A 182882-nucleotide genomic window follows, 5' to 3' on the forward strand; every position below is an offset into this window, starting at 1 on the left:
CCTGGAGCGTCGGCCGGTCGCGAGCGTCACGGACTGGGCGCCGCTCGTCGTCGCGCCGACGGCGGCCGTCACGGAGGTCGCGACGCTCGCCATGTCCCGGCCGGACGACCACCGGTACGACGACGTCCTCGTCCGCGGCGGCCACTGGGCGAGCGTCGGCGCGGCCGAGCTCGTCCGCTCGCTCGTCGGCACGCTCGCGGAGCGGTCCACGCACGACCCGCTCACGGGACTGCTCTCGCGCCGCAGCACGTGGCACTCGCTCACCCGTCGCTGCCGGCTGGTCGCGCACGGCGGCACGCGCGTCGTGCTGCTCCTGCTCGACGTCCGCGACATGGCCGGGATCAACGCCGTCAACGGGCAGGACGCCGGGGACGCCGTCCTCGCGGGGGTCGGGCGGAGCCTGCGGTCGTGGCTCCCCGGGGGCTGCGAGGCGGGCCGCGTCGACGGCGACCGGTTCGCCGTGCTCGCGACGCTGCCCGCGATGGGCGACGTCGAGGCCGCCGCGAGCGCCGAGGCCCTGCGCCACGAGGTGCTCGCCCGGCTCGGCGCACCGGACGGCCCGGCCCGCCCGACGTTCCGCACCTCGCTCACGTGGTCCGTCGCCGGAGCGGCGGACGCCGACGAGCTCGTGCGCGAGGGCGAGGCCCGCCTCGCGACCACCCCCACCCCGCCGAACACGACATGGGTGCCGTTATCCGTCGGATAACGGCACCCATGTCGTGTTCGACAGCGCGTGGGGGCGTGGTCGGGTCAGGCGACGCCCAGGTAGGCCTCCTTGATGCTGGAGTCGGCCAGCAGCTCCTTGCCGCCCCCGGCGCGCACCACCTCGCCCGTCTCGAGCACGTAGGCGCGGTCGGAGCGCGAGAGCGCCTGCTGCGCGTTCTGCTCGACGAGCAGGACCGTCGTCCCCTGGGCGTTGATCTCCGAGACGATGCGGAAGATCTGCTGGATGACCATGGGCGCGAGGCCCATCGACGGCTCGTCGAGCAGCAGGAGCCGTGGGCGGGCCATGAGCGCGCGCCCGATCGCGAGCATCTGCTGCTCGCCGCCGGACATCGTGCCGCCCACCTGCTCCTTGCGCTCGGCGAGGCGCGGGAAGAGGTCGAACACCCGGTCGACGGTCTCGTCGTGCTCGGCCTTCGACGCGAACGTCCGCGCGTACGAGCCCATCTCCAGGTTCTCGATGACGGTCATGCCGGGGAAGATCCCGCGGCCCTCGGGCGCCTGCACGATGCCTTCCAGCACCCGCAGGTGGGCCTTCATCCTGGTGATGTCCTTGCCGTCGAAGAGGACCTTGCCCCGCGAGACCGGGCGTATGCCCGAGATCGCGCGCATCGTCGTCGTCTTCCCGGCGCCGTTCGCCCCGATGAGGGTGACGAGCTCGCCCTCCTCGACGGTGATCGAGATGCCCCGCACCGCCTCGATGCGCCCGTAGGCGACCGTCATGTCCTGCAGCTCAAGCAGTGGCATCGCCGCTGCCTCCTTCGGTCGTCGGCCCGGCGGCACGGTCCGGGCCCGTGCCCCCCTCGTCAGCGGTCAGCTCGGAGTCCGGCACGCCCAGGTACGCCGCGATGACCTTGGGGTCGCTCGTGACCTCGTCGGGCGTGCCGTCCGCGATGACGCGCCCGAACTCGAGCACGACGATCCGGTCCGTCACCCCGCGGACGAGGCGCATGTCGTGCTCGATGAGCAGGACCGTGTAGCCGTCGTCGCGGATGTGGCGGATGAGGTCCATGAGGGACTCCTTCTCCGCCGGGTTGAAGCCCGCCGCGGGCTCGTCGAGGCACAAGAGCTTCGGCTCGGTCGCCAGGGCGCGCGCGATCTCCAGACGGCGCTGGTCGCCGTAGGAGAGGTTGCGCGCCTTCTCCGTCGCCCGTCCGCCCACGCCCACGAACTCGAGCAGCGCGAGCGCCCGGTCGATCGCGTCCCGCTCCTCGCGCCGGTGGCGCGGGGTGCGGAACAGCGCGCCCGGGACCGAGGTGCGGTGCCGCGCGTCCGACCCGACGACGACGTTCTCGAGCGCCGTCATCTCGTTGAAGAGACGGATGTTCTGGAACGTGCGGGCGATGCCGCGCTGCGTGATCCGGTAGCGCTTGAGCTTGCCGACCGGGGAGCCGTCGAACACGACCTGCCCCTGCGTGGGCCGGTAGACGCCGGTCATCGCGTTGAACGCCGTCGTCTTGCCCGCGCCGTTCGGCCCGATGAGGCCCAGGATCTCGCCGCGCCGGATGTCGAACGTCACGTCGTTCAGCGCGACGAGGCCGCCGAACTGCACGGTGACGTTCTGCATCTGCAGCAGCGGCTCGCCGACCTTCGCGTGGACCGTGCGGTCCGGCGCGACCATCGCGTCGACGAGGTCGGGGTTCGCGAGCTCGGGCCGCACCTCGGCGACGTCGACGATCGCGGGCTCCTCCAGGACGGCGCCCGGCATGTAGAGGTCGGCGCGCGAGGAGTCGGCGCGGCCCGACGACGCGAGGTGCTCGTCGCCGTGCTCGCCGCCCGCACCGATACCGCCGGGGTCGTGGGTGCTCATCGGGTCTCCTCCCCGTCCGTCGTGCTCTCTCCCGTGCCGGTCCCGCCCGTCGTCGGGCGCGAACCGCCCGACGCCGTGGCGACGGCCGGGGAGCCCGGCCGCGCACTGTCGTCGGACCCCGACCGCGTGGCGGCCTGCGCCGTGCGGCGCGCCGCCACGTAGAGCTCGCGCCCGTAGGCGAGCAGCTTCTGCCGGACGGGGATCAGGCCCTGTGGACGGAAGATCATGAGCACGACCAGCGCGATCCCGAAGAACAGGTAGCGGTAGCTCGCGATCTCGTTGCCGTTGATCGGGATGCCGAAGAGCTCGGTCCGGCCGAGGAAGAAGTTCGGCAGGTACACGATGATGAACGCGCCGAGGATCACCCCGAGCTTGTTGCCCTGCCCGCCGAGCACGACCGCGCAGAGGAAGAGCACGGAGTTGATGACGTTGAAGTTCGTCGGGATGACGAACTGCACCTGGCCCGCGTAGAGCGCGCCCGCGACGCCGCCGATCGACGCGCCGATGACGAACGCCCACAGCTTGAAGCGGAAGGTCGGGACGCCCATGATCTCCGCCGCGTCCTCGTCCTCGCGGATCGCGACCCAGGCGCGCCCGACGCGCGAGCGCTCCAGGTTCCCCACGAGGAGGAGCGAGATGACGATGAACACGAGGCTGAGCCAGTACCACCACACGCCCGAGTTGAGCGTGCCCGCGGCGTTGCCCGCGGAGAAGACGCCGTTGGGCAGCTCCTCCGTGACCCCGACGCGCGGGTAGGCCACGCCGCGCAGGCCCTGGCCGCCGCCCGTGAGCTCGTCGAGGTTGTCCGCGAGGAGGCGGACGATCTCGCCGAACCCGAGCGTGACGATGGCGAGATAGTCGCCGCGCAGGCGCAGCGTGGGCGAGCCGAGGATCAGGCCGGACAACGACGTGATCGCGACGGCGACCGGCAGGGCGGCGAGCCACGCCCAGTCGCTCGACAGCCACTCGTCGGTCTGGTTCCACGGGCTGTCCGGGCTCGTGAGGATCGCGACCGTGTACGCGCCGATGGCGTAGAAGCCGACGTACCCGAGGTCGAGCAGGCCGGCCTGGCCCACCACGACGTTGAGGCCGATGGCGATGAGGGCGATCATGCCGAACTGCGCCATCACGCCGCCGAAGTTGGTGCCCACCGTGGTGAGCACCGGGATGTTGAGGACCGGCACGAGCGCCATGAAGATCAGGAACGGCACGCCGATCAGCCACTGGGTGGGCCGCGCCTGGGCGTCCCACCACAGCCGGAACCGGTCGCCGACGCCGCCGTGCGGGCGGTCCTTGGTCGCGACCCGGCCCACGGGAGGCATGGACGTGGGGCGGCCCTCGGGCGCCTGGGGTGCGGGAGTCGAGGTGCTCATGCGCGGGCCCTCCCCAGCGACTCGCCGAGGATGCCCGTCGGGCGGAACATGAGGACGACGATGAGGAGCACGAACGCGACGACGTCGCGCCACTCCGTCCCGAACACGACCTGCCCGTAGTTCTCCATGACGCCGAGCAGCAGACCGCCGAGCAGCGCGCCGCGCAGGTTGCCGATCCCGCCGAGCACCGCGGCGCAGAACGCCTTGATGCCGAGGATGAAGCCGCCGGAGTAGATGATCCCGTTCGGCACGCGCAGCGTGTACAGGAGCGCCGCCGCACCGGCCAGGATGCCGCCGATGAGGAACGTCAGCATGATGACGCGCTCGCGCGAGACGCCCATGAGGGTGGCGGTCACCGGGTCCTGGGCGACGGCGCGGATGCCGCGCCCGAACTTGGTCCGGTTGATGAACATGTCCGTCGCGAGCGCGAGGACGAGCGCCGACAGGATGATGACGAGCGTGATGTTCGTGACCGGCGCGCCGCCGATCGTGAACTGCACCTCGGGCTGCACGAGCCGGATCGGCTGCTGCGCGTTGACGCCGCCCAGCGTGCCGCCCGTGAGCTTCGGCAGCACGAAGTGCACGAACTCCTGGATGATGAACGACATCCCGATCGCGGTGATGAGGAACACGAGCGCCGGCGCGCCGCGTCGGCGCAGCGGCCGGTACGCCACGCGTTCCAGCCCGACGGCGGCGCCGCCCGCGACGAGCATCCCGCCGAGCATCGCGATGCCGAGGTAGAGGACGGTGAGGGCGATGCCCTTGTCGTACGCGTTCCCGCTCGGGGCGAAGCCGAGGAGCATGAGGGTCGCGTACTGCCCGAACATGCCGAGCATGAAGACCTCGGAGTGGGCGAAGTTGATGAGCCGCAGCACGCCGTAGACGAGCGTGTAGCCGACGGCCACGAGCGCGTAGATGGCGCCGTACGTGAGGCCCTCGATGGTGAGGCCCCAGAAGTTCCGGGCGAGGCCCGCGATGTTGAAGTCGATGAGGGACTGGTGGACGAGGGGACCGGCGGTCGCGCTGTGCATCAGCGCGTCAGCAAGAGCGGGCATGACGCTCCCTGATTCTTTCTCTGGTGTACGAGGTCGTGGTCCACGACGGGCGCCCCGCCCGGCGTCCCCCGCGCGGTGCGGGGGCGCCGGGGCAGGGCGCCCGTCGTCGTCGGACTACTGGACCTCGTAGATCCAGATGAGCGCGGAGGCGAGCTCGCCCGTGTCGTCCCACTCGTAGGTGCGGGCCAGGCCCTCACCGGAGTAGTTCGCCACGTAGTCGATCAGGCCGGCGCGGTCCGTCACCCCGGACGCGATGCCCGTGAGCATGATCGTCGCGAGGTCGTAGCCCTCGACCGAGTACACGCCCGGCGCCTGGCCGTTCGTCTCCTCGTACGTCGCCGCGAAGTCCTCCGGGGCGGGGCCGCACGGGCAGGAGAGGATCGCGCCCTTCGAGGACGCGCCCGCCTGCGAGACGAACTGCGGGTCGTTCGTGCCGTCCGCCGAGACGAACGGGATCTCGACGCCGCCGTCGCGCAGCTGCTGCACGAACGGCGCCGCCTCCGCGTAGTAGCCGGCGTAGAAGACCGCGTCGGCGTCCGCGCCCGAGATGATCTGGACGGCCGCGGAGAAGTCCTTGTCGCCCGTCTTGACCTCGGCGGCGCAGTCCTCGTTCGCGGCGTCGCCCAGGCCCTCGGTGATCTGCTGGGCGAGACCGATGCCGTAGTCCGAGTTGTCGGAGACGACGCAGACGCTGCCGAACTCCTTCGTGTTGACGAGGTACTTGGCGACCGACGGCCCCTGGACGGCGTCGTTGGCGAGGCCGCGGAAGAAGTTCGTCCAGCCGTTCGCCGTCAGGTCAGGGTTCGTGGCCGACGCCGTGAGCGAGAGCAGGCCCGCCTGGTTGAAGACGTCGCCCGTCGCGGCGGTCTCGCCCGAGAACGCCGGGCCGAGCAGGCCGAGCACGGAGGTGTCGCCGACGATCTGCGGCGCGACCTGGGTGGCCTTCTGCGGGTCGCCCTCGGTGTCGAACTCCTTGATGGTCACCTGGCACCCGGGGTTCGCCGCGTTGAACGCGTCCACCGCGACCTTCGCCCCGTACAGGATGTTGAGGCCGAGCGCGGCGTTCGGACCCGTGAGGGCGCCCGCCATCGCGATCGACGTGCCCTCGGCGCACTCGGCGCTGCCGTCGCCGGCCGGGTCGGCCGGGTTGCCGGCCGCGGTCGCCTCGACCTCGGCGCCGTCGATGTCGATCTGGACCGACGGGACGATGCTCAGGTCGGCCGAGCCACCGTCGTCGGTCTCGGTCGACGTCCCGGTCGTCTCGTCGTCTCCGCCGCCCTGGGACTGGGGACCGCAGGCGGTGAGGACGAGAGTGGCCGCGAGGAGCAGAGCAGCACCCCCGCTCGCCCGTCGTGCTGTGCGATGCATGCCAACCTCCGTGGTCCTGATCCCCGCGGAGGGCGGCCACGCCGCTTCTCTCCGCGGTCGATCGCTGAATTCAACACTGAATTGCGTGCTGAATAGTGACACAGGTCACCCGGGGACGAAACCGGCCCGCGGACGTGTCGCCCGGAGCCCTCCGCGGCATCTCGGAGGGCTCCGGACCCACGAATCCGCGGGAGGTGGCGCCTCCGCGTTCCTGGGTGACGCGAACGTAGGCGGATCGGATTTCGTGGGACGCAGGGAGTTGTTACCGACTCGTAACGTAAGGGTCTCGTTTCGTTCCGTGGACGGTACGGATGTGCCGTTTTCGGCGTCCCTCTACGGTGGAGCGATGACCCTCGCGTCGCGCCTCCTGCACACCCGCTGGTTCGTCCGGGCCCCGATCGTTCTCTTCCGCTCCGGCCTCGGCTTCCTCGCCGGTGGACGGCTCCTGCTGCTCGGGCACCGCGGCCGGTCCACGGGCGAGGCCCGGTACGTCGTCCTCGAGGTCACCGACCGGCCGGCGCCGGGGTCGTGGGTCGTCGTCGCCGGGCTGGGGCCGCGTTCGCAGTGGTACCGCAACGTCGTCGCGGACCCGCGCGTGCTCGTGTGGGTGGGGCGACGGCGGCACGTGCGGAGCACCGCCCGCACCCTCCCGCCCGACGACGGCGCCCGCCTCCTGCGCGCGTACGCCGCCCGGTACGCGCGGGGCTGGGCGGTGCTGGAGCCGGTGCTCCTCGAGTGGGCCGAACCGCTCGCCGCCGAGCGCGGGGAGGCGGACTGGCGGCGGGTCGTGCCCGTGGTGGAGCTGACCGCGCTCGGGGTGTGACCTGCGGCGTCGGGACCTCGTGCGGCCGTCGCGACACCCGCGCGACGACCCATGGCCAAGAAGGGGCATACCCTGTACGGTTGACCCCGAGATTGCAGTGCCTCGCTTGTCCTCGCGTCGATGTGACCGCCACCCGGCGGGCGCCCGGCGGACCTTGTTACCCAAGAGTTGACGACGAACACCGTGATGTACTCCCCTGCGCCCGCGGGGGGTGTTTCCACACTCTTGAAGGAGTAACAATGGCTACCGGAACCGTGAAGTGGTTCAACAGCGAGAAGGGCTACGGTTTCATCGCCCCCGAGGACGGCTCGGCCGACGTGTTCGCGCACTACTCCGCGATCCAGTCGCAGGGCTTCCGCACGCTGGAGGAGAACCAGCGCGTCGAGTTCGACGTGACGCAGGGCCCCAAGGGCCCGCAGGCGGAGAACATCCGCGCGATCTGATCCGATCTCCCCGGTGACGACCCTCACGGGTCGCGCCGACCGATCGTTCACCGAGTGCCCCCGACCCCTCCGGTCGGGGGCACTCGTGCGTCCGGGCCCGGCCGTCCGTCGGACGAGGTGCCGAACCCGTGGCTGCGGGTCACGCGACGGCCGACATGACGCGTCACCCCGGCTCGGCGGAGAGCGCGCCCCCGCGAACCCGGGGTCGCGGGGTACGGGAGGGCGCGGGTGGCGCCCGTCCCCGGGTTCGGCGGCCGGCGGAACCGTGGGGCGGGGCTCCGCGTTGGTCCGGGAGTGAGCCGCACCGGCCACGACACCGCGCGAGCGCACGGCGCCGCGCCATCCCACCCGGAGGACGACCCATGGGATTCCTGGACCGGCTCCTCGGCCGCGAGCCGCGCGACCCGCACGGCGCCCCGCAGGCGGGCCCCTACGGCTCGCCGGCGCAGCACCCGACGCAGTACCCGCCCCAGTACTCCGGCCAGCCTGCGTACGGGAGCGCCCCGCAGGACGCGCGCCCCGGGGCGGCCGCGCCCCGCACCCCCGACCAGGTCGCCATCGACCGCTACCGGTACCTGCTGCGCACCGCGCCGCCGGACCAGGTCGAGCAGGCCCACGCCGAGGCGTTCGCGCGTCTGACGCCCGAGCAGCGGCGGCAGGTCCTCGCCGAGCTCGGTGAGCAGGTGCCGGCGTCGGAGCGCGCGACGTCCGACGCGCCGCAGGACCTCGCCCGGATGGCGACGCGCGCCGAGATGCGCCAGCCCGGCACCCTGGAGCGCACGTTCGCGGGCCGTGGCCAGGGCGCACCCGGCTTCGGCGCCATGGTCGGCTCGAGCCTGCTCGGCACGATCGCGGGCGTCGTCATCGGCTCGGCGGTCGCGAACGCCCTCTTCGGGCCCGCGTTCGCCGACCCGACGCAGCCCGTCGCGGAGGACGCGGCGGCCGAGCAGGGCGCCGAGGACCCCGGCGCGGCCGAGGGCGGCGCCGGCGGAGCCGTCGAGGCCTCGGGCGGGGACCCTGCGGGCGGCGGGCTCGACGACGGCGGAGGTGACGTCGGCGGCGACTTCGGCGGCGGCTTCGACGACTTCGGCGGCTTCGGGGAGTTCTGACCGACCCGCGCCGCAGGCTCCGCCCCGTGACACCGGGTCCGGGACCCCGCGATGCCGGGGCCGGAACCCCCGCGATGCCGGGGCCGGACCCGTGTCGGCACCGCCGTCGGCCACCCCGGTGCGCGGGGCAGGTCGACGGCGGGTCAGCCCAGAGGCGCGGAGCCGGTCAGCCCCAGGAACGCGCCGAGCTCTTCCACGCCCCGCGGTGAGTGCGGCAGCGCGTCGGTGAGCCCGGGCGACCGCACGACGACGGCGCGCCACTGCGCCCGCGAGACCGCGACGTTGACGCGGTGCCGCGACAGCAGGAACCCGAGGCCGCGCGAGGCGTCGCGGCCCGAGGACGCCGCGAGCGTCACGACGACGACCGGCGCCTCCTTGCCCTGGAACCGGTCGACCGTGCCCACCTGGACGTCCGGGTACCCCGCCGCCTCCAGCGCGCCCCGCACGGCCCACACCTGCGCGTTGTAGGCCGCGACGACCAGGACGTCCCCCTGCCCGAGCGGGCGTCGCTCCTCGACCCCGTCGACCGTCGTCGTCCACGTCCGCCCGAGGACCCGCTCCACCTGCCGGACGACCTCGGCCGCCTCCTCGGGCGAGCGCACCGAGTTCCCCGCGTGCTCCACGAGCACCTGCTCGATCCCGGGCGGGACGCCGTCGAGGTCGCGGGCCGCGGTGCACGGGTGCGCGTGGAGACGGTCCTCGTACGCGAGGGTCGAGACGGCCTGCGCGAGGCGCGGGTGCATGCGCCAGGTCGTCGGCAGGAAGTAGCCGCGCCCCGGGGGCAGCACGCCGTGGCCGTCGGCCAGCCAGCCGAGCGCGGACCGGTCGACGGGCTCGGGGTGCCGGCCCTGGCTCACCTGCGGGAGCTGCTGCGGGTCGCCCAGGAGGAGGAGCCGACGCGCGGCGCGCGCCACCGCGACCGTGGTCGCGAGCGAGAGCTGACCGGCCTCGTCGACGACGAGCAGGTCGAGCGTGCCGGCGGGGAGCCGGTCCGCCGCGAAGTCCCAGGCGGTCCCGCCGACGACGCGCGCTCCCGGCTGCGTCGCGAACGCCGCGAGGTGGGCGCCGTCGAGCTCGTCGTACACGGCGCGCGTCGACGGCCCGTCCGCCGCGATCTTCTTCGCGACGACCTCGCGCGGGACGCCCGCCCCGAGCACGACCGCCCGCAGCATGTTCTCGACGACGGCGTGCGACTGTGCGACGACGCCGACCCGCCAGCCTCGCGCGACGAGCCGTGCGACGACGCGCGACCCGACGTAGGTCTTGCCCGTCCCGGGCGGGCCCTGGACCGCGAGGTACGAGTCGTCGAGCCGTTCGACGGCGGCCGTGACCGCCGCGACGACGTCGCCGTCCACGACCGGCGGGAGCCCGGGCGCGACCACACCGTCCGCATCCTCCGGGAGGCGCGCGCCGTCGCTGCCCTCCGGAGCACGAAGACCGTCCACGGGTGCGGCGGGCGCCGGCACGAGCCGTGGACGTCGCCGCAGGAGCACGTCGGTCGCGGCGTCGAGCGGGAGCGTCCCCGTCGTCCGCCACGTCCGGAGCGCCGTGCGGGCGGCGGCCTCCGCCGCCGCCTCGAGCGGCTTCGCGCTCGGGCCGGGCGACGGGGTGAGCGCGACGGGGGTCGCGTCGAACGGCTCGGCACCTGTCGGGAACTGCTCGCGCACGACCAGCACGTCCCGGTCGCCCGCAGGAGTCGCCCGACGCCCGGCGTCCACGACCGACGCCCCCGTGAGCCAGCCGCGCACGCCGTCGACGGCGGTCTTGGCGCACGGCGGCAGCGGTGGGTCGTAGAGCACGTACGGCGCCACCCCGACGCGCAGGTCGCTCCCCTCGGGGAGACGACCCACGAGCGCCAGGCGCCGCGACCACGTCCGGCGCCCCGGCTCGACCTCCCAGCCCGAGACGACCTCCGCCTCCTCGACGAGGAACGCGTTGCGCCTCCCCAGCCACTCGTCCACCGGGAGCGAGAGCCGGGAGTAGTGCTCGTGCCAGAACGGCTTCGCCTCGCGCCGGAAGTACCCTGCCGCCGCGCCGTACAGCGCGAGCGCCCGCTCGTCGGCGCCCCGCCGGGCCCGGTCCTCCCCCACGACCTCCCGGATCTCCTCCTCCAGCACCACCGCGGACGCCCGCTCCCGCGGCTCGACGTCCGCCAGATCCCCACCCCGCCTGTCGGGCGCGATCTCGCCCCCGGGAGAGGTGACGGACAGGGCGGGGTCGGGGGAGACGCGCGCCGTCGTGGCGGGCCTGGCGGGAGCATCCGAGGGACGAGGATGCGGATGGTAGACGGCGCGCGTCTCCCCCGACCCCGAACCCGAGGCAACCACCTCGGAGGTGAGAACGGCGTGCCGCAACCAGTCCGCCAGGCGCAGCGTCGACACGCAGTCGTACCGGTTGTAGTCCGCGATCCCGCGGAGCAGCTCGTCCGCCTCGTCGTCGCGGCCGGCCTCACGCAGGGCGGTGTACTCCGCGTACGCGACGACCGACGCCGCGGCGGTGGTCACGTCGCCGGTGCGCAGCTCGTCGCCCATGTAGAGCGGCTCGAGCTTCTTGATCGACCGGGACTTGTCGGAGACGCGCAGCGCCTGGCGCACGACGGCGTACAGGTCGACGAGGACGCCGTCGCGCAGGAGGTCGTCGACCTCCTCCTCGTACACGCCGTGCCGCGCGGCGATGGCGAGCAGGTGCGCGCGCTCGTAGTCGGCGTAGTGGTAGACGTGCAGGTCCGGGTACGTGCGGCGGCGCGCGTTGACGTGGTCGACGAACGCGACGAGGGCGTCGCGCTCCGCCGCGAGGTCGTGCGCCCAGAGCGCGTGGAAGGCCGGCCGGTCCTCGGGCGCGGCCGGGCGCTCGACCCAGCCGAACAGGTAGTCGAGGCCCCAGCTCGTGCCGCCCTCGTCCGTCCACAGCGGGTCGCCCTCGAAGTCGAAGAAGACGTCGCCGGGGCTCGGCGCGGGCAGCGCCAGCACGGGCGCCGGGTCGTCGATGCGCCACGAGAGCTCGTGCGGCCCCGACGCGTCGGCCCACACGACGGTGCCGTCGGACGGCCCCGTGCCGAGCTGGAGGGCGGCCTGGCGCCGCACCGTCGCGAACGTGGACCGGCTCATGCCCTCGGGGACCGGCGTCTCGTCGGTCGCGGCGGCGAGCTCGTCGATCGTGCGGATCCCCGCCGCGTGCAGCCGTGCGCGCTGCGACTCGTACACCCCGCCCACGAGCAGCACGTCGCGGTGCGACTCGATCTGCGCCCGGCAGTCGGCGCAGCGCCCGCACGCCCGGACGGCAGGGTCGTCCCAGGGCGCGCGGCCGTCGCGCGCGACGTGCTCGGCGGTGAGCCGGACGAGACGGTCCCGGCGGTCCCGGAACACGGGCAGGAGGTCGGCGAGGCGGTGCGACGTGCGCTCGCGCGTGCCGAGCACGAGCGAGACGTCGGGGTCGACGGGCACGCCCGCGGCCTGGAGCTGGTCGCCGTACGCGGCGAGCTGGAGGAGCGCGGGGACCTTGGCGCGCCGCGCGAGCTTGGTGTCGACGACGGCGTAGCGGGCCGCCCCCGCGTCGTCGGTGCCGGTCCGGACGAGGAAGTCGGCGCGCCCGTGGAAGGAGCCGTCGAAGAACGTCGCCTGGTGCACGACGTCGGCGCCGGCCTCGAGCGCGGCGAGCGTGCGCGCCTGCGCGGCCACGAGCTCGTCCCAGGAGACCCCGCGCGGCGGCTCGATGCGCACCACGCCGCGTCCCGTCGTCGGGTCGAACGCTCCGTGCTCGGCCTCGTAGCGCGCGAGGACCTCGTGCTCGTGCCGCGCCCCGAGCGCCGCCGTGCGCGCGAGCATCGCGTCCTCCGCGCCGTCGGGTCGCGGGGCACGGCCGAGCTGCTCGTCGAGCCGGCACAGGAGCCGGTACTCGCAGTCGGCGGCGACGACGAGGTCGCTCGCCGAGTGCACGAGGACGCGATCGCGCGCGGGCGCGCCGCTCGTGGCGGTCCGGCCGGGGTCGACCGCGACGGTCCGCAGCGCCGGCTCGTCGACGAGGAACACGCACACCTCCGGGTCGGGGGACGATCGCCGCCGGGGCGGGGGCTGGGCCGCCTCGCCGGTCTGCGTCCGTTCTACCAGCGGCCACCCACGTCGCGACGCGGCGGTCCCCGCCGCACGCCCGAGGCGCCCCCGGGGCGCCGCGACCTCTGCTCCGGTCCGCGACCGGTCCGTGGCCCGTGCGGGCGCGCCCCTCCCGGCCCACGGTCGGTGCGATTCGTGCCCGGGGCCACGACTCCCCTACTGTTCCCGTCGAAGCCGGAGCCCCGTCGAGACCCCGCGTCCCCGTCGACCGTGCACCGGACGCTACCGAAGGAGGACCCCATGGCCGTGCGGTTCGTGCCGCCCCCGGGGTGGCCCGTCCCCGAGGGTTTCACCCCCACGACCGACTGGCACCCGGACCCGTCCTGGCCGGCCCCGCCCCCGGGCTGGGTGTTCTGGGAGGACGCCACGACCTCGGGGTCCCCGGTCCCCGTGCCCCTCCCGGACGCGCCGGTCCTCCGCCAGACCGAGCCCCTGCCCGCGGGCGCGTCGCACCCTGCACCCGTGCCCTCGGGGGGTGGGACGCCGACGCGCCGGTCGCTGCGCGAGCGCTCGCCCGGCGCGACGCCGACGGTCGGCACGACCGGGGCGGTCGGCGCGCGCCCCGCGGACCCCGGGGCCGACGCGACGCGCGTGGCGACGCTCGACCCGGTCGGGGCGACCGCCGTCGACGACCACCCGGTCGTCGGCTCGACGATGATCCTCCCCGCGCTCGGCGCGCTGCTCGACGACCCGGCCGCCCGCCCGACGACCACCGGCGCACCGACGGTCTCGGCCGGGGCCGCGCGCTCCGGCGTCGTCCCCGTCGGCCCGACCCCCACCGGCCCCGCCGCACCACCCGTGCGCACGACGGCGAACCCGGCACCGCGGGCCACCACGGGCGTCGGTCCGCTCGCGCTCCCCGGCGCCGACGACGACGAGGACGCCGCCCCCGACCGCGGCCGCCGGTGGCTCGTGCCGACCGCCGTCGGGCTCGCGGGCGTCGCCCTCGGCCTGCTCGTCGGCATCGGCCTGACGCTCTCCGCGCAGGGCGAGGCGCAGCGCGAGAAGGCCGAGGCGCAGCGCGTCCAGAGCGAGGTCGCGGCCGAGCGCGAGCAGCTCGAGTCGGAGCGGGCCGACCTGGAGGCGCAGCGCGCCGAGCTCGACGCGGCGACGACCCAGCTCACGGAGCGCGAGGAGGCCGTCGCGAAGGCGGAGGAGGACGCGACGAAGCGGTCGCAGGAGCTCGACGACCGGCAGAAGCAGCAGGACGAGCGTGACGAGCAGCAGGACCCGCCCGGCAACGGCAACGGGAACGGGAACGGGAACGGGAACAACGGCAACGGCGACGACGGCGGGTGGGACTGGGGCGACTGGGGCTGGTGAGAGCGCGGTGGCCCCCGCCAGCCCGGGGCTCACTTCTCCGGGTCGGGGTGCTCGGCGAGGCGCGCGTAGCGGCTGAGGATGCGCGGCCACCCGGTGAAGCGCGACCGCACCCGCTCGCTGCCGGGCGCCCAGCCGCCGTGCTCGAACCGCACGGCGGTCCCGTTCGCGCTCGGCCGCAGGTCGAGCCGGACGAGCGACGCCCGGCCGGGCGGCTGGCCCGGGGTGAACGTGTGCGCGAGGCGGTCCGCCCGTTCCCAGAGCGTGACGCGCCCCCACACCTGCTCGTCGGCGCCGTGGGACGCGACCACGCGACCGCCGACGACGGGCTCGACGACGAGCCCGGAGAACGTCCCGGCGTCGTCGGTGAACCCGGGCGGCCACCACTCCGCGATCCGGTCGGCGTACGTGTCGAACGCGACCTCGACGGGGCACGCGAGGCGGAGCTCGTGGACGATCGGAGCGAGGCTCATGCGGTCCTCCCGGGGACGACCCGGACGCGGCGACGGGCTCGCGTCAGGAGCATTGAACTGCGCCGCCCCACGTCCCGCCACCGGTGGCCCACGGTGGCCGGTCCTCCACGAAGGTCTCCACGAACGCCTCACGGACACGTCACCGCTTCCGGTCGCGGAACGCACGAGGTTCACCGAAGGTGGGAGGCGTGCTGACGCGATCTCCCTCCCACACCCTCGCCCACGCCCAGGACAGCGAGACCCCGATCTACGACGCGCTCGTGGTCGAGCACGAGAACATGCTGCCGCTCGTGCACCTGGGCCGAGCGCTCAGCGGGGAGATGGTCACCGTCGCGCGCCCCACCGGCCTCTCCCCCCGGCTCCTCGCGTCGCACGACGCCCCCGCGCTCCCGCGCCGCCGTCGCGCGGGCTGAGCCGAGCACGCGAGATCGACCCCCACGTCACCACGTCGACCCACCGAGGGTCGATCTCGGGCGCTCGGGCCGATCTCGCGGCAGCGGTCGGCACCCCTCGGGCGAACGGCCCCTACAGGACGTGCGCGAGGAAGGACCGCGTGCGCTCGTGCTGCGGGTCGCCGAGCACCTGCTCGGGCGTCCCCTGCTCGACGATGACGCCCTCGTCCATGAAGACGACGGTGTCCGCGACCTCGCGCGCGAACCCGATCTCGTGCGTCACGACCATCATCGTCATGCCGGACCGCGCGAGGTCGCGCATGACGGCGAGCACCTCGCCGACGAGCTCGGGGTCGAGCGCCGACGTCGGCTCGTCGAACAGCATGAGCTCGGGCTCCATCGCGAGCGCCCGCGCGATCGCCACGCGCTGCTGCTGGCCGCCGGAGAGCTGCGCCGGGTAGTGGTCGGCGCGGTCGGCGAGACCGACCCGCGCCAGGAGCTCGGTCGCCTGCGCGCGCGCCGCCGACCTCGCGAGCCCGTGCACCTGCACCGGCGCCTCCGCGACGTTCTCGAGCGCCGTCATGTGCGGGAACAGGTTGAACCGCTGGAACACCATGCCGATCCGCGAGCGCTGGCGCGCCACGACCTTGGGGTGCAGACGGTGCAGGCGGGTGCGCCCGTCCTTGGTGACCTCGCGGTAGCCCATGAGCTCGCCGTCGACGCGGACGCGCCCGCCCGTGATCTCCTCGAGCTCGTTGACGCAGCGCAGGAGCGTCGACTTGCCCGAGCCCGACGGTCCCAGGACGACGCACACCGAGCCGCGCGGGACCTCGAGGTCCACGCCCCGGAGCACGTGCAGGTCGCCGAACATCTTGTGCAGGCCCTCGACCTGCACCATCGGCGTGCTCGCGCCGGCCTGCGCCCGGTCGGCCGTGCGGCCGGCCGCCGAGGATGCCGCGTCGTGCGTCCCGCTCACGGGGTCACCTCCAGGAAGGGGTCGTCCTTGGTCGTGCCGGACGCGGCGATGAGGTCCTGCTTGCTGGGCTTCCGGCGTCCGCCGCCCGTGCCTCCCGGCCCGCGCCCGCGGCGTCGGGCCGTCGTCTGCGTGCCGAACCCGCGGCCGTAGTACCGCTCGATGTAGTGCTGGCCGACCATGAGGACGCTCGTGATGAGCAGGTACCAGATCGCCGCGACCATGAGCAGCGGGATCGGCAGGAAGAGCCGGTTGCCGATGGCGTTGGTGGAGTACTGCAGGTCGAGCGTGAACGGCACGGCGAGCACGAGCGACGTCGTCTTGAGCAGGGAGATCGTCTCGTTGCCCGTCGGGGGCACGATGACGCGCATCGCCTGCGGCAGCACGATGCGCCGGAGGATCTTGCCGTCCTTCATGCCGAGCGCCTTGGCGGCCTCGGTCTGGCCCGGGTCGACGGACCCGAGGCCTGCGCGCACGATCTCGGCGAGGTACGCGGCCTCGTTGAGCGAGAGCCCGATGAGCGCGCACACGAACGCCGTGAACAGGTCCGCCGTGCGGAACTCGAAGAACTCGGGACCGAACGGGATGCCGAGGCTCAGGCGCGGGTAGAGCACCGAGACCAGGCCCCAGAACACGAGCTGGGTGTAGATCGGGGTGCCGCGGAAGAACCAGATGTAGCCCCAGCTCACCGACTTCATGACGGGGTTGTCCGACCGTCGCATGATCGCGAGCAGCACGGCGAGCACGATCGCGATCGCCATCGAGCAGAACGTCAGCACGAGCGTCCAGCCCACGCCGCGCACCACCGTCACGTCGCGGAAGTAGAGCCAGACGACGTCCCAGCGGAACTTCTCGTTCGTCAGCAGGGCGTTCGCGGCCATCGCGGCGAGGACCAGCAGCACGACGGCGGAGATCCACCGGCCGGGCCGCGGGACGGGTCGGGCGTGGATGCGGTCGGGGACCGGGTCGTCGCCCGGTGCGCCGGCGGCGTCGCCGCCGGGTGTCCTACCGGTCATGGTGCACCTCGGGGGGTCGGGGCTCGGGGCACGAGCCGGGCCGCGCGGACGACGTCGTCCGCGCAGGCGTCCAGTGTGCCGGTCGCGGGCGCCGCACGGGCGCCCGCGACACGACGGAGGCTGGGTCGGGGTGGCTGGACGGGGGCGTCAGCCGACGGACGGGTTGATCTCCGCGGTCTCGAGCGCGGCGTCGCCGCTGCCCCACGCACCGAGGATCTCGACGAGCTGGCCGCTGTCCATGAGCGACTGCAGCGCCGCCTGGATCGCGGCGGCGAGCTCGGTGTCGTCCTTCGCGACGACGACGCCCTGCGGCGCGCTGTCGAACACGTCGCCGAGCTGCTCGAGCTGGCCGCCGGTCTGCTCGACCGCGTAGCCGATGACCGGCGAGTCCGCGTAGAGGACCTGCGCCTTGCCGCCCGCGACGTTCGTCGTGGCGTCGGACTGCGACTCGTACTGGAGGATGTCGATCTTCTCCTCGCCCGCGTCGGTGCACGCCTGGCTCTGCACGGCGATGTCCTCGTCCTGGATGGTGCCGGTCTGGACGGCGACGGTCAGGCCGCACAGGCTCGCCGGGTCGACGTCGTCCGGGTTGCCCGCCGCGACCGCGTACGCGGAGCCCGCGTTGAGGAAGGAGATCATGTTGGCCTCCTGCATGCGCTCCTCCGTGATCGTGAAGGAGGAGATGCCGGCGTCGTACTTGGTGCCCAGCGCCGGGATGATCGCCGGGAAGTCGGCCGACTGGACGTCGACGTCGAGGCCGAGCGTCGCGCCGACGGCCTTGATGACGTCGATGTCGAACCCGATCGGGGTCGTGCCGTCCGCGTCGATGAACTCGGCGGGCGCGTACTCCGTGTTCGAGGCGACGACGAGCGTCCCCGCGGACGCGACGTCCTCGGGCAGCAGCGCGGCGGCCGCCTCGTCGACCTCGATCGTCGAGGGGTCGAACGACGGCGCGGACGACGTCTCGTCGGATCCTGCGGTGCTGCCGTCCGTCCCGGTCTGGGACGCGTCGGTGCACGCGGTGAGCAGGAGGGCGCTCGTCGCGGTGAGCGCGACGAGGCCGAGGGGGAGCTTGCGCAGGGTCGTACGCATGGTGTTCTCCGATCGGGTGGGGGCCGGGCAGGGGCAGCGTAGACACCGATCGTCTCCGTCGTGTTACGTCGGCACCCGGCCCGGTGGACCGAGGAACGTACGGGGAACAGAGGACCCGGCGGTGCGCAGCACCTGCGCACGAGTGTGAGGCCGCACCGCTCCACTCACCAAACCGGCGGGGACATCGACGCCGAACCGTGACGAACCACCCTGCCCGAGCGGTCAGCCCGCCAGGAGACGCTCGACGTAGCCGCCGAGGAAGCGACCGTCGGGGTCGTACCGCTGCACGAGCTCGCCGAAGTCGTCGAAGCGGGGGTAGAGCGTCGCGACCGAGCCCGGGTCGTGGACGAGCGCGTGCGAGAGCTTGCCCCAGTGCGGGCGCGCGCCCAGCGGGAGGAGCGCGGCCTCGACGTCGGGCAGGACGCGCGCGACGTCGTCGGGCAGGGGCTTCCACGTGAGGTGGACGCCGACCGCCGGGGCGTCGAACGGGCTCAGCCAGAGCGGCTCCGCGTCGGCCGCGACCGTGCGGATCTCCCCCACCTGGAGCAGCGGGGTCACGCGCGGGCCGAGGTCGCGCATCGCGGCGAACGCCTCCTGCGCGCGGGCGCGCGGCACGAGGTACTCCGACTGCAGCTCGGCGCCGTTGCTCGGCGTGAAGTCGAGCCGGAAGTGCGGCAGCCGCTCGTTCCACGGGCCGGGCTCACCGAGCTGGCGCGTGCAGTGCACGGGATCGACGCCGGGGAGGGGGTGCAGCGTCGTCGCGGCGGGCGTCGCCCCGAAGAGCTCCGCACGCGCGGTCCCGGTCTCCCCCGGCGCGAGGCGCGACTTGCGCCAGACCTGCTGCACGCCGTCGGGCCCCCAGTCCGTGAAGAGGCTCACCGAGTACGCCGACGCCGTGAGCTCGTCGTAGTGCGCGGTCACCGCGTCCCACGGCAGCCTGACGTGCACGTCCTGGCGCACGTCGAACGTCGGGACGGTCTCGAGCTCCACCCGGGTCACCACGCCCAGCGCCCCGAGCGCGACGACCGCGCCGGCGAAGTCCGGGTCCCCGCGCCGCAGCGTCCGACGCACGCCGTCGCCCGTCACCAGCTCCAGCCCGACGACGGCGCTCGCGAGCGAGCCGACGCGGTCGCCCGAGCCGTGGGTCGCCGTCGCGACCGAGCCCGCGACGGAGATGTGCGGGAGCGACGCGAGGTTCGCGAGCGCCCGGCCCGCGGCCTGCACCTGCCGGGTCACGTCGCCGTACCGCAGCCCCGCGGCGACCGACGCCACGCCCGTGGCGGGGTCGACCACGACGGGCGGGCGGCCGTCGTCGAACCGGTCGAGCACGACGTGAGTGCCGGTCGTGTCCGCGACGTCACCGAAAGAGTGCCGCGACCCGAGCGCCTTGACGCGCGGCGAGCGCCGCACGACGTCGGCGAGCTCGTCCGGCGTCGCGGGGTGCACGACCTCCGCCGAGGAATAGGTGAGGTTCCCCGCCCAGTTCGCGGGCCGGGCGGGTTCGGGCGTCGCGGTCACGCCCCCACCCTGCCACCCCCTTCCCGCCGAACACGACATGAGCGTCGTTCTGGGGCCCGGAACGACCTCCAGGTCGTGCTCGACGACGGGCACGCCCGTGCTCGGCGAGCCGGACCGGGGGGGGTTGTCCCCACCTTCGGTCGGGGGCGGCCCGGGGTCCGCGGAACGGGACGAAGCGGTGAGATCGAGACATGACGACCAGCGCACGTCCTCTCCCCGCTGCCTCACGGTCCCGGCGCGTCTCGCCCGCCTCGTCCCCGGACGGCTCCGCTCTGTCCCCGGACGGCCCCGAGCGGCCCCTCCGCGGCGGGCTCGCCGCGTTCTGGGCGCTCGCGTTCGGGCTGTCCTGGGCGTCGTGGGGCGCCGCCTGGCTGCTCGGCGGCGACCTCGTCGACCCCGTCGTGCTCGCGCTCTTCGCGCTCGGCGGCTTCGGCCCGACGCTGGCGGCGCTCGTGCTGCGCGCGGCGGGGCGCCGCAGCCCGCGCGCGGCGCGCTGGGGCGCGGCCGGCCGATGGCTCCCGGCCGCGGTCGGGATCGGCGCCGCGCCCGCGGTCCTGACCGCGCTCGTCGTGCCGTTCCTCGGCGGCCCGACGGCGGACCTGTCGGCCGGGGCGGCGGCGGTCGCCGGGTCGGGCGGACCGCTCCTGTTCGCCCTCGTCTCGCTGTGCGCGGGGCCGCTGTCGGAGGAGTTCGGGTGGCGCGGCTACGCGCAGCCGCGCCTGCGGCGTCGGCTGTCGCCGCTCGCGACGTCGGTCGTGCTCGGCGCGGTGTGGGCGGTCTGGCACCTGCCGCTGTTCGCCCTCACCGGGACGTGGCAGTCGTCCCTCGGTCTCGTGAGCGTCGAGGCGGCGCTGTTCCTGCTCGCCATGATCCCGCTCTCGAGCGCGTACTGGCTGGTCAGCGAGCGCCTGCGGGGCGGGGTGCCGGCGGCGGTCGTGCTGCACCTCGTGGGGAACGTCGCGCTGACGGTCCTCGCCGTGACGTCGCCCGTCGCGATGGCGGTGTACGTCGGGGTGATCGTCCTGACGTCGGTGCTGATCCACCTCGTCACGCGCCCCGGCGCACCCCGTCCTTGAGCCGGGCGGGGTCAGGGCGTCACGAGCTCCACGGGGTGCTCGGCCAGGACCTCGCCCGTCTCGGCGTCGAGCACGACGACGGTCGACGGCGGGAGCGCGGACAGGTCCGGCGCCGTCCAGGCCTCGACGCCCGTGCAGGTCCGGCGGTCGAACGACTCCAGGACGGTGCCGGTCGTCGTCTCGACCGTGACCGTGGCGGGGTGGTCGAGCACCTGACGGGGCCACTTCTCGACGTCGAGCCACCCACCGGCGTCGCTCGCCGGCGTGCTGTTCCACCAGCCCTCGAGACCGCCGAGCTCGGTCGGCTCGCCGTCGTCGCCCCGGACCTGGACCGGCGTGCCCGCGGTGCCGGTGACGGCGCCGCACTGCTGCACGCCGTTCGTCTCGACGGGTGCCGGCGCGGGGGTCTCCGCGGCGAGCGCCGGGTCGTCCCCGGGGGCCTCCGCGGCCGGTGCACCGCCGACGGCGTCGCTCGGCTCGGTGCCCGCCGCGCGGCCGGTCAGGGCCGCGGCGATCCCGACCCCGAGCACGGCGACGACGAGCGCCCCGCCGACCAGCGGCGCCCGCCAGCGGGTCGACCGCCCCGGTCCGCCGTCGTCCCCGGTGCCGTCCGGGCGTGCCCTGTCGTCCCGCGCCGTGTCGCGCATCGTTCCCCCTGTCCCCTGCGTGACCCGCCGCTCTGCGGGTGCCCGCACCCTACCGGCCGCGGCGGGCCGTGTCAGCGGTTCGCCCCCAGTGGGCCGAGACGGCGGCGACCTGCTCGTCGAACGCCGCCGTCTCCGCGCGCGTGGGCGTGCGGCGCCACTGCGGCTCGACGACGACGTCGCGCGTCCCGACGACCCAGCGCCACCGCCCGACCACCACCCCGTCGACCGCGAGCCCGTGGATGAACGACCCGAGCCGGTCGCCCAGGTCGACGCCCTCCGCCACGACGAGCCTGCGCGTCTCGCCGTAGGACGTGAAGAGCTCGTCGTAGCTCTGCAGCAGGTCGACGACCGGGCGGTCCGGGTCGCCGTCGGGCGCGAGGGCGCCCACGAACGGGCCGGGATCGACCACGCGAGGGTCGGCGTCGGCGAGCCGCCACAGGGTCGTGCCCTCCAGCGCGCCCGCGCCGGGCACGGCCACGACCTCCGCCCCGAGCAGGTCGAGCCCGTGCCGCACCTCGGTGAGCGTGAAGCCCGACCACTGCGCGACGTCCTTGACCGTCGCGTACGCGCGGCTCGCGAGGTACCGCCGCAGCAGCTCGACGAGCGCGGCGTCGCGGTCGAACCGCTCGCCGAGCGGCCCGTAGCCCGCGGGGACGCGGTCGTCGAACGCGGCGTAGGTCTGCTGCTTGCCGTCGAGCGGCCCGCTGACGAGCTGCCGGTCGAGCTCGGCCTGCATGAGCACGTAGCCGAGCGCGATGCCTTCGAGGGGGCGACCGTGGGCGGCGAGCAGTCCCGCGAGCTCGCGGCGCGTCCGGGGGCGCTCCTGCACGGCCGCGACGACGAGGTCGGTCTCGGCGGCGTGGCCCGCCGTCCCGACCTGCCGGTACATCGTCCCGTTGGCCTGGTGCACCCGAGGTGCGCTGAGCTCGACGAGCCAGCGGGCGTCGTCGGAGCGGACGAGGTGCCAGGTGGGGCGCAGCACGTGCGTGCGCACCACCTCCCCGCGGTCGCAGACCGCCGCGGCACCTGCCGCACCGGGCCGGGCCTCGGGTCGCAGCCGGCGCGTGAGGCCCCACAGCGCAGGGTGGAACTCCTGGCCCTGGACCGCGACGAGGTGCCCGACGGCGGTCGGCACGTCGGGCAGGTCGGGCGACCGCAGGCGGTGCGCGGCGAGGCGCGCCGCGCGCACGTGGCGTTCGTCGACCGGCGCCTCCGTCACCGCGCCACCCGTGCCGCGCGGGTCACGACGCCACCAGGTCCTCGGCGACGACGTCGGTCCCGGTCACCCCGACGCGCACCCCGCCCTCGACGACGGACACGGAGTCGAGCGCGACGCCGTCGGGCAGGTCGAGCGGGACCCGCAGGTCGGACAGGGCGCGGGAGATCCCCGACGGCAGGTCGTCGACCGACACCGTCCCGAGGCCCGTGCGGACCGCGACGACGTCGACCGCGAGCTCGGCCGGCCCGGAGACGCGCGGCGTCACGTCGACCGTGATCGTCGCGCCCAGCAGGTCGAACGCGAGCGACAGGACGTCGTCGGCCGCGGTGAGTCCCACGTCCAGGCCGGTCTGCTCGGCGACGATCTGCTGCAGCGACTCCACGGCGATGACGCCCGATGCCGTCCCGGACGCGATCCGGTGCGGTTCCGACGTGCTCACGCCCTCGGCCTCGACCTGCAGGTCGGAGATCGCGTAGCCCCCGAACGACGCGGTGTCCGCCGAGCCCGTGACGTGCGTCAGCTCGCCGCGCGCGAGCTGCGTGAGGAACGGGAAGCCCGTGATGTCGAGCTGCGCCCCGGTCACGTCGTCGGCCTGGTCCTCGAACGCCGTCACCGCGCCGCGCTCCGCGGCGCGGACCGCGACCCGGTCCGCCACGACGGCGACCGCCACGATCACCACGAGCGTCACGATCAGGCCCACCAGTCGCTTCATGCGCCCACCCTAGGTCCGCCGACCACGACCGTGCCGTCGTTCTGACGCTCGTGGCGACAGCAACCCCGTGCTCGACGCGGGCTGTCGTCGTTCTCGACCTGGACGTAGATTGCCCGGCATGACCTCATCCCGGCACCCGTACCGCATCGGCGTCCAGCTCCAGCCGCAGCACGCCGACTACGCCCAGGTCCGCGACGCCGTGCTGCGCGCGGAGGACCTCGGCGTCGACGTCATCTTCAACTGGGACCACTTCTTCCCCCTGACCGGCGACCCCGACGGCAAGCACTTCGAGTGCTGGACGATGCTCGGAGCGTGGGCCGAGCAGACCTCGCGCGTCGAGATCGGCGCCCTCGTCACGTGCAACAGCTACCGCAACCCCGACCTCCTGGCCGACATGGCGCGGACGGTCGACCACATCAGCGGCGGTCGTCTGATCCTCGGGATCGGGGCGGGCTGGTTCGAGAAGGACTACGACCGGTTCGGGTACGAGTTCGGCACCGCGGGCGGGCGCATCGCCGACCTCGCCGCGGCGCTGCCGCGCATCAAGGCCCGCTGGGCGGCGTCGAACCCGGCGCCCACGCGCGACATCCCCGTCCTCGTCGGTGGCGGCGGCGAGCGCAAGACCCTGCGCATCGTCGCGGAGCACGCGGACGTGTGGCACTCGTTCGGCGACGCGGCCACGCTCGCACGCAAGAGCGCGATCCTCGACGAGCACGGCGAGGCCGTCGGCCGCGACACCGCCGCGCTCGTCGAGCGCTCGGTCGGCGTCTCCCGGCCGCCGTCGGAGTCCGCGGACGCGCTCGTCGCCGCGGGCGCGACGCTGTTCACGGTCGGCACCAGCGGGCCGGACTACGACCTGTCGCTCGTGCGGGACTGGGTCGCCTGGCGCGACGCCCAGGGGTGACCCCCGCGCCGAGCACGACCTCGCTCTCGTTCTGACGCCCCTGGCGACAGCAAGGTCGTGCTCGACGGCGCGTGTCGTCGTGCTCGACGGGGCGGGGCGTCCGTCAGAACAGCGCCCGCGCGAGGTTCGACAACGCGGCGTGGACCTCGGAGCGCAGACCGTCGTCGGCGACCACGACCGCCACGCCGACGCCGACCACGACGAGCAGGAGTCCTGCGCGCCACCACCACGGCGACCGGTGCACCGTCCGCCCTCCCTCGTTCGATCCTTCGGCTCCACGGACCGCCCGACCGGCCCGTGCGTCCCGGGCCGTCGAGCGCGCCGCCCGCTGCCCGGTCGCCGGGCAGCGGGCCGGCACCGTCAGTACGACAGTGTCCGCCACGGAGACGACTCGGTGTCCAGGAGTCGTCGCACCGCGCGCTTGAAGTCGGGCAGGTCCTGGTCGATCGGGGTGCGGTTGCCCGCCGACCAGAACGCGCGCCCGGCGAGGAACCCGTCGCCGAACTGCTCCCACGACGCGTACGCGGGGCGCGACATCACGACGGCCTCCTCGATCGCCGCCCACGCCCGCTCGGGCGAGACGAACCCGGCGTCGACCGCGAGGCGGCTGACGTGCACCACCCGCGCCGCGTCCCACGCCGCGATCGACGGCGGCAGCGGGTCCGCGAGCTCGCCGTGCCCGCCCACCTGCGCCGACGCGCTCCAGCCCTGGTAGAACGCGACCGCGCGCTCGGGGTCGAGCCCGCGCGCCGTCGCCTCCTGCCGCGCCTGGGCGGCGTGCTGCTCGGCCGCACCCTTCGCGTCGCGGCGGCTCAGCCGGCCCGAGTACAGCTCCTCGACCTTGGGCATCGCGATCGCGTAGTAGCCGCGGTGTCCCTGGGTGAGCAGGAACTCGTACGTGCGCTCGACGTCGTCCGCGCCCCGCACGTCCCACCCCGCCGCGAGCGGCTTCGCGGCCGTGCGGGCGTCCGCCTCCACGGTCAGCGCGTTGACGGGCAGCACGCCCTCGACGGCGTAGACCGCGCCGAGCGCGAGCCCGCGCTGCTGCGCCGGCGTGAGCGCGGGAGCGTCCTCCTTCGCGTACAGGTCCGCGGTCCCCGAGAACATGTCCTTGAGCTTGTCGAACAGGCCCACCGTCGCTCCTTCGTCTCCCCGCGCCACCGACGCGGTCCGTCGCGCCGCGGTCGTCGCGGCTTCCGGGCAGCGTGGCCGCCGGGCGGCCCGCGGGGCACGCGCCCCGAACGATCCCGAACGGCGCGGGCGCGTTCTTCACCCGGCCGTCCGCGCCCGGCACCTCCGCGGCGCGGTCACGTCGGGCGCCGGTCGGTGGCCGTCGCTAGCCTGGCGCGGTGCCCCTCGACCCGCCGCCGTCCCCCGTGGGCGCCGGGTCGGTGGACGAGCTCGCGACCCGCCTACGGGCGCTGCGCTCCTGGGCCGGCGACCCCTCGTACACGGAGATCGCACGGCGCGTCGGCGCGCTCCGCACCGCGCGGGGCGTGCCCGCCGCGGAGGCGCGACCCGGCCGCGTGACCGTCTACGACGTCTTCCGGGAGGGTCGCTCCCGGCTCGACGTCGACCTCCTCGCCGACGTCGCGCAGGCCCTCGGCGACGCACGGCCCGCGGGGTGGCGTGCGGCGTACCGGACGGCCGCGCGGGCGGCCTCCGCGCAGGGCACCGCCGTGGACGCGGCGGCGCGCACCGGGCCGCGCGCCGCCGACCGACCGCACGGCGCGGCGCCGACCGTGCGACGAGGGCCGGTCGCGCCCGACCGTCCGCTCGTCGGCCGGGACGGCGAGGTCGCCCGGCTGGTCGCGGTGCTCGCGGAGCCACCGGACGAGGACGCGCCCGGCAACGCCGCGCCGCGCGTCGTGACCGTCACGGGTCTCGCCGGGACGGGGACGACGAGCGTCGCGCTCGCCGTCGCGCGCGAGGTCCCGGCGGACGTGGTCGTGCGGGTCGACCTCCACGGGGAACCGGGCGGTGCGACGCCGTCGGCCGCCGTCGTGCTCGACGCGCTGCTCCAGGCGCTCGGCGCGCCGCCGCCCGACGCGCAGGCGCGCGATCTCCCCGCGCTCGCCGCGGCCCTCGCGGCCGCGCTCGCTGGGCGCCGCACGACCGTCGTCCTCGACGACGCGACCGACGCCGCCCAGGCCGCGGACGTCGTCGCGCACCTGCCGGCCACGGCGCGCGTCGTGGCCACGGCGCACCGCGTGCTCGACCTGCCCGCCGCGGTCGGCACGACCCTGGACCCGCTCCGCGAGGACGACGCGATCGCGCTCCTCGGGTCGGTCGTCGGCGCGGACCGCGTGGCCGCCGAGCCGGAGGCCTCGACCCGGCTGGTCCGTGCGTGCGGGGGCGTCCCCGCCGCGCTGGTGCGCACCGCCGACGACGTCCGTGCGCGGCCCGGCTGGTCGCTCGCCGACCACGCCCGGCGCGTGGAGGACCTGCCCGGGCCGGTCCTCCACCCGGCGCTCGCCGCGGCGCACCGCGACCTTCCCGCCGACCACGCCCGCGCCCTGCGCCTCCTCGCCCTCGTCCCGGTGCCGCTCGACGCCGCCTGGGTCGCCGTGCTCCTCGGCGTCTCGACGAGCGAGAGCCGCGACGCGCTCGCCGCGCTGGGGCGTGCGCACCTCGTCACGCACGGGCCGCGCGGCGAGGTCGTCGTGCCCGACGCCGTCCGCACCCTCGCCGCCGACCTCGCCCGGTCCGACGACCCGTTCTCCGCGCGGGTCACCGCCGTCGGGCGGCTCGCCGCCCGGCTGCTCGACGACGCCCGGCCCGCCGTGCATGCGGCGGCGCCCCACCACGACGCCCCCGGGCGCACGGCCGGGCCGGGCGCGACCGGGCCAGGGGCGGCCGGATCCGACTCGGCCGGGTCGGGGGGCGCGGCGGCGGCGCGCACGACCGACGTCGCGCTCGCGTGGCTCGACGCCCACCGGGACCTGCTCGTCGCGACGTCGACGCTCGCCGCGGAGCACGAGCTCGCCGACCCGGTGACCGACCTCTCCGCCCTGCTCGCGCCGTACCTCGACTCGGCGGGGCGCTGGGACGACGCGGTCGCGGTGCACACGGCGGCGGTCGAGCACGGGCGGGCGTCCGGGCGGTCCCAGGCCGGGCGCGACCTCGGACGCGCGCTCGAACGGCTCGGCCGGTACGACGAGGCGCTCGCCCAGCTCGTCCGCTCGCTCGAGCGCGGCGACGACCCACGCCCCGGCCAGACGCTCAACCGCATCGGCAACGTGTACAAGCGGCTCGGTCGCTTCGACGAGGCGGAGACCGCGTACCACGACGCCGCCGCCGGGGCGCGGACCGCGGGCGACCCGGTCAGCGAGGGCCGCGCCGTCGGGAACCTCGCGGACGTGCACCGGATCCTCGGGCGGCACGACGACGCGCGTGCCGGCTACGACCGGGCGCTCGCGCTGTCGCGGCGCGTGGGCGACGTCCTCAACGTCGCCATCGTGTCGAGCAACGCCGCGATCCTCTCCGAGGCCGAGGGCAGCCTCGACCGCGCGCTCGCGCAGCACCGCGACGCGCTCGCCAGCGCGACGTCGCTCGGCGACGCAGGGCTCGCGACGCGCGCCCGGGTGCACGTGGGACGACTCCTCGTGGGCTCCGGCGAGACCGAGGCCGGCGTCGCGGAGCTGCGGGCCGCGGTGGGGGCCGCGGTCGCGCTCGGGGACCCCGACGCCGAGGCCGAGGCCCGCAGCGCCCTCGCGACCGCGCTGCTCGCCGCGGGCTCCGTCGCGGAGGCGGTCGCGGCGGGCGAGGCTGCGGTCGAGCTGGCGCGACGCGTCCGCGCACGACTCGTCGAGACGGAGGCGCTCAACGCGCTCGGGGAGGCCGTGCTCGCCGCAGGGGACGCCCGCCGCGCGGCGGACCTGCACGACGCAGCCCGCGCGCTCGCCGTCGAGCTCGACGACGCCGCCGAGGACGCCCGTGCGCGGCGCGGGCTCGCGGCCGCCGGGCGCGCAGGCGGGTCCGACGCCGCCGACCGCGCCCGCGAGGCGCCCGGCCGCGCCTGACGCTCGTCCGCCGTCTCAGCATGCGATCGCGTACGGCGTCCGGGAACATGTGGCGCCCCGCCCGCGGTTGCCCCTGTCATGGCCTCCACCCCACCCGCGACCCCGGCGCCGACCGCGCCCGTCGCCGCCCAGCCGGGCACCGGACCTTCCACGAGCCCCGCCGCTCCCGCCCGACCCGGGCGCATCAGCGCGGGGCTCGTCCTGCTGCTCTCCGCGCTCACCGCGATCGGTCCGCTGACGATCGACCTCTACCTCTCCGCCTTCCCGCGCATCGTCGACGAGCTCGGCACCACCGAGTCCCGTGTCCAGCTCACGCTCACCGCGACCCTCGCGGGGCTCGCGCTCGGCCAGCTCCTCATCGGGTCGGTCTCCGACGCGATCGGCCGTCGCGCACCCCTGCTCGTGTCCCTCGCGGTGTACGTCGCCGCGTCCGCGGGCATCGTGTTCGCCGGGTCCGTCGCCGCGCTCACCGGCCTGCGGTTCGTCCAGGGCCTCGCCGCGGCCGCCGGGATGGTGCTCTCCATGGCGATCGTGCGCGACTCGTTCGAGGGCTACCAGATCGGCAAGGTCATCGCGCGCCTCATGCTGGTCGTGGGCGTGGCACCCATCCTCGCGCCGACGATCGGCGCGCAGTTCCTGCGGCTCGGCTCATGGCGCGGCATGTTCGTCGCGCTGGCCGTGGTCGGCGCGGTGCTGTTCGTGCTCGTGCTGCTCCGCCTGCGCGAGACCCTGCCCGCGGACCGCCGCCGCTCGGGCGGGACCGTCGCCGCCCTGCGCTCCTACGGCTCGCTCCTCACCGACTGGTCGTTCATCGGGCTCGCGCTCATCGCGGGCTTCTACATGGCCGCGATGTTCACCTACATCTCCGCGTCGACGTTCGTGTTCCAGGACTTCTTCGGCATGTCCGCCCAGCAGTACGCGATCGTGTTCGGCGTCGGCGCGGTGTCCGTGACCGCCGGCAGCCAGATCAACGGCGCGCTCGTGGGCCGCGTGGCGCCCGAGCGCATCCTCCAGGGCGCGGTCGCCGCGGGCTTCGTCCTCTCGGGCGGGCTGCTCGTCGCGGCGCTCGCCGGCGGCGGGCTCGCGTGGCTCGTCCCGCTCATCGTCCTCACGCTCGGCACCGCGGGCTTCGTCATGCCGTCCGTCCCCGCCATCGCGCTCGAGCGCAACGCGCACCGCGCCGGGAGCGCCGCCGCGCTCATCGGGGCCTTCCAGTTCGGCGTCGGGGCGATCATCGCGCCGGTGACCGGGCTGCTCGGCGGGTCGCCGCCCGTGACGATGGCCGCGGTGATGTTCGGCGTCGTCGTCATCGCCGGCGCGGTCCTGCTCGGCCTGCGGCACACGTTCGGCGCGCCCGTCCCGGACGAGGCGGCGGACGCCCTCGGCACCCGGGACGCGGCGGAGGTCGGCAGCACGACCACGGCCGACGAGGAGGCCGGCGGACCCCGTGCCGCGGGCGTCGTCGACCAGACCGAGCGCGAGGCCGCCGTCGGCGTCCCCGACGACGCCGCGGCGCTCGCCGAGGCGCTCGCCGACCGGGGTGCCTGACCCGGCGGGCTCTTCCCGCCGAGCACGACCCCACGCGCCGTCGACCACGAGGTTGCTGTCGTGATCCACCGGATGACGACAGCAACCCCGTGCTCGGCGCGGAGAATGGGCGGGTGACGCCCGACGACCCCGAGTACCCGCTCGCCGCACGGGCCGCGCCGTCGCTCGCGGCGCTCGACGACCACCTCGTCGAGTGCCGCGCGTGCCCGCGGCTCGTCGCGTGGCGCGAGCACGTCGCCGACGTCAAGCGCGCGTCGTTCCGGGACGAGGACTACTGGGCCCGCCCCGTGCCCGGGTTCGGCGACGAGCGCGCGGGGATCCTCGTCGTCGGGCTCGCGCCCGCCGCGCACGGGGCCAACCGCACGGGCCGCATGTTCACGGGCGACCGCAGCGGCGACTTCCTGTTCGCGTCCATGCACCGCACGGGCCTGGCCAACCAGGCGACCTCCGTGTCCGCCGACGACGGGCTGCGCCTCACCGGGATCCGCGTCACCGCCCCGGTGCGGTGCGCCCCGCCCGACAACAAGCCGACGCCCGAGGAACGCCGACGGTGCGGGCCGTACCTCGCGCGCGAGGTCGAGCTGCTCGGTGCGACCGTGCGCGTCGCGGTCGTGCTCGGCGGCTTCGGCTGGCAGGCGCTGCTGTCGACGCTCGCGGAGCAGGGCTGGGACGTCCCCCGGCCCCGACCGCGGTTCGCGCACGGCGCGGAGGTGACGCTGCGCCGTCGGGCCCCCGCGGCGGTCCGCGACGCGGCGGGACGCCCCGCGAGCGCCGTGCCCGACGCCGGGCAGGCGGCTCTCGCGCCGACCCTCACCCTCCTGGGGTGCTTCCACGTGAGCCAGCAGAACACGTTCACCGGACGCCTCACGCCGCAGATGCTCGACGACGTGCTCCTGCGGGCGCGCGACCTCGCCGGCCTGGGCGCACCGGGCTGAGCGCCCGCGTTCCGAGAGATGCGCTCCGGGACGAGGGATCCACCCGGACGTGCAGCGCGCGGCCGCAGACGCAGCGCTCGGCCGCGGTGCGACGCTCGACCGGCGTGCGCCCCACGTGCGCCCGACGGAGCGCGTCGGCGGAGTCGCGGCGGCCCGTGGGGTCGGCGCCGGGCCGTCTACCGGGCCGCGGTCGTCGGGGACTGACGGCGCGGGGCGTCCGCCCAGCGACGGCGCTCGGCCACGCGCGGCAGGACACGGCCCACGAGCCGGAGCTGCTCGCGGCGCGCGATGACCTCCATGCGCCGCAGCTCGCGCTCGAGCGGGGACGATGCTGCTGACATTGCTGCTCTCCTTCGACGGCACCGGGCGGCGGTCCACCCCGCCGCGGTCGCGACGGTCCCGGTGATGACGCGCGACGACCGCGGTCGGCCGTCGCCCTGCCCCCGTAGGAGGGACGGACGCGGCCCGGGTTCGTGACACCCGGCGCCCCGCCCGTCCGGTGCGCTACGCCGGGCGGGGGGCGTGACACCGGGCGCCGCCCCGCCCGGTCCGCTACGCCGTCAGGAGCGCGGACTCCTCGTACTGCTCCACGAACTCCCCCGACGGCGGGATCGGCGTGATGACGTCGAGGAGGACGCCGTTCGGGTCGGCCGTGATGAAGTGCCGCTGGCCGAACGCCTCGTCGCGCAGCGAACGGAGGATCGGCAGGCCCGCCGCGACGAACCGGTCGTGGACGGCGTCGACGTCCTCGACCTCCAGGTTGAGCAGGAGGCCGCTCGCCCTCCCCCGCCCGCTCTCGGGGATCGTCTCGTGGTCGCCGTCCAGCACGGCGAGGTTCACCGCGTCGTCGTGCACGGACTGCAGGTGCACGTACCAGTCGCTCGTGAAGAGCGGCCGGAGGTCGAGGTGCTCGACGTAGAACGCCGCGGTCGCCGCGACGTCCCCGGTCATGATCACCGGGTACCAGCTCGTGATGCGCACGGATCTTCTCCTCCTGGTCGGGGCCGGCAGCCGCGTGAGAAAACAAACAGGCTGTATGTATCTAAGAATGACCTACAGTCTGTCGGTATGCAAGAGAGCCGTCGCACCAACGCCGAGCGCACCCTCGCCACCCGGTCCGCCCTCGTCGCCGCCGCGCGCGAGCTGTTCGTCGACCCCGGGTACGCGGAGGCGTCGACGCCGCAGATCGCCGCGGCCGCGCACGTCACGCGCGGCGCGCTGTACCACCACTACACGGACAAGCGGGACCTGTTCCGGGCGGTCGTCGAGGCCGAGGCGGAAGCCGTCGCGCGCGAGATCGAGGCGCGGACCGGCCCGCTCGGCGGCGTCCACGAGGCCACAGCCGCGAGCGCGACCCGGACGGCACCCCGCACGAGCGACGCACCCCCCGCCCCCCGCTCTCGGCACGCACCCGACGCACCCGACGCCCGCGGGATGCTCGTCGAGGGCGCGCGGGCCTACCTGGACGCGATGGCGGTCCCCGGCCGGACGCGCCTGCTGCTCGTCGACGCCCCGGCCGTGCTCGGTGCCGTCGAGGCCGACGCCCTCGACGCGCGCCACGCCCGTCGCACGCTGCGCGCGGGCCTCGCCGCCGCGCTGGACACCGCGCCGGACCAGGAGCGCACCCGCGAGGGCAGCGCGCGCGACGACCACGGCACCGAGGAGCCGACGGCGGGACCGCACCACGGGGAGCACCCCGCGCCCGAGCGCCCGAGCCCCGTCCCCGCGCGCGAGCACGGGCCGACCGCACCGCGCATCACGGACGACGCCGCAGACGACGTCGCGCGCGACATCGCGCACGACGACCGTCTCGACGCGCTGACCCTCCTGCTCTCCGCGGCCTTCGACCGTGCGGCGCTGGCGCTCGACGGCGGTGCGCCGCCCCGCCCCGTCCGCGCGGCGGTCACCGAGCTCGTGGACCGGGTGTGCGCGCCGCGAACCACTCGATGACGCCCGCCCGCGTGCGCTCGTGCCGCTCGACGGTGAGCCCCGCGTCGAGCACCCAGCGCAGCGGGCGGCGGCGGAAGTGCTCGCCGGCGAGCGGGACGCTCACGACGTCGACCGCCGCCTGGAGCGCGCGGAGCGGCCACGACGTCGACCCGACGTGGTCCGCGAGGACGAGCAGGCCGCCGGGCCGCAGCACGCGGACCATCTCCGCGAGCGCGGCACGGTGGTCGGGGATCGCGCAGAGCGAGAAGGTGCAGACCACGGTGTCGTAGGCGTCGTCGGGCAGGTCGAGCCGCTGCGCGTCGCCGAGCCGGAGGTCGACGTCGATCCCCCGCTCCGCCGCCCGTCGCCGCGCGAGCGCGAGCATCCCCGGGCTCCACTCGACGCCCGTCAGCCGGCCGTGGAGCACGTGCGCGGGGTAGTGCGCGAGGTTGAGGCCCGTGCCGATCGCGACCTCGAGCGTCTCGCCCGTCGCGAGCCCGCACGCGCGGGGGCGGACGTCCGGGAAGAGACGGCGCTCGGCGACGGCCATGCCGCGGTCGTAGGCGCTCGCCTCCCGGTCCCAGCGCCGCCGCAGCCGCGCGTCGCGCGGGCTCGCCGCGCCGCCCGGCCCGGTCGGTCCCGCCATGCGCACCACCTCTCGCCGCCGGTGGACGGCCGCCGCATCAGGCCACCTCGACCGGTCGTGGGCGCGCTCGGCCGACGTTCTCCGCCGGGCGCGCACGGCAGACCTTCACCGCCCGGCGCGCTCGTCGGCGTTCTCCGCCCGGCGACGCCGGACGTTGTCGCCGGGCCGGCGCCTCGGGCGAGCGCCGTCGTCCTCACGCTCGCACGGTGAGCGTGCTCCCGCCTCCGGGCACGCGCCGTACCTCGATGCGCTCCGCGATGGACTGCTTGAGCGCGTCGACGTGCGACACGACGCCGACGACGCGCCCACCCGCCCGGAGCCTCCCGAGGGCGGCGAGCACGGCTTCCAGCGTCTCGGGGTCCAGGCTGCCGAATCCCTCGTCGACGAAGAGCGTCCCCAGCTCGACGCCGCCCGCCTCGGCCGTGACGACGTCGGCGAGCCCGAGCGCCAGGCACAGGGACACGTAGAACGTCTCGCCGCCCGACAGCGTGCGCGGGTCGCGCTCCCGCTCGGTGACGTGGTCGAGGACCTTCATCGCGAGCCCGCGCTTGTGCGCGCGCACGTCCTCGCGCGTCGCGCTGCGCACGAGCTCGTACCGGCCCGACGACATCTCCGCGAGGCGCTCGTTCGCGGCGGCGACGACGTCCTCGAACCGCTGGACGAGGACGAACGTCGCGAGCGTGAGCGCGTGGGCGTTGTCCCCGGAGCCGGACGCCAGCGCCGCCATGCGCGCGACCGGCTCGGCGGCGGCCCGGGCCCGGGCCCAGTCGTCCACCGCCGTCCCGATCCCCTCCGCGGCGACGCGCGCGGCCTGCGCCTGACGGGCGACGAGCTCGTGGCGACGACCCGCGGCCCGGGCCGTCGCCTCGGCCTCGGCGACGGCGGCCCGCGCCGCGGCGACGTCGGGCGCGGCGTCTGCGGGGAGGTCCGCGAGGGCGGGGTCGGCGAGCCCGGCGGCCGTGGCGGCGCACGCCGCCTCGTGCTCGGCGACACGGCGCGCGAGCGCCAGCCGGTCCGGCTCGTCGAGGACGGCGGCGAGCGCGTCGGCGGCGTCCGCGAACCCCGACCGGTCGACGATCGCGCCGAGCTCGGCCGTGCGGTCCGCGACGGCCCGGGCCGCGACGGCGACCGCGGTGCTCGCGTCGGCGAGGGCGTCGATCGTGCGGAGCCGCTCGTCGAGCGCCGCGGCGAGCACGGCGACGGGGTTGCGGGTCCCGCCCTCGTCGGCGAGGGCGTCGGGCAGGTCGGCCAGCTCCACCAGGGGCCCGGCCGCGGCGATCTCCGCGCGGATCTCGGCCCGGTCGGCGTCGAGCGCCGCCTCGAGCTCGTCGAGGCGGGCCGTCGTGCCGGCGATCCCCTCCGCGAGCGCGGCGGCACGTTCCTGGAGCGCGGTCGTGCCGGCGTCGAGGGCGTCGAGCTCGCGCTCGGCGTCCGCGCGGTCGCGGGCCGCCGCCCGCGCGCCCGAGACGAGCGCGTCGACCTCCGCGACGCGCCCCGCCGCCTCGTGGGGCGTCAGGCCCTCGGCGTCCCGACGGCGCGCCGTCAGCCGTTCGGCGAGCACCCCCGCGCGCGCGGAGGCGTCGTGCAGCGCCAGCTCCGCCTCGGCCCGGCCGCGCTCCGCGTCCTCGACGTCCTGCGCGGTGGGGTGGCCGTCCGCGAGCGGCGCCGGGGCCGGGTGGTCCGTCCCGCCGCACACCGGGCACGGGGACTCCTCGACGAGGCCCGCGGCGAGCTCGCCCGCGAGGCCGGCGATCCGGGCCGCCCGGACCCGCGCCTCCTGCTCGACGGCGGCGCGCGCGACCGTCGCGGCCCGGGTCCGCGCGGCCCGGGCCGCCTCCTCCTCCCCCGCGAGCGCCGCGGCCTGCCGCGCCGCCTCCTCGACCGCACGCGCACGCAGCGCCTGCTCCTGGAGGGCACCGAGCGTCCCGGCGGTCTCCGCGAGCGACGTCAGCCGCAGGCGCAGCTCCTCGCGGAGCGCCGGCCGCGCGGCGAGCTCGTCGAGCGTGCGCGCTCGCTCCTCGACGGCCTGCACGACGGCCTTGCGTCCGTCCTCGACCTCCCGGTCCCGGGCGGGGAGCGAGGCGCCCACGGGGAGCAGCCGGGCCACGCGCACCCCGGCCGTCGCGACGTCGGCGCGCAGCGCCTCGAGCGTCGTCGGGTCGGCGTCGGCGAGGGACGCGGGCGCGCCCGTCCGGGCGAGCGCGAGCCGGTCGTGCGCGGCGGCGAGGAGCTGCTCCGCGCGGACGAGGCCCTGCGCCGCGGGGGCGACGACGGCGGCGCGGGTCGCGGCGTCGACGCGGCGGCGGTCGTCGGCGACCCGGGGCTCCTCCTCCGCGAGGCGCGCCTCCTCGGCGCGCAACCGCGCCACGCGCTCCACGGCGTCGGCGAGCGCCCGCTCGGCGTCGAGCCGGTCGCGCGCCGCGACGAGCGTCGCGTTGGTCGCGATCTCGCGCGCGGCGAGCGCCTCCGCCTCGGCCTCGAGCCCTGCGACGTGCGCGAGGGCGAGCGCGTGCACGCCCGGGGCCGGGGCCACCGTCCCCGCGCCCGCCGCCGTGGGCAGGAGCGGGCCCCCGTCCGCGACCCGGCCGTCGGCGAGCGCGGACCGGGACGACGGCACGCCGTCCGCGACGTGGACGCTCGCGGACCCGTCCGCCGCGGTTCGCGCCAGGTCCGCCGCGGCCCGGGCGAGGTCGGCCTCGTCGGCGCGGTGCAGCCGCGCGTCGTCGTGCGCGGCGTCGCGCAGTCGCCGGGCGTCGTCGGGCACGAGCCCCGCCGCCCCGGTGAACCGCTCGACCGCGCCGCGGACGCCCTGGCGCGCGCCGTCCGACCGTGCCCGCGCCGTGCGCGCGAGCTCGGCGAGCCGCACCGTCGCGCAGTGGTAGAGCTCGGTGCCGAAGACCTTCTGCAGCAGCACCGCCCGGTCCTCGGGCTTCGCGCGCAGGAACGTCGCGAACTCGCCCTGCGGCAGCACGACGGTCTGCACGAGCTGGCGCCGGTCGAGCCCGACGATCCGGCGGATCTCCTCCCCGGCCTCGTCGAGCCGTGTCGAGAGCAGCTCGCCCGGCGGGCCGTCGACGCCCGCGCAGGCCTGCGCGGACGGCACGCCCGCGAGCCGCCAGAGCCGGACCGACGCCTGCTGGGTCGTCGTGCCGGTGCCGCGCTTCTTGGGCCGGCGGTACTCGGGCGTCCGCCGCACGCGGTACACGCCCGACGGGACCTCCAGCACCAGGTCGACGAACGACTCGACCTCGGGCGCCGCGAACGCCGACCGGAGCCGGTCGTCGCTCGCCGCGTCGGACGCGACCTTGCCGTACAGCGCGAAGACGATCGCGTCGATGACCGTCGACTTGCCCGCGCCCGTGGGCCCGTCGAGGAGGTAGATCCCGGACGCGCCCAGGGCCGCGAGATCGACGTGCTGGAGGCCCGCGAACGGCCCGATCGCCTGGAAGGTCAGCGAGTGCAGGTGCATCAGGCGCTCCGCTCCTCCGCCAGCGCGAGCTCGAACGCCTCGCGCAGCACGGCGATCTCCGCGTCGCTCGGGGCGTGGCCCGCGACGTGCTCGACGAAGTCCCGCGCGACGTCGAGCGGGTCCCGCCCCGGCCCGACGGCGGTCACGACCTCCCGCTCCTCGGGGCGCGGAGGGCGGTGGGTCACCTGGAGCGCGTGCGGGAACCGCCCCCGGACGCGCGCGTAGAGCTCCGCGGGTCGCACCGCGTCCGTCACGACGACCCGCAGCCAGTCGTCGACGTGGGGTTCGCCGGCTGCCCCGAGCAGGTCGTCGAGCGTCCCCGTGACCTCGGCGAGCCGCCGCGGCACCGGCGCGGGGACGAGCTCGACGGCCGCGTCCGGGTCTCCACCGGCACCCCCTCCCAGCCGGTCCAGGTCGACGAGCGCCGTGGACTTGCGCTGGTGCCGCTCCGAGAAGGAGAACGCGAGCGGAGATCCCGAGTAGCGCGCGACCGTCGCCGAGCTGCTGCCATGACCTGCGGTTTCACGTGAAACGTCGGGCACGGCGACGCGCTGCGGCCCGTGCAGGTGCCCGAGCGCGACGTAGTCGACACCCCAGCCCCCGAACGTGGCCGCGGGCACGGCGTCGACGCCGCCCACGCGGATGTCCCGCTCCGACTCCGACGCGAGCCCGCCGACCACGAACGCGTGCCCGACGACGACGGCACGGGCGCTCGGGTGCTGCGCGCGGCGACGTGCGAGGTCGGCCCCCACGCGCCGCATCGCCGCGGCCATGACGGCCTCGTGCGACCGGGCGAGCGGCCTCCGCGCACCGCCGGCGCTCGGGTCCGGGCGGTCGGCCCCGGCGTCGTCGCCCTCGGCCAGCGCGTGGCGCGCCGTGTCCGGGTCGAGGTACGGCAGCGCGTAGACCAGCAGCGAGGCGTCACCCTCGGCCGCCCGACCCCGGGGCCCGGGGCGCGGCGCGAGGACGACGGGCGTCCCGACGTCGGACAGCCGCGCGCGCAGGTGCACGCCCGGGCGCATCACGCGGTCCCCGAACCCGAGCCGGACCGCGGAGTCGTGGTTCCCGGGCGTGACCACGACGTGCGCGTGCTCCGCGAGCCGCGTCAGCGCGTCGGACAGGAGCGAGACCGCGTCGACCGGCGGGACGGCGCGGTCGTACACGTCCCCCGCGACGACGACGGCGTCCACGTCCTCCGTGCGGGTCAGCTCGACGAGGTGGTCGAGGTGCGCGGCCTGGTGCTCCAGCAGGTCGACCCCGTGCAGCGTGCGCCCGAGGTGCCAGTCGGACGTGTGCAGGATGCGCATGACCGCACCGTACCGGCGGGGGCCCACAGCCCCCGGGACCCGGGCGGTCGGGCGCGGACCGGGTCAGACCGCCCCGACGACCTCGATCGGGCCCGTCGACGCGCCGCTGCGCTCCACGGGGATACGGCCGCCCATGCCGATCATGTCGAGCAGCTCGACGATGCTGGTCGACGGGTCGCGGAGCACCACGTCGCGGCCGTCCTCCTCGCCGAGCATGTAGAGCTGGATGATGAACGCGATGCCCGACGAGTCGATGAAGGTCACGTCGGCGACGTCGACCACGACGCGCCCGCGCGTGTCCAGCACGTACGACATCGCCTCGCTCGCGCGGTCGCGCAGCGCCGCGTCGATCTCTCCCCACATCGTCACGACCACGCCGCCGTCAGCCGGGGCGTAGACGATCCCGCTCGTCCGGTCGATCGCGCTGCCTGTGTCCACGGTTCCCGCTCACCGTCTCTCTCGAGTCGTCCTGCGTGCTGTCGGCCGCCCCTCCGGACAACGTCCGGTGACGACGGCCTGTTCCCCGCGCGCCCCCGCGAGGCTCCGTCCGGTCGCGTGCGCCGCCGTCGGGCGACGGACCGCGCCGGGCGACCGTGACCGGAGCAGAACGAGTCTGCACCCGACGCGCTGCGCGCACCAGCCCTCGCGGGGGTGGTCCTCGACCTTTCTCCGAACCCACACAACCGCCGCGCCGCAGCCGGTCGCACGCGCTACAGCGGCTCCGTGACGTCCGCGACCTGCGCGCCCAGCGCGCCGACGAGCGCCCGCCCGTCCACCGTCGCCGCGACGCCGTGCGCGCCCCCGCCGATCGAGACGAGCCGCGCCGCGGCGTCGGGCTCCGCACCCTCGCCCCCCGCGACGTCGACGTCGTCGCCCTCCCCCGGCCCGGCCACGACCCGGACGTCCGCGACCACGGGCCAGGCGTGCGTCGAGCCGAACGGGGTGATCGTGCCGCGCTCGTAGCCCGTGACGTCGCGCGCGACCTCCTTGTCCGGCATCGACAGGCGCGAGACGCCGAGGAGCGCGCGCAGCTTGGGCCACGAGATCTGGCGGTCGCCGGGGACGAGGACGAACAGGTAGTCGTCCTCCGCGCGCCGTACGACGATCGTCTTGAGGACGCGCGACGGGTCCACGCCACGGGCCGCGGCGGCCTCCTCGAGCGACCCCACCCGGCCGTGCCGCGTGACGGTGTGGTCGATGCCCGACGCCTCCAGCGCCGCCAGGGCGCGCTCGCTGCTCATGGCACCGACCCTAGCCGCCCCGTCCGTCGCCCATCCCGGCGCACGCCCCGGCGCCGGGCGTCAGACGTCGTCGAACTCCGTCACGACCGTGCGCCAGTACTCCGCGCCGTCGCGCGTGCGGTGCACGAGGCCGGCGTCGACCATCGCGCGGCGCAGCGACACCGGGTCCGCCGCGCGGGCCGCGAGCCGCTTGGTCAGCGTGAGCTCGGTGACGGGCTCCTCCAGCGGCAGCACCTGTGCCGCCAGGAACCGCACCACGAGCTCGCGGTCCCGCTGCCGCTTGGGCGAGCGCAGCAGGCGGCCGTCGACGAGGAACCGCTCGGGACCCGTCGGCCGGGGCGTGGGCACCGTCGCGAGCAGCGCCGCGAACCGCTCCGGCGCGGCGCGCAGGAACCCGGTCTCGTCCCGCACGACGACCCCTGCCGCGAGGAGCGGCGCGAGCCGCCGCCGCTCGTCGGTCGACAGCACCGCCTCGGCGGGGCCCTCCGTCACGACGCGCGCGAGCACCTCCAGCCGCCCCGCGTCCGCGAGCGACGCGACGACCTGCTTCCACGCGTTGTCCGGCGCCACGGCACCGGTCTGCTCGACGTCCACCCACCGACCCTAAGCACCCTCCGGCGCCCCGGGCCAGCGACTTGTCAGCGCCCCACCGGTCGCGAGAGGCGTGCGGCGCTGACCGGCGCAGGGCTCACGCCAGGTGCACGACGTCGCCCGTCCAGCGCTGCCGCAGCCACCGGTCGTGCGACGCGACGACGACGGCGCCCGGCCACTCCTCGACGGCCTCCATGAGCTCCCCCGCGAGCGTGAGCGACACGTGGTTCGTCGGCTCGTCGAGGAGCAGCACGTCCGGCGCCTGCGTGACGAGCATCGCGAGCACGACGCGCCGCCGCTGGCCCACCGACAGCTCCGCGAGCGGACGCCCGAGGTCGCGTGGCGCGAGCAGCCCGTGCGCGTCCACGGCGGCCTCGCGCGCGCCCGCCCGGTCGGCCGGGTCCCAGCCCTGCGCGAGGGCGAGGAGCTCGCGCGGGGTGCGGTCGTCGTCGTGCAGGTGGACGTCCTGCTCCAGCAGGCCGACGCGCACCCCGCGCGCCCGCCCGACCGTGCCCGCGTCAGGCACGAGGTCGCCCGCGAGGACGTGCAGCAACGTCGACTTCCCCGCGCCGTTGGCGCCCGTGACGAGCAGCCGCGTGCCGCGCGCGACCTCGATCGAGGGCACGCCCGACGCGGTCATGTCGAGCCGGTCGGAGCGCTCGCCGGGCGCCCCCGTGCCCGCCGGCCGGTGCACGACGACGCCCCGCGCCCACGCGACGACGTCGCCGCCGCCGGGGGTCGCCGCGCCGCCGCCGTCCGGCGGCGCGAACCGCAACGGCGCCGGGGGCTTGCGCACCTGGTCGCGCTCCAGGGCGTCGAGGCGCTGCTGCGCGTTGCGCACGCGCCGCGACACCTGGCTCTGGACGCGCTCCCCCTTGAAGTCGTAGAGGATCTTCGCCTGGTTGCCGCGCTCGCGGTTCTTCGAGACGTCGCGCGCGGTGACCGCGACGGACCGGCGCAGCTCGACGAGCTCCGCCTGCTCGGCCTCGAACCGCTGCTCCCAGCGCGCGCGCTCGACGCGCTTGGCCTCCAGGTAGTCGCTGTACGTGCCGCCGTAGAGCGTGGCCGCGCCGCCGCCGGGGCGCGGGCTCCCGTTCGCGGCTCCGCGCAGCGGCTCGGCCACCGGGTCGAGGTCGAGGATCTCCGTGCACACCTCGTCGAGGAAGACCCGGTCGTGGCTCGCGAGCACGACGGCACCCGGGAGCGCGCGCAGCGCCGCCGCGAGGAACTCGGCGGCGTCGTCGTCGAGGTGGTTCGTCGGCTCGTCGAGCAGCAGCGCGCCGGGCTGACGGACCAGCAGCGCGGCGAGCCCGAGGCGCGTCCGCTGCCCGCCCGAGAGCGAGCCGACGGCACGGCCGGCGACGCCGTCGACGTCGAGCCCCAGGCCGGCGAGCGTGCGGGCGGCCCGGGCGTCGGCGTCCCACACGTCCGCGAGCTCGGCCCGGTCGAGGGCGCGCGCGTACGCCGCGTCGGCACCCGCGACGGGCCCCGCTCCGTCGGGACCCGTGAGAGCGAGCGCCGCCTCCTCGAGCTCGCGCTCGATCGCGCGGACGCGCGCCAGCGCGTCGTCGACGACCGCACGCACGGTCGCCGACGGCGGGTACGGGAACTCCTGGTGCAGGAACCCGAGGTCGTCGGGCCGGGTCACGGCCCCGTCGTCGGGCGCGAGCGTGCCCGCGAGCACGCGCAGCAGGGTGGACTTGCCGACGCCGTTCTCGCCGACGAGACCCGTGCGGTGGCCGGGGTCGACGGCGAGGTCGACGCCGCGCAGGACGGGACGTCCCGCGAACGACACGCGGACGTCGGACGCACGCAGGACGGGGGTGGAACGGGCCACGGGTGATCACCTACCAGGGTGCCCGGGCGGCACGCACGCGCGCCGGGACGGCGCGGGGGCCACGACGACGGGCTCGACGGGACGGAGCGGTCGGGGCAGGTGAGGATCACATCGTCACCGAGGCTACGCGGTCGCCTCGCACGGCGCACGGGAATTACCGGACGGTGCGCAGCGCGGGCGAGGCGAACCCGCCGCCCTCCTGGACCCGACGGGTCACGCGTCAGGGTGCGGTCGTCTCCGTGGCGCCTGCCGTGGGCTCGTCGGCCGGCGCCGACGTCGGCGCGGCAGTCGGCTCCTCCGTGGGATCCGGCGTCGGCTCGGGATCCACCGGGGGCTCCGGGTCGGCGGGCCCGGTCGAGACGACGATCGTCACCGTGCTCCCCGGCGCGACCTGGGCACCGGAGCCCGGGTCGACCGCGATCACGGTGCCCGCCGCGGCGGCGTCCTCCCGGGTCGTCACGCTGGCCTTGAGCCCCACCTTCTCGAGCGCTGCCACGACGTCGGCCTGCGTCCGTCCGACGAGCGCGGTCGGCACGGTGACCTTCGCGGGCTCCGGATCGGGCGGCGTCGTCGGGTCGGGCGGCGTCGTGGGTGTGGTCGGGTTCGTCGGCGTCGGCGTCGTCGGAGGCGTCGGCTTCGGCGCGGGCGGCGGGGTCGGGGTCGACGGCTTCTGCGGGGTCGACGGCGTGGTGCCCTCGGAGGGCGAGTAGCGCGTCGGCATCTTGCCCGCGGCGAAGAACTCGAAGTGCCACGGCTCGGGCTTGGACCCGTTCGGCCGAGCCCAGGCGGGGTTGTCCCAGCCGTAGTCCGGGCCGTGCATGCGCAGCCAGACGTACTCGCGCGACGTGCCCGACGGGACGTTGCCGCCGATGTCGATCGCCAGGCCCCAGCCGTGCTGGGACGTCCCGGGGACCGCGGCGAGGTAGGGCTTGATGGCCTTCAGCCGCACCTGCTCGTCGTAGGGGCGGTACGCGTCGGTGATCTTCAGCGCGTACCCGAACTCCTTCTGGAACTCCGCCGCGAGGGCCTCGAGCTGCACCGCGGCGTCGCAGCGCAGCGTCTTGCCGGGCGCGAAGTCGAGGGCGCACAGCGCCTCGGGCGGGATCCGCCCGTTCTGGTACTGCGCCGTCGAGCCGGCGTACCGAGCGACGACCTCCGCGAGCCGCTCCGCGAGCGTCGTGCCCGCGAGCGCCGTCGCACCGGCTGCCGGCACGACGCCGACGGGAGAGAAGTCGGTGCCGAGCAGGTCCGCGAGGTGCGTCGCCGAGACGACGACGTCCTCGAGCGTCACGTCGCCGTGGGCGTGGTCGTCGTCCTCGGCGTGCTCGCCGTCACCGCTGTCAGACGACGGGTCGGCGGGGTCGCCCGAGGTGCCGTCGAGCTCTCCCGGGGCGACGCCGTCGGGAGCCGGCACGGCGTCCTCGGGGAGCGTCCGGTCCCCGGGCGACGTCGCGCCGCCGGTGGAGCCCGGCCCCGTCGGCGCGTCGCCCGACGGCGACGGGCTCGGCGACCCGCTCGGGCTCGGCGACGCGCTCGGGTCGGGGCTGCTCGTCGGGCTCGGGCTCGGGGACGAGGCGGTGCGGGTGGCGGACGTGCGCACCACGTCCGCGTCGCCCGCGGCGTCGACCGACGCCGGCTTCTGCGCGGGGCGCCCAGGGGGCGTCTTCTGCCCGCCCGAGCCGGGGACCGCGGTGTCGTCGGGGCCCGCGCCCGGGTCGAGCGGCTCCGGGAGGTCGGGGACCTCCGCGTCGTCGAGCGACTCGTCGAGGTCCAGACCGCCGTCCGGGACCACCTGGACCGGCACGCGGCGCGCGGCGTCCTGCTGGGCGAGGTACGTGGCGAGGAGCATGCCGAGCTCCGCGCGCGCCTGCTCCACGGGCGCGGTGACCTCCCCGTCCGAGAGCGCGTTCGCCGTGGCGAGGACCTCGATCGCGCCGTCGAGCTGCTGGTCCTCGTCGAGGCCGGCCCCGAGGGTGCTCGACAGCGCCGAGACCTGCGTCGCGGTCGTGGCCTCCGCGGTGAAGAACGAGGCGCCCGGTCGGGGCTCGACGCTCCCGGCGAGCGCGGCGGCGAGCGTGATCGCGAGCGCGGAGGAGATGAGGACGTGGGAGACGGTGCGGGCTCGCCGCGCGAAGGTGGGCGTGGGGGCGGGTGCGGGCGCAGCAGGCTCGGTCGCCTCGGGGACGTCGTCCGTCGCGCCCTCGTGCTCCGCCGTGGTGCTCACCGCTCACTCCCGTGCTTCGTGCCCTGCCACGGACCTGCGTCCCGCACGCCGGTTCAGCGCGTCGTCGCGCCCGACGTCACGGCTGCGCGCGCCCACCGGTCGGTGTGCCGCACGCCACAGTGCCCTCGTCCGCCTACCGTACACCGCCTCCACGAGGCTCTCACCCCTGTCTCATGTTCGCGGGGGAGAATGCCGACATGAGTTCACCGACGCGTCACCGCAGGTCAACGTCACGCTCGTGCGCGCTCGGCGCGGCCGTCGTGGCGATCCTCGCGCTCGCCGGGTGCGCGGAGGACGGCTCGGTGAGCGTCCCGGAGTTCACCCTCACCGGGGACCAGGTGCAGCAGTTCCTCGACGACGCCCGCTCGCAGGCGGAGACGATCGGCGACGACGTCCGGTCGCTCGCCGACGACCTCGGCTCGCTCTCCGGCGAGACCCGCACGCGCGCCGAGGACGCGGTCTCGGCGGCGCAGGAGGCCGCGGACGAGGCCCGTGCCGCGGCGGACGAGGCGGCGACGGCCACGGAGGACACGCGCGCCGAGGCCGAGCAGCGTCTCGCGGACGCCGAGACCGCGCTCGAGGACGCGTCCACCGAGCTCGACGCCGTCGCGGACTCCCTCTCCGGCGCCGACGCCGCCGTCCGGGACGCGATCGAGAGCCTGCGCACGCGCGTCGACGAGCTGCGCGCCGACCTCGACGAGTCCACGGGCTCCTGAGGGAACGTCGCGCCGGCGAGATCCCGGCACCCCGGGGACCTAGGTCCCCGGGGGCGGCGACCTTTGCCTGACGTCCACCCTTCCTTCACAGGGGTTTGCTTGGTCTCAGGAGCCCGACCGCACCGGCCGGGTCGATGAGAGGGGACAGTGATGAAGGGGACGATCGAGCGGAACGCCAACGCGCCGCTCCCCACGGTCGAAGGCAGCGAGCCGGAGACCCTCAGCCTCGCGGAGCGCGCTCCGCGACACACCCAGGTCGTCCTCGGCGTCCTGCGGATCGTGATCGGCTTCTACTTCCTCTGGGCGTTCCTGGACAAGACGTTCGGGCTCGGGTTCGCGACCCCCGCCGAGCGGTCGTGGATCAACGGGAACAGCCCGACGACCGGCTTCCTGTCGAACCTCGAGGGCACGTTCTCGGGCTTCTTCAGCGGCCTCGCGGGGAACGCGTTCATCGACGTGCTCTTCATGGTCGGCCTGCTCGGCATCGGGCTCGCCCTGATCCTGGGCATCGGGATGCGGATCGCCGCGGTGAGCGGCACGCTCCTGCTCCTGCTCATGTACCTGGCCGAGCTCCCGCTCGTGACCAACCCGATCATCGACGACCACATCACGATGTCGCTGACGATCATCGCGCTCACCCTCCTCGGGGCGGGCAGCGTGCTCGGGCTCGGCAGGACGTGGAAGAAGATCCCGTTCGTCCAGCGCAACACCTGGCTGGTCTGACGGTTCGACCGCCCGCCGTGTGCGGCGGGCCACGGGGCGACCGATACCGCGCGACGATTCTGAGGCCGTCGCTGCAGGGAGTCGCTCCCGGGGGAAGAGGGACGTGCGGGCGGTGGGGAGACCACCCGCACGTCCCGCCCCTCGCGCCCGGCAGGGCGACCGACGCTCGACGGAGCGGGTCGCCCGCCGGGCGCCTCTCTGTCCGTACCCGCGCGCCCGTCCCCGTGCGTCAGCCGAAGCGGTCGAGCAGCTCCGCCGCCTCGGGGTCGCCCTGGGCGGCGGCCTCGCTCCACAGGGTCATCGCCTCGGCGACCCGGCCGGCCCGCAGCCGCAGGACCCCGAGGCTCGTGCGCGCGGTCGGCTCGCCCGCGAGCGCCGCCTGCTCCAGCAGGTCCTCCGCGTCGAGCGCGCGGCCCGCGCGGACGTAGAGGTCCGCGAGCGCCGCCGCCACGCGGGCCTCGCCCGCCGCGGCCCAGCCCTCCAGGAGGGCGACGGCGTCGTCGCCCGTGAGCGCGCCGCTGCGCGTCAGCTCGACGGCGGCCTCCCAGCTCTCGCCCGACGTCGCGACGAGGAGGTCGGCGGCGGCGTCCTGCTCCCCCAGCTCGGCGAGCACCTCCGCGAGCCGCACGGAGGCGCCCTCGACCTCCTGCGCCTGCTCGTACCACCGCCGGGCGGCGTGCAGGTCCCCCCGCTCGGTCGCGACCTGCGCGGCCATGAACGCACCGAGCACGTCGCCCGCGAGCCCCGCGAGCTCGAAGCAGCGGAACGCCTCGGCGGCGTCGCCGGCCTCGTGGTGCGCGACGGCCAGGCGGTAGACCGCCCCGGGGACGCCGTGCTCGACGGCCGACTCGTAGAACGGCACGGCCGCGGCGGGACTGCCGAGGGCGCGCAGGTCGTCGGCGATCGCGACGAGCTCGGCGGGGTCGTCGGGGTGCAGGTGCCCGACGGCGGCCCGCAGGTCGGCGAGCGCGGTCGCCGTGGCGGGGGTCGCGCTCCGGTCGGTGGTCGGCATGCGGCACCGCGTCCCTTCGGCCCCCTGCGTCGACGGCCTCGGTCGGCTCGCGCCGGGCCGGCCGCGGTGGGCGACCGGCAGGACGGCGACGGACGTCCCGAGATGTGGACGCACGATAGCGCGGGGGTGTCGCCCACGTCACACCTCGACGTCGGGCGGGGTGCTGCCCGGGGCCTCCCGTCTGGGAGACTGGCTCGGGTGAGCGGAACGACGGACCTGCCGGCCACCGCCGGGCAACGTGTGCTGGACGCGGTCGTGGCCGTGACGAGCGACCTCGACCTCCCGCAGGTGCTGCGGCGCATCGTCGAGGCGGCCATGGAGCTGACCGGCGCCCGGTACGGGGCGCTGGGCGTGCTCGACGCCTCGGGCCGCGAGCGCCTCGCGCAGTTCATCCCGCTGGGCCTCTCGGACGACGAGGTCGCCGCGATCGACCACTGGCCGCACGGCGAGGGGCTGCTCGGCGAGCTCATCGACCACCCGGAGCCCATCCGCGTCCCGGAGATCGCCGACGACGTCCGCTCGGCCGGCTTCCCCGAGGGGCACCCGCCGATGCACACGTTCCTCGGCGTCCCGGTCCGGGTGCGCGAGACGGTGTTCGGCAACCTCTACCTCACGGACAAGCGGGCGCCAGGAGCGGACGGCCAGGAGCTCACGGAGGAGTTCACGGCGGACGACGAGGCGGCGGTGATCGCGCTCGCCGCCGCGGCGGGCGTCGCGATCGAGAACGCGCGTCTCTACGGGCGGGCCAAGCAGGTGGGCGTGCTGGAGGACCGCGACCGCATCGCGCGCGACCTGCACGACGTCGTGATCCAGCGCCTGTTCGCGTCCGCGATGACCCTCATGAGCGTGCAGCCGCTCGTGGCCGACCCGAACGCGCGGACCCGGATCGAGGAGACCGTCTCCGACCTCGACGAGACGATCCGGCAGATCCGTTCGACCATCTTCGCCCTGCACACCGCGACCGACCCGGACGCGCCGTCGATCGAGGACAGGTTCCGCGCGCAGGCGGAGGCCGCGACGACGGTGCTCGGCTTCGCGCCGGAGGTCAGCGTGGAGGTCGCGGCCGAGGGGTCCGGCGCGGGCGTGACCGACGGCGGTCCGAGCCTGCCCGCCGAGGTCGCCGACCAGCTCGTCGTCGTGCTCGGCGAGTCCCTGACCAACGTGGCCCGGCACGCGCAGGCGCGTCACGTCGTCGTGCACCTGTCCGTGACCGCGCACGAGGCGCGCCTGGCCGTCACGGACGACGGCGTGGGCATCCAGCCCGGCGGGCGTCGCTCGGGTCTGCGCAACATGCAGGCGCGCGCGGCGGCTCTGGGCGGGTCGAGCACCGCGACCGCCCTGCCCGACGGCGGGACGCGGCTCGAGTGGTGGGTGCCGCTCGCCTGACGCGGCCCCGGGCGCCTCGGTCCGGGTCGGCCGAGAATCGGCCGAGGATCGGCAGAGGATCGGCAGAGAGTCAGCGCAGTATCCGCCGCCCGGTGACGATGCGCGGGACGACCTTGATGACGCGGTCGCGCACGCCCGGCACGAACGTCACGAGCGGGAGGGCGAGCAGCCGCGCCCGCTCCACCGGCTCGGTGACCTCGAACGTGCGGCCGACGAGCACGACGGACCAGCCGGAGCGGGCCTCCGCGTCGAACTGGTCCACCTCGAACGCGACGACCGCGCGGCTCGCGGCGACCGCGAGCTTGGAGCCCTCGGCGGTGCGGAACACGACGTCCGGCCCGTCGAGGACGAAGTTCACCGGCTGGATCGCCGGCAGCGCGTGGTCGGTGTAGACGATCCTGCCCACGGGGACGGTCGCGAGGAGCGCGTAGCTCTCCTCCGGCGTGAGCTCCGCGAGCCCTGCCGAGGCGCGCGGGCGCTCGGCCGTCGCGAGCCCCCCGCTCCCCACCGGTGCCCCTGTCCCGGTCCGCTCGACTGTGTCCATCTCCACATCGTCGCGCCGCGGTGTCAGATCCGGGAGTGCCGAAGGTCCCGACGCCGCGCGGTCGCCCGGACCCTCGCCGCCGGCCCCCGGACCGTCCGGCGGCGAGCCCTCGGGCCCCGCGGGGCGCGCCCCCGCGCCGCCCTCAGGGACGGAAGGGCTGGCCACCGTGCTGCCGGTCCCCTGCCGGCGCGCCCGCGCCCGGGGTGCCCTGGCGCGACGCCTCCTCCTGGCGCATCTCGGTCGCGAGCACCGCGACCTGGGTGCGCCGCTGCAGGCCGAGCGTCGCGAGGACGTGCGAGACGTAGTTCTTGACCGTCTTCTCCGCGAGGTAGAGGCGCTTGCCGATCTCGCGGTTCGTCAGCCCCTCGCCGATGAGCGCGACGATCTGGCGCTCCTGCTGGGACAGCCCTTCGAGGCGGTCGGGGGTCTCGTCCGCGGCGTGGCGCAGGCGCTCGAGCACGCGCGCCGTGCTGGCCGGGTCGAGCAGCGACCCGCCCGCCGCGACGGTGCGGACCGCGCCGACGAGGTCGGAGCCGTGGATCTGCTTGAGCACGTACCCCGACGCCCCGGCGAGCACGGCCTGGAACAGCGCCTCGTCGTCGGCGAACGACGTGAGCATGAGGCAGCCGACCTCGGGGAGCTCGGAGCGCACCTCGCGGCACACCTCGACGCCGGAGCCGTCGGGCAGGCGCACGTCGAGGATCGCGACGTCGGGCCGGGTCGCCTTGATGCGCGCGAGCGCGGAGGCGGCGGTGCCGGCCTCGCCGACGACGGTGATGTCACCGGCCGCCTCGAGCAGCGCGGCGACGCCGCGCCGGACCACCTCGTGGTCGTCGAGCAGGAACACACGGATCGGGTGGGGAGAGCCCATGCCCTCAACGTAGCCCGTCGGGGGCGGATTCTCGCGCGCGCGAGGGGGTGACGCCGCAGGTGCGGGACCTTCGTCCCACCACCTCGAGCCGTGGGTCCTCGCGCGCGAGGGCGGTCGCAGGGTGCGCACGCCCGGGCTCGGGGGGTATCCAGGAGGTGTGCAGGCGGCGGGCACGACCCGCCGCGAAGGGGACGAGGGACCGAGGTGGGAACCGTGAGCGGATCGACGCAGCAGGTCGTGCTGGTCGGAGTGGACGGCAGCGCGACGAGCGGCAAGGCCCTGGACTGGGCCGTGCGCGAGGCGGCCCGCCGCGGCGCGCAGCTGCGCGTGCTGCACGTCGCCTACGTGCCGGTGGTCGCGACGCCGTTCGTCGGGGGCGCGTACTACCCGAGCGTCGAGGAGCTCGGCGAGATCGCCGGGCCCATCCTGTCGGCCGCCGCGGAGCGCGCCGCGCACGTCGACCCCACGGTCCCCGTCCGCACCACGCTGCGCTCCGGCCCGCCCGCGGAGGCGCTCCTGGACGAGGCCAAGGACGCCGACCTCGTCGTCGTGGGGTCGCGCGGCCTGGGCTCGGTCGGCTCCATGTTCTTCGGGTCCGTCGGGACGCGGCTCGCCGCACGCTCGCCCGTGCCCGTCGTCGTCGTGCCGCCCGTCGTGGAGCGGAGCGAGCGGACGACGGACGTCGTGGTCGGCGTCGACGGGTCCGTGCACGGCGACGCCGCGCTGCGGTTCGCGCTCGACGAGGCCGCCCGCACCCGGTCGCGCGTCGTCGCGGTGTGCGCGTGGCGGCTGCCCGTGGGGCCGCTGTGGGAGGAGAACCCGTCGTTCTACACGTCGGCCGAGCGCGACGCGCGCGCCGAGGCGTCGCGCACCGTCGAGGCCGCGCTCGCGCGCGTGCGGACCGCCGACCACGACGACGTCCTCGTCGAGACGTTCGTCGTGGACCGCGAGCCGTCCGTCGCGATCCGGGAGGCCGCGGCGGGGGCCGCGCTGACCGTCGTCGGCTCGCGCGGCCGCGGCGACCTGCGCGGCATGGTCCTCGGCTCCGTGAGCCAGCAGGTGCTGCACCACGCGACGCACCCGGTCGCGGTCGTGCACGCGAGCAAGGGCTGACCCGCCGTCAGGCCCAGGGGTCGGTGATCTCGCGCAGGCGCGCGAGCTGGCGCCGCAGCGACGCCATGCCGCGCACCCCGAGGTGCGCGGTCCACTCCGCCTCGACGCGGGCCAGCTCCGCCGCGGCGACGCGCGAGGCCGCCTCCCCGCGCGGCGCGACGCGCACGAGGCGCGCCCGACCGTCGGCGGGGTCGGGGACCCGCTCCACGTAGCCGGCGGCCTCGAGCTGGTCGACGAGGAACCCCGCCGTCTGCTTGGTGATCTCGGCCGCCTCCGCGAGCTCGGTGAGGCGCGTGCCGTCCGGCCCGATCCGCTGGAACACCCGGAGCTGCGCAGGCGTCGCGTCGTCGAAGCCCGCCTCGCGGACCGCGGTGTACACCCGGAGCTCGAGCGCGCGGTACGGGATGAACAGGAGCAGCCCGGTGTTGAGCTCGTCCTGCTCGCTCACGGTGCCTCCGTCGGGTCGTCGGGGGGGGTTGACCATCGTCAGTGCGACTGACTAAAGTAGTCAGATCATCGTAACAGTTCTGGAGGCGCTCCGATGAGTGCACCTGACTACTGGATGACGGAGGACGACGTGTGGGCGGCCGTCGCGGCCGCGCGGACCACCTTCGTGGAGCTCGTCGGCGGGCTCGGTCCTGCCGACTGGGAGCGCCCCAGCCTGTGCGCGGGGTGGCGCGTGCACGACGTCGCCGCGCACCTCACCCTCGCCCCCACCTCCTCGCGCGCGGCGCTCGCCCGCGGTCTCGCCCGGGCGCTCCTCCGGGGCCGCACGAGCTTCGACGGGATGATGGACCTCCTCACGCGCGAGGCAGGGACGCGCCCGCGCGAGGAGATCCTCGACGCCCTGCGTGCGGCCGTCGGGTCGCGCCGCCTCGCGCCGGGGACGAACCCGCACGTCGCGCTCGTCGACGCCCTCGTCCACACCCAGGACGTCGCCGTCGCGCTCGGCATCGAGGTCCCCGCCCCGCCCGTCGCCGCCCGCGAGGCAGCCGAGCGCGTGTGGGCCGTCTCGTTCCCCTTCCACGCCCGACGACGGCTCGCCGGGTTCCGCCTCGTCGCCGCCGACGTGCCCTGGCAGCGCGGCGAGGGCCAGCAGGTGACCGGGTCCATGACGGCCCTGCTCCTGCTGCTCACCGGGCGACCCGCGGCCCTCGCCCACCTGGACGGTGACGGGGCACGCCGCCTCGCCCGCTCGTTCGGGTCGCACGACCGGGAGGAGCTCCCATGAGCACGCTCGCCCAGGTCCTCGCCGTCGCCGCCGGCGTGCTGCACGTCGGCGTCGGGGTCGTCGAGGCCTTCTTCTTCCACCGCCCCTGGGCCCAGCAGTTCCTGCTGCGCACCCGGTCCTCGCCGCGCGAGGTCACCCTGTGGGCGTTCAACGTCGCGTTCTACAACATGTTCCTCGGCGCCGGCACGGTGCTCGGCGTCGTGCTCGCCGCGAACGGTCTCGTGGCCGAGGGCCGGACCCTCGTCCTGTACACCGCGGGCTTCATGACGCTCGGCGGGGTCGTGCTGTGGATCTCCGACCACCGCCTGTGGACCGGGACCCTGGGGCAGTCCGGGCTGGGGCTCGCGACGCTCCTCGCGACCCTCGCGTCCTGACGGACCCCTCGGCCGGCGACGCGCGTTGCTACGGTCGAGGCGTGAGCAGCGCCGCGCAGCCCCTGTCCCACGACCCGTCCTGGCCCCGGGCGGGCGGCTGGCCGCCGCTCGGCCAGGACGACGTCGACGTCGCGATCCTCGGCGTCCCGGCGTGGCGCACGTCGCTCTCCCCCACCGGCGCGCACGCGACGCCCGCCGCCGTCCGCGACGCGCTGCGCCGCTTCAGCCCCGCCCTCGTCGCCGACCGCCCCCTGCCCGACGGCGGCCCCTCCGCCCGCGTGCGGCCCGCCGTCGCGAGCGCGTCGGACGCGACGAGGTCTTCCGGGACCGGGCGGGGAGCGACGTCGGGCCGCGCCGTGCCCGTCGACCTCGCGGACCTCGCCTTCGCGGACCTCGGCGACGTCGACGAGCCGGACGGCGCGGACGGCGAGGCGCGGACGCGCGCGACGGTCGGCGCCGCCCTGGAGCGCGCGCGCCTGCTCGTCGCGCTCGGCGGCGACAACTCCGTCACCGTCGCGACGGCGCTCGGCGCCTGGGGCGACGACCTCGCCACCGCGGGCCTCGTGACGCTCGACGCCCACCACGACCTGCGCGACGGCGTGTCGAACGGGTCGCCCGTGCGGCGGCTGGTCGAGGCCGGCCTCGACCCGCGCCGGGTCGTGCAGGTCGGGATCGCCGACTTCGCGAACTCGGCCGAGTACGCGCGCCGCGCGGCCGACCTCGGGATCACGGTCGTGCACGTCGACGAGCTGCGCCGCCGCGGCCCCGAGGACGTCATGCGTGCGGCCATGGAGGTCGCCGGCGCCGCGGGCGGGCCGGTGCACCTCGACGTGGACGTCGACGTGTGCGACCGCTCCGTCGCCCCGGGCTGCCCCGCGAGCGTCCCGGGCGGGATCGCGGCGTGGGAGGTGCGCGCCCTCGTCCGCGCCGCGGCGGTCGACGAGCGTCTCCGCTCCGCCGACGTCGTCGAGGTCGACGCCACCGCCGACTCCCCCGACGGCCGCACCGTCCGCCTCGCCGCCCTCTGCGTCCTCGAGCTCGCCGCAGGCCTCGCCCGACGCGAGGTAGAGCGTCCGGTCGCGACGTAGAACGCGGCGAGCTCTATCTCGTGACCGGAGGCTCTATCTCGGCGGGAGGCGGACGCCGTTCTTCCAGACCGCGGCGACCAGCGGGACGCCCGGGCGGTAGGCGAGGTGGATGCGGCTCGGGGCGTCGAGCAGCACGACGTCGGCCCGGGCGCCGGGGGCGAGGTGCCCGACGTCGTCCCGTCGCAGCGCCAGGGCGCCGCCCGCGGTCGCGGACCAGACGGCCTCGGCGACGGTCATGCGCATCTCGCGGACCGCGAGCGCGACGCACAGCGGCATGGACGACGTGTAGCTCGACCCGGGGTTGCAGTCGCTCGCGAGCGCGACGACGGCGCCCGCGTCGAGGAGGCGTCGCGCGTCGAGATAGGGCTGGCGCGTCGAGAACTCCACGCCGGGGAGAAGGGTCGCCACGGTCCCGGCGACCGCTCGCGACGGCCCGCCCGCCCGCGTCCCGCCGCCGGTCCACGAGCCCGCGAGCGCCGCGACGTCGTCGTCGGTGAGGTAGGTGCAGTGGTCCACCGCGGCGGCGCCGAGCGCGACGGCGAGGCGCACCCCCTCCCCCGGCCCGAGCTGGCTCGCGTGCACGCGCACGCCGAGGCCCGCGGCGGCCCCGGCCTCCAGGACGCGGCGCGACTGCTCGGCCGTGAACGCGCCGGTCTCGCAGAACACGTCGACCCACCGCGCGTGCGGGGCGCACGCGGTGAGCATGTCGCCGCACACGAGGTCGACGTAGGCGTCGGCCCGACCCGCGTACTCGGGCGGCACGACGTGCGCCCCGAGGAACGTGACCTCCGGCGTGACTTCGCGCGCGAGCCGCACGGACCGCTCCTCGTCGGCGACCGTGAGGCCGTAGCCGCTCTTCACCTCGACCGTGGTCGTACCCTGCCGGGCCGCCTCGTCGAGGTGCCGCGCGAGGCCTGCCCGCAGGTCGTCGTCGGACGCGGCGCGCGTCGCCGCGACGGTGGAGCGGATGCCGCCCGCCTCGTACGGGCGCCCGGCCATGCGCGCCTCGAACTCGGCGGCGCGGTCGCCCGCGAACACGAGGTGCGTGTGCGAGTCGACGAACCCGGGGATCACCGCGCGCCCGCCCACGTCGACCGTGACATCCGGCGCTCGCCCGTCCAGCGCGCGCCCGACGGCGTCCCGCGCCTCGTGGGCGGGACCTGCCCAGGCGACCCGGCCGCCGTCGAGCAGCACGACGGCGTCCGTCACGAGCCCGGTCGGGTCGCCCGCGCGCGTCCCCGGCCCGCCGGGCGCGTTGGTCGTCAGCTCCCCGATCCCGACGAGGAGCGTCGACCCACTCGCCGAAGCGGGGCCGACGGTCCACCCCGACGACGCCGAACCCGGGGTCTCTCCCCAGGATCGGCCGTCCGTGAGGAACGATCCCGGGTTCGGCACCGTGGGGTGGACCATCAGGACTCCCGCGTCGGGATGCGGAGGCCGTTCCGCTCGGCCGTGGCCACCGCGTCGTCGTAGCCCGCGTCGACGTGGCGCAGCACGCCGAGGCCCGGGTCGTTGGACAGCACGCGTGCGAGCTTGGCCGCGGCGAGCGGCGTGCCGTCGGCGACGGACACCTGGCCCGCGTGGATCGAGCGACCCATCCCGACACCGCCGCCGTGGTGGATCGAGACCCACGTCGCGCCCGACGACGCGGCCGTGAGCGCGTTGAGCAGCGGCCAGTCGGCGATCGCGTCGGAGCCGTCGGCCATGGCCTCGGTCTCGCGGTACGGCGACGCGACGGACCCGGCGTCGAGGTGGTCGCGGCCGATGACGACGGGCGCGCGCACCGCGCCGGACGCGACGAGGTCGTTGAACGCCAGCCCCGCGCGGTCGCGCTCGCCGTGCCCCAGCCAGCAGATGCGCGCGGGCAGGCCCTGGAACGCGACCCGCTCCTGGGCGGCGCGGATCCAGCGGTGGAGGTGGTCGTCGTCGAACAGGTCGAGCACGGCGGCGTCGGTCGCGGCGATGTCGCGCGGGTCGCCCGAGAGCGCGGCCCACCGGAACGGGCCCTTGCCCTGCGCGAACAGCGGCCGGATGTACGCGGGCACGAACCCCGGGACGTCGAACGCCCGGTCGTACCCGCCGCGACGCGCCTCGTCGCGGATCGAGTTGCCGTAGTCGAACACCTCGGCGCCCGCGTCGAGAAAGCCGACCATCCCCTCGACGTGCCGCGCCATGGACTCGCGCGCGCGGTCGGTGAACTCGTCGGGCTTGGCCGCCGCGTAGTCGGCCCACTCGTCGACGCTCACGCCGACCGGGAGGTAGGACAACGGGTCGTGCGCCGACGTCTGGTCCGTGACGACGTCGACCTCGACCCCGCGCCGCAGCAGCTCGGGGACCACGACCGCGCTGTTCCCCTCGACCCCCACCGACAGCGCCCGGCGCTCGCGCCGCGCGTCCTCGACGAGCCGGACCGCGGCGTCGAGGTCGTCGGCGACGACGTCGAGGTACCGCTCGCGCACGCGCCGGTCGAGGCGCGACCGGTCGACGTCGACCACGAGGCACGCGCCGCCGTTGAGCGTCACCGCGAGCGGCTGCGCGCCGCCCATGCCGCCGCACCCGCCGGTGAGCGTGAGCGTCCCGGCGAGGGTCCCTCCACTGAGCCCCTGCCCGCCCTGGCGGGCGGAGAGCTTCGCGGCGACCGCGGCGAGCGTCTCGTACGTGCCCTGGAGGATGCCCTGCGCGCCGATGTAGATCCACGACCCCGCCGTCATCTGCCCGTACATCGTCAGGCCCATCGCCTCGAGCCGCCGGAACTCGGGCCACGTCGCCCAGTCCCCCACGAGGTTCGAGTTCGCGAGCAGCACGCGCGGCGCCCACTCGTGCGTCCGCAGCACCCCGACCGGCTTGCCCGACTGCACGAGGAGCGTCTCGTCGTCCGCGAGCGTCGTGAGCGTGCGGACGATCGCGTGGTAGCTCGGCCAGTCGCGCGCCGCGCGGCCGGTGCCGCCGTAGACGACGAGGTCGTCGGGCCGCTCCGCGACCTCGGGGTCGAGGTTGTTCATGAGCATCCGCAGCGGCGCCTCGGTCTGCCACGACCGCGCGGTGAGGGTCGTGCCGCGCGGGGCGCGGACGGGGACGGGGGTGCCGAGTCGGTGGGTCGGCTCGTGGGTCATGTCGTCTCGCTCCTTCGGGGTCGGCTCGGGGTCAGGCCAGGTGCCCGACGGCGGCGCTCGCCGCCGCGACCACGGCACCGCTCGTGACGAGGCGCGTCACGGCCTCGATGTCGGGCGACAGGTAACGGTCCGGTCCGGGACCGTCGACGACGGTCCGCACGAGGTCTCGCACGGCACCGGTCCCCCGCGCGGGGTGCAGGGACCCGCCGTCGCAGCGGAGGTCGAGCGCGCGCGTCGCGGTGAGCAGCTCGATCGCGAGGACGCGGCCCAGCCCGTCGACGGCGCGGCGGAGCGTGCGCGCCCCCGCCCAGCCCATGGACACGTGGTCCTCCTGCATGGCCGACGACGGGATCGAGTCGACGCTCGACGGCACCGCCAGCCGCTTGAGCTCCGAGACGATCCCCGCCGCCGTGTACTGCGCGATCATCAGGCCGGAGTCGACGCCCGGGTCGTCGGCGAGGAACGGCGGCAGACCCTCGTTGCGGGCCTTGTCGAGGAACCGGTCGGTGCGGCGCTCGCTCATGCTCGCGACGTCGGCCGCGACGATCGCGAGGAAGTCGAGCACGTACGCGACCGGCGCGCCGTGGAAGTTCCCGTTCGACTCGACGCGCCCGTCCACGGTGACGACCGGGTTGTCGATCGCCGCCGCGAGCTCCCGGCGCGCGACGGCGGCCGCGTGGTCGAGCGTGTCGCGCGCGGCGCCGTGGACCTGGGGCGCGCACCGCAGCGAGTACGCGTCCTGCACCCGGGTGCACTCGGGCCGGCCGTCGGCGTCGACCGTGCGGTGGCTCGCCACGACGGGCGAGCCGTCGAGCAGCGCGCGCAGGTTCGCGGCCGACGCCGCCTGGCCGGGGTGCGGTCGCATCGCCACGAGGTCGGCCGCGAACGGGGCGTCCGAGCCGAGCAGCGCCTCGACGCTCGCCGCCGCCGCGACGTCGGCCGTCGTGAGCAGGGACCGCAGGTCGTGCAGCGCGAGCGCGAGCATGCCGAGCATGCCGTCCGTCCCGTTGATGAGCGCGAGGCCCTCCTTCTCGCGCAGCGCGAGCGGCGCGATCCCGGCCGCGGCGAGCGCGTCGGCAGCGGGCATGAGGGCTCCCGTCGCGTCCCGGACCTCGCCCTCGCCGAGCGCGGCGAGCGCCACGTGCGCGAGCGGTGCGAGGTCGCCCGAGCAGCCGAGCGAGCCGAACTCCCGCACCACCGGGGTGATCCCGGCGTCGAGCATCGCGGCGTACGTCTGCGCGACGACGGGGCGCGCCCCGGTCCGCCCGGTCGCCAGGGTCGCGAGCCGCAGGAGCTGCAGCGCCCGCACGACCTCGCGCTCGACCTCCGGCCCCGACCCCGCGGCGTGCGACCGCACGAGGCTCAGCTGGAGCTGCGCGCGCCGCTCGACCGGGATGTGTCGCCGCGCGAGCGCACCGAACCCGGTCGACACGCCGTAGTGCGGGCGGTCGTCGTCCGCGAGCCCCTCCACGACGGCGCGGCTCGCCGCCATCGCCTCGACCGCCGCGTCCGCGAGCCGGACGCGCGCGCCGTGCCGCGCGACGTCGACCACGTCGTCGATCGTCAGCGGGCCGTCGCCCACGACGACCACGCGCGCGGCGCGGGCCGGGTCGGGAGCGAGGCCCGCCGTCGGGCCTGCCGTGAGGGCCGCCGTCGGGCCGGGCCCGACGGAGCCGGGCGCGCCCGCGCCGGAGCGGTCGGGGACGGCCGGGGAGTGCGTCGTCGCTGCCATGCCCCCAGCACACACCGCGCCCCGGCGCCCCGCGGGCCCGTCACGACAGGTTCCGTCTGGGATCCCAGACTCACCGCCAGGAGCCGACCACGCCCCCACCCGCCGTCGAGCACGACATGGGGGTCGTTATCGCGCGGATGACGACCCCCATGTCGTGTTCGGCGGGTCAGGCTCCGACGTAGGCCGCGAGGTGCTCGGCCGTGAGGGTGGACCTCGCCGCAACGAGGGCGGCCGGGGTGCCCTCGAAGACGACGCGGCCGCCGTCGTGGCCGGCGCCCGGGCCGAGGTCGATGATCCAGTCCGCGTGCGCCATGACCGCCTGGTGGTGCTCGATGACGATGACCGACTTGCCCGAGTCGACGATCCGGTCGAGCAGGCCGAGGAGGTTCTGCACGTCGGCGAGGTGCAGGCCCGTCGTCGGCTCGTCGAGGACGATGACGCCGCCCTTGTCGCCCAGGTGCGTCGCGAGCTTGAGGCGCTGACGCTCGCCGCCGGACAGCGTCGTGAGCGGCTGGCCGAGGCTCACGTACCCGAGGCCGACGTCGTCGAGCCGCTCGAGGATCGCCTTCGCCGCCGGGACCTTGGCCTCGCCGGACGAGAAGAACTCGCGGGCCTTCGCGACCGGGAGGTCGAGCACGTCGGCGATGTTGAGCCCGCCCAGCGTGTAGTCGAGCACCGCGGCCTGGAAGCGGCGCCCGCCGCAGTCCTCGCAGGGGGTCGAGACGGTCTCCATGAAGCCGAGCTCGGTGTAGATCACGCCCGCGCCCTTGCACTCGGGGCACGCGCCCTCGGAGTTCGCGCTGAACAGGGCGGGCTTGACGCCGTTGGCCTTCGCGAACGCCTTGCGGATCGGCTCCAGGAGCCCGGTGTACGTCGCGGGGTTGCTGCGGCGCGAGCCCTTGACCGCGCTCTGGTCGATGGTCACGACGCCCTCGCGCCGCGACACCGACCCCTCGACGAGCGAGCTCTTGCCCGACCCGGCCACCCCGGTCAGGACGACGAGCACCCCGAGCGGGATGTCGACGTCCACGTCCTGCAGGTTGTGCGCGTCCGCGCCACGGATCTCCAGCGCGCCCGACGGCGAGCGCACCTCGTCCTTGAGCGTCGCCCGGTCGTCGAGGTGGCGGCCGGTCACGGTGTCGCTCGCGCGCAGCCCCTCGACCGTGCCCTCGAACGTCACGTGCCCGCCGGCCGTGCCCGCGCCCGGGCCGAGGTCGACGACGTGGTCGGCGATGACGATCGTCTCGGGCTTGTGCTCGACGACGAGGACCGTGTTGCCCTTGTCGCGCAGCTGCAGCAGGAGGCCGTTCATGCGGTCGATGTCGTGCGGGTGCAGGCCGATGGTCGGCTCGTCGAAGACGTAGGTGACGTCGGTGAGCGACGACCCGAGGTGGCGCAGCATCTTGATGCGCTGCGACTCGCCCCCGGACAGCGTCCCTGAGGGGCGGTCGAGGCTGAGGTAGCCCAGCCCGAGCTCGACGAACGACGCGAGGTTGTCGCCGAGCGCGTCGACGACGGGGGCCATGTTCGGGTCGTCGAGGTCCCTGATCCAGGCCGCGAGGTCGGTGATCTGCATCGCGCACAGCTCGGCGATGTTCACGCCGCGGATCTTCGACGAGCGCGCCGACTCCGACAGGCGCGTGCCGCCGCAGTCGGGGCACGGCGCGAACGTCGCCGCGCGCTCGACGAACGCCCGGACGTGCGGCTGGAGCGAGTCGACGTCCTTGGAGAACATCGACTTCTGGATCTTGGGGATCAGGCCCTCGTAGGTGACGTTGATCCCCATCGCCTTGATCTTGGTGGGCTCCTTGTAGAGGAAGTCCTGCATCTGCTGGTCGGTGAACTCGCGGATGGGCCGGTCTCCCGGGAAGAACCCCGACTCGGCGAACCCGCGCACCATCCACCCGTCGGCGGTGTATCCCGGGACCTTGATCGCGCCGTCGCGCAGCGACTTGGAGTCGTCGAAGATCTCCGTGAGGTCGAGGTCGGAGACCGAGCCGCGCCCCTCGCACCGCGGGCACATGCCGCCGTGGTAGATCGCGTTGCGCACGATCGTCTTCTCGCCCGTGGCCGACGTCATGATGCCGCTCGCCTTGCGCGCGGGGACGTTGAAGGAGAACGCGGGCGGCGGGCCGATCTGCGGCTCCCCGAACCGGCTGAACAGGACCCGCAGGATCGCGTTCGCGTCGGTCACCGTCCCGACCGTGGAGCGCGGGTTCGCGCCGAGGCGCTCCTGGTCGACGACGATCGCCGTCGTGAGGCCCTCGAGCACGTCGACGTCGGGACGGTCCAGCGTCGGCATGAAGCCCTGCAGGAACGCCGGGTACGTCTCGTTGATGAGGCGCTGCGACTCGGCCGCGACCGTGTCGAACACGAGCGAGCTCTTGCCGGACCCCGAGACCCCCGTGAACACCGTGAGGCGCCGCTTGGGGATCTCGACGCTCACGTCCTGCAGGTTGTTCGACCGCGCCCCCTGGACCCGGATGACGTCGTGCCCGTCCGCGCCCCGTGGCGCCGCGGTCTGCGTTCCCGTCGTCGTTGCCGTGCTCATCGTGTCTCCTCGTCGTCGAGCCTCGTCGCGCGGCCACCGCCGATCCGGTCGACCGGCCGGTCGACGGCGCCGACCGTCCGACCTCGGCAGCCCCGTGAAAGTCTGCCCGAGAACCGGTCGGTCCGGCGCGCGGATCCTGCCGCGCCGCGCGACCGTCCGGTGCCGGGCGCGCGGCCGTCCCTGTCAGGACCGGCCACGCGGGCGCCGCTCATCGCGGCGTGAGCCGCACGAGCGGGTACTGCCGCTCGGCCTTGCTCTGGTACCGCGCGATGCGCGGCTGCTCCGTCGCGACGCGCCGCCACGCCCGCTCCCGGTCCGCCCCCGCGAGCTCGTGCGGCACCGCGGGGACGGGCGCCCTGCCGGGCAGCTCGATCGCGACGTCGTCGGGGTGGGCCACGAGGTTCGCGTGCCAGTCCGGGTTGCGGCTGCCGCCTCCCGAGGCGACCACGAGGACGGCGTCGCCCTCGTCCGGCAGCCACATGAGCGGCGTCTCGCGCGGCGCCCCGCTGCGGCGGCCCACGGTGTGCAGCACGAGGACGTCCATGCCCATGAACGTGGCCTTGCCGCCCCGGACCTTGCGGACGAGCCGCGCGTTCGAGCGGCGCTGCGTCCAGCGCGAGAACCGTCCCGGCGTGCCCGGGGCGCGCCCCGCGCCGTTCGTCGTGCGTCCTTCGGTGCTCATCGTCGTCTCCTTCGTCCTCGTGGTCGGCCCCGCCCGTCGGGCCGGTCCGTGGTGTGTCGTGGTGCTGCGTCGTCGGTGCTGCGTCGCCCCCGGGGGGTGGCCCGGGGCCGACGGCGGTCCTCACCGCTCGTCGAGCACCTCGCCGTCGAGCGCCTCGTGGTCCGTCGTGAGGCCGAGCGTCGCCCCGACGAGCGGGACGTCGCGCGCGGCCTGGGCCGCGGTCTGCATCGCGGCGGCCGAGTCCCAGCGCCAGATGTCGAGGTACGTCCCGTCCTCGAGCCGGACGAGCGTGGCGGCGGTGAACGCGGGGTTCGCCGCCCGCAGCCCCTGGATGAGCGCGCTGCGCTGCTCGAGCATCTGGGCCAGCCGGCCCGTCTCCACCGTGTACCGGTGCGTCCTGACGACGGCCATGGTCGTCTCCTCTCCGTCCCGCCCGGCGCCTCTCGCCGCGCCCTTCCAGGCTCGGGCCGCACGCGCGGGCGAACAACGGCCGATCCGGCAACGGTGGTTGCGCCCGGGGTTAACGAACGCGACGATCGTCGGGTGGAGCTGCGCGACATCGAGATCTTCCTGACGCTCGCCGAGGAGCTGCACTTCGGGCGCACTGCGGAGCGCCTGCACGTGTCCGCGCCCCGGGTGAGCCAGGCGATCGCCAAGCAGGAGCGCCGCATCGGCGCCCCGCTCTTCGAGCGGACCAGCCGGCGCGTCGCGCTCACGCCCCTCGGGGAACAGCTCCGGGCCGACCTCGAGGCCGGGTACCGCCGCATCCTCGAGGGCGTCGAGTCCGCCGCGAGCACCGCTCGGGCCGCGCGCGAGACCCTGACGTTCGGCGTCATGGGACCCCTGTGGCAGGAGATCGCCCCCGTCACGGCGCTGTTCCGCGCCCGCAACCCGCACGTCGACCTGCGCATGCGCGAGGTCCGCCTCGACGAGCCCTTCCGCCTCCTGCGCGACGGCGAGGTCGACGTCGCGCTCCTGTGGCTCCCCGTCGAGGAGAAGGACCTCGCGGTCGGCCCGGTGACCTTCACCGAGCCGATCGTGCTCGCCGTCGGGCGGACGCACCCGCTCGCCACGCGCTCGTCGGTGTCCGTCGCCGAGCTGGCCGACGAGAACGTCCTGCCCTCCGGGCTGCCCGTCCCCGACTACTGGGAGGACGCCGTCAGCCCCGTCCCCCGCAGCGAGCCCGACCGCGGCGGCACCACCCCGACCCGCGAGGAGGTGCTGTGGCGGGTCATGTCCGGCGACGGCGTCGCGGTCGCGTGCGCCCAGGGCATCCGCTACCTCGAGCGCTCCGACGTCGCCTACGTGCCGCTCGACGAGCGGCCCGTGCTGCGCTGGGGCCTCGTCCGGCGCGCCGGTCCGATCCCGCCGCTGGTCGCGGAGTTCTCCCAGGTCGCGGCCGAGCTCGGTCCGCTCGCGCTCTCGCTCGACCTCGCGGCTGCGGAGTCGAGCGGCCGGGTCTGACGACCCTCAGCGGCGCTGCTGGATGCGGATCTCGTTGCCCGCCGGGTCCCGGAACGCGCAGTCGCGCACGCCGTAGGGCTGGTCGATCGGCTCCTGCACGACCTCCGCCCCCGCGGCCTCGATGCGCGCGAACGTCTCGTCGACGTCGGTCGTGGCGAGGTTCACCCCGAAGTAGGCGCCCTTCGCGACGATCTCCAGGAGCGCGCGCTTGTCGTCGTCGCTGAGGCCCGGCGTCGCGGCCGGCGGGTGCAGCACGATGGCGGTGTCCGGCTGGTCGGCCGGGCCCACGGTGATCCACCGCATCCCCTCGTAGCCGACGTCGTTGCGGATCTCGAAGCCGAGGACGTCGCGGTAGAAGGCCAGCGACGCGTCGGGGTCGGTCTGGGGCAGGAAGCTGGAGTTGATGGTGAGGTTCATGGGATCGACGCTAGGCGCGTCACCCGGCCCGCGCTTCTCGATTCCTGACCGGTCGCGTGACGCGGCGCGCGACGCACGCCGGCATCCCGTCGAGCCGCTCCGCGCCGGGGACGGCGGCGCTCCCGTCCGACAGCGCCTCGACGGCGTCGGTCGCGGTGCCGGCCCCGCGCGACGCGCCCGCCGCGGCCGTCCGGGACTCCACGGGCGCGGGAGACGCGGCGTCGGCCTCCGCCGCGCGGCGCCGGTAGACGCTCGGCGGCACGCCCACGAGCTCCGTGAACCGCGTGCTGAAGGTCCCCAGCGACGAGCACCCGACGGCGAAGCACACGTCCGTGACGCTCAGGTCGCCGCGGCGCAGCAGCGCCTTCGCGCGCTCGATGCGTCGCGTCATGAGGTACGCGTACACCGACTCCCCGTACGCGGCCTTGAACTCGCGGCTCAGGTGCCCGGCCGAGACGTGCACACCGGCCGCGAGCGCCGCGACGTCGAGCGGCTGCGCGTACTCGCGGTCGATCCGGTCCCGCACGCGCCGCAGCCGCGCGAGGTCGCGCAGGCGCTGGTCGTCGGGCACGGTCGTCACGCCTCGATCGTGCCACGGCCCTACCGTGGTCCTCATGCCGAGCGACGTGCCCGCCGCGCGCCAGGCCGTCCGCGTGCTCACCTACCTCGCCGCGCAGGCCGGCCCGTCGCCCGCGGCCGCCGTCGCGCAGGGCCTCGGGCTCCCCCGGTCGACCGTGTACCACCTGCTGTCCGTCCTCGTGGACGAGGGGTTCGTGACGCACCTCCCCGAGGAGCACCGGTACGGGCTCGGGACGGCGTCGCTCGCGCTCGGCTCCGCGTACGCGCGCCAGGCACCGCTCGCCCGGCTCGCGCGGCCCGTCGTCGCGCGCCTCGTCGAGTCCACGGGCGAGAGCGCCCACCTCGCCGTCCTCAACGGGCGCGAGGTGCTCTACCTCGTCGAGCAGCGCGCGCCGCGCCGCCCCACGCTCGTGACCGACGTCGACGTCCGTCTCCCCGCCCACCTCACCGCGAGCGGGCGCGCCGTCCTCGCCGGGCTGCCCGCCGCCCAGGTGCGCGCCCTCTTCCCCAGCGCCGCCGCGTTCGCCGACCGGACCGGCGTCGGGCCGCAGACCCTCGGCGCGCTGCGCGAGGTCCTGCGCGGCGTCCGCCGGCGCGGCTGGGCCGAGGAGGACGGCGAGGTCACCCCCGGCCTCGCGTCCGTCGCCCACGCGGCGGTGGACCACACCGGCCTCCCCGTCGCCGGCATCGCCCTCACGTTCTGGGCCGACGACGCCCCACCCGCCCGCCGCGCCGAGCTCGCCGCCGCCGTCGGACGCGCCGCCACCGAGGTCAGCCGCCGCCTCGGCGCCCGCGCCACCTCGACCCGCCCGTCCGGCCCGACCGCCCCGAGGTAGAGCCCGGTCTGCCGAGCTAGAGCTCTGGTCTTCTTCTCGCTGAACCAGGGCTCTACCTCGCGGGACCAGGGCTCTACCTCGCGAGGGGACGCCGACGACGTTGCGCACGGCCGACGTCCCGACTAGATTTTTCGGTATGCCGAACTTTTTGACGCGGAGGTCCGTACGTCGTGCTGCCGCAGCCGTCGCGGCCCTCGCCGCAGCGACGCTGAGCGGCTGCTCGAGCGCCACGGACGCGGGGTCGGTCCCGCCCGACGACGACCGGCCCGTCGTGCTCACGACGTTCACCGTGCTCGCCGACATGGCGGAGAACGTGGCGGGCGACCACCTGCGCGTCGAGTCGATCACCAAGGTCGGGGCGGAGATCCACGGCTACGAGCCGACGCCCGGCGACGTCCGCAAGGCGGCGGACGCCGACCTGATCCTCGACAACGGCATGGGGCTCGAGGCGTGGTTCGGGCGGTTCGTCGACGGGCTCGACGTGCCGCACGTCGTCGTCAGCGAGGGCATCGAGCCCATCGCACTGGGCGACGACACCGCCGAGGAGTACCAGGGCAAGGAGAACCCGCACGCCTGGATGTCGCCCGTGAACGCGCAGGTCTACGTGCAGAACATGGCCGACGCGTTCGCGGAGCTCGACCCGGCCCACGCCGACGACTACGCGGCGAACGCCGCGGCCTACTCCGCCGAGCTCGCCGCCGTGCACGACGAGCTCACGACGGCGCTCGACGCGCTGCCCGAGGGCCACCGCGCGCTCGTCACGTGCGAGGGCGCGTTCCCCTACCTCGCGCGCGACGCCGGGCTCGCGGAGAAGTACCTGTGGGCGGTCAACGCCGAGCAGCAGGCGACGCCGCAGTCGGTCGTCGGCGCCATCGAGTTCGTCGAGCAGCACGACGTCCCGGCCGTGTTCTGCGAGTCCACCGTCTCCGACGACGCGATGCAGCAGGTCGCGCGCGAGTCCGGCGCGGCCTTCGGCGGGACGCTCTACGTCGACTCCCTCTCCGCGCCCGACGGCCCCGTGCCGACCTATCTCGACCTCCTGCGCCACGACACGGAGACCATCGTCGCGGGCCTCACCGGCACCACCGCGGGCGGTGACGCGTGAGCGCGGGCGGGCAGGCGCCGTCGGGCACGCCCGCGATCGACGTGCGCGACCTCACCGTCCACTACGGCGACGTCCTCGCGCTCGACGGCGCGACCCTCGCCCTGGGGTCCGCGCACGGGCCGGGGACGGTGTGCGGGCTCGTGGGCATGAACGGCTCGGGCAAGTCGACGTTGTTCAAGGCGGTCATGGGCATGGTCCGCCCGGACCGCGGCACGGTCCTGGTCGACGGCGCACCCCCCGCGCGCGCCCGGCGCGCCCAGGCGGTGGGGTACGTGCCGCAGAGCGAGGACGTCGACTGGGCGTTCCCGCTGAGCGTGCGCGACGTCGTCATGACGGGCCGCTACGGCTACCAGGGCTTCACGCGGCGCACCCGGCCCGCGGACCGGGAGGCGGTCGAGCACGCGCTCGCGCGCGTCGAGCTCACCGACCTCGCCGACCGGCAGATCGGCGCGCTCTCGGGCGGGCAGCGCAAGCGCGCGTTCGTCGCCCGGGGGCTCGCGCAGGGCGCGACCGTCCTCCTGCTCGACGAGCCGTTCGCCGGCGTGGACAAGCGCACGGAGGCGACCATCACCACGCTGCTGCGCGAGCTCGCGGCGGGCGGGGCGACCGTCCTCGTCTCGACCCACGACCTGCACGCGCTGCCCGAGCTCGCGGACGAGGCCGTGCTGCTCCAGCAGCGGGTCCTGCTGCACTCGACGCCCGCGGAGGTCCTGCGGCCCGAGAACCTCGCGCTCGCGTTCGGCGTGGTGATGGCCCCGTGACCGACCTCCTCGCCACCCTCCTGGAGCCCCTGTCGTTCGAGTTCCTGCGCACCGCGCTCGCCGTCACGGTGACCGCCGGGATCGTGTGCGGCGTCCTGTCGTGCTGGCTCGTGCTCGTGGGCTGGTCCCTCATGGGCGACGCCGTCTCGCACGCCGTGCTGCCCGGCGTCGTGCTCGCCTACGTGGTGGGCGCGCCGTTCGCGCTCGGCGCGCTCGTCTTCGGGCTGCTCGCGGTGCTGCTCATCGGCGCGGTGCGCGACACGTCCCGCGTCAAGGAGGACGCCGCGATCGGGGTCGTGTTCACGACGCTGTTCGCGCTCGGCCTCGTCCTCATCTCCGTGACGCCGAGCCAGACGGACCTCAACCACATCCTCTTCGGCAACCTGCTCGGGGTGTCGCGCGCGGACCTGCTCCAGGTGCTCGCGCTCGGCGCGGTGACGCTCGCGGTCGTCGTGCTCAAGCGGCGCGACCTCACGCTCTACGCGTTCGACCCCACGCACGCGCACGCGATCGGGCTGTCCCCGCGACGGCTCGGCGCGCTGCTGCTCGGCCTGCTCGCGCTGACCGTCGTCGTCGCGCTCCAGGCGGTCGGCGTCGTGCTCGTGGTCGCGCTGCTCATCACGCCCGGCGCGACGGCCTACCTCCTCACCGACCGGTTCTCGCGGATGCTGTGGATCTCGCCGCTCGTGGCGGCCGTGTGCGGGGTCGTCGGCATCTACGTGAGCTACTACCTCGACACGGCCTCGGGTGGCACGGTCGTCGTCGCGCTGGGCGTCGCGTTCGCCCTCGCCTACCTGTTCAGCCCGCGCCACGGACTGATCGGGACGCGAGCGGCCGCCGCCCGGCGCCGCCGCCTCGTCCGGGTCTGACCTCGCGCTCGGCGCACCCCGCGCCGTTCCGGACGTGTCGCCCACGTGCGCTGTGTGCGAAATCTCCATGAATTCGCCCACGATTCCCTGGCTCTTCTCAGGTTCGACCGGGAGACTAGGTGCCATGTCAGCGAGGACGAGCGAGCCCACGACGCCGCAGCGCACGCGCACGTCAGCCCGGTTCGCCGCGGCGAGCCTGCTCGCGCTGGCCATGATGCTCCCGATGTGCGCCTCGGCGAACGCCGCGGAGGTCCAGCAGCTCATCGCGGACGCGCAGGTGCAGACCGAGACCATCGGCGACGACCTCGACCGGGTCCACGCCCAGCTCCCCGCCCTGCACCCCGTCCTCCGCAACGACGTGCTCGACGCCGTCGAGTCGGTCCAGGCCGCGACGGACGAGGCCCGCTCCGCGCTCGACCGCGCGACCGACGGCGACGAGGCCGCGGACGGCCGGGCCGCCGTCGCGCTGGCCGACGCGCAGGTCGCCCTCGACGCGGCGTCCGCGCAGCTGCGCCACGTGACGGACCTCGCGCACGACGCGGGCGAGGGTGTCGCCGTCGCGCTCGAGCGGCTGCAGGCCCACATCGACGTGCTCCGCGGCGAGACGAGCCGCGCCGGGGTCTGACCCGCCTCTCATCCGCTCGCGAGATCGACCCGCACGGTCGAGATCGACCCTCGGTAGGTCGATCACGTGACGGTGGGGTCGATCTCGGGGTGCCGACCGCCGCCGCGCGGTCGGTCGCGCGGCTTCCTACGATGGCGGGATGCCGCGCGTCACCGGGATCGTCAAGCCGCACGAGGCGTTCCCCGGGGTCGCCCGGCTCGACCGCGCGGTCAACGACTGGACCAACCGCCGCGCGCTCGGCCCCCGCGCCGACGCCGCGCTCTCGCGGCTGTCCGCCGCGGCCGACCACAGCGTCCTGTGGGCCGGGGCGGCCCTGGGCATCGCCGCGACGGGCCGGCGCGGGCGCGAGGCGGCGCTGCGCGGCTACGGCTCGCTGCTCGTCTCGAGCCTCCTGGCCAACGTCGTCGGCAAGACCGTGTTCGGCGGCGAGCGACCCTCGCTCGAGCCGCTGCCGCTGTGGCGCCGGCTCGCCGACCCGCCGACGTCGCCGTCGTTCCCCTCCGGCCACTCGGCGTCGGCGGCGGCGTTCGTCACAGGCGTCGCCACCGTGTGGCCCACGCTGGGCCTCGCCCTCGCGCCGCTCGCGGGCGCGGTGACGTACTCGCGCCTCCACACCGGCTCGCACTGGTTCTCCGACGTCGCCGCGGGCGCCGCGCTCGGAGCCGGGGTCGCCCTCGTCGGCCGGGCGCTCGTCCCCGACCGAGCCGAGCGTGGCCCCGACGTGCCCGCGGGACCGCCCGCCGTCGTCCCTGCGCTCGACGACGGCGTGGGGCTGTTCGTCGTCGTGAACCCGGCGGCGGGGTCGGGTCGTCTGCTCAAGGAGGACCCGCTCGTGGCGCTGCGCGAGGGCCTGCCCCGCGCCGAGGTGCACGTGCTCGGCGAGGGCGACGACCTCCGGCACCTCTTCGACGACGCCGCCGGCAGGGGCGTCCGGGCGCTCGGCATCAGCGGCGGCGACGGCACCGTCTCCACGGCCGCGGCGGCGGCCCGCGCGCACGACCTCCCCCTCGCCGTCTTCCCCGGGGGCACGCTGAACCACTTCGCCCGGGCCGCCGACCTCACCTCGATGAGCGCGACGGCGGCCGCCGTCCGCACGGGATCCGGCGTGACGATCGATGTCGCGGACCTCGAGGTCGACGGGCAGGACGGACCGCCACGGACCGTGCTCAACACCTTCTCGGCGGGCGTCTACCCGGAGCTCGTCACGGAGCGCGAGAAGCACGAGCACCGTCTGGGCAAGTGGCCGGCGGCAGTCCTGGCCGCGGCACGGGTCCTGCGGCGGGCCCACCGTGTGCGGATGGAGGTGGACGGGCACGAGGGCGAGTACTGGTCGCTCTTCGCGGGGGTCAACCGCTACTTCCCGCAGAGCCTCGCCCCGGTCGAACGGCGCCGGCTCGACGACGGGGTGCTGGACGTCCGCACCGCCCGCGCCGAGCGACGCGCGAGCCGGCTGCGCACGTTCCTCGAGGTCGCGGCGGGCGACACGGGGACGCGCCTCGCGCGGCGGGTGCCCGGTGTGCGTCGGCACCTCGTGGTCGACGCGACGACCGTCCCGGCGCTCGAGCTCCGGTTCCCCGCCCGGGGCACGGTCGTCGGCCCGGGCAGGTCCGCTCCCGACGACGGGACCTCGCCCACGGCCGCCGGGTCGCCGCCCGTCGTGCTCGCGCACGACGGCGAGACGCTCGCGCTCGACGCGGTCGCGGACGCCGATCCGGTGACCGTCCGTCTCACCATGCGGCCCGGCGCGGTGCGCCTCTACGCGCCGAGCGACCCGACCGCCGGGTAGCGCGCCTGATCCATACTATTTGTCCGCCTTTCACGGACATCGGGGAGAACTCCCCCTGTTCAGACACACACGACATGGCCCACAATGAGCCCCGCACCCGCGGACGGCCCGTCCGCGCATCCTCAGGACCTGGCCTCGACGGCCCACCCAGAAAGCAGAACAACCATGGCCCAGCAGTACCCCGCCGCCCCCCAGGCCCCCGCCGGCTACGCCGCCCCGATCGAGGACCCGGGCAAGACCCTCGGCATCGTCGGCTTCGTGCTCGCGTTCGTCTTCGCCATCGCGGGCATCGTCGTCAGCGCGATCGCGCGCAAGAAGAGCAAGGAGGCGGGCTTCGACAACCAGCTCGCCAAGTGGGGCCTCATCCTCAGCATCATCTTCACGGTGCTCGGCGCCATCGGGACGATCATCTACATCGTCGCGATCGCCGCGCTCGTCGCGAACGGCGCCGTGACCTCGACGTACTGACGTCGCCGCGCCGCTGCCGGCGCACCGTCCGACGGCCGTCGCCCCACCCGGGGCGGCGGCCGTCGTCGTGATCCGCGCGCCCACGGACTGCTCCGGGCCCGTCCACCCGGCACGATGCCCGGTCGCGGAAGATCCCACGGCCGGGCACCGTTGAGACGGCGCACGACCGCGCCGCCGGTGAGAGCACCGGTCCGCCGACGGTCGACCGACCGCAGGAGCAGACGATGACCGACACGACTCCCCCGACCCCCACCGGACCCGAGAGCACCACCGCCGGACCGCCGTCGGACCCCACGACGGTCGAGCTCGGCCTCGACACCTTCGGCGACGTGACCGCCGGGCCGGACGGCGCGCTCCTCAGCGGGGCGCGCACGATCCGTGACGTCGTCGAGGAGGCGGTCCTCGCGGACGAGGTCGGGGTCGACTTCTTCGGCGTGGGCGAGCACCACCGCGCGGACTTCGCGATCAGCGCACCGGAGGTCGTGCTCGCCGGCATCGCGACCCGGACCTCGCGGATCCGGCTCGGGTCCGCGGTGACCGTGCTCAGCTCCGACGACCCGGTGCGCGTCTTCGAGCGCTTCTCGACGCTCGACGCGCTCTCCGGCGGACGCGCGGAGGTGATCCTGGGGCGCGGGTCGTTCATCGAGTCGTTCCCGCTGTTCGGCTACGACCTCGCGGACTACGAGGTGCTGTTCGAGGAGAAGCTCGACCTGTTCGTCCACCTGCTCGACGAGGGCCCCGTCACGTGGTCGGGCACGACGCGCGCCGGGCTCGCCGACCAGGAGGTCTGGCCCAAGACGGAGAGCGGCCGGCTGCGGACCTGGGTCGGCGTGGGCGGGTCGCCCGAGTCGGTCGTGCGGACCGCACGGCACGGCCTGGGCCTCATGCTCGCGATCATCGGCGGCGAGCCCGAGCGGTTCCGCCCGTACGTGGACCTCTACCACCGCGCCGTCGAGGAGCTCGGCAACCCGGTGCTGCCGGTCGGCGTGCACTCGCCCGGCCACGTCGCCGACACCGACGAGCAGGCGCAGGAGGAGGTTTACGAGCACTTCGCGGCGATGAACAACCGGATCGGCCGCGAGCGCGGCTGGCCCGCCTACCACCGCGGACGCTTCGCCCACGACGTGCGCGACGGGTCGCTCTACGTCGGCTCGCCCGAGACGGTGGCCCGCAAGATCGCCCGCACCGTCCGCCTCCTGGGCGCGGGCCGGTTCGACCTCAAGTACTCGACCGGCACGCTGCCGCACGCGACGATGCTCCGCAGCATCGAGCTCTACGGCACCCAGGTCATCCCGCGCGTCCGCGAGCTCCTCGCAGACTCCTGAGCCGCCCGCCCCGGCCCCCCGCCCCGCCGTCGAACACGACATGAGGGTCGTTATCCGGTCGAAAGCGTCCTCCATGTCGTGTTCGACGGCGGGCGGGGTCGTGTTCGACGGCGGGCGGGGCGGCGGGGTCGGCGGGTCAGCCGGTGGCGGCTGCGCGGAGGGCGGCGGCCTCGAGGTCCGGCGGGAGGCCGACGGCGGGGCGGTCCGCGCGCTGCGGCGTCGCCTCGCCCGCGGCGTCGAGCGCGCGGAGCCAGGCCCAGGTGTCGCGCACGGTCTCGCGGACGTCCCGGGGGCGAAGCCCGAGGGCGTACGCGCGCGAGGTGTCGGAGCCGTGGAGCGCGTCGTGCAGCTCGCCCGGCGGGAGCCACACCGGGAGCTGGCTCCACGGCTCGATGCCCGCCGCGAGCACGGCCTCCGGCTCGACCCACACGAGCTCGGCGGGCGGGTTCCCGGCCGCCGCCGCGTCGTCCGCCGTCGCCTCGACGCACGCCGCGAGCAGCTCGCCCGTCGTCGTGTGGCCCGGTGCGCTGACGACGTCGACCGGTCCCGACGCGCCCGCGAGCGCCGCATCCAGCGCGAACGCCGCGAGGTCGCGCGCGTCGACGTACTGCAGCGGCAGGTCCTTCGGACCGGGCGCGAGCACGGGCCCGCCCTGCGCGACGCGCCGGAGCCACCACGGCAGCCGCCCGACGTTCTCGCGCGGGCCGAGGATCAGCCCCGCGCGCAGCAGGACCGCCCGGTCGCGGAGCGCGTCGACGGCGGCGATCTCCGACCCCCGCTTCGCGCGGGCGTAGTCGTCGTGGCTCGTGTCGTCCGGGTCGCCGTCGACGACCGACGCCGTCTCGTCGGCTCCGCGGGGCGTCGGGAACGGGTACACCGAGCGCGACGACACGTAGACGTACCGGCTGTCGCCGGGGATCCTGCCGGCGAGCAGTCCCGCGGCGTCGCGGACCGCCGCGGGGGCCCACGACCACGTGTCCACCACGACGTCCCACGTCTGCGGGACGTCGTCTGCCCGCAGCGCGTCCAGGCCGTCCGCCCGGGTGCGGTCCCCCACGAGCCGTCGGACGCCGTCGGGCACGGGCGTGCTGCCGCGGTTGAGGACGGTCACGTCCCAGCCGCGGGCGAGCGCGTCGTCGACGACGGCACGTCCCACGAAGTCGGAGCCGCCGAGGACCAGGAGTCGGGTCATGGACCCACTCTGGCGTGTCGTCGACTCGCCCGCAGGCGGTTTCGCCGCGGGCAGACGGCCGGAGGCACGCGCGCTCGGACAGATCCTTCTCGACCTGGGTCCCCGCCTGACCCACCTGGCCAGGTATCCTGGCCATGACGCCCGACACCGAGGAGGCACCGTGCAGGTCAACGTGCTCGAGGCCAAGAACAACCTCTCCCAGCTCCTGAACCGCGCCGCGGCCGGAGAGGACGTGGTCATCGCCCGCCGCGGCGTCCCGCTGGTCCGGCTCGTGCCGGTCCGCGCGGACCTCGCGCACGGCACGGGCGCGGCGATCGTCGAGTGGCTCGACGACCATCCGCCGTCCACGCGCTCGATCCGCCCCGCGGAGCAGGTCGACGCCGGGATCGAGGCCGAGCGCGAGGGCTGGGAGTGATCTACCTCGACTCGTGTCTCGTGATCTACCTGGTCGAGGACGCGGAGCGCGGGTCCCACGTACGCGGGCTGCTCGCCCGGCACGGCGAGGAGGAGTTCGCGATCAGCCCGCTGGTCCGGCTCGAGTGCCTCGCCGGGCCGCTCCGGTCCGGGGACGTCGAGCTCGAGGACCGGTACCGCGCGGCACTCGGGCTGTTCGCCGAGGTGCCGCTCGACGCCACCGTCTTCGAGCGTGCCACGCGTCTCCGCGCCACCTCGTCGCTCCGCACGCCTGACGCACTCCACCTCGCCGTCGCGCAGGTGCACGGGTGCACCGCCCTGTGGACGAACGACGCGCGGCTCGCCGTCGCCGGACGTGGGCTCGCGGTGGACGTGCTCCACGACGACTGACCTGGGTCCCGGGCCGAGTGCGCCGGGCACACGCTCAGTCGGGGTCGGTCGGGTCCAGGGGTGCGTCGGGGTCGAGGTTGACGACCCCGCGGCGCCAGTAGCCGTGCACCTCGACCTGGTCGGGCCGCGCCCCCGCCCGTCGTAGGTCGCGACGCACCGGGACAAGGTCGGTCGCCTCTCCGGCGCCGAACACGTACTCGTCGGCGTCGAGCGGGCCGATCGCCCGCACGGCCTCGGCGAGCTGGCCGGGACCGTCCGTGCGGTAGAGGATCTCGAGCGTCGCGCGACCGAGCTCGTCCTCGACGAACGCCTCGTCCACGTCGTCGCCGATCTCGACGATCGCCGTCACCGGCACGTCCGTCCCGACGGCGTCGACCCACCGGGCGAGCGCGGGCAGCCCCGTCTCGTCCCCGACGAGCAGCAGCCGGGCGACGCCGTCGGGCACGCCACGGCTCGTCGTCGGGCCCGCGAGCACGACCTCGTCGCCGACGTCGGCGCCCGCAGCCCAGGCCGACGCCGGACCACCCTCGCCGGTGGGCGGCACGCCCGGGGCGTCGCCGCCGTGCAGCACCCAGTCGACGTCGACCTCCGCGACCCCGTCGACCGTCCGCGTCGCCCGCACGGTCAGCTCGCGCGAGATCGACACGACGCCGGTCGGGCGCTGGAGCGCGCCGTCCGCCGTCAGGGTCGGGGCGTGCAGCACACCGCTCGCCGGGTCGGGCAGGAAGACCTTGACGTGGTCGTCCGGGCCGGGGGCGCGCAGCGCAGCGAGCGAGGCCAGGCGCGAGCCGTCGACGACCGGCCCGGCCGCCCGCCCGTCGTCGTGCGCGCCCGGGGCGGCGTCGCGGAACGTGATGCGCCGCAGCGCGCCGGACGTCTCCTGGACGCGGTGCACGCGGACGCGGCGGGGAACGAGGTCGAGGGTGGTGCGGGCTCGGGCGAACACCGCCCCATTCTGCGCCGAGCACGACATGAGGGTCGGTATCCGGCGCTTTCCGTCCTTCAGGTCGTGCTCGACGGCGGGTCAGATCGTGCTCGCCGCGCCGGCGTCGATCAGGGACAGGTCGTGCTCGTCGAGCACGACGTCCGCCGAGGCGAGGTTGTGCGCGAGGTGCTCGACCGACGTCGTGCCCGGGATCGGGACCACGTGCGGCCCGCGGTGGAGCAGCCACGCGAGCGCCACCTGCCGCGGGTCCAGACCGCGCCGGGTCGCGACCTCGACGAGACCGGGAGTCGTGCGCGGGTCGAACGACACCGGGAAGTACGGGACGAAGGCGACGCCGAGCTCGCGCGTGCGCTCGACGACCGGGTCGTGGTCGCGCCTCGCGACGTTGTAGAGGTTCTGCACCGCGGCGATCGGCGCGACCTCCCGCGCCGCGTCGAGCTGCGCCGTCGTGACCTCGGACAGTCCGAGGTGGCGCACCTTGCCCTCCTCGACCAGGCGCGTGAGGGCACCGACCTGGTCCTCGATCGGGTACGCGTCGTCCACGCGGTGGAGGGAGAGGAGGTCGATCGTGTCGCGGCCCAGACGGCGCAGGCTCAGCTCGGCCTGCTGGCGGAGGTAGGCGGGATGGCCGAGCGGGACCCACTCGTCCGGCGAGGGGCGCACGACGCCCACCTTGGTCGAGACGGCGACCGGCAGTCCGACGCCCGCGAGCGCCTCGCCCACGAGCTCCTCCCCCGCCCCGAGCGCGTACGCGTCGGCGGTGTCGACGAGGTCCACGCCGCGGTCGACCGCCGTGCGGACGAGACGGACGAGGTCGGCGCGGTCCGTGGGAGCCTGCCAGACCGGGGCGGTCGGGCCGCGCCGCTCGTCGGGTCCGTCGGCGAGGCGCATGGTGCCGAGCCCGATGCGGTGCACGGGAAGATCGCCGCCGAGAAGATGTGTTCGGTTCGTCATGGGACCGATGCTGGGGGCTCACATGCATGGGAGGGGCAAGCGATGGTGACCGAGGTCACGCTGCGCGTGGGGGACGTCGCTCGCGCGACCGGCGCGAGCGCGCGGCTGCTGCGCTACTACGAGGAGCAGGGCCTGCTCGCCCCGGCCCGATCGCCGTCCGGGCAGCGGCTGTACTCGCTCGACGACCTCGAGCGCGTCGCGCGGGTCCGCCGCCTGCTCGACGCAGGGCTGTCCACGACGGTGATCGGGCAGGTCCTCGCGTGCGCGTGCGGCGGGTCGGGCGACGTCGAACCGTGCCTCGACCCGCTCCTCCAGGAAGAGCTGGCGCGCGTCGACGCGCGCCTGGCGCAGCTCGCCGCGCACCGCGAGCGGCTCGCCGGGCTCGTCACCGAAGCACCGGCGTCGGCCAGGCCGACGTCGGGCGGGCGGTCCGAGGCCGGCGACCCGACCGCGCCGAGCACCCGAGCCCGGTGCGACCCGGCGCTGCTGCTCGCACGGCCCGGCGGCCCGCGGTCCTGAGGACCGCGACCGCCGGGGCGCGCACCGCCCTGCGCGCTCAGGCGAAGAACACCCGGAGGTCGGCGACGACGTCCTGCGGGACCTCGAGCGACGCGTAGTGGCCACCGCGCGGGAACTCGGACCAGTGCTCGATCCGGGCGTTGTCGCGCTCGGCGAACGCGCGGATCGTCTGGAAGTCGTCCCGGAAGACGGCGACGCCGATCCGGCCCTGGCTCACGACCGGCTCGGCACCGGAGCGCTGCTCCGCGTAGTGGTAGCGCGCGGCGGTCGCGTAGGAGTTGGTGAGCCAGTAGAGCGTCGCCTGCGCGAGCACCTGGTCGGCGCTCACGAGGCTCGTCCCGTTGCCGAAGCTCTCGAACAGCTCGTGGTACGCGAGGACGGCGACGGGCGAGTCGGCGAGGCCCGCGGCCATGGTCTGCGGCCGGGACGCGTTCATCGTGTTGTAGGCGCCCACGGACTGGAACCACTGGAGGTGGCCGAGCGCCGCGTACTCCTTCTCCCCGAAGCCGTCCATCTCGCCCGGCGCACCGGACGGGAAGGAGAAGAGCTGGAGCACGTGCGCGCCGCGGAAGCCCTCGGGGTCGAGGACCGCGAGCTCGCGCGAGACCATCGCCCCGCCGTCGCTGCCGTGGATGCCGTAGGACGCGTAGCCGAGGTCGCGCATGAGCGCGTCGTAGGCCCGGGCGACGCGCGCCATGGTCCAGTCCGTGTCCCCCACGACGGGCGTGGAGAACCCGAATCCCGGCATGGACGGGATCACGAGGTGGAACGCGTCCTCGGGGCGGCCGCCGTGCGCGACGGGGTCGACGAGCGGGTCGATCATGTCGAGGAAGTCGAGGAACGACCCGGGGTACGAGTGCGCGAGCAGCAGCGGGGTCGCGTCCTCGTGCTGCGAGCGCACGTGCAGGTAGTGGATCGGCTGGCCGTCGATCTCGGTGCGGAAGCCCGGGTAGGCGTTGACCCGGTCCTCGACGGCGCGCCAGTCGAACGCCGTCCAGCGCCCGACCATGTCGCGCAGGTAGGACTCGGGCGTGCCGTAGTCCCAGGAGTCGCCGGGGGCGGCCGGCGCGAAGCGGGTCCGCTCGAGCCGCTCGCGCAGGTCGTCCAGGTCGGCCTGCGGGACGGCCACGGAGAACGGGCGGTGCTCGAGGGTCGTGCTGCTCATGATGCCTCCTCGGTCGGAGCGGGCCTCGTGCCCTGCTCTGGTACCGACGTTACGCAGGGTTCCGGAACGTTTTCTTCCGCTATTCTGACCTGGTTCCGACTTTCTTCCGGCGGCCCCTCGGAGGGACCTCGTGGCTTCCACCTCCGCCCGCATGCTCGCGCTGCTCGGGCTGCTCCAGTCCCGTCCCGACTGGTCGGGCGCCGACCTCGCCGCCCGGCTCGACGTCACCGACCGCACCGTCCGCAACGACGTCGCCCGGCTGCGCGAGCTCGGCTACCCCGTCGACGCCGTGCGCGGCCCGGGCGGCCGGTACCGGCTGGGGGCGGGTGCACGACTCCCCCCGCTCCTGCTCGACGACGCCGAGGCCGTCGCGGTCGCCGTCGGGCTGCGGGCCGCGACCGGCACCGCGGGCTTCGAGGAGTCCGGGGCGTCCGCGCTCGCGAAGCTCGAGCAGGTCATGCCCGACCGCCTGCGCCGTCGCCTCTCCGCGCTGCGGTCCGCGAGCGCCGCCGGCCCCGCGAACACCGACTCGAACGTCGAGGACCCGGTCGTCGACCCGGACACGCTGACCGCCCTCGCCGACGCCGTGCGCGACCACCAGGGCCTGCGCTGCTTCTACCAGGACGAGCCGGTCGAGCTCGAGCCGTACCGCCTCGTCGCGTGGCAGCGCCGCTGGTTCCTCGTCGCGCGCGACCCGACGACGGGTGGGTGGGCTCCGTACCGCGTCGACTGGCTGGTGCTGCGCGTGCCGGGCGGGAGGCGGTTCACGCCGGTGAGCTTCCCCGGGGACATGACGGAGTTCGTCGTGCGGGAGGTCGCGCGCACGGGATGGGCCGTGCACGCCCGGATCGTCGTGGACGCGCCGGCCGAGGAGGTCCTGCGACGCATCAACCCGACCGTGGGCACGGTCGAGCCGCTCGACGACGACCGCTGCGTCCTCGTCACCGGCGGCGACAGCGTCGAGGTCGTCGCGGTGTGGGTCGGCATGCTCGGCCTCGACTTCCACGTGACGGAGCCGCCGGCCCTCGCCGACCACGTCCGCACTCTGGCAACCCGCTACGCCCGAGCGACCCCCGACTGACCCGTCAGCACCGACTGCCTCGGCGTCCCCTTCCGCCGCAGCCGGAACCCCGACTGCCGTCGAACACGACCTGGAGGTCGTTATCGGCCCCTTTCCGTCCTTCAGGTCGTGCTCGACGGCGGGTGGGGTCGTTCTCGGCGCCGGTCGGTCCTGGGCGGGGTCCGACGGCGGCGCTCGCCCGCGGGGGCGGGCGCGCCTAGCGTGTGGGGGATGGACGTGGAGGTGCGCTCCGCCGTCGGGCGCTACGACGACTTCGCCACCGTGGTCGGGCCGCGGAAGGCCGGGGTGCGCGGGTGCTGGTGCATGTCCTACCGCGACAGCCGGGTCAGCGCCGAGGACCGCCCGGCGTTCATGGCTCGCCTGTGCGAGACCGACCCCGGGCCGGGCGTGCTCGCGTACGTCGACGGCGAGGTCGCGGGCTGGTGCTCCGTCGCGCCGCGCAGCACGTACCGGCGGCTCATGAACGCCCGGACCATCCCGTTCGTCGACGACCTCGACGCGTGGAGCGCGGTGTGCTTCGTCGTCCGGGCCGGGTACCGGCACCGCGGGCTGATGCACCACCTGCTCGCGGGGGCCGTCGAGCACGCCGCAGCGCACGGCGCGCCCGCGGTCGAGGGCTATCCCGTCGACGCGGGCGGCGAGCGCGTCGACGTCATCTCCGGGTACGTCGGCACCGTCGCGCTGTTCGAGCGGGCCGGGTTCGTGCGCGCGGCCCCGACCACCGGCGTGAGCGGCGGCGTGCCGCGTGTCATCATGCGCAAGGCGCTCGGCTGACCCTTTGCGCCGGCGGGTCGCGCGTGCTTCAGGGGTGCCGCGAGTCCCTCCGTCGCGACAACGCGACGGTTCGAGGCAGGCAGCACCCGAACTAGGATCGACCGGTGATCACGGGCGAGCTGAAGAGCAAGGTGGACCGCGTCTGGGACGCGTTCTGGTCGGGGGGCATCTCCAACCCGATCGAGGTGATCGAGCAGATCACGTACCTGCTGTTCGTTCGGCGACTGGATGAGATGCAGACGCGCGAGGAGAACCGGGCGAACAACACCGGGCAGCCGCTGCGGAACCCGATCTTCCCCGAGGGCACGACCGCGACGGGTGTGCCATTCGCGGCGCTGCGGTGGAAGTCGTTCAAGGACGAGTCGCCCGAGAACGCGTACGAGATCGTCGACAACCACGTCTTCCCGTTCCTGCGGACGCTCGGCGCCGACGGATCGACCTACTCCTCTCACATGGAGGGGGCTCGCCTGACGATCCCGACGCCGGCGCTGCTCGCGAAGGTCGTCGACATGCTCAGCGACGTGCCGATGAACCGTCGCGACACGAACGGCGACCTCTATGAGTACATGCTGGGCAAGCTGTCGACGTCGGGGCAGAACGGCCAGTTCCGCACGCCGCGCCACCTCATCGACCTCATGGTCCGCATGACCGCGCCGACGCCGAAGGACTCGATCTGCGACCCGGCGTGCGGCACCGCCGGGTTCCTCATGGCGGCGAGCGAGTACGTCCGCGAGGAGTACGGCGACGACCTGCACGACGCCGAGACGAGCAAGCACTTCCATGAGTCGATGTTCCACGGGTACGACTTCGACAGGACGATGCTGCGCATCGGGTCCATGAACATGCTCATGCACGGCGTGGAGCGACCCGACATCCGCTACCGCGACTCGCTCTCCCAGGCAGCCGGCGGCGACGAGGGCAAGTACTCGCTGATACTCGCGAACCCGCCCTTCGCCGGGTCGCTCGACTACGAGCAGGTCGCGAAGGACCTGCTCAAGGTCGTCAAGACCAAGAAGACCGAGCTGCTCTTCCTCGCCCTCTTCCTCAAGCTGCTGCAGCCCGGCGGGCGGGCGGCGGTCGTCGTGCCCGACGGCGTCCTGTTCGGTTCCAGCACCGCTCACCGCACGCTGCGGCGGATGCTGGTCGAGGACCACAAGCTCGATGCCGTCGTGAAGCTGCCCGCAGGCGTGTTCAAGCCTTACGCCGGGGTGTCGACGGCGATCCTGTTCTTCACGCGCACCGACTCCGGCGGCACGGACGACGTCTGGTTCTACGACGTGCGCGCCGATGGCTGGTCGCTCGACGACAAGCGACAGCCCCTGCTCGACGTCGGCCAGCTCGGTGCCGCGCCCGAGGATGCGTTCGTCGTCGCGAACCACGACAAGAACAACCTCCCCGACGTGCTCGACCGCTGGCGGCAGCGCTCCGCGTCCGAGAAGTCCCGCGCCCGGACCGAGCAGTCGTTCTGCGTGCCGAAGGCCGAGATCGCGGAGAACGGCTACGACCTGTCGGTCAACCGCTATCGCGAGGTGGTGCACGACGAGGTCGAGCACCGCGATCCTGCCGAGATCATCGCCGAACTCGAGCGGCTCGAAGCGGAGATCAGCGAGGGTCTTGCCGAGCTCAAGGGCATGCTCGGATGAAGGCCGGATGGACCGCAGTCGCCCTGGGTGACGTTGTGCGCTTTCAGAGTGGCGGCACCCCGGCCCGCGGACGTGACGAGTTTTGGAATGGCGATCTACCATGGATTACCGGAGCAGATATCGCAGCGGACGGCTCGATCACCCCAAGGGTTCACATAACAAGTGCAGCCGTTTCCGGCTCAGCCACGGCCGTAGCACCACCCGGGACCCTATTGCTCGTAACACGCACATCCGTGGGAAAGAACGCAGTGACGACCTTCCCGGTGGCGTTCAGTCAGGACATCACGGCAATCTCTCCAAGCGAGCGCGTTGACCTCGGATACCTGCGGGCGTTTCTGGGCAGTCGTGCCGCTACTCTCGCCAACACGGCGCGTGGGGCAACGATCAAGGGAATCACCCGAGAAGTCGTGGCTGGCATCTCAATGCCGCTGCCCCCGCTCGACGAGCAGCGGCGTATCGCGAGGGCCCTCGACCACGTCGAGGCACTCAGATTAAAGCGGAAGCAAACTCTAGATCACCTCCTCGAGTTTCCCCGTGCCCTCGTGCAGGAAGCACTCTCTCATCAATCTACGCTGACAACTGTTGGCTCGATCGCGGAGGTGGCCACGGGATCCACCCCCAGTCGTGCAAATCCACAGAACTTCGGCAGCGGCATCCCGTGGGTGAAGACCACCGAGGTGACAGGCGACGTGATCTCAAGCACGTCCGAGCGTGTAACCGCAGACGGCGTTCGTTCGGCGCACCTACGCATATTCCCAGAAACCAGCTTGGTGCTGGCAATGTACGGACAAGGATCTACGCGGGGAAGGGTCGGCGTCCTAGGACTTCCCGCGACCACTAATCAGGCCTGTGCAGTTATTCTTGCCAACCCGGCCGTGTGCAATTATCGATTCTTGTTTGAGCAACTCAAGTGCAACTATGAGCAGATTCGCCAGATGGCACGCGGAGGCAATCAGGCGAATCTAAATCTATCAATTGTCCGCTCTATTCCCGTAAGTCTTCCATCACTCGACGCGCAGCGTGAGTTCGCAAGGCGGATGGGCTTCTTTGATCTACAAGCACGCCGAACACGAGAACACGTGCGCCAGATAGATGACCTCTTTGAATCGCTCCGGGCCCGCGCGCTGGCGGGTGAGCTTGATCTTGACTACGTCCGGCTCACTTCCCCCTGATGCAGGCATGCGTCATTTGGTTTCGTGTTCGCGAAGGGACCGGATTCCTCAGTTCGCGCGCATGCGGCCTGTGTTCGGTCATGCACCGTGGCTCGACCTCGACGTCGATCGCTCTCGTGAATGTGACGAACGGCGCCGCATCCCGGTCGACCTGATTCGAGGCGTTCCACCCGCCCGACTGGAGCTCGTCCTGGCCGAGGCTCACCAGGACACCGGACAGTTCGTCTCGACGACGTGGCGCCGGCCGCTCGACGACGACCGCTCGCCGTGGATCGTCGTCGGTACCGCCACGCGGTGCGCACGGCGCACGTCGCGTCGTCGGGCAAACGCGGCGACGGGCGGAGATCGTCCGGTCCGGTTCGCTGTGGGACCGCGCCGAACGCGTCAACGCGGCACTCCTGACCGGAATCTGATTCCCCAGCCCTTCGCTCTCCGAGGAACAACCGACGATGTTCCCCTACCGTGACGCCCGACCCGGCTACTTTTACGCTAACCGCGATGGCTGGCTCCCTGCCGAGCCGTACCCGGAGCCTGCCTTCGTGCGCTTTGCCCGCCGGCTCGGCGCTGCGGCTGCCGACCCCGCGCACGATCGTCTCGATCCGGACCGGACGCTGCGAGACGCCCGCCTCGACTGGCTCGTTCACCGCGGGGTGGTCCACGCGTCCGCCCCGCGCGGATCCGTCGCCGCTGAGCGGTACCAGGCCCTGATCCGGCCTGACACCCACCAGCTGATGTCCGTCGTGACGCGGGCCTACACCCCCGCCGAGGACGCCGACGTCCTGCATGCTGCTGTGGCGTTGGCTGTACGGATCGACCCGTGGGGGTCCGGGCTGGCCGGCGCGGTGGGTTTCGGCCAGCAATCCGAGCGCACTCTCTGCGCGGTGCGCGTCACGACGGTGAATGACCTGACGCTCTACCTCCTCGCCTCCAACAGCCACGGCGGGGAGGGCGCGGTGCTCTTCCGGCTCGTCGATGTCGGCCCGGAGGACGGCACCGTGTTCGTAGTGGACTCGCACCCCGCCACGAGCACGGTCACCCACTCGGGAAACGTCCGGCAGAAGCTCGATCGGCTCAGCTGCCACTCCTCGTTCGTGGAGGACTACCTGAAGTCCGTGCCGGACCAGTGGTCAGCGCTCGAGGAGGCGCTCTGGACTCCGCGGCACACCGTGGCACTCACGAAGCACTTGTGGGGTGCGAAGCCGGACCTGCACCCGACGACGAGCGATGGGAGGCCGCTCGATCCGCCGCATGATGCGCACCGCCACCCCGCCTATCACCTGCGTCTTGATCGTTGCTCCGACGCCGCGAGCGCCTACCAGCGGGTGTGCCAGTTCCTCGACCACGAGTCCGAGGCGTGCGAGCGCGGCGACTTTACCAAGGACCGCGACGAACGCCTCGCGGTCGGGGCCGGCAACCGGATCAAGCGCAAGGCTTGGAGCTGGATCGTCGAGAACACCTGACACACCGGTCGCGCGCGTGTGGGCGGTTCGTGCCATCCTGCACCGTTCGGTGAGAACACCGGCCGGCACTGTTCCGCAGTGCACGACCTTCGTCCTCGCAGGGGAACACATGCCCGCATACGGGATCCCGGGTGTCGTCTGGCGACGTCCGGGCTGCTCATGATCGCGCTGATCCTCGTTGTCGGCTGGTTCGTCGGCGCCGTGGTCGCGGCGTCGCTCAACGTCGGTGTCGCAGCCGCGGGGGATGCGCTCGGCGTCTCGCCCGGCAAGATCAGCTGGATCGTCATGGCCGCGCAGGTCGCCGGACCCGTCGCGGTGATCTGGCTCGGGTTCCGCCTCCACCGGCGCATGACGCAGCGTCCCGCGTACTGGTGCCCGCGGTGCGGGGTCCAGACCGACCCGCGCTTCGACATCTGCCGTTCGTGCCGTCGCGTGAAGAGTCCCGCCTGACCACTCTGTACTGTCGTTCGTCAGTCGAGGTCCAGCTCTTCGAGCTGTGGCCTGGGCGCACCGTCGGCACTACCTGTACGCCGCTTGTCAGGAACCTGGGGACCCGCCCCGTAGGTGACGGCTCTGCCACGGGTCGCCGTGGAAGTACGCACGAGGAAGCCGCGGTCGACGAGATCGCGCAACAGCCGCGAGGTCGTCGGCACATCGAGGTCGAGCATGATCCGAACCATGCGGGAGTTGATCGTCCCGGCCTCCTTGACGAGAGCGACCACCTTGCGGTCGAGCTGGTCGGCGGTGCGACGGCGATACGTGACAGCGGAGCCCAACGCCGCCACCGGTTCCTCACGGAGTCGATAGCGCGGCAGCGTGTTGCGCCTGCTCTCCCGCGTCGTCTCGATCAGGCGCACCTCGTCGGAGGCCAGTCGCTCGAGCACAGCCTGGGTCTCGGCGATGTCCGGCTTCTGAAGCAGCGGGGTCATCCCCGTGGCGTCGACGAGCCGCTGAGTCAGGAGCGTGAGGAGGACGAGGAGGGTGTCCGCGTCCTCCGCCTCGTCGGCGGGAAGCGTCGCGACGAACCTCGCGAGGCTCGCGTTGGGGGCACCACCCATCAGGGTCACGGTCACCGACTCCGGATCCGCCGCGTAGACCGGGGGCTGGTGCCCGATGCGAGCCATCTCCGCGTACATGCGGTCGACACCCGCGCCCGCGGTCTCGGCAAAGTCGAGGCCGCGAATCGCCTGAGCGAGGTTCCCGTTCCTCGTTCGCGACGAGGTGGTGAGCACGTTGTCCACCCGAACCCCTGCGACGAACCCACCCGGGGAGGTGACCGCGAGCCGGGTGGGTGAATGCTCGACGGTGACCCTGTCGGTGCGCCGATAGTCTCGGTGCATCACGGCGTTGACGACCGCCTCACGCACGGCGCCATCGGGAAGATCGCCAACCTGGAGCTGCTGACCCGATCCGACACTCACGGACGTCCGGTCGATACGGGCCTCGGCCAGGTCGAAGAACCTCTGTAGCACCGCAACGAGCGGGCCGGTGAGCTGTTCGTTCGCAGCAAGAGCGCCCGTCGGCGTGCGCCGATAGACGTAGGACACGAGCACGGGGAACTGCTCCAGCCCTCGGAAGAGCATCGCACCGGCGTTCGTCAACGTGTTGCGCTCGGTCACCACGCCGAGGGCTCGGAGCAGCTCGGCAGTCGCCGTGCGCGCCCTCTCACGCCGACGAGGGTCGACCGAACGCTCGAGCCGGGAGCGGGCGATCGCGACGGCAACCTCGTCGACGTCCTGCACCGAGACCCCTGAGTCGTGCGCGGACCAGTCATCTCCTTGACGCTCGGCGACGAGGGAGGCGATTCGGTGCGTCGACATCGGCATGCAGGAGGTCCCGACCCGTTCGGTGGGCATCTTCGACTTGACCTTGTGGACCGTGACACCACGCGGCACGTGGATGACCAGCACCTCACCGCATGCGTGCGCAACGACTTCCACGTCGGCGAGGATCGACGGGTCGGTCAGCTCGTAGATGCGGCGCCTCGTCGCATCGACATCGAGGTCGTGCCCGACGAACGCGTCCGGACCGGGTACACGATCGGCTACGCCGACGACAACCGTGCCTCCGCCCGCGTTGGCGAAGCAGGCTACGGCGTCGGCAAGATCGTCCAGCGTGTCCTGGACGGATCGACGGTTCTGCGTCTTGAAGTCCAGCACCGACGTCTCTAGCGCGTCAGCAGTGCTGCCCGCGGCGATCAGGTCCAGCACTGCATCGAGCTCGTCGCGCACCATCGTTTCTCCCCCATTTTGCGCTGCCCTGTCATGCCAGGGTAGCGCAAAAGTCCGGAGAAATGAGGGCCCGTTGGTTGACCGGTTCTTCACTCGGCGGGGCTCGGACGTGAGCGTCAGTGGCTCCTGTCATCCTGATGGGCTGCGGTGACGAAGCACCGCAGGACGGCCGGCACAGACGTTCCCGGCCCGAGGAGTGGTCCGATGTGCACCACGACATGCCAGACCGCGCGATGGCCGTTCTGCCGCTGCGAGTGCGACGGCGCGAACCACGGCGCGCTCAGCCCGTTCGGACGATTGGTCCCCCTCTTCCCCTGGCCCACGGGGCGGAAGAACCGGGAACGATCTGCACCGTCTGCCATGCTGTCCCCGGATGCCCGCTCGGCGCCGGCGATCGACGCCGAGCCCACGACCAGGGGTGATACGTGAGCAACTTCGAGTTCCTGCGCGCCGACTTCCCGGAGCTCCATCGGGCTGCGGTCCTCGCCGAGCGGCAGGCCGCACAGGACCTGCGCTCGTCGCTGTTCCGCGCTCGGCACGCGCTGGAGATCGCACTGCGCTGGGCGTTCCGCGCGGACACCGACCTCGTCGTGCCGTACAAGAACGACCTGGCCGCGATGATCCACGACCCGACCCTGCGCCGTCTGGCGGGCAACGACGTCCAGGCCAAGATGGAGATCGTCCGTAAGAAGGGCAACGCCGCGGTCCACGAGGAGCGGAACCCGACACGCAAGGACGCGGAGGTCTCCCTGGAGCAGCTCTTTCACGTCCTGTACTGGTTCGCCCGCACCTACACCCCGACCCCTGGGTCGATCGCACCCGAGCTGAGGTTCGACGTCGGGCAGGTCCCCAGCCCCGCAGGACTGGCCGCGGCTCGGGCCAGGACCCGCGCGGAGATGGAACGGCTCGCTGCCGAGGTCGCCCAGGCGGACGAGGCCCTCGCCCACGAGCGCGCCCGCTCCACCACGCTCGAAGCACAGGTCGCAGAGCTGCAGGCACAGGTCGCCGCCGCAAAGGCTGCCAACGAGGCCGTGCCCGACACGCACGACTACGACGAGGCGACGACGCGCGACCTCTTCATCGACCTCCTGCTGCACGAGGCCGGGTGGGCGCTCGACGCCGACCGCGACCGCGAGTACGAGGTCAGTGGCATGCCCAACCAGAAGGGCACCGGGTACGTCGACTATGTCCTATGGGGCGCGAACGGACTCCCGCTCGCGGTCGTCGAGGCCAAGCGGACGCGACGCGACCCGATCGAGGGCCGTCAGCAGGCCAAGCTCTACGCGGACGCGCTCGAGGCGCGCTTCGGACGACGTCCTCTCATCTACTACACCAACGGTCACGAGCACTGGATGTGGGACGACCATCCCGCCACCGGCTACCCGCCACGTCGTGTCGCGGGCTTCCGCACGGCCGACGAGCTCGAGCTCCTGATCTCGCGCCGAACCGCCCGCCGCGACCTCACCGTCACGACGATCGACGAGACCATCGCGGGCCGCTACTACCAGACCCACGCGATCCGAGCCGTCGACGAGGCGTTCCAGAAGGAGAACCGGCGCGAGGCCCTGCTCGTGATGGCGACCGGCACGGGCAAGACGCGCACCGTCATCGCCCTCGTCGACCAGCTCATGAAGGCGGGCTGGGCCAAGCGCGTGCTGTTCCTCGCCGACCGCGTAGCGCTGGTCAACCAGGCCGTCGGCGCGTTCAAGGAGAACCTGCCGTCGTCGTCTCCCGTCAACCTCGTCACCGACCGGCACGCGGAAGGCCGCGTCTACGTCGCGACGTACCCCACGATGATGAACCTCATCGACCAGAAGTCGGGCGAGTCGCGCGCGTTCGGCCCCGGGTACTTCGACCTCGTGATCATCGACGAGGCCCATCGGAGCGTCTACCAGAAGTACCGGGCGATCTTCGACTGGTTCGACTCGCTGCTCGTCGGCCTGACCGCGACACCGAAGGACGAGGTCGACCGGAACACCTACGAGCTCTTCCACCTCGAGAAGGGCGTTCCCACCTACTCCTACCCGCTCGAGCAGGCCGTCGCCGACGAGTACCTCGTCCCGATGACGGCGGTGTCCGTCCCGCTGAAGTTCCAGCGCGAGGGGATCCGCTACGACGACCTCCCCGAGGACCAGAAGGACGAGTGGGACGCCCTCGAGTGGGGCGAGGACGGTCCTCCGGACGAGGTGAGCGCGGACGCCGTCAACAAGTGGCTCTTCAATGCCGACACGGTCGACAAGGTCCTCGAGACCGTGATGACCCTGGGGCTCCGTGTGGGCGGTGGCGACCGCCTCGCGAAGACCATCGTGTTCGCGAAGAACGCCGACCACGCGAACTTCATCGCCGAGCGCTTCGACCTCGCCTACCCGGAGCACAAGGGCGAGTGGGCCAGGGTCATCACCTACCGCACGGAGTACGCGCAGTCGCTCATCGACGACTTCTCCGCGCCTGGCAAGGCGCCGCACGTCGCGATCTCCGTCGACATGCTCGACACCGGGATCGACGTGCCCGACGTCGCGAACCTCGTGTTCTTCAAGATCGTCCGCTCGTCGTCGAAGTTCTGGCAGATGATCGGTCGCGGCACGCGCCTGCGCCCGGACCTGTTCGGGCCGGGCGAGGACAAGAAGGAGTTCTACGTCCTCGACTTCTGCCAGAACCTCGAGTACTTCGGGCAGAACCCGGCCGGTGTCGAGGGCAGCACCCAGCAGTCCGTCAGCCAGCAGATCTTCACGGCCCAGACCGAGCTCTTGGCGGCGCTGTCGACGACGGAAGGCCCCGCCGACGCCGCACGCACCGTCGATGACGCGTCAGCGACGACGACGCGGGCCGGGCTGCGCGACCACCTCGCCGCCGACCTCCACGCGAAGGTCGCGGGCATGACGCTCGACAACTTCGTGGTGCGGCCCGAGCGTCGATGGGTCGAGACCTATGGCGAGCCCGACGCCTGGCGATCGCTCGACGCCCGGGGTGCGCGCGACGTCGTCGAGCACCTCGCCGGACTGCCCACCGCGGTGCGCGACGAGGACGAGGCGGCCAAACGCTTCGACCTCGTGCTGCTCAAGCTCCAGCTCGGTGCCGTCGACCCGACGCTCGCCACTGAGCGTCTGCGCCGCCAGGTCCAGGAGATCGCGTCGGGACTGCTCGACCAGACCGCGATCCCCGCGATCGCCGAGCGCGCCGAGCTGCTCGCCGAGCTCGCGGGCGACGAGTGGTGGCAGGGCGTCACTCTGCCGATGCTGGAGCTGGCCCGACGGCGCGTGCGCGGGCTGGTGCGGCTTCTCGCCCGCTCGAAGCAGCCGATCGTCTACACCAACTTCGAGGACACCCTGGGCGAGTTCTCCGTCGTCGAGATAGGCACGCCCCAGGTCGGTGTCGACCCCGAGCGGTACAAGGAGAAGGTGCGGGCCTACCTTCGCGAGCACGAGGAGCACACGGCTCTGCAGAAGCTGCGCCGAGGACGACAGCTCACCGCGACCGACCTCGCCGAGCTCGAGCGGATGCTCGCCGAGAGCGGCGTGGGCGAGCCCGAGGACCTCGCTGTCGCGGCGGAGGCCGCGAACGGCCTCGGACGGTTCGTGCGGTCCCTCGTCGGCATGGAGAAGTCGGCGGTCAACGAGGCGTTCGCGGAGTTTCTCGCGGGCGAGACGTACTCGCGAGACCAGATCGACTTCGTCCGCCACGTCGTGACGCACCTCGCACGCAACGGAGTGATGGACGCGGCCGTGTTCTACGACCCGCCGTTCACCGACGTCGCGCCTACAGGACCTGAGGACGTGTTCGACGACGGCGGTGCGCGCGTGATCGAGATCGTGCGAACCATCAACGCGACCGCGGACGTCCCAGAAGCGTCCTGACGCCGCAGAGCCGCCGGCACAAGGGTCAGGACGGCCCCGCGCCCCACGGGTCGACGACGGCCACGCCGGTGCCGACGAAGTCGTGCACGTCGCGCGTCGCGAGCGTCGCGTCGTGCACGCGACAGATCGCGGCGATCTGCGCGTCGGCCATGGTCGTCGGCCGCCCCGCTCGCTCGCGGAGCGCGAGGAGGGTGCCCCCGACCCGCGCGGCGTCGGCGTCGTACGCGAGCACCCGGCCCGAGAAGGTCGTGGTGACGTGCTCCTCGACGAGCGCGGCGAGGCGGTCCCGGCGCCGCCCCTCGGGCAGCCGAGCCACGCCGTGGACGATCTCGCCGACCGTGACGGCCGTGATCCACAGCGCCTCCGGAGCCTGCGCGTCGAGCCAGCGGAGCACGCGCGCCTCGGGTACCGGGCGGATCGCCTCGGACACGACGTTCGTGTCGAGGACGATCACGCGTCCGCGACCTCGCGGTCCAGCCCGCCCGGCTCGTCGGAGAAGTCGACGGCGCGTCCGTGCTCCGAGCGCGGGGGCAGGTCGAGCTCGACCGTCAGCCCGGCGTCGGCGAACGAGCTGTGGATGAACGTGCCGAGCCCGCGTTCCAGCCCGCTCGGTGCCGTCACCGCAGACGTGAGGATCGCGCGGATCTCCGCCTCCATCGACCGGCCGTGCTCTGCGGCACGCGCTCGCAGCCGCTCGCGCACGTCGTCGTCGAGCCCTCGGATCGTCAGCGTCGCCATCTCGACCACCTCCGATCACCACGCTAGCAAAACGACAGCACTGCCCACCAGGGTCGTCCCGCCCTCGGGAGCAATGAAGTTGCGGCAGGTTGAGAGAATGGACCGTCGTGAGTACCGAGCCCGCAGCGAACCCGCCTGACGCGCGCCCTCCCCAGCAGGGCGGCGCCGCCGAGGGCACCCCGCGCGACGGTCGTCGGCGCCGCGGCAACCGCCGTGGCCGCGGGCGGGGCGACCGCCCGACGTCGGGCACCCCGACGACCGGCACGACGGCGCGGCGCAGCCCGGGCGAGCGGGCGACGTCGGGCCCGCGACAGGTGAGCCGCGCGCAGCTCGAGCGGGCCGCGCAGGCGCGCGAGACCGTGACGGTCCCGCCGATCACGTACCCCGAGCAGCTCCCCGTCAGCGCCCGACGCGCGGACATCGCCGCCGCGATCCGCGACCACCAGGTCGTCATCGTCGCGGGCGAGACGGGCTCCGGGAAGACGACGCAGCTCCCCAAGATCGCGCTCGAGCTCGGCCGGGGCCGTGCGGGGCAGGTCGGGCACACGCAGCCCCGCCGCATCGCCGCGCGTACCGTCGCCGAGCGCATCGCGGAGGAGCTCGGCACGGAGCTGGGCGGCGTCGTCGGGTACCAGGTGCGGTTCACCGACACCTCCAGCGAGGACACGCTCGTCAAGGTCATGACGGACGGCATCCTGCTCGCGCAGATCCAGCGCGACCCGGAGCTGCTCGCGTACGACACGATCATCGTCGACGAGGCGCACGAGCGGTCGCTCAACATCGACTTCCTGCTCGGCTACCTCGCGCGGCTCCTGCCGCGCCGCCCCGACCTCAAGCTCGTCATCACGTCGGCGACGATCGACTCCGAGCGATTCGCGCAGCACTTCTCCCCCGCACACCTCGCGTCGCTCGGCGGCGCGCCGGACTACGTCGTCGACGCGCTGCCCGACGCCGCGCCCGTCGTCGAGGTGTCCGGCCGCACCTACCCGGTCGAGATCCGATACCGGCCGCTGTCCCCCGACGTCGACCCCGGCGCCTCCACCGGCACCGGCACGAAGGCGAAGGGGCGCGCCGGCGCCGAGGAGAAGGACCTCGTGACAGGCATCGTCGACGCGTGCGACGAGCTCATGCGCGAGGGGCACGGCGACATCCTCGTGTTCCTCTCGGGCGAGCGCGAGATCCACGACGCCGCCGACGCGCTCACCGGCCACCTCAAGGACCGCGTGACCGACCCGAAGCACCCGCAGCGCGTCGAGATCCTGCCGCTGTACGCGCGGCTGTCGTCGGCCGAGCAGCACCGCGTGTTCCAGGCGCACTCCTCGCGGCGCATCGTGCTCGCGACGAACGTCGCCGAGACGTCGCTCACCGTGCCGGGCATCCACTACGTCGTCGACCCCGGCACGGCCCGCATCTCGCGCTACTCCAAGGCGACGAAGGTCCAGCGCCTGCCGATCGAGCCCGTCTCGCAGGCGAGCGCGAACCAGCGCTCCGGCCGCTCCGGCCGCGTCGCCGACGGCATCGCGGTGCGTCTCTACTCCGAGGACGACTTCCTCTCCCGGCCGGAGTTCACCGAGCCGGAGATCCTGCGCACCTCCCTCGCGTCGGTGCTGCTCCAGATGATCTCCGTCGGCGTCGTCGAGACCCCGGACGAGGTCGCGCGCTTCCCGTTCGTCGAGCCCCCGGACACGCGCGCCGTGCGCGACGGCGTCCAGCTCCTCACCGAGCTCGGCGCCCTCGCCACGTCCGACGGCGTCGCGCGCCTCACCGAGGTCGGGCGCGTCCTCGCGCAGCTCCCCATGGACCCGCGCCTCGCGCGCATGATCTGGGAGGGCTCGAGGCTCGGCGTCGCGCGCGAGGTCGCGATCATCGCCGCCGTCATGTCGATCCAGGACCCGCGCGAGCGCCCCGCCGAGGTCCGCGCGCAGGCCGACCAGGCGCACGCGCGCTTCACCGACCCGCACTCCGACTTCCTCACCTACCTCAACGTCTGGGAGTACGTCCGCGAGCAGCAGCACGAGCTCTCGTCGTCGGCCTTCCGCCGCCTGTGCAAGGCCGAGTACCTCAACTTCCTGCGCATCCGCGAGTGGCAGGACGTCGTCGCGCAGCTCCGCGAGATGTCCAAGCCCCTCGGCATCGACATGTCGTACAAGCCGCGCGCACGCGGCGCGGCCGGCAGCCCGAGCACCTCGGGCGCAGTCGCGGCGGACCCGACCACCGCCCCCGACCCGACTCCCGACAGCCAGGCCTACAAGCGCGCCTGGGACGGCGACACGATCCACAAGGCGCTCCTGTCCGGCCTGCTGTCGCAGATCGGGATGCAGGACACGGGCGACGTGAAGGCGTCGTCGGTCGCGCACCTCAAGGGCGAGGCGCGTGCCAAAGCGCTGCGGCGCGCGCAGAAGCAGGCGCGCAACGAGTACACCGGCGCGCGCGGCGCACGGTTCGCGATCTTCCCCGGCTCGCCGCTGAGCAAGAAGCCGCCGGCCTGGATCATGGCGGGCGAGCTCGTCGAGACGTCGCGGCTGTGGGCGCGCGACGTCGCCCGGATCCAGCCCGAGTGGGCCGAGGACCTCGCGGGCGACCTCGCGCGGCGCACGTACTCCGAGCCGCACTGGTCGACCAAGCGCGGCGCGGCGATCGCGACCGAGAAGGTGCTGCTGTACGGCGTGCCGATCGTCGCGGACCGCAAGGTCCTCTACGCCAAGGTCGACCCCGAGGCCGCGCGCGAGATGTTCGTGCGGCACGCGCTCGTGCAGGGCGAGTGGACGACCCACCACCGGTTCTTCCATGACAACCGGAAGCTCCTCGCCGAGGCGGAGGAGCTCGAGGCGCGCTCGCGCCAGCGCGGGCTCGTCGTCGACGACGACGTGCTGTTCGACTTCTACGACGAGCGCGTGCCCGACGACGTCGTGTCCGCCGCGCACTTCGACCGCTGGTGGAAGACGGCGCAGCGCCGCGACCCCGACCTGCTCACCTTCACGCTCGAACAGCTCGTGCCCGACGCCGAGCAGGTCGACACGTCGCAATTCCCGGAGACCTGGCCGCAGGGCGAGCTCACGCTCCCGCTCACCTACCAGTTCCAGCCCGGGACCGAGGCCGACGGCGTGACCGTGCACGTCCCGATCTCCGTGCTCAACCGCGTCGTCCCCGACGGGTTCGACTGGATGGTGCCGGGCCTGCTCGACGAGCTCGCCACGGCGACGATCCGCTCGCTGCCCAAGCCGGTCCGCGTCCAGCTCGTCCCGGCACCGGACGTCGCGCGCGACGTCGTCGCCTGGCTCCGCGAGCACACGCCCGCCTGGGAGGACATGGCCCGCGCGGGCGACATGGCCGAGCCGTTCCCGGTCGCGTTCACGCGCGCCGTCCGGGCGCTGCGCGACGTCGTCATCCCCGACGACGCGTGGGGCCCCGAGCAGGAGGCGCGCCTCCCCGCGCACCTGCGCATGACGTTCCGCGTCGAGGACACCCGCGGTCGCGGCTCCGTCGTCCTGGACGAGTCGAAGGACCTCCTCGCCCTCCAGCGCCGTCTCGCCGCCCAGAACCAGGCGGCGGTCCGCGCGGCGGTCAAGGGCGCGGTGGGCGCTGCTCTTCGCGAAGCGGCGTCGGGGTCGGGAACGTCGGTCTCTGGGTCGGGTCCGGCGGCGGAGGGGGCGTCGGTGCTCGGGCTACCATCCGCGCCGCTCGTTCCTCACGGCGCTCCCGCCAGGCCCGCCACGCCCTTCGCATCCGACGCCCCCTCCACCACCTCCGCGTCCGGCTCGCCGTCCGCCAGCGGTGGGACCATCGGGGCCGACGGCGCCGTCTCACCCTCGGCGACCGGCTCTTCCGGGCGCGCGGCAGCCGCTGCCGCGACCACGAGCGTGCTCATCACCGAGCAGAACGGGCTCACGACGTGGCCCGCAAGCCTCCCTGACGGGACGCTGCCCAGCACCGTGTCGACGGACCTCGGGGGTGGGGTCGTGGTGCGGGGGTACCCGGCGGTCGTCGAGGAGCAGGACGCGAAGGGGAAGCCGGTCGTCGCGCTGCGCGTGCTCGCCGACGCGACCGCGCAGGCGCGCGAGCACGCGCGCGGCGTGCGGCGTCTGCTGCTGTCGGAGACGGCGCTGCAGACCGGCAGGATCACCAGTCGGTGGAACGGGACGCAGTCGCTCACGATGGCGGCGAGCCCGTACCGGAACACGGACGCGCTCGTCGCGGACCTCCAGCTCGCCGCGGTGATCGCACTGACGAGCGGGGGCAGCGGGCAGTACGGCACGCAGCCGGACGCCACGGCGATCCACGACGGCGAGGCGTACGCGGCGGCGCGGACGTTCGTCCGGGTGCACCTGGAGGACCAGGTGCACCAGGTGGTAGGGCACGTCGTGGCGGCGCTCACGGCGTCGCGGAACCTCGACGCGGAGATCCGCGCGTCGAACAGCCTCGCGCTGCTCAACACGCTCACCGACCTGCGCGACCAGGCCGCGGGCCTGATCCACGACGGCTTCGTGTCCCAGACCCCGCCCCGACGCCTGCCGCACCTCACGCGCTACCTGCGCGCGGCGTCGTACCGGCTGGAGAAGGCGCAGACGAACCCGAACCGCGACGCCGAGCTCGCGTGGCGCGTGCACGACGTCGAGGAGGCGTACCAGCGCGCCCGCGCCGCCTACGCCCAGGGCTCGGCCGACCCGGTCCGCGCGGCCGACCTGGCCGAGGTCCGGTGGCTGGTCGAGGAGCTGCGCGTGTCGCTGTTCGCGCAGCAGCTCGGCACGGACGGCCCGGTGAGCGAGAAGCGCATCCGCAAGCTCCTCACACCCGACGGCTGGTGACACGAGGCCGCGCACGGCGCGGGCGCCGCCCGCCGCCTCGCCGTCAGCAGGTCTCGAACACGTACGAGTACGGCTCGCCCGTCTCCTCGACGGGGTCGAACCCGCTCACGTCCGTGTCGGGCGTGACGAGGTAGAGGTCGCGCAGCACGGTGAGCGGTGCGCGGTCGGGCAGGGCGCACGCGTCGGCGAACGTCAGCCCCTCGCCTGCGAGCGGGCCGGGGTACTCGACCTGCAGCACGTGGTCGCCGTACACGTCGGTGTACGCGGCGCACTCGTCCCAGACGGCGCACTCCTCGGTCACGGCGAAGTCGAAGCCGAGGTCGTCGTGCGCGACCTGCGTGATCTCCGCGGCGTTCTTCTGCGCGATGGCGAGCCCGGCGTCGTGCGCGAGGTCGACGTACGCCGTGGCGAGCGCGTGCGCGCCGGCCTCGTCGATCTCGGCGAACCGGGTCCAGGTGTCGAGGTTGTCGATCTCGACCGCGTCGAACCCGTCGCCCGCGCAGCCGGTGACCACCGGACCGAGGATGTCGAGGATCCCGTCGCGCTGCGCCGCGGTCGACGGGTCGAGCACGAACTCGTCCGGCCAGTCCGGGTCGACGACGAGCACGCCGTCGGCGTCGTGCAGCAGCAGGTCCTCGTGCGCGAGCCACAGGTCGGCGTCGTCGGGCTGCGTCTGGAAGCCGTTCACGTAGCAGACGTTGTACGCACCGGAGAGCGGCGCCGCCGTCGCGTCGCGCACCACGACGTCGGGAGTCACCGGACCGGAACCGGCGTCGACCTCGTCGTACGCGCCGCCGAGCTGGTAGTCGAGGACCCCGCTCGTGGGCGGCAGCTCGACCAGCGCCGCGGTCGTCGCGTCGGTCGTGGTCGTGCGCGCCGTGTCCGGGACGGGGCTCGTGCCGCCGACGGCGGGGCCGCCCGCGCACGCGGTCAGCACCAGCGCCGAGCCGAGTGCCAGGCCGGTCGTCGTTCGTCTCATGTGCTCGTTCCTCTCGTCGTGACGCGCTGCCCGCGCGCCATGGTGGGGGTGCCGATCAGGAGATGCAGGACGGTCCGAGGTGTCAGGCGAACACCTGCGTGCAGAGCCGGTCGACGGCGTCGCGCACGGCCCCCCGCGCCGGGGCGAGGTACTTGCGGGGGTCGGTGACGGCGTCGTGCGCGTCGAGGAAGTCTCGCACCTGACGCGTGTAGCCGACGTTGAGCGCGGTCCCGACGTTGATCTTGCGGATCCCCCGCGCGACGGCGTCGCGCAGCATCGGGGCAGGGACACCGGACGACCCGTGCAGCACGAGCGGGACGGGGACCTCCGCGGCGATCCGCTCGACGAGGTCGAGGTCGAGCTCCGCGGTCGTGCTCGTCATGGCGTGGGAGCTGCCCACGGCGACGGCGAGCCCGTCGACACCGGTCGCCGCGACGAAGGACGCCGCCTCGTGCGGGTCGGTCCGCACGCCGGGTGCGTGCGCACCGTCCTTGCCGCCGATCTCGCCGAGCTCGGCCTCGACCCACAGCGTGGTGTCGTGCGCGGACCGGGTGAGGTCGCGGGTCGTGGCGACGTTGTCCGCGTAGTCGAGGTGGGCGGCGTCGACCATGATCGACGTGATTCCGAGACGCCACGCCTGGTCGACGACCTGACGCGCGAGGTCGACGTCCTGGACGTGGTCGAGGTGCAGCGAGACGGGGACGCGTGCCGCGACGGCGATCTCGCGACAGGCCGCGACCAGGGCCGTCATGCGGCCCTCGTGGTAGCGGACGGCGTTCTCGCTGATCTGCAGGATGCCGGGAGCCCCGGCGTCCTCGAGGCCGGCGACGATGCCCTCGGCGTGCTCGAGCGTGATGACGTTGAACGCGAGCACGGCGCCGCCGTCGCGCGCCGCCGCAGCGACGAGGTTCCCCGTCGCGGCCAGGGTCACAGGGCACCTGCCGGCACAAGGGCGCGGAGCGGCTCGGGGAGCAGGTCGCCGTGCGCCGTGACGAGCTCGTCGCACAGGGCCCAGATCTGCTCGGGGGTGAGGGTCGAGGACGCGTTCGGGTCCATGAGCACGGCCTGGCGCACGAGCCGAGGGTCGCCGGTGCGCGCCGCCTCGACGGTGAGCGCGCCGACCGAGACGTACGGCTGGTTGAGCGCCGCGCACTGGGCCGGGAGCGAGCCCATCGGCACGGGGCGCAGGCCGTCGCCGTCGACCGCCGCCGGGACCTCGACGACCGCGCCCTGGGGCAGGTTGTCGATCAGCCCGTGGTTGGGGACGTTGACGTGCACCTCGCGCGGCGTCCCGGTGACGAGCGAGTGGATGATCTGGGGCGCGTACTCGCTCGCGCCGTCCTCGAGCGCGAGGTCCTCGCCGGCGGCGAGCGCACGCCGCGCCGCCTCGAACTCCGCGACGTTCTCCCGGCTGATGCCGACGTACTCGAGCGGCTGCAGGCGGTAGCGCTCGATCTGCTCGTCGGAGCGGAGGAACCACGGCAGGTACTCGGAGGAGTGCTCGCTCGTCTCCGTCGGGTAGTAGCCGAGGCGACGAAAGACCTCGACCCGGACGCGACGCTCGAGCCCGGGGTCGCGGCGGATCGTCTCGCGCAGCCGGGGGTACAGCGACTCGCCCTGGTGCTCCCACTCGAGCAGCCACGCCTGGTGGTTGACGCCCGCGGCCCGGTACCGCGTCTCCTCCACCGGGACGCCCACGAGCTCCGCGAGGTCGTGCGCCGTCCAGTAGACGGAGTGGCAGAGCCCGGCGACCTTGAGGTCGGGAGCGACGGTGGAGACCCACCACACGTTCATCGCCATCGGGTTCGTGTAGTTGAGCAGCCACGCCTCGGGGCACAGCTCGCGCATGTCGGTCGCGATGCCCTCGAGCACCGGGAACGTGCGCAGCGCGCGGAACACGCCACCGACGCCGGTCGTGTCGCCGATGGTCTGGCGCAGTCCGTGGCGCGCGGGGATCTCGAGGTCCTTCAGCGTCGCGTCGATGCCGCCGACCTGGATCATGTTGACGACGAAGTCGGCACCGTCGAGGGCCTGGCGACGGTCGGCGTACGCCTCGACGGTGGCCGACGCCCCGAGCTGGCGGCTCACCTGACGCGCGGTGCCCTCGGCGACGCGGAGCCGCTCGGGGTCGATGTCGTGCAGCACGAGGCGGGCTTCGGCGAGCTCCGGGTAGCGCAGGATGTCGGCGACGAGCTGGCGGGTGAAGACGACGCTCCCGGCGCCGACGAACGCGATGCTGACCATGTCGACGATCCTCGGCGCCGTCGAGCGCACTGTGCAAGAATACGATCAGATTTCGCTGATAACACTCACTTTGAATGAGCGATTTGCCTTGTCCGGGCGCCGAGGGCCTCGGGCGTCCGCCCCACAACCGCCGGAAGGAAGCGCATGTCCGTCGCACCCGACGCCGCGCCCCGCGCGATCTCCCACAAGCGCAGCGACCGCATGATGCGGGCGCTGACGTACGTCAACGAGCACGGCACGGCACGCCTCACGGAGCTGGTCCGCGAGCTCGGCGTGTCCTCGGCCACGATGCGGCGCGACCTCGCGGACATGGAGGAGCAGGGCCTCGTGCTCCGCACGCACGGCGGGGTGCGCGCCCTCGACCCCACGACGGAGGTCCCGGTGCTCCTGCGCGACTCCCGGTTCCGCGAGGCCAAGCTGCGCATCGCCCAGCACGCCGCCGGGCTGCTCCCGCCGGGGCGCTACTCCGTCGCGATCAGCGGCGGCACGACGGCGGCCGCCGTCGCGCGCGCCCTCGCGACGCGACCCGACCTCGCGATCGCCACGAACGCCCTGACGACGGCGACCGAGCTCGCCGCGCGCAGCAACCTGCAGGTCATCATGACCGGCGGGTTCGTCCGGTCGAGCTCGCTGGAGGCCGTCGGCGTGCTCGCCGAGCACACGTTCAACGCGATCAACGTCGGCACGGCCTTCCTGGGCACGGACGGCATCAGCGTGCGCGGCGGCGCGACGACGCACGACGAGACCGAGGCGCGCACCAACCACGCGATGGTCGCGCACGCCGAGCGCGTCGTCGTGGTCGCGGACGGGTCGAAGGTGGGGCGCGTGACGCTCGCCAAGATGGCGGACCTCGAGGAGATCGACGTGCTCGTGACGGACTCGTCCGCCGACCCGGAGGCCCTCGACGCGATCGCGGCGGCCGGCGTCGACGTCCAGGTCGTGCCCGACGACGGCCCGGTCACGGCCGTGCAGCCGGCCGAGGGGCCGACCACGCCGCTCTGACCCCGCAGCGGGTCTACGGCACCGGGAGCGCCACGGCCTCGACCTCGACCTCGCCGACGAGACGGCGGGCCAGGTCCGCGTCCAGGACGGCCGCACCGGGGACCTGGGCGTTGGCCGTGCCCGCGGCGGCACCGAGCGCGACCGCCGCGGCGAGGGAGGCCCCCGTGTCCAGCGCGACGAGCATCCCGCCCAGGAACGAGTCGCCGCTCCCCACCGGGAAGCGGCCGACGTGGCCCCCGAGCCGCACGCGCAGGACGCTCGTGCCGTCGCTCGCCCACGCCCCCTCGGCGCCGTCCGTGACGACCACGAGGCCGCCCGACCGGTCGCGGATCCCGGTGACGAGCGCTGACCCCGGGGTGTCCTCGGGGACGCCCAGCAGCTCCGCCGCCTCGACCCGGTTCACCTTGACCAGGTCGGGCCCCTCCCCCACGGCACCCGCGAGCGCCGGACCGTGGCTGTCCACGGCGACGCGGGCACCCGCCGCCCGCAGCCGACCGACGACCGCGCCGACCACGCTCGGCGCGATGGTGCCGGGGAGGCCGCCGGACAGCAGCCACCACCCGCCGTGGTGCGTGGCGAGGTCGAGCGCGAGCCCGACGGCACGGTCGAGCGTGTCCGGCCCCACCGGGACGGCACGCTCGTAGATCTCGGTGAGCGCACCGGTCTCTGCGGCCAGGACCGAGACGCACGTGCGTGTCGGGTGCTCTCCGGGCACGACCCGCAGGTCCACGCCGTCGGCTCTCGCCCTCGCCGCGACGTCCTCGCCCGATCCCCCGGCGAGGACCGCGACGGCGGTCGTGCGGGCGCCGAGCGACGCCGCGGCGCGGACCGCGTTGAGCGCCTTCCCCCCGCCGACGCGACGGACCTCGCGCGGGCGCTGGATCCCCTCGAGCGCGTCGACGACGTACGTGACGTCGAGCGAGGGGCTGAGGGCGAGCGCGGAGATCATGCGAGCGCGGCACGCAGCGCGGCCAGCGTGGCCTGCGCCCCGGTGCCCCCCGGGCCGCGCGTCGACAACGAGCCGGCGCAGGCCGCCCAGCGCACGCGTTCGGTCTCGTCCTCGATCCCGTGCGCGAGGGCCGCGAGGTAGCCGGCGTCGAAGCTGTCTCCGGCGCCGGTCGTGTCGACCACGTCCACGGCGAGCCCCGGGGCACGCACGTCGGCTCCGGCCGGTCCCACGGACCACCCGCCGCGCGCACCGTCCTTGACCACGACGCGGGGGCCGCGCGCGGCGACCGCCCGGGCGAGCGCGACGTCGGGATCGCCGGTGTGCGGCGCGTCCCGCACGCCCGCGCCGAACGCCGCCGCGACGGCTCGCAGCTCGTTGCGGTTCGGCAGCAGCACGTCCACGTGGGGCAGCAGGTCCGCGAGCCCGGTCCAGCGCTCGGCGGGATCCCAGTTCGTGTCGAGGGTCGTCGTCCACCCCCGCGCGCGTGCGGACGCGAGGACCGCGGGCAGGTCCGCGGCGAGGCGCGGCTGGAGGAAGAACGACGCGACGTGCACGACGCCGGGCGGCCCGTGCCAGCCGTCGAGCACGGCGAGCGCGTGGGAGCCGGTGAGGGTCGGGATCGTGCCCGGGACCGTGAGGATCGCCCGGTCGTCGGGCGTGGAGAGGATGACCGAGAGCCCTGTCGGCTCGTCGTGGGCGACGTCGACGGCGGAGACGTCCACCCCGGCGGCGCGCAGCGCGTCGAGCGTGAAGGTGCCGAACGTGTCCGCGCCGACGCGCGCGACGAGCGTCGTCGGCACCCCGAGGCGCGCGACGCCGGCCGCCGCGATGCTGGCCGAGCCGCCGAGGACGAGGTCGCCGGAGTCGGCGAGCTGCTCGGCCTGGCCGAAGCGCGGGACGACGTCGCCGCGCAGCACGAGGTCGACGTTCGCGTCGCCGACCACGACGACGGGTCGTGCAGTCGTCCGGTCGGTTCCGTGGGGCAGGGTGTGGGGCGTGGTCATCCCTTGACTCCGGTGAAGGTCATGGTGGCGATGAACTGGCGCTGGGCGAACAGGAAGAACAGCACCAGCGGCAGGGTCGCGACGACGTTGCTCGCCATGAGCAGCGACCAGTCGGTCCGGCGCGCGCCCTGGAAGTTCGTGATCCCGAGCTGGAGCGTGAACGACGACGGGTCGTTGATGGCGATGAGCGGCCAGACGAGGTCGTTCCACGAGCCGAGCAGCGTGAAGATCGCGAGCGTCGCGAGCGCGGGCCGCGCGAGCGGGAGGATGATCCGCCAGAACGTCGCGAGCCGGGAGCACCCGTCGAGGACGGCCGCCTCCTCGAGCTCGGGCGGGAGCGACAGGAAGAACTGGCGCATGAGGAAGATCCCGAACGCCGACGCGAGCCACGGGACCATCGCGGCGGCGAGCGTGTCGATGATGCCGATGCGCGCGAAGAGGACGTACGTCGGGACCATGAGGAGCTGGGTCGGGATCATGATCGTCGCCATGATCGCGAGGAACCCGAACGTGCGGCCCGGGAACTTGAGGCGCGCGAACCCGTACCCGGCGAGCGAGCACAGCACGATGTGCGACGCGACGGCGACGACCGAGACGAGGACGGTGTTCGTCGTCCAGCGCAGCACGTCGGTCTCGGTGAAGAGCTTGACGTAGCCGTCGAGCGTGAGCTGCGAGGGCCAGAACCGCGGAGGGAACCGGTTGATCTCCGCCTCGGGCGTGAGCGACGTGAGGAACATCTGCACGAACGGCGTCGCGAACAGCGCGGCGACGGGGACGAGGAGCAGGTGCCACAGCCAGGCGCGTCGCCGCCGGCGCCGCGGTGCGGGGGTGGCGGTGGTGGTGGCGGGGAGCGGGCCGTCCGGGGCGCCGGGTGGCGCCGCCTGCGGTCCGCCGGGCGTCGTGGCGTAGGCGGCAGGTCCGGGAACGGTCGTCGACATCAGAGTCCACCAACCTTCGTGCGGCGGGAGTAGAGCGTCACGGCGATGGTGATGAGCAGGGTCACGGCGAACAGCCCGTACGCCACGGCCGAGGCGTACCCGAACTCGAGCTCCTTGAACGCCGCCTTCCACAGGTAGTACACGATCGTCTCGGTCGATCCGAGCGGGCCGCCGCGCGTCGTCGTGTAGACGAGGTCGAAGAGCTGGATCGCCTGGATCGTCTGCCAGATGGCGACGAACACCGTGACCGGGGCGAGCTGGGGGAACGTCACGTGCCAGAACGACTGCCACCGGTTCGCGCCGTCCACGCGGGCGGCCTCCGCGAGCTCGACCGGGATGTCCTGGAGCGCGGCGAGGTAGATGACGGTCGTGAACGCGGCCTGCCCCCACAACGACATGATCGTGATGACGACCATCGCCTGCGACGGGTCCTCGAGCCAGCCCTGCTGCGGGAGGCCGAGGACGCGCAGCACGTTGTTCACGAACCCGAACTGCGGGTTGAACAGGTAGGTCGTGAGGATGCCGGTGGCCGCCGCGGAGACCACGAACGGCAGGAACACGAGGGTGCGGTAGACCCCGACCAGGACGAGCCGGCGGTTGAGCGCGACCGCGAGACCGAGCCCGAGGAAGAGCGACGCCGGGACGAACAGCGCGGTGTACAGGAGCGTGTGCCCTACCGCCGCTCCCAGCTCGGCGTCGGTCAGCATGCGCCGGTAGTTGTCCGCGCCCACCGGTTCCGGGGCGGAGAAGCCGTTCCAGTCCTGCAGCGACAGCAGGAACGCCCAGACCGCGGGAAAGATCGACAGGCCGACGACGAGGAGCGTCGCCGGGGTGACGAAGCCCCACCCGGCGAGCGCCTCCCCCGTCCGGCGGCGCCGCGGGGGCCGCCGGACGGGGGTGGGCGCGATCGTCGTCGTCACTGGTCCGCCAGCGCTTCGTCCGACCGGTCGGCGGCCCGCTCGAGCGCCTCGCGCGGTTCTCCCTTGCCCTGGAGGACCTCCGAGACCGCTGTGCCGACCGCCTCGGAGAGGTTCACGTACCCCGGCACGGTCGGGCGGGGGATCGTCGCGTTCTCGCTGTTCTGCGCCATGACGTCCAGGCCGGGCATCGCCGCGACCTGTGCCTGGAACTCCGGCGAGTCGATCTCGCTCTCGCGCAGCGGGAGGTTGCCGTAGACGACGTTCCAGCGCACGTCCTGCTCGGGGTCGGTCAGCCACCTCGTGAACTCGTACGACCAGTGCTCACGGTTCGCGTCCTGGTGGTCGAACAGGACCCAGAGGTCGGCGCCGGAGATCGTCGTGTGCTCGCCGTCGTAGGCCGGCAGGGGGACGACGCCGTACTGCGTGCCCGCGACCTGGAGGTCGTACAGCGTCCACGGCCCGGACGTGACCATGCCGATCTGGTCGCTCGCGAAGATCTGCGTGAACTTGGTGTCGGTCTGGTCGAGGTAGACCGACCCGTCCTCGACGGCCATGTCGCGCAGGAACGTCAGCGCGTCCACGCCGGCGTCGGAGTCGAACGTCGCGGTCGTGCCGGACTCGTCGAGGATCTCCCCGCCCCGCTGCCACAGGTGCGGCCAGAACTGCCACGTCGTCTCCTCGGAGCCGGAGACCCCGTAGGCGTAGCCGTACGTGCTCGTCGCGGGGTCCGTGAGCTCCTTCGCCGCGGCGCGGAAGTCGTCCCACGTCCAGTCCTCGGTCGGGTAGTCCACGCCGGCGGCGTCGAACACCGTCTTGTTGTACAGGAGGGAGAGGTTGTCGACGACGGCCGGGAAGCCGATGGTGGTCTCGCCGTCCGGCTGGGCGGTGGCGCGAGCGGCGCCGGAGAACTCGTCCCAGCCGACGTCGGGGTCGCTCACCTGGTCGGTGATGTCGAGCGTGCGCTCCGACTCGGCGAGCTCGCTCGCCCAGGAGCCGAACGCGTAGGAGATGTCCGGGTAGGTTCCGCCGGCGAACGAGGACGACAGCTTCTGCAGCAGGTCCTCCGTCGACGGCGCGCCCGACGACACCTCGATCGTCACGTTGGGGTGGAGCTCCTCGAACTCCTCGGCGAGGCCCGTGAGGATCGTCTGGGCCTGGTCGGCCTGGCCGGTCCACCACGTGAGCGTGACGTCGGCCTCGGGGTCGAGGGTCGTGGCGCCCTGCGTCCCGGACGAGCACGCGGCGAGCAGCAGCGCGCCGGAGACGACGACCGCTCCGGCGGCTCCCCGGGCCACGGTGAGAGGACGGTCGGGACGGCGGCGGGTGGGATGACGGAACATTGTCGGCCTTGTCTCTTGGGCGGTCTCTTCGTCGAGTGTCCGGGTACTGCGTCCCCGTCGGTGACGGGCTGTCGCGGGTCGTCCTCAGCCGAGGACGACGGAGCGGGTGAGGTGGCGCGGCGCGTCCGCGTCGAGGCCGCGGTCGGTGGCGAGGGCGACGGCGAGGCGCTGGCACTGCACGAGCTGGACGAGCGGGTCCCCCTCGAGGTGCACGACGGTCGCGCCGGTACGCCGCACGTCGTCGGCGAGCGCCGGGTCGTCCTCGCCCAGCAGGATCACGAGCGTCGCGGCGGTCGCGACGGCGACCGGCCCGTGCCGGTAGTCGAGCGCCGGGTACGACTCGGACCACGCCTGCGCCGCCTCGCGGATCTTCAGCGCCGCCTCCTGCGCGAGGCCGTAGGCCCACGAGCGGCCGAGGAACACGAAGTGCTCGAACGCGCCCGGCTCGACGGGCAGCGGCGCCACGAGCGCCTGCTCGGCCTGCTCGACGAGGTCGGAGAGGTCCTCGCCGAACGCCTGGCGGGCGACGGCGAGCACGGTGGTCGGGAACCGCGTCTGGACGACCGACTCCTCGTCCGCGAGGTCGAGCACGAGGACGTCGTCCGCCGCGAGGGCGACGGGCGTACCCGCGACCCCGACGACCGCGGCGGTGCGCGTTCCCGCGGGGACGGCCGCGAGCGCCTCGAGGCACTCGCTCGTGGTCCCGGAGCGGCTGATGACGACCACGCGGTCGTAGGGACGCGTCGGGTTCCACTCCGACGCGTACGCGGCGTCGGTCTCGCCGAGGCCCGCGTCCTCACGGAGGACCGCGATCGCCTCGGCGACGAACGCGCTCGTCCCGCACCCGAGCACGAGGACGCGCTCGCCGGGCGCGCCGAGCACGGAGCCGGTGGCGGGTCCGCCCGCGAGGGCCTTGGCCCACACGTCGGGCTGGCTGTGGATCTCTCGCTCGGTGACGGCGCTCGGGCTCACGTGCTTGTCCTGTCGTCGGCGGGGTCGTGACCCCGGGTCCAGCGGTGGTGGGTGCCGCGCGGCGCGGACCCGATGCCCAAGATCCTGCTCATCGTCTGCGCGATAGTCACGCAGAGTGGCACATTCACTCACTCTGGATGATCGGTTCGCGTAACATCCGTGAAATCTGCGCGCGGGGGGCAGATGCTCGGGGACGTGACCGATCCTCTCCACCACGCCACCCCGCCCCCGGTGCCGCCCGCACCCGACCTGCGGCTCGCCGACTGGGAGCCGCGTGCCCGCGTGCGGCTCCCCCGGACCGACGTCACCCGGGCCGCGGTGCCCGCCGTCGACGTCCACAACCACCTGGGCCGCTGGCTCACCGCCGACTGGTGCGCGCCGGACGTTCCCGCGCTGCTCGACCTGCTCGACCGCACGAACGTGCGCACGGTCGTCAACCTCGACGGCCTGTGGGGCGACGAGCTCGAGGCCAACCTCGACCGGTACGACCGCGCGCACCCGGGCCGGTTCCTCACCTTCTGCCAGGTCGACTGGGGGGCGCTCGCCCACGCGGGCGGCGAGCGCGAGGTGCAGCGGCAGCTCCGCGACGCCGCGGCGCGCGGGGCGCGCGGCCTCAAGGTGTGGAAGGACCTCGGCCTGACCGTCACCGGCCCCGACGGCGCGCTCGTCGCGCCCGACGACCCTCGCGTCGTCGAGACGCTCGCGCTCGCGGGCGAGCTCGGGCTGCCCGTCCTGATCCACGTCGCCGACCCGAAGGCCTTCTTCGACCCGCTGGACCGGTACAACGAGCGCGTCGACGAGCTCACCGCGCAGCCGTCGTGGTCGTTCGCCGACCGGTCCCGGTTCCCGTCGTTCGAGCACCTGCTCGACGCGTTCGAACGCCTGCTCGTCGCGACGCCGGGGACCACCTACGTCGGCGCGCACGTGGGCTGCGTCGCCGAGGACCTCGACCACGTCTCACGGCTCCTGCGGTCCGCACCGAACCTCGTCGTCGACGTCGCGGGCCGGCTGGCGGAGCTCGGGCGTCAGCCACGGCGCTTCCGCCGGCTCGTCGAGGACTTCCCCGACCGCGTCCTGTTCGGCACCGACGCGTTCCCGTTGTCCCGCGAGCAGCTCGAGACGCACTTCCGGTTCCTCGAGACGGCCGACGAGCACTTCTCCTACGCTCCCGGCGACCCCGTTCCGCCCCAGGGTCGGTGGGCCATCTCGGGCGCGGACCTCCCGGCGCACCTCCTGCCGGCCCTCTACGCGGGGAACGCGTGCCGGGTGCTCGGACTCGACGGGGCCTGACCCGCCGGGTCAGGGCAGCACGACCTCCCGCGCCGGGTGCACCGACGCGTCGAGCACGACGCGGTCGCCCAGCGGTTCGTCGAGCTCGACGACGAACGGCGTCGGCGGGTTCGACGGGCAGTTCGCCTCGCCGGTGCGCGGCTCGACGCCGACCGTCACCGCGACGGCGTCGTCACGCACAGCGAGCGCCGACAGCCGCACCCGGCCCTCGGCGTCCTCCCCGTTGTTGCACGCCATCTCGGTGACGAGGAGGTGCAGCTCGCGCGCGTCGGGCACCGGCGGGTGGCCCGGGTCCAGGGTGAGCGTCGCGGTGCCGAGCCGACCGAGGTCGGCGCGCAGGGCGCAGGTCTGCGCGGCGGTGAGGAACCACGTCGGCACGGGGTCGACGTCCGTGGCGTCGGTCAGCTCGATCACGAGCATCTCGTGGGTCCGGACGTCGCCGGCGCCCAGGTCTTCCGGCTGGTCGAGCGCGCGCAGCAGTGCGACCCGCTCGGCCCCGACCACTCTCCCCGTACGTGCCACGCGGTCCTCCTTCATGTCCCGAATGCGTGCCGACCGGGCGCGACCTTGCGGGCCCGCCGTGGCCGGGATGACGACCCGCCGCTTTACTCGTGGTGGGTGACAGCGTGCGCACTGTCACACTGTCGGACAAGACAAACCCCATACGGATGTCTTGAAATGGGACCCATCGACCACAACCGTCGTCCGACGAGGCGACGCCCGCAGGTAGGGGGACACCATGACACGAGCCGTCGTCACGGGCTACGGGGCGGTGACCCCGGTCGGGCTCACCGCGGCAGGCACCTGGGACGCGCTGCTGCGCGCCGAGCCCGGGGTGCACGCCATCAAGGACGACTGGGCCGCCGACCTGCCCGTGCGCATCGCGGCACGGGTGGACGACGCGTTCGCGGAGGGGCTCGCCGTGCGCGAGGCGCGCCGCACGGACCGGGCGGAACAGCTCACGCTGGTCGCGGGCCGCGAGGCCTGGGCCTCCGCGGGGTCGCCCGACGTCGACCCCACGCGCCTCGCGGTCGTCGTCGGGTCCGCGAACGGCGGCATCGCGACGACGCTCGACCAGTCCCACGTGCTCGACGAGCAGGGGCCCCGCCGCGTCTCGCCGCACACGGTCACCATGCTCATGGCCAACGGGCCGGCGGCGTGGCTGTCGATCGACCTGGGCGCCAAGGCCGGTGCGCGTGCGCCCATCAGCGCGTGCGCCGCGGGCTCCGAGGCGATCACGATGGGTCGGGAGATGATCCTTTCCGGGTCGGCCGACGTCGTCGTCTGCGGCGGGGTGGAGGCGGGCGTCCGGCCGTTCTCCCTCGCCGCGTTCGCGGCGGCGCGCGCCATGTCGACCCGTAACGACGAGCCCGAGCGCGCGTCGCGCCCGTTCGACGTCCACCGGGACGGCTTCGTCATGGGCGAGGGGGCGACGCTCCTCGTCCTCGAGAGCGAGGAGCACGCGCGGGCGCGCGGCGCCGCGGTGCACGGCGTCGTCGCCGGGGCCGCGCTGACCTCGGACGCGTTCGACATCGTCGGCGGGGACCCCGAGAACCAGGCCCGGACGATCGGGATGGCCCTGCGCGCCGCGGACCTCTCCCCCGCCGACGTCGGCCTCGTCCACGCGCACGCGACGTCGACCCCGGTGGGCGACGTCAACGAGTCGGACGCCCTGCACGCGGCGCTCGGCGTGCCCCCGCCCGTGACGAGCACCAAGGGCGCGACGGGCCACCTGCTCGGCGCCTCGGGCGCGCTGGGCATCCTCGTCGCGCTGCTCGCCGTGCGCGACGGCCGCGTGCCGCCCACGCTCAACCTCGACGCGCTGGACCCGGCGATCGACCTCGACGTCGTGCAGGGCGCCGCCCGGGACACGACCGCCCGCCACGCGCTGGTCAACGCCTTCGGCTTCGGCGGCCACAGCGCGAGCGTGGTCGTCTCGCGCGACTGACCTCCCCCGCCGAACACGACCTGAAGGTCGTTATGGGGCGCTTTCCGTCCTTCAGGTCGTGCTCGACCGCGCGTGAGGACGTGCTCGGCCGTCGCGACGCGCCGCGAGGCACGATGGGAGCATGGACCTCGACGCCCGGCTCGCCGACATCACGACGCTCGCCGTCGACGCGATCGTCAACGCCGCGAACTCGTCGCTGCTCGGCGGCGGGGGCGTGGACGGCGCGATCCACGCCGCGGCCGGGCCCCGGCTGCTGGAGGAGTGCCGCCGGATCCGGCGCACGACCCTCCCCGACGGCCTGCCTGTCGGCGACGCCGTCGCGACCGGCGGCTACGACCTCCCCGCCCGCTGGGTGATCCACACCGTCGGGCCGGACCGCCACCGCGGCCAGACCGACCCCGCGCTCCTCGCGTCGTGCTTCACGCGCTCGCTCGACGTCGCCGCGGGCCTCGGCGCCGCGACCGTCGCCTTCCCCGCCGTGAGCGCGGGCGTCTACGGCTGGGACGTCGACGACGTCGCGCGGGTCGCGGTCGAGGCGGTGCGCGGGTGGTCCGCCGCCCGTCCGAGCGCCGACCGCGGCGAGGGTGTCGCCGCCGCGACGTTCGCGCTCGTGTCGCCCCGCGCCCTGGCCGCGTTCGAGGCCGCCCTCGCGAGCTGAGCCGGCCCGTAGGGCCGAGCCCCGGGTCAGGGTCGGCGTCGGGAGGATCAGGGTCGGTTCGGGGGACATCCCGATACCGCCGCGACGAGCGTGCTCCTACCGTCGAGGCATGAGCACCTCCGACGCCTCCGCAGCCTCCTTCCGGCCGACCCTGTCCCGGCCGCGTCACGGTCGGATGATCGCGGGCGTGTGCGCAGGGATCGCCCGCCGCTTCGGCTGGGACCCGACCGTCGTGCGCATCGTCGCCGCGGTCTCGATCCTGCTCCCCGGCCCGCAGGTCATCGCCTACCTGATCCTCTGGGCCCTCATGCCCAACGACCGGGACTGACCCTCCGCGCCGGCCGCGGCACGCGGCCGAACCCGGGGTTGCGGGCAGTCTCCGCATCGAGACCGCCCGCAAGCCCGGGTTCGGCGCGGGGCCGGGCCGTCAGCCCGGGAGGCCGCGCATGCGGCGCCGAGCGACGACGATCGTCGCGCCGCCGGCGACCAGCACGACGGCGAGGCCCACCAGGGCGCCGACGTGCGCTCCGGTCGTGGCGAGCCCGTCGGGGCGACCCGACCCTGCGCCGTCGGACCCGCTGGCCGTGCCGTCCGCGGCGAGGACCTCGAGCTCCGTCCACAGGACGCGGCCGTCCACCTGCCCGACGAGCGCGAACCGGTGCACGCCCGCCGCGGCGTCGGCGGGTACCGTCACGGTCGCGGTGAGGGTGCCCGAGGCGTCGGCGCGGACCATGCCCAGGTCCGCCGGGGTCGAGAAGAGGGTCGCGGAGACCCACTCGCCGGGCGCGAAGCCCTCGGCCGTCGCCGTGACCTGCTCGCCCGCGCGGACCCGCGCCGGGGAGAGGGTGACCCCGCCGTGGTTCGCGTCGGTGAGGTCGTCGGCGTCGACCGTGTGGAGCGGGGTCGACGGCGGCTGCTCGCCCGCACCGGGCGTCTCGCCGGGCTCGCCCGGACCGCCCGGGTTCTCGCCGTCGAGGTGGCCCTCGAACACGTCCGACGCCGCGCCGAGGCGCAGGAGCACCGTCTCGCCCGTGGCGTCGGCGAGGCCGTCGTTGTCGGTGATCGCCCAGACCGTGCCGTCGCCGCCGAGCGTGAGGCCCTCGAGCTTCTCCTGCGTCCAGCCGTGCGTGGCGCGCAGGTCGGGCAGGACGTCGTGCGCGAGCGTCTTGGTCACGGCGACCGGGGTCGTCGACGCGGCCCCGACGGCGACGTCCGGCACGTCGACCGCGTAGACGCGCTTCACCGCGGCGGCGGGGCCGTTGAGCTTGTCGCGCTCGATCACGGCGAGCGTGTCGTGGTCGACGACGGTCACCTCGCTGAGGCCCAGCCAGTCGCCGTCCGTCGTGGTCTGCTCGAGCGGGTAGGCGAACCAGTCCCACGTGCCCGACGCGACGTCGTAGCGGCCGAGGCGCGCGGTGCCCGCCGTGCCGCCCTCGTCGGTGGTCAGGCCGCGCTGGAGCGCGACCCACACCTGCTCGCCCGCGGCCGCGGACCCGTCGTCCGTCGAGACCGCCGGAGCGACCGCGACGCCCTCGATGCCCTGCTTGCCGAGGCCCGCGGCGACCGCCTCCGGCAGCGCGACGGTCTCGACCACCGCTCCCGCGGCGTCGACGCGCACGATCGCGTTCTCCGCGCCCTTCGCGCCCTCGACCCCGAGCCAGAACCCGCCACCGGGGCGCGCCGCGACGCCCTCGACGTCGAGGCCCACGGGGGCGCCGTCGCGCGTGAGGGTCACGGTCCGGTCGATGACGGCCGGGGAGCCGGCGCCGTAGCCCCGGACGTCGAGCGACAGGAGCTGCGTCGTGGAGTACGCGGCGTCGGTCGCCGTCCACAGGCGCTGGGGATCGGTCGGGTCCGCGGTCAGCGCGCCGAGCGCGCCCCAGCCGATCGGGGCGCCGGCCTGCGGTCCCTCGACCGCGTCCGCGGAGACGACGCTCGGGAACTGCGGCGACCCCGCGCCGTCGGCCCACTGCGCGCCGCGCCCGAACACCGTGACGGCCGACCGCACGCCCGCACCGGCGTCGTCCTCCTCGCTCGACACGACGAGCAGGTCGCGCTGCGGGACGACGAGCAGGCCCTCGGGGCCGTTGGTCGTCGCGAGCACCTGGACGAACCGCGGGGCGCTCGGGTCGGAGACGTCGTAGACGGCCACGAAGTTCGAGCGCTCCGAGCCGACGAACGCGTAGCGCGTGCCGCCGAGCGTCGCGACGGTCAGGCCCTCGGGCTCGACGCCCTTCTTGGCCGCGCGGTCCTCGGTGTGCAGGCCGACGCGCACGGCGAGGCGCTCGAGCTCCGCGCCCGCGTCCCACACGACCTCGCCCGACGCGGCGTCGAACACCGACCAGCCGCGCGACCCGCCCTTCCAGTCGCCCTCGTTCGCGGTCGCGACGTGCGCGTCGTCGAGCCAGCCGATCGCGTCGGGCTCGCGCGGCGTCGCCGGGATCGACCCGGTCTGGTCGATCACGCCGTCCTTCTTCACGTCGATCCCGGACACGGCGACCGCGCCCGCGGAGAAGACGGTCTCGACCTCGCCCGTGGCGATGTCGACGACGGCGACCCCGTTGTTCTCCTGGAGCGTCACCGCGACCTTCGTGCCCGCCGGGTTGACGGCGACGTACTCGGGCTCGGGGTCCTGCGGCGTGTCGAGGCCGGCGGCCGCGACGACCGGGAGCGGCGCCCCGGCCTCGTCGAGGAAGGAGACGGCGCGGGTGGACCAGGCGGCCGGGTCGTCACCGGGCAGGTCGAGGATCTGCAGGAAGCCGCCGGGAAGCTGCGGGAGGTCGCCCTCGTCACCTCCGCCAGCACCGCCCTCGGGCGTCGCCTCCTCGTCGCGCTGGTTCTCGATCGCGACGACGGCGTGCGCGCCGTCGGGCGTGACGGCGATCGAGTCGGGCTGGCCGCCGAGGTCGAGCGACCGCACGCGCTCGCGCGTCGCGAGGTCGACGACGTCGAGGCGACCGCTCGGCTCGGTGAAGCTCACCGACGTGTCCACGACGACGAGGACGTACCCGCCGACGACCGCGACCGACGTCGGCTCGTCGTGCTCCGAGCCGAGCTCGGCGAGGCTCAGCGTGCCGAGGCCCTGCGGGGCGCTCGGGTCGGTGAGGTCGAGGAAGCCGATGCGGCGCGCGAGCGCGTCCGTGTGGACGACCGTGCGCCCGTCCTCGCTCACCGCGGAGATCTCGGCGACCGTCTCGGCGGCGGCGTCCTCGCCGGCCGGGCGGTTCTGGAACACCGGGTACGTGGCGAGGCGGTGGAACGTCTCGTCCGCGGCGGGCGCCGTCCAGGCCGCTTCCGTCGCAAGACCGAGCGCCGTCGTCGGGGCCGACACCGCCCCGGCCGGGTGCGCGGGAGCCGCCGCGAGGGCGGGCAGCGCGCCCAGGCCCAGGGTGAGCGTCGCGCCCGTGGCGACGAGCGCTGCGATGCGCGTGCGGCGGGCCGGGGTGCGCGCGGACGTGCGCGCCAGGGTCCGCTCGGGGATGGCTGACATGTCTCTCCTTCGACGTGGGTCGAGCAGAGGGTGGTGGTCCGCCGTGGCGCGGCGACGACCGGCCCGGGGCCACCGGGTGACCGCCGGATGAACAGTGCGCGACGGCCCGCTCGGCCCCGGGAGCGGGGCGCCCGTTGCCCTGGGCGACGGGTTCCGGGACGGAGTACCTGATACTTCGACGCCGTGACCGAATCGTGACGGCGCAAATACCTAGTACTCGCTGTCCGGCCCGTCCCGGCGGTTGCTAGCGTCTTTCGAGATTTACCTGCTACTCCACGTCCCACCAACGGTGGCGGGCCGCGGCCCCGGCGCACTCCCGCGTCGGGCGGACGCACGACCCGCCTCTCTCTCCCCGCTCCTCTCCCCTTGTGCCGACCGCCCCGCGACGACGCCGGGCGCGAGGAAGGACGACCGATGACGCAGCACGCCTCTCCCCGACCGTCGCGCACCCACACGGTCCTCACGTCCGTCGCGCTCGCCGTGCTCGCCCTCGCGGTGGCCGGCCTGATCGCGTTCCTGCTCGTGTACCACGGCAAGGTCGCCGACGGCGCGACCCGCCTCGACGACGGCGCCGCACAGCTCTCCGACGGCGCCGCGACGCTCGCCGACGGCACCGCCGAGGCCCAGGCTGGCGCCCAGCGGCTCTCCGACGGGGCGGGCGACCTGCGGGACGGCGCCGGCGACCTCGTCGCCGGTGCGCAGAAGGCGTCCGACGGCGCGACCCAGCTCGCCGCGGGCGGCACCACCGCGCTCGACGGCGCGAGCGAGCTCGCCGCCGGTGCGGACGAGCTGAACGCCGGAGCGGCCCGCCTCGCCGCGGGCACGGGCGACGCGGCGAGCGGCGCGGCCCGCCTCGCCACGGGCAGCACGGACCTCGACGCCGGGGCCGCGCGCCTCGCGGCCGGCAGCACGCGCGCCGCCGACGGTGCGTCGCAGCTCGCCGCGGGAGCGGGCGACCTCAGCACGGGCGCCGGCGACCTGAGCGCGGGGGCTGCCCGCGCCGCGACCGGCTCCGCCGACCTCGCGACCGGAGCAGATCGGCTCGCGACCGGGGCCGGCACCCTCGCCGCGGGCACCACCGAGCTCCGGACGGGCGTGCGCGACAGCCTCGGCGCAGGGGTCCTGGCCCTCGACCAGGGTCAGGCCCAGCTCTCCGCGGGCGCGGCGCGCCTCGCCGGCGGGGTCGCCGCGGCGGGAGCAGGGGCCGACGCGATCCAGGCGGGAGTCGACCAGCTCCGCGAAGGAGCGACCGGGGTGCGCGGTGGTGCGGTCACCCTGGGCGGGTACGCCGAGCAGCTGCAGGGTTCTGCCGGCGAGCTCCAGCGCTCCGCCGTGACCGTCGGGACCAACCTGGACGGCCTCGCGGCGAAGCTCGACACGATCGCGCGCGGCGAGGTCGCGGCGACCCCGGAGAGCCTCGGGACGATCGCCGCGAACCTCCGCGCCCTGGGCAACGGCACCGAGTCGGCTCCCGGCGCGTCCGCGCAGATCGCGGGCGGCGCGGGACGGCTGGCGTCGGGCGCGGGCGAGCTCTCCGCGGGGGCGGCCGCCCTCACCGCCGGGATCGACCAGCTCTCGGCCGGCCTCGGGACCGGCACCCCGGACCGGCCCGGGCTCACCGCGGGGCTCGCGCGGCTCCGCACGGGCCTCGGCGAGGGCACCCCCGCGCAGCCGGGGCTCGCCGCCGGGGTCCAGCAGCTCCGGACCGGCATCGACGTCCAGCTCGCCGGCGGGATCGACGCGCTCGCCGCCGGTGCCACCACGCTGGACGGCAAGATCGGCGAGCTCGAGACCGGCGCCGCGACGCTCCACGGGAAGGTCGGGGAGCTCAGCGCGGGCGCCTCGACGATCGCGGGCGGCACCGCCGACCTCGCCGCCGGCGCGGCGCGCGTGAGCAGCGGCAGCACGCTCCTCGCGACGAAGACCTCCGAGCTCGCCGCCGGCACGGCCGAGCTCGCGACCGGCGCGTCCGACCTGCACGCCGGGACGACCCAGGCCGCCGCGGGCGCCGCCGACCTCTCCGCCGGGACGGTGCGGCTGCGCACGGGCGCCGGCGACCTGTTCGCCGGGACCACGCGCCTGGAGGACGGGACGCTGCGGCTGCAGAACGGGCTCACGACGCTGTCCACCGGTGCGACGACGCTCGCCGCCGGCAACGCGGCGCTCGCCGAGGGCTCGACGACGCTGAACGCCGGGACGACGACGCTCGCCGACGGCGCGTCCGACCTGCACGACGGCAGCACGCGCATCGCGGACGGCGCCGCCACGCTCTCCGACGGCACGGAGACCCTCTCCGACGGCACGACCGAGCTCAGGGACAGCGTCGAGAACAGCCCCGTCGGACGGGTGTCGCTCGGCATGTCGGCGCTCGTCGGCGGGACCGTGCTCGCGGGCGTCGCGGGCGTCGGGCTCGGGCTGCGCCGTCGGCTCGCGGCGGTCTGACCGACCGTCGCGCACGGCCGGGCGGCATCCCCTCACCGCCCGGCCCTCGGCTCGAGGGCGGCTGCACGTCGACGGTGTCGCCCTCGCGGGCGGCGGTCCCGGTGGACAGGACTCCGGGCCCGCCGCCCTTCTTCGTGCACGCCGGCCGCAGCAGCCCGGGGTCGACCGCCCGGCGACCCGGCACGGCCACCGGACCGGCACCGACCACCGGACCGGCACGGGCTACCGTGGCCGCGTGACGCTGCTCCTCAAGCTCGTGCTGGCACCCGCCCTGGTGGTCGCGTCCACGCTCGCCGGACGGCGCTGGGGAGCCCGGCTCACCGGGGTGCTCGTCGGGCTGCCCGTCGTGGCCGGGCCGATCCTCCTCATCACCACGCTCGACCACGGCACCGGGTTCGGCGCCGCCGCGGCGTCGTCAGCGCTGCTCGGCCTCACGTCTCTCGCCCTGTTCGCCGTGGTGTTCGCCTGGTGCTCGCGCCGGACGGGCTGGCTCGGTGCGCTCGCGGCGTCCTGGGCCGCGTGCCTCGTGGCGGACGTCGCGCTCGCCCGGCTGACGCTGCCCTCCGGGATCACGTTCGTCGTGGCGCTCGCGACGTTCTGGGGCGCGTCCCGGGTCATGCCGCCCGACGTGGCGGGCCCCCCGCCGTCGACCGTCCCGTCGCCCTGGTGGGACCTCCCCGCTCGCGCCGCGACGACGGCGGCGCTCGTCCTCGCCGTCACCACCGCGTCGGGTGCGCTCGGCCCGGCGATGACGGGCGTGCTCGCGCCGTTCCCGATCGCGTCGAGCGTGGTCGCCGCGTTCGCGCTCGCACAGCGCGGGTCGGCCGAGACCGTCCGGCTCCTGCGCGGTCTGCTGGCCGGGCTCACCGGGTTCGCGGTGTTCTGCCTCCTCGTCGCGCTCCTCGTGGACCGGCTCGGCATCGCCGCGGCCTTCGGGATCGCCCTCGCCGCGAGCGTCGCCGTGCAGGCCGCCGTGCCGCTCGCCGGGCGGCTCGTCGGCGCAGGACGGGACGCCCAGGACGACGACGCGCCGACCACGCCAGGCGACGGAGCCCGCGACCCGTTGCGGACAGGTCGTCGCTGACCGCCGGCGAGCACGCTCAGCACGCCGCGGACGACGATCATCGGCAGGGCGACGAGCATCGCGCCGAGCCCCCACCGGGACAGGTCCGACGCCTCCAGGTCGGGGCGGTCGAGCCGGACCGAGTCGGGGTCGCCCGCACGCTCGACGACGGGGACGACCTGACCGGGCCGGTACTGGCCGGCGGGCACCTTCTGCTCCGGACGCACGCCGCGCGGCCGGTCACGGGTCGCCGGGACGACCGTCTCGGTGGGGTGCTCGACGACCGAGCGTCGGTTGAGCAGGGGCGTGGGCACGACCTGCACGACGACCCCCGTGCCGCGCGGACCGCGGCGGCACGTTCCCCGCGACCCGGTCGGTCGCCGACCGTCTCGCCCTGCGCGGCACCGCCGCGGCGACCGCCGGCCCACGCCTACTGCCGACGGCGCCGGGCGAACACGGACGCCGCCCCGCCGAGGAACAGCGCGACCAGGCCGGCGCACCACGCGAGGGCGAGGGCCGCCGTCGGGCCCAGGTCGGTGACCGGCGCTCCGGTCGAGCCCGTCCCGACGAGCAGGCCGCGGATCGTCTCGATCACGGGCGTGACGGGCTGGTGCTCCGCGAACCCGCGCAGCCACGTCGGCATGGTCTCCGGCGGCACGAACGCGCTCGACACGTACGGCAGGAACAGCATGAAGAAGCTGAACCCCCCGGCCGCGGCGGGCGACCGCACCAGCACGCCCACGAAGGCCGCGACGCTCGTGATCGCGAGCACGTACGCGGCGACGACCCCGACGGCTCCCAGCCACTCGAGCGCGGTCGCGTCGGGCCGGAAGCCGATGAGGAACGCGACGCCCAGCACGACGGCCGTCGTCACGAGGTTCTTCACGACGCTCGCCACGACGTGCCCCACGAGCACCGTCCCGCTCGCGATCGGCATCGACCGGAACCTGTCCATGATGCCGCCGGACATGTCCTGCTCGACGGCGATCGCCGTGTTCGACGCCCCGTAGCCCGCGCACAGCAGGATGATCCCCGGCGTCGCGTACGTGACGTAGTCCGTGCCGACGCTCATCGCGCCGCCGAACACGTACACGAACAGGATCATGAGCATCACCGGCAGCACGAGCGCGAGGATCAGCTCGTCCGGCTCGCGGCGCACGAGCCGCAGCGAGCGCGCGACCATCGTCCCGGCGTCGGCGAGCACGTGGCGGCCCGGCCGGGCCGTAGGGGCAGGGAGGCGCGGCGTCGTGCCCGACGGCGCAGCGGCGGTCTGGGCGGTCATGCTGCGGTCTCCTCACGGTCGGCTTCGTGGTCGGTCTCGGTCGTGCCGCGGTCCCGGTCACGCGTCCGTGCGGCGTGGCCCGTCAGGGTGAGGAACACGTCGTCGAGCGTCGGCTCCCGCACCTCCCACCGCATCGGCTCGACGCCGGTCGCCGCCACCGCGGCGAGGACGTCGCGGACGTGCTCGACCGACCCGTCGGTGGGGACGCGGAGCGTCGCGGAGGTGAGGTCGAGCGCCTCCGGCCACGGTCCCGCGGCCCCGACCGACGCCGCCTCGGCGGCCGACGCGAAGGTGAGCTCGATGCTCGCGTCGCCGACGCGGCGCTTGAGGTCGGACGGGGAGCCCTCGGCGACGACGCGGCCGTCGTCGATCAGCGCGACGCGGTCGGCGAGCTGGTCGGCCTCCTCGAGGTACTGCGTCGTGAGGAACAGGCTCGTGCCGTCGGTGACGACGCCACGGATCACCTCCCACATGGTCTGGCGGCTGCGCGGGTCGAGGCCGGTGGTGGGCTCGTCGAGGAACATGACCTGGGGACGGGTGAGGAGCCCGGCCCCCAGGTCGAGCCGGCGGCGCATGCCGCCGGAGTAGGTCCCGACGCGGCGGTCGGCAGCCGCGGCGAGGTCGAACGCGTCGAGCAGGCCGTCGACGCGGGCGCGCGCGGCCCGGCGGGGCAGGTGCGCGAGGCGGCCCATCATCGTGAGGTTCTCGCGGCCCGTCTGCTTCTCGTCGACCGCCGCGTACTGGCCGGTGAGGCTGATGAGGCCGCGGACGCGTGCGGCCTCGCGCACGACGTCGTGGCCCGCGACCGTCGCCGTGCCGCCGTCGGGACGCAGGAGGGTGGCGAGGATGCGGACCGTGGTGGTCTTCCCCGCCCCGTTGGGGCCGAGCAGGGCGAGGACCTCGCCGCGGCGCAGCGTGAGGTCGACGCCGTCGAGCACGCGCACGGGGCGGCGCGGTGTCCCGTAGCTCTTGCGCAGGCCGTCGGCGTGCACGAGCACGTCCGGTGCGGGCATGAGGCCTCCAGGGTTCAGGCGGCAGAACCGCGTGTGAGAGAAACTGTTTATGCGATCCACTGTTCTGTGTACGGTAGACACGGTTTCGTGGGCGGTCAAGGCCCGCGGGAGGATGACGAGATGACCACGCCCGAACCCACCGAGCGGCACGCGCCCGACGAGTCGGCCCCGACGACGGAGCTGCCGCCCGCGATCGCGCGCCTCTGGGGTCGCGCACCCGGCCCGCGGCGCGGCCCCAAGCCCGCGCTGACGGTCGAGCAGGTGGTGCGGGCCGCCGTCGACCTCGCCGACGCCGAGGGCCTGCCCGCGGTCTCCATGGCGCGCGTCGCGGAGGCGCTCGGCTACACGCCGATGGCGCTCTACCGGTACGTCGAGAGCAAGGACGAGCTCCTCGTCCTCATGGCCGACGCCGCGGCGGACGTGCTCACCCTGCCCCCGTACGACGAGGGCGACTGGCGCGCCGGGCTCGGGGCCTGGACCCGCGCGCAGATCGCGGGCGTCCTCGCGCGGCCGTGGTTCCTCGACCTACCGCTGACGACGGCGCAGGTCGGGCCGAACCGCCTGCGCTGGATCGACCGCGCGTTCGCGATCCTCGCACCGCTCGACCTGACGGTGGACGAGAAGCTGCAGATCGTCGGGCTCCTCGCCCAGCACGTGCTCGGCGAGGGCCGCGTCCAGGTCGAGACCCGGCGTGCGGCCGCGGAGGCCGTGCGCCGCGCCCAGGGCCTGCCCGCCGACACCCCCGAGTCCGACCTCGACGCGGACGCGGTCGCCGCCGCCAACCCGTACGCCGACTACGAGCTCGTGCTCACGCGGCTCGTCGATCCCGAGACCTATCCCGCGCTCACCGGCGCGCTGGCCTCGTGGTCGCCGACCGCACCGCAGCCCGACGACTGGGAGAGCGACATCGGCTTCGGCCTCGACATCCTCCTCGACGGGATCGAGGCCTTCGTCGCCCGGCGCGCCACCGCCCGCAGGGCCGCCGACCACGGCTGACCGCCCACGGTGCCCGGGTCGCGAGCGGGCCGTAGTCGGCGCTCGGAGCCGGTCAGGGCGTCGGCTGGACCGGGGCGTCGGGCACCTGGACGTCGGGCAGGTCCGGCAGGTCGAGCGTCGGGACGTCGATGCTCGGGATGTCGACGTCCTCCATCCGGTCGCGCAGCTCCTCCTGACGGATGCGGTTGTTCTCCTGGATGCAGGAGAGCCGGGTCACGGGACGGCCGCCGCACTCCTGGACCTCCGAGTCCGGGTCGCGCGGGGCCTTCGGCGACTGGACGTAGCGGCCGTCGGCGTCGTGCGCGTTCGGCGTGACGGGCAGCGCGACGACGGCCGCGACGCCGCCGACGGCGAGGAGCGCCGTCGTGACGAGGAGGACCGCCGCGCCCAGCCCGGCGCGGACCGCGGCGCCGGCGCTCACGGGCAGGCGCTCGTCCGACGCCGCGCGCTGCCGCTCCGCTGCACGCCACGCGACCCACAGGCCGACCGTCACCGGGAGCACGAACGCCACGGCGGCCAGCGCCGCGACCGAGCGGGCGTCCTCGCGCGCGAGCGCCCCCGGCCCGATCGCCGCGACCACGACCGCGACGATCCCCGTCACGACCGTGCGGCGCACCGCGGCGCCGCGCAGACCCGAGCGCAGCCCGGCGATCCGCGCCGCGCCCACCGGGCCGGGCGGGAGGTACCCCAGGTCGCGCGTCTGCGTGACCATGGCCGCGTACAGGACGGCCGAGGTCACGGTCGTCACCGCGAGCACCGCACCGAGGGCGACGAGGAACCACCGCACGACGACGGCGTCGCGCACCACGTACAGCAGCGCGAGCCCGGCGAGCACGGCCACCCAGCCCACGACGACCGCTGCGACGGCCCCGCCCCGCAACGGCGTCTGGCGGAGGGTGCGGCGCAGCAGCCCGCGGGGGACCTGGAGGAGCACCGGGAGCACGCGCAGGGCCGTGATCGCCGTCCACAGCAGGACGACGATCCCCCAGAGCGGCACGCCGCCGACGTGCGCGTCGCTCATCGAGAACGTGACGACGAGCGCGACCGCCCCGACGAGCAGCACCGGCATCTCGACGAGGCGCAGCACCTGCTGCCACACGCTGAGGTGCAGCAGGTAGCCGGCCTCGGCGTGCTCCGGGTTCGTCGCGAGGACGCTGCTGTACCCCTTCGCGCTGCGGCCGGTGTCGAGGGCGAGCGCCGCGTCGAGGTAGAGCAGGTCCTCGTGCTCCGGGGCGACGCCGAGGCCCTGGCGCACGAGAGCGCGCGCCCGGTCGTCGTCCCCGAGGCGCGACCACAGCCGCGCCGCCTGCGCGAGCCGGTCGGGGTTCTCGGGCGCGAGCGCGAGCGCCGCGTCGATGCGCTCGCGCGCGAGCCTCCGGTCGGCACCGCGGACCCGGCCCGACAGGTGCGTGTCCGCGAGCTGCAGGTGGTACCGCGCGTCGTCGGGGTCGAGCTCGAGCGCCTTCGCCGCGGCGTCGCGCGCTCCCGGCACGTCGCCCGTGTTCTGGCGCGCGATCGACAGCAGGTGGAGCGCGCCGTCGGCGGTGGGCTGGGCGCCCACGACCTGCTCCAGCAGCGGCAGCGCCTCGGCCGACCGCTGCAGGTGCAGCCGCACCCAGGCGGCGGTGAGGAGCAGCCGCGGGTCGTCGGGCACGCTCGCGAGCGCGTCGTCGACCTCGTCGAGCGCACGCTCGGGCCGCCCCATCTGGACGAGCAGCTCCGCGCGCGAGGCGACGGCGCGCGGGTCGGTCGTGGTGCTCACGGTCCGGGGTCCTCCGGCGCTCAGAGCATGCGCCGCGCGCGCAGGTACGCGGCGAGGTCGTCGTAGCGGCCGTCGTTGTTCGCGAACGTGACGACGTTGCGCGCGGACTGGAGCCACGCCGTCGTCGAGGGCCGCACGTCCGCGAGCGCCGCGTCGAGGTCGGCCATGGTGATCGGGCGCACCTGGCCGGTCGCGATGGAGTCCATCATCGCCTTCTCCGCCGCCGTCGCCGCGAGGTGCTCGAGGTCGGCGCCGGAGAAGCCGTCGGTGCGCTGCACGACCGCGCGCAGGTCGATCCCCGCGACCGGGCGGCCCGCGAGGTGGTGGCGCAGGATCGCCTCGCGCGCGGGCTCGTCGGGCGGCAGCACGAGCACGACGCGGTCGAACCGCCCGGGCCTCAGCAGCGCGGTGTCGACGTCCCACGGGTGGTTCGTGGCGCCGAGGACGAACAGCCCGTCGTTGTCGGAGCCGATGCCGTCCATCTCCTGGAGGAGCTGGTTGACCACGGTCCGCATGCCCGACGAGCCGGAGTACTGCGCACGCTTGCCGCCGATCGCGTCGACCTCGTCGAGGAAGAGCACGGCCGGCGCGAGCTGGCGCGCGCGCTGGAACAGCGCGTGGAGGTTCTGCTCGCTCTCCCCCATGAACTTGTCGAGGATGTCCGCGAGCGTCACGGTGAGGAACCGTGCGCCGAGCTCGCCCGCGACGGCCCGCGCCATGTACGTCTTGCCGGTCCCGGGAGGCCCGTAGAGCAGGAGCCCGCCGCGCAACGACTTGCCGAACGCCTTCGCGATCGCCTGGTGGCGCATCGGCTCCAGGAACGCCTCGCGGATGCGCTGCTTCACCGGCTCCAGGCCGCCGACGTCCGCGAGCGTCACCGTCTCGCGCGAGACCTCCAGCAGGCCCGAGCCGTCGTCGGGGGCGTCGTCGCGCGCGGGGACGAGGAACGGCCCGTCGCCCGGTGCGGGCGGGACGGCGTCGTCGTCCGTGCGGGACACGCCGCCCGGGCCGGCGGGCGGTGCGGCGGGCACCTGTCCGGGCGGCGCTTCGACGACGGGTGTCTCGACGAACGGTGCCGGGACGTGGACGCCCACCTCGTGCTCCAGCCGGTCCCAGTCGATGCCCGACGGCGCCGCCGGGCCCGGGGCTGCGGGGGCGCCGGGCCCGGTGGACGGGGCGGGCTCGGCGGGGATCCCCGCGGTCGGGGTCGCGGGCGCGCCGGGGGCGCGCGGGACGGTCGCGTCGGACGGGACGCCCGTGATGATCCCGTCGTCGGGGCCGCCGGGGGCGGACGCCGGCGCGTGCAGGCCGGTGACCGGGGCCGGCGGTGCAGCGGGGGCCGTCGCGGGCCGGTCGGCCGCGGGGCTGCTCCCCGTCGCCGCGGCGACGGCCGAGTCCTGGACCAGGCGCAGCGCCTCGCCGTCCGCCGGGTCGATCCGGAGCGCGGCGCTCGCCTGCTCGAGCGCCTCGACCGGACGCCCCGCCGCCAGCAGGAGGCTCGCGTAGTGGACGCGCAGCGGGGCGCTCGACGGCGCGGCCGCCACCGCGGCGGCGAGCGCGGCCAGGGCGTCGGACATGGGTGCTCCTCGGGTCGGGCGGGGACGACGACGCCGGTGCGCCCGTGAGCGCGGCCGGCCGGGAACAGTGTGCCCCGGACCGGTGACGCCGACCATCGGCACCCTGCCACCTGCGCCGTCCCCGGGAGCCTGACCGTGCACAGGCCCGGACACCGCGGTCCCCGTCCACAGCGCGCACCGGAGGGCGCCTCCGTGTCGGCGGGACCGGGCAGAGTGGACGCATGACGACCGACACGACCGCGTCGACACCCCTCGCGGTGCCCGACGACGCGCCCGCCGGGGCCCCCGGCGGTCCCCGACCCGGCGCCCGCTGCTTCGGCGACGGCGACCCGCTCTACGAGGAGTACCACGACACCGAGTGGGCGGTCCCGGTCCACGGGGACACGGCACTGTTCGAGCGCCTGGCGCTGGAGGGGTTCCAGTCCGGCCTGTCGTGGATCACCGTGCTGCGCAAGCGTCCCGCCTTCCGCGAGGTGTTCGCGGGGTTCGACCCGGAGGCCGTCGCCGCGTTCGACGAGCCCGACGTCGAGCGCCTCCTCGCCGACGCGCGCATCATCCGCAACCGGCAGAAGATCACGGCCACGATCGACAACGCGCGCGCCCTGCTGGCGCTCCAGGAGAGCGGGCGCACGCTGGACGAGCTGATCTGGTCGTTCGCGCCACCGGCCCGTCGCGAGCGCCCCGCGACCTGGGGCGACGTCCCGGGGCTCACCCCCGAGTCGACCGCGCTCTCGAAGGCGCTCAAGAAGCTGGGCTTCCGGTTCGTCGGACCGACGACGGCCTACGCCGCGATGCAGGCCTGCGGGCTCGTGGACGACCACCTCGCGACCTGCCCCGTCGTGCTGCGCCGCCCGTGAGCGGCGGCGAGCCGCACCTCGGTCCGCCCCGCCGCCTCCGGGGACGGCTCGCGACTCCGGTGCGGCAGGGCGAGCGGACCGTCGGGCGTCTCCGTGCGCGGCCCTGCCCCCTGGCGGCGACCACATGGTGAGACGAGGTGCGACGATGGCCTCATGAGCGCGTACGTGTCCGTCCTCGACCTCTTCTCCGTCGGCGTGGGTCCGTCGAGCTCGCACACCGTCGGGCCGATGCGGGCCGCGAAGGCGTTCGTCGCGACGCTGGACGACCGCGGCATGCTGGGCGAGGTCGCCGGGCTGCGGGTCGTGCTGTGCGGGTCGCTCGGGGCGACGGGAGCGGGCCACGGCACGCCGGACGCCGTGGTCGCGGGGCTGCTCGGCCTCGACCCCGAGACGTGCGACCCGGCGCGCGTCCCCGGCTCGTGGGAGAAGCTGGGCGACGGCGCGCCCGTCGCGCTGCTGGGCCGGCACCGCATCACGATGACGAGCGACGACGTGCGCCTCGCGCCGCTGACCCGGATGCCGGGCCACCCCAACGGCATGCGGTTCACCGCGCTCGACGCGAGCGGGGCTCCGCTCGCGGAGGAGGCGTACTACTCGGTCGGCGGCGGCTTCGTGCTCACCGCCGCCGCGCTCGAGTCCGCGGCCGCGAACGAGGCTGCGCAGCTCGGCGCCGAGCTCGCGGGCGAGGCGATCGACCCCGGGACGGAGCCGTCGGGCGTACCGTTCCCGTTCGCCAACGCCGCCGAGCTCCTCGCGCTGTGCGAGCGCGAGCGCACCTCGATCGCGGCGGTCGCGTGGGCGAACGAGTCCGCCCTGCGCCCCGCCACCGAGGTCGAGGCGGGCGTCGACCGGATCTGGGACACCATGAGCGCGTGCGTGGACGCCGGTCTCGAGCGCGACGGGGTGCTGCCCGGTCGTCTCCAGGTCCGCCGTCGGGCACGGGCGCAGCGCGAACGTCTCGAGCTCGCCGACGAGCGCGGCGCCGACACGACGATCGAGTGGCTCCAGGCGTTCGCCATGGCCGTCAACGAGGAGAACGCCGACGGGCGCCGCGTCGTCACCGCCCCGACGAACGGCGCCGCGGGGATCATCCCCGCGGTCGGGCGCCACTTCCTGCGCACCCACCCGGACGTCGCCGCGGACCCCGCGCGCCGGCGTCGGGCCATGCGCACGTACCTCCTCACCGCCGCCGCGATCGGCGCGCTCTACAAGCGCAACGCGTCCATCTCCGGCGCGGAGGCGGGCTGCCAGGGCGAGGTCGGCTCGGCGTGCTCCATGGCGGCGGGCGCGATCTGCGCCGTCCTCGGCGGCACGCCCGCCCAGGTGGAGAACGCGGCCGAGATCGCGATGGAGCACAACCTTGGGCTCACGTGCGACCCCGTCGGCGGGCTCGTCCAGGTCCCGTGCATCGAGCGCAACGCCATCGCCGCGTGCACCGCCGTCTCCGCGGCGCGCCTCGCCCTCCAGGGCGACGGCTCGCACGTCGTCTCGCTCGACACCGTCATCGAGACGATGCGCCAGACCGGCGTCGACATGTCGACCAAGTACAAGGAGACCTCGACGGGGGGCCTCGCCGTCAACGTCATCGAGTGCTGAGCCGGAGCGCAGCGAAGCAAGCAAAGGCTTCAGCACGACCACCAGGCCGAGTGCTGACCCGGAGCGCAGCGAAGCAAGCAAAGGCTTCAGCACGACCGACAGACCGAGTGCTGAGCCGGAGCGCCGCTCACCAGGTGCGGCGCACGGACGCCTTGGTGCCGGTCACCAGGCTGCGCGGCGGGACGTCGTCGGCCACGACCGCACCGGCGGCGACCACGGCGTCGCGGCCGATGGTCACGCCGGGCAGGATCGTCGCCCCGGCGCCGATCCACACGTTCTCGTGCACGTCGATCGGACCGCCGGTGAGCCAGACCTTGCGGTCGTCGGTGTCGACCGGGTGCCCGACGGTGACGAACGTGACCTTCGGCGCGACCATGACGCGGTCGGCCAGCCGGATGCCGGCGTAGTCGAGGAACGTGCAGTTCTGGTTGACGAAGACGCGCTCCCCCAGGTCGAGGTTCAGCCCGTGGTCGGTGAAGAACGGCGGGTAGATCGTCACGCTCGGGGGCAGCGGGCGGCCGAGGATCTGCGCGAGCAGCCGCGCCCGACCGTCCTCGTCGTCGAACGGCAGGACGTTGAGCCGGGACGTGAGCTCGGTGGCCCGCAGCACCCTCTCGGACATGGCGCGGAACTCGGGACCGTGGATGCGCATGAGCAGGTCGCTGGGCATCCCCCGATCCTGCCTCCGGGTCAGCGGACGGCGCGCGACGCCTCGCGGGCGGCGACGACCTCCTCGACGACGTCGGCCACGCCGGCCTCGCCCGGCGAGGCGGCGATGTGCTCGCCGAGGCGCTGGCTCGCGCGGGCGTACGACGGGTCGTCGAGCAGTCGCCGCACCGCGCGCCGGACCTGGCCGGGGCGCGGGGTGCTCGTCCGCAGCCGCACGCCTGCGCCGGTCCACGCGACGCGTGCGGCGACCTCCGCCTTGTCCTCGGTCTTGCCCGCGACGACCACGGGGACGCCGTGCCGCAGCGCGTGGTGCACCCCGCCGTAGCCGCCGTTCGTGACGAGGACCGAGGTGCGCGGGAGCAGCGCGTCGTACGGGAGGTACTCGGCCGCGCGCGCGTTCGCCGGGAGCGGCCCGAGCGACCCGACGGGCCGTCCGCCGGTCGCCGCGACGACCAGCACGTCCTCGCCCGCGAGCGCGCGCAGCGTGGGGACGAGGAGCTGGGTCGGGTCCTCGTTCGCGACGGTGCCCTGCGTGACGTGCACGACCGGCCGGCGGGTGTCGAGGTCGCCCCACCACGCGGGGAGGTCACCGTTGCCCGGCGCCGGGCGCGGCGGGCCGACGAACCGGACCGGGGTCACGACGTCGGGCCGCGGGTACTCGAGCCCGGGGACGGTGAGCTGCACCACGGCGTCGGCGTCGGCGGGCCAGCCGAGGAAGAACGTGCCGCTCGGCTCCCCGCCCGCCGCCCGGACCATGTCCTGCGCCGCGCGCTGCGGGGCGGCGAACGCGACCCGCTCGACGACGGCGTGGAGGGCCCGGTTGCGCAGGACGCCGAGGGGGCCCCGCGCGGGCAGCACCCCGAGGCCGAACGGCGCGGTGTGGTCGCTCTTCAGCCCGAGCGGGAAGATCCCGAGCGCGAGCACCGGTGGTCGACGGTCGGCGGGCACCGAGACGAGCGGCATCGCGCCGAGGAACAGGGGCTCGACGAGCACGACGTCCGCCGGGCGCTCGGCGAGGGCCGCGAGCACCGCCCGGTGCTGCGCCGCGCCGGGCGCCACGAAGATCTCGAGCATGTCGTGCCGGATCGCGTCGAGCCCGGTGCGTCCCGCACGGCCGGGGAACGCGGCGGCGAGGTCGCGGTCGTCGAAGTCGGCCACGGCCGGGAGCGGGACGTGCTCGGCGTCGGCGGCCTCGACGGCGGCGGCGAACCGGGCGCCGGTGAGGAACCGGACGTCGTGCCCGCGGGCGACGAGCGCGCGGGTGACGGCGAGCAGCGGGGTGACGTGGGCGTGCACCGGGGTGGAGCAGAGCAGGACGGTGGCCATCGGTGGGGCCTCTCTCGTGGCGGCGCGCGTCGCGCCGGTCGGACGGGAAGGCGCAGGACCGGGCCGTCTGCGCGGGGGACGCCGGTGGGGAGACGGCGTGTGAGAAGATCGATCAACCGTCAGGAGTATTCATCACCTTCGAGGGGTAGTCAATAGTGGTGCCTCGTGCCTACACGTCCGACCTCCGCACCGAGCAGGCCGCGCGCACGCGCGAACGGGTGGTGCGCGCCGCCGCGCACGAGCTGACCGAGCACGGCTACGAGCGCACGACGCTCGCGCGCGTCGCCGCGCGCGCAGGCGTCTCGCTCGAGACGGTGAAGGCGCACGGCCCCAAGCGCGCCCTGCTGCTCGCCGCGTTCGAGCTCACGTTCGCCGGGTCGGAGGGCCAGGAGTCCCTGGGCGAGCGGCCCGAGGGACGCTCGGTGGCCGGCACGACCGACCCCGAGGAGTTCCTCGACGGCCTCGTCGCGCTCGTCGCCGCGGCGAACGAGCGCGTCGCCGGCCTGTGGTCCGCCTTCACCTCGGCGGCGCGCTCCGACGACGCCGTCGCCGCGGAGCTCGACGCGCTCCTCGAACGCCGCCGCGCGGACCTGCGCGCGAGCGTCGACGTGCTCGCCGCGCACGGGTTCCGCCCCCGGGCACCGCGGGACGAGGCGGCCGAGTCGCTGTCCTACCTCCTCGCACCCGAGGGCTGGACGCACTTCGTCGCGGGCGCCGGCTGGTCGGGCGAGCGGTACCGCGCCTGGCTCCGCGACGGCGTGGTGCGCCTCGTCGCGGCGCCCCCGGAGGACGACGCCGACGCCTGAGCCCTGGCGCGCCGTCGGGCACCGCGCCTACGGTGTGCCATGAGCACGCTCACCCCCGGCTTCCACGGCCGGCCGCGCCCGCAGGGCGTGGCGCTCCCGCCGGGCCAGTACGTCGAGACCGGGTTCCCCGTGCTCTCGGCGGGGCCCACACCGCGCGTCGACACCGCGACCTGGCGGCTCGACGTCACGACCGAGACCGGCGCGACGCGCGCGTGGTCGTGGTCGGACCTCATGGCGCTCCCCCAGGACGAGCCGACGGTCGACATCCACTGCGTCACCCGCTGGTCGAAGTTCGGCACGTCGTGGCGCGGCGTCTCGCTCGACACGCTCCTCGCCGACGTCGAGTCGACCGCCGACTTCGCGATGATCGGCTGCTACGGCGGGTACACGACGAACCTCCCCGTCGCGGAGCTGCTGGGCGGCAAGGCGTGGGTCGCGCACACGTTCGACGGCGCCCCGCTGCACCCCGTGCACGGCGGCCCGGCGCGGCTGCTCGTGCCGCACCTGTACTTCTGGAAGTCGGCCAAGTGGGTCAACAGCATCACGCTCATGCCCATGGACCGGCAGGGCTTCTGGGAGCGACTCGGCTACCACGACCTCGGCGACCCGTGGCGCGAGCAGAGGTACCAAGGTGATTGAGACCTCACGATGACCGAGGCGCCGGTCCGCCTCGGCGCCCGCTACGCGACGCCGTCGGGCTGGCAGGTCGCGACGCTCGTCGACGCGTGGGCCGAGAGCCCGTCCGCGCGGACGCTCGTCCTCGAGGTCCCCGCCTGGCCCGGGCACCTGGCCGGTCAGCACGTCGACCTGCGCCTCACCGCGCCCGACGGCTACACCGCCGAGCGCAGCTACTCGATCGGCAGCACGGCGACGCGCGCGTCGGTGCCCGACGACGGCTCCCCCGCGCGCGTCGAGGTCACCGTGCAGCGCGTCCCCGGCGGGGAGGTCTCGACCTACCTCACCGACGTGTTCGCGGTGGGCGACGCGATCGAGCTGCGCGGGCCGGTCGGCGGCTGGTTCGTCTGGTCCCCCGAGCGCGACGGCGGGACGCCCGTCCTCCTCGCCGCGGGCGGGTCGGGCCTCGTTCCCCTCATGGCGATGCTCCGCACGCGCCGCGACGCGGGCGACCGGACCCCGTTCCGGCTCGTGTACTCGGTCCGCCGCCCCGAGGACCGGCTGTACACCGCGGACCTCGACCGGCTCGCCGCCGCGCACGACGGGCTCGACGTCCAGGTCGTCTACACGCGCTCGGTGCCGCTGGGATCGACGCGCGGGCCGGGTCGCCTCGAACGACGCGATCTCGCGGCGTGGGGCTGGCCCGCCGAGATCGAGCCCGCGTGCTTCGTGTGCGGGCCGACGGGGTTCGTCGAGGCCGTCGCCCGCCAGCTCGTCTCGCTGAGCCACGACCCGGCGCGCGTCAAGACCGAGCGCTTCGGGCCCGCCGGGGACTGACGGGCGCGACTACGCCGGCGGCGGCGTCCAGCCGCCCCGGGCGCGCGCCTCGCGCTCCGCGAGCACGCTGCGCAGCAGCCGGATCGTGAGGATCAGCGCCCAGATCACCAGCACGGCGACCGTTCGCGAGCACGGCGACGTAGAGCAGCATCAGCAGGGGATAGATCGGCCCGATTCCCATGGGCGGACCCTAGCGGCGCGCAAGCCCGGCCCGCGGTGCGACACAGTCAGGTCGTGAGCGTGGCGCGCGTGCGCCACGGCAGTTCTACGACAGGGGGCGGTATGAGTACCCGGACGAGACGTCGACCTGGCAGGCGGCGCGCGGCCGCTCTGCTCGCGGTCGCGACCGTCGCGACCCTGGTGCTCGGGGCGTGCGCGACGGCGTCGGGCGAGCCGCCCACGGTGACGACCGCGGACGTCGAGCGCCGCGTCGTGACCGTCGCCGACGCCCCGGCGACGACCCCCGTCGTCGAGGCGACCGAGCGGCTCGGCCTGACGATGCTCGACGCGGCCCCGCGCGAGGGCAACGTCGTCGTGTCGCCGGCGAGCGCCGTCGTCGCTCTCTCGATGCTCGCGGAAGGAGCCCGCGGCGAGACCGCCGCGTCGCTCGACGCCGCGCTCGGCGCGACCGGCCAGGACCGGACCGACGCCGTCAACGCCCTGCTCGCCGCGCTCCAGGACTACGACGGCGACCCCGCCCTCGTGCAGAAGGACGAGCTCCCGAAGACCCCGCTCGTGCACGTCGCGAACCAGGTCGTGCTCGACGACCAGGCCCAGGTCCACGACACCTACCTCGAGGCGCTCGCCGCCGGGTACGACGCGGGCGTGCTCGAGACCGACCTCGGCTCGACGGCGGGCCTCGAGCCGCTGGACCGGTGGGTCCGGCACCACACGGGCGGGCTGATCGAGGAGTCCGCGGTCGAGCCCGACGCCGACTCGCGTCTCGCGCTCCAGAATGCGACGCTGCTTGCGGCGCGCTGGTCGTCGCCGTTCGAGGAGCAGGCGACCCGTCCGGACTCGTTCGTCCTCGCGGACGGGACCGAGGTCGACGCCGAGGCGATGCACCAGGAGCACGACTGGCGGTACGCCGAGGTGGACGGGTGGCAGGCCGTCCGGCTCCCGTACACCGAGGGCTTCCACGCCGACGTCGTGCTCCCACCGGACGGCGTCGACCCGGCGACGCTCGCGCCCGAGACGAGCGCCGCCCTGCGTGAGGCGCTCGACTCCGCACGGCGCCGCAGCGTCGCGCTCACCCTCCCGACGCTCGACGTCGACGCCGCGGCACCGCTCGACCTGGCGCCCGCGCTCACCTCGGCCGGGCTCGCCGGCCTGCTGGACGAGCCGGACCTGACCGGCATCAGCGACGAACCCGGCCTCAGGGTGACGCAGGCCTGGCAGCAGGCCGTGCTGCGCGTGGACGAGGACGGCACCGTCGCGGCGGCGGTGACCGAGGTCGTCGGCGGCGTCGAGTCCGCGCCGATGGTCGAGGACGTCGTCGAGCTGCGTGTCGACCGGCCGTACGTGTTCTCCGTGTCGCACACGGACACCGGGTGGCCGCTCTTCACCGCCGCGATCCGCGACCCCCGCCACTGACGAGAGGACGGCGAGAGCACCATGGCTCCGCAGACGAGCAGAGTCCGGACCGGCGCGGCAGTCGCAGCGGCGGCAGCCGTCGTCGGGCTGGTCGCCGCGTGCGCGACCGGTGTCCCGGCCGGACCGGACCTGCCCCTCGCGACGGCCGATGCGGCACGGCACGTCGTGGCGGTCTCCGAGGCGGACGCCACGCCCGACGTGGTCGGCGCGACCGAGGAGCTCGGCCTGACGATGCTCGACGCGGCTCCGCGCGAGGGCAACGTCGTCGCGTCGCCGGCGAGCGCCGTCGTCGCCCTGTCCATGCTCGCGGAGGGCGCACGCGGCGAGACCGCCGCCTCGCTCGACGCCGCGCTCGGCGCGAGCGGCCAGGACCGGACCGACGCCGTCAACGCCCTGCTCACCGCGCTCCAGACCTACGACGGCGACCCCGCCCTCGTGCAGAAGGACGAGCTCCCGAAGACCCCGCTCGTGCACGTCGCGAACCAGGTCGTGCTCGACGACCAGGCCCAGGTCCACAACACCTACCTCGAGGCGCTCGCGACCGGCTACGGCGCAGGGGTCCTGCACACGGACCTCGGGACGGCGTCGGGCATCGCCCCGCTGAGCGCCTGGGTCCGGTTCCACACGGGTGGGCTGATCGAGAAGAGCGCGATCGAACCGGACACAGACCTCCGCCTCGTGCTCCAGAACGCCGTGCTCTTCGCCGCGCGGTGGGAAGCACCGTTCGACGAGGGCGAGACCCGGCCCTCGCCCTTCGTGCTCCCGACCGGTGAGGGGGTGGACGTCGAGTCGCTGTCGCTCACCGAGTCGTGGGCGTACGCGGAGCACGACGGCTGGCGCGGGCTGCGCCTCCCCTACGTCGACGGGTTCCACGCGGACGTCGTCCTGCCTCCGGAGGGGACCGACCCCGCGACGATCACGCCGACACGCACGGCTGCGCTGCGCGAGGCCCTCGACTCCGCGGCACCGCAGCGGGTTGCGCTGACGATGCCGACCCTCGACATCCCCGTCGAGCGCGCGACGGACCTGCGCCCCGCGCTCGCCGCCGCCGGTCTGGGCGGGCTGTTCGACCCCGTCGACCCTCCGGACCTCGGCGGCATCAGCGACGAGGACCTGTACGTGTCGCAGGCGAAGCAGCAGGCGATGCTCCAGGTCGACGCCGAGGGCACCGTCGCGGCGGCCGTGACGGAGCTCGGCGCGCAGGCGATGTCGTCCGAGGTCGAGGTCGTCCCGCTCAGCTTCCGCGTCGACCGCCCCTATCTCTTCTCGGTCTCCCACACCGACACCGGCTGGCAGCTCTTCACCGCGGCGATCCGCGACCCCCGCCACTGACTCCCCCGGCGAGCCCTCCGGTCCACCGAGGTAGACCCGTGGTCACCACGCCCGACGGCGCTCGGGTCGCCACCCGAGGTGGGCGGGTCGTCCGAGGCGGACCCTCGGGAACAGCGCGACGGTCCCACGCGGACGACGCGGCGCGGACGGACCGGCACCGCAGGCAGTCCGCCCAGGCGAGCGAAGACCACGGCGAGACGAAGCCGGGTCGGGGTGGGTGGTGGTGCCGCGTCGTGGTCGGGCCTGGCGGGAGCGCCGCGAGGAACGAGCGGCGCGGATGGTAGACGCGGCACCACCACCCACCCCGACCACCCAGGGCGACCACGCGCCGTCGGGCGCAGGAACCACGCCTCTACCTCGCGTGACCACGCCTCTACCCCGCGTGACTACGCCTCTACCTCGGCGGAACGGGGCTCGTCTTCCTCGCGGGGCCAGCGGTCCAGAGCCCTGTCTCGACGAACCGGGCGCATCGGGTGCTTGCGACATCTCTTGACGCGTCCTTCACCCGGCAGTAGCGTTCTTGCGTGTTGATGCAAGAAATCAACACTCCGTTGTGCGGTGCGGCACAGCGGGTCCGCAATTCTCGAAGGTACTGACCCGAGCCACCCGGCCCTGGCCGGACGTGCGCCGTGGCCCGTCCTCCGAACCGGGCGTCCGGTCCGGTGCGAGGTCGCGCGCGGCGCGGCCTGACGCCCGTCGACGACGACGGGAGATCGAGGACATCGATGAGACATCGACCCAGCACGTCGAACCGCACACCCGCCGGGGCGCCGACGCGCCGGCTCCGCACCCTCGCCGCCACGGCGACGGCGACGGCCCTGCTCGTCCCGCTCGGCCTGACGACCACGGCCACGGCTGCGCCCACGGTGCTGTCCGCCGGGAAGTCGACGGCCGCGAGCAGCAACAACTCGCCGTACCTGTCCGGCAACCTCACCGACGGCAACCAGGGCACCTACTGGGAGTCGACCAACAACACGTTCCCGCAGTGGGCGCAGGTCGACCTGGGCGCGGCCGCCACGGTCGAGGACCTCGTGCTCAAGCTGCCCGCGGGCTGGGAGACGCGCAGCCAGACCCTCAGCGTGCAGTCCAGCACCGACGGCTCGACCTTCTCCACGATCAAGGCGTCGCAGGCGTACGCGTTCGACCCCGCGTCGGGGAACACCGTGACGGTCGACGTGCCGGACACGTCCGCCCGCTACGTGCGCGTGCAGATCACCGCGAACACGGGCTGGCCCGCGGGCCAGCTCTCCGAGCTCGAGGTGCGCGGCACCGCCGGCAGCACCGATCCCGGCGACCCGGAGCCCCCGACCGGCACCAACCTCGCGCTGAACAAGCCGATCGAGGGGTCCTCGACGGAGTGGCAGTTCGTGGCGAAGAACGCGAACGACGACAGCACCTCGACCTACTGGGAAGGCGCGGGCGGCCAGTACCCCAGCACGCTCACGGTCTCGCTCGACGCCGCGGCCCAGCTCACGGACGTCGTCGTCATGCTCCCGCCGGCGTCCGTGTGGGGCCCGCGCACCCAGACGTTCGAGGTCCAGGGTCGCGCGACCGCGACCGGCGCCTGGCAGACCCTCAAGCCGTCGGCGGGCTACGCGTTCTCCCCGGCCACGGGCAACACCGTCACGATCCCGGTCACGGGCACGGCCAAGGACGTGCGCCTGCGGTTCACCGGGAACACCGGCTCCGGCAACGGCCAGGTCGCCGAGCTCCAGGTGTTCGGCACCGCCGCCCCCAACCCCGACCTCGTCGTCACGAGCGTCACCGCGACACCCGCGTCGCCGCTCGAGTCGCAGGCGATCACGCTGTCGGCCGTCGTGAAGAACATCGGCACGCAGGCGTCCGCCGCGACCGACGTCGCGTTCACGCTGAACGGCCAGACCGTCGCCACGAAGCCGGTCGCTGGCCTCGCGGCCGGCGCCCAGGCGACCGTCACCGCCGACGTCGGCGCGCGGCCTGCCGCGAGCTACACGATCGGCGCGGTCGCCGACGCGGGCGGTACGGTCGCGGAGCAGAACGAGGGCAACAACGCCTACGCGAACCCGACCCCGCTCGTCGTCACGGCCGTCCCGAGCTCGGACCTCGTCCCGACGCTCACGTGGTCGCCCAGCAACCCGTCCGCGGGCGGCACGGTGACGTTCTCCGCGACGATCGCGAACCAGGGCAACGTCGCGACCTCCACGGCCGCGCACGGCCTCACCGTCACCGTGACGAACAAGGCGACGGGCGCCGTCGTGCGCACCCTCACCGGCTCCGTGAGCGGCGCGATCGCCGCGGGCGCGAGCAGCGCGAGCGTCGACCTCGGCACGTGGACGGCCGCGAACGGCAACTACGACGTCAAGGTCGTCGCCGCGCCGGACTCCACCGAGGTCGCCGCGAAGCAGGCCAACAACACCGCGACCCGTCCCCTGTTCGTCGGCCGGGGCGCCAACCTGCCGTTCGACACGTACGAGGCCGAGGACGGCGTCACGGGCGGCGGCGCGACCGTGCTCGCGCCCAACCGCGTCGTCGGCGACCTCGCAGGCGAGGCGTCCGGCCGCCGGGCGGTCACGCTCAACCAGACCGGCGCGTACGTCGAGTGGACCACCAAGGCCCCGACGAACACGCTCCTCACCCGCTTCTCCATCCCGGACTCGGCGGGTGGCGGCGGGACGAACGCGACCCTCGCGATCTACGTGGACGGCCAGTTCCTCAAGAACATCGACCTCACCTCGCGCTACGCGTGGCTCTACGGCAACGAGACCAACCCGGGCAACCAGCCGGGCCAGGGCGCGCCGCGCCACGTCTACGACGAGGCGAGCACGCTGCTCGGCACGACCGTCCCGGCAGGCTCGACGATCCGCCTCCAGAAGACCGCGCAGAACACGTCGCAGTACGCGATCGACTTCGTGGACCTCGAGCTCGCGACGCCGCAGGCGAACCCGAACCCCGCGCAGTACACCCAGCCTGCGGGCTTCACGCATCAGGACGTCCAGGCCGCCCTCGACAAGGTCCGCATGGACTCCACGGGCACGCTCAAGGGCGTCTACCTGCCCGCGGGCGACTACCAGACGTCCAGCAAGTTCCAGGTCTACGGCAAGGGGGTCGACGTCGTCGGCGCCGGGCCGTGGTTCACGCGGTTCTTCGCGCCGCAGGGCCAGGAGAACACCGACGTCGGCTTCCGCGCCGAGGCGAGCGCGAACGGCTCGACGTTCCGCGACTTCGCCTACTTCGGCAACTACACGTCGCGCATCGACGGCCCGGGCAAGGTGTTCGACTTCGCCAACGTGAAGAACATGACGATCGACAACATCTGGGTCGAGCACATGATCTGCATGTTCTGGGCGTCCAACATGGACGACTCGGAGGTCACGAACTCGCGCATCCGCAACACGTTCGCGGACGCGATCAACATGACCAACGGCAGCGCGAACAACCACGTGCACAACAACCAGGCGCGCGGCACGGGCGACGACTCGTTCGCGCTCTTCGCGGCCACCGACAACGGCGGCAGCGGGCAGCGCGGCAACGTGTTCGAGAACCTCACGTCGACCAACACGTGGCGCGCGGCAGGCCTCGCGGTCTACGGCGGCCAGGACAACACGTTCCGCAACATCTACATCGCGGACACCCTGGTCTACTCGGGCGTCACGATCAGCTCGCTCGACTTCGGGTACCCGATGGAGGGCTTCGGCCCGGCGCCCACCGTGTTCGACGGGCTCACCGTCGTCCGCTCGGGCGGGCACTTCTGGGGAGACCAGGTGTTCGGGGCCGTGTGGATGTTCTCGGCGTCCAAGGCGTTCGGGAACATCCAGGTGAACAACCTCGACGTCATCGACCCGACGTACTCCGGGATCATGTTCCAGACGAACTACGTCGGGGGCCAGCCGCAGAACACGTTCCAGAACCCGACCTTCACCAACGTGACCATCACGGGGGCGAAGAAGAGCGGCGACCGGTACGACGCCAAGTCGGGCTACGGCATCTGGGCCAACCCGATGCCGGAGGCCGGCCAGGGCCCGGCGGTCGGCACGGCGACGTTCACCAACCTCACGTTCTCGGGCAACTTCCGGGACATCGAGAACACGACGTCGACCTTCACGATCACGCGCAACTGAGCACGTCCGCGCTCGACGCCGCAGCCCGCCCTCACGGGGCGGGCTGCGGTGCGCGCGCCGCGCCCAGGCCGGTCGACGGCGCGTCGGCACCGAACCGCCACCGCATCGCCGTGTGCTCGGCGCCGCGCGCGTACGCGAAGACGACGTCCGGCCGCACGGCGAACACGTACGCCTCCCCGCCCCCGTCCGCGGAGTCCCAGAACGCGCCGTCGCGGACCTCGAAGTGCCAGTCGTACTTGCAGCGCCACCGCTCCGCGAGGCGGTGCAGCATCGCGTCGTCGGTGACGCGCGCCGCGTCACCCTCCACCACGACGTCCATGCCCTCCTCGAACCGGTTCGCGCCGGTCGTGAGGACGACGTGCGCGTTCGCCGCGAGGTTGCGCGCCTTCCGCTCGTCGCGGCCCGTGCAGAAGAACAGAGCGCCGTCGGCCGTCACGGTGAGCAGCGGCGTGACGTGCGGACGCCCGTCGGGCCGGACCGTGGACACCCACGACACCCCCGCGCGCTCGAGCGCCTCCCGGACGGCGGACCACGGCACCCGTGGCGCCTCCGGCGTGCTGTAGGCGGCGAGCAGGTCGCCGTGGTCGGCGGTCGGGGCAGGCGTCTCGGTCATGGGGTTGCTCCTGTCGAGGCTCGTCGGACGTCGGGGTCGACCCGGGCGGCGCCCGGAACTCATCGGTGCCCGGCCCGCGGGACGGCCGCGTCGGGACGGTGCGCCGTCACCGGGATGTGACACAGTGGGCAGCAGCCCCCGACGTCGACCGGAGACCGCCGCGCCCCCATGACCTCGACCCCGACCGAGCACGCCGTGACCCAGCGACCGCACCGGGCGGCCCGGATCGAGGACCGGTGGCGCGCCGTCGTCTCCCGCTTCCAGAAGGCGCGGGGGTGGCGCCCCCGCGTCGAGCCGTTCGCGGGGTACGGCACCCCCCGGCGCGTGCGCGTGCTCGCGCGCGTGCTCCTCGCGAGCCCCGCGTTCGACCCCGCCCTGCACGAGCGCGAGTCCGCCGACCGGCGCGGCTGGCGCTACTTCTTCACCGCCCCCGCCCCGCGCGAGGAGGTCCGCGTGCACGTGGGCGACGCGACGGTCGACCTCGTGTCCGACCGCAGCGGCTACCTCGACGCGACGATCGACGTCGCGCTCGCCCCGGGATGGCACGACGTGACGTTCCGCCCGTCCTCGGGCGCGATCGCGAAGGGCCGCGTGCTCGTCGTGGCCGACGGGCGCCGGCTCGGCGTCGTGTCCGACATCGACGACACCGCGATGGTGACCGCCGTCCCGCGCCCCCTCATCGCCGCGTGGAACACGTTCGTCCGGCACTCGAGCGCGCGCGTCCCCGTGCCGGGCATGGCCGCGCTCTACCGCGGGATCGCGACGGAGCGCCCCGGCACCCCGTTCGTCTACCTGTCGACCGGCGCGTGGAACACCGCCGCGAACCTGCGCCGGTTCCTCCAGCGGCACGGGTTCCCGCCCGGCCCGCTCCTGCTCACCGACTGGGGCCCGACGAACACCGGCTGGTTCCGCAGCGGCCAGGAGCACAAGGACACCTCGCTCGACCGCCTCTTCCGCGAGCTGCCCGACGTCGACTGGCTGCTCGTGGGCGACGACGGCCAGCACGACCCCGAGATCTACGCGCGCGCCGCGCGGCTGCACCCCGACCACGTCGCCGCCGTCGCGATCCGCGAGCTGACTCCCGCGCAGCAGGTCCTCGCCCACGGCTCGCCGCTGCCCACGCCGGGCAGCCTCCCGGGCGAGGTCGGCCCCGGTGTCCCCACGGCGTTCGGCCCTGACGGCGACGCGCTCACCCGTGCCCTCGCCCGAGCCCTGCGCCGCTGAGAGCCCGCGGCGGACGAGTCACCGGTCACGTGGCACCCGGCAGCAGCAGCGGCCGGTTCGTCCGCGAGGGAACCTTTCCCGCTCCCGCTGCGTGCTGAGGGCGTGACGATCTCGACGAGGGCCACGCTCATGACCGCGGACGACCCGCCACGACCGGGCGCCTGGGTCGACCGCGACCTGCACCTGGTCACCGGCGCGGGCCACGCCGAGGAGTTCGTGGCGTTCGTCGAGACGGCGAAGGACCCGCTCTACCGGCTCGCGTACCTGCTCTCGGGTGACCACCACCGCGCGGAAGAGCTCACCCAGCAGACGTTCGAGCGCACGTGGCGCTCGTGGCGGCGGGCGCGGCAGGGCGACCCGCTCGCGTACGCCCGCACGATCCTCGCGAACCTCCGCGTCGACACCTGGCGGCGCACGCGCCGTGAGGTGCTCACTGGCCTCGACCACGACTCACGCCGCCACGCGCCCGACGCGACCGGGCTGGTCCACGACCGCGACGCCGTCGTGCGGGCGCTCCTCACCCTCCCGCTGCGGCAGCGCCGCGTGGTGGTGCTGCGGCACCTGCTCGACCTCTCGGAGGCGGAGGTGTCGCGCGAGCTCGGGATCCCGGTGGGGACCGTGAAGTCCACGGCCTCTCGCGCGCTCGCCCGGCTCCGCACGGCCCTCGCCGACACCGGCTCACGCAGCGGCCCGCCGACCGCTCCGACCGAAGGAGACCCCTCGTGACCGACCACGACGACGCGGCGTTCGCCGCCGGGCTGCGCGCCGCCGTCGCACCAGACCACCTGCACTCGGCCCTCGACGCCCACCGCGTCCTGACCTCGTCGCGTCGCGCGCAGCGCCGCCGCCGGACGGCCGCGCTCTCCGCGACGGCCGGGTGTGCCGCGGCGGTCGGGCTGCTCGCGGGGCCGCTGTCGGCCCGGACGGGGACCGACGACGCTCCGCTGCCGGCGGCCGCGCGCAGCACGGGTGCCGCGGGGGTGGTCGAGCTCGCCCCGGGCGTGACGGCCGCCGTCGACCCGCGCGTCCACGACCGCGCCGGGGGCGGGGTCGTGGTGGACCTCGGCCTGCCGACGTGGGAGCCCGGGACGCGGTTCCTCCTCACGGTCGAGCCGGACGACATCGACCAGCCGCTGCGGGTCTGGGCCGGCGACGACACCGACCTCGAGACGCTGCTGGCCGGTGGGAGCCTGCCCACCGGCCCGGTCACCGGGTCGCGGGGGGACCTCGCCCTCGTGACCGGTCCGGACGGCAGCGACCAGCTCGCCGTCGGGCTCGTGGACGACCCGGGCACGACTGAGAACCCGACGATCGCGACCGTCGTGGCGCGGGAGACGCTGCTCGGTCCGGGGGAAGAGGCGCGCGCCACCGTCGACCTTCCCGTGACTGCCCTGGCCCCCGGCCCGTGGGGCGGCGTCTTCGCGATGCGGGTCACGGACGCGTGGACCGGTCTCCCCGCCCCCGCCGTCCGAGGGGTCTTCGTGCGCAGCCTGTACGACAGCGGCTACGGGTACGGCGGGTGCGACACCGACGGCGACGTCTGCACCACGGTGTGGGACGCGACGGAGGGCTCCCGGTCGGCTCCGACACGCAGCAGCGCGCTGTCGGCGGACGACGTCGCCATCCAGACCTTCGCTGAGGACTACGTGGCCGACGACCCGTGGGCCAGCCCGGCCGGGTTCGTCGCGGCATGCGTGGACGAACGCCGGGCGCTCGACGCATCGAGAGGGATCACCCGGGACGACGAGGACGACCTGACCTGGCAGTGCACCGCGGACGACATGCTCGACCCGCTCCGCTGGGAGCGTGACACCACACCGTGACGCGTCCCGGCGCGCCGGGGTGCCACGCGTCGTCGCGGGTGGTTGCCTGAGGGAATGACGACGCCCGAGCTGCCCTTCCCCACGCCCGAGCCCGAACCCGAGCAGCCACGGCGGACCTGGCCGTGGATCGTGCTCACGATCGTCGCGGTCCTGGTGATCGCCCTGGTCGTGTGGCTCGTCAACCGCCCGACGCAGGACGCTCCCGCGGCGGAGACCCCGACCGCGACGGAGTCCCCGAACCCGTCGCCGACGGACACGGGCACGCCGACCGACGACACGTCGTCGCCCGCCGCCGAGGGGTGCCCCGCGGCGGGCGACGGCGTCCCCGCGGGCGCGGGCACGCACGAGATCGTCGACGTCGACGGCGACGGCCGCCCGGACACCGCGTGGCTGACCGGCGGCGCGGACCGCGCGTTCGGGATCACGACGGCGTCGGGCGCGACGTTCTCCGCGCCGATCGAGTCCGCGAGCCCGGTCGCGGCGAGCGCGATCGTCCAGCTCGTCGCCGCGGGCGACGCGACGGCCCCGATCGCGCTCGTCGACACGGGCCGCGAGGTCCTGCTGTTCTCCGCCGCCGACTGCGCCGTCACGCCGACGCAGAACGCCCAGGGCGAGCAGTACACGTTCGACAAGGGCTTCACCGGGTTCGGCACGGGCGTCGGCTGCACCGAGGTCGACGGGGAGCTGCACCTCGCGGGCCTGAACGCCGTGTCCGACGACGGCACGTCCTTCACCGTGTCGCGCACCTTCGTCGACCTCGACACGGGCGCGCAGACCGCCACGAACGGCGAGGAGGAGACGGTCGCCCAGGACGCAGCCCCGGACGACCCGGTGGTCACGACCGCCCAGGAGACCACCTGCGGCACCCTGGTAGCGGGCCAAGACGGCCCGGTAGAACCCCAGTAGCCCGCCGAGCACGACGTTGCTGTCGTTATCGGGCTGATAACGACAGCAACGTCGTGCTCGCCGGGGGGTAGCGTCGTGGTCGGCGGAGCGGGCTCACCCGCGGCCGCAGGCGCGGCAGGTGCCGCGGCGGCGGAGCCAGTAGGCGTAGGTGGCCGCGCCGAGGGCGAGGGACCACAGCGGCCACAGGAACATCGGGCCGACGGCGCCCCACGAGTCCGCGGTGAGCGCCAGGCGGCGCTCGCCGAGGCCGAGGACGATGAGCGAGAGCCCCGCGGGGAGGACCGCGACCGCCACGATCGTCGCGGGGACCACGGCCAGCCCGACCGGGACCCGCCGGCCGGCGAGCCCGACCATCCACCGGGGGAAGACCTCGCCCCAGCGCTGGAAGAGTCCGAGCGTGAGCACCGCGCCGACGAGCGCGAAGCCGCCCAGCCCGAGCGCCGCGACCCACCCGTCGTCCCCGGCGAGCTGCGCGACGTCGTCGGGCGAGAAGCCGAGCGGGATGCCGAGGACCCACGCGATGCGCGTCACCGCGTAGAGGGCGGGGACCGCGGCGGCGACGAGCGCGGCCGTCCGGCCCCAGCGGGCCGTGGCGGCGGGCGTCGTCCAGGCGGGGTCGTGGCCGTCGTGGCGGCGCCCGCACGACGCGCACGCACCGACCCCACGGCGCACGAACCGCCACGTCGAGGCGACGAGCAGCGCGCCGCCGGCCAGGAGCGCGAGCTGCGTGAGCGGGCCCGCGCCGACGAAGTCCTCGAAGGCCGCCCGCATCACGGGGTCGAACGGCGCCATGACGAGCGTGACCGGCAGGTACCCGAGACGCGCCAGGATGGACGCGTCAGTGAGCGCGAGAACCCCGGCCGAGACGACCGCGGTCGCCGCGACCGTCAGCGCGCGGTCGGCCCGGGCGACGGGGCCGTGCCGGGCACCGAGCCACGCCCGCAGCGCGGTCGCCGCGCCGACGAGCGCGAGGACCGCGACCCAGGGCGTGAGCGTCGCGCCCGCGACCTCGCTCAGGGCGCCGAACGACAGGTCGTTCGCGTCACCCACCGCGAGCGTGCCGCCGGTCAGGGTGACGACGAGGGCCGCGACGCCTCCGACCGCCCACCACGCGGCGGCGGTCGGGGCGATCCACCGCCCGCGGGCGGCGTGCGCCCCGGGACGGGGCGGCGCACCGGCGAGGGACCCGACGACGACCGGGCGCGGGCCCGACGGCGTGGTGACGGAGGACGGGGGCGGGGTTCGTGTGCTCATGACTCGACCCTCGCGTCCGGCGGTCCGCGCCGGATCCCCCGCGGCGACGACGTCGCTCCCCCGTGCGGGGGAACGCTCGCGGCGGTCAGCCCGCCCGGACGAAGCCCGACTCGTAGGCGCGCACGACGGCCTGCGTGCGGTCGCGCACCCCGAGCTTGGCGAGGACGTTGCCGACGTGCGTGCGCACCGTCTCGACGCCGAGGTAGAGCTCGCCCGCGATCTCCGCGTTCGACAACCCCTGTGCCACGAGCCGCAGCACCTCGCCCTCGCGCTCGGTGAGGTGCGCGTCGCGCAGCGCGTCGCCCGTGGGCGGGCGCGCCGTCGCGAGCCGCCGCACGGCGTCGGGGAACAGGAGCGACTCGCCCCGCGCGACGACGCGGACCGCCTGCGCGACCTCCTCGGGCCGCGCGCGCTTGAGCAGGAACCCGTGCGCGCCCGCGCGCAGCGCGTCGAGCACGTGGTCGTCGTTCTCGAACGTCGTGAGGACGAGCACGCGCGGCGCGCCGTCGCGCGCGAGGAGGGCGCGCGTCGCCGCGATGCCGTCGACGCGCGGCATGCGCACGTCCATGAGCACGACGTCGGGTCGCGTCCGCGCGACGACGCCCGGCACCTCCGCGCCGTCGCCCGCCTCGCCGACGACCTCGAGGTCCGGCTCCGCGCCGAGGACGACGCGCAGCCCCGCGCGCACCAGGGGCTCGTCGTCCACGAGCACCACGCGCGTCGTCCCGTCGGTCACCCGCCCGATCCTGCCAGCGGGAACGTCGCGCGCACGACCCACGCGCCGCCGTCGGGCGCCGGACCCGCCGACACCTCGCCGCGCAGCAGGTGGGCCCGCTCGCCCATGCCCGCGAGGCCGCGACGCTCGCGGCCGGGGTCGCCGGGTGCCCGACGGCGCGTGCCCGGCCCGAGCGCGTTGCGCACCTCGACGACGAGCGCGCTGCCCGGACCCCGCGCCACCGCGACGGCGACCGGCTCGCCGGGCGCGTGGCGGAGCGCGTTCGTGAGCGCCTCCTGCACGACCCGGTACGCCTCCTGCGACACCGCGCGCGGGACGTCGGGCAGCAGGACCTCGTCCTGCGCGAGGTGCACGTCGACGCCCGTGCGGCGCGCGTCGTCGAGCAGGGCGTCGAGGTCGGCGAGCGTGCGCGCCGGGCTGCGCACGGGCGCGCCGCCACGCGTGGCCGCGGCGGCGTCCGCGCGGAGCAGGCCGAGCACGTGGTCGAGGTCCGCCATGGCGGTGCGGCCCGTCTCCTCGATCGCGACGAGCGCGGCACGCGCGGCGACCGGGTCGCGGTCGAGGAGGCGGGCGGCCGCGGCGGCCTGGAGGGTCGTGACGGTCAGCGCGTGGCCGACCGAGTCGTGCAGCTCGCGCGCGAGCCGGCCCCGCTCGGCGTCGCGGTCGGCCGCCGCCTCGAGCTCGGCGATGCGCTCCGTCTGGTCGGGGCCGAGGAGCGGGAGCGCCGCCTGACGCAGCACGGCGCGCGCGAGCGCGACGGCGTACGGGACGGCGAGCAGCGCGAGCACCGCGGTGACCAGCCACGCCCACGGGGGCAGCGCCTCCCACGGGCGCCAGTCGGCGAGGAGCACCGGCTCCACGCCCGTCGCGGAGAGGACGAGCTGGGTCGCCACCGGGACGAGGAACAGCACCACGACGAGCACCGCGGCGCCGAGCGCGAGGTGGAGCCCGTACCAGGCGGCGGCGCGCCAGCGCGTGGCCGCGCCCGGCGGCGGGGCGCCCGGCGCCGGCTGGGGCACGGCCACGTCGAGGAACGTCCGCACCGCCGCGATCTCGAGCGCGCGGACGGGAGCGAGGAACGGCGGCGTGCTCACGAGGACCGCCGAGACGAGCGCGAGGACGACCGTCGCGACGCGCGGCGTCTGCAACGAGGCGAACATCTGCACGAACCCGGCGACCAGCGTCACGTACGCGCCGGCGACCACGCCGCCGACCACGAGGTAGACCCCGGCCCGCACCGTGGCCGCGCTGCGCAGCGGCGCGACGACGCGCTCCCACCCGGCCTGCCCCGGCGCGGGCGCCGCACGGGTCGTGCGGGCGTCGTCGGGCGTCATGCCCCCAGTCTCGCGGGACGGCGCGGGGAGCGCCTCCCCCGGCCGGGGGACGTGGCACCCTCCTGCGGCCCTCCCCGCGTGCCGCGCACGTCCCCCGCGCGGTCCCGCCCCGCCGCTGGTCCAATGGGCCCATGATCGGCTTCTGGTGGGGTCTCGTCGGGGCGTCGTCGCTGCTCCTGGGTGCCGCGCTGGTCTTCTGGCGACCGCCGGGACAGCGGCTCGTCGGGCTCATCATGGCGTTCGGGTCGGGCGTCCTCATCAGCGCCGTCGCGTACGACCTCGTGGAGGACGCGTCCACGCACGCGAGCGGGCTCGTGCTGCTCGCGGGCCTCGCGGGCGGGGCGCTCACGTTCTTCGTCGGCGACCGCATCATCGACCGGATGGGCGGCGAGGGCCGCAAGCGGTCCACGGGAGTCCAGGCCGAGTCCGTCCAGGCGGCGGGCGGGACCGGCGGCGCGGCGATCGCGCTCGGCACGGTGCTCGACGGCATCCCCGAGTCCGTGGTGCTCGGCGCGACCCTCATCGGGGGCGGCGGCGTGAGCGTCGCGATGCTCGCCGCCGTGTTCGTCTCGAACCTGCCCGAGGCGATGTCCGCGACGTCGGGACTGCTCAAGGCGGGCACGAAGCCGTCGCGGCTCTGGGTGCTGTGGGGGTCGACGACCCTGGTCTCGGCGCTCGCGGCCGGGATCGGCTACGTCGCGCTCGACGGTGCGTCGCCCGCGGTCGTGGCGATCACGCAGGCGTTCGCCGCGGGGGCGCTGCTCACCATGCTCGTCGACACGATGATCCCCGAGGCGACGGAGTTCGGCGGCCCGGTCACCGGGCTCGTCACGGTGCTGGGCTTCGCGACGGCGTTCGGGCTGAGCTCGCTCTGAGCCTCAGGCCGCGAGGTCCTGGCCGCTCATGCGGTGGATCGACGCCATGACCTCGTCCGTGAGCTCGCGCCGCGCCTGCGCGGGCTTGGTGCCGGCCGTGATCTGACGCTGCGGGTCGATCGGCTTGCCGAAGTGCACCTCGACGCGGTGCAGGCGCGGGATCCGCTTGCCGATGGGCTGCACCTTGTCCGTGCCGCGCACCGCCACGGGGACGACCGGCGCGTGCCCGGCGAGCGCGAGCCACGCGACGCCCGTGCGGCCCGGGTGGAGCTTGCCGTCGCGCGAGCGCGTGCCCTCGGGGTAGATGCCGAACGCGCCGCCGCGCTGCAGCACCTCGAGCGCGTCCTCGAGCGAGCGCTGCCCCGCCCGCGGGTCGTCGCGCTGGACGGGGATCATGCCGATCGTCGTGAAGAACCAGCGCGACAGCCGGCCCTTGAGCCCGCGGCCCGTGAAGTACTCGGCCTTCGCGAGGAACGTGACGTGCCGCGGCGCGACGATCGGGATGAGGATCGAGTCGATGAACGACAGGTGGTTGCTCGCGAGGATGACCGCCCCGTTGCGCGGGATGTTGTTGCGTCCGGTCACCTGTGGCCGCAGCAGCACGTAGGCGAGCAGCGACAGGATGAGCCTCAGGACGCGGTAGGTCATCCGTTCATTGTGCACCGTCGTCGGCGCACGTCCGTGCACGCTGCGTTCGACGCCGGCGTTCCCGCAGGTCGTCCGACGTCACCTCCGGTTCATGCGTCGCCGCGCGCCCCCGCCGACGCCACGCGGCCCGCGCGGCCACCGCGCGTCACCGCGTAGAGCGCCAGGATGACGACCACGAGACCGGCCGTGGACAGGAGCTGGGCGCGCGCGGCGTCGTCGGTCAGCATGAGGACGGCGAGCGCCGCGAGCCCGGCGAGCACGGCCCACGTGAGCCACGGGAAGCCCCACATGCGCAGCGTCATGGGCTCGCCCGACGCGCGCGCCTGCTCCTCGATCCGGCGACGCAGCCGGAGCTGCGACACGGCCACGAGCACCCACACGACCAGCAGCGCCGCGCCCACGGCGTTGAGCAGGATGCCGAGCAGCGCCTCGGGCAGGAGCCAGTTGAGCCCGACCGCGACGAGCGCGAAGAACACCGAGACGAGCACGGACACCCACGGGACGTCGCGACGTGACACGCGCCGCAGGGCCCGCGGCCCGTCGCCGCGCCCGGCGAGCGAGTACGCCATGCGGGACGTGCCGTAGACGTTCGCGTTGAACGCGGACAGCAGCGCGACGACCACGACGACCTCCATGACGCGGGCCGCGCCCGGCAGCCCCGCGAGGTCGAGCACCGCGACGAACGGGCTCTCGGCGAGCAGCGGCGAGTCCCACGGCAGGACGAGCACCATGATCGCGACCGAGCCCAGGTAGAACACGAGGATCCGCCACACGATGCTGCGGGTCGCGCGCGCGACGGCGGTGCGCGGCTCGCGCGCCTCCGCCGCGGCGATCGTGACGATCTCGATGCCGCCGAACGCGAAGACGACGACGAGCAGCCCCGCGGCGATCCCGCCCCACCCCTCCGGCGCGAAGCCGCCGTGGCCCAGGAGGTTCGACGTGCCGACCGGGTCGGTCCCGGGCAGCAGCCCGAGGACCAGCAGGACGCCGACGACGAGGAACCCGACGATCGCCGCGACCTTGACGAACGCGAACCAGAACTCGAGCTCGCCGAACTGCCGGACGCCCCACAGGTTGATCACGGCGAACACGACGACCACGACGAGCGCGACGCCCCACTGCGGCACGTCCGGGTACCAGCCGGTGACGATCCGCGCGGCGCCCGTGATCTCGGCGCCGAGCACCATGACGAGCATGAACCAGTAGAGCCAGCCGAGCAGGAACCCGGCCCACGGCCCGAGCGCCTCCTCCGCGTACACGGAGAACGACCCGCTCGCGGGCCGCGCGCTCGCCATCTCCGCGAGCATCCGCATGACGAGGATGACGACGACGCCCGCGATCGCGTACGACACGAGGACGGCAGGACCGGCGGTCGCGATCCCGACGCCCGAGCCGAGGAACAGCCCCGCGCCGATCGCGGAGCCCAGCCCCATCATCGTCAGGTGCCGCGTCCGCAGCCCGTGCCCGAGGTGGTCGGCCGCCGGGCTCTCGGTCGGTGCGCCGCTCGCGGTCGGTGCCGGACGCTCGGGCGTGGGGGTGCTCATGGTGCGGTCCTGCGGTCGGGGTGCCGGCGTCGTGCTCGACGCCGACCCACGACGCTACACGTCCCGGGCACGACGGCGCCCCGCACCCGGCGCGAGGGGGTCGCTCGGGGGCGGGGCGGCGTCGGGCACGACGCTGTGCCTGCTCGGCGGGTGCGTCTACGGGGTCGCGGTCCGCGGGAGCGGGGCGACCGCGTGCTGCCGGGGCGCGGTGCTCTCGCCGTCGGCCGCACCGTCCGCGGGAGCCGCCCCGGGTGCCGCGGAGGGCACCCCGTCGACGTGCTGGTCTCCCGCGACGGTCGCCGGGTTGGCCCCGGGCTCGGCGGCGGGAGCGACCGTGTCGGTGGCCGCGGGCCGGCGCGTCGAGCCGTTGATGACGCCGTCGTCCTCGAGATCGTCGAGGTCGTCCTCGTCCACCGCGCTCGCCCCGTGCTCCGCGCCCGCGGCGAACACGGACGGGTCGGGCGGGTTGCCGAGCTTGACGTGGTTGAAGAGCAGGTTGAGCAGGATCGCCATGACCGCGGCGGAGCTGATGCCCGAGTGGAAGATGATGCCGAACCACGTGGGGAACTGGTCGTAGAAGTCGGGCTTGGCGATGGGGATCATGCCGAACGAGATCGACGCCGCCACGATGATGAGGTTCATGGGGCGCGAGTAGTCGACCTTCGCCAGGGTCCGGATGCCCGACGCGGCCACCGAGCCGAACAGCACGACGCCCGCACCGCCGAGGACCGGCGTCGGGACGGCGGCCACGACGCGGCCCAGGACCGGCAGGAGACCGAGGACCACGAGGATCGCGCCACCCGCCGCCACGACGAACCGCGACTTCACGCCCGTGATGGCCACGAGCCCGACGTTCTGCGCGAACGCCGACTGCGTGAACGAGCCGAAGAACGGCGAGACGACGGACGACGCCATGTCGGCGCGCAGGCCGTTCGCGATGCGCTTGCGGTCCACCTTGGTGCCGACGATCTCGCCCACGGCGATGATGTCCGCCGTCGTCTCGGTGAGGGTCACGAGGATGACGATGAGCATCGAGATGATCGCGGCGATCTCGAACGTCGGGGCGCCGAAGCCGAGGAACGACGGGAAGGCGGCGACCGGGCCGTCGCCGACGCCGGAGAAGTCCGCCTTGCCGAGCGCGAGCGCGATGAGCGTGCCGACGACGATCGCGATGAGGATGGACAGGCGCGAGATCGTGCCGCTGCCCACCTTCGACAGCAGGATGACGATCGCGAACGTCAGCGCGGCGAGGCCGATGTTGCTCACCGAGCCGTAGTCGGGCGCGCTCGCGTTGCCGCCCATCGCCCAGTTCGCCGCGACGGGCATGAGCGTCAGGCCGATCGTCGTGATGACCACGCCCGTGACGACCGGCGGAAAGAACCGGATGATCTGCGCGAAGAACGGCGTGATGAGCAGGCCGACCGCCGACGCGACGAGCACCGCGCCCAGCACGCCCGGGATCCCTCCCCCGCCGTTGACGATCGCGACCATCGTGGACACGCCCGCGAACGACACGCCCTGCACGAGCGGGAGCTGCGACCCGAAGAACGGGATGCCGAGCGTCTGGAGGATCGTCGCGAGGCCGCCCATGAAGAGGGACGCCGCGACGAGCGTCCCGATCTCGGCCCCGGTCAGCCCGGCGGCGCCACCCACGATGAGCGGCGGGGCGATGATGCCGCCGTACATCGTGAGCACGTGCTGGAACCCGTACCCGAACGTCGACCCGATGGGCAGCCGCTCGTCCTCGGGGCGTACCGGACGACGTTCGGCGCCGTCCGTGGCCCTCGTGGCTCGCGCGTTCATAGCGGACCTCCTCGTCAGCTATCGTTCCGCTTGGCGGAAAACTACTTCCACTATTCGAACGCCAAGTGTGACGTGTGTCAAGTCCCTCCCGGCAACTCGCGCGTGGCCTGCGGTGACGGCCCTCGGTCGTCGGCCGCCGCAAAGCACTGGCACCTGCCCGCCCGGCTCCGTAGCCTCCAGCCGTGACCGCCACGCTCCGCCCCTACCGCCCCACGGACCTCGACGCCGTCGTCGACCTGTCGCTGCGCGCGTGGGAGGACGCCTTCACCTCGTGGCGCGCGATCCTCGGCGAGCGCCTCTACGGGCTCGCCTACCCGGACTGGCGACGCAGCCAGGAGGCGGACGTGCGCGGCGCGTGCGAGAAGCACCCCACGACGACGCTCGTCGCAGAGCGGGCCGGCCGCGTCGTCGGGTTCGCCACCACGGTGATCGGCGAGCCTCCCGCCGAGGGAGCCCGCACCGCCGACCTCGAGATCATTGCCGTCGACCCCGACGCTCAGGGCGACGGCATCGGGAGCCTCCTCGTGGACGGCGCCCTGCAGCTCATGCGCGACGCCGGGTGCGCGTACGCCAACGTCTGGACCGGCGGTGACCCGGGGCACGACGCCGCGCGCGCCCTCTACGAGTCGCGCGGCTTCACCGCCCTCCCCGTCGTCCACTACTACCGCGAGCTCTGAGCGGGGACGCCCCGGCCGGTGGCCGGGCACGTCCCCACTCGGCCGCGGGTCAGCCCGCGACGAGGCGCCGGGCCGCGGCCGAGTGCTCGGCGACCAGGGCGCCGAGGTCGAGGTCCGGGATCGCGCCGTCGACCACGCGCCACTCGCCGCCGACCATGACGCGGTCCGCGCGGTCGGCCCCGCACAGCAGGAGCGCCGCCACCGGGTCGTGCGCGCCGGAGAAGCGCAGCTCGTCGAGGCGCCACAGCGCGAGGTCGGCCTGCTTCCCGACGGCGAGCACGCCGACGTCGTCCCGGCCCAGCACGCGCGCCGACCCGCGCGTGCCCCAGCCGAGCGCGCGCGTCACGGGGATGTCGGCGCCGTACCTGAGGCGCTGGAGGTAGAGCGCCTGACGCGCCTCCAGGATCATCGTCGAGGCGTCGTTCGACGCCGAGCCGTCGACCCCGAGCCCGACGGGCGCGCCCGCGTCCTCGAGCTCCACGGCGCGCGCGATCCCGGACGCGAGGCGCATGTTCGACGTCGGGCAGTGCGCGACGCCGGTTCCCGCGGCCCCGAGGCGGCGCACCTCCTCGTCGTCGAAGTGGATGCCGTGGCCGAGCCACGCGCGGTCCGTGAGCCAGCCGACCGACTCGAGGTAGTCGACCGTGCGCATCCCGAAGCGCTCGCGGCAGAAGTCCTCCTCGTCGATCGTCTCCGCGAGGTGCGTGTGCAGGCGGACGTCGAGGTCCTCCGCGAGCGCCGCGCTCTCGCGCATCGCGTCGGTGGTCACCGAGAACGGCGAGCACGGCGCGAGCGCGATCTGGACCTGCGCCCCGGCGCCGCGCTCGTGGTACCTCTCCACGAGGCGCTGCGAGTCGGCGAGGATCACGTCCAGGCTCTGCACGACCGACTGCGGCGGCAGACCGCCGTCGTCCTGGCCGAGCGTCATGGACCCGCGCGTGAGGGTCGCGCGCAGCCCGAGCCGCTTCACCGCGGCGACCTGGAGGTCGATCGCGTCGTCGAGGTCGGCCGGGAAGACGTAGTGGTGGTCGGCGGCCGTCGTGCAGCCGGAGAGCAGCAGCTCGGCGAGCGCGACCGTCGTCGCGAGCTCGTGGTCGCGCGGCGTCAGGCGCGCCCACACCGGGTAGAGGCGCTGGAGCCAGGGGAAGAGCGGGGCGTCGGCGACCGGCCCCCAGGCGCGCGTGAGCGTCTGGTAGAAGTGGTGGTGCGTGTTGATCAGCCCGGGCGTGAGCACGTGCTGGGACGCGTCGAACGTCGCGTCGACCGGGGCGGACGGCTCCGCGCCCGCCGCGACGACCTCGGCGATCACGCCGTCCTCGACGACGACCCCGCCGCGCGCGTCCGGCGCGTCCGGGGAGTCGTCGGCGGTGAAGACGCCGAGCGGGTCACGGACCCAGGTGCGGGTGCCGGACGACGGGCTGTTCATGGTGCCTCCTGGTGGCTCGTCGCTCACCGGGGCGCGGCTCCGGCGCCACGGTGCGCCGGCTCAGTGGTCCTGTCTGCCGATCCAGGTGCCGCGGGACCCGCGGCTGGGCCGACCGTAGGCCGGGCCGCGTCGGACCGTCAACCCCGACGGACGACGCCGCGGGGCTCCGCCGCGCGCGACCTGCGGCGCTGCGGGATCCTGGGACCCGCCGCCCGCCGACACCCGGAGAACCGCCCGTGAACGTCTACGCCCCGCTCGTCCCGGTGTTCGTCGTCGCGCTGCTGGCGCCGCTGCTCGCGGGGCTCATGCCGGTGCGGTCGCGCGTGCCGCAGGTCGTCGTGCTGCTGCTCGGCGGCATCCTCATCGGGCCGGCCGCGCTCGACCTCGCGACGCCCGACGACGTCACGCTCCTGTCCGACCTCGGCATGGGGTTCCTCTTCCTCCTTGCCGGGTACGAGCTCGAGCCGAACCTCCTGCGCGAGCGCGTGGGGCGACGTGCCGGGGCGGCGTGGCTGACGTCGCTCGTCGTCGGGGCGGCCCTCGTCCTCGCCGTCGTCGGCCACGACTCCCCGCACGCGGTCGCGGCGGGGGCGATCGCGCTCACGACCACCGCGCTGGGCGTCGTGCTCCCCATCCTGCGCGACGGCGGTCAGCTCGGCTCGCGGCTCGGCCGCGCGGTGCTCGTGGTCGGGGCGGTGGGCGAGCTGGGACCGATCGTCGCGATGGCCGTTCTCCTCGGGACGCGCGAGAGCGGGGTCGCGGCGGTCCTGCTGGTCCTGTTCGCCGTCGTCGCGATCGCGCTGTCCGCGCTGCCGGGGAGGCTGGGGCGCCTCAAGGCGCTCGGCGGCGACCGCCTCTTCAGCGCGGCGGAGCACGGGACCGGCCAGAGCACCCTGCGCCTCACCGTGCTGCTGCTCGTCGCGCTGCTCGCGCTCGCCGCGGGGCTCGGGTTCGACGCGGTGCTGGGCGCGTTCGTCGGCGGGATGGTGCTGCGCCGCTGGGCGCCCGGCGACGTCGAGGCGCTGGAGAAGAAGCTCGACGCGGTCGCGTGGGGCGTGTTCGTTCCGGTGTTCTTCGTCAGCTCCGGCATGGGCCTGGACATCGACTCCATCGTCGCGTCGCCGCTGCTGCCGCTGACGTTCTTCGCGCTCATGGTGATCGTGCGGGGCGGGCCGGTGCTGCTGTGGTTCCGGCGCGAGCTGCCGCCGGTCGAGCGCGTCCAGACCGCGCTCTATGCCGCGACCGCGCTGCCGCTGCTCGTCGCGCTCACCGAGATCGCGGTCGAGCAGGGCGCGATGACGTCGCGCGTCGGCGCGGCGCTCGTCGGCGCGGGCGTGCTGTCCGTGATCGTGCTCCCGATGGTCGCGAGCCGGCTCGGCCCCCGGCTCGCGACCACCGACGGCGCCGACCCGCCGAGCGGTGCACGTGCGCACGAGTGAGGCACTCCGGGGTGCACCGTCCGTGCGCACGCGCAGCGCCCGACGCGGGCCGTCAGGCGAGCGGGCCGGACGTCAGAAGGTCCACTGCTGGTTGGTCGAGCCGTGGCAGTCCCAGATCACGAACCGCTGGCCCTCGTAGAGCGGGTTGCCGCCCTCGGCGTCCAGGCACCGGCCCGACTGCGGGTTGCGCAGCGTCTTCGACCCCGCGTCGTAGGACCACTTCTGGGCGCCCGTGCCGTTGCAGGTCCAGAGCTGGACCGCCGTCCCGTTCGCCGTGCCGCTGCCGCTCACGTCGAGGCACTTGCCGAGCGCCCGGATCGTCCCGTCGCTGCCCCGCGTCCACGACTGCGCGACGTTGCCGTTGCACGGGACGATCTGCACGCGGTTGCCGTCGTGCGTCTGGCCCCACGGGACGTCGAGGCAGTACCCGTTCGCGATCCGGATCGTCCCGGTCCCGGTCGGCAGGCTGCCACCGGGGTTCGGGTTGGAGGTTCCCGAGCCGTTGTCGTAGACCCGGACGTAGTCCACCTTCATCTGCTGGGGGAACGAGGTCGTGCCGTCGGGGTACCCCGGCCACTGCCCGCCGACCGCGACGTTGAGGATGAGGAAGAACGGCTGGTCGAACACCCACGCGTTCGCGCCGACGCTCGCGCGCGTGACGCGGTGGAACTGCTGGCCGTCCACGAACCACGTGATCTCGCCCGGCTTCCAGTCGACCGCGAAGGTGTGGAAGTCGTCGGCGAACGACCAGCCCTGCGGGTGCTGGTACATGCCCGTGATGCCGGCGCCGCCCGAGTACCCCGGTCCGTGCACCGTGCCGTGCACGCGGTGCGGCTCGAAGCCGACGTTCTCCATGACGTCGATCTCGCCCGACGCCGGCCAGCCGACCCCCGGCAGGTTGCCGCCGAGCATCCAGAACGCCGGCCAGATCCCCTGGCCGCGCGGGATCTGGATGCGCGCCTCCACGCGCCCGTACTGCGGCTGGAACTTCCCCTGCGTCGTCATGCGGGCGGAGGTGTAGGACCCGTCGGCCTCGCGGCGCGCGGTGATGACGAGGTGGCCCTGTCCGTCGAGCGCCGAGTTCGCGCGCGACGTCGTGTAGTTCTGGAGCTCGGCGTTGCCCCACCCTCCGGCGCCCGTCTCGTGGTTCCAGCGGGCGGAGCTCGGGGCCGAGCCCGCGGCGCCGTCGAACTCGTCCGACCAGATGACGTCACCCGGCGCGGCCGTCGCGGCGGGGGCTGCGACGAGCGCCCCGGCGCTCACGGCGATCACCGCGACCGCGCCCGCCAGGACGCGGCGCGCGGCGTCGCCGAGGTGCGGTGCCGGACGGCGTCGTGGCCTGCCAGGTCGTGGACGGGCGCCCCGCAGGGGCGTGGGACGGGGTGAACGCTGACGTGCGAGGTCCATCGATCCTCCAGGTCCGGCGGCGACTGCCACCTGCGTCTCGCCACGGTGCGCGACGTGCTTCGGCGCGACTCCGCACCGGGGCGGGGGCCGTTCCTCGGCCCTCCGCCCGCGAACCTACGGGCGGTCGCCGCGCCCGAGCAAGCGCTCTCTCGGCGTGTCGTGGAATCGCTCCCACTCCCACGTCTCCGTCGGGCGTCGGCGCCCCGCGAGCGCCCCGAGATCAGACCCCGGGGGCGCGGGCACCTTCTGGCGCCTCAGGCCGTCGCCGGGACCGCCGCGTCGAGGATCGCCGCGGCCGCACGGCGCGCCTGGCGCGCGACGTCGATGTCCCGCGTGATCGCCGCCGTGGTCTGCGCACCCTCGGCGAGCAGGACGACCTGGAGCGCGACGTCGTCGGGCAGGCCCGCCTCGCGCACGACGTCGCGCGCGTACCGCTGGAACGACTCCTTGTGCTCGCGGACCGCCGCGGCGACGGCGGGCGACGTCGCACCGAGCTCGCCGAAGGAGTTGATGAACGCGCACCCGCGGAACCCGTCCTCGCGGAACCACGCGTCGAGGAAGTCGAACACCGCGAGCAGCCGGTCGCGCGGGGCGGTGAGACCGGCTGCCGCGCGGGCGATCCCCGCGTCCCACTGCTCGGTGCGGTGCCGCAGCACGGCGACGACGAGGTCGTCCTTGGACGGGAACAGCGCGTAGATGCGCTTGAGCGACACCCCGGCCTCGGTGCGGACCGCGTCCATCCCGACCGACTGGACGCCGCGCGCGTAGAACAGCCGGTCGGCGGCGGCCACCACCAGCGCGCGAGCGCTCGCGTCGTCGAGCATCGTCACCTCCTGTTCATCGCCCCCCTCTTGCGGGGAGAACCAGCGTTCTCTAGTGTAGCGACTCACGGGAGAACGACCGTTCTCCCGACGCCGCGAAGGGAGCACGACCATGGGGTACATCACCGTCGGGCAGGAGAACTCCACCGACATCGAGCTCTACTACGAGGACCAGGGCACCGGCCAGCCGGTCGTCCTCATCCACGGCTACCCGCTCGACGGGCACAGCTGGGAGCTCCAGAAGCGCGAGCTGATCGACGCCGGCCACCGCGTCGTCACGTACGACCGCCGCGGGTTCGGCGCGTCGAGCAAGGTCGGCAGCGGGTACGACTACGACACCTTCGCGGCGGACCTCAACACCGTCCTCGAGACGCTCGACCTGCGCGACGTGATCCTCGTCGGGTTCTCCATGGGCACGGGCGAGCTCGCCCGCTACGTCCACAACCACGGGCACGAGCGCGTCGCCAAGCTCGCGTTCCTCGCGTCGCTCGAGCCGTTCCTCGTCCAGCGGGACGACAACCCCGAGGGCGTCCCGCAGTCGGTGTTCGACGGGATCGTCGACGCGGCCCGCGCCGACCGGTACGCCTGGTACACCGACTTCTACAAGAACTTCTACAACCTCGACGAGAACCTCGGGAAGCGCATCAGCGAGGACACCGTGCGCGCGAGCTGGATCACCGCGATCGGGTCCGCGCCGGTCGCCGCGTACGCCGTCGTGCCCACGTGGATCGAGGACTTCCGGGCCGACGTCGAGGCCGTCCGCGCGGCGGGCAAGCCCACGCTCATCCTCCACGGCACGAAGGACAACATCCTGCCGATCGACGCGACCGGGCGCCGCTTCCGCCGGCTCGTGCCGGACGCCGAGTACGTCGAGATCGAGGGCGCGCCCCACGGTCTGCTCGTGACGCACGCGGACGAGGTCAACGCGGCGCTGCTCGCCTTCGTCGCCCGCTAGGTGACCCGCTAGGCCCGCGAGGCGACCGACACGCGGTAGTCGTCGGCGTCGTCGTCCCAGGCCAGGTCGACGGCGCCGGCGGCCTGCGCCGCCTTGCAGAACTGCAGAAAGCCGCGGTAGCCGAGCGCCTTCTCGCTGAAGTCCGGGCGCTTCTTGCGGATCGCGTTCTTCAGCCCGGACAGGACGGTCGAGCCGCCCTCCTCCTGCACGACCTCGCGCACGAGCGCGAACGCCTGGTCGGTGTCGCCCTGCGCGGGCAGGGAGACCTCGGGGTCGCCCGTCGCCGGCCCCGGTGCGAGCTCGACGAAGCCCCGGTCGGCCAGGAACCGCAGGAACTCGCCGAAGTTGCGGAACCCGTAGTCGGCCTCGCTGAACGTCGGGTCCTTGCGCAGCAGCGTGCGCTTGAGCACGGACGCGGTCACCGCGCCGCTCGTCGAGGCCTCGAGGTCGGCGAGCGTCTGCGCGACGCGCACCTCCATGGGGAGGTCCTCGCCGGAGGGTGCGTCGTCGTCGGCCTCGGACGCGGGCGGCTCGACCGCCGCGGACGCCTCGACGGAGCCCGACGCCTCGGCGACCGGCGTCGTCGTCACGTCGACCTCGTCGCTCTCCGTCACGACGGGCTCGCCGCGGCGGGTCGTGCGGCCGACGGCCTCGCCCAGCTCGGCGAGCGCCGCGGCAGCCGGCGTCTCGACCTCCGGCTCGGCGATCTCGGTCGCCTTGCGGCGCCCGGTCGAGCGCCCGCCGCCGCGCTTCGCCTTGCCGGCGCCCGTCGTCGTCCCGCTCGCCCCGGCGCGCGAGCCCCGGACCGACCGGGGCTCCGGCTCGTCCGGCACGTCGACGCCCTCGAGCCGGTCGTAGAAGAGGAACTCGTCGCACGCGGGCGGCAGGAGGCGCGACGTCGACTTCTCGACACCTACCCCGATCACGCGCTTGTTGAGCTCGCGCAGCTTGTGGACGAGCGGGGAGAAGTCGCTGTCCCCCGTGCACATGACGAACGTCGAGATGTAGTCGCGCTCGAAGGCCATCTCGATCGCGTCGACGACCATCTTGATGTCGGCGGCGTTCTTGCGCGACGCGCCCATGCGCTGCGGCATCTCGATGAGCTCGACCTGGTGCCGCGTGAGCGAGCGCCGGTCCTCGTCGAAGTACGACCAGTCGGCGTAGGCGCGCCGCACGACCACCCGCCCGCGCACCGCGAGCGCGTCGGCGATCGGGCCGAAGTCGAACGTCATGCCGCCCAGGTGCTCGCGCGCGCCGAGCGCGAGGTTCTCGTAGTCGATGAAGACGGCCAGGCGTTCCTCGGTGTCCATGCCCGCCAGCCTAGGTGCAGACGCCGCCCCCGCCCCGCCGAACCCGAGGTTGTTCCCCACCCCTGCGCCGAGCTGGGGACCAACCCCGGGTTCGGCACCACGCGTGTGTACGAACGTACACATCATGTGTACGATCGTCCGCATGTCGTCCCCTCCCCCTGCGCGGCCGACGCCGGACGTGCGGCGGGCGCGGGTCGCCGTCGCCGCGCTGTTCCTCACGAACGGCGCGCTGTTCGCGAACCTCGTGCCGCGGTACCCCGAGATCAAGGCCGGGCTCGACCTGGGCAACGCCACGTACGGGCTCGCCGTCGCCGCGTTCCCCGCGGGGGCGATCACCGCCGGGCTCGCGGCCGCGGCGCTCGTGCGGCGCTTCGGCTCGGCACGCGTCGCGGTCGCGGGCACGGTGCTCACCGCGGGCGGGCTGCTGCTCGCAGGCCTCGCCCCGGCCCTGCCGCTGCTCGTCGTCGCGCTGTTCGCCGCAGGCGCGATGGACGCGTTCACCGACGTCGCGCAGAACGCGCACGGCCTCCGGGTGCAGCGCCGCTACGGCCGGTCGATCATCAACGGCTTCCACGCGCTGTGGTCGGTCGGCGCTGTTGTCGGCGGCGGCATGGCCGCCGCCGCGATCGCGCTCGACCTCCCGCTCGCCGTGCACCTGGCGATCACCGGCGCGCTGTTCTCCGTCGTCGCGCTCGTCGCCCTGCGCTCGTGCCTGCCCGGGCTGGACGGCGCGGAGCCCGACGACGTCGCGGGCGAGGCCGGGACGCTCACCACCCCGGGCGCCCCGACCAGCGCCGAGGCCGCCGCGGCGGGCGCCGCCGCGCGCCCGTCCCGCACGCGCACCGCCGCCGTCCTCGCCGCGCTCGTCCTCGTCGCAGTCGCGGGCACGCTCGTGGAGGACGCGGGCAGCACGTGGGCGGCGGTCTACCTCTCCGGGTCGCTCGGCGCCCCGGCGACGCTCGCCGCCGCCGGGTTCGTCGCGCTCGTCGGCGCGCAGTTCGTCGGCCGGCTCGTCGGCGACCGCCTCGTCGACCGCTTCGGCCAGCGCGCCGTCGCCCGGACGGGGGGCGCGCTGGTGCTGCTCGGCACGGGGCCCGCGCTCGCGTTCCCCTCCGTCCCGGGCACGATCGCCGGGTTCGCCGCCGCCGGGTTCGGCGTCGCGACCCTGGTCCCCGCCGCGATGCAGCAGGCCGACGAGCTCCCGGGACTGCGCGCGGGCACGGGGCTCACCCTCGTGTCGTGGCTCATGCGCCTCGGGTTCCTCCTGTCCCCGCCGATCGTCGGGCTCGTCGCCGACGCCACGAGCCTGCGCGCCGGGCTGCTCGTCCTGCCGCTGGCCGGCCTCGTCGTCGTGCTCCTGGCCGGCGTGCTCGCCCCGCGCCGGCGCGCCGCGGGCCGACCGGGCCCGGCCGGCCACGACCGGCATGATGACCACGACCGCCGCACGACCGCGCCCGAGGAGGCCGCCACCGCATGACCACCGACTACTTCGCCGGCGACGACCGCACGAGCTACGAGCGCATGGCCGCGGGCGACCTGTACGTCGCCGACGACCCGGAGATCGCGCGCGGGGTCCACCGGGGCATGGTCCTCGTCGACGCGTTCCACCGCGCCGTCCTCGACGGCGACGGCGACGACACGCACGCCCGCGCGATCCTCGCCGACCTGCTCGGGTCGCTCGGCGAGGGGTCGTGGGTCAAGCCGCCGCTCGCGGTCGACTTCGGCAGCAACGTGCACCTCGGCGACCGGACGTTCGTCAACTCCGGGCTCACCGCGCTCGACGTCGCGGCGATCACCGTCGGCGACGACTGCCTCCTCGGGCCGAACGTCCAGCTCCTCACGCCGACCCACCCCGTCGACCCGCAGCCCCGGCGCGACAAGCTCGAGGCGGCCGAGCCCATCACGCTCGGCGACAACGTGTGGCTCGGCGGCGGCGTGATCGTGTGCCCCGGCGTGACGATCGGCGACAACACCGTGGTGGGCGCGGGGTCCGTGGTGACGCGCGACCTGCCCGCGAACGTCGTGGCGGTGGGCAACCCGGCCCGGGTGATCCGCGAGAACATCTGACCATGAGCGCCCCCGAGGCCCCGACCGGGCCGACCCCCCGCGCCCGCCGCCACGACCCGGAGCGCCGCGACCGCATCGTCGACGCATGCCTCGACGTCGTCGCCGAGCACGGCGTCGCCGGCACGTCGCACCGGCGCGTCGCGGCCGCCGCCGACGTCCCGCTCGGGTCGATGACCTACCACTTCGCCGGGATGGACGAGCTGCTGCGCGAGGCGTTCGGCCGGTTCGCGCGCGACGCGGCCGCCCAGTTCGAGCGCCGCATGAGCGCCGCGCGCACGCCCGAGGAGGCCGTGCAGGCGGTCACGACGCTCATCACGCACGACGTCTTCGCGACCCAGCGCGACCTCGTCCTGTCGCACGAGCTCTACACGCTCGCGGCGCGCGACCCGGCCTACCGGACGCTCACCAACGACTGGATGCGCCGCAGCCGCGACGCGCTCGGGCGTCATTTCGACCCCGCGACGTGCCGCGTGCTGGACGCGTTCATCGAGGGCATGACCATCCACCGCGCGCTCGACACCGAGCCGCACGACGACGTCGACGTCCTCGGCGCGGTCCGGCGCCTCACGCAGGTCCTCTGACCGGCGCTCCCGTCAGGGGGCGGTCACGTCGAACAGCTCGCAGGTCGTGTCGTAGTACGCGTCGGTCGTGCCGCGGTGCGTCATGCCGATCCGCCGGCACACCGCCTGGGACGCCGCGTTGTCGGGGTGCGTGACGGCGACGACGCGGTCGAGCCCGCGCTCGAAGGCGTGCGCGAGCACCGCGGCGGCCGCCTCCGTCGCGTAGCCGCGCCCCCACACGTCGGGGTGGAAGTGCCACCCGATCTCCGTGTCGCCCGAGGGCTGCGACGGGTCGCCCGTGCCCGACGCCGGGATGAGCTTGAGCAGGATGGTCCCCACGGGCGCGGCGTCGGGCAGGTCCGCCCCCTCGCCCTCGCGCGGGACGACGGCCCAGACCCCGTGCGTGCCGTCGTCGACGGCTGCCCAGCGCTCGACCCGCTCCAGCGCCTCGTCGCGGTGCTCCAGGACGCGTGGCGTCACCCCGACGAACCGCATGACGTCCCAGCGCGAGTAGATGTCGAGGGCGGCGTCGGCGTCGTCGGGCTGCCACGGGCGGAGGGTGAGCCGGGCCGTCGTGAGGGTCTGCATGGCCCCAGGCTACGAGGGTGCGCGCCCCCCGAGGCGGGGTCAGACGATCTTGGGGAAGGTCGCGAGGAAGACGACGCCGACGACGAGGACCGCGCACGCGAGGCCGACCATGGCCCACGCCGCGCGCTCGGAGCGGAACCGGCCGGCGAACGCGCCGAAGAACAGCACGAGCGCGAACAGCACGGTGGTCAGCGTGTAGTTGTCGCCCCGCTGGTTGTTGACGAGCGCCTGCGCGAAGAGGGCGTCCGCGCGCTCGTCGGCCTCGACCGCCTCGACGGCTCCTGGCGGGACGTAGGCGTCGAGCGCGAACGGGCTCGGGGCGGCGTCGGGGTTCTGGAGGGGGCGCGAGGCGAGCCACTCCTCGAACGCGGGCCGGAAGTGCGGCGTGAAGCGCGCGCGCGTGAACTCCTCCAGCTCCGTGTCCCCCGTCGCGTACGCCTCGAGCCAGAGGCTGAAGACCTGGAGATCGATCGAGCGGGCGGTGTCCGCGTGCGCGCGGTGCGTCGAGGCCTCGATGCGCTGCGTCGACGCGCGCGAGAACGCGATCGACATCTCGCCGCCCCACTTGCTCGCCTCGAACCCGCTCCACGCCGTGAGGACGGCCGTCACCGCGAGCAGCACGACGGTCACGGTCTCGCGCCACGACCGGCCCGCGTGCCCGCCGTGCTGCGCCGTCTCACTCGTCTCGCCCGGGTCGCCCTGGCCTGCCCGCGCGACCTGCTCCGGCTGCGCGGTCCGCTCGGTCTGCTCGCCCTCGTCGGCCACGGCAGGACAGTAGCCCGCAGGACCGGGTGTCGCGCGGCGAGCCGCGGTCAGCCGCGGGCCGGAGCGGTCCCGCTCACCCGCGCCGGCGCCGGACCCCGAGCAGCGTCCCGCCCGCGACGAGCGCCGCGAGGGCCGCGGCGAGCAGCACGACGACGTCGGTCCCGGTCGTGGCGAGGTCCTCGCCGGGCGTCGCTCCCGGCGTCGGGGTGTCGTCCGTGCCCGGCGTCGGTCCGTCGGTCGGGGGCGAGGTCGGGTCGGTCGGGGTCGGGGTCGGGGTCGGGGTCGGCGGGTCCAGGACCGTGTTCACCACCGTGCACTCGACGTCCGCGCCGTCGTCGACCCGCACGGTGTCCGCGTCGACGAGCACGCCGCCGTCGCACGCCCACTCCTCCTGGGTGTAGTCCCAGTCGCTGCCCGACTCGGTGAGGTCGTACGTCCCGGCGGCCACCGGGACGAGCGTGACGTCCTCGCTGCCGTCGAAGCCGGAGATCGCCGTCGGTCCCGCGGCGGTGAGCTGCCAGTCGTCGGCGGGCGCGGCGCCGTCGACCACCTCCTTGTGGAGCGTCAGCGTGCCCGCGAGCCAGTGGTTGGTGACCGTGCACGTCACGTCGTCGCCCGGCTCCACCACGACGGTCGAGATCAGCGACCCGGCCTGCGGCGTCTGCACGACGCGCGCGTCGTCGCACACCCAGCGCAGGGCCGTCCAGCCGTCCGGACCTCCGGACTCGGACAGGAGGTACCGGCCGGGCGCGACGGTCACGTGCGACACGTCGGCGGACCCGGTGACACCCGAGATCTCCCGCCCCTCGCCCGTGGCGGTCAGGGTCCAGCCCGTCGCGGCGACGTCGCCGGTGAAGCCGCGGTCGTCGAGCTCCTTGACGAGCGTGAGGTGCGGCAGCTCGGCCCGGTTCGTCACGACGCACGTGACGTCGTCGCCGGGACCGAGCGTCACCGTCGACCCCTCGACCGGTGCGGGCCCGCACGTCCACCCCTCCGACGCGTAGCCGCTGTAGCCCCCCGACTCCGCCAGGTCGTAGGCCCCGGGTGGGAGCGGCACCGCGGTGACCGCGTCGCTGCCCACCGGCCCGCTCGCGACGGTCTGCCCGCCCGCGTCGGTCGCCGTGAGGGTCCACGCCTCCGGGTCGCCCGACCCGCCGACGACGACCTTCACGAGGGTCAGCATCGACCCCACGTAGGTGTTGGTCACGGTGCAGACCACGTCGTCGTCCGGCCCGACGAGCACGCTCGCACCGCCGAGCTGGACCCCGCCGACGCAGACCCACTCCCCCGGCTCGTACCCCTCGGGCCCGCCGGACTCCGACAGCTCGTGGATCCCCTCCCCCACGTCGACGTGGCTCACCGCCGCGCCGCCCGAGGGGCCGGAGATCGTCCCGGTCGTCCCGTCGGCCTGGGGACCGGTCGCGGACAGCGTCCAGTCCCGAGGAGCCGCGGGTCCGCCGTCGACCACCTTGACGAGGGTGAGCCGCGAGGGCAGGGGCGTGTTGACGATCGTGCACGTGACGTCCGCGCCCGGCTCGACCGTCACGACGGCGCCGGTCACCGGGCCGCCGTCGCACACCCAGTCGCCCGCGGTGAAGCCCGACCAGCCGTCCTCCGCGAGCGTGTAGGCGCCCGCGGGCACCGGGACGTCCGTGACCGCCGCGGTCCCGGAGCGGCCCACGACCTCGGCGTCCGACCCCGTCGCGCTGAGCGTCCAGTCGACCGGACGAGCGAGGGTCTCACCCGCGAGCTCCTTGACGAGCGTGAGGGTGCCGCCGGCCCACGTGTTCGTGGCCGTGCAGACGACGTCGTCGCCCTCCGCGACGGTCACGGCGCCGTCCGAGCCGTCGCCCGACGTCGCGCCCGTGCACGACCACGCGCCGTCGTACCCGGCGGGACCGTCCTCGGACAGTGCGTACCGCCCGGGGCTCACCTCGGCCGCCGTGACCGCCGCGTCCCCCGTGGTCCCGGTGAGGGTCGCCGCGCCGTTCTCCGCCGTGAGCGTCCAGTCTGCTGCCGTGGCCGGACCGCCGACGACCTCCTTGACGAGAGTCAGCGTCGGCACGGTCGGCGGCATCGGCGCGACGTTGGTGACGACGCACGTCACCGAGTCGGCGAGGTCGATCGTCACCGTGCTCCCGACGACCTCCGCGCCCTCGCACACCCACCCCTCGTCGCGGTAGCCGGCCGGTCCACCCTCCTCGGAGAGGGTGTACTGGCCGATACGGACCGCCTGGTCGGTCACCGCGTCGGACCCGGACGGGCCGGCGATCGACGCCGGTCCCTGCGCCCGCAGCGTCCAGTCCGCGGGCGACGCCGTGCCCCCGACCACCTCCTTGACGAGCGTGAGGGTCGGAGAGATCGCCTCGTTGTCCACCGTGCACGTGAGCGTGCCGCCCGGCGGGACGACGACGTCGGGAGTGGGGTCGAGGATGTCCTCCCCGCCGCAGTTCCAGTTCTGGAACCGGAAGCCCGCGACGCCGCCCGTCTCCCAGATCCGGTACGTGCCCGCCGGGACCTCGAGCGACTGCACGCCGTTGAGGCCGTCGCCCTCGATCACCTCTCCGGTCTCGACGTTCCGCGCGTGCATCGTCCACAGCTCCCGCCGCCCCTCCGACGAGCCCGTGTCGAGGTTCTCGATGCGCTTGAAGAGCGAGAGCCTGCCCGTCTCGGCCTGCGCGGACGCGGGCAGGGCACCGGCCGCGGCGAGCGCGAGCACGGTGCCGAGGGCGAGCACGAGCGCGACGACCGCCGCGAGCGCCGCGGCGGGACCGGGCGTGCGGGACGTCGGGTGCGTCGAGTGCGGCGGCGAGGGGGACGGCATCGGTACGGGCACCTCCGGCAGGGTCGGATCGAACGTATCGCCGGGCTCGTCGCGACGCGCGGCGGGCGCCGTTCGTCGCACGCGGGGCACCGTTCGTCGCACACCTCGACCGCCGGTCGACGTGACCTGGATCACCCCCGCGCGGGCTCCCTAGCCTTCCGAGGTCGGACGCAACGACGCGACCCTGGAGAGGCTCGATGACGACAGACACCCGCGCGGCGCGGAACGCCGCCCCCGACGAGCCGGAGATCGTGCCGGACCCGTCGCTGCCCCCCACGGCGGTGCCCGAGGACCGCACCCGGACCCGCTGGACCCCGCAGAAGATCGCCCTCTGGGTCGCGATCTCGCTGCTCGGCGGCATCGCCTGGGTCATGCTCGCGGTCGTCCGCGGCGAGACCGTCAACGCGATCTGGTTCGTGTTCGCCGCCGTGTGCACGTACCTCATCGGGTACCGCTTCTACTCCAAGGTCATCGAGCGCTACATCACGCGCCCCGACGACCGCCGGGCGACGCCCGCCGAGTCGCGCGAGGACGGCAAGGACTACGTCCCGACCGACCGCCACGTGCTGTTCGGCCACCACTTCGCCGCCATCGCCGGCGCCGGCCCGCTCGTCGGCCCGGTGCTCGCCGCCCAGATGGGGTACCTGCCGGGCACGATCTGGATCATCGTCGGCGTCGTGCTCGCGGGCGCGGTGCAGGACTACCTCGTCCTGTTCTTCTCGATGCGCCGGGGCGGGCGGACCATCGGCCAGATGGCGCGCCAGGAGCTCGGGCGCGTGGGCGGCACCGCCGCGATCGTCGCGTCGCTGCTCATCATGATCATCATCGTCGCGATCCTCGCGCTCGTGGTCGTCAACGCGCTCGGCGAGAGCCCGTGGGGCGTGTTCTCCGTGTCGATGACGATCCCGATCGCGCTCTTCATGGGCGTCTACCTGCGCTACCTCCGCCCGGGCAAGATCACCGAGGTCTCGGTCATCGGCTTCGTCCTGCTGCTCGCCGCGATCATCGGCGGCGGCTGGATCGCCGACACCGCGTGGGGCGCCGACCTCTTCACCCTCGACCGCACGACCATCGCCGTCGGGGTGATCGTCTACGGCTTCGTCGCCGCCGTCCTGCCCGTGTGGCTCCTGCTCGCCCCGCGCGACTACCTGTCGACGTTCATGAAGGTCGGCGTCATCGTCGTCCTCGCCGTCGCGGTGATCGTCGTGCGACCGGAGATCACCGTCCCCGCGATCAGCGAGTTCGCGAGCGGCGAGACCGGCCCGGTGGTGTCCGGCGCCCTCTGGCCCTTCCTGTTCGTGACGATCGCGTGCGGTGCCCTGTCCGGGTTCCACGCCCTCATCGCGTCGGGCACGACGCCCAAGCTCGTCGAGAAGGAGCGCCAGACGCGCTTCATCGGCTACGGCGGCATGCTCATGGAGTCGTTCGTCGCGATCATGGCGCTCGTCGCCGCGATCTCCATCGACCGCGGCATCTACTTCGCGATGAACTCGTCCGCGGCCGCGACCGGGGGCACCGTGGAGGGCGCGGTCGCGTTCGTCAACGGGCTCGGCCTCATGGGCGTCAACCTCACGCCGGACATGCTCACGTCCACGGCCGAGGCCGTCGGTGAGCCGTCGATCGTGTCCCGCACGGGCGGCGCCCCCACGCTCGCCCTGGGCCTCGCGCACATCATGCAGCAGCTCGTGGGCGGCACCGCGATGATGGGCTTCTGGTACCACTTCGCGATCATGTTCGAGGCGCTGTTCATCCTCACCGCCGTCGACGCCGGCACGCGCGTCGCGCGGTTCATGCTCCAGGACACGATCGGCAACGTCGTGCCGAGGTTCCGGGACGTGACGTGGCGGCCCGGGGTGTGGTTGTGCACCGCGATCATGGTCGCCGGGTGGGGATCGATCCTCTACCTCGGCGTGACCGACCCGCTCGGCGGCATCAACACGTTCTTCCCGCTGTTCGGCATCGCGAACCAGCTCCTCGCGGCCATCGCGCTCGCCGTCGTGCTGGCGATCGTCGCCAAGCGCGGGCGCAGCTACCAGCGCTGGCTGTGGATCGTCGCGGCGCCGCTCGCGTTCACCGCGGTCATCACCATCTGGGCGTCGATCGAGAAGATCTTCTCGCCCGTCCCCGCGGTCGGGTACTGGGCCAACCACGACGCGTTCCAGGACGCGCTCGCCGCCGGCGAGACGTCGTTCGGCACCGCCGGCTCGGTCGAGGCCATGGAGGCGGTCGTCCGCAACACGTTCGTCCAGGGCACGCTGTCGATCGTGTTCGTCGTCCTCGCGATCGTCGTCATCGTCGCGTCGGTCCTCGTGACCGCGAAGGCGCTGCGCGACGGCGGCGGCACGAACCACGAGGACCCGCCCGTCGCGTCGCGCCGGTTCGCCCCGGCCGACCTGTTCGCGACGAAGGCCGAGAAGGAGATCCAGAAGGAGTGGGCGGCCCTGCCGCCCGAGAAGCGTCCTGCCGCGACGGGGCACCGGTGACGGTGCGGCAGGGCTCGCAGGGCTCCGCCGCGACGGTCGTCCCGGCCGTCGCGGCGAGGTCCCGCTCCCGTCTCCCCGCGCTCGCGGCGGGCGTCGCCCGTCGGGTGCGCGACGGCGCCGCATCCGTCCGCTGGTACGTGCGGCAGGTCATGGGCGACGACGCGTACGCGACCTACGCCGCGCACCAGCGTGCGGTGCACCCGGGCGGGGTCGTGATGACCGAGCGCGAGTTCTGGCGCATGCGCCACGCCGAGCAGGACGCCAACCCGGGCTCGCGCTGCTGCTGACCGGCCCGCACGCGGTCCCCTCGCGGCCCTCTAGCCGGTCGAGCACGACCCTGCGCGCCGTCGAGCACGACGTCGGTGTCGTCATCCACCCGATAACGACACCGACGTCGTGCTCGGCACCTGGCCCGGGAGCGCGGACGGCGCCTCCGGAGCGCTAGCGTGACCGCGTGGCTCGTCCTCCTGTACCCATCACGCTCGACCCGCCGCGCGGTCAGATCCCCACCGTGTCGGTCGCGCTCGCCACCGATCCGGCGACCGCGGCCGGCTGGGTCGCCGAGGCGTTCGGCTCCCAGCGCTGGAAGCGCCGTGCCTCGGACGCCGCCCACCAGGCCGGTGCGGCGCTGTGGGAGATCGGGGGCGCCGGTCGCGCCTTCTTCCTCGACGACCTCGACGTGCTGCGCTGGGTCACCCCGCGCGCGACGGCGTTCGTCTCGCACGGCCGGGCCGTCGCGACGGTCGGCCCGCTCGACCCGGGGACGGGCCACGCTCCCGCCACGACCGTCGCCCTGTCCCTGGTCGACGGCGCCTTCTCGTGCCGCGAGAGCCTCGGCGCCGTCGCCCGCGGCCTGTGCGACCGTGCCGTCCGCGCCGGAGCGCTGCGCCCGGACGACGTCCCGGTCTGGGCGAACGCCGTCGAGATCCCGGCGGGGTCGCCCCTGCACCCGGCCACCGGGCGAAAGCTCTTCCGCCGTGGCTGAGGCGACCGCGGGTCGCGGGACGGTCCCGGCCCTGACCGTGCTGGCCATGGGCGACGCGGCGAAGCGTCAGGTGCTGCGCTCCAACATGACCGTGATCTCGATCCTCGCGCCGCTCGTGGGCCTCGCCCAGCTCCCGGCGGCGATCATGGGCGGCTACCCGGTGCTCGCCCTCGGCCTCCTCGCGTTCGCGCTCGCGATGATCCCGCTGACGTACGCGCTCGCGCGCCGCATGGTCGACCGCGCGCGGATCGTCCTCGGCGACGGGACGTACACCGTGCACGGCTGGGGCCGGTCGAAGCGGTTCACGGTCGCGGACGTCGACCGCGTCGTCACCGTGGACCACATGGCGTTCGGGGCGGCCGGAGCGACGCACCACCTCATCGTGGTCGGGCCGACCAAGCGGCTGCTCCTGCTCGTCGGGCAGATGTGGGACCGCGACCAGCTCTCGACCGTCGCGCTCGACCTGGCGCGCCGCGGCGTCCCGCTCACGCCCTGGCACCAGCCGGTCACGCCGGTCCAGCTCCGTGCGTTCGACCGGCGGCTCGTGCCCTGGCCGCAGGCCCACCCGGTCGCGCTCGCCCTGCTGGTCGGGATCGGCACGCTGCTGGCGTGCGTCGTGGTGTTCGTCGTCGTGGTCGCGATCCTCGTCTGAGCGTCGCGAGGGCGTGGCCCCGGAGGACACGTGCGGTCCTCAGGCGCGCGCCGCGCCGTCGTCCGGCTCCGCCTCTCGCCGGGCCCGGTCGTGCCAGTAGCCCTGCGCGTGCACGCGCGACCTCTGGATCCCCGCCGCCACGAGCTCGGCGCGGACCCGCGCGACGGTCGCGCTCTCCGTCGCGCACCACGCGTAGAAGCCCGCGCCCGCGTCGGCCGCGGACCGGCCGTGCTCGACCGCCCAGGCGCGGACCGCGCCCAGCACGGCCCGCTCGCCCCCACGGCGGCGGCGTACGTGCTGGACGCGCACGGTCCCGGGCACGTCACCGACCGGCGCGTCCGCCGGGTCGTCGGCCTCGACGACCACGTGCGCCCGCACGTCGGGACGCAGGCTCCCGAGGATGCCGCGCACCGCGGGCGCCGAGGTCTCGTCCCCGACGAGCAGCACGTGCGCGACGTCCGGCCCCGGGTCCCACTGGGTGCCGTGGTCGGTCACGCCGAACCGCACGTGCGGCGCGGACAGCAGCACGCGGTCCCCGGGTGCCGCGCGCCGCGCCCAGGCGCTCGCCGGGCCCGCCGGCTCGTGCAGGAACACGTCGAGGTCCACCTCGGCGTCCCGTGACCGGACGGCGACGGGCGTGTACGACCGCATCACCGGACGCACCGCGTCGTCGAGCGCCGCCCACTCGCGCCGCCACGCGCTCTCGCCCGCCAGGCGCGCCCGCCGCGCGAGCTCGTCCGCCCCCGGTCCGGGCAGGAGGATCTTCACGCGCTGGTCGAGCCCGACGTCGGCGCACCCCGCCAGGTCGGGGCCAGCGAGGGTCACGCGCACCAGGCGCGGGCCGACGTCGTGCACGCGCACGACCGCCGTCGGGAAGAGGACGTTGGGCGACCGGTGGAACCGGCACCCGGCCTCGCCCCCGACCGTGGTCCCGGCCGGGCTCCCGACCGCGACCGGAGGCCCGGCCGGCCGGTCAGGACCCGGCACGGTCCTGGAGGAACTGCTCGACGTCGTCGAGCACGGCCTGGCCACCGAGCGGGCCGACGCCGCTGATCCAGTACGACTGGTCGACGACGCGCACGTCGGGGAACGACGACGCGTTGAGCGGGATCTCGGCCGGGACGGCGGACGCGTCGTCGGGGTCGGCGGCCGAGACGAGGACGAGGTCGGCAGCGGCCTCGGTCACGCGCTCGGGCGAGAGGTCGACCGAGATGTCCTCGCCCCAGTCCTGCGCCGGCGTCGCGAACCCGACGCACTCGAGCGTGCTGCCGGCGAACGACCGGGGCCCGTAGGCGGACACGATGCCGTCGCGCGGGCGCAGGAGCTGTGCCGTCCCGCTGACGTCGTAGTCCTCCTGGAGCTGGGCGCACCGCGCGTCGTAGGCGTCGAGCAGGGCCTGGGCGTCCGTCTCGCGGCCGAGCGCGCGGCCGACGAGCAGCACGTTCTCCTGCCACGGGTCGGTCTGGGTCGCCATGAAGACGGTCGGCGCCACGCTCGCGAGCTGGTCGTAGAGGTCGGAGTGGCGTGACTCCGTGCCGAGGATGAGGTCCGGCTCGAGCGCCGCGATGGCCTCGAGGCTCGGCTCGGGCACGGTCCCGACGACCTCGATCGACTGCGCCTCCTCGCCGAGGTACGCGGGCACGCCCGCCTCGACGCTCAGCACGGCGGCGCCCACGGGGACGACGCCGAGCGCGACCGCGGTGTCCGTCTCGACGGGCTCGAGCGTCACGACGCGCACGGGCGCCGCGTCGAGCTCGGCGGTCCCCCGCGCGTGCTCGACGGCATACCCCGACGCGGTGTCGTCCGGCGCGGGCGCGCCGGTCGCGGCGGGCGCGGGGTCGGACGAGCAGGCCGCGAGCAGACCGGAGGCGAGCACGACGGCACCGGCGAGCACGCCGCGCACGCGAGGGCTGGACGAGGTGGTCCGGGAGATGGGCACAGGGGTTCCTTCGCATTCCGTAGGGTTGCCTCACCTTACCTTCGCGCCGACACAGGACGGGACGTGACGCTGGTTACGATCGCTGCATGTCCGGGCCCGTGTTCGCCGGCGCCGTCGCCGGTCTCGTCGTGGGCGTGCTGCTCACCCTCGGGCTCGTGCTCGCGTGGCGGCTCGCGCGCGGGTCGCGCGAGCTCGGGAGCGACTCGGACCGCGCGACGTTCCGCACCCTGCACCTCGCGTCGCGTGCCGCGACGCACCTGCGGGGCGGGCTCGACGGCGACGACGTCGGGCGCGCGGCCCGCTCGCTGCGCCAGCTCCTCGGCGCGGACGCGCTCGCCGTCGTCACGGCCGAGGGCGCGGTCGCGCTCGACGGCAGCACGACGCTGGAGCCCGACGCGCGCCGGGTCGCCGAGCGGGTGCTCGCCACCGGTCGGCGGCACGTCGAGAGCCGGGACCACAAGGACGGCGACGAGGCGGGCGGCGACGTCGCGGACGCCGTCGGGGCGCCGGTCGTGACGGGCGGGCGCGTCGCGGGCGTCGTCGTCGCGTTCGCGGGCACGGTGCGCCCGCCGCTCGTGCGCGCGACGGGCGAGGTCGCGCAGTGGTGCTCGGCGCAGCTCGAGCTCGGCGAGCTCGAGGCCTCGCGCACCGCGCTCGCACAGGCCGAGCTGCGCGCGCTGCGCGCCCAGATCAGCCCCCACTTCGTCTACAACGCGCTCGGCGCCATCGCGTCGTTCATCAGCACGGACCCGGAACGGGCGCGCGACCTCGTGCTCGACTTCGCCGACTTCACGCGCTACTCGTTCCGCGGCCGCGGCGACTTCACGACGCTCGCCGACGAGCTGCGCTCCATCCACTCCTACGTCGAGCTGGAACGGGCCCGGTTCGGCGAGCGCCTCGCCGTGACCCTGCAGATCGCGCCCGAGTCCCTCACGACCGTCATCCCCTTCCTGTCGGTGCAGCCGCTCGTCGAGAACGCGGTCCGGCACGGCCTCGAACCCCAGGAGCGGGGCGGGACGATCGTCATCACCGCGCGCGACGAGGGCACCCAGACGGAGATCACGGTCGAGGACGACGGCGTCGGCATGGACCCGGCCGTCGTGCGCAAGCTCCTCACGTCGCGCGGGAGCGAGCACGTGGGCCTGCGCAACGTCGACCGGCGCGTGCGCCAGCTCTACGGCGACGACCACGCGCTCGACATCGAGACCGCCCCCGGCTCCGGCACGCTCGTGCGCCTGCGCGTGCCCCGCTCCCAGCCCCTGCACGAGACGGAGGTGAGCGTGCCGTGACCGGCACCGACCCGGCCCCCGGCCCGGCGCCCCAGGACCCGCCCGCCGTCGGGCTGGACGTGCTCGTCGCCGACGACGAGCGGCCCGTGCTCGACGAGCTCGTCGCCCTGCTGCGGCGCGACCCGCGCGTGCGGACCGTGCTCGGCGTCGCGACCGGGTCGGAGGCGCTGCGCGAGCTCTCCTCGCGCACGGTCGACGCGGCGTTCCTCGACATCCACATGCCCGGGCTGACCGGCCTCGACCTGGCTCGCGCGCTCTCGCGGTTCTCCGACCGCCCCGCGGTCGTGTTCGTCACCGCGGACGAGGCCCGCGCGCTCGAGGCGTTCGACGTCGAGGCCGTCGACTACGTGCTCAAGCCCGTGCGCCGCGAGCGCCTGACGCGCGCCGTCGACCGGGTCGTGGAGCGCGTCGCGGACCGCGCCGGGCGAGGTGTCGGGGCCGGCGGCGTGCCCGACGGCGCAGGGTCGCCGCCCGCGAGCGCCGCCCCTCCCGCCGCGCCGGCCGCCCCGCCGCGCGGGGCCCCGGAGGACGAGACGCTCGTCGTGACGGTCGGGACGACGACGCGCCTCGTCCGCCGCAGCGCGGTGCGGTGGGTCCAGGCGCAGGGCGACTACTCGCGCCTCGTCACGGACACCGAGCAGTTCCTCGTGCGCGAGCCGCTGTCCGACCTCGAGGAGCGGTGGGCGCCCGCCGGGTTCCTGCGCGTCCACCGGTCGTACCTCGTGGACCGGGCCGCCGTGACCGCGGCGCGGTTCGGCGGGGCGCAGCCCGCGCTCGTCGTGGCGGGGCACGAGGTGCCGGTGAGCCGCCGCATGGTCCCGGCCGTGCGGGAGGCGCTGCTCGGTCCCCACCGGGGCCCGTCGTGAGCGGCCCGGACCCCTCGTCGGCCCCGCCCCCGACCGACGACGGACGCGCTCCCGGTCGAGAGCCGCACCCCGGGGTGCATCCCCCGGCCCGGAGTGCGGCGCCCGACGGGCGTCGTCCCGAGCGCGTGCGCGTCCGGTCGACCGATCCCCCTCCCGCCGCCGGACCCGCGGCCGGCGTCCCGGCGGGCGGGCCGCCGTCGGGCACGTCCACGGCCGCCCCGCGTCGCCCCGAGGAGCCGGACGACGCCGCCGCGCACTACACGCGCGGCCTCGTCCGGGCGCAGCTCCGGCTCGGGCTCGCGTGCGTCGTCTCGTTCCTCGCGGTCGTCGCGCTGCTCACGGTGACGATGAGCGCGGTGCCCGCGCTGGACGCGGTGGTGGTCGCCGGCGTCCCGCTCCCGTGGCTCGTGCACGCGTACGGCTTCTACCCCGTGATCGTCGCGTTCGCGGTCGTGTTCGCCGTCGCGGCGGCGCGCAACGAGCGCCGGTACCGCGCGCTCGCGGAGGGATCGGGCGGGTCCGCCGAGGCCGGCCCGGACGAGGCAGGACCCGACGAGGCGGGCGCCGCGTGAGCGCGCTGCCCCTCGTCGCGATCGGGCTGCTGCTGCTCGCGACCGGCCTCATCGGGTTCTACGGCCTGCGCATCTCGCGCACCACGAGCGACTTCTTCGTCGCCTCGCGCACGGTGCGGCCGGTGTGGAACGCGTCGGCGATCAGCGGCGAGTACCTGTCCGCGGGCACGTTCCTCGGCCTCTCGGGGCTCGTGCTGCTCTCGGGCGCCGAGGCGTTCTGGTTCCCCGTCGGGTACGCGGCCGGCTACCTGCTCGTCCTGCTGTTCGTCGCAGGCCCGCTGCGCCGCAGCGGCGCGTACACGATCCCCGACTTCGTCCACGCCCGGCTCGACTCCGTCGTCGCGCGCCGCGTCACGAGCGTGCTCGTGCTCGTCATCGGGTGGCTGTACGTGGTGCCGCAGCTCCACGGCGCGGCGCTCGTCATCACGAGCGTCGCACCCGTCCCGCCGTGGGTCGGGTCGGTGGGGATCGCGGTCGTCGTGAGCGCGGTCGTCGCGGCGGGCGGCATGCGCTCCATCACGTTCGTCCAGGCGTTCCAGTTCTGGGTCAAGCTCACGGCGCTCGCGCTGCCCCTCGTGTTCGTGCTCATGGCGCTGGGCGGGGCGTTCGAGCCCGGCGGCGCCACCGTCCTCTTCGACCCCGCGGCGGTCTTCCCCCACGACGCCGGTCCCGGCGGCCTCGACGCCTACGCGACGGTGTCTCTGCTGCTCGCGCTCCTGCTCGGCACGACCGGCCTGCCGCACGTCCTCGTGCGCTTCTACACCTCGCCCGACGGCGGCTCCGCCCGCCGCACGACCGTCGTCGTGCTCGTCATGATCAGCGTGTTCTACATGGTGTCGAGCACGCTCGGGCTCGTGGCGCGGGTCGTCGCGCCCGACCTCGCGGCGCCCGGCGTCGCCGACACCGTCGTGCTCACGCTGCCGACCCGCCTCGTCCCCGGCCTCGGGGGCGAGCTCCTCGCCGCGCTCGTCGTGGCCGGGGCCTTCGCGGCGTTCCTCGGCACGTCCTCAGGGCTCGTCGTGGCGCTGGCGGGCGTCGTCAGCCAGGACCTGTTCGGCGGGACCGTGCGGTCGTTCCGGTGGTCCGCGGTCGCGTGCACGCTCATCCCGCTCGCGTTCGCACTCGTCACCATCCCGCAGGGGCTCGTGACGAGCGTCGGGACGGTGTTCGTGTTCGCCGCCTCCGCGCTGTCGCCCGTGATCCTGCTCGGCGTGTGGTGGCGGCGCCTCACCGCGCGCGGCGCGGTGGCGGGGATGGTCGTGGGGGCCGTCCTGTGCGCGACGGCGCTGCTCGCCTCGTCCGCGCTCGTGGCCGCGGGATACGGGACGGGCTCGTCCGGCACGACGGCGGACGGCGTCCCCGGCATCGTGCGCGCGCTGCTCGCCCAGCCCGCGGCCTGGACCATCCCGCTCGCGACCGCGACCGTCGTCGTCGTGTCGCTGCTCGACCGGCACGGCCCGCCGCTACGCACCGACCGGTTCCTGCAGCGCCTGCACGTGCCGGAGCGCCGCCGGCCGTGACCCCCGGCAGACAGGCAGGGTGAGGACGCGAGCACCGGAACACGTAGAAGGGCCGGGAATCTGTAGCGTGGAGGGCATGAAATTTGTAGCGTAAGAGTCCTGAAATCTGTAGCGTAGGAGGCCGACGAGCCTCCTGGTCGGTTCTCTACCGGGGCCGGGAGCACGCGAGCACCAGGGAGCCGATCAGTGATGGACTACCGCAGGCGCGTCATCGACGACGTGCTCGACGAGCTGGTCGCAGAGCTGCCGACGATCGAGCTCCACGGGCCGAAAGGCGTGGGGAAGACAGCCACCGCGCAACAACGCGCCCGCACGGTGATGCGCCTGGACGATCCTCGCGAACGTGAGTTGTTCGCCAGCGACCCGGCACGAATCCGCGCCGTAGAGCACCCGCTGCTCGTGGACGAGTGGCAGCGGGTCCCGGAGTCGTGGGACGTGGTTCGACGAGCGGTCGACGACGGCATCGGGACCTACCTGCTGACCGGCAGCTCCGTCCCCCTCGAAGCACCCGTCCACTCCGGGGCAGGCCGGTTCGTCACGTTTCGCATGCGTCCCATGAGCCTCCTGGAGCGAGGGTTTGCAGAACCCACCGTCAGCCTCGGCGACCTGCTGGACGGGTCTCGGCCCGAGATCACCGGGTCGTCGAGACGCGGCACACGTGACTACGTCGACGAGATCGTGCGTTCCGGGTTCCCGGACATCCACGCCCTCGCGCCGCGAGCCCGTCGGCACCGGCTCGAGGGATACGTGGACCTGATCGTCACGAGGGCGTTCCCCGAGCAAGGACTCGTCGTGCGTCGCCCGGGCGTCCTGCGCGCGTGGCTCACGGCCTATGCAGCCGCGACGTCGACGACTGCGACCTACCAACGGATCCTTGACGCCGCCACACCCGGCCTCTCCGAGAAGCCCGCTCGGAGCACCGTGACCGCGTACCGCGACGTGCTTGAACAGCTCTGGATGCTCGATCCCGTCGAAGCGTGGCTCCCAGGCAGGAATCACCTCACCCGGCTCGCGCGCGGACCCAAGCACCAGCTCGCGGACCCCGGTCTCGCCGCTCATCTGCTCGGTGCAGACCAGTCCGCGCTTCTCGGGGGCAGCGACGGCCCGGTCCCCAACCTGCGCGACGGGACCTTGCTCGGATCGCTGTTCGAGCACCTCGTCACTCTGGACGTCCAGGTCTATGCCGAACGGTCCGAAGCACGGGTACGTCACCTCCGGACGGCTGACGGCGCGCACGAGGTCGACATCATCGTCGAGCGTCCGGACGGCCGGGTCCTGGCGATCGAGGTCAAGCTCGCGACCACGGTCACCGACCACGACGTCCGGCACCTCGCATGGCTCCGCGACAGGATCGGCGCCGACCTCCTCGACGCGGCCGTCGTCACGCCCGGGCCCCACGCCTATCGGCGGCGGGACGGGATCGCCGTCGTACCGGCCGCGCTGCTGGGTCCTTGACCGTCACGATCGGTGACCTGGCGGGGGGGCGACGACCACGGCCCCCGACCTCGGCCTCGCGTGACGCCCGTCACGGCAGGAGCCAAGCGCCGTCTGAACACGTGACGGGGTGGGCCCGCACGTGGGAGGACGGGACATGGAACTGGCACGCTCGACGACGGCTGCGCTCCCGACGATCTGGGGGTACGCCACGCTCACCACGACGCGCCACCGAGCGCTGCCGTGCGCCACCACCCAGCGGGTGGACACCGTGCTGGCGCCCGTGCTCACGCCCGACGAGCTGGAGGACCTGCACGATCGTCTCGACGCCCGGCCTCGCAGGTGGTGGGGCCGTACCCCACTGCTCCTCGGCGCGAGCCGCTCGGCACGCCATGCCCTCTCGCACGCGATCGACGTCCGGACGACGACCGTGCTGCAGTGCCCACCGGACCACCCCGGTCACGGCTCTCCGGTGGCCCGCCTCCTGCGAACCATGGTCGTCGTGGAGGCCGCCCCGCTCACCGTGACGGGCGAGGCCCTCGCGCGCGAGCTGCTCTGGGCGGGCCTGTGTGCCGCACGCGTGGGCGAGACGGACAGCGTCCTCAGGGCCGCCGGTGCACTCCGCGGGCTGACCGCGGCGAACCGGCCGGACCTGCGCAGCCTCGCGGAGGACTCGTGAAGCCCTGCTCGGGCCGGTTCGGCCGTGTTCGCCCGATCTCATCCCACTCATCACCCTCGTCCGACCGGTCGCAACGAGCGCGGGCGACGTCTGATGTGGAGCGGGGGGTCGACCGGAGAGAGGCGGACGGGCGTGGATGACTTCGTGCACGAGATCGGGGCGTACGTGAACCGGGTGGAGCGCCTGCACTGGCGGCGTACCGGCCTGTTCAGCAGGACGGTCGTCGACGCTATCGTGCCGCTGTGCCAGGCCTACGCGGCCGGAGCGGACGCGGCCCTTCTCTACCTGGCCGTGCAGGACCTGTGCGCGACGCTCCGCGCGCTCGGCGTCCCACCGGGCTGCCGGGCGCGCGCTGCGGCGGCAGTGGCCGACGACCTCGATCTCGCACTGCTCGCGTGGCTTCCCCAGCCCGATCTCGGGGTACGAGACCCGCTGCTCGCGCGAGCCTTCCGCTCGGCCGAGCCGCTCGACCGAGACGACCTCGACCCCGTGCCCGCCACGGCCGTAGGAGCCGCCGCATGATCGCACGACGACGCGCGGCCGCGGGCCGCGACGAGGGCGAACGGCCGTCACTGCTCACCCCGGCCGAGGTGGCGGCTCTCTTCCGGGTCGACCCAAAGACCGTCACCCGCTGGGCCCAGGCGGGCAAGATCACGTCCGTCCGGACGCTCGGTGGCCACCGACGCTTCGACGCCGACGAGATCGAGCGCCTGATCGAATCCGCACGCACCGGCCGGACGAGCGAGACACCGTCGTGACGGGATCGCGACTCGGCACATGGCTCGCAGCCGCCGTCTGCGCGGCGGGTCTCTGCTGCGTCGCGGCCTCCCTGCTGCTCGCGCTGGGCAGCTGAAGAAGCTCAGAGGCCCTGCGGGGCCTCCCCAGCTTCACGGACGGCCGCGAGATGCGCGTCCGTCCCACCGCGCCCTGTCCGCGGGTTCGAGCGACGCCCGGTGGCTCCCTGCGTGACGGGGGCGCGGCACGCTACCGACAAGCTTCACCTGCCAGTTCACCCACGGTGGTCCGCCATGATCGTCCGCTTCACCAGTCTGTCTTCACAGAGAGGCACGCCTCGGGGGCCTCTGCGGACGAGGAGCAGACCATGACGCATCCCACGCTGTGGGACCAGCTCGAGGAGATGGCCGCCGGGAGTCCGCTCCCCCCACCCCCTCCGCACCATCGTCGCGCCGCCACCGGACCGGGCTCCGGGCGTGGTGCGGTGTCGTCGGTCGTGGGTGTTCTCGGGGAGCTGCTCATCACGCTCGGGATCGTGCTGGGCCTGTACGTGGTGTGGCAGCTGTGGTGGACGGACGTGCAGGCGGACCGGGTGCAGGCGCAGGTGTTGGAGGAGATGGGTGCGCCCACGCCGGACGCGGGCGACGTCGCGACGACCGTCCGGCGGGACGAGCCTCCGGTCATGGAGGCGCTGGCGCTGGGCGAGGTGTGGGGCACGCTGTACGTGCCGCGGTGGGACGGGAAGATGATGCCGATCGCGGAGGGGACGGACAAGCGGACGATCCTCGACCAGGGCCAGGCGGGCCACTACGCGGAGACGGTCATGCCGGGCGACGTCGGGAACTTCTCCCTCGCGGGCCACCGGCAGACGTACGGCAAGATCTTCCACGACGTGGAGGAGCTGCAGGTCGGCGACCCGATCGTCGTGGAGGCCGGTGGGATCTGGTACGTGTACCGGGTGGACCACCTGCAGGCGGTCAAGCCTGACCAGGTGGAGGCCGTGGCCCCGGTGCCGTGGCAGCCGGGCGTCGAGCCCACGGAGCGGTATCTGACGTTGACGACGTGCCATCCGATCGGGTTGAACTCGCTCGTGGCCCGGTTCATCGTGAATGCGAAGCTCGACTACTGGATGCCGGTCGAGGACGGCACGCCGCCGGACCTGGTCGGTCAGGCGGCGCCTGCTGCCGAAGGGAGCGCGTGATGTACGGGGCGCTGTGGCGCGTGCTGCCCGGGCCCGCGTGGGTCCGGGCGGGGATCCTGCTCGTCCTGCTGGCCGCCGTCGTGCTCGCGTGCTTCGAGTGGCTCTTCCCGCTCCTGTCGGAGTACATGCCGTTCAACGACCCCAACATCCAGACCGACGCCGCCGACTGAGCGGATCCGGCTTCTCGTGGCGGCTCCGAGCGCGTCGAGGACCGCGGCGCAAGCGGGGGGGGCGTCCGTCCTTCACTGCTCGGGCAGCGGAACGCTCCCGAGAAGATCGTCGATCTCGAGCTCTACCGGCGCACCCCCGGCACCGGGCATCTCCGCCACGGGGTCGGCCACCACGACGTCGTACCCCTCCTCCCGGAGGACACGGCGGACCTGCGCGAGGTCTGCCTCCGGGAGGACCAGCCAGTCGGGATCCTCGAGCGGCGCACAGACCACCTGGTGATCGGCGTCCAACGTCGTGCGCAGCTCCTGGAGCCACTCCACGCGCACCGGGCAGTACCCGTCGTCTGCTGCGGCGTCGGCCTCCGTGTCCCACACGCTCGCGCTCAGCGGCATGACGACCACGGCCGTCCCCGCTGCCCAGATCGCCACGCTCTCCCGCACCGTCACGTGCTTCTCCTCAGGCACATTCCATCCACCCCTGTCCAACCGTTCCGTTCCGGAGGACGACTCGTGTCGCCTCCGTCCTCACGTGGCCCGACGTGTGATGGTGCCGCATCCCGGCACCGTCCCTCGCCCCGCCTCATGCACCCGCCGTTCGGCTCTCGTCCGACCCCCAACACCCTGACCAGCCTCGACACCGCACGAGAGCATCCCTGCCTCACCCCTTCCGGGCATGTTGAATCACCCTCTCGATCACCACCTCGATCCGCGACACGATGTGCACCGTCTCGCATCTCAGTGGGTGAAGTCACACACGACCTGCCTCGTCGGGGCGGCGGCGCGGCCACGACGAGCATCTGAGGACGGGGCACCACGGATGGACCTGAGCACTACCGACGAGCAGACGACGACCGGGCGCCGGTATGCACCGCGCCACCTCGACACGGGCGATACCGACACCGTGCTCTGCGAGCGTGCACGCGAGGGAGACCAGGAGGCGGTCGCCGAGCTCTGGCGCAGGCACTACCCGTACGCCCTGGTGGTCGCCCGCCGCTACACCCGCTCCCAGTGGGAAGCGGACGACCTCGCGGCGGAGGCCTTCACCCGCATCCTCATCCTCTTCCGACGCGGTCAGGGACCCGTCGAGTACGCACGGACCTACATCGCCCGGGCCGTGCGCAACGCCGCCACCGACCGTTCTCGACGCAAGACGCTCCCGACGGTGGAGATCGACGAGGCCGTCGACGTCCCCTCGGCCTACGACCTCGGTTCGCACGCGACGAGCTCGGTGGAGCTGGACGAGGCCGTGGAGGGCATGTCCGGCTGCTCGGAACGCCAGCGCTACGTCCTCTGGCAGGTCGCCATGGCCGGACGGACCGTGGCAGAGCTCGCGACCGAGCTCGACACGACTCCGAACGCCGTCTCCGCGCTCCTCGTCCGCGCTCGTGCGACGGTGCGTCGCACGATGGACGCGAACCGGGAGGCGCGCCGCACGGCCGCGCGACTGCGAGGCGCGGAGGCGGCCGGCCTCTGAGCCGGCACCAGCGCTATCCCGCGGGCGGCGGAGACGATCTGCCGCCCGCGTGACTCACCACCGTCCGATAGACCCGCAGTCTCTCCACCTGGAGCTCGGCGAACAGCGGCGCGTCGACCTCGTCCGCCGGCACCGCGAGGAGCCGCTCGAGGATCTCCCGCTGCGCCGCGTCGAGCTCGTCCAGGCGACGCCGGTCTGCCGAGGTGAGGAGAGGCCACGTCTCCGTGTAGGTAGGAAGGTCCGCCGTCATCGGTCGTTCTCCCGCGGGGACCCGCTGCGCACGACATCGAGCAGGTCGCCCGCCGTGTAGAGCGCGCGCCCGTCCGATGCTCGCAGGGTGCGCAACGCACCGCGTCGACCGAGCTCGACGAGGACGGTCTCGTCCACGCCGAACAGCCGGGACGCGGTCGAGGACGTCAGCAGACCGCAGTCCGGGTCGGCAGGATCGCTCGTCGCTCCCCAGAGCGTCATCGCGACCACTACCTACGAGACCAGGATCTCGGCGCGGTCCGCCGCCCCGGCATCGGTGGCCGCTCCACGCGCTGTGAGCATCGCTCGTAGCGCGATCACCGTACGCTCGGCCGCCCTACCGTCCCCGAACGGGTTCTCGGCACGAGCCATGCGGGCGTGGAACTGCTCGTTCGTGAGCAGCTCGCGCAACGTGCGCACGATGCGGTTCTGGTCCGTGCCGACGAGGACCGCGCCGCCGGCCTGGACGACCTCGGGCCGCTCCGTCGTGTCCCTCGTGACGATCACTGGCACGTCGACCGCCGGCGCCTCCTCCTGGATGCCACCCGAGTCCGTGACCACGACGGTCGAGCGCGCGAGCAGATGACAGAACGGCGCGTAGTCCATGGGCTCGGTCAGGTGGACGTTCGGCACCTCGGACAAGATCGGGACGACGATCTCTCGCACGAGCGGGTTGCGATGCATCGGGAGGACCACGAGAACGTCCGGGTAGAGGTTGGCGACGCGGACCAACGCTCCCGCGACCTCCCCGATCCCCGCACCCCACGACTCACGACGATGCGCAGTGACGAGCACAATACGGCGCCCCTGGGACACGGCCACATCGATCACCGGGTCGCCCGTCGAGCCCTGCCGCTCGACCGTACGCAGCAGGGCGTCGATCACGGTGTTGCCCGTGACGACGACGTTCTCGCGCGGAACGTTCTCGACGTAGAGGTTGTGGGCCGCAGCCTCGGTCGGGGCGCAGTGCAGCGCCGCGACCGACCCCACGAACTTTCGGTTTCCCTCTTCAGGGAACGGCGAGTACACGTCACCGGTCCGCAGGCCGGCCTCGACGTGCACGACCGGGATCTGACGGTGGTACGCGGCGAGCGCCCCCGCGAAGGCGGTGCTCGTATCCCCCTGTACCACGACCGCGTCGACCGGGTGACGGTCCAGGTAGGCACCGAAACCCTGGAGAGCGCCGGCCACGACGTCGTCAAGCGACTGGCCGTGCCGCAAGAGCCCGAGATCGTGGTCCGGAACGATCCCAAACAGGTCGTTCACCTGGTCGAGCATCTCGCGATGTTGACCCGACGTGACCACGACGGGCGTCAGATCGCGCGACGACCGCAACGCCGCCACCACGGGCGCCATCTTCACCGCCTCGGGCCTCGTCCCGTAGAGCACGGCGATCCTGCGCCGGCTGCCATCAGTGCTCATCGTCTTGCTCCTCGTCATCGTCCCGGAACGCCCCGTGCAGCGGGACAGACGAGAACGACCGAGCGCAATGACGGGGGGATGCCATGCCGATACAGGCCGGGCTCGGTCGATGGGCTCACCCTGCGGTTCACGCCGTCAGACACACCCCCGACCCACCGTCTACCCCAGAGCAAGCCCAACCCGGTCACGGCACACACGCGCCCACAGACCGGCACACGGAAAGGGAAAAGACATGACCTTTACCCCCCCCCCCGCGCAGATAGGGGACTGAGAACAAGGGCGCGCCACTCCCTAGGACGCGCCGCCCGCGCCACAGCCGCCATCGGCCTGTGCGCAGGACTCACCCTCAGCAGCGCCACCCTCGCGACCGCGGCACCAGCCACCGGTGACCAGACCCAGTCCAACCTGCTCTACTCCGTCGACGGCGGGACCACCTGGACCGACACCGTCACCGCCGAGCGTGGCCAGCAGGTCCTGGCCCGCCTGTTCTACGACACCACCAAGGACACCCCGGTGACGGGCACGTCCCTGACCACCCAGATCCCCGACGGATTCACCTACGTCCCCGGCACCACCCGCAACGTCCTGGCCCCCGGCTCCGACGTCACCACCGGTACCGTCGGTGCCGAGACCAAGGCCGTCGCCGTCACCGACTCCGTCTGGTCCGGCGACAACCTCCAGGTCTCCCCCTCGGCCGGGTTCAACGGCGAGTCCAACGCCTCCCAGACCGGCATCCTGCGCAACGGCACCAAGCGCTACCTCAACCTCCACGAGTGCCAGGTGCAGAACGGCCAGAACGCTGCGACGTACAACGTCACCACGCCCAGTTGGATCGGCGTCGGAACCAACACCTCCAACTCGGCAGACAGCTCGGCCTCATGCGAGGGCAGTCTCTCCGGCGGCTACTACGTTTCGGGGCAAAACGTGGAGCCGATCGACCTTCTCGGGAACCGGTACCTCAACTTGCACGAGTGCCAGGTCTCCAACGGGAGGGACTCGGTCACCTACAACGTCACCACCCCGAACTGGATCGGGATCGGGACCAGCGGTTCCAACAGCGCCGACATCACCCCCGCGTGCGAGAACAACCTCTCCGGCAACTATGTGATCCAGGGGCAGAACGTCCAAGCGCTGGACCTCGTCGGCAACCGGTACGTCAACCTGCACGAATGCCAGGTGTCCAACGGTTCGAACTCGGTCACGTACAACGTGACCACACCCAGCTGGATCGGCGTCGGCACCAACGCCTCCAACAGCGCCGACACCACCCCCGCGTGCGAGAACAACCTCTCCGGCGGCTACGTGATCCAGGGCCAGACCGTTCAGGCGCTGGATCTTCTAGATGCGGCGCGTGGTCAGGGGTTCATCGAGTTCGCCTTCACCTCCGAGGCACCTGAGCCCCC

162 protein-coding genes and 1 pseudogene (1 of these 163 only partly in view) are annotated in these 182882 nt (G+C 74.4%); 82 read left to right on the forward strand and 81 right to left on the reverse strand.

From position 1 onward, the window contains the following. Nucleotides 1–706: the 3' portion of a GGDEF domain-containing protein gene (locus ACTJIY_RS06010; RefSeq protein WP_440673509.1), read on the forward strand. Its footprint begins 281 nt before the window's first position; the window shows 706 of its 987 coding nt (coding positions 282–987); its start codon lies off the left edge, out of view; the stop codon is at nt 704–706. A 44-nt stretch (nt 707–750) separates the two neighbouring features. On the opposite strand, the gene ACTJIY_RS06015 is transcribed toward ACTJIY_RS06010, so the two are convergent. The 5 genes from ACTJIY_RS06015 to ACTJIY_RS06035 form a co-directional block, all read right to left on the reverse strand. Further along, nucleotides 751–1470 carry an ABC transporter ATP-binding protein gene (locus tag ACTJIY_RS06015; RefSeq protein WP_253054577.1) on the reverse strand — a complete coding sequence of 240 codons (720 nt, stop codon included), beginning with the start codon at nt 1468–1470 and terminating at the stop codon, nt 751–753. Next, nucleotides 1457–2533, reverse strand: a complete 1077-nt coding sequence (locus ACTJIY_RS06020) for an ABC transporter ATP-binding protein (RefSeq protein ID WP_253054579.1) — start codon at nt 2531–2533, stop codon at nt 1457–1459. Before ACTJIY_RS06020 ends, ACTJIY_RS06015 begins: the two co-directional genes overlap by 14 nt. Beyond that, complete coding sequence (locus ACTJIY_RS06025) at nt 2530–3906, reverse strand: branched-chain amino acid ABC transporter permease (protein ID WP_440673508.1); 1377 nt, start codon at nt 3904–3906, stop codon at nt 2530–2532. The genes ACTJIY_RS06020 and ACTJIY_RS06025 overlap by 4 nt, the downstream gene beginning before the upstream one ends. After that, on the reverse strand, nt 3903–4961 hold the full coding sequence (locus tag ACTJIY_RS06030; RefSeq protein WP_253054583.1) for a branched-chain amino acid ABC transporter permease: 1059 nt from the start codon (nt 4959–4961) through the stop codon (nt 3903–3905). The genes ACTJIY_RS06025 and ACTJIY_RS06030 overlap by 4 nt, the downstream gene beginning before the upstream one ends. Before the next feature lie 114 nt (nt 4962–5075). Beyond that, the gene (locus ACTJIY_RS06035) at nt 5076–6329 is read right to left on the reverse strand and encodes a branched-chain amino acid ABC transporter substrate-binding protein (RefSeq protein ID WP_353708135.1); all 1254 of its coding nucleotides are present in this window, start codon (nt 6327–6329) and stop codon (nt 5076–5078) included. A 346-nt stretch (nt 6330–6675) separates the two neighbouring features. Between ACTJIY_RS06035 and ACTJIY_RS06040 the strand changes: the two genes are divergently transcribed. From ACTJIY_RS06040 to ACTJIY_RS06050, 3 genes are all read left to right on the forward strand, one after another. Further along, nucleotides 6676–7152: a nitroreductase family deazaflavin-dependent oxidoreductase gene (locus tag ACTJIY_RS06040; RefSeq protein WP_353708134.1), complete on the forward strand. Its 477-nt coding sequence runs from the start codon at nt 6676–6678 to the stop codon at nt 7150–7152. Nucleotides 7153–7391: 239 nt separating this feature from the next. Further along, complete coding sequence (gene cspE / locus ACTJIY_RS06045) at nt 7392–7595, forward strand: transcription antiterminator/RNA stability regulator CspE (RefSeq protein ID WP_047231069.1); 204 nt, start codon at nt 7392–7394, stop codon at nt 7593–7595. A gap of 362 nt (nt 7596–7957) precedes the next feature. Then, the gene (locus tag ACTJIY_RS06050) at nt 7958–8704 is read left to right on the forward strand and encodes a hypothetical protein (RefSeq protein ID WP_440673507.1); all 747 of its coding nucleotides are present in this window, start codon (nt 7958–7960) and stop codon (nt 8702–8704) included. A gap of 143 nt (nt 8705–8847) precedes the next feature. Here the strand turns inward: ACTJIY_RS06050 and ACTJIY_RS06055 are convergent, their stop codons facing one another. Then, nucleotides 8848–12732 (reverse strand): TM0106 family RecB-like putative nuclease, encoded by a 3885-nt coding sequence (locus ACTJIY_RS06055; protein ID WP_440673506.1) that lies wholly within the window; start codon nt 12730–12732, stop codon nt 8848–8850. 321 nt (nt 12733–13053) lie between these two features. Between ACTJIY_RS06055 and ACTJIY_RS06060 the strand changes: the two genes are divergently transcribed. Next, nucleotides 13054–14136 carry a hypothetical protein gene (locus ACTJIY_RS06060; protein ID WP_440673505.1) on the forward strand — a complete coding sequence of 361 codons (1083 nt, stop codon included), beginning with the start codon at nt 13054–13056 and terminating at the stop codon, nt 14134–14136. A gap of 29 nt (nt 14137–14165) precedes the next feature. On the opposite strand, the gene ACTJIY_RS06065 is transcribed toward ACTJIY_RS06060, so the two are convergent. Then, nucleotides 14166–14606, reverse strand: a complete 441-nt coding sequence (locus ACTJIY_RS06065; RefSeq protein WP_253054596.1) for an SRPBCC domain-containing protein — start codon at nt 14604–14606, stop codon at nt 14166–14168. A 188-nt stretch (nt 14607–14794) separates the two neighbouring features. On the opposite strand from ACTJIY_RS06065, the gene ACTJIY_RS06070 reads away from it, so the two are divergent. Continuing rightward, nucleotides 14795–15019, forward strand: coding sequence for a hypothetical protein (locus ACTJIY_RS06070; protein WP_253054598.1), 225 nt, complete (start codon nt 14795–14797; stop codon nt 15017–15019). 112 nt (nt 15020–15131) lie between these two features. Here ACTJIY_RS06070 and ACTJIY_RS06075 read toward each other — a convergent pair whose 3' ends face one another. From ACTJIY_RS06075 to ACTJIY_RS06090, 4 genes are all read right to left on the reverse strand, one after another. Further along, nucleotides 15132–15896, reverse strand: a complete 765-nt coding sequence (locus tag ACTJIY_RS06075; protein ID WP_253054946.1) for an amino acid ABC transporter ATP-binding protein — start codon at nt 15894–15896, stop codon at nt 15132–15134. Nucleotides 15897–15970: 74 nt separating this feature from the next. After that, on the reverse strand, nt 15971–16987 hold the full coding sequence (locus ACTJIY_RS06080) for an amino acid ABC transporter permease (protein ID WP_440673504.1): 1017 nt from the start codon (nt 16985–16987) through the stop codon (nt 15971–15973). A 147-nt stretch (nt 16988–17134) separates the two neighbouring features. Then, nucleotides 17135–18079: an ABC transporter substrate-binding protein gene (locus ACTJIY_RS06085; protein ID WP_353706759.1), complete on the reverse strand. Its 945-nt coding sequence runs from the start codon at nt 18077–18079 to the stop codon at nt 17135–17137. Between the two features lie 222 nt (nt 18080–18301). Next, nucleotides 18302–19597, reverse strand: a complete 1296-nt coding sequence (locus ACTJIY_RS06090; RefSeq protein ID WP_440673503.1) for an FAD-binding protein — start codon at nt 19595–19597, stop codon at nt 18302–18304. 191 nt (nt 19598–19788) lie between these two features. On the opposite strand from ACTJIY_RS06090, the gene ACTJIY_RS06095 reads away from it, so the two are divergent. Beyond that, a complete protein-coding gene (locus ACTJIY_RS06095) occupies nt 19789–20673 on the forward strand; it encodes a CPBP family intramembrane glutamic endopeptidase (RefSeq protein WP_440673502.1) in 885 nt (294 codons plus the stop codon). A gap of 11 nt (nt 20674–20684) precedes the next feature. Here the strand turns inward: ACTJIY_RS06095 and ACTJIY_RS06100 are convergent, their stop codons facing one another. From ACTJIY_RS06100 to ACTJIY_RS06110, 3 genes are read right to left on the reverse strand one after another with little or no spacing between them, the layout of a single operon-like run. Beyond that, nucleotides 20685–21320, reverse strand: coding sequence for a hypothetical protein (locus tag ACTJIY_RS06100; RefSeq protein ID WP_440673501.1), 636 nt, complete (start codon nt 21318–21320; stop codon nt 20685–20687). Nucleotides 21321–21369: 49 nt separating this feature from the next. After that, entirely contained in the window at nt 21370–22539 is a 1170-nt protein-coding gene (locus ACTJIY_RS06105; RefSeq protein WP_440673500.1) for a DNA glycosylase AlkZ-like family protein, read from the reverse strand. A 22-nt stretch (nt 22540–22561) separates the two neighbouring features. Then, nucleotides 22562–23251 (reverse strand): LmeA family phospholipid-binding protein, encoded by a 690-nt coding sequence (locus ACTJIY_RS06110; protein ID WP_439159008.1) that lies wholly within the window; start codon nt 23249–23251, stop codon nt 22562–22564. A gap of 118 nt (nt 23252–23369) precedes the next feature. On the opposite strand from ACTJIY_RS06110, the gene ACTJIY_RS06115 reads away from it, so the two are divergent. Beyond that, complete coding sequence (locus ACTJIY_RS06115) at nt 23370–24155, forward strand: LLM class F420-dependent oxidoreductase (protein WP_440673499.1); 786 nt, start codon at nt 23370–23372, stop codon at nt 24153–24155. A gap of 103 nt (nt 24156–24258) precedes the next feature. Here the strand turns inward: ACTJIY_RS06115 and ACTJIY_RS06120 are convergent, their stop codons facing one another. Together ACTJIY_RS06120 and ACTJIY_RS06125 are read right to left on the reverse strand one after the other, a co-directional pair. After that, the gene (locus ACTJIY_RS06120; protein ID WP_253054616.1) at nt 24259–24399 is read right to left on the reverse strand and encodes a hypothetical protein; all 141 of its coding nucleotides are present in this window, start codon (nt 24397–24399) and stop codon (nt 24259–24261) included. Between the two features lie 116 nt (nt 24400–24515). Continuing rightward, nucleotides 24516–25289 carry a DUF1266 domain-containing protein gene (locus ACTJIY_RS06125; RefSeq protein ID WP_440673498.1) on the reverse strand — a complete coding sequence of 258 codons (774 nt, stop codon included), beginning with the start codon at nt 25287–25289 and terminating at the stop codon, nt 24516–24518. 215 nt (nt 25290–25504) lie between these two features. Here ACTJIY_RS06125 and ACTJIY_RS06130 point away from each other — a divergent pair, with 215 nt between their 5' ends. The 3 genes from ACTJIY_RS06130 (at nt 25505) to ACTJIY_RS06140 (ending at nt 30660) form a co-directional block, all read left to right on the forward strand. Next, nucleotides 25505–28177: a tetratricopeptide repeat protein gene (locus tag ACTJIY_RS06130; protein ID WP_440673497.1), complete on the forward strand. Its 2673-nt coding sequence runs from the start codon at nt 25505–25507 to the stop codon at nt 28175–28177. Between the two features lie 78 nt (nt 28178–28255). Continuing rightward, complete coding sequence (locus tag ACTJIY_RS06135) at nt 28256–29725, forward strand: multidrug effflux MFS transporter (protein WP_440673496.1); 1470 nt, start codon at nt 28256–28258, stop codon at nt 29723–29725. 113 nt (nt 29726–29838) lie between these two features. Next, nucleotides 29839–30660, forward strand: a complete 822-nt coding sequence (locus tag ACTJIY_RS06140) for a uracil-DNA glycosylase (RefSeq protein WP_440673495.1) — start codon at nt 29839–29841, stop codon at nt 30658–30660. 176 nt (nt 30661–30836) lie between these two features. Here the strand turns inward: ACTJIY_RS06140 and ACTJIY_RS06145 are convergent, their stop codons facing one another. Together ACTJIY_RS06145 and ACTJIY_RS06150 are read right to left on the reverse strand one after the other, a co-directional pair. Beyond that, complete coding sequence (locus tag ACTJIY_RS06145; RefSeq protein ID WP_253054626.1) at nt 30837–31001, reverse strand: hypothetical protein; 165 nt, start codon at nt 30999–31001, stop codon at nt 30837–30839. 211 nt (nt 31002–31212) lie between these two features. Beyond that, nucleotides 31213–31641, reverse strand: a complete 429-nt coding sequence (locus tag ACTJIY_RS06150; RefSeq protein ID WP_440673494.1) for a VOC family protein — start codon at nt 31639–31641, stop codon at nt 31213–31215. A gap of 87 nt (nt 31642–31728) precedes the next feature. On the opposite strand from ACTJIY_RS06150, the gene ACTJIY_RS06155 reads away from it, so the two are divergent. Then, on the forward strand, nt 31729–32610 hold the full coding sequence (locus tag ACTJIY_RS06155) for a helix-turn-helix domain-containing protein (RefSeq protein ID WP_440673493.1): 882 nt from the start codon (nt 31729–31731) through the stop codon (nt 32608–32610). On the opposite strand, the gene ACTJIY_RS06160 is transcribed toward ACTJIY_RS06155, so the two are convergent. The 8 genes from ACTJIY_RS06160 to ACTJIY_RS06195 form a co-directional block, all read right to left on the reverse strand. Continuing rightward, entirely contained in the window at nt 32564–33235 is a 672-nt protein-coding gene (locus tag ACTJIY_RS06160; RefSeq protein WP_440673492.1) for a class I SAM-dependent methyltransferase, read from the reverse strand. The two genes, ACTJIY_RS06155 and ACTJIY_RS06160, sit on opposite strands and share 47 nt — an antisense overlap. Before the next feature lie 193 nt (nt 33236–33428). After that, nucleotides 33429–36704, reverse strand: a complete 3276-nt coding sequence (locus ACTJIY_RS06165; RefSeq protein WP_440673491.1) for an AAA family ATPase — start codon at nt 36702–36704, stop codon at nt 33429–33431. Then, nucleotides 36704–38011, reverse strand: coding sequence for an exonuclease SbcCD subunit D (locus ACTJIY_RS06170; protein ID WP_440673490.1), 1308 nt, complete (start codon nt 38009–38011; stop codon nt 36704–36706). Before ACTJIY_RS06170 ends, ACTJIY_RS06165 begins: the two co-directional genes overlap by 1 nt. A 63-nt stretch (nt 38012–38074) precedes the next feature. Beyond that, on the reverse strand, nt 38075–38449 hold the full coding sequence (locus ACTJIY_RS06175; protein ID WP_253054638.1) for an STAS domain-containing protein: 375 nt from the start codon (nt 38447–38449) through the stop codon (nt 38075–38077). A 272-nt stretch (nt 38450–38721) separates the two neighbouring features. After that, the gene (locus ACTJIY_RS06180) at nt 38722–39252 is read right to left on the reverse strand and encodes an aminoacyl-tRNA deacylase (protein WP_440673489.1); all 531 of its coding nucleotides are present in this window, start codon (nt 39250–39252) and stop codon (nt 38722–38724) included. A gap of 60 nt (nt 39253–39312) precedes the next feature. After that, on the reverse strand, nt 39313–39846 hold the full coding sequence (locus tag ACTJIY_RS06185) for a DUF2087 domain-containing protein (protein WP_353706773.1): 534 nt from the start codon (nt 39844–39846) through the stop codon (nt 39313–39315). 94 nt (nt 39847–39940) lie between these two features. Next, nucleotides 39941–41680 carry an ABC-F family ATP-binding cassette domain-containing protein gene (locus ACTJIY_RS06190; protein WP_440673488.1) on the reverse strand — a complete coding sequence of 580 codons (1740 nt, stop codon included), beginning with the start codon at nt 41678–41680 and terminating at the stop codon, nt 39941–39943. A 220-nt stretch (nt 41681–41900) separates the two neighbouring features. Further along, entirely contained in the window at nt 41901–43904 is a 2004-nt protein-coding gene (locus tag ACTJIY_RS06195; protein ID WP_440673487.1) for a PASTA domain-containing protein, read from the reverse strand. Nucleotides 43905–44101: 197 nt separating this feature from the next. Here ACTJIY_RS06195 and ACTJIY_RS06200 point away from each other — a divergent pair, with 197 nt between their 5' ends. Further along, nucleotides 44102–44620 (forward strand): hypothetical protein, encoded by a 519-nt coding sequence (locus tag ACTJIY_RS06200; protein ID WP_440673486.1) that lies wholly within the window; start codon nt 44102–44104, stop codon nt 44618–44620. Between the two features lie 150 nt (nt 44621–44770). After that, complete coding sequence (locus tag ACTJIY_RS06205) at nt 44771–45343, forward strand: hypothetical protein (RefSeq protein WP_253054651.1); 573 nt, start codon at nt 44771–44773, stop codon at nt 45341–45343. Between the two features lie 229 nt (nt 45344–45572). On the opposite strand, the gene ACTJIY_RS06210 is transcribed toward ACTJIY_RS06205, so the two are convergent. After that, nucleotides 45573–46355 (reverse strand): tetratricopeptide repeat protein, encoded by a 783-nt coding sequence (locus tag ACTJIY_RS06210; RefSeq protein WP_440673485.1) that lies wholly within the window; start codon nt 46353–46355, stop codon nt 45573–45575. Nucleotides 46356–46553: 198 nt separating this feature from the next. On the opposite strand from ACTJIY_RS06210, the gene ACTJIY_RS06215 reads away from it, so the two are divergent. Then, nucleotides 46554–47741: a GAF domain-containing sensor histidine kinase gene (locus ACTJIY_RS06215; RefSeq protein WP_353706778.1), complete on the forward strand. Its 1188-nt coding sequence runs from the start codon at nt 46554–46556 to the stop codon at nt 47739–47741. A gap of 70 nt (nt 47742–47811) precedes the next feature. Here the strand turns inward: ACTJIY_RS06215 and ACTJIY_RS06220 are convergent, their stop codons facing one another. Together ACTJIY_RS06220 and ACTJIY_RS06225 are read right to left on the reverse strand one after the other, a co-directional pair. Continuing rightward, nucleotides 47812–48285: a pyridoxamine 5'-phosphate oxidase family protein gene (locus ACTJIY_RS06220; RefSeq protein WP_253054657.1), complete on the reverse strand. Its 474-nt coding sequence runs from the start codon at nt 48283–48285 to the stop codon at nt 47812–47814. A 142-nt stretch (nt 48286–48427) separates the two neighbouring features. Next, entirely contained in the window at nt 48428–49156 is a 729-nt protein-coding gene (locus tag ACTJIY_RS06225) for a response regulator (protein ID WP_253054659.1), read from the reverse strand. A 213-nt stretch (nt 49157–49369) separates the two neighbouring features. Here ACTJIY_RS06225 and ACTJIY_RS06230 point away from each other — a divergent pair, with 213 nt between their 5' ends. Next, nucleotides 49370–50269 (forward strand): universal stress protein, encoded by a 900-nt coding sequence (locus tag ACTJIY_RS06230; protein ID WP_253054661.1) that lies wholly within the window; start codon nt 49370–49372, stop codon nt 50267–50269. A gap of 7 nt (nt 50270–50276) precedes the next feature. Here ACTJIY_RS06230 and ACTJIY_RS06235 read toward each other — a convergent pair whose 3' ends face one another. After that, a complete protein-coding gene (locus ACTJIY_RS06235) occupies nt 50277–50717 on the reverse strand; it encodes a MarR family winged helix-turn-helix transcriptional regulator (protein ID WP_353706780.1) in 441 nt (146 codons plus the stop codon). 93 nt (nt 50718–50810) lie between these two features. Here ACTJIY_RS06235 and ACTJIY_RS06240 point away from each other — a divergent pair, with 93 nt between their 5' ends. The 3 genes from ACTJIY_RS06240 to ACTJIY_RS06250 are packed head-to-tail and all read left to right on the forward strand — an operon-like array spanning nt 50811 to nt 52962. Beyond that, the gene (locus ACTJIY_RS06240; protein WP_440673484.1) at nt 50811–51500 is read left to right on the forward strand and encodes a maleylpyruvate isomerase family mycothiol-dependent enzyme; all 690 of its coding nucleotides are present in this window, start codon (nt 50811–50813) and stop codon (nt 51498–51500) included. After that, the gene (locus ACTJIY_RS06245; protein WP_440673483.1) at nt 51497–51874 is read left to right on the forward strand and encodes a DUF1304 family protein; all 378 of its coding nucleotides are present in this window, start codon (nt 51497–51499) and stop codon (nt 51872–51874) included. The genes ACTJIY_RS06240 and ACTJIY_RS06245 overlap by 4 nt, the downstream gene beginning before the upstream one ends. Nucleotides 51875–51915: 41 nt before the next feature. Next, a complete protein-coding gene (locus ACTJIY_RS06250; RefSeq protein ID WP_440673482.1) occupies nt 51916–52962 on the forward strand; it encodes an arginase family protein in 1047 nt (348 codons plus the stop codon). 33 nt (nt 52963–52995) lie between these two features. Here ACTJIY_RS06250 and hutI read toward each other — a convergent pair whose 3' ends face one another. The 6 genes from hutI to ACTJIY_RS06280 all read right to left on the reverse strand — a co-directional run bounded on the left by hutI (nt 52996) and on the right by ACTJIY_RS06280 (nt 61451). Continuing rightward, complete coding sequence (gene hutI / locus ACTJIY_RS06255) at nt 52996–54375, reverse strand: imidazolonepropionase (RefSeq protein WP_440673569.1); 1380 nt, start codon at nt 54373–54375, stop codon at nt 52996–52998. Then, nucleotides 54372–56075, reverse strand: a complete 1704-nt coding sequence (hutU, locus tag ACTJIY_RS06260; protein ID WP_440673481.1) for a urocanate hydratase — start codon at nt 56073–56075, stop codon at nt 54372–54374. The genes hutI and hutU overlap by 4 nt, the downstream gene beginning before the upstream one ends. 31 nt (nt 56076–56106) lie before the next feature. Next, nucleotides 56107–57807, reverse strand: coding sequence for a histidine ammonia-lyase (gene hutH / locus ACTJIY_RS06265; protein ID WP_440673480.1), 1701 nt, complete (start codon nt 57805–57807; stop codon nt 56107–56109). Between the two features lie 166 nt (nt 57808–57973). Further along, nucleotides 57974–60358, reverse strand: coding sequence for an excinuclease ABC subunit UvrA (locus tag ACTJIY_RS06270; protein WP_353706785.1), 2385 nt, complete (start codon nt 60356–60358; stop codon nt 57974–57976). A 208-nt stretch (nt 60359–60566) separates the two neighbouring features. After that, nucleotides 60567–61040, reverse strand: a complete 474-nt coding sequence (locus ACTJIY_RS06275) for a nitroreductase family deazaflavin-dependent oxidoreductase (RefSeq protein WP_440673479.1) — start codon at nt 61038–61040, stop codon at nt 60567–60569. Between the two features lie 120 nt (nt 61041–61160). Next, nucleotides 61161–61451: a hypothetical protein gene (locus ACTJIY_RS06280; RefSeq protein ID WP_205205596.1), complete on the reverse strand. Its 291-nt coding sequence runs from the start codon at nt 61449–61451 to the stop codon at nt 61161–61163. Between the two features lie 132 nt (nt 61452–61583). Between ACTJIY_RS06280 and ACTJIY_RS06285 the strand changes: the two genes are divergently transcribed. Next, nucleotides 61584–62504 carry a LysR family transcriptional regulator gene (locus ACTJIY_RS06285; RefSeq protein ID WP_440673478.1) on the forward strand — a complete coding sequence of 307 codons (921 nt, stop codon included), beginning with the start codon at nt 61584–61586 and terminating at the stop codon, nt 62502–62504. Nucleotides 62505–62510: 6 nt separating this feature from the next. On the opposite strand, the gene ACTJIY_RS06290 is transcribed toward ACTJIY_RS06285, so the two are convergent. Then, nucleotides 62511–62921, reverse strand: coding sequence for a VOC family protein (locus tag ACTJIY_RS06290; protein WP_253054684.1), 411 nt, complete (start codon nt 62919–62921; stop codon nt 62511–62513). A 223-nt stretch (nt 62922–63144) separates the two neighbouring features. Then, a pseudogene (locus tag ACTJIY_RS06295) lies at nt 63145–63537 on the reverse strand (helix-turn-helix transcriptional regulator); the annotation flags it as partial. Between ACTJIY_RS06295 and ACTJIY_RS06300 the strand changes: the two are divergent. The 8 genes from ACTJIY_RS06300 to ACTJIY_RS06335 all read left to right on the forward strand — a co-directional run bounded on the left by ACTJIY_RS06300 (nt 63536) and on the right by ACTJIY_RS06335 (nt 71275). Further along, nucleotides 63536–64336 carry an IclR family transcriptional regulator gene (locus tag ACTJIY_RS06300; RefSeq protein WP_353706787.1) on the forward strand — a complete coding sequence of 267 codons (801 nt, stop codon included), beginning with the start codon at nt 63536–63538 and terminating at the stop codon, nt 64334–64336. The pseudogene ACTJIY_RS06295 and the gene ACTJIY_RS06300 overlap by 2 nt on opposite strands. Nucleotides 64337–64472: 136 nt before the next feature. Further along, on the forward strand, nt 64473–65441 hold the full coding sequence (locus ACTJIY_RS06305; RefSeq protein WP_440673477.1) for a metal ABC transporter substrate-binding protein: 969 nt from the start codon (nt 64473–64475) through the stop codon (nt 65439–65441). Further along, entirely contained in the window at nt 65438–66202 is a 765-nt protein-coding gene (locus ACTJIY_RS06310; protein WP_440673476.1) for a metal ABC transporter ATP-binding protein, read from the forward strand. The genes ACTJIY_RS06305 and ACTJIY_RS06310 overlap by 4 nt, the downstream gene beginning before the upstream one ends. Further along, nucleotides 66199–67071, forward strand: coding sequence for a metal ABC transporter permease (locus ACTJIY_RS06315; RefSeq protein ID WP_353706790.1), 873 nt, complete (start codon nt 66199–66201; stop codon nt 67069–67071). The genes ACTJIY_RS06310 and ACTJIY_RS06315 overlap by 4 nt, the downstream gene beginning before the upstream one ends. A gap of 124 nt (nt 67072–67195) precedes the next feature. Next, on the forward strand, nt 67196–67696 hold the full coding sequence (locus ACTJIY_RS06320) for a hypothetical protein (protein WP_253054694.1): 501 nt from the start codon (nt 67196–67198) through the stop codon (nt 67694–67696). Between the two features lie 139 nt (nt 67697–67835). After that, nucleotides 67836–69482 (forward strand): bifunctional phosphatase PAP2/diacylglycerol kinase family protein, encoded by a 1647-nt coding sequence (locus tag ACTJIY_RS06325; RefSeq protein ID WP_440673475.1) that lies wholly within the window; start codon nt 67836–67838, stop codon nt 69480–69482. A 165-nt stretch (nt 69483–69647) separates the two neighbouring features. Continuing rightward, a complete protein-coding gene (locus ACTJIY_RS06330; protein WP_204538222.1) occupies nt 69648–69950 on the forward strand; it encodes a hypothetical protein in 303 nt (100 codons plus the stop codon). A 224-nt stretch (nt 69951–70174) separates the two neighbouring features. Beyond that, nucleotides 70175–71275 carry an LLM class flavin-dependent oxidoreductase gene (locus ACTJIY_RS06335; RefSeq protein WP_253054698.1) on the forward strand — a complete coding sequence of 367 codons (1101 nt, stop codon included), beginning with the start codon at nt 70175–70177 and terminating at the stop codon, nt 71273–71275. Nucleotides 71276–71411: 136 nt separating this feature from the next. Here the strand turns inward: ACTJIY_RS06335 and ACTJIY_RS06340 are convergent, their stop codons facing one another. Next, complete coding sequence (locus tag ACTJIY_RS06340) at nt 71412–72467, reverse strand: NAD-dependent epimerase/dehydratase family protein (protein ID WP_440673474.1); 1056 nt, start codon at nt 72465–72467, stop codon at nt 71412–71414. Nucleotides 72468–72627: 160 nt separating this feature from the next. Here ACTJIY_RS06340 and ACTJIY_RS06345 point away from each other — a divergent pair, with 160 nt between their 5' ends. After that, on the forward strand, nt 72628–72882 hold the full coding sequence (locus tag ACTJIY_RS06345) for a type II toxin-antitoxin system Phd/YefM family antitoxin (RefSeq protein ID WP_440673473.1): 255 nt from the start codon (nt 72628–72630) through the stop codon (nt 72880–72882). Beyond that, a complete protein-coding gene (locus ACTJIY_RS06350) occupies nt 72879–73271 on the forward strand; it encodes a type II toxin-antitoxin system VapC family toxin (protein WP_440697221.1) in 393 nt (130 codons plus the stop codon). Before ACTJIY_RS06345 ends, ACTJIY_RS06350 begins: the two co-directional genes overlap by 4 nt. Nucleotides 73272–73305: 34 nt before the next feature. Here ACTJIY_RS06350 and ACTJIY_RS06355 read toward each other — a convergent pair whose 3' ends face one another. Beyond that, a complete protein-coding gene (locus ACTJIY_RS06355; RefSeq protein WP_440673471.1) occupies nt 73306–74217 on the reverse strand; it encodes a siderophore-interacting protein in 912 nt (303 codons plus the stop codon). Nucleotides 74218–74295: 78 nt separating this feature from the next. After that, entirely contained in the window at nt 74296–75171 is an 876-nt protein-coding gene (locus tag ACTJIY_RS06360) for an aldo/keto reductase (RefSeq protein WP_440673470.1), read from the reverse strand. Nucleotides 75172–75213: 42 nt separating this feature from the next. On the opposite strand from ACTJIY_RS06360, the gene ACTJIY_RS06365 reads away from it, so the two are divergent. Beyond that, nucleotides 75214–75690 carry a MerR family transcriptional regulator gene (locus ACTJIY_RS06365; protein WP_440673469.1) on the forward strand — a complete coding sequence of 159 codons (477 nt, stop codon included), beginning with the start codon at nt 75214–75216 and terminating at the stop codon, nt 75688–75690. A gap of 37 nt (nt 75691–75727) precedes the next feature. Here ACTJIY_RS06365 and ACTJIY_RS06370 read toward each other — a convergent pair whose 3' ends face one another. Next, a complete protein-coding gene (locus ACTJIY_RS06370) occupies nt 75728–76855 on the reverse strand; it encodes an epoxide hydrolase family protein (RefSeq protein WP_353706795.1) in 1128 nt (375 codons plus the stop codon). Between the two features lie 130 nt (nt 76856–76985). Here ACTJIY_RS06370 and ACTJIY_RS06375 point away from each other — a divergent pair, with 130 nt between their 5' ends. The 6 genes from ACTJIY_RS06375 (at nt 76986) to ACTJIY_RS06400 (ending at nt 83435) form a co-directional block, all read left to right on the forward strand. Further along, a complete protein-coding gene (locus ACTJIY_RS06375; RefSeq protein WP_440673468.1) occupies nt 76986–77936 on the forward strand; it encodes a helix-turn-helix transcriptional regulator in 951 nt (316 codons plus the stop codon). 210 nt (nt 77937–78146) lie between these two features. Further along, nucleotides 78147–78710, forward strand: coding sequence for an N-acetyltransferase family protein (locus ACTJIY_RS06380; protein WP_440673467.1), 564 nt, complete (start codon nt 78147–78149; stop codon nt 78708–78710). A gap of 104 nt (nt 78711–78814) precedes the next feature. Further along, nucleotides 78815–80353, forward strand: a complete 1539-nt coding sequence (locus ACTJIY_RS06385; RefSeq protein WP_440673466.1) for a type I restriction-modification system subunit M — start codon at nt 78815–78817, stop codon at nt 80351–80353. Continuing rightward, on the forward strand, nt 80350–81525 hold the full coding sequence (locus tag ACTJIY_RS06390; protein WP_440673465.1) for a restriction endonuclease subunit S: 1176 nt from the start codon (nt 80350–80352) through the stop codon (nt 81523–81525). Before ACTJIY_RS06385 ends, ACTJIY_RS06390 begins: the two co-directional genes overlap by 4 nt. A gap of 449 nt (nt 81526–81974) precedes the next feature. Beyond that, nucleotides 81975–82985 (forward strand): hypothetical protein, encoded by a 1011-nt coding sequence (locus tag ACTJIY_RS06395; protein ID WP_440673464.1) that lies wholly within the window; start codon nt 81975–81977, stop codon nt 82983–82985. Nucleotides 82986–83144: 159 nt separating this feature from the next. Further along, nucleotides 83145–83435: a hypothetical protein gene (locus ACTJIY_RS06400; protein WP_440673463.1), complete on the forward strand. Its 291-nt coding sequence runs from the start codon at nt 83145–83147 to the stop codon at nt 83433–83435. A gap of 20 nt (nt 83436–83455) precedes the next feature. On the opposite strand, the gene ACTJIY_RS06405 is transcribed toward ACTJIY_RS06400, so the two are convergent. Beyond that, complete coding sequence (locus ACTJIY_RS06405; RefSeq protein WP_440697222.1) at nt 83456–85216, reverse strand: ATP-binding protein; 1761 nt, start codon at nt 85214–85216, stop codon at nt 83456–83458. Between the two features lie 425 nt (nt 85217–85641). Here ACTJIY_RS06405 and ACTJIY_RS06410 point away from each other — a divergent pair, with 425 nt between their 5' ends. After that, the gene (locus ACTJIY_RS06410) at nt 85642–89070 is read left to right on the forward strand and encodes a DEAD/DEAH box helicase family protein (RefSeq protein ID WP_440673461.1); all 3429 of its coding nucleotides are present in this window, start codon (nt 85642–85644) and stop codon (nt 89068–89070) included. A 25-nt stretch (nt 89071–89095) separates the two neighbouring features. Here the strand turns inward: ACTJIY_RS06410 and ACTJIY_RS06415 are convergent, their stop codons facing one another. Together ACTJIY_RS06415 and ACTJIY_RS06420 are read right to left on the reverse strand one after the other, a co-directional pair. Further along, nucleotides 89096–89524, reverse strand: coding sequence for a type II toxin-antitoxin system VapC family toxin (locus tag ACTJIY_RS06415; protein WP_440673460.1), 429 nt, complete (start codon nt 89522–89524; stop codon nt 89096–89098). Continuing rightward, a complete protein-coding gene (locus ACTJIY_RS06420) occupies nt 89521–89808 on the reverse strand; it encodes a FitA-like ribbon-helix-helix domain-containing protein (RefSeq protein ID WP_440673459.1) in 288 nt (95 codons plus the stop codon). The genes ACTJIY_RS06415 and ACTJIY_RS06420 overlap by 4 nt, the downstream gene beginning before the upstream one ends. Nucleotides 89809–89915: 107 nt before the next feature. Between ACTJIY_RS06420 and hrpA the strand changes: the two genes are divergently transcribed. Further along, nucleotides 89916–94613: an ATP-dependent RNA helicase HrpA gene (gene hrpA, locus ACTJIY_RS06425; protein WP_440673458.1), complete on the forward strand. Its 4698-nt coding sequence runs from the start codon at nt 89916–89918 to the stop codon at nt 94611–94613. 43 nt (nt 94614–94656) lie between these two features. Here hrpA and ACTJIY_RS06430 read toward each other — a convergent pair whose 3' ends face one another. The 3 genes from ACTJIY_RS06430 to ACTJIY_RS06440 form a co-directional block, all read right to left on the reverse strand. Further along, nucleotides 94657–95592 (reverse strand): endo alpha-1,4 polygalactosaminidase, encoded by a 936-nt coding sequence (locus tag ACTJIY_RS06430; protein WP_440673457.1) that lies wholly within the window; start codon nt 95590–95592, stop codon nt 94657–94659. A gap of 82 nt (nt 95593–95674) precedes the next feature. Beyond that, on the reverse strand, nt 95675–96523 hold the full coding sequence (locus ACTJIY_RS06435; protein WP_253054734.1) for a class II fructose-bisphosphate aldolase: 849 nt from the start codon (nt 96521–96523) through the stop codon (nt 95675–95677). Next, nucleotides 96520–97836, reverse strand: a complete 1317-nt coding sequence (locus tag ACTJIY_RS06440; protein ID WP_440673456.1) for an alpha-glucosidase/alpha-galactosidase — start codon at nt 97834–97836, stop codon at nt 96520–96522. Before ACTJIY_RS06440 ends, ACTJIY_RS06435 begins: the two co-directional genes overlap by 4 nt. A gap of 144 nt (nt 97837–97980) precedes the next feature. Between ACTJIY_RS06440 and ACTJIY_RS06445 the strand changes: the two genes are divergently transcribed. After that, nucleotides 97981–98838, forward strand: coding sequence for a DeoR/GlpR family DNA-binding transcription regulator (locus ACTJIY_RS06445; protein ID WP_087470278.1), 858 nt, complete (start codon nt 97981–97983; stop codon nt 98836–98838). 13 nt (nt 98839–98851) lie between these two features. Here the strand turns inward: ACTJIY_RS06445 and ACTJIY_RS06450 are convergent, their stop codons facing one another. The 6 genes from ACTJIY_RS06450 to ACTJIY_RS06475 all read right to left on the reverse strand — a co-directional run bounded on the left by ACTJIY_RS06450 (nt 98852) and on the right by ACTJIY_RS06475 (nt 104961). Beyond that, a complete protein-coding gene (locus tag ACTJIY_RS06450) occupies nt 98852–99787 on the reverse strand; it encodes a 1-phosphofructokinase family hexose kinase (protein ID WP_440673455.1) in 936 nt (311 codons plus the stop codon). Then, complete coding sequence (locus ACTJIY_RS06455) at nt 99784–100791, reverse strand: carbohydrate kinase family protein (protein ID WP_440673454.1); 1008 nt, start codon at nt 100789–100791, stop codon at nt 99784–99786. Before ACTJIY_RS06455 ends, ACTJIY_RS06450 begins: the two co-directional genes overlap by 4 nt. Further along, the gene (locus ACTJIY_RS06460) at nt 100788–101729 is read right to left on the reverse strand and encodes a carbohydrate ABC transporter permease (protein ID WP_253054742.1); all 942 of its coding nucleotides are present in this window, start codon (nt 101727–101729) and stop codon (nt 100788–100790) included. The genes ACTJIY_RS06455 and ACTJIY_RS06460 overlap by 4 nt, the downstream gene beginning before the upstream one ends. Continuing rightward, nucleotides 101729–102649, reverse strand: a complete 921-nt coding sequence (locus ACTJIY_RS06465) for a carbohydrate ABC transporter permease (RefSeq protein ID WP_253054747.1) — start codon at nt 102647–102649, stop codon at nt 101729–101731. The genes ACTJIY_RS06460 and ACTJIY_RS06465 overlap by 1 nt, the downstream gene beginning before the upstream one ends. Then, nucleotides 102646–103944, reverse strand: coding sequence for an ABC transporter substrate-binding protein (locus tag ACTJIY_RS06470; RefSeq protein WP_253054749.1), 1299 nt, complete (start codon nt 103942–103944; stop codon nt 102646–102648). Before ACTJIY_RS06470 ends, ACTJIY_RS06465 begins: the two co-directional genes overlap by 4 nt. A gap of 129 nt (nt 103945–104073) precedes the next feature. Beyond that, nucleotides 104074–104961 (reverse strand): SIS domain-containing protein, encoded by an 888-nt coding sequence (locus ACTJIY_RS06475; RefSeq protein ID WP_440673453.1) that lies wholly within the window; start codon nt 104959–104961, stop codon nt 104074–104076. 195 nt (nt 104962–105156) lie between these two features. On the opposite strand from ACTJIY_RS06475, the gene ACTJIY_RS06480 reads away from it, so the two are divergent. Then, entirely contained in the window at nt 105157–106251 is a 1095-nt protein-coding gene (locus ACTJIY_RS06480; protein WP_439157869.1) for an amidohydrolase family protein, read from the forward strand. A 9-nt stretch (nt 106252–106260) separates the two neighbouring features. On the opposite strand, the gene ACTJIY_RS06485 is transcribed toward ACTJIY_RS06480, so the two are convergent. After that, nucleotides 106261–106773, reverse strand: a complete 513-nt coding sequence (locus tag ACTJIY_RS06485) for a hypothetical protein (protein WP_440673452.1) — start codon at nt 106771–106773, stop codon at nt 106261–106263. Between the two features lie 217 nt (nt 106774–106990). On the opposite strand from ACTJIY_RS06485, the gene ACTJIY_RS06490 reads away from it, so the two are divergent. The 3 genes from ACTJIY_RS06490 (at nt 106991) to ACTJIY_RS06500 (ending at nt 109185) form a co-directional block, all read left to right on the forward strand. Then, a complete protein-coding gene (locus tag ACTJIY_RS06490) occupies nt 106991–108199 on the forward strand; it encodes a beta-ketoacyl-[acyl-carrier-protein] synthase family protein (RefSeq protein WP_440673451.1) in 1209 nt (402 codons plus the stop codon). Nucleotides 108200–108320: 121 nt separating this feature from the next. Further along, nucleotides 108321–108857 (forward strand): O-acetyl-ADP-ribose deacetylase, encoded by a 537-nt coding sequence (locus ACTJIY_RS06495; RefSeq protein ID WP_440673450.1) that lies wholly within the window; start codon nt 108321–108323, stop codon nt 108855–108857. A gap of 109 nt (nt 108858–108966) precedes the next feature. After that, on the forward strand, nt 108967–109185 hold the full coding sequence (locus ACTJIY_RS06500; RefSeq protein WP_053370472.1) for a PspC domain-containing protein: 219 nt from the start codon (nt 108967–108969) through the stop codon (nt 109183–109185). Between the two features lie 99 nt (nt 109186–109284). Here the strand turns inward: ACTJIY_RS06500 and ACTJIY_RS06505 are convergent, their stop codons facing one another. Then, nucleotides 109285–112347: an esterase-like activity of phytase family protein gene (locus ACTJIY_RS06505; protein ID WP_440673449.1), complete on the reverse strand. Its 3063-nt coding sequence runs from the start codon at nt 112345–112347 to the stop codon at nt 109285–109287. 414 nt (nt 112348–112761) lie between these two features. Here ACTJIY_RS06505 and ACTJIY_RS06510 point away from each other — a divergent pair, with 414 nt between their 5' ends. Next, nucleotides 112762–114789, forward strand: coding sequence for a beta strand repeat-containing protein (locus ACTJIY_RS06510; RefSeq protein ID WP_440673448.1), 2028 nt, complete (start codon nt 112762–112764; stop codon nt 114787–114789). Between the two features lie 235 nt (nt 114790–115024). After that, nucleotides 115025–115873 carry a hypothetical protein gene (locus tag ACTJIY_RS06515; protein ID WP_440673447.1) on the forward strand — a complete coding sequence of 283 codons (849 nt, stop codon included), beginning with the start codon at nt 115025–115027 and terminating at the stop codon, nt 115871–115873. Nucleotides 115874–116282: 409 nt separating this feature from the next. Here the strand turns inward: ACTJIY_RS06515 and ACTJIY_RS06520 are convergent, their stop codons facing one another. Further along, nucleotides 116283–117134: an ABC transporter permease gene (locus tag ACTJIY_RS06520; RefSeq protein ID WP_440673446.1), complete on the reverse strand. Its 852-nt coding sequence runs from the start codon at nt 117132–117134 to the stop codon at nt 116283–116285. Further along, nucleotides 117131–118147 carry an ATP-binding cassette domain-containing protein gene (locus tag ACTJIY_RS06525; protein WP_440673445.1) on the reverse strand — a complete coding sequence of 339 codons (1017 nt, stop codon included), beginning with the start codon at nt 118145–118147 and terminating at the stop codon, nt 117131–117133. Before ACTJIY_RS06525 ends, ACTJIY_RS06520 begins: the two co-directional genes overlap by 4 nt. Nucleotides 118148–118267: 120 nt before the next feature. Here ACTJIY_RS06525 and ACTJIY_RS06530 point away from each other — a divergent pair, with 120 nt between their 5' ends. Further along, nucleotides 118268–119143: a TetR/AcrR family transcriptional regulator gene (locus ACTJIY_RS06530; RefSeq protein WP_440673444.1), complete on the forward strand. Its 876-nt coding sequence runs from the start codon at nt 118268–118270 to the stop codon at nt 119141–119143. A gap of 52 nt (nt 119144–119195) precedes the next feature. On the opposite strand, the gene ACTJIY_RS06535 is transcribed toward ACTJIY_RS06530, so the two are convergent. Together ACTJIY_RS06535 and ACTJIY_RS06540 are read right to left on the reverse strand one after the other, a co-directional pair. After that, a complete protein-coding gene (locus ACTJIY_RS06535; RefSeq protein ID WP_440673443.1) occupies nt 119196–120905 on the reverse strand; it encodes a tetratricopeptide repeat protein in 1710 nt (569 codons plus the stop codon). A gap of 20 nt (nt 120906–120925) precedes the next feature. Then, nucleotides 120926–122482: an ATP-binding protein gene (locus ACTJIY_RS06540; RefSeq protein WP_440673442.1), complete on the reverse strand. Its 1557-nt coding sequence runs from the start codon at nt 122480–122482 to the stop codon at nt 120926–120928. Between the two features lie 221 nt (nt 122483–122703). On the opposite strand from ACTJIY_RS06540, the gene ACTJIY_RS06545 reads away from it, so the two are divergent. Beyond that, nucleotides 122704–123339, forward strand: coding sequence for a DNA-3-methyladenine glycosylase I (locus tag ACTJIY_RS06545; protein WP_440673441.1), 636 nt, complete (start codon nt 122704–122706; stop codon nt 123337–123339). Nucleotides 123340–123492: 153 nt separating this feature from the next. Continuing rightward, entirely contained in the window at nt 123493–124935 is a 1443-nt protein-coding gene (locus ACTJIY_RS06550; RefSeq protein ID WP_440673440.1) for an L-serine ammonia-lyase, read from the forward strand. Nucleotides 124936–125062: 127 nt separating this feature from the next. On the opposite strand, the gene ACTJIY_RS06555 is transcribed toward ACTJIY_RS06550, so the two are convergent. Next, nucleotides 125063–125605, reverse strand: coding sequence for a DapH/DapD/GlmU-related protein (locus ACTJIY_RS06555; protein ID WP_253054787.1), 543 nt, complete (start codon nt 125603–125605; stop codon nt 125063–125065). Nucleotides 125606–125625: 20 nt separating this feature from the next. Further along, nucleotides 125626–126930, reverse strand: a complete 1305-nt coding sequence (locus tag ACTJIY_RS06560) for a glycosyltransferase (RefSeq protein WP_440673439.1) — start codon at nt 126928–126930, stop codon at nt 125626–125628. A gap of 158 nt (nt 126931–127088) precedes the next feature. Here ACTJIY_RS06560 and ACTJIY_RS06565 point away from each other — a divergent pair, with 158 nt between their 5' ends. The 6 genes from ACTJIY_RS06565 (at nt 127089) to ACTJIY_RS06590 (ending at nt 136210) form a co-directional block, all read left to right on the forward strand. Then, nucleotides 127089–127736, forward strand: a complete 648-nt coding sequence (locus ACTJIY_RS06565; protein ID WP_253054791.1) for a TetR/AcrR family transcriptional regulator — start codon at nt 127089–127091, stop codon at nt 127734–127736. Nucleotides 127737–127775: 39 nt separating this feature from the next. Next, nucleotides 127776–128375 (forward strand): sulfite oxidase-like oxidoreductase, encoded by a 600-nt coding sequence (locus ACTJIY_RS06570; RefSeq protein ID WP_440673438.1) that lies wholly within the window; start codon nt 127776–127778, stop codon nt 128373–128375. A 9-nt stretch (nt 128376–128384) separates the two neighbouring features. Beyond that, nucleotides 128385–129188: a ferredoxin reductase gene (locus ACTJIY_RS06575; protein ID WP_440673437.1), complete on the forward strand. Its 804-nt coding sequence runs from the start codon at nt 128385–128387 to the stop codon at nt 129186–129188. A gap of 282 nt (nt 129189–129470) precedes the next feature. Beyond that, on the forward strand, nt 129471–130781 hold the full coding sequence (locus tag ACTJIY_RS06580) for a serpin family protein (RefSeq protein ID WP_440673436.1): 1311 nt from the start codon (nt 129471–129473) through the stop codon (nt 130779–130781). Between the two features lie 21 nt (nt 130782–130802). Further along, entirely contained in the window at nt 130803–132113 is a 1311-nt protein-coding gene (locus ACTJIY_RS06585; protein WP_440673435.1) for a serpin family protein, read from the forward strand. A gap of 725 nt (nt 132114–132838) precedes the next feature. Beyond that, nucleotides 132839–136210 carry a discoidin domain-containing protein gene (locus tag ACTJIY_RS06590; protein WP_440673434.1) on the forward strand — a complete coding sequence of 1124 codons (3372 nt, stop codon included), beginning with the start codon at nt 132839–132841 and terminating at the stop codon, nt 136208–136210. A gap of 31 nt (nt 136211–136241) precedes the next feature. Here the strand turns inward: ACTJIY_RS06590 and ACTJIY_RS06595 are convergent, their stop codons facing one another. Continuing rightward, nucleotides 136242–136823, reverse strand: a complete 582-nt coding sequence (locus ACTJIY_RS06595; RefSeq protein WP_440673433.1) for a pyridoxamine 5'-phosphate oxidase family protein — start codon at nt 136821–136823, stop codon at nt 136242–136244. Nucleotides 136824–136991: 168 nt separating this feature from the next. Here ACTJIY_RS06595 and ACTJIY_RS06600 point away from each other — a divergent pair, with 168 nt between their 5' ends. The 4 genes from ACTJIY_RS06600 to ACTJIY_RS06615 all read left to right on the forward strand — a co-directional run bounded on the left by ACTJIY_RS06600 (nt 136992) and on the right by ACTJIY_RS06615 (nt 140776). Beyond that, complete coding sequence (locus ACTJIY_RS06600; RefSeq protein ID WP_440697223.1) at nt 136992–138047, forward strand: App1 family protein; 1056 nt, start codon at nt 136992–136994, stop codon at nt 138045–138047. Between the two features lie 102 nt (nt 138048–138149). Beyond that, nucleotides 138150–138773, forward strand: a complete 624-nt coding sequence (locus tag ACTJIY_RS06605; RefSeq protein ID WP_253054809.1) for a SigE family RNA polymerase sigma factor — start codon at nt 138150–138152, stop codon at nt 138771–138773. Next, nucleotides 138770–139870, forward strand: a complete 1101-nt coding sequence (locus tag ACTJIY_RS06610; RefSeq protein WP_440673431.1) for a hypothetical protein — start codon at nt 138770–138772, stop codon at nt 139868–139870. The genes ACTJIY_RS06605 and ACTJIY_RS06610 overlap by 4 nt, the downstream gene beginning before the upstream one ends. A 54-nt stretch (nt 139871–139924) precedes the next feature. Beyond that, on the forward strand, nt 139925–140776 hold the full coding sequence (locus ACTJIY_RS06615) for a hypothetical protein (RefSeq protein WP_253054813.1): 852 nt from the start codon (nt 139925–139927) through the stop codon (nt 140774–140776). A 93-nt stretch (nt 140777–140869) separates the two neighbouring features. Here ACTJIY_RS06615 and ACTJIY_RS06620 read toward each other — a convergent pair whose 3' ends face one another. The 3 genes from ACTJIY_RS06620 to ACTJIY_RS06630 all read right to left on the reverse strand — a co-directional run bounded on the left by ACTJIY_RS06620 (nt 140870) and on the right by ACTJIY_RS06630 (nt 144100). Beyond that, on the reverse strand, nt 140870–142030 hold the full coding sequence (locus tag ACTJIY_RS06620) for a hypothetical protein (protein ID WP_440673430.1): 1161 nt from the start codon (nt 142028–142030) through the stop codon (nt 140870–140872). An 85-nt stretch (nt 142031–142115) separates the two neighbouring features. Continuing rightward, a complete protein-coding gene (locus ACTJIY_RS06625; RefSeq protein WP_440673429.1) occupies nt 142116–142766 on the reverse strand; it encodes a response regulator in 651 nt (216 codons plus the stop codon). Further along, complete coding sequence (locus ACTJIY_RS06630) at nt 142763–144100, reverse strand: sensor histidine kinase (protein ID WP_440673428.1); 1338 nt, start codon at nt 144098–144100, stop codon at nt 142763–142765. The genes ACTJIY_RS06625 and ACTJIY_RS06630 overlap by 4 nt, the downstream gene beginning before the upstream one ends. 131 nt (nt 144101–144231) lie before the next feature. Here ACTJIY_RS06630 and ACTJIY_RS06635 point away from each other — a divergent pair, with 131 nt between their 5' ends. Continuing rightward, a complete protein-coding gene (locus tag ACTJIY_RS06635) occupies nt 144232–144975 on the forward strand; it encodes a ZIP family metal transporter (protein ID WP_277514237.1) in 744 nt (247 codons plus the stop codon). Between the two features lie 3 nt (nt 144976–144978). On the opposite strand, the gene ACTJIY_RS06640 is transcribed toward ACTJIY_RS06635, so the two are convergent. The 3 genes from ACTJIY_RS06640 to ACTJIY_RS06650 all read right to left on the reverse strand — a co-directional run bounded on the left by ACTJIY_RS06640 (nt 144979) and on the right by ACTJIY_RS06650 (nt 148970). Next, entirely contained in the window at nt 144979–145623 is a 645-nt protein-coding gene (locus tag ACTJIY_RS06640; RefSeq protein ID WP_253054823.1) for a lysophospholipid acyltransferase family protein, read from the reverse strand. Between the two features lie 89 nt (nt 145624–145712). Then, nucleotides 145713–147167, reverse strand: coding sequence for an amino acid permease (locus tag ACTJIY_RS06645; RefSeq protein WP_440673427.1), 1455 nt, complete (start codon nt 147165–147167; stop codon nt 145713–145715). Nucleotides 147168–147323: 156 nt separating this feature from the next. Next, nucleotides 147324–148970: a nucleobase:cation symporter-2 family protein gene (locus tag ACTJIY_RS06650; RefSeq protein ID WP_440673426.1), complete on the reverse strand. Its 1647-nt coding sequence runs from the start codon at nt 148968–148970 to the stop codon at nt 147324–147326. A 182-nt stretch (nt 148971–149152) separates the two neighbouring features. Here ACTJIY_RS06650 and ACTJIY_RS06655 point away from each other — a divergent pair, with 182 nt between their 5' ends. Continuing rightward, a complete protein-coding gene (locus tag ACTJIY_RS06655) occupies nt 149153–149647 on the forward strand; it encodes a GNAT family N-acetyltransferase (protein ID WP_353706833.1) in 495 nt (164 codons plus the stop codon). A 49-nt stretch (nt 149648–149696) separates the two neighbouring features. On the opposite strand, the gene ACTJIY_RS06660 is transcribed toward ACTJIY_RS06655, so the two are convergent. Continuing rightward, complete coding sequence (locus ACTJIY_RS06660; RefSeq protein WP_440673425.1) at nt 149697–151073, reverse strand: 8-oxoguanine deaminase; 1377 nt, start codon at nt 151071–151073, stop codon at nt 149697–149699. A 236-nt stretch (nt 151074–151309) separates the two neighbouring features. Here ACTJIY_RS06660 and ACTJIY_RS06665 point away from each other — a divergent pair, with 236 nt between their 5' ends. Further along, a complete protein-coding gene (locus ACTJIY_RS06665; protein ID WP_440673424.1) occupies nt 151310–152512 on the forward strand; it encodes a cation:proton antiporter in 1203 nt (400 codons plus the stop codon). Nucleotides 152513–152584: 72 nt separating this feature from the next. Here ACTJIY_RS06665 and ACTJIY_RS06670 read toward each other — a convergent pair whose 3' ends face one another. Together ACTJIY_RS06670 and ACTJIY_RS06675 are read right to left on the reverse strand one after the other, a co-directional pair. Next, nucleotides 152585–153919: a ricin-type beta-trefoil lectin domain protein gene (locus tag ACTJIY_RS06670; RefSeq protein ID WP_440673423.1), complete on the reverse strand. Its 1335-nt coding sequence runs from the start codon at nt 153917–153919 to the stop codon at nt 152585–152587. A gap of 254 nt (nt 153920–154173) precedes the next feature. Further along, entirely contained in the window at nt 154174–154743 is a 570-nt protein-coding gene (locus tag ACTJIY_RS06675) for a TetR/AcrR family transcriptional regulator (RefSeq protein WP_440673422.1), read from the reverse strand. A 109-nt stretch (nt 154744–154852) separates the two neighbouring features. Here ACTJIY_RS06675 and ACTJIY_RS06680 point away from each other — a divergent pair, with 109 nt between their 5' ends. Continuing rightward, on the forward strand, nt 154853–155695 hold the full coding sequence (locus ACTJIY_RS06680; protein ID WP_440673421.1) for an alpha/beta fold hydrolase: 843 nt from the start codon (nt 154853–154855) through the stop codon (nt 155693–155695). 8 nt (nt 155696–155703) lie between these two features. Here the strand turns inward: ACTJIY_RS06680 and ACTJIY_RS06685 are convergent, their stop codons facing one another. Continuing rightward, nucleotides 155704–157005: an NYN domain-containing protein gene (locus ACTJIY_RS06685; protein WP_440673420.1), complete on the reverse strand. Its 1302-nt coding sequence runs from the start codon at nt 157003–157005 to the stop codon at nt 155704–155706. 142 nt (nt 157006–157147) lie between these two features. On the opposite strand from ACTJIY_RS06685, the gene ACTJIY_RS06690 reads away from it, so the two are divergent. The 3 genes from ACTJIY_RS06690 to ACTJIY_RS06700 are packed head-to-tail and all read left to right on the forward strand — an operon-like array spanning nt 157148 to nt 159653. Further along, nucleotides 157148–158482: an MFS transporter gene (locus ACTJIY_RS06690; RefSeq protein ID WP_440673419.1), complete on the forward strand. Its 1335-nt coding sequence runs from the start codon at nt 157148–157150 to the stop codon at nt 158480–158482. After that, complete coding sequence (locus ACTJIY_RS06695; protein WP_253054847.1) at nt 158479–159072, forward strand: sugar O-acetyltransferase; 594 nt, start codon at nt 158479–158481, stop codon at nt 159070–159072. The genes ACTJIY_RS06690 and ACTJIY_RS06695 overlap by 4 nt, the downstream gene beginning before the upstream one ends. Nucleotides 159073–159074: 2 nt before the next feature. Beyond that, nucleotides 159075–159653, forward strand: a complete 579-nt coding sequence (locus tag ACTJIY_RS06700; RefSeq protein ID WP_253054849.1) for a TetR/AcrR family transcriptional regulator — start codon at nt 159075–159077, stop codon at nt 159651–159653. A 12-nt stretch (nt 159654–159665) separates the two neighbouring features. On the opposite strand, the gene ACTJIY_RS06705 is transcribed toward ACTJIY_RS06700, so the two are convergent. From ACTJIY_RS06705 to ACTJIY_RS06715, 3 genes are all read right to left on the reverse strand, one after another. Further along, a complete protein-coding gene (locus ACTJIY_RS06705; RefSeq protein WP_440673418.1) occupies nt 159666–160220 on the reverse strand; it encodes a GNAT family N-acetyltransferase in 555 nt (184 codons plus the stop codon). Nucleotides 160221–160259: 39 nt separating this feature from the next. Next, nucleotides 160260–160985, reverse strand: coding sequence for a hypothetical protein (locus ACTJIY_RS06710; RefSeq protein WP_353706841.1), 726 nt, complete (start codon nt 160983–160985; stop codon nt 160260–160262). A gap of 73 nt (nt 160986–161058) precedes the next feature. After that, entirely contained in the window at nt 161059–163809 is a 2751-nt protein-coding gene (locus tag ACTJIY_RS06715) for a hypothetical protein (protein WP_440673417.1), read from the reverse strand. A gap of 197 nt (nt 163810–164006) precedes the next feature. Here ACTJIY_RS06715 and ACTJIY_RS06720 point away from each other — a divergent pair, with 197 nt between their 5' ends. From ACTJIY_RS06720 to ACTJIY_RS06735, 4 genes are all read left to right on the forward strand, one after another. Then, entirely contained in the window at nt 164007–166292 is a 2286-nt protein-coding gene (locus tag ACTJIY_RS06720; protein ID WP_440673416.1) for a carbon starvation CstA family protein, read from the forward strand. Next, on the forward strand, nt 166289–166579 hold the full coding sequence (locus ACTJIY_RS06725) for a YbdD/YjiX family protein (protein ID WP_440673415.1): 291 nt from the start codon (nt 166289–166291) through the stop codon (nt 166577–166579). The genes ACTJIY_RS06720 and ACTJIY_RS06725 overlap by 4 nt, the downstream gene beginning before the upstream one ends. A 167-nt stretch (nt 166580–166746) precedes the next feature. Then, nucleotides 166747–167277 carry a hypothetical protein gene (locus tag ACTJIY_RS06730; protein ID WP_353706844.1) on the forward strand — a complete coding sequence of 177 codons (531 nt, stop codon included), beginning with the start codon at nt 166747–166749 and terminating at the stop codon, nt 167275–167277. After that, nucleotides 167270–167929: a hypothetical protein gene (locus ACTJIY_RS06735; RefSeq protein WP_440673414.1), complete on the forward strand. Its 660-nt coding sequence runs from the start codon at nt 167270–167272 to the stop codon at nt 167927–167929. The genes ACTJIY_RS06730 and ACTJIY_RS06735 overlap by 8 nt, the downstream gene beginning before the upstream one ends. A 39-nt stretch (nt 167930–167968) precedes the next feature. Here the strand turns inward: ACTJIY_RS06735 and ACTJIY_RS06740 are convergent, their stop codons facing one another. Next, complete coding sequence (locus tag ACTJIY_RS06740; protein WP_440673413.1) at nt 167969–168916, reverse strand: siderophore-interacting protein; 948 nt, start codon at nt 168914–168916, stop codon at nt 167969–167971. After that, nucleotides 168903–169868 (reverse strand): ABC transporter substrate-binding protein, encoded by a 966-nt coding sequence (locus tag ACTJIY_RS06745; RefSeq protein ID WP_440673412.1) that lies wholly within the window; start codon nt 169866–169868, stop codon nt 168903–168905. Before ACTJIY_RS06745 ends, ACTJIY_RS06740 begins: the two co-directional genes overlap by 14 nt. Nucleotides 169869–169954: 86 nt before the next feature. Here ACTJIY_RS06745 and ACTJIY_RS06750 point away from each other — a divergent pair, with 86 nt between their 5' ends. From ACTJIY_RS06750 to ACTJIY_RS06795, 10 genes are all read left to right on the forward strand, one after another. Continuing rightward, nucleotides 169955–171157, forward strand: a complete 1203-nt coding sequence (locus tag ACTJIY_RS06750) for a sensor histidine kinase (RefSeq protein ID WP_440673411.1) — start codon at nt 169955–169957, stop codon at nt 171155–171157. After that, nucleotides 171154–172023 carry a LytR/AlgR family response regulator transcription factor gene (locus tag ACTJIY_RS06755; RefSeq protein ID WP_440673410.1) on the forward strand — a complete coding sequence of 290 codons (870 nt, stop codon included), beginning with the start codon at nt 171154–171156 and terminating at the stop codon, nt 172021–172023. The genes ACTJIY_RS06750 and ACTJIY_RS06755 overlap by 4 nt, the downstream gene beginning before the upstream one ends. A 125-nt stretch (nt 172024–172148) precedes the next feature. Continuing rightward, a complete protein-coding gene (locus tag ACTJIY_RS06760) occupies nt 172149–172595 on the forward strand; it encodes a heavy metal transporter (RefSeq protein WP_440673409.1) in 447 nt (148 codons plus the stop codon). Continuing rightward, nucleotides 172592–174115, forward strand: a complete 1524-nt coding sequence (locus ACTJIY_RS06765; protein ID WP_440673408.1) for a sodium/solute symporter — start codon at nt 172592–172594, stop codon at nt 174113–174115. The genes ACTJIY_RS06760 and ACTJIY_RS06765 overlap by 4 nt, the downstream gene beginning before the upstream one ends. A gap of 189 nt (nt 174116–174304) precedes the next feature. After that, complete coding sequence (locus ACTJIY_RS06770) at nt 174305–175570, forward strand: ATP-binding protein (protein WP_253054875.1); 1266 nt, start codon at nt 174305–174307, stop codon at nt 175568–175570. A 136-nt stretch (nt 175571–175706) separates the two neighbouring features. Next, nucleotides 175707–176228, forward strand: a complete 522-nt coding sequence (locus ACTJIY_RS06775; RefSeq protein WP_253054877.1) for a hypothetical protein — start codon at nt 175707–175709, stop codon at nt 176226–176228. 132 nt (nt 176229–176360) lie between these two features. After that, the gene (locus ACTJIY_RS06780; RefSeq protein WP_353706851.1) at nt 176361–176750 is read left to right on the forward strand and encodes a hypothetical protein; all 390 of its coding nucleotides are present in this window, start codon (nt 176361–176363) and stop codon (nt 176748–176750) included. After that, nucleotides 176747–176986, forward strand: a complete 240-nt coding sequence (locus tag ACTJIY_RS06785) for a BldC family transcriptional regulator (protein ID WP_253054881.1) — start codon at nt 176747–176749, stop codon at nt 176984–176986. Before ACTJIY_RS06780 ends, ACTJIY_RS06785 begins: the two co-directional genes overlap by 4 nt. 344 nt (nt 176987–177330) lie before the next feature. Beyond that, nucleotides 177331–178164, forward strand: coding sequence for a class E sortase (locus ACTJIY_RS06790; protein WP_439157833.1), 834 nt, complete (start codon nt 177331–177333; stop codon nt 178162–178164). Then, complete coding sequence (locus tag ACTJIY_RS06795) at nt 178161–178334, forward strand: hypothetical protein (RefSeq protein WP_440697224.1); 174 nt, start codon at nt 178161–178163, stop codon at nt 178332–178334. The genes ACTJIY_RS06790 and ACTJIY_RS06795 overlap by 4 nt, the downstream gene beginning before the upstream one ends. Nucleotides 178335–178406: 72 nt before the next feature. Here ACTJIY_RS06795 and ACTJIY_RS06800 read toward each other — a convergent pair whose 3' ends face one another. Continuing rightward, nucleotides 178407–178799, reverse strand: coding sequence for a hypothetical protein (locus ACTJIY_RS06800; protein WP_353706854.1), 393 nt, complete (start codon nt 178797–178799; stop codon nt 178407–178409). Between the two features lie 352 nt (nt 178800–179151). Between ACTJIY_RS06800 and ACTJIY_RS06805 the strand changes: the two genes are divergently transcribed. Beyond that, nucleotides 179152–179808 carry an RNA polymerase sigma factor gene (locus ACTJIY_RS06805; RefSeq protein ID WP_253054889.1) on the forward strand — a complete coding sequence of 219 codons (657 nt, stop codon included), beginning with the start codon at nt 179152–179154 and terminating at the stop codon, nt 179806–179808. 246 nt (nt 179809–180054) lie between these two features. Here ACTJIY_RS06805 and ACTJIY_RS06810 read toward each other — a convergent pair whose 3' ends face one another. Together ACTJIY_RS06810 and wecB are read right to left on the reverse strand one after the other, a co-directional pair. Then, complete coding sequence (locus ACTJIY_RS06810) at nt 180055–180279, reverse strand: hypothetical protein (RefSeq protein WP_253054891.1); 225 nt, start codon at nt 180277–180279, stop codon at nt 180055–180057. A 12-nt stretch (nt 180280–180291) separates the two neighbouring features. Further along, complete coding sequence (gene wecB / locus ACTJIY_RS06815; protein WP_440673407.1) at nt 180292–181479, reverse strand: non-hydrolyzing UDP-N-acetylglucosamine 2-epimerase; 1188 nt, start codon at nt 181477–181479, stop codon at nt 180292–180294. Between the two features lie 513 nt (nt 181480–181992). Here wecB and ACTJIY_RS06820 point away from each other — a divergent pair. Further along, nucleotides 181993–182882 (forward strand): hypothetical protein (locus ACTJIY_RS06820; protein ID WP_440673406.1); only part of this gene is annotated, 890 nt, incomplete at its 3' end.

Origin of the sequence: Cellulosimicrobium sp. 22598, assembly GCF_052044445.1 — a bacterium.
GTDB classification, from domain to species: domain Bacteria; phylum Actinomycetota; class Actinomycetes; order Actinomycetales; family Cellulomonadaceae; genus Cellulosimicrobium; species Cellulosimicrobium cellulans_G.

What these genes read in the sequence shown, in the direction of transcription:
- ACTJIY_RS06015 (WP_253054577.1), bottom strand. Translation starts at nt 1,470, where the DNA reads ATGCCACTGCTTGAGCTGCAGGACATGACGGTCGCCTACGGGCGCATC.
- ACTJIY_RS06020 (WP_253054579.1), bottom strand. Translation starts at nt 2,533, where the DNA reads ATGAGCACCCACGACCCCGGCGGTATCGGTGCGGGCGGCGAGCACGGC.
- ACTJIY_RS06025 (WP_440673508.1), bottom strand. Translation starts at nt 3,906, where the DNA reads ATGAGCACCTCGACTCCCGCACCCCAGGCGCCCGAGGGCCGCCCCACG.
- ACTJIY_RS06030 (WP_253054583.1), bottom strand. Translation starts at nt 4,961, where the DNA reads ATGCCCGCTCTTGCTGACGCGCTGATGCACAGCGCGACCGCCGGTCCC.
- ACTJIY_RS06035 (WP_353708135.1), bottom strand. Translation starts at nt 6,329, where the DNA reads ATGCATCGCACAGCACGACGGGCGAGCGGGGGTGCTGCTCTGCTCCTC.
- ACTJIY_RS06040 (WP_353708134.1), top strand. Translation starts at nt 6,676, where the DNA reads ATGACCCTCGCGTCGCGCCTCCTGCACACCCGCTGGTTCGTCCGGGCC.
- cspE (WP_047231069.1), top strand. Translation starts at nt 7,392, where the DNA reads ATGGCTACCGGAACCGTGAAGTGGTTCAACAGCGAGAAGGGCTACGGT.
- ACTJIY_RS06050 (WP_440673507.1), top strand. Translation starts at nt 7,958, where the DNA reads ATGGGATTCCTGGACCGGCTCCTCGGCCGCGAGCCGCGCGACCCGCAC.
- ACTJIY_RS06060 (WP_440673505.1), top strand. Translation starts at nt 13,054, where the DNA reads ATGGCCGTGCGGTTCGTGCCGCCCCCGGGGTGGCCCGTCCCCGAGGGT.
- ACTJIY_RS06065 (WP_253054596.1), bottom strand. Translation starts at nt 14,606, where the DNA reads ATGAGCCTCGCTCCGATCGTCCACGAGCTCCGCCTCGCGTGCCCCGTC.
- ACTJIY_RS06075 (WP_253054946.1), bottom strand. Translation starts at nt 15,896, where the DNA reads ATGGTGCAGGTCGAGGGCCTGCACAAGATGTTCGGCGACCTGCACGTG.
- ACTJIY_RS06080 (WP_440673504.1), bottom strand. Translation starts at nt 16,987, where the DNA reads ATGACCGGTAGGACACCCGGCGGCGACGCCGCCGGCGCACCGGGCGAC.
- ACTJIY_RS06085 (WP_353706759.1), bottom strand. Translation starts at nt 18,079, where the DNA reads ATGCGTACGACCCTGCGCAAGCTCCCCCTCGGCCTCGTCGCGCTCACC.
- ACTJIY_RS06095 (WP_440673502.1), top strand. Translation starts at nt 19,789, where the DNA reads ATGACGACCAGCGCACGTCCTCTCCCCGCTGCCTCACGGTCCCGGCGC.
- ACTJIY_RS06100 (WP_440673501.1), bottom strand. Translation starts at nt 21,320, where the DNA reads ATGCGCGACACGGCGCGGGACGACAGGGCACGCCCGGACGGCACCGGG.
- ACTJIY_RS06110 (WP_439159008.1), bottom strand. Translation starts at nt 23,251, where the DNA reads ATGAAGCGACTGGTGGGCCTGATCGTGACGCTCGTGGTGATCGTGGCG.
- ACTJIY_RS06115 (WP_440673499.1), top strand. Translation starts at nt 23,370, where the DNA reads ATGACCTCATCCCGGCACCCGTACCGCATCGGCGTCCAGCTCCAGCCG.
- ACTJIY_RS06135 (WP_440673496.1), top strand. Translation starts at nt 28,256, where the DNA reads ATGGCCTCCACCCCACCCGCGACCCCGGCGCCGACCGCGCCCGTCGCC.
- ACTJIY_RS06145 (WP_253054626.1), bottom strand. Translation starts at nt 31,001, where the DNA reads ATGTCAGCAGCATCGTCCCCGCTCGAGCGCGAGCTGCGGCGCATGGAG.
- ACTJIY_RS06155 (WP_440673493.1), top strand. Translation starts at nt 31,729, where the DNA reads ATGCAAGAGAGCCGTCGCACCAACGCCGAGCGCACCCTCGCCACCCGG.
- ACTJIY_RS06160 (WP_440673492.1), bottom strand. Translation starts at nt 33,235, where the DNA reads ATGGCGGGACCGACCGGGCCGGGCGGCGCGGCGAGCCCGCGCGACGCG.
- ACTJIY_RS06165 (WP_440673491.1), bottom strand. Translation starts at nt 36,704, where the DNA reads ATGCACCTGCACTCGCTGACCTTCCAGGCGATCGGGCCGTTCGCGGGC.
- ACTJIY_RS06170 (WP_440673490.1), bottom strand. Translation starts at nt 38,011, where the DNA reads ATGCGCATCCTGCACACGTCCGACTGGCACCTCGGGCGCACGCTGCAC.
- ACTJIY_RS06180 (WP_440673489.1), bottom strand. Translation starts at nt 39,252, where the DNA reads ATGAGCAGCGAGCGCGCCCTGGCGGCGCTGGAGGCGTCGGGCATCGAC.
- ACTJIY_RS06200 (WP_440673486.1), top strand. Translation starts at nt 44,102, where the DNA reads ATGAGTTCACCGACGCGTCACCGCAGGTCAACGTCACGCTCGTGCGCG.
- ACTJIY_RS06205 (WP_253054651.1), top strand. Translation starts at nt 44,771, where the DNA reads ATGAAGGGGACGATCGAGCGGAACGCCAACGCGCCGCTCCCCACGGTC.
- ACTJIY_RS06210 (WP_440673485.1), bottom strand. Translation starts at nt 46,355, where the DNA reads ATGCCGACCACCGACCGGAGCGCGACCCCCGCCACGGCGACCGCGCTC.
- ACTJIY_RS06220 (WP_253054657.1), bottom strand. Translation starts at nt 48,285, where the DNA reads ATGGACACAGTCGAGCGGACCGGGACAGGGGCACCGGTGGGGAGCGGG.
- ACTJIY_RS06225 (WP_253054659.1), bottom strand. Translation starts at nt 49,156, where the DNA reads ATGGGCTCTCCCCACCCGATCCGTGTGTTCCTGCTCGACGACCACGAG.
- ACTJIY_RS06240 (WP_440673484.1), top strand. Translation starts at nt 50,811, where the DNA reads ATGAGTGCACCTGACTACTGGATGACGGAGGACGACGTGTGGGCGGCC.
- ACTJIY_RS06245 (WP_440673483.1), top strand. Translation starts at nt 51,497, where the DNA reads ATGAGCACGCTCGCCCAGGTCCTCGCCGTCGCCGCCGGCGTGCTGCAC.
- hutU (WP_440673481.1), bottom strand. Translation starts at nt 56,075, where the DNA reads ATGACCCACGAGCCGACCCACCGACTCGGCACCCCCGTCCCCGTCCGC.
- hutH (WP_440673480.1), bottom strand. Translation starts at nt 57,807, where the DNA reads ATGGCAGCGACGACGCACTCCCCGGCCGTCCCCGACCGCTCCGGCGCG.
- ACTJIY_RS06270 (WP_353706785.1), bottom strand. Translation starts at nt 60,358, where the DNA reads ATGAGCACGGCAACGACGACGGGAACGCAGACCGCGGCGCCACGGGGC.
- ACTJIY_RS06275 (WP_440673479.1), bottom strand. Translation starts at nt 61,040, where the DNA reads ATGAGCACCGAAGGACGCACGACGAACGGCGCGGGGCGCGCCCCGGGC.
- ACTJIY_RS06280 (WP_205205596.1), bottom strand. Translation starts at nt 61,451, where the DNA reads ATGGCCGTCGTCAGGACGCACCGGTACACGGTGGAGACGGGCCGGCTG.
- ACTJIY_RS06290 (WP_253054684.1), bottom strand. Translation starts at nt 62,921, where the DNA reads ATGAACCTCACCATCAACTCCAGCTTCCTGCCCCAGACCGACCCCGAC.
- ACTJIY_RS06300 (WP_353706787.1), top strand. Translation starts at nt 63,536, where the DNA reads ATGCCGAGCGACGTGCCCGCCGCGCGCCAGGCCGTCCGCGTGCTCACC.
- ACTJIY_RS06305 (WP_440673477.1), top strand. Translation starts at nt 64,473, where the DNA reads ATGCCGAACTTTTTGACGCGGAGGTCCGTACGTCGTGCTGCCGCAGCC.
- ACTJIY_RS06320 (WP_253054694.1), top strand. Translation starts at nt 67,196, where the DNA reads ATGTCAGCGAGGACGAGCGAGCCCACGACGCCGCAGCGCACGCGCACG.
- ACTJIY_RS06325 (WP_440673475.1), top strand. Translation starts at nt 67,836, where the DNA reads ATGCCGCGCGTCACCGGGATCGTCAAGCCGCACGAGGCGTTCCCCGGG.
- ACTJIY_RS06330 (WP_204538222.1), top strand. Translation starts at nt 69,648, where the DNA reads ATGGCCCAGCAGTACCCCGCCGCCCCCCAGGCCCCCGCCGGCTACGCC.
- ACTJIY_RS06335 (WP_253054698.1), top strand. Translation starts at nt 70,175, where the DNA reads ATGACCGACACGACTCCCCCGACCCCCACCGGACCCGAGAGCACCACC.
- ACTJIY_RS06340 (WP_440673474.1), bottom strand. Translation starts at nt 72,467, where the DNA reads ATGACCCGACTCCTGGTCCTCGGCGGCTCCGACTTCGTGGGACGTGCC.
- ACTJIY_RS06360 (WP_440673470.1), bottom strand. Translation starts at nt 75,171, where the DNA reads ATGACGAACCGAACACATCTTCTCGGCGGCGATCTTCCCGTGCACCGC.
- ACTJIY_RS06365 (WP_440673469.1), top strand. Translation starts at nt 75,214, where the DNA reads ATGGTGACCGAGGTCACGCTGCGCGTGGGGGACGTCGCTCGCGCGACC.
- ACTJIY_RS06370 (WP_353706795.1), bottom strand. Translation starts at nt 76,855, where the DNA reads ATGAGCAGCACGACCCTCGAGCACCGCCCGTTCTCCGTGGCCGTCCCG.
- ACTJIY_RS06380 (WP_440673467.1), top strand. Translation starts at nt 78,147, where the DNA reads ATGGACGTGGAGGTGCGCTCCGCCGTCGGGCGCTACGACGACTTCGCC.
- ACTJIY_RS06390 (WP_440673465.1), top strand. Translation starts at nt 80,350, where the DNA reads ATGAAGGCCGGATGGACCGCAGTCGCCCTGGGTGACGTTGTGCGCTTT.
- ACTJIY_RS06395 (WP_440673464.1), top strand. Translation starts at nt 81,975, where the DNA reads ATGTTCCCCTACCGTGACGCCCGACCCGGCTACTTTTACGCTAACCGC.
- ACTJIY_RS06400 (WP_440673463.1), top strand. Translation starts at nt 83,145, where the DNA reads ATGATCGCGCTGATCCTCGTTGTCGGCTGGTTCGTCGGCGCCGTGGTC.
- ACTJIY_RS06420 (WP_440673459.1), bottom strand. Translation starts at nt 89,808, where the DNA reads ATGGCGACGCTGACGATCCGAGGGCTCGACGACGACGTGCGCGAGCGG.
- ACTJIY_RS06430 (WP_440673457.1), bottom strand. Translation starts at nt 95,592, where the DNA reads ATGAGACGAACGACGACCGGCCTGGCACTCGGCTCGGCGCTGGTGCTG.
- ACTJIY_RS06440 (WP_440673456.1), bottom strand. Translation starts at nt 97,836, where the DNA reads ATGGTCAGCATCGCGTTCGTCGGCGCCGGGAGCGTCGTCTTCACCCGC.
- ACTJIY_RS06445 (WP_087470278.1), top strand. Translation starts at nt 97,981, where the DNA reads ATGTCCGTCGCACCCGACGCCGCGCCCCGCGCGATCTCCCACAAGCGC.
- ACTJIY_RS06450 (WP_440673455.1), bottom strand. Translation starts at nt 99,787, where the DNA reads ATGATCTCCGCGCTCGCCCTCAGCCCCTCGCTCGACGTCACGTACGTC.
- ACTJIY_RS06455 (WP_440673454.1), bottom strand. Translation starts at nt 100,791, where the DNA reads ATGACCACGCCCCACACCCTGCCCCACGGAACCGACCGGACGACTGCA.
- ACTJIY_RS06460 (WP_253054742.1), bottom strand. Translation starts at nt 101,729, where the DNA reads ATGTCGACGACCGTTCCCGGACCTGCCGCCTACGCCACGACGCCCGGC.
- ACTJIY_RS06490 (WP_440673451.1), top strand. Translation starts at nt 106,991, where the DNA reads ATGACACGAGCCGTCGTCACGGGCTACGGGGCGGTGACCCCGGTCGGG.
- ACTJIY_RS06495 (WP_440673450.1), top strand. Translation starts at nt 108,321, where the DNA reads ATGGACCTCGACGCCCGGCTCGCCGACATCACGACGCTCGCCGTCGAC.
- ACTJIY_RS06500 (WP_053370472.1), top strand. Translation starts at nt 108,967, where the DNA reads ATGAGCACCTCCGACGCCTCCGCAGCCTCCTTCCGGCCGACCCTGTCC.
- ACTJIY_RS06505 (WP_440673449.1), bottom strand. Translation starts at nt 112,347, where the DNA reads ATGTCAGCCATCCCCGAGCGGACCCTGGCGCGCACGTCCGCGCGCACC.
- ACTJIY_RS06510 (WP_440673448.1), top strand. Translation starts at nt 112,762, where the DNA reads ATGACGCAGCACGCCTCTCCCCGACCGTCGCGCACCCACACGGTCCTC.
- ACTJIY_RS06520 (WP_440673446.1), bottom strand. Translation starts at nt 117,134, where the DNA reads ATGACCGCCCAGACCGCCGCTGCGCCGTCGGGCACGACGCCGCGCCTC.
- ACTJIY_RS06525 (WP_440673445.1), bottom strand. Translation starts at nt 118,147, where the DNA reads ATGCCCGCACCGGACGTGCTCGTGCACGCCGACGGCCTGCGCAAGAGC.
- ACTJIY_RS06530 (WP_440673444.1), top strand. Translation starts at nt 118,268, where the DNA reads ATGACCACGCCCGAACCCACCGAGCGGCACGCGCCCGACGAGTCGGCC.
- ACTJIY_RS06540 (WP_440673442.1), bottom strand. Translation starts at nt 122,482, where the DNA reads ATGTCCGACGCCCTGGCCGCGCTCGCCGCCGCGGTGGCGGCCGCGCCG.
- ACTJIY_RS06545 (WP_440673441.1), top strand. Translation starts at nt 122,704, where the DNA reads ATGACGACCGACACGACCGCGTCGACACCCCTCGCGGTGCCCGACGAC.
- ACTJIY_RS06550 (WP_440673440.1), top strand. Translation starts at nt 123,493, where the DNA reads ATGAGCGCGTACGTGTCCGTCCTCGACCTCTTCTCCGTCGGCGTGGGT.
- ACTJIY_RS06555 (WP_253054787.1), bottom strand. Translation starts at nt 125,605, where the DNA reads ATGCCCAGCGACCTGCTCATGCGCATCCACGGTCCCGAGTTCCGCGCC.
- ACTJIY_RS06560 (WP_440673439.1), bottom strand. Translation starts at nt 126,930, where the DNA reads ATGGCCACCGTCCTGCTCTGCTCCACCCCGGTGCACGCCCACGTCACC.
- ACTJIY_RS06570 (WP_440673438.1), top strand. Translation starts at nt 127,776, where the DNA reads ATGAGCACGCTCACCCCCGGCTTCCACGGCCGGCCGCGCCCGCAGGGC.
- ACTJIY_RS06575 (WP_440673437.1), top strand. Translation starts at nt 128,385, where the DNA reads ATGACCGAGGCGCCGGTCCGCCTCGGCGCCCGCTACGCGACGCCGTCG.
- ACTJIY_RS06580 (WP_440673436.1), top strand. Translation starts at nt 129,471, where the DNA reads ATGAGTACCCGGACGAGACGTCGACCTGGCAGGCGGCGCGCGGCCGCT.
- ACTJIY_RS06585 (WP_440673435.1), top strand. Translation starts at nt 130,803, where the DNA reads ATGGCTCCGCAGACGAGCAGAGTCCGGACCGGCGCGGCAGTCGCAGCG.
- ACTJIY_RS06590 (WP_440673434.1), top strand. Translation starts at nt 132,839, where the DNA reads ATGAGACATCGACCCAGCACGTCGAACCGCACACCCGCCGGGGCGCCG.
- ACTJIY_RS06595 (WP_440673433.1), bottom strand. Translation starts at nt 136,823, where the DNA reads ATGACCGAGACGCCTGCCCCGACCGCCGACCACGGCGACCTGCTCGCC.
- ACTJIY_RS06600 (WP_440697223.1), top strand. Translation starts at nt 136,992, where the DNA reads ATGACCTCGACCCCGACCGAGCACGCCGTGACCCAGCGACCGCACCGG.
- ACTJIY_RS06615 (WP_253054813.1), top strand. Translation starts at nt 139,925, where the DNA reads ATGACGACGCCCGAGCTGCCCTTCCCCACGCCCGAGCCCGAACCCGAG.
- ACTJIY_RS06620 (WP_440673430.1), bottom strand. Translation starts at nt 142,030, where the DNA reads ATGAGCACACGAACCCCGCCCCCGTCCTCCGTCACCACGCCGTCGGGC.
- ACTJIY_RS06630 (WP_440673428.1), bottom strand. Translation starts at nt 144,100, where the DNA reads ATGACGCCCGACGACGCCCGCACGACCCGTGCGGCGCCCGCGCCGGGG.
- ACTJIY_RS06635 (WP_277514237.1), top strand. Translation starts at nt 144,232, where the DNA reads ATGATCGGCTTCTGGTGGGGTCTCGTCGGGGCGTCGTCGCTGCTCCTG.
- ACTJIY_RS06640 (WP_253054823.1), bottom strand. Translation starts at nt 145,623, where the DNA reads ATGACCTACCGCGTCCTGAGGCTCATCCTGTCGCTGCTCGCCTACGTG.
- ACTJIY_RS06645 (WP_440673427.1), bottom strand. Translation starts at nt 147,167, where the DNA reads ATGAGCACCCCCACGCCCGAGCGTCCGGCACCGACCGCGAGCGGCGCA.
- ACTJIY_RS06650 (WP_440673426.1), bottom strand. Translation starts at nt 148,970, where the DNA reads ATGAACGCGCGAGCCACGAGGGCCACGGACGGCGCCGAACGTCGTCCG.
- ACTJIY_RS06660 (WP_440673425.1), bottom strand. Translation starts at nt 151,073, where the DNA reads ATGAACAGCCCGTCGTCCGGCACCCGCACCTGGGTCCGTGACCCGCTC.
- ACTJIY_RS06670 (WP_440673423.1), bottom strand. Translation starts at nt 153,919, where the DNA reads ATGGACCTCGCACGTCAGCGTTCACCCCGTCCCACGCCCCTGCGGGGC.
- ACTJIY_RS06675 (WP_440673422.1), bottom strand. Translation starts at nt 154,743, where the DNA reads ATGCTCGACGACGCGAGCGCTCGCGCGCTGGTGGTGGCCGCCGCCGAC.
- ACTJIY_RS06680 (WP_440673421.1), top strand. Translation starts at nt 154,853, where the DNA reads ATGGGGTACATCACCGTCGGGCAGGAGAACTCCACCGACATCGAGCTC.
- ACTJIY_RS06685 (WP_440673420.1), bottom strand. Translation starts at nt 157,005, where the DNA reads ATGGACACCGAGGAACGCCTGGCCGTCTTCATCGACTACGAGAACCTC.
- ACTJIY_RS06690 (WP_440673419.1), top strand. Translation starts at nt 157,148, where the DNA reads ATGTCGTCCCCTCCCCCTGCGCGGCCGACGCCGGACGTGCGGCGGGCG.
- ACTJIY_RS06695 (WP_253054847.1), top strand. Translation starts at nt 158,479, where the DNA reads ATGACCACCGACTACTTCGCCGGCGACGACCGCACGAGCTACGAGCGC.
- ACTJIY_RS06700 (WP_253054849.1), top strand. Translation starts at nt 159,075, where the DNA reads ATGAGCGCCCCCGAGGCCCCGACCGGGCCGACCCCCCGCGCCCGCCGC.
- ACTJIY_RS06705 (WP_440673418.1), bottom strand. Translation starts at nt 160,220, where the DNA reads ATGCAGACCCTCACGACGGCCCGGCTCACCCTCCGCCCGTGGCAGCCC.
- ACTJIY_RS06715 (WP_440673417.1), bottom strand. Translation starts at nt 163,809, where the DNA reads ATGCCGTCCCCCTCGCCGCCGCACTCGACGCACCCGACGTCCCGCACG.
- ACTJIY_RS06720 (WP_440673416.1), top strand. Translation starts at nt 164,007, where the DNA reads ATGACGACAGACACCCGCGCGGCGCGGAACGCCGCCCCCGACGAGCCG.
- ACTJIY_RS06750 (WP_440673411.1), top strand. Translation starts at nt 169,955, where the DNA reads ATGTCCGGGCCCGTGTTCGCCGGCGCCGTCGCCGGTCTCGTCGTGGGC.
- ACTJIY_RS06770 (WP_253054875.1), top strand. Translation starts at nt 174,305, where the DNA reads ATGGACTACCGCAGGCGCGTCATCGACGACGTGCTCGACGAGCTGGTC.
- ACTJIY_RS06775 (WP_253054877.1), top strand. Translation starts at nt 175,707, where the DNA reads ATGGAACTGGCACGCTCGACGACGGCTGCGCTCCCGACGATCTGGGGG.
- ACTJIY_RS06785 (WP_253054881.1), top strand. Translation starts at nt 176,747, where the DNA reads ATGATCGCACGACGACGCGCGGCCGCGGGCCGCGACGAGGGCGAACGG.
- ACTJIY_RS06790 (WP_439157833.1), top strand. Translation starts at nt 177,331, where the DNA reads ATGACGCATCCCACGCTGTGGGACCAGCTCGAGGAGATGGCCGCCGGG.
- ACTJIY_RS06805 (WP_253054889.1), top strand. Translation starts at nt 179,152, where the DNA reads ATGGACCTGAGCACTACCGACGAGCAGACGACGACCGGGCGCCGGTAT.
- ACTJIY_RS06810 (WP_253054891.1), bottom strand. Translation starts at nt 180,279, where the DNA reads ATGACGCTCTGGGGAGCGACGAGCGATCCTGCCGACCCGGACTGCGGT.
- wecB (WP_440673407.1), bottom strand. Translation starts at nt 181,479, where the DNA reads ATGAGCACTGATGGCAGCCGGCGCAGGATCGCCGTGCTCTACGGGACG.